209 protein-coding genes, 1 tRNA gene, 3 pseudogenes and 1 riboswitch (1 of these 214 only partly in view) are annotated in these 223,149 nt (G+C 71.9%); of the genes and pseudogenes, 111 read left to right on the plus strand and 102 right to left on the minus strand.

Features of this window, described 5'->3' with window-relative positions; genetic code table 11:
- Positions 1–252: 252 nt before the first annotated feature.
- Genes AB0N90_RS09360 through AB0N90_RS09375 form a run of 4 tightly spaced genes read right to left on the minus strand, consistent with a single transcriptional unit; the run spans position 253 to position 3,670 of the window.
- On the minus strand, positions 253–1,317 hold the full coding sequence (locus tag AB0N90_RS09360) for a nitronate monooxygenase (protein ID WP_365194349.1): 1,065 nt from the start codon (positions 1,315–1,317) through the stop codon (positions 253–255).
- Positions 1,317–2,057: a CoA-transferase gene (locus tag AB0N90_RS09365; protein WP_365194352.1), complete on the minus strand. Its 741-nt coding sequence runs from the start codon at positions 2,055–2,057 to the stop codon at positions 1,317–1,319. Before AB0N90_RS09365 ends, AB0N90_RS09360 begins: the two co-directional genes overlap by 1 nt.
- Positions 2,054–2,905, minus strand: a complete 852-nt coding sequence (locus AB0N90_RS09370; RefSeq protein ID WP_365194353.1) for a CoA-transferase — start codon at positions 2,903–2,905, stop codon at positions 2,054–2,056. Before AB0N90_RS09370 ends, AB0N90_RS09365 begins: the two co-directional genes overlap by 4 nt.
- Positions 2,906–3,670, minus strand: a complete 765-nt coding sequence (locus tag AB0N90_RS09375) for an enoyl-CoA hydratase family protein (protein WP_365194355.1) — start codon at positions 3,668–3,670, stop codon at positions 2,906–2,908.
- 143 nt (positions 3,671–3,813) lie between these two features.
- Between AB0N90_RS09375 and AB0N90_RS09380 the strand changes: the two genes are divergently transcribed.
- Both AB0N90_RS09380 and AB0N90_RS09385 read left to right on the plus strand, forming a co-directional pair.
- Positions 3,814–4,761 carry an SDR family oxidoreductase gene (locus AB0N90_RS09380; protein WP_365194753.1) on the plus strand — a complete coding sequence of 316 codons (948 nt, stop codon included), beginning with the start codon at positions 3,814–3,816 and terminating at the stop codon, positions 4,759–4,761.
- Positions 4,758–5,672 carry an SDR family oxidoreductase gene (locus AB0N90_RS09385; protein WP_365194358.1) on the plus strand — a complete coding sequence of 305 codons (915 nt, stop codon included), beginning with the start codon at positions 4,758–4,760 and terminating at the stop codon, positions 5,670–5,672. Before AB0N90_RS09380 ends, AB0N90_RS09385 begins: the two co-directional genes overlap by 4 nt.
- A 269-nt stretch (positions 5,673–5,941) precedes the next feature.
- Here AB0N90_RS09385 and AB0N90_RS09390 read toward each other — a convergent pair whose 3' ends face one another.
- Together AB0N90_RS09390 and AB0N90_RS09395 are read right to left on the minus strand one after the other, a co-directional pair.
- Positions 5,942–6,823: a hypothetical protein gene (locus tag AB0N90_RS09390; RefSeq protein WP_365194360.1), complete on the minus strand. Its 882-nt coding sequence runs from the start codon at positions 6,821–6,823 to the stop codon at positions 5,942–5,944.
- Positions 6,824–6,911: 88 nt separating this feature from the next.
- Entirely contained in the window at positions 6,912–8,681 is a 1,770-nt protein-coding gene (locus AB0N90_RS09395) for a beta-galactosidase family protein (RefSeq protein WP_365194362.1), read from the minus strand.
- A 98-nt stretch (positions 8,682–8,779) separates the two neighbouring features.
- Between AB0N90_RS09395 and AB0N90_RS09400 the strand changes: the two genes are divergently transcribed.
- From AB0N90_RS09400 to AB0N90_RS09415, 4 genes are all read left to right on the plus strand, one after another.
- Positions 8,780–9,682, plus strand: coding sequence for an AraC family transcriptional regulator (locus AB0N90_RS09400; RefSeq protein ID WP_365194363.1), 903 nt, complete (start codon positions 8,780–8,782; stop codon positions 9,680–9,682).
- Positions 9,683–9,716: 34 nt separating this feature from the next.
- A complete protein-coding gene (locus AB0N90_RS09405; RefSeq protein ID WP_365194366.1) occupies positions 9,717–10,049 on the plus strand; it encodes a chorismate mutase in 333 nt (110 codons plus the stop codon).
- Between the two features lie 123 nt (positions 10,050–10,172).
- Complete coding sequence (pepN, locus tag AB0N90_RS09410) at positions 10,173–12,665, plus strand: aminopeptidase N (RefSeq protein WP_365194368.1); 2,493 nt, start codon at positions 10,173–10,175, stop codon at positions 12,663–12,665.
- A gap of 105 nt (positions 12,666–12,770) precedes the next feature.
- A complete protein-coding gene (locus AB0N90_RS09415) occupies positions 12,771–13,607 on the plus strand; it encodes an NAD(P)H-binding protein (RefSeq protein WP_365194370.1) in 837 nt (278 codons plus the stop codon).
- A 214-nt stretch (positions 13,608–13,821) separates the two neighbouring features.
- Here the strand turns inward: AB0N90_RS09415 and AB0N90_RS09420 are convergent, their stop codons facing one another.
- A complete protein-coding gene (locus AB0N90_RS09420) occupies positions 13,822–14,367 on the minus strand; it encodes a GNAT family N-acetyltransferase (protein WP_365194372.1) in 546 nt (181 codons plus the stop codon).
- 183 nt (positions 14,368–14,550) lie between these two features.
- Between AB0N90_RS09420 and AB0N90_RS09425 the strand changes: the two genes are divergently transcribed.
- The 3 genes from AB0N90_RS09425 to pyk all read left to right on the plus strand — a co-directional run bounded on the left by AB0N90_RS09425 (position 14,551) and on the right by pyk (position 18,912).
- Positions 14,551–15,909, plus strand: a complete 1,359-nt coding sequence (locus AB0N90_RS09425; RefSeq protein ID WP_365194374.1) for an aminotransferase class V-fold PLP-dependent enzyme — start codon at positions 14,551–14,553, stop codon at positions 15,907–15,909.
- Positions 15,906–17,345: a SidA/IucD/PvdA family monooxygenase gene (locus AB0N90_RS09430; RefSeq protein ID WP_365194376.1), complete on the plus strand. Its 1,440-nt coding sequence runs from the start codon at positions 15,906–15,908 to the stop codon at positions 17,343–17,345. Before AB0N90_RS09425 ends, AB0N90_RS09430 begins: the two co-directional genes overlap by 4 nt.
- Before the next feature lie 127 nt (positions 17,346–17,472).
- Complete coding sequence (pyk, locus tag AB0N90_RS09435) at positions 17,473–18,912, plus strand: pyruvate kinase (protein ID WP_365194378.1); 1,440 nt, start codon at positions 17,473–17,475, stop codon at positions 18,910–18,912.
- Positions 18,913–19,008: 96 nt separating this feature from the next.
- Here pyk and AB0N90_RS09440 read toward each other — a convergent pair.
- Positions 19,009–19,083, minus strand: a tRNA-Leu gene (locus AB0N90_RS09440).
- 100 nt (positions 19,084–19,183) lie between these two features.
- Here AB0N90_RS09440 and AB0N90_RS09445 point away from each other — a divergent pair.
- Entirely contained in the window at positions 19,184–19,840 is a 657-nt protein-coding gene (locus AB0N90_RS09445; RefSeq protein WP_037653222.1) for a response regulator, read from the plus strand.
- 74 nt (positions 19,841–19,914) lie between these two features.
- Here AB0N90_RS09445 and AB0N90_RS09450 read toward each other — a convergent pair whose 3' ends face one another.
- From AB0N90_RS09450 to AB0N90_RS09480, 7 genes are all read right to left on the minus strand, one after another.
- Complete coding sequence (locus AB0N90_RS09450; RefSeq protein ID WP_085564227.1) at positions 19,915–20,631, minus strand: ABC transporter ATP-binding protein; 717 nt, start codon at positions 20,629–20,631, stop codon at positions 19,915–19,917.
- On the minus strand, positions 20,628–21,617 hold the full coding sequence (locus tag AB0N90_RS09455) for an ABC transporter ATP-binding protein (protein ID WP_365194381.1): 990 nt from the start codon (positions 21,615–21,617) through the stop codon (positions 20,628–20,630). Before AB0N90_RS09455 ends, AB0N90_RS09450 begins: the two co-directional genes overlap by 4 nt.
- A gap of 6 nt (positions 21,618–21,623) precedes the next feature.
- Positions 21,624–23,396, minus strand: coding sequence for a branched-chain amino acid ABC transporter permease (locus AB0N90_RS09460; RefSeq protein WP_365194755.1), 1,773 nt, complete (start codon positions 23,394–23,396; stop codon positions 21,624–21,626).
- 5 nt (positions 23,397–23,401) lie between these two features.
- A complete protein-coding gene (locus AB0N90_RS09465; RefSeq protein ID WP_361670804.1) occupies positions 23,402–24,331 on the minus strand; it encodes a branched-chain amino acid ABC transporter permease in 930 nt (309 codons plus the stop codon).
- Between the two features lie 108 nt (positions 24,332–24,439).
- Positions 24,440–25,648: a branched-chain amino acid ABC transporter substrate-binding protein gene (locus tag AB0N90_RS09470; protein WP_086809864.1), complete on the minus strand. Its 1,209-nt coding sequence runs from the start codon at positions 25,646–25,648 to the stop codon at positions 24,440–24,442.
- A gap of 600 nt (positions 25,649–26,248) precedes the next feature.
- Positions 26,249–26,737 carry a hotdog fold thioesterase gene (locus AB0N90_RS09475; RefSeq protein ID WP_037653226.1) on the minus strand — a complete coding sequence of 163 codons (489 nt, stop codon included), beginning with the start codon at positions 26,735–26,737 and terminating at the stop codon, positions 26,249–26,251.
- A 46-nt stretch (positions 26,738–26,783) separates the two neighbouring features.
- Positions 26,784–29,087 (minus strand): FdhF/YdeP family oxidoreductase, encoded by a 2,304-nt coding sequence (locus tag AB0N90_RS09480; protein WP_365194385.1) that lies wholly within the window; start codon positions 29,085–29,087, stop codon positions 26,784–26,786.
- Between the two features lie 458 nt (positions 29,088–29,545).
- Between AB0N90_RS09480 and polA the strand changes: the two genes are divergently transcribed.
- The 5 genes from polA to AB0N90_RS09505 all read left to right on the plus strand — a co-directional run bounded on the left by polA (position 29,546) and on the right by AB0N90_RS09505 (position 36,299).
- Entirely contained in the window at positions 29,546–32,272 is a 2,727-nt protein-coding gene (polA, locus tag AB0N90_RS09485; RefSeq protein WP_365194387.1) for a DNA polymerase I, read from the plus strand.
- Between the two features lie 225 nt (positions 32,273–32,497).
- Positions 32,498–32,902, plus strand: a complete 405-nt coding sequence (locus AB0N90_RS09490) for a hypothetical protein (RefSeq protein ID WP_365194390.1) — start codon at positions 32,498–32,500, stop codon at positions 32,900–32,902.
- A gap of 305 nt (positions 32,903–33,207) precedes the next feature.
- The gene (locus tag AB0N90_RS09495) at positions 33,208–34,986 is read left to right on the plus strand and encodes a lytic transglycosylase domain-containing protein (RefSeq protein WP_365194392.1); all 1,779 of its coding nucleotides are present in this window, start codon (positions 33,208–33,210) and stop codon (positions 34,984–34,986) included.
- A 163-nt stretch (positions 34,987–35,149) separates the two neighbouring features.
- Positions 35,150–35,284, plus strand: a complete 135-nt coding sequence (locus AB0N90_RS09500; RefSeq protein ID WP_106979860.1) for an SPW_0924 family protein — start codon at positions 35,150–35,152, stop codon at positions 35,282–35,284.
- A 22-nt stretch (positions 35,285–35,306) separates the two neighbouring features.
- Entirely contained in the window at positions 35,307–36,299 is a 993-nt protein-coding gene (locus tag AB0N90_RS09505) for a DUF3068 domain-containing protein (protein WP_365194395.1), read from the plus strand.
- On the opposite strand, the gene hrpB is transcribed toward AB0N90_RS09505, so the two are convergent.
- On the minus strand, positions 36,289–38,850 hold the full coding sequence (gene hrpB, locus AB0N90_RS09510; RefSeq protein ID WP_365194397.1) for an ATP-dependent helicase HrpB: 2,562 nt from the start codon (positions 38,848–38,850) through the stop codon (positions 36,289–36,291). The genes AB0N90_RS09505 and hrpB overlap by 11 nt on opposite strands.
- Before the next feature lie 56 nt (positions 38,851–38,906).
- Positions 38,907–39,878: a class I SAM-dependent methyltransferase gene (locus tag AB0N90_RS09515; RefSeq protein ID WP_365194399.1), complete on the minus strand. Its 972-nt coding sequence runs from the start codon at positions 39,876–39,878 to the stop codon at positions 38,907–38,909.
- A 238-nt stretch (positions 39,879–40,116) separates the two neighbouring features.
- Between AB0N90_RS09515 and rpsA the strand changes: the two genes are divergently transcribed.
- Positions 40,117–41,610, plus strand: coding sequence for a 30S ribosomal protein S1 (gene rpsA / locus AB0N90_RS09520; protein WP_085564219.1), 1,494 nt, complete (start codon positions 40,117–40,119; stop codon positions 41,608–41,610).
- A 143-nt stretch (positions 41,611–41,753) separates the two neighbouring features.
- Here the strand turns inward: rpsA and AB0N90_RS09525 are convergent, their stop codons facing one another.
- A complete protein-coding gene (locus AB0N90_RS09525; RefSeq protein ID WP_365194401.1) occupies positions 41,754–42,716 on the minus strand; it encodes a right-handed parallel beta-helix repeat-containing protein in 963 nt (320 codons plus the stop codon).
- Between the two features lie 219 nt (positions 42,717–42,935).
- Here AB0N90_RS09525 and AB0N90_RS09530 point away from each other — a divergent pair, with 219 nt between their 5' ends.
- From AB0N90_RS09530 to AB0N90_RS09540, 3 genes are all read left to right on the plus strand, one after another.
- Positions 42,936–43,874, plus strand: a complete 939-nt coding sequence (locus tag AB0N90_RS09530) for a PAC2 family protein (RefSeq protein WP_037653234.1) — start codon at positions 42,936–42,938, stop codon at positions 43,872–43,874.
- Positions 43,875–43,955: 81 nt separating this feature from the next.
- Positions 43,956–44,582 carry a dephospho-CoA kinase gene (gene coaE / locus AB0N90_RS09535; RefSeq protein ID WP_365194403.1) on the plus strand — a complete coding sequence of 209 codons (627 nt, stop codon included), beginning with the start codon at positions 43,956–43,958 and terminating at the stop codon, positions 44,580–44,582.
- A gap of 49 nt (positions 44,583–44,631) precedes the next feature.
- The gene (locus tag AB0N90_RS09540; RefSeq protein ID WP_365194404.1) at positions 44,632–45,012 is read left to right on the plus strand and encodes a tetratricopeptide repeat protein; all 381 of its coding nucleotides are present in this window, start codon (positions 44,632–44,634) and stop codon (positions 45,010–45,012) included.
- A gap of 27 nt (positions 45,013–45,039) precedes the next feature.
- On the opposite strand, the gene AB0N90_RS09545 is transcribed toward AB0N90_RS09540, so the two are convergent.
- Entirely contained in the window at positions 45,040–45,369 is a 330-nt protein-coding gene (locus AB0N90_RS09545; protein ID WP_361670780.1) for a DUF6343 family protein, read from the minus strand.
- A 311-nt stretch (positions 45,370–45,680) separates the two neighbouring features.
- Here AB0N90_RS09545 and AB0N90_RS09550 point away from each other — a divergent pair, with 311 nt between their 5' ends.
- Positions 45,681–46,379 (plus strand): class I SAM-dependent methyltransferase, encoded by a 699-nt coding sequence (locus tag AB0N90_RS09550; protein ID WP_365194406.1) that lies wholly within the window; start codon positions 45,681–45,683, stop codon positions 46,377–46,379.
- A 161-nt stretch (positions 46,380–46,540) separates the two neighbouring features.
- On the opposite strand, the gene AB0N90_RS09555 is transcribed toward AB0N90_RS09550, so the two are convergent.
- On the minus strand, positions 46,541–47,161 hold the full coding sequence (locus tag AB0N90_RS09555; protein ID WP_365194408.1) for an RNA-binding S4 domain-containing protein: 621 nt from the start codon (positions 47,159–47,161) through the stop codon (positions 46,541–46,543).
- Between the two features lie 333 nt (positions 47,162–47,494).
- Here AB0N90_RS09555 and AB0N90_RS09560 point away from each other — a divergent pair, with 333 nt between their 5' ends.
- A complete protein-coding gene (locus AB0N90_RS09560; protein ID WP_365194411.1) occupies positions 47,495–48,196 on the plus strand; it encodes a uracil-DNA glycosylase in 702 nt (233 codons plus the stop codon).
- A gap of 63 nt (positions 48,197–48,259) precedes the next feature.
- Here AB0N90_RS09560 and AB0N90_RS09565 read toward each other — a convergent pair whose 3' ends face one another.
- Both AB0N90_RS09565 and AB0N90_RS09570 read right to left on the minus strand, forming a co-directional pair.
- Positions 48,260–48,712 (minus strand): GNAT family N-acetyltransferase, encoded by a 453-nt coding sequence (locus AB0N90_RS09565; RefSeq protein ID WP_361670770.1) that lies wholly within the window; start codon positions 48,710–48,712, stop codon positions 48,260–48,262.
- Positions 48,709–49,158 carry a RidA family protein gene (locus tag AB0N90_RS09570; protein ID WP_365194414.1) on the minus strand — a complete coding sequence of 150 codons (450 nt, stop codon included), beginning with the start codon at positions 49,156–49,158 and terminating at the stop codon, positions 48,709–48,711. Before AB0N90_RS09570 ends, AB0N90_RS09565 begins: the two co-directional genes overlap by 4 nt.
- A gap of 199 nt (positions 49,159–49,357) precedes the next feature.
- Here AB0N90_RS09570 and AB0N90_RS09575 point away from each other — a divergent pair, with 199 nt between their 5' ends.
- The 3 genes and pseudogenes from AB0N90_RS09575 to AB0N90_RS09585 all read left to right on the plus strand — a co-directional run bounded on the left by AB0N90_RS09575 (position 49,358) and on the right by AB0N90_RS09585 (position 51,121).
- Complete coding sequence (locus AB0N90_RS09575) at positions 49,358–50,164, plus strand: nucleotidyltransferase domain-containing protein (protein ID WP_365194415.1); 807 nt, start codon at positions 49,358–49,360, stop codon at positions 50,162–50,164.
- Between the two features lie 103 nt (positions 50,165–50,267).
- Positions 50,268–50,785 (plus strand): annotated as a pseudogene (locus tag AB0N90_RS09580) (DUF899 family protein); the annotation flags it as partial.
- Positions 50,786–50,944: 159 nt separating this feature from the next.
- Positions 50,945–51,121, plus strand: coding sequence for a hypothetical protein (locus tag AB0N90_RS09585; protein WP_356116239.1), 177 nt, complete (start codon positions 50,945–50,947; stop codon positions 51,119–51,121).
- Between the two features lie 54 nt (positions 51,122–51,175).
- On the opposite strand, the gene AB0N90_RS09590 is transcribed toward AB0N90_RS09585, so the two are convergent.
- Together AB0N90_RS09590 and AB0N90_RS09595 are read right to left on the minus strand one after the other, a co-directional pair.
- A complete protein-coding gene (locus tag AB0N90_RS09590) occupies positions 51,176–51,574 on the minus strand; it encodes a hypothetical protein (protein WP_128793602.1) in 399 nt (132 codons plus the stop codon).
- 473 nt (positions 51,575–52,047) lie between these two features.
- Positions 52,048–52,602 (minus strand): annotated as a pseudogene (locus AB0N90_RS09595) (ATP-binding protein); the annotation flags it as partial.
- Between the two features lie 217 nt (positions 52,603–52,819).
- Here AB0N90_RS09595 and AB0N90_RS09600 point away from each other — a divergent pair.
- The 3 genes from AB0N90_RS09600 to AB0N90_RS09610 all read left to right on the plus strand — a co-directional run bounded on the left by AB0N90_RS09600 (position 52,820) and on the right by AB0N90_RS09610 (position 54,834).
- On the plus strand, positions 52,820–53,680 hold the full coding sequence (locus tag AB0N90_RS09600) for a helix-turn-helix transcriptional regulator (RefSeq protein ID WP_365194418.1): 861 nt from the start codon (positions 52,820–52,822) through the stop codon (positions 53,678–53,680).
- On the plus strand, positions 53,681–53,935 hold the full coding sequence (locus AB0N90_RS09605; protein WP_037653243.1) for a DUF397 domain-containing protein: 255 nt from the start codon (positions 53,681–53,683) through the stop codon (positions 53,933–53,935).
- 89 nt (positions 53,936–54,024) lie between these two features.
- Positions 54,025–54,834 carry an SAM-dependent methyltransferase gene (locus AB0N90_RS09610; protein ID WP_365194421.1) on the plus strand — a complete coding sequence of 270 codons (810 nt, stop codon included), beginning with the start codon at positions 54,025–54,027 and terminating at the stop codon, positions 54,832–54,834.
- Positions 54,835–54,956: 122 nt separating this feature from the next.
- Here AB0N90_RS09610 and AB0N90_RS09615 read toward each other — a convergent pair whose 3' ends face one another.
- Together AB0N90_RS09615 and AB0N90_RS09620 are read right to left on the minus strand one after the other, a co-directional pair.
- Positions 54,957–56,444 carry a glutamate synthase subunit beta gene (locus tag AB0N90_RS09615; RefSeq protein WP_365194424.1) on the minus strand — a complete coding sequence of 496 codons (1,488 nt, stop codon included), beginning with the start codon at positions 56,442–56,444 and terminating at the stop codon, positions 54,957–54,959.
- A 242-nt stretch (positions 56,445–56,686) separates the two neighbouring features.
- The gene (locus AB0N90_RS09620; protein ID WP_365194425.1) at positions 56,687–57,385 is read right to left on the minus strand and encodes a DUF2293 domain-containing protein; all 699 of its coding nucleotides are present in this window, start codon (positions 57,383–57,385) and stop codon (positions 56,687–56,689) included.
- Between the two features lie 244 nt (positions 57,386–57,629).
- Here AB0N90_RS09620 and AB0N90_RS09625 point away from each other — a divergent pair, with 244 nt between their 5' ends.
- Positions 57,630–58,262, plus strand: coding sequence for a uridine kinase (locus tag AB0N90_RS09625; protein ID WP_365194427.1), 633 nt, complete (start codon positions 57,630–57,632; stop codon positions 58,260–58,262).
- A 139-nt stretch (positions 58,263–58,401) separates the two neighbouring features.
- Here AB0N90_RS09625 and corA read toward each other — a convergent pair whose 3' ends face one another.
- Positions 58,402–59,529, minus strand: a complete 1,128-nt coding sequence (gene corA, locus AB0N90_RS09630; protein WP_085564206.1) for a magnesium/cobalt transporter CorA — start codon at positions 59,527–59,529, stop codon at positions 58,402–58,404.
- A 238-nt stretch (positions 59,530–59,767) separates the two neighbouring features.
- Here corA and AB0N90_RS09635 point away from each other — a divergent pair, with 238 nt between their 5' ends.
- Positions 59,768–60,562, plus strand: a complete 795-nt coding sequence (locus tag AB0N90_RS09635) for a methyltransferase domain-containing protein (protein ID WP_365194431.1) — start codon at positions 59,768–59,770, stop codon at positions 60,560–60,562.
- A gap of 179 nt (positions 60,563–60,741) precedes the next feature.
- Here the strand turns inward: AB0N90_RS09635 and AB0N90_RS09640 are convergent, their stop codons facing one another.
- The 4 genes from AB0N90_RS09640 to AB0N90_RS09655 form a co-directional block, all read right to left on the minus strand.
- Positions 60,742–61,701 carry a PfkB family carbohydrate kinase gene (locus tag AB0N90_RS09640; RefSeq protein ID WP_365194432.1) on the minus strand — a complete coding sequence of 320 codons (960 nt, stop codon included), beginning with the start codon at positions 61,699–61,701 and terminating at the stop codon, positions 60,742–60,744.
- Complete coding sequence (locus AB0N90_RS09645; RefSeq protein ID WP_365194434.1) at positions 61,686–62,594, minus strand: pseudouridine-5'-phosphate glycosidase; 909 nt, start codon at positions 62,592–62,594, stop codon at positions 61,686–61,688. Before AB0N90_RS09645 ends, AB0N90_RS09640 begins: the two co-directional genes overlap by 16 nt.
- A gap of 192 nt (positions 62,595–62,786) precedes the next feature.
- Positions 62,787–63,341, minus strand: coding sequence for a methylated-DNA--[protein]-cysteine S-methyltransferase (locus AB0N90_RS09650; protein WP_365194436.1), 555 nt, complete (start codon positions 63,339–63,341; stop codon positions 62,787–62,789).
- 93 nt (positions 63,342–63,434) lie between these two features.
- Positions 63,435–64,310 carry a glycerophosphodiester phosphodiesterase family protein gene (locus tag AB0N90_RS09655; RefSeq protein ID WP_365194437.1) on the minus strand — a complete coding sequence of 292 codons (876 nt, stop codon included), beginning with the start codon at positions 64,308–64,310 and terminating at the stop codon, positions 63,435–63,437.
- Positions 64,311–64,606: 296 nt separating this feature from the next.
- Here AB0N90_RS09655 and AB0N90_RS09660 point away from each other — a divergent pair, with 296 nt between their 5' ends.
- From AB0N90_RS09660 to AB0N90_RS09685, 6 genes are all read left to right on the plus strand, one after another.
- The gene (locus tag AB0N90_RS09660) at positions 64,607–65,485 is read left to right on the plus strand and encodes an MHYT domain-containing protein (RefSeq protein ID WP_365194440.1); all 879 of its coding nucleotides are present in this window, start codon (positions 64,607–64,609) and stop codon (positions 65,483–65,485) included.
- A 40-nt stretch (positions 65,486–65,525) separates the two neighbouring features.
- On the plus strand, positions 65,526–67,673 hold the full coding sequence (gene uvrB / locus AB0N90_RS09665; RefSeq protein WP_365194443.1) for an excinuclease ABC subunit UvrB: 2,148 nt from the start codon (positions 65,526–65,528) through the stop codon (positions 67,671–67,673).
- 156 nt (positions 67,674–67,829) lie between these two features.
- The gene (locus AB0N90_RS09670; protein WP_361670731.1) at positions 67,830–68,408 is read left to right on the plus strand and encodes a TerD family protein; all 579 of its coding nucleotides are present in this window, start codon (positions 67,830–67,832) and stop codon (positions 68,406–68,408) included.
- Positions 68,409–68,461: 53 nt separating this feature from the next.
- Positions 68,462–70,345, plus strand: a complete 1,884-nt coding sequence (locus AB0N90_RS09675; protein WP_365194446.1) for a TerD family protein — start codon at positions 68,462–68,464, stop codon at positions 70,343–70,345.
- Positions 70,346–70,570: 225 nt separating this feature from the next.
- Complete coding sequence (locus AB0N90_RS09680) at positions 70,571–71,575, plus strand: TerC/Alx family metal homeostasis membrane protein (protein WP_365194448.1); 1,005 nt, start codon at positions 70,571–70,573, stop codon at positions 71,573–71,575.
- Between the two features lie 192 nt (positions 71,576–71,767).
- Complete coding sequence (locus AB0N90_RS09685; protein WP_365194449.1) at positions 71,768–72,868, plus strand: ionic transporter y4hA; 1,101 nt, start codon at positions 71,768–71,770, stop codon at positions 72,866–72,868.
- Here AB0N90_RS09685 and AB0N90_RS09690 read toward each other — a convergent pair.
- Positions 72,858–74,174 carry an MFS transporter gene (locus AB0N90_RS09690; protein ID WP_361670721.1) on the minus strand — a complete coding sequence of 439 codons (1,317 nt, stop codon included), beginning with the start codon at positions 74,172–74,174 and terminating at the stop codon, positions 72,858–72,860. The genes AB0N90_RS09685 and AB0N90_RS09690 overlap by 11 nt on opposite strands.
- A gap of 175 nt (positions 74,175–74,349) precedes the next feature.
- Here AB0N90_RS09690 and aroQ point away from each other — a divergent pair, with 175 nt between their 5' ends.
- Complete coding sequence (gene aroQ, locus AB0N90_RS09695; RefSeq protein WP_361670719.1) at positions 74,350–74,823, plus strand: type II 3-dehydroquinate dehydratase; 474 nt, start codon at positions 74,350–74,352, stop codon at positions 74,821–74,823.
- A 29-nt stretch (positions 74,824–74,852) separates the two neighbouring features.
- Here the strand turns inward: aroQ and AB0N90_RS09700 are convergent, their stop codons facing one another.
- The 6 genes from AB0N90_RS09700 to AB0N90_RS09725 form a co-directional block, all read right to left on the minus strand.
- On the minus strand, positions 74,853–75,605 hold the full coding sequence (locus AB0N90_RS09700; protein WP_365194453.1) for an amino acid ABC transporter ATP-binding protein: 753 nt from the start codon (positions 75,603–75,605) through the stop codon (positions 74,853–74,855).
- On the minus strand, positions 75,602–76,513 hold the full coding sequence (locus AB0N90_RS09705; RefSeq protein WP_365194456.1) for an amino acid ABC transporter permease: 912 nt from the start codon (positions 76,511–76,513) through the stop codon (positions 75,602–75,604). Before AB0N90_RS09705 ends, AB0N90_RS09700 begins: the two co-directional genes overlap by 4 nt.
- The gene (locus AB0N90_RS09710; protein ID WP_361670710.1) at positions 76,510–77,394 is read right to left on the minus strand and encodes an ABC transporter substrate-binding protein; all 885 of its coding nucleotides are present in this window, start codon (positions 77,392–77,394) and stop codon (positions 76,510–76,512) included. The genes AB0N90_RS09705 and AB0N90_RS09710 overlap by 4 nt, the downstream gene beginning before the upstream one ends.
- A gap of 343 nt (positions 77,395–77,737) precedes the next feature.
- Positions 77,738–78,394, minus strand: a complete 657-nt coding sequence (locus AB0N90_RS09715; RefSeq protein ID WP_361670707.1) for an MBL fold metallo-hydrolase — start codon at positions 78,392–78,394, stop codon at positions 77,738–77,740.
- Between the two features lie 72 nt (positions 78,395–78,466).
- Positions 78,467–78,616: a hypothetical protein gene (locus tag AB0N90_RS09720; protein WP_365194460.1), complete on the minus strand. Its 150-nt coding sequence runs from the start codon at positions 78,614–78,616 to the stop codon at positions 78,467–78,469.
- 197 nt (positions 78,617–78,813) lie between these two features.
- On the minus strand, positions 78,814–79,500 hold the full coding sequence (locus AB0N90_RS09725; RefSeq protein ID WP_365194463.1) for a maleylpyruvate isomerase family mycothiol-dependent enzyme: 687 nt from the start codon (positions 79,498–79,500) through the stop codon (positions 78,814–78,816).
- 224 nt (positions 79,501–79,724) lie between these two features.
- Between AB0N90_RS09725 and uvrA the strand changes: the two genes are divergently transcribed.
- Complete coding sequence (gene uvrA, locus AB0N90_RS09730; protein WP_365194466.1) at positions 79,725–82,775, plus strand: excinuclease ABC subunit UvrA; 3,051 nt, start codon at positions 79,725–79,727, stop codon at positions 82,773–82,775.
- Between the two features lie 117 nt (positions 82,776–82,892).
- Here the strand turns inward: uvrA and AB0N90_RS09735 are convergent, their stop codons facing one another.
- Together AB0N90_RS09735 and AB0N90_RS09740 are read right to left on the minus strand one after the other, a co-directional pair.
- Positions 82,893–83,804 carry a carbohydrate kinase gene (locus AB0N90_RS09735; RefSeq protein WP_365194469.1) on the minus strand — a complete coding sequence of 304 codons (912 nt, stop codon included), beginning with the start codon at positions 83,802–83,804 and terminating at the stop codon, positions 82,893–82,895.
- Entirely contained in the window at positions 83,801–84,940 is a 1,140-nt protein-coding gene (locus tag AB0N90_RS09740; protein WP_365194471.1) for a LacI family DNA-binding transcriptional regulator, read from the minus strand. The genes AB0N90_RS09735 and AB0N90_RS09740 overlap by 4 nt, the downstream gene beginning before the upstream one ends.
- A 231-nt stretch (positions 84,941–85,171) precedes the next feature.
- Here AB0N90_RS09740 and AB0N90_RS09745 point away from each other — a divergent pair, with 231 nt between their 5' ends.
- Complete coding sequence (locus tag AB0N90_RS09745) at positions 85,172–85,597, plus strand: Rieske (2Fe-2S) protein (protein WP_365194473.1); 426 nt, start codon at positions 85,172–85,174, stop codon at positions 85,595–85,597.
- A 96-nt stretch (positions 85,598–85,693) separates the two neighbouring features.
- Here the strand turns inward: AB0N90_RS09745 and AB0N90_RS09750 are convergent, their stop codons facing one another.
- Positions 85,694–86,644 (minus strand): hypothetical protein, encoded by a 951-nt coding sequence (locus AB0N90_RS09750; protein ID WP_365194476.1) that lies wholly within the window; start codon positions 86,642–86,644, stop codon positions 85,694–85,696.
- A 345-nt stretch (positions 86,645–86,989) separates the two neighbouring features.
- Between AB0N90_RS09750 and uvrC the strand changes: the two genes are divergently transcribed.
- The 12 genes from uvrC (at position 86,990) to AB0N90_RS09810 (ending at position 100,955) form a co-directional block, all read left to right on the plus strand.
- Positions 86,990–89,443: an excinuclease ABC subunit UvrC gene (gene uvrC / locus AB0N90_RS09755; RefSeq protein ID WP_365194479.1), complete on the plus strand. Its 2,454-nt coding sequence runs from the start codon at positions 86,990–86,992 to the stop codon at positions 89,441–89,443.
- Positions 89,440–90,468 (plus strand): RNase adapter RapZ, encoded by a 1,029-nt coding sequence (rapZ, locus tag AB0N90_RS09760; protein ID WP_358666206.1) that lies wholly within the window; start codon positions 89,440–89,442, stop codon positions 90,466–90,468. Before uvrC ends, rapZ begins: the two co-directional genes overlap by 4 nt.
- A complete protein-coding gene (yvcK, locus tag AB0N90_RS09765; RefSeq protein ID WP_361670686.1) occupies positions 90,465–91,556 on the plus strand; it encodes a uridine diphosphate-N-acetylglucosamine-binding protein YvcK in 1,092 nt (363 codons plus the stop codon). Before rapZ ends, yvcK begins: the two co-directional genes overlap by 4 nt.
- Complete coding sequence (whiA, locus tag AB0N90_RS09770; RefSeq protein WP_361670683.1) at positions 91,547–92,536, plus strand: DNA-binding protein WhiA; 990 nt, start codon at positions 91,547–91,549, stop codon at positions 92,534–92,536. The genes yvcK and whiA overlap by 10 nt, the downstream gene beginning before the upstream one ends.
- Before the next feature lie 400 nt (positions 92,537–92,936).
- Positions 92,937–93,944 (plus strand): type I glyceraldehyde-3-phosphate dehydrogenase, encoded by a 1,008-nt coding sequence (gap, locus tag AB0N90_RS09775; protein WP_037662715.1) that lies wholly within the window; start codon positions 92,937–92,939, stop codon positions 93,942–93,944.
- 145 nt (positions 93,945–94,089) lie between these two features.
- Positions 94,090–95,301, plus strand: coding sequence for a phosphoglycerate kinase (locus AB0N90_RS09780; RefSeq protein ID WP_361670680.1), 1,212 nt, complete (start codon positions 94,090–94,092; stop codon positions 95,299–95,301).
- Positions 95,302–95,307: 6 nt separating this feature from the next.
- Complete coding sequence (tpiA, locus tag AB0N90_RS09785; RefSeq protein WP_037662718.1) at positions 95,308–96,084, plus strand: triose-phosphate isomerase; 777 nt, start codon at positions 95,308–95,310, stop codon at positions 96,082–96,084.
- A gap of 119 nt (positions 96,085–96,203) precedes the next feature.
- The gene (gene secG, locus AB0N90_RS09790; RefSeq protein ID WP_078967713.1) at positions 96,204–96,440 is read left to right on the plus strand and encodes a preprotein translocase subunit SecG; all 237 of its coding nucleotides are present in this window, start codon (positions 96,204–96,206) and stop codon (positions 96,438–96,440) included.
- Between the two features lie 210 nt (positions 96,441–96,650).
- Positions 96,651–96,986, plus strand: a complete 336-nt coding sequence (locus tag AB0N90_RS09795; protein WP_003957010.1) for an RNA polymerase-binding protein RbpA — start codon at positions 96,651–96,653, stop codon at positions 96,984–96,986.
- A 145-nt stretch (positions 96,987–97,131) separates the two neighbouring features.
- A complete protein-coding gene (locus AB0N90_RS09800; protein ID WP_365194485.1) occupies positions 97,132–98,376 on the plus strand; it encodes an MFS transporter in 1,245 nt (414 codons plus the stop codon).
- Positions 98,377–98,428: 52 nt separating this feature from the next.
- Complete coding sequence (gene pgi, locus AB0N90_RS09805; protein WP_365194487.1) at positions 98,429–100,081, plus strand: glucose-6-phosphate isomerase; 1,653 nt, start codon at positions 98,429–98,431, stop codon at positions 100,079–100,081.
- A gap of 94 nt (positions 100,082–100,175) precedes the next feature.
- Positions 100,176–100,955, plus strand: coding sequence for a hypothetical protein (locus AB0N90_RS09810; RefSeq protein WP_365194490.1), 780 nt, complete (start codon positions 100,176–100,178; stop codon positions 100,953–100,955).
- A 68-nt stretch (positions 100,956–101,023) separates the two neighbouring features.
- Here AB0N90_RS09810 and pgl read toward each other — a convergent pair whose 3' ends face one another.
- The 5 genes from pgl to tkt are packed head-to-tail and all read right to left on the minus strand — an operon-like array spanning position 101,024 to position 107,703.
- Complete coding sequence (pgl, locus tag AB0N90_RS09815) at positions 101,024–101,806, minus strand: 6-phosphogluconolactonase (protein WP_365194493.1); 783 nt, start codon at positions 101,804–101,806, stop codon at positions 101,024–101,026.
- Positions 101,803–102,912 carry a glucose-6-phosphate dehydrogenase assembly protein OpcA gene (opcA, locus tag AB0N90_RS09820; protein ID WP_365194496.1) on the minus strand — a complete coding sequence of 370 codons (1,110 nt, stop codon included), beginning with the start codon at positions 102,910–102,912 and terminating at the stop codon, positions 101,803–101,805. Before opcA ends, pgl begins: the two co-directional genes overlap by 4 nt.
- A complete protein-coding gene (gene zwf / locus AB0N90_RS09825) occupies positions 102,909–104,447 on the minus strand; it encodes a glucose-6-phosphate dehydrogenase (protein WP_085564178.1) in 1,539 nt (512 codons plus the stop codon). The genes opcA and zwf overlap by 4 nt, the downstream gene beginning before the upstream one ends.
- A 1-nt stretch (position 104,448) precedes the next feature.
- On the minus strand, positions 104,449–105,567 hold the full coding sequence (gene tal, locus AB0N90_RS09830; protein ID WP_365194499.1) for a transaldolase: 1,119 nt from the start codon (positions 105,565–105,567) through the stop codon (positions 104,449–104,451).
- 33 nt (positions 105,568–105,600) lie between these two features.
- Entirely contained in the window at positions 105,601–107,703 is a 2,103-nt protein-coding gene (tkt, locus tag AB0N90_RS09835) for a transketolase (RefSeq protein WP_365194501.1), read from the minus strand.
- Positions 107,704–108,140: 437 nt separating this feature from the next.
- On the opposite strand from tkt, the gene AB0N90_RS09840 reads away from it, so the two are divergent.
- The 3 genes from AB0N90_RS09840 to AB0N90_RS09850 all read left to right on the plus strand — a co-directional run bounded on the left by AB0N90_RS09840 (position 108,141) and on the right by AB0N90_RS09850 (position 110,373).
- Complete coding sequence (locus tag AB0N90_RS09840; RefSeq protein ID WP_365194760.1) at positions 108,141–109,097, plus strand: heme o synthase; 957 nt, start codon at positions 108,141–108,143, stop codon at positions 109,095–109,097.
- A 99-nt stretch (positions 109,098–109,196) separates the two neighbouring features.
- Positions 109,197–109,517 (plus strand): hypothetical protein, encoded by a 321-nt coding sequence (locus AB0N90_RS09845; protein ID WP_361670658.1) that lies wholly within the window; start codon positions 109,197–109,199, stop codon positions 109,515–109,517.
- A gap of 109 nt (positions 109,518–109,626) precedes the next feature.
- On the plus strand, positions 109,627–110,373 hold the full coding sequence (locus tag AB0N90_RS09850) for a nucleotidyltransferase (RefSeq protein WP_365194504.1): 747 nt from the start codon (positions 109,627–109,629) through the stop codon (positions 110,371–110,373).
- A 22-nt stretch (positions 110,374–110,395) separates the two neighbouring features.
- On the opposite strand, the gene AB0N90_RS09855 is transcribed toward AB0N90_RS09850, so the two are convergent.
- The 4 genes from AB0N90_RS09855 to AB0N90_RS09870 form a co-directional block, all read right to left on the minus strand.
- The gene (locus AB0N90_RS09855; RefSeq protein WP_365194506.1) at positions 110,396–111,406 is read right to left on the minus strand and encodes a COX15/CtaA family protein; all 1,011 of its coding nucleotides are present in this window, start codon (positions 111,404–111,406) and stop codon (positions 110,396–110,398) included.
- Between the two features lie 91 nt (positions 111,407–111,497).
- The gene (locus AB0N90_RS09860; RefSeq protein ID WP_365194508.1) at positions 111,498–112,271 is read right to left on the minus strand and encodes an ABC transporter permease; all 774 of its coding nucleotides are present in this window, start codon (positions 112,269–112,271) and stop codon (positions 111,498–111,500) included.
- The gene (locus AB0N90_RS09865; protein ID WP_365194510.1) at positions 112,268–113,191 is read right to left on the minus strand and encodes an ABC transporter ATP-binding protein; all 924 of its coding nucleotides are present in this window, start codon (positions 113,189–113,191) and stop codon (positions 112,268–112,270) included. The genes AB0N90_RS09860 and AB0N90_RS09865 overlap by 4 nt, the downstream gene beginning before the upstream one ends.
- Before the next feature lie 31 nt (positions 113,192–113,222).
- The gene (locus AB0N90_RS09870; RefSeq protein WP_365194512.1) at positions 113,223–114,038 is read right to left on the minus strand and encodes an AAC(3) family N-acetyltransferase; all 816 of its coding nucleotides are present in this window, start codon (positions 114,036–114,038) and stop codon (positions 113,223–113,225) included.
- Positions 114,039–114,220: 182 nt separating this feature from the next.
- Between AB0N90_RS09870 and AB0N90_RS09875 the strand changes: the two genes are divergently transcribed.
- From AB0N90_RS09875 to dapD, 11 genes are all read left to right on the plus strand, one after another.
- Positions 114,221–114,955: a metalloregulator ArsR/SmtB family transcription factor gene (locus tag AB0N90_RS09875; RefSeq protein ID WP_365194513.1), complete on the plus strand. Its 735-nt coding sequence runs from the start codon at positions 114,221–114,223 to the stop codon at positions 114,953–114,955.
- On the plus strand, positions 114,952–116,373 hold the full coding sequence (gene sufB, locus AB0N90_RS09880; protein ID WP_037656716.1) for a Fe-S cluster assembly protein SufB: 1,422 nt from the start codon (positions 114,952–114,954) through the stop codon (positions 116,371–116,373). The genes AB0N90_RS09875 and sufB overlap by 4 nt, the downstream gene beginning before the upstream one ends.
- Before the next feature lie 57 nt (positions 116,374–116,430).
- Complete coding sequence (gene sufD / locus AB0N90_RS09885; RefSeq protein WP_365194514.1) at positions 116,431–117,615, plus strand: Fe-S cluster assembly protein SufD; 1,185 nt, start codon at positions 116,431–116,433, stop codon at positions 117,613–117,615.
- Positions 117,612–117,929, plus strand: coding sequence for a non-heme iron oxygenase ferredoxin subunit (locus tag AB0N90_RS09890; RefSeq protein ID WP_037656714.1), 318 nt, complete (start codon positions 117,612–117,614; stop codon positions 117,927–117,929). The genes sufD and AB0N90_RS09890 overlap by 4 nt, the downstream gene beginning before the upstream one ends.
- Before the next feature lie 7 nt (positions 117,930–117,936).
- Positions 117,937–118,701, plus strand: a complete 765-nt coding sequence (sufC, locus tag AB0N90_RS09895) for a Fe-S cluster assembly ATPase SufC (protein ID WP_365194516.1) — start codon at positions 117,937–117,939, stop codon at positions 118,699–118,701.
- Complete coding sequence (locus AB0N90_RS09900) at positions 118,698–119,954, plus strand: cysteine desulfurase (RefSeq protein WP_361670641.1); 1,257 nt, start codon at positions 118,698–118,700, stop codon at positions 119,952–119,954. Before sufC ends, AB0N90_RS09900 begins: the two co-directional genes overlap by 4 nt.
- 17 nt (positions 119,955–119,971) lie before the next feature.
- Positions 119,972–120,439, plus strand: coding sequence for a Fe-S cluster assembly sulfur transfer protein SufU (gene sufU / locus AB0N90_RS09905; protein ID WP_037656711.1), 468 nt, complete (start codon positions 119,972–119,974; stop codon positions 120,437–120,439).
- On the plus strand, positions 120,436–120,768 hold the full coding sequence (locus AB0N90_RS09910; RefSeq protein ID WP_086807134.1) for a metal-sulfur cluster assembly factor: 333 nt from the start codon (positions 120,436–120,438) through the stop codon (positions 120,766–120,768). The genes sufU and AB0N90_RS09910 overlap by 4 nt, the downstream gene beginning before the upstream one ends.
- A 197-nt stretch (positions 120,769–120,965) precedes the next feature.
- A complete protein-coding gene (locus AB0N90_RS09915; protein ID WP_037656709.1) occupies positions 120,966–121,289 on the plus strand; it encodes a multidrug efflux SMR transporter in 324 nt (107 codons plus the stop codon).
- Positions 121,289–121,819, plus strand: a complete 531-nt coding sequence (locus tag AB0N90_RS09920) for a TetR family transcriptional regulator (protein WP_361670637.1) — start codon at positions 121,289–121,291, stop codon at positions 121,817–121,819. Before AB0N90_RS09915 ends, AB0N90_RS09920 begins: the two co-directional genes overlap by 1 nt.
- A gap of 165 nt (positions 121,820–121,984) precedes the next feature.
- The gene (gene dapD / locus AB0N90_RS09925) at positions 121,985–122,971 is read left to right on the plus strand and encodes a 2,3,4,5-tetrahydropyridine-2,6-dicarboxylate N-succinyltransferase (protein WP_037656706.1); all 987 of its coding nucleotides are present in this window, start codon (positions 121,985–121,987) and stop codon (positions 122,969–122,971) included.
- Between the two features lie 52 nt (positions 122,972–123,023).
- Here the strand turns inward: dapD and AB0N90_RS09930 are convergent, their stop codons facing one another.
- Positions 123,024–123,530 carry a hypothetical protein gene (locus AB0N90_RS09930; protein WP_365194519.1) on the minus strand — a complete coding sequence of 169 codons (507 nt, stop codon included), beginning with the start codon at positions 123,528–123,530 and terminating at the stop codon, positions 123,024–123,026.
- 34 nt (positions 123,531–123,564) lie between these two features.
- On the minus strand, positions 123,565–124,464 hold the full coding sequence (gene dapA / locus AB0N90_RS09935) for a 4-hydroxy-tetrahydrodipicolinate synthase (protein ID WP_365194521.1): 900 nt from the start codon (positions 124,462–124,464) through the stop codon (positions 123,565–123,567).
- A 180-nt stretch (positions 124,465–124,644) separates the two neighbouring features.
- Between dapA and AB0N90_RS09940 the strand changes: the two genes are divergently transcribed.
- From AB0N90_RS09940 to AB0N90_RS09965, 6 genes are all read left to right on the plus strand, one after another.
- Complete coding sequence (locus AB0N90_RS09940; protein ID WP_167408664.1) at positions 124,645–124,791, plus strand: hypothetical protein; 147 nt, start codon at positions 124,645–124,647, stop codon at positions 124,789–124,791.
- Positions 124,788–125,483, plus strand: a complete 696-nt coding sequence (locus AB0N90_RS09945) for a hypothetical protein (protein ID WP_365194523.1) — start codon at positions 124,788–124,790, stop codon at positions 125,481–125,483. Before AB0N90_RS09940 ends, AB0N90_RS09945 begins: the two co-directional genes overlap by 4 nt.
- A gap of 60 nt (positions 125,484–125,543) precedes the next feature.
- Entirely contained in the window at positions 125,544–125,969 is a 426-nt protein-coding gene (locus AB0N90_RS09950) for a phage holin family protein (RefSeq protein WP_037656754.1), read from the plus strand.
- Complete coding sequence (locus AB0N90_RS09955; RefSeq protein ID WP_365194526.1) at positions 125,966–126,610, plus strand: DUF3618 domain-containing protein; 645 nt, start codon at positions 125,966–125,968, stop codon at positions 126,608–126,610. Before AB0N90_RS09950 ends, AB0N90_RS09955 begins: the two co-directional genes overlap by 4 nt.
- A 118-nt stretch (positions 126,611–126,728) precedes the next feature.
- The gene (locus tag AB0N90_RS09960) at positions 126,729–127,349 is read left to right on the plus strand and encodes a helix-turn-helix domain-containing protein (RefSeq protein WP_365194529.1); all 621 of its coding nucleotides are present in this window, start codon (positions 126,729–126,731) and stop codon (positions 127,347–127,349) included.
- Between the two features lie 10 nt (positions 127,350–127,359).
- Complete coding sequence (locus AB0N90_RS09965) at positions 127,360–128,097, plus strand: SRPBCC domain-containing protein (protein WP_365194532.1); 738 nt, start codon at positions 127,360–127,362, stop codon at positions 128,095–128,097.
- A 12-nt stretch (positions 128,098–128,109) separates the two neighbouring features.
- On the opposite strand, the gene AB0N90_RS09970 is transcribed toward AB0N90_RS09965, so the two are convergent.
- Positions 128,110–129,933 carry an endonuclease/exonuclease/phosphatase family protein gene (locus AB0N90_RS09970; protein WP_365194535.1) on the minus strand — a complete coding sequence of 608 codons (1,824 nt, stop codon included), beginning with the start codon at positions 129,931–129,933 and terminating at the stop codon, positions 128,110–128,112.
- A 264-nt stretch (positions 129,934–130,197) separates the two neighbouring features.
- Here AB0N90_RS09970 and AB0N90_RS09975 point away from each other — a divergent pair, with 264 nt between their 5' ends.
- Together AB0N90_RS09975 and AB0N90_RS09980 are read left to right on the plus strand one after the other, a co-directional pair.
- Entirely contained in the window at positions 130,198–131,622 is a 1,425-nt protein-coding gene (locus AB0N90_RS09975; protein WP_365194537.1) for a hypothetical protein, read from the plus strand.
- Between the two features lie 199 nt (positions 131,623–131,821).
- Positions 131,822–133,306: an alkaline phosphatase PhoX gene (locus AB0N90_RS09980; RefSeq protein WP_365194539.1), complete on the plus strand. Its 1,485-nt coding sequence runs from the start codon at positions 131,822–131,824 to the stop codon at positions 133,304–133,306.
- Positions 133,307–133,347: 41 nt separating this feature from the next.
- Here AB0N90_RS09980 and AB0N90_RS09985 read toward each other — a convergent pair whose 3' ends face one another.
- The 6 genes from AB0N90_RS09985 to AB0N90_RS10010 all read right to left on the minus strand — a co-directional run bounded on the left by AB0N90_RS09985 (position 133,348) and on the right by AB0N90_RS10010 (position 139,577).
- On the minus strand, positions 133,348–134,535 hold the full coding sequence (locus tag AB0N90_RS09985; protein WP_365194541.1) for a TerD family protein: 1,188 nt from the start codon (positions 134,533–134,535) through the stop codon (positions 133,348–133,350).
- An 82-nt stretch (positions 134,536–134,617) separates the two neighbouring features.
- Entirely contained in the window at positions 134,618–135,607 is a 990-nt protein-coding gene (locus tag AB0N90_RS09990) for a zinc-dependent alcohol dehydrogenase family protein (protein ID WP_365194544.1), read from the minus strand.
- On the minus strand, positions 135,604–136,428 hold the full coding sequence (locus AB0N90_RS09995) for a carbohydrate ABC transporter permease (protein WP_037656693.1): 825 nt from the start codon (positions 136,426–136,428) through the stop codon (positions 135,604–135,606). Before AB0N90_RS09995 ends, AB0N90_RS09990 begins: the two co-directional genes overlap by 4 nt.
- Positions 136,425–137,363, minus strand: a complete 939-nt coding sequence (locus AB0N90_RS10000; RefSeq protein ID WP_365194546.1) for a sugar ABC transporter permease — start codon at positions 137,361–137,363, stop codon at positions 136,425–136,427. The genes AB0N90_RS09995 and AB0N90_RS10000 overlap by 4 nt, the downstream gene beginning before the upstream one ends.
- On the minus strand, positions 137,360–138,730 hold the full coding sequence (locus tag AB0N90_RS10005) for a sugar ABC transporter substrate-binding protein (RefSeq protein WP_361670602.1): 1,371 nt from the start codon (positions 138,728–138,730) through the stop codon (positions 137,360–137,362). The genes AB0N90_RS10000 and AB0N90_RS10005 overlap by 4 nt, the downstream gene beginning before the upstream one ends.
- A gap of 79 nt (positions 138,731–138,809) precedes the next feature.
- Positions 138,810–139,577 carry a DeoR/GlpR family DNA-binding transcription regulator gene (locus AB0N90_RS10010; protein WP_365194549.1) on the minus strand — a complete coding sequence of 256 codons (768 nt, stop codon included), beginning with the start codon at positions 139,575–139,577 and terminating at the stop codon, positions 138,810–138,812.
- Positions 139,578–139,971: 394 nt separating this feature from the next.
- Here AB0N90_RS10010 and AB0N90_RS10015 point away from each other — a divergent pair, with 394 nt between their 5' ends.
- The gene (locus AB0N90_RS10015) at positions 139,972–141,135 is read left to right on the plus strand and encodes a hypothetical protein (protein ID WP_365194552.1); all 1,164 of its coding nucleotides are present in this window, start codon (positions 139,972–139,974) and stop codon (positions 141,133–141,135) included.
- Here the strand turns inward: AB0N90_RS10015 and AB0N90_RS10020 are convergent.
- Entirely contained in the window at positions 141,072–142,307 is a 1,236-nt protein-coding gene (locus AB0N90_RS10020) for an MFS transporter (RefSeq protein WP_365194555.1), read from the minus strand. The genes AB0N90_RS10015 and AB0N90_RS10020 overlap by 64 nt on opposite strands.
- A 59-nt stretch (positions 142,308–142,366) precedes the next feature.
- Here AB0N90_RS10020 and AB0N90_RS10025 point away from each other — a divergent pair.
- Positions 142,367–142,468 (plus strand): annotated as a pseudogene (locus AB0N90_RS10025) (TIGR03086 family protein); the annotation flags it as partial.
- Between the two features lie 225 nt (positions 142,469–142,693).
- Entirely contained in the window at positions 142,694–143,491 is a 798-nt protein-coding gene (locus AB0N90_RS10030; RefSeq protein WP_365194558.1) for an HAD family acid phosphatase, read from the plus strand.
- 129 nt (positions 143,492–143,620) lie between these two features.
- Here the strand turns inward: AB0N90_RS10030 and AB0N90_RS10035 are convergent, their stop codons facing one another.
- The 3 genes from AB0N90_RS10035 to AB0N90_RS10045 all read right to left on the minus strand — a co-directional run bounded on the left by AB0N90_RS10035 (position 143,621) and on the right by AB0N90_RS10045 (position 146,479).
- On the minus strand, positions 143,621–145,078 hold the full coding sequence (locus AB0N90_RS10035; protein ID WP_365194561.1) for a penicillin-binding transpeptidase domain-containing protein: 1,458 nt from the start codon (positions 145,076–145,078) through the stop codon (positions 143,621–143,623).
- A gap of 115 nt (positions 145,079–145,193) precedes the next feature.
- The gene (locus AB0N90_RS10040) at positions 145,194–145,664 is read right to left on the minus strand and encodes a GNAT family N-acetyltransferase (RefSeq protein ID WP_365194563.1); all 471 of its coding nucleotides are present in this window, start codon (positions 145,662–145,664) and stop codon (positions 145,194–145,196) included.
- Positions 145,665–145,708: 44 nt separating this feature from the next.
- A complete protein-coding gene (locus AB0N90_RS10045; protein WP_365194566.1) occupies positions 145,709–146,479 on the minus strand; it encodes an IclR family transcriptional regulator in 771 nt (256 codons plus the stop codon).
- A gap of 82 nt (positions 146,480–146,561) precedes the next feature.
- On the opposite strand from AB0N90_RS10045, the gene AB0N90_RS10050 reads away from it, so the two are divergent.
- From AB0N90_RS10050 to AB0N90_RS10060, 3 genes are all read left to right on the plus strand, one after another.
- Positions 146,562–147,083, plus strand: a complete 522-nt coding sequence (locus tag AB0N90_RS10050) for a GNAT family N-acetyltransferase (RefSeq protein ID WP_365194569.1) — start codon at positions 146,562–146,564, stop codon at positions 147,081–147,083.
- A 75-nt stretch (positions 147,084–147,158) separates the two neighbouring features.
- Positions 147,159–147,878, plus strand: a complete 720-nt coding sequence (locus AB0N90_RS10055; RefSeq protein ID WP_365194571.1) for a DsbA family oxidoreductase — start codon at positions 147,159–147,161, stop codon at positions 147,876–147,878.
- Positions 147,879–147,988: 110 nt separating this feature from the next.
- Positions 147,989–149,041 (plus strand): aminotransferase class V-fold PLP-dependent enzyme, encoded by a 1,053-nt coding sequence (locus tag AB0N90_RS10060; protein WP_365194573.1) that lies wholly within the window; start codon positions 147,989–147,991, stop codon positions 149,039–149,041.
- 74 nt (positions 149,042–149,115) lie between these two features.
- On the opposite strand, the gene thpD is transcribed toward AB0N90_RS10060, so the two are convergent.
- The 6 genes from thpD to AB0N90_RS10090 form a co-directional block, all read right to left on the minus strand.
- Positions 149,116–150,009: an ectoine hydroxylase gene (gene thpD, locus AB0N90_RS10065; protein ID WP_365194576.1), complete on the minus strand. Its 894-nt coding sequence runs from the start codon at positions 150,007–150,009 to the stop codon at positions 149,116–149,118.
- Between the two features lie 6 nt (positions 150,010–150,015).
- Positions 150,016–150,420 carry an ectoine synthase gene (locus AB0N90_RS10070; RefSeq protein WP_070025367.1) on the minus strand — a complete coding sequence of 135 codons (405 nt, stop codon included), beginning with the start codon at positions 150,418–150,420 and terminating at the stop codon, positions 150,016–150,018.
- A gap of 68 nt (positions 150,421–150,488) precedes the next feature.
- Positions 150,489–151,760 carry a diaminobutyrate--2-oxoglutarate transaminase gene (ectB, locus tag AB0N90_RS10075; protein WP_361670567.1) on the minus strand — a complete coding sequence of 424 codons (1,272 nt, stop codon included), beginning with the start codon at positions 151,758–151,760 and terminating at the stop codon, positions 150,489–150,491.
- A gap of 13 nt (positions 151,761–151,773) precedes the next feature.
- Positions 151,774–152,289: a diaminobutyrate acetyltransferase gene (gene ectA / locus AB0N90_RS10080; RefSeq protein ID WP_365194579.1), complete on the minus strand. Its 516-nt coding sequence runs from the start codon at positions 152,287–152,289 to the stop codon at positions 151,774–151,776.
- 255 nt (positions 152,290–152,544) lie between these two features.
- Complete coding sequence (locus tag AB0N90_RS10085) at positions 152,545–153,099, minus strand: DinB family protein (RefSeq protein WP_365194581.1); 555 nt, start codon at positions 153,097–153,099, stop codon at positions 152,545–152,547.
- Between the two features lie 81 nt (positions 153,100–153,180).
- A complete protein-coding gene (locus AB0N90_RS10090; protein ID WP_365194584.1) occupies positions 153,181–154,281 on the minus strand; it encodes an aminotransferase class V-fold PLP-dependent enzyme in 1,101 nt (366 codons plus the stop codon).
- Between the two features lie 159 nt (positions 154,282–154,440).
- Here AB0N90_RS10090 and AB0N90_RS10095 point away from each other — a divergent pair, with 159 nt between their 5' ends.
- The 5 genes from AB0N90_RS10095 (at position 154,441) to AB0N90_RS10115 (ending at position 159,143) form a co-directional block, all read left to right on the plus strand.
- Entirely contained in the window at positions 154,441–155,283 is an 843-nt protein-coding gene (locus AB0N90_RS10095; protein WP_361670556.1) for a basic amino acid ABC transporter substrate-binding protein, read from the plus strand.
- Positions 155,284–155,287: 4 nt separating this feature from the next.
- A complete protein-coding gene (locus AB0N90_RS10100) occupies positions 155,288–156,121 on the plus strand; it encodes an amino acid ABC transporter permease (RefSeq protein ID WP_365194586.1) in 834 nt (277 codons plus the stop codon).
- A complete protein-coding gene (locus AB0N90_RS10105) occupies positions 156,118–156,912 on the plus strand; it encodes an amino acid ABC transporter ATP-binding protein (RefSeq protein WP_365194588.1) in 795 nt (264 codons plus the stop codon). The genes AB0N90_RS10100 and AB0N90_RS10105 overlap by 4 nt, the downstream gene beginning before the upstream one ends.
- A 17-nt stretch (positions 156,913–156,929) precedes the next feature.
- Positions 156,930–158,021: an amidohydrolase family protein gene (locus tag AB0N90_RS10110; protein ID WP_365194590.1), complete on the plus strand. Its 1,092-nt coding sequence runs from the start codon at positions 156,930–156,932 to the stop codon at positions 158,019–158,021.
- A gap of 159 nt (positions 158,022–158,180) precedes the next feature.
- Positions 158,181–159,143: an SCO1860 family LAETG-anchored protein gene (locus AB0N90_RS10115; RefSeq protein WP_365194593.1), complete on the plus strand. Its 963-nt coding sequence runs from the start codon at positions 158,181–158,183 to the stop codon at positions 159,141–159,143.
- A gap of 152 nt (positions 159,144–159,295) precedes the next feature.
- Here the strand turns inward: AB0N90_RS10115 and cobC are convergent, their stop codons facing one another.
- The 6 genes from cobC to cobM are packed head-to-tail and all read right to left on the minus strand — an operon-like array spanning position 159,296 to position 165,667.
- Positions 159,296–160,354 (minus strand): Rv2231c family pyridoxal phosphate-dependent protein CobC, encoded by a 1,059-nt coding sequence (cobC, locus tag AB0N90_RS10120; protein WP_365194594.1) that lies wholly within the window; start codon positions 160,352–160,354, stop codon positions 159,296–159,298.
- A complete protein-coding gene (locus AB0N90_RS10125; RefSeq protein ID WP_365194597.1) occupies positions 160,344–161,261 on the minus strand; it encodes a sirohydrochlorin chelatase in 918 nt (305 codons plus the stop codon). The genes cobC and AB0N90_RS10125 overlap by 11 nt, the downstream gene beginning before the upstream one ends.
- Complete coding sequence (locus AB0N90_RS10130) at positions 161,258–161,845, minus strand: precorrin-8X methylmutase (protein WP_365194599.1); 588 nt, start codon at positions 161,843–161,845, stop codon at positions 161,258–161,260. Before AB0N90_RS10130 ends, AB0N90_RS10125 begins: the two co-directional genes overlap by 4 nt.
- Positions 161,842–163,545 carry a precorrin-3B C(17)-methyltransferase gene (gene cobJ, locus AB0N90_RS10135; protein WP_365194602.1) on the minus strand — a complete coding sequence of 568 codons (1,704 nt, stop codon included), beginning with the start codon at positions 163,543–163,545 and terminating at the stop codon, positions 161,842–161,844. Before cobJ ends, AB0N90_RS10130 begins: the two co-directional genes overlap by 4 nt.
- The gene (gene cbiE / locus AB0N90_RS10140; RefSeq protein WP_365194603.1) at positions 163,542–164,780 is read right to left on the minus strand and encodes a precorrin-6y C5,15-methyltransferase (decarboxylating) subunit CbiE; all 1,239 of its coding nucleotides are present in this window, start codon (positions 164,778–164,780) and stop codon (positions 163,542–163,544) included. The genes cobJ and cbiE overlap by 4 nt, the downstream gene beginning before the upstream one ends.
- Entirely contained in the window at positions 164,777–165,667 is an 891-nt protein-coding gene (gene cobM, locus AB0N90_RS10145; RefSeq protein WP_365194605.1) for a precorrin-4 C(11)-methyltransferase, read from the minus strand. Before cobM ends, cbiE begins: the two co-directional genes overlap by 4 nt.
- Positions 165,668–165,786: 119 nt before the next feature.
- Here cobM and AB0N90_RS10150 point away from each other — a divergent pair, with 119 nt between their 5' ends.
- Positions 165,787–166,518 carry a ZIP family metal transporter gene (locus AB0N90_RS10150; RefSeq protein WP_361670529.1) on the plus strand — a complete coding sequence of 244 codons (732 nt, stop codon included), beginning with the start codon at positions 165,787–165,789 and terminating at the stop codon, positions 166,516–166,518.
- Positions 166,519–166,541: 23 nt separating this feature from the next.
- Here AB0N90_RS10150 and cobI read toward each other — a convergent pair whose 3' ends face one another.
- The 10 genes from cobI to AB0N90_RS10200 all read right to left on the minus strand — a co-directional run bounded on the left by cobI (position 166,542) and on the right by AB0N90_RS10200 (position 180,189).
- A complete protein-coding gene (gene cobI, locus AB0N90_RS10155; protein WP_365194608.1) occupies positions 166,542–167,273 on the minus strand; it encodes a precorrin-2 C(20)-methyltransferase in 732 nt (243 codons plus the stop codon).
- Positions 167,270–168,652 (minus strand): cobyrinate a,c-diamide synthase, encoded by a 1,383-nt coding sequence (locus AB0N90_RS10160; RefSeq protein WP_365194610.1) that lies wholly within the window; start codon positions 168,650–168,652, stop codon positions 167,270–167,272. The genes cobI and AB0N90_RS10160 overlap by 4 nt, the downstream gene beginning before the upstream one ends.
- Positions 168,649–169,248, minus strand: coding sequence for a cob(I)yrinic acid a,c-diamide adenosyltransferase (gene cobO / locus AB0N90_RS10165; RefSeq protein ID WP_232987774.1), 600 nt, complete (start codon positions 169,246–169,248; stop codon positions 168,649–168,651). Before cobO ends, AB0N90_RS10160 begins: the two co-directional genes overlap by 4 nt.
- A complete protein-coding gene (locus AB0N90_RS10170; protein WP_365194612.1) occupies positions 169,248–171,248 on the minus strand; it encodes a putative cobaltochelatase in 2,001 nt (666 codons plus the stop codon). The genes cobO and AB0N90_RS10170 overlap by 1 nt, the downstream gene beginning before the upstream one ends.
- Positions 171,245–174,901 carry a cobaltochelatase subunit CobN gene (gene cobN, locus AB0N90_RS10175; protein WP_365194613.1) on the minus strand — a complete coding sequence of 1,219 codons (3,657 nt, stop codon included), beginning with the start codon at positions 174,899–174,901 and terminating at the stop codon, positions 171,245–171,247. The genes AB0N90_RS10170 and cobN overlap by 4 nt, the downstream gene beginning before the upstream one ends.
- A complete protein-coding gene (locus AB0N90_RS10180; protein ID WP_365194616.1) occupies positions 174,898–176,406 on the minus strand; it encodes a cobyric acid synthase in 1,509 nt (502 codons plus the stop codon). The genes cobN and AB0N90_RS10180 overlap by 4 nt, the downstream gene beginning before the upstream one ends.
- Positions 176,403–177,356 carry a cobalamin biosynthesis protein gene (locus AB0N90_RS10185; protein ID WP_365194619.1) on the minus strand — a complete coding sequence of 318 codons (954 nt, stop codon included), beginning with the start codon at positions 177,354–177,356 and terminating at the stop codon, positions 176,403–176,405. Before AB0N90_RS10185 ends, AB0N90_RS10180 begins: the two co-directional genes overlap by 4 nt.
- Before the next feature lie 98 nt (positions 177,357–177,454).
- Positions 177,455–177,598: riboswitch (cobalamin riboswitch) on the minus strand.
- A 153-nt stretch (positions 177,599–177,751) separates the two neighbouring features.
- Positions 177,752–177,979: a hypothetical protein gene (locus AB0N90_RS10190; protein ID WP_128789479.1), complete on the minus strand. Its 228-nt coding sequence runs from the start codon at positions 177,977–177,979 to the stop codon at positions 177,752–177,754.
- 31 nt (positions 177,980–178,010) lie between these two features.
- The gene (locus AB0N90_RS10195) at positions 178,011–179,279 is read right to left on the minus strand and encodes an inorganic phosphate transporter (protein ID WP_365194622.1); all 1,269 of its coding nucleotides are present in this window, start codon (positions 179,277–179,279) and stop codon (positions 178,011–178,013) included.
- 154 nt (positions 179,280–179,433) lie between these two features.
- Entirely contained in the window at positions 179,434–180,189 is a 756-nt protein-coding gene (locus AB0N90_RS10200) for a lysozyme (RefSeq protein WP_365194625.1), read from the minus strand.
- A 196-nt stretch (positions 180,190–180,385) separates the two neighbouring features.
- Here AB0N90_RS10200 and AB0N90_RS10205 point away from each other — a divergent pair, with 196 nt between their 5' ends.
- The 3 genes from AB0N90_RS10205 (at position 180,386) to AB0N90_RS10215 (ending at position 183,961) form a co-directional block, all read left to right on the plus strand.
- A complete protein-coding gene (locus AB0N90_RS10205) occupies positions 180,386–181,066 on the plus strand; it encodes a class II aldolase/adducin family protein (RefSeq protein WP_365194626.1) in 681 nt (226 codons plus the stop codon).
- Between the two features lie 165 nt (positions 181,067–181,231).
- The gene (locus AB0N90_RS10210) at positions 181,232–182,359 is read left to right on the plus strand and encodes an alpha/beta fold hydrolase (protein ID WP_365194629.1); all 1,128 of its coding nucleotides are present in this window, start codon (positions 181,232–181,234) and stop codon (positions 182,357–182,359) included.
- A gap of 180 nt (positions 182,360–182,539) precedes the next feature.
- Entirely contained in the window at positions 182,540–183,961 is a 1,422-nt protein-coding gene (locus AB0N90_RS10215; RefSeq protein ID WP_361670497.1) for a hypothetical protein, read from the plus strand.
- 47 nt (positions 183,962–184,008) lie between these two features.
- Here AB0N90_RS10215 and AB0N90_RS10220 read toward each other — a convergent pair whose 3' ends face one another.
- A complete protein-coding gene (locus AB0N90_RS10220; protein ID WP_361670495.1) occupies positions 184,009–184,422 on the minus strand; it encodes a VOC family protein in 414 nt (137 codons plus the stop codon).
- A 199-nt stretch (positions 184,423–184,621) separates the two neighbouring features.
- Between AB0N90_RS10220 and AB0N90_RS10225 the strand changes: the two genes are divergently transcribed.
- From AB0N90_RS10225 to AB0N90_RS10235, 3 genes are all read left to right on the plus strand, one after another.
- On the plus strand, positions 184,622–186,220 hold the full coding sequence (locus AB0N90_RS10225) for an ABC-F family ATP-binding cassette domain-containing protein (RefSeq protein WP_365194632.1): 1,599 nt from the start codon (positions 184,622–184,624) through the stop codon (positions 186,218–186,220).
- A gap of 335 nt (positions 186,221–186,555) precedes the next feature.
- Positions 186,556–186,777, plus strand: coding sequence for a helix-turn-helix domain-containing protein (locus AB0N90_RS10230; RefSeq protein ID WP_004002281.1), 222 nt, complete (start codon positions 186,556–186,558; stop codon positions 186,775–186,777).
- Between the two features lie 117 nt (positions 186,778–186,894).
- On the plus strand, positions 186,895–187,698 hold the full coding sequence (locus tag AB0N90_RS10235; protein WP_136101762.1) for an enoyl-CoA hydratase/isomerase family protein: 804 nt from the start codon (positions 186,895–186,897) through the stop codon (positions 187,696–187,698).
- A 3-nt stretch (positions 187,699–187,701) separates the two neighbouring features.
- Here AB0N90_RS10235 and AB0N90_RS10240 read toward each other — a convergent pair whose 3' ends face one another.
- Positions 187,702–188,412, minus strand: coding sequence for a nucleopolyhedrovirus P10 family protein (locus AB0N90_RS10240; RefSeq protein WP_365194635.1), 711 nt, complete (start codon positions 188,410–188,412; stop codon positions 187,702–187,704).
- Between the two features lie 87 nt (positions 188,413–188,499).
- On the opposite strand from AB0N90_RS10240, the gene AB0N90_RS10245 reads away from it, so the two are divergent.
- The 5 genes from AB0N90_RS10245 to amaP are packed head-to-tail and all read left to right on the plus strand — an operon-like array spanning position 188,500 to position 190,746.
- A complete protein-coding gene (locus AB0N90_RS10245; RefSeq protein WP_037656645.1) occupies positions 188,500–188,970 on the plus strand; it encodes an Asp23/Gls24 family envelope stress response protein in 471 nt (156 codons plus the stop codon).
- 48 nt (positions 188,971–189,018) lie between these two features.
- Positions 189,019–189,201, plus strand: a complete 183-nt coding sequence (locus tag AB0N90_RS10250) for a hypothetical protein (protein ID WP_037656643.1) — start codon at positions 189,019–189,021, stop codon at positions 189,199–189,201.
- On the plus strand, positions 189,198–189,572 hold the full coding sequence (locus AB0N90_RS10255) for an Asp23/Gls24 family envelope stress response protein (protein WP_085564109.1): 375 nt from the start codon (positions 189,198–189,200) through the stop codon (positions 189,570–189,572). The genes AB0N90_RS10250 and AB0N90_RS10255 overlap by 4 nt, the downstream gene beginning before the upstream one ends.
- A complete protein-coding gene (locus AB0N90_RS10260; protein ID WP_365194638.1) occupies positions 189,569–190,162 on the plus strand; it encodes a DUF6286 domain-containing protein in 594 nt (197 codons plus the stop codon). The genes AB0N90_RS10255 and AB0N90_RS10260 overlap by 4 nt, the downstream gene beginning before the upstream one ends.
- A 5-nt stretch (positions 190,163–190,167) precedes the next feature.
- Positions 190,168–190,746, plus strand: coding sequence for an alkaline shock response membrane anchor protein AmaP (amaP, locus tag AB0N90_RS10265; protein WP_365194641.1), 579 nt, complete (start codon positions 190,168–190,170; stop codon positions 190,744–190,746).
- Between the two features lie 30 nt (positions 190,747–190,776).
- On the opposite strand, the gene AB0N90_RS10270 is transcribed toward amaP, so the two are convergent.
- The 5 genes from AB0N90_RS10270 to AB0N90_RS10290 all read right to left on the minus strand — a co-directional run bounded on the left by AB0N90_RS10270 (position 190,777) and on the right by AB0N90_RS10290 (position 195,672).
- Complete coding sequence (locus AB0N90_RS10270; protein WP_365194644.1) at positions 190,777–191,532, minus strand: SDR family oxidoreductase; 756 nt, start codon at positions 191,530–191,532, stop codon at positions 190,777–190,779.
- 5 nt (positions 191,533–191,537) lie between these two features.
- Entirely contained in the window at positions 191,538–193,358 is a 1,821-nt protein-coding gene (locus AB0N90_RS10275; protein ID WP_365194646.1) for a glycoside hydrolase family 15 protein, read from the minus strand.
- Between the two features lie 75 nt (positions 193,359–193,433).
- The gene (locus AB0N90_RS10280; protein ID WP_361670474.1) at positions 193,434–194,264 is read right to left on the minus strand and encodes an SURF1 family protein; all 831 of its coding nucleotides are present in this window, start codon (positions 194,262–194,264) and stop codon (positions 193,434–193,436) included.
- A 44-nt stretch (positions 194,265–194,308) separates the two neighbouring features.
- The gene (locus AB0N90_RS10285; RefSeq protein WP_078967409.1) at positions 194,309–194,542 is read right to left on the minus strand and encodes a hypothetical protein; all 234 of its coding nucleotides are present in this window, start codon (positions 194,540–194,542) and stop codon (positions 194,309–194,311) included.
- A 146-nt stretch (positions 194,543–194,688) separates the two neighbouring features.
- Positions 194,689–195,672, minus strand: coding sequence for a DEDDh family exonuclease (locus AB0N90_RS10290; RefSeq protein ID WP_365194649.1), 984 nt, complete (start codon positions 195,670–195,672; stop codon positions 194,689–194,691).
- A 178-nt stretch (positions 195,673–195,850) separates the two neighbouring features.
- Between AB0N90_RS10290 and AB0N90_RS10295 the strand changes: the two genes are divergently transcribed.
- A complete protein-coding gene (locus AB0N90_RS10295; protein ID WP_365194652.1) occupies positions 195,851–196,561 on the plus strand; it encodes a VIT family protein in 711 nt (236 codons plus the stop codon).
- Between the two features lie 31 nt (positions 196,562–196,592).
- On the opposite strand, the gene AB0N90_RS10300 is transcribed toward AB0N90_RS10295, so the two are convergent.
- Both AB0N90_RS10300 and AB0N90_RS10305 read right to left on the minus strand, forming a co-directional pair.
- Positions 196,593–198,014, minus strand: coding sequence for a CoA transferase (locus AB0N90_RS10300; RefSeq protein ID WP_365194655.1), 1,422 nt, complete (start codon positions 198,012–198,014; stop codon positions 196,593–196,595).
- Positions 198,015–198,133: 119 nt separating this feature from the next.
- Positions 198,134–199,687, minus strand: coding sequence for a S8 family serine peptidase (locus AB0N90_RS10305; RefSeq protein ID WP_365194656.1), 1,554 nt, complete (start codon positions 199,685–199,687; stop codon positions 198,134–198,136).
- Between the two features lie 262 nt (positions 199,688–199,949).
- On the opposite strand from AB0N90_RS10305, the gene AB0N90_RS10310 reads away from it, so the two are divergent.
- From AB0N90_RS10310 to moaA, 3 genes are all read left to right on the plus strand, one after another.
- Entirely contained in the window at positions 199,950–200,306 is a 357-nt protein-coding gene (locus AB0N90_RS10310; RefSeq protein ID WP_361670462.1) for a DUF485 domain-containing protein, read from the plus strand.
- On the plus strand, positions 200,303–201,931 hold the full coding sequence (locus AB0N90_RS10315; RefSeq protein WP_365194659.1) for a cation acetate symporter: 1,629 nt from the start codon (positions 200,303–200,305) through the stop codon (positions 201,929–201,931). Before AB0N90_RS10310 ends, AB0N90_RS10315 begins: the two co-directional genes overlap by 4 nt.
- Positions 201,932–202,113: 182 nt before the next feature.
- Complete coding sequence (gene moaA / locus AB0N90_RS10320; RefSeq protein WP_365194662.1) at positions 202,114–203,103, plus strand: GTP 3',8-cyclase MoaA; 990 nt, start codon at positions 202,114–202,116, stop codon at positions 203,101–203,103.
- A gap of 9 nt (positions 203,104–203,112) precedes the next feature.
- On the opposite strand, the gene AB0N90_RS10325 is transcribed toward moaA, so the two are convergent.
- Complete coding sequence (locus AB0N90_RS10325) at positions 203,113–203,328, minus strand: hypothetical protein (RefSeq protein ID WP_361670455.1); 216 nt, start codon at positions 203,326–203,328, stop codon at positions 203,113–203,115.
- Between the two features lie 208 nt (positions 203,329–203,536).
- On the minus strand, positions 203,537–203,887 hold the full coding sequence (locus AB0N90_RS10330; protein ID WP_365194665.1) for a DUF3099 domain-containing protein: 351 nt from the start codon (positions 203,885–203,887) through the stop codon (positions 203,537–203,539).
- Positions 203,888–204,046: 159 nt separating this feature from the next.
- Here AB0N90_RS10330 and AB0N90_RS10335 point away from each other — a divergent pair, with 159 nt between their 5' ends.
- The gene (locus AB0N90_RS10335) at positions 204,047–204,331 is read left to right on the plus strand and encodes a GlsB/YeaQ/YmgE family stress response membrane protein (RefSeq protein ID WP_037656627.1); all 285 of its coding nucleotides are present in this window, start codon (positions 204,047–204,049) and stop codon (positions 204,329–204,331) included.
- Between the two features lie 42 nt (positions 204,332–204,373).
- On the opposite strand, the gene tyrS is transcribed toward AB0N90_RS10335, so the two are convergent.
- Complete coding sequence (tyrS, locus tag AB0N90_RS10340; protein ID WP_365194670.1) at positions 204,374–205,642, minus strand: tyrosine--tRNA ligase; 1,269 nt, start codon at positions 205,640–205,642, stop codon at positions 204,374–204,376.
- Positions 205,643–205,697: 55 nt separating this feature from the next.
- Positions 205,698–207,089 (minus strand): metallopeptidase TldD-related protein, encoded by a 1,392-nt coding sequence (locus AB0N90_RS10345; protein ID WP_365194673.1) that lies wholly within the window; start codon positions 207,087–207,089, stop codon positions 205,698–205,700.
- 239 nt (positions 207,090–207,328) lie between these two features.
- Between AB0N90_RS10345 and AB0N90_RS10350 the strand changes: the two genes are divergently transcribed.
- The 3 genes from AB0N90_RS10350 (at position 207,329) to AB0N90_RS10360 (ending at position 210,812) form a co-directional block, all read left to right on the plus strand.
- On the plus strand, positions 207,329–208,771 hold the full coding sequence (locus AB0N90_RS10350) for an amidase (protein ID WP_365194674.1): 1,443 nt from the start codon (positions 207,329–207,331) through the stop codon (positions 208,769–208,771).
- The gene (locus AB0N90_RS10355) at positions 208,768–209,994 is read left to right on the plus strand and encodes an MFS transporter (RefSeq protein WP_365194677.1); all 1,227 of its coding nucleotides are present in this window, start codon (positions 208,768–208,770) and stop codon (positions 209,992–209,994) included. The genes AB0N90_RS10350 and AB0N90_RS10355 overlap by 4 nt, the downstream gene beginning before the upstream one ends.
- Before the next feature lie 116 nt (positions 209,995–210,110).
- Positions 210,111–210,812, plus strand: coding sequence for an FCD domain-containing protein (locus AB0N90_RS10360; protein ID WP_361670439.1), 702 nt, complete (start codon positions 210,111–210,113; stop codon positions 210,810–210,812).
- Between the two features lie 72 nt (positions 210,813–210,884).
- Here AB0N90_RS10360 and AB0N90_RS10365 read toward each other — a convergent pair whose 3' ends face one another.
- Positions 210,885–212,411 (minus strand): TldD/PmbA family protein, encoded by a 1,527-nt coding sequence (locus AB0N90_RS10365; protein WP_365194679.1) that lies wholly within the window; start codon positions 212,409–212,411, stop codon positions 210,885–210,887.
- A gap of 251 nt (positions 212,412–212,662) precedes the next feature.
- Between AB0N90_RS10365 and fabG the strand changes: the two genes are divergently transcribed.
- The 3 genes from fabG (at position 212,663) to AB0N90_RS10380 (ending at position 214,785) form a co-directional block, all read left to right on the plus strand.
- Positions 212,663–213,367, plus strand: a complete 705-nt coding sequence (gene fabG, locus AB0N90_RS10370; RefSeq protein WP_037656620.1) for a 3-oxoacyl-[acyl-carrier-protein] reductase — start codon at positions 212,663–212,665, stop codon at positions 213,365–213,367.
- Between the two features lie 5 nt (positions 213,368–213,372).
- A complete protein-coding gene (gene fabI, locus AB0N90_RS10375) occupies positions 213,373–214,140 on the plus strand; it encodes an enoyl-ACP reductase FabI (RefSeq protein ID WP_037656619.1) in 768 nt (255 codons plus the stop codon).
- Positions 214,141–214,437: 297 nt separating this feature from the next.
- Positions 214,438–214,785 carry a hypothetical protein gene (locus AB0N90_RS10380; RefSeq protein WP_365194682.1) on the plus strand — a complete coding sequence of 116 codons (348 nt, stop codon included), beginning with the start codon at positions 214,438–214,440 and terminating at the stop codon, positions 214,783–214,785.
- A gap of 9 nt (positions 214,786–214,794) precedes the next feature.
- On the opposite strand, the gene AB0N90_RS10385 is transcribed toward AB0N90_RS10380, so the two are convergent.
- The gene (locus AB0N90_RS10385) at positions 214,795–215,484 is read right to left on the minus strand and encodes a FadR/GntR family transcriptional regulator (protein ID WP_365194685.1); all 690 of its coding nucleotides are present in this window, start codon (positions 215,482–215,484) and stop codon (positions 214,795–214,797) included.
- A gap of 91 nt (positions 215,485–215,575) precedes the next feature.
- On the opposite strand from AB0N90_RS10385, the gene AB0N90_RS10390 reads away from it, so the two are divergent.
- The 4 genes from AB0N90_RS10390 to AB0N90_RS10405 all read left to right on the plus strand — a co-directional run bounded on the left by AB0N90_RS10390 (position 215,576) and on the right by AB0N90_RS10405 (position 218,090).
- Positions 215,576–216,907, plus strand: coding sequence for a CynX/NimT family MFS transporter (locus tag AB0N90_RS10390; protein WP_365194687.1), 1,332 nt, complete (start codon positions 215,576–215,578; stop codon positions 216,905–216,907).
- A 44-nt stretch (positions 216,908–216,951) separates the two neighbouring features.
- Positions 216,952–217,071 carry an SGM_5486 family transporter-associated protein gene (locus tag AB0N90_RS10395; protein ID WP_086806966.1) on the plus strand — a complete coding sequence of 40 codons (120 nt, stop codon included), beginning with the start codon at positions 216,952–216,954 and terminating at the stop codon, positions 217,069–217,071.
- Between the two features lie 216 nt (positions 217,072–217,287).
- Positions 217,288–217,494: a hypothetical protein gene (locus tag AB0N90_RS10400; protein ID WP_365194688.1), complete on the plus strand. Its 207-nt coding sequence runs from the start codon at positions 217,288–217,290 to the stop codon at positions 217,492–217,494.
- 77 nt (positions 217,495–217,571) lie between these two features.
- A complete protein-coding gene (locus tag AB0N90_RS10405; RefSeq protein WP_361670424.1) occupies positions 217,572–218,090 on the plus strand; it encodes a histidine phosphatase family protein in 519 nt (172 codons plus the stop codon).
- Positions 218,091–218,283: 193 nt separating this feature from the next.
- Here AB0N90_RS10405 and serB read toward each other — a convergent pair whose 3' ends face one another.
- Positions 218,284–219,492 (minus strand): phosphoserine phosphatase SerB, encoded by a 1,209-nt coding sequence (serB, locus tag AB0N90_RS10410; protein WP_182775335.1) that lies wholly within the window; start codon positions 219,490–219,492, stop codon positions 218,284–218,286.
- Positions 219,493–220,238: 746 nt separating this feature from the next.
- Between serB and AB0N90_RS10415 the strand changes: the two genes are divergently transcribed.
- Positions 220,239–222,806: an FHA domain-containing protein gene (locus tag AB0N90_RS10415; RefSeq protein ID WP_365194764.1), complete on the plus strand. Its 2,568-nt coding sequence runs from the start codon at positions 220,239–220,241 to the stop codon at positions 222,804–222,806.
- A gap of 93 nt (positions 222,807–222,899) precedes the next feature.
- Here AB0N90_RS10415 and AB0N90_RS10420 read toward each other — a convergent pair whose 3' ends face one another.
- A protein-coding gene (locus AB0N90_RS10420; RefSeq protein WP_365194691.1) for a transglycosylase SLT domain-containing protein crosses the window boundary here: on the minus strand, positions 222,900–223,149 show its final stretch. Its footprint extends 500 nt past the window's final position; only the last 250 of its 750 coding nucleotides appear in the window; its start codon lies off the right edge, out of view — the gene reads right to left on this strand; the stop codon is at positions 222,900–222,902.

Here is a 223,149-nt window from a genome sequence, read left to right on the forward strand (position 1 = left end):
GGTCCGTCCGGTGTCCGGGTCCGGCGCCCAGGTCCGCTGGCCGTCTGGGGCTGCCGTCCGAGCCGGTCCGTCGGTCCGGTCCGCCGCCCAAGTCCGTCAGCCGTCCGGGGCTGCTGTACGGGTCTGTCCGGCGTCCAGGTCCGCCGTCCGAGTTCGCCCGCCGTCCGGAGCTCCGTCCGAGTCCGCCCCCTGTCCCGGTCCGCCAGCCTTCGGCCCCCGGGGGGCGTGGGTTCGGTGGTCTCCGAAGGACTGTCAGTCCCATGTGCCTTCCGGCAGTGTGGCCAGCCCCTGCATCACCTCCTCCGCCTCCTTCATGATCCGTTCCACCAGTTCCGCGCACGAGGGCAGGTCCTCGATCACCCCGGCGACCTGCCCGGCCGCCATCACCCCCAGGTCCGTACGGCCTTCCACCATCGCCGACTTGAGCAGCATCGGCGTGTTCGCCGCGAGCAGGAGCCGGCTCCAGGACAGCTCCTTTCCGTGCCGCAGGGCGAGGCCGTCGCGGACCAGCTGCCGCCAGGTCAGTCCCGACAGCCGCCGGAAGCCGGCCGCCCGCCGCAGCGCGTGCCCGAGGGTCCGTATGCGGCCCGCACGCTCCAGCGCCGTCACCATGTCCGTGCGCAGCATGCGGTGCGGCAGGCCGTCCACCGCGCGGGTCACGGTGACATCCCGGACCGTGGCCGCCAGATATCTGGCCTTCACCGGCTCCGGCACCGTGGAGTCCGAGGTGAGCAGGAAGCGGGTGCCCATCGCCACCCCCGCCGCCCCGTACGCCAGCGCCGCCACCAGGCCCCGCCCGTCGAAGAACCCGCCCGCCGCCACCACCGGTATCCGCACCGCGTCCACCACCTGCGGCAACAGCACGCTCGTGGCCACCTCACCGGTGTGCCCGCCGCCCTCGCCGCCCTGCACGATCACCGCGTCCGCACCCCACGCCGCCACCTTCTCCGCGTGCCGCCGCGCCCCGACGGACGGGACGACCACCACCCCCGCCTCCTTGAGCCGGATGATCAGCTCGGGGGAGGGTGCCAGCGCGAAGGAGGCCACCCGGACACCCTCCGCCAGCAGGATCTCCACCCGCTCGGCCGCGTCCTGGGCGTCCGCGCGCAGATTCACCCCGAACGGCGCCCCCGTACGCGCCCGCACCTCCCTTATCGCCGCGCGCAGTTGAGCGGGCGTCATCGTGGCCGAGCCCAGGATGCCCAGTGCGCCCGCGTTCGCCGCCGCCGACACCAGCCGGGGTCCGGCCACCCAGCCCATCCCGGTCTGCACCACCGGATGACGGACGCCGGTCAGCCGGGTGAGCGCGGTCTCCATCAGCCCCGCACCCCCTCGGGCACCGCACGCTCACGGGCCCCGTCCGGGTCCAGCACCTCGCGGATCAGCCGCAGTTCCCCGGGCTCGGGCTCCCGGGTGCCCGGCACCCCGTCCGGCACCACGAGGTCAAAGCCCGTGGCCTCCCGCACCTCGGCCACGCTCACCCCGGGGTGCAGCGAGGCCAGCCGCATCGAGTGGTCCGGCGTCTGGAAGTCGAGGACCCCGAGATCGGAGACGACCCGCCCGAGGCGATGGAAGCGGGCCGTCCGGCCGAGCGCGGCCGCCCGGTCGTACCCCACCCCGCACACCATGTCCACCCGCTCCACGAACGCCCGCCGGGAGTGCCGGGGGATCCAGTAACTCGTCGGATTGTTCAGCGTGTTGAGCGAGGCCCCGCGCACCCCGAGCAGCTGGCGGCGGGGGCGGGCCCAGTCGCCGACGCAGGAGATGTTCTGGTTGCCGTACCGGTCGATCTGGCTCGCGCCCATCATCACGTGCCGGCGGCCGCCCGCCACCAGCGTCAGATGCTCCCGGAAGGTCAGCCGGCCCTCCGGGGTGCCGTCCGGGCGGACCAGCAGGGCTTCCCCGTCGGTCAGCAGCAGATCCGGCGCGAAGGTGAGCCGGGCCAGCCGGGCACCCAGCGAGGGGATCAGGCCCATCGGGCTCGCCAGTATCTCCCCGGCGTCGCGCCATGCCTCGGCGCAGGCGATCACGCAGTACTCGGCCAGGGTCGCCCTCATCGCCCCTCCTCCTTGCGCCACTCGGCCACCGCCGCCCGGTACCCGTCCTCGTCGGCGCCGAGGAACCGCCCGGTGAACTCCGGCCACGGCGTCTTCGCGTACAACCGCTGGAACTCCTCGTCCCGTTCGTAGTCCGGAGCGCAGGACGTGAAGTGCGCGCCGCTCGGCGCCTCCACCACGCCCGTCACCGTGAGCCGCCGCAGCAGCAGCGACTCCGGCGGTGCCTCCTCGGTCAGCTCGGCCGTGTCCACGATCCGCTCGCAGGAGACGTAGGCCGCGTCCGCCGCCGCGCAGAACAGATCGTCGAAATACGGGTCCGGGCCCAGGCACTGGCCGGTGCCCAGCCGGTCGGCACGGTGCACATGCACCAGGGCCGCGTCCAGCCGTAGCGCGGGCATCGCCACCAGCGTCTCCCCGTCCTCGTACGGCGAAGTGACCGTCCGCAGGCCGGGGTTGACCCGCATGACGTCCGAGCCGACGCCCGCCCGCACCGGCAGGAAGGGCAGCCGGTGCGCCGCCGCCTCCAGACCGCGCAGCAGCATCCCCTCGTCCACCTCCGTCAGTTCGAGCCCGCCGCGCTCGCGGACCGCCCGGTAGTGCGGTTCGAGCGGGATCGAGTCGAGGGTGACGAAGGCCGTGACCAGTCTCCGCACCCGCCCGGCCGCGGCCAGCATCCCGACGTCCGGGCCGCCGCAGGAGACGACCGTGAGATCGCGTAACCCGGACCGCAGCAGCGCCCGCACCAGGGCCATCGGCTTGCGGCGCGCCCCCCAGCCGCCGATGCCCAGGGTCATCCCGCTCTCCAGCCGCCCGACGACATCCTCGGCGGTCATCGTCTTGTCGCCCATCTACACCCCCTCCTCCCTTTCCTTGCCCCTGTCCTTGCCGAATGTGTCGCGCACCCGGTCGGCCAGGCCGCTGAGGCCCGCCTCGAAGGTGAAGCCCTGCTCGAATCGGTAGCTGCGGCGCACATCGACCGGATCGATGCCGTTGATCGCGGCCTTGGCCAGGCGCAGCAGCCGGCCGTCCTTGGCGGCGATCTCCCGGGCCAGCTCCAGCGCCGCCGCCCGCAACTCCGCGCCCGGCACCACGCGCCACACCGAGCCGTGCCGGTGCAGCTCCGCCGCGCTCGCCGTCCGCCCCGTGTAGTACAGGGCGCGCATCAGATGCTGTGGGACCAGCCGGGCCAGATGGGTCGCGGCGCCCAGCGCGCCCCGGTCCAGCTCGGGCAGCCCGAAGACGGCGTCCTCGCTCGCCACGATCGCGTCCGCATTGCCCACCAGGCCTATCCCGCCGCCCAGACAGAACCCCTGTACCGCCGCGACCACGGGTGTCTCGCACTCGTACACCGCGGCGAAGGCGTCGGCGCAGCCCTGGTTCGCGCCGATCAGCGCCCGCTGTCCGTGTGCCTGTATCTCCTTGATGTCCACGCCCGCGTTGAACCCCCGGCCCTCGGCGGCCAGCACCACACAGCGGACCTCGGGGTCGCGGCCCGCCGCGCGCACGGTCTCGGCCAGCGCGGACCAGCCGGTCACCGGGAGCGCGTTGACCGGCGGGAAGTCGACGGTGACGACGGAAATCCCTTTTTCCGGAGACGAACGGGAGACACCCATGGGCGCATCAGCTACCTTTCCACCAAACATTTGTTAGGTGCGATGGCTTCGAAATTAGCAGCCGCCACGGACCAGCGGGAGGCCCTGTGGAAAACTCGACCGCGCGCCCTGTGGACAACTCCTGGCACGACCCGGCCGGCTCCCTGCGCGGCCGCACCGTCCTCGTCACCGGCGGCACCCGCGGGGTCGGCGCCGGCATCGCGCGCGCCTTCGCGGACGCGGGCGCCCACGTCCTGACCTGCGCCCGCAGACCCCCCGAACAGCAATTGGACGGCGTCGAGTTCACCCCGCTCGACCTGCGGGACCCGCCCGCCGTCCGAGCCTTCTTCGGCGCGCTGCCCCGGCTCGACGTACTCGTCAACAACGCGGGCGGGACGCCGTACCGGCGACTGCTCGACGCGGACGCCGAACGGCACGCCAAGGTCCTGGAGCTGAACCTGACCGCCCCGCTGACCGCGTCCCTCGCCGCGTACGAGCAGCTGCGGCGCAGCCGGGGTTCCGTCGTGATGATCGGCAGCGTCAGCGGGAGCCGTCCTTCGCCCGGCTCCGCCGCATACGGCGCGGCCAAGGCGGGGCTCGCCCATCTCGCCGCGTCCATGGCGATCGAGTGGGCGCCGCATGTGCGGGTCAACACGCTGGTGGTGGGCATGGTGCGCACCGAACAGTCCGCCGCGCACTACGGCGGCCCCGACGGCATCGCCGCCGTCGCCCGCACCGTCCCGCTCGGCCGCCTGGCCGCTCCCGCGGACGTCGGCGCCGCCGCCGTCTTCCTCGCCTCCGACGCAGCGGCGTACATCAGCGGGGCGAGCCTCCAGGTGCATGGAGGCGGGGAGTGGCCGGCGTTCCTGGGGGCGGTGGGGCGAGGGCCGACCGGGGACCCGGCCTCTTCCGAGAGGCCGGCCGACGGCCCGGCGTCTTCCGGGAAGGGGTCCGGCGGTCCGGCGTCTTGCGGGGAGAGGTGGGGGCCGTCCGGAGGTCCGGCAGCTGCCGGGGCGGGTTCCGGCGGTACGGCGGCTTGTGGGGAGAGGCGGCCCGGTGGCCCGGGTTCTTCCCGGGAGATCCGAGGAGAGCGGAGAGGGGAGCGGGGATGAGCGGTATCTGTTCGGGCCGGGTGGTCGTCGTCACCGGTGCGGGGCGGGGGCTGGGACGGGCGCACGCCCTCGCCTTCGCGGCCGAGGGGGCGCGGGTCGTCGTCAATGATCTCGGGGTACGACTGGACGGCGAGCCCGGCGGTGAGAACCCCGCGGAGGCCGTCGCCGCGGAGATCCGCGCGGCGGGCGGCGAGGCGGTGGCGCACGGTGGGGACATCGCGACGAGCGAGGGCGCGGCATCGCTGGTGCGGGCCGCGGTGGAGGCGTACGGGCGGCTCGACACGCTCGTCAACAACGCGGGGTTCCTGCGCGACCGGATGCTCGTCAATCTCGACGAGGACGACTGGGACGCCGTGCTCCGGGTCCATCTCAAGGGGCACTTCCTGCCGCTGAAGCACGCCGCCGCGTACTGGAGGGCCGAGGCGAAGGGCGGGCGGGGGCCGGTCGGGCGGGTCGTCAGCACCAGCAGCGGGGCCGGTCTGCTGGGCTCGCTCGGGCAGGGGAACTACAGCGCGGCCAAGGCCGGGATCGTGGCGCTCACCCTGGTCGCGGCGGCCGAACTCGGCCGGTACGGCGTCCAGGTCAACGCCATCGCCCCCGCGGCCCGCACCCGGATGACCGAGCGCACCTTCGCCGAGACGATGTCCGCCCCGGCGACCGGCTTCGACGCCATGGCGCCGGAAAACGTCTCGCCGCTGGTGGTGTGGCTGGGCTCGGCCGCGAGCGCGGGCGTGAGCGGACGGGTGTTCGAGATCGAGGGCGGTCGGCTCAGCGTGATGGAGGGCTGGCACCGCGGCCCCACGGCGGACAAGGGGGCCCGGTGGGGGGTGGAGGAGGTGGGCAAGGAAGCGCTACGACTGCTGGGGGAGGCGGAGCGGCCGGGCGCGGTGTACGGGACGGGGACCGGCTGACCGCGCCGCAGCCGCCAGCCGCCAGCCGCCAGCCGCCAGCCGCCAGCCGCCAGCCGCCAGGCCCCGGCTCCCAGGCCCAGGCCCCGGATCCCAGGCCCCAGATCCCAGGCCCAGGCCCCAGATCCCACGCCCCAGACCCCAGCCTCCAGGCACCAGCCCCCAGACCTCAGCCCCCAGACCTCAGCCCCCAGACCTCAGGCTCCAGGTCAGGCCACGGAACAACCCCGCAGGCCCCTGCCGACCTGCCCCCGTCGGCCGAGGCCCCCCGCTCACGTGTCGCACTCCAACACCACCCCACACAACCCGCACCGCGCCCGCACTCGTCCCCGCACCGGAACCCTGATCCGTTGATGGCAGGTCGGGCACGGGAAGGTGACGTGGAGGCCGCCGGAGGGATCGGAGCCGAAGGAGTAGGGGGCGCCCGGGGGAGCCGGCGCCGCGTGGCGGCGGTCGTGGGCGTAGCGGCGGCGGCCCGTCCAGCCGGCGCCGGTCAGCGGGGGCTGCCGGCTGTCGTGGCGGGCGCGCGCCAGCCCCTTGGTGTACGCGGTGTACGCCTGCGGGCTGGTGAACCGGATCGAGGGGTCCTCGTCGAAGAGCAGGGCCCGCTTGGCCAGCACGTACCCGAACTCCTCCGGGGTGAGATAGCCCAGCTTCTGCGAGGAGAGCGAGTCCTCCCGGTAGGCGTCCAGCAGCAGCCAGCCCGCGCCCAGGTACGTCGTCACCGTGTCCGTGAGGATCTCGTTCTCCGCCGTCGTGGGGAAGGCGAGGTCAAGGCGGTGCAGATAGACGTGCGCCACCTCGTGCGCGAGCGCCGCGCCGATGTCCTCGCGGTGGGTGCGGAAGCGGTCGTTCAGCTCCACGAAGTACTCGGGTCCCGCCGTCAGTTCGACGTTCGCGGCATGGGTCATCTCCCGGAAGCCGACGATCAGCCGCGCGTCCGGCAACCGGAAGTGCCGCACCATCTCCCGGGCCACCCGCTGCGCCCCCAGATGCAGGTCGTCGGTGTCGCAGAACGCCACGTCCGCGGGGGCCACGCTGGTCGCGAAGGTCCGCACGGTCGTCGGCGACAGCCGCCGGTACAGCGCGGTGATCGCCGCCCGTACCGTCTCCAGATGCGGGAACCCGTGCTCCACCGGTCCGCCGTTCGCCATGTCGGCACCCCCAAACCCCGGACAGCCCGCACCGGTCCCCGACGAGCCTCGACAACCGCCCCTCCAGGGTAGGCGCCGCACCGCCCCCTCACACGGGCAGCAACCGCGGCACCGGCGCCGGCACCGCCCCATCACCCTCCGCGCCCTCCAGCTCCAGCACCCACACCTCGTTCTCCCCCTCCCGCAGCACCGGCCCGGGGACGTACAGCGACCGCTGGGGTCCCACCGACCAGTAGCGGCCGAGGCAGAAGCCGTTGACCCACACGAATCCGCGCGTCAGGCCGGGCAGTTCAAGGCGCGCGTCCCCGGCCGCCCCGAGGACGGTGGCCGTGCCCCGGTACAGCCCAGGTCCCCCCGCCGGGGGCGGCGCGGTGAACGGCACCGCCGACACGCCGTCCTCGAACGCGTCCAGATCCAGTCCCCGGGCCCGCACCCCGTGCAGGTACTGCCGCTCGTGCAGCACACCCCCGGTGATCCCCTTCGCCTCGCCCAGGCGCGGACCGTAGTTCACCCGGCCGAGGGACTCCACCCACAGCTCCACCCGCGCCGGACCCGCGACGGGCTCCTTGAGCCGCGGTTCCGCCTCGGTGAGCACCCCGGCCCGCACCCCGTCGACGTACACCACGGCCAGATCCCGCAGCCCCCGCACGGACAGCGGATACGGCTCGCGCGGTCCTGGCACGTCCACCTCGTAGCGCACCAGGCCCCGTGTGACGCCCAGTTCCTCGAACGTGGGCGCCTGGGGGCGTGTCGTCTCCTCGCCGCCCAGGACGGTCAGCACGGCGTCCATAGGTGCCCATTCGGCGAGCGAAACCTCGATGGGGGAGGACAATCGCGCGGGTTCCGGGGGGAGCTCCGGCAACGGGCCCTCCTGGTAGCGCGCCAGTACCTCCCGGAAGCGCCGGAACTTCTCCGTGGGGCGGCCGTATTCGTCCACCGGGGCGTCGTAGTCGTACGACGTGACATCCGGCTGGAGCTCACCCTCGTGCAGCTCGCCGCCCCGGTTCGCGCCCGCCCAGCCGCCGAAGCTCGTGCCGCCGTGCGCCATGTAGAGGTTCACCGAGGCACCGCACTCCAGGATCTCCCGCAGCGCCTCGGCGGCCTCCCCGGGATCGCGTACGGCGGGCGTGCCGGACCAGTGGTCGAACCAGCCGCACCAGAACTCCATGCACATCAGCGGGCCCTCGGGGCGATGGCGGCGCAGCGCGGCGAAGGACTCGCGCGCGCGGGAGCCGAAGTTCGCCGCGGCGAGCACCCCGGGCACCGATCCGCCGGTCAGCATGTGGTCCTCGGGGCCGTCGGAGGTGAACAGCGGCACGGTGACACCCTCGGCGCGCAACAGGGCGGCCAGTTCGGCGAGATAGCCCGCGTCGGAGCCGTAGCTGCCGTACTCGTTCTCCACCTGGACCAGGACCACCGGGCCGCCGCGGTCGGCCTGCCGGGACACGATCTCGGGCAGCAGCCGGCCGAACCAGTCGCGGACATGGCACAGATACCGCTCGTCCCGGGTGCGCGGGCGCCCGCCCGGTTCGCCCGTCAGCCAGGCCGGCAGACCGCCGTTCTCCCACTCGGCGCAGATGTAGGGGCCGGGCCGCACGATCGCCCACAGACCCGCCGCGCGCGCCGCGTCCAGGAACCGGCCGACCGCCGCCACGTCCCGGTGGCGCCCCGGAGCGGGCTGGTGCAGATTCCACGGCACGTACGTCTCCACGCAGTTGAGGCCCATCGCCCGCAGCATCGCGAGCCGGTGCCCCCACTGCTCCTCGTGCACCCGGAAGTAGTGCAGCGCGCCGGACAGCAGCCGCACCGGCCGCCCGTCCAGCAGGAAGTCCGACTCGCCCACGGTGAACTCGCTCATACCGCCAAGGCTCACCCCTTCCGGTGCCCGGCGCCATGGACGAAGATCGGCATCACTTGGACAAAAATCGGCCGCCGCCGACGCCGGGAGGAGCAGCGATGTACCAGACCTGGATGCGGTTCTTCAGCCCCGGCCCCGCCCATCACCGCCTCGGCCTGGTCTGCCTCGGGGTCGGACTCCAGCACGGTGCGCTGCCCACGGTCGGCCCGCGCACCCTGGACCACCATGTGGCCGTCGTGATCAGCTCCGGCGGCGGCTGGTACGCCGGGGCGGACGGCCGCCGTACGGCCGTCACCGCGCCCGCGCTGCTCTGGCTCACCCCCGGCGTGCCCCACCACTACGCCCCCGATCCGGAAACCGGCTGGGACGAGGGCTTCGTGGACTTCTCCGGGCCCGCCGCGGCCACCTACACGGAACTGGGCTACATCGAGCCCGAACGGCCCGTGGTGGCCCTCTCCGACGCCGCGGGACCGCGCGCGGTCGTCGCCCGCATCGCCCGCGCCGCCCGCCGCGGCAACCCCCTCCTGGAAGTGGAGACCGGCGCCGCCGTGCACGAACTCCTCGTCGCCCTGCGCCGCGCCCGCGCCGACCTCGCCCCCGACGGTGACCAGGTGCTCGAAGCCCTCGCCCGGGACGCCTGCGCCCCGCTCAGCGTCGCCGACCACGCCGCCCGGCACGGCATGACCACCGCCGAACTGCGCGGCGCGGTCCGCCGGGCGGCGGGCTGCACCCCCAAGGACTATCTGCTCGGCATCCGGCTCGGCCGCGCCAAGGAGCTCCTCGCCGCCACCGAACTGCCCGTCGCCGCCGTCGCCCGCCGTGTCGGCTACGACGATCCCGCCTACTTCTCCCGCCTGTTCACCCGGCGCGTCGGCCTCGCCCCGGCCCGTTTCCGCGCCCAGCAGGGCCGCAGCGTCCCGGGCGGCTGGAGCGACCGGGTCCCGGACCCGGACGATCCCCCACTGATCCGTCCGGCGATCCATCCACCGGACACCATATGAATCCCACCCCGCCGACCACATAGGGTTGGCGTCCATGACCACCAGCAACACGGGTACGGGTGACGTGGACCCCGCGGTCCGCCAGGAACTGGAGCGGCTGCGCGACAGCATCGACAACATCGACGCGGCCGTCGTCCATATGCTCGCGGAACGCTTCAAGGCCACCCAGCAGGTCGGCCGGCTCAAGGCCGTGCACCAGCTGCCGCCCGCCGACCCGGCCCGTGAGGCCCGCCAGATCGACCGGCTGCGCCGGCTCGCCGAGAACGCCAAGCTCGATCCCGCGTTCGCCGAGAAGTTCCTGAACTTCATCATCGCCGAGGTGATCAGGCACCACGAACGCATCGCCGAGGACACCAACGGGGGCTGAATCCGGAACCCGGATTCCCGGCACCGATTTCCGAACAAGGTGAAGGAAAGGGGCAGGTCGGATAATAACCGTGTAACGCTCCTCCTCTGTGCGCTGTCAGTCCCATCAGGCAGCATGGCGTGTATGTCCGTACTCACGCGCGATGAAGCGCAGCTCCGAGCTCAGCTCCTCGACGTCCACCGCTACACGGTCGAACTGGACCTCACCACCGGGGACGAGACCTTCGACTCCCGTACCGTGATCCGGTTCACCGCGCGGTCCGACGGGGACACGTTCCTCGAGGTGAAGCCCGCCGAGCTGCGCTCCGTCACCCTCGACGGACAGCCCCTGGACCCGGATTCGCTGTATGAGGACCGGCTGCCGCTGAAGAACCTCACCGCGGGCGAGCACGAGCTGCGCGCCGAGGCGGCCATGCGCTACTCGCGCACCGGCGAGGGCATGCACCGCTTCACCGACCCGGTCGACGGCGAGACCTACCTGTACACGCAGCTGGCCATGGACGACGTGCAGCGCGTCTTCCCCGCCTTCGACCAGCCCGACCTGAAGGCCGTCTTCGAGGTTTCGGTCAAGGCGCCCGGCGAATGGACCGTGCTCGCCAACGGCGTCACCGAGCGCGGCGCCGACGGCATCTGGCGGGCCGCGCCCACCCCGCCGATCTCCACCTACCTGGTCGCCGTCGCCGCCGGTCCCTGGCACTCGGTGCGCACCGAGCACCGCGGGCTGCCCTTCGGCATCCACTGCCGCCGCTCGCTCGCGCCCTACCTCGACGTCGACACCGAGGAGATCTTCGAGATCACGCGCGCGTGCTACGACCGCTACCACGAGAAGTTCGAGGAGCCGTACCCCTTCGACTCCTACGACCAGGCGTTCGTGCCCGAGTTCAACGCGGGCGCCATGGAGAACCCGGGCCTGGTCACCTTCCGCGACGAGTTCGTCTACCGCTCCGCCGTCACCGACACCGAGCGCCAGCTGCGCGCCATGGTCATCTCGCACGAGATGGCCCACATGTGGTTCGGCGACCTGGTCACCCTCAAGTGGTGGGACGACATCTGGCTGAACGAGTCCTTCGCCGAGTACATGGGCTACCAGACCACCGCCGAGGCCACCCGCTTCAGCGACCCCTGGACCGAGTTCGGCGTCACCCGCAAGGCGTGGGGCTACGAGGCGGACCAGCGCCCCACCACCCACCCGGTCGCCCCCGAGGGCGTGGACGACGCCGCCACCGCCCTGCTCAACTTCGACGGCATCTCGTACGCCAAGGGCGCCTCCGCGCTGCGCCAACTCGCCGCCTGGCTGGGCGAGAAGGACTTCCTGGCGGGCATCAACACCCACTTCGCCCGGCACAAGTTCGGCAACGCGACCCTCGCCGACTTCCTCGACTCCCTCGCCTCGGTCACCGAACGCGATGTGCGCGCCTGGGCCGACAGCTGGCTGCGCACCACCGGTGTCGACACCCTCACGCCCGTGATCGAGACCGCCGACGGCGCCTGCACCCTGGCCGTCGACCACCAGGGCAACCGCCCGCACCGCATCGTCGCCGGTCTCTACGACCACGACGTCGCCGACGAGGGCCGGCTGATCCTGCGCGAGCGCCTCGAACTCGACGTCCCGCAGGACGCCCCGCGCCCCATCGGCAAGCGCCCCGCGCTGCTCCTGCTGAACGACGGCGACCTCACCTACGCCAAGGTCCGCTTCGACGCCGAGTCCTTCGCATCGGTCCGCAGCAGCCTGTCCGGGCTGCCCGACCCGCTCACCCGCGCGATCGTCTGGAACTCCCTGCGGGACGCGGTGCGCGACGGCGAACTCGCGCCCGCCGCCTACCTGGAGATCGCCCGCGCCCATCTGCCGCGCGAGACCGACCTCGCCATCGTGCAGGGCGTGCTCGTCTTCGCGAGCGGCCAGATCGCCGACCAGTACCTGCCGGCCGCGGAGCGCCCGGCCGCGCTCGCCACCCTCACCGCCCTCTGCCGCGACCTGCTGCGCCGCACCGAGGACGGCGACCACCCCGGCCTGCGGCTGATCGCCGTCCGCCACCTGATCAACGTGTCCGCGCACCCGGACGCCATCGCCGCCTGGCTCGCCGACGGCACCGTGCCCGGCGGCCCCGAGCTCGACCCCGACCTGCGCTGGCGCATCCTCGCCCGGCTCGCCGCGCTCGGCGCCACCGACGAGGCCGCCATCGCCGCCGAACTGGCCCGCGACCCGAGCGCCACCGGCCAGGAGGGCGCGGCCCGCTGCCGCGCCGCCCTGCCCGACCCGGAGGCCAAGCGTGCGGCCTGGGCCGCGATGTTCGAGGGCGACGACCTGTCCAACTACCTGTTCACGGCCACCGCCCACGGCTTCTGGCAGCCCGAACAGGCCGAGCTGGTACGGGAGTACGTGCCGCGCTTCTACGAGGAGTCGGTGCCCCTCGCCGCCCGCCGCGGCCCCGCCATCGCCGCCTCCGTCGGCCGCTGGTGCTTCCCGGCCCACGCCGTCGACGCCGAGCACGTGGGCCTGGGCGAGGCATGCCTGGACCGCGACGACCTCACCCCGTCCCTGCGCCGCGCTCTGGCCGACCGCCTGGACGACCTGGGCCGCGCCCTGCGGGCCCGCGAGGGGGAGGCACGGCAGTAGGACCGATGGCCTAGGCGCCGCTGGTCCTTAATGACGATGCGGCGCCCGGACCGCCCTCCTAGGCTCGGTGGACCGACAAGATCGACCGAGCCGGGAGGCAACATCGTGATCGCAGTGATCGGCGCGACCGGAAACGTGGGCCGCGCCCTGGTGGACCGACTCCTCGCCGCGGGCCGGCCGGTACGCGCGCTGACCCGCGACCCGGAGCGGGCCGCGCTGCCCGAGCGGGCCGAGGTGGTGCGGTTCCGGCCCGAGGAGCCCACCGCCCTGTTCGACGGGGTGACCGGAGTCTTCCTCTACGCGCAGGCCGTCACCGAGCCCCTGCTGGCGGCGGCCCGCGCGGCCGGGGTCCGCCACGCCGTCCTGCTCTCCAGCGGCATCGTCCAGGAGGGCGCCGACGAGACCCACCCCATCCATGTCCTGCACGCCACCGCCGAGCGGCTGATCCGCGACAGCGGCCTGGAGTGGACGTTCCTGCGGCCCAACGGGTTCGCCACCAACGCCCTCCAGTGGGCGTCCCAGATCCGCGCCGGGAACACCGTCCGGGGCGTCTACGCGGACGCGGTCGCCGCGCCGATCCACGAGGACGACATCGCCGCCGTCGCCGAGCGCGTGTTCCTGGACGACGGCCACGAAGGCGCCGTGCACCGCCTGACCGGACCGGCGGCGGCCACCAACGCCGAGCAGGTCGCGGCGATCGGCGCGGCCGTCGGCAGGGAACTGACCTTCGTCGAGATCGACCCCGCCGCGGCCGGACCCGAACTGTTCCCCTACCTGGACGCGCACATGCTCGACCGCCTCCTGAAGACCTTCGAGGCCACCATCGGCGTACCCCCGGAGATCACCGACACGGTCGAGCGGATCACGGGCACCCCGGCCCGCACCTTCGCCCGGTGGGCGCGGGACCACGCGGCGGACTTCGGCGCCGATTCCGCCGCCTAGAAGGCGCATCGCGGCGCCTGGCGCTGAGCGGCACCCGAGACCGCTGGGCGGCGGCACCCGAGACCGCTGGGCGGCGGCGCCGGAGACCGCTGGGCGGCGGCGCCGGAGACCGCTGGGCGGCGGCGCCGGAGAGCGCCGGGCAGGGGTGCCGGAGACCGCCGCTCAGCGGCGCCCGAGATCGCCGATCGCCGGGCAGCCTTACCGGCACCGCGGCTCACAAACCCCCGCCCCGCCGCAGCACCGCCCGCCGCACCGCCCCCTCCCGCGGCCCCGACCCGCGGTCGGCGCCGCTCGGTCCGGACTCCGGGTCCAGGCCGAAGCCGAGCCGCTCCAGAAAGCGTTCCCCGGGGCGCCAGCCGGCCGGGACCGTCGCCGTCACCAGGGGCGGATCCCCGGCCCGCTCCAGCAGGGAGCGGGCCAGGCGGTGGCCGAGGCCGCGGCCCCGGCACCAGGGGGCCAGCAGGAACAGGCCGACGGCCACCGCGCCCGGCTCGGGGTGGTCGCGCACCGCGTCCACGACGCCCGCGACCACCCCGTCCCGCTCCAGCACCAGCAGCACCTTGTCAGCGGGGTGCGCGCCCGCGGGCAGGCCGTAATAGAGGCTCTGCACATCGCCCGGCGCCGACGGCAGCCCGGTGGCCGCCAGGAACCAGTCCTCGCACTCCTCGAACAGCCGGAGCAGCGGTGCCTCGTCCGCCGGGGCGAGTTCCCGCACCAGCACCCGTTCGCCGGGCACCTCAAGCATCCATGTCTCCACCATCCGGCCGACGGTAGTGGCAGATCCCCGCGCTCCGGTCCCCGTGCTCCGACAAATTTTCCCCGTACGGCAGTACCCATGTGCGGGTTCGGCTCGTTGGACATACGGGACACCCGCCCCTCTTCCCGTACCACCCGGAGCCCACGCGGCGCGCCCCCGAGCAGCCCCGAGAGCGGAGGCCAGCCCATGCCCACCCAGCCCCTCGCCTCGGGCCCGCACGGTCCCGACGCCCTCCGCCCGCTCCTGGACACGGTGCTGGACGCGCTGGCGGAAGGCCGGAAGGCGCGCGGCGGCCCCCTCCCCGCGGGCGGACCCGAGGCCACCGCCCGGCGGGTCGCCGACGCGCTCGGGGACGTACTGCCGGACGAGGGCGACCCGGACGGCCTGCGCGCTCTCGTACGGCTCCTCGCCGAGGGCGCCGCCGACCCCGCCGACCCGCTGTGCGCCGGCCATCTGCACTGCCCGCCCCTCGCCGTGGCCACCGCCGCCGACCTCGCGGTCAGCGCCCTCAACCCCTCCCTCGACTCCTGGGACCAGGCCCCCGGCGCCAGCGCCCTGGAAGCCGTCGTCGCCCAGGCCCTCGCGCGAGCGGCCGGACTGGCCGACGCCCTGGTCACCACCGGCGGCACCGAGTCCAACCAACTCGCCCTGCTGCTCGCCCGCGAGGCCGGCCACGGCAGCGTCCAGCTCGTCTGCGGCGCCGCCGCCCACCACTCGCTGGCCCGCGCCGCCTGGCTGCTCGGACTGCCCGATCCGGTGCTCGTCCCGGCCCCCGGCGGCACCCTCGACCCGGCCGCCCTGGACGCCGCCCTCACCGCGCTCCCCGGCCCCCTGCTGGTCGCCGCCACCGCCGGCACCACCGACGCCGGCCTCATCGACCCGCTGCCCGAGATCGCCGCCCTGTGCGCGGCCCACGGCGCCCGGCTGCACATCGACGCCGCCTACGGGGGCGGACTGCTCTTCAGCGACCGGCACCGCGCCAGACTCGCCGGACTCGACGCCGCCCACACCGTGACCCTCGACCTGCACAAACTCGGCTGGCAACCGGTCGCCGCCGGCCTGCTCGCCGTCGCCGACCCGGCCGAACTCGCCGTACTCCACCACCGGGCCGACTATCTGAACGCGGACGACGACACCGAGGCCGGCCACCCCGACCTGCTCGGCCGCTCCCTGCGCACCACCCGCCGCCCCGACATCCTCAAGGCCGCGGTCGCCCTGCGAACCCTCGGCCGTCGCGGACTCGGCGCCCTGGTCGACCAAGTCTGCGACCTGGCAGGCGAGTTCGCCGCGCTCATCGAGGCACACCCCGGCTTCGAGCTGTACGACACGCCCGTCATCAGCACGGTCCTGTTCCGCCCCGCCGAGGCAACCGACGCCGCCGTGGCCGACGCCCGCCGCGAACTGCTGCACGAGGGCCGGGCCGTCCTCGGCCGCGCCCGGCTCGACGGCCGGCTCTGGCTCAAGGCCACCCTCCTCAACCCCCGCACCCGGCCGGACGACCTGGCCCACCTGTTGAAACTCGTCGAAGGAAGCACCCCCAGATGACCCCCCACCCGGCTCCCCGGACCACCCTGCTGCCGCGCCGCGACCCCGACGCCCCCCACGACCTGGTCGGCATCGGCATCGGCCCCTGCAACCTCTCCCTCGCCGCCCTCGCCCAGCCGCTGCCCGAGATCGACGCCGTCTTCTACGAACAGCGGCCCGGCTTCAGCTGGCATCCCGGCCTGCTCATCGAGGGCTCCACCATCCAGGTACCCTTCCTCGCCGACCTGGTGAGCCTCGCCGACCCCACCAGCCCCTGGAGCTTCCTCAACTACCTCAGAACCCGCGAACGACTCTTCCCCTTCTACTTCGCCGAGCGCTTCCACATCGAACGCGCCGAGTACGACGCCTACTGCCGCTGGGCCGCCCGGAACCTGCCGGGACTGCGCTTCGGTCACCAGGTCGACGCCGTCCGCTGGAACCCCGAACGGTCCCTGTTCGAGGTCGACTTCACCCAGCTCGACGCCGACGGCGAGGCCGACGCCCTCGGCCGCGCCTACACCCGCAACCTGGTCCTCGGCGTCGGTACCGTCCCCCATGTGCCGGCCCCGCTCAAGCCCATGGTCGACGCCGAGGGCCTGCCCGTCGTGCACGCCGCCGACTACCTCGACCACCGCGAGGAACTGCTGGCCGCCGGACACATCACCGTGGTGGGCTCCGGGCAGTCCGGCGCCGAGATCTTCCTCGACCTGCTGCGCCGCCGCCCCGCCGGCGAGGAGCGGCTGCACTGGATCGGCCGCAGCCCCGCGTTCTCCCCGATGGAGTACTCCAAGCTCGGCCTGGAGCACTTCACCCCCGACTACACGCGCTACTTCCACGCCCTCGCCGAACCCGTCCGCGACCGGCTGGTCGGCGCCCAGTGGCAGCTGCACAAGGCCGTCGACGCCGGCACCCTCGCCGCCATCCACGACGAGCTGTACCGGCGCACCCTGAACGGCGGCTGGCCCGACGCCGTCCTCACCCCGGGCGTGCGGGTACGCACCGCGGGCCGGATCGCCAGCAACAAGATCGAGCTGCATCTGGAGCATCTGGACGAGAGCAGCCGCTCCCGGCTCGCCACCGACGCCGTCGTCCTCGCCACCGGCTACCAGCAGCGGCCCCTCGACCGCCTGCTCGCCGGGCTCGACCCCTATATGCGCCGGGACGCCGGCGAACGGCCATGCATCGACGCGGACTTCCGCCTGGTCCTCGACCCCTCGGTCAAGGGCTCCGTCTACGTCCAGAACGCCGAACTGCACACCCATGGCGTCGGCGCCCCCGACCTGGGCCTCGCCGCCTGGCGCGGCGCCACCATCCTCAACTCGCTCACCGGAAAGGACCCGTACCCCCTTCCGGCCCGTACGGCCTTCACCACCTTCGGACTGCGCGAGCCGCATTCCGCCGTCCCCCAGGCCCGGCACTCCACCCAGCGACTCACCCCGCTCGTCGAAGAGAAGTGAGCGGAATTCGCTCATAGGAGCGGCCGTCCGCACAATTCAACACTTGTCAATAAGGCTTCATGTAAAGGTTGTTGAGTGGTCATGCGGCCCGGAATCTCTACCGACGGGTAAGCCCTAGGCTCGAACCATGCGCCGAGCAAAGATCGTTTGTACATTGGGGCCCGCCACCGACTCGTACGACCAGATCAAGGCACTGGTCCAGGCCGGAATGGACGTCGCCCGCTTCAACCTCAGCCACGGCACCCGCGCCGAACACGAGGAGCGTTACCAGCGCGTGCGCAAGGCTGCCGACGAAACCGGCCGCAGTGTCGGAATCCTCGCCGACCTTCAAGGTCCGAAGATCCGCCTCGGCCGTTTCGCCGAAGGTCCGGTACTCCTTGAACGCGGCGACGAGTTCACCATCACCGTCGAGGACGGCGTGGAGGGCGACCGCCACCGCTGCGGCACCACCTACGCGGGGCTCGCCGGGGACGTCGCCCCCGGCGAACGCGTCCTGGTGGACGACGGCCGGGTCTGCCTGGAGGTCACCGCCGTCGACGGCCCCCGGGTGCGCACCCGGGTGGTCGAGGGCGGCATGGTCTCCGACCACAAGGGCCTCAATCTGCCCGGTGTCGCCGTCTCCGTGCCCGCCCTGTCCGAGAAGGACGAGGAGGACCTGCGCTGGGCGCTGCACATCGGGGTCGACATCATCGCCCTCTCCTTCGTGCGCAGCGGCGACGACGCCCGGGTGGTGCACCGCATCATGGCCGAGGAGGGCCGTCGCCTCCCGGTGATCGCCAAGGTCGAGAAGCCGCAGGCGGTGGCCAACCTGGACGACATCGTGGCCGCCTTCGACGGGTTGATGGTCGCGCGCGGCGACCTCGGGGTGGAGATGCCCCTGGAGCAGGTGCCGATCGTCCAGAAGCGCGCCATCAAGCTCGCCCGGCGCAACGCCAAGCCGGTCATCGTCGCCACCCAGATGCTCGACTCCATGATCGACAACGCCCGGCCCACCCGCGCCGAGGCCTCCGACGTGGCCAACGCGGTCCTCGACGGCACGGACGCGGTGATGCTCTCCGGGGAGACCAGCGTCGGCAAGTACCCGGTCGAGACCGTGCGCACCATGGCGAAGATCGTCATGGCGGCCGAGGAGGACATGCTGGCCAAGGGGCTGCCGCCGCTGACCGAGCGGAACAAGCCGCGCACCCAGGGCGGCGCGGTCGCCCGCGCGGCCGCCGAGATGGGCGACTTCCTCGGCGCCAAGTTCCTGGTGGCCTTCACCCAGTCCGGGGACACCGCCCGCCGGCTCTCCCGCTACCGCCCGCCGATCCCGCTGCTCGCCTTCACCCCCGAACCGGCCACCCGCTCCCAGCTCAGCCTCACCTGGGGCGCCGAGACCTTCCTCGGCCCGCACGTCGACTCCACCGACGCCATGGTCGACCAGGTGGACGAACTGCTGCTGCGGTACGGCCGCTGCGAGAAGGGCGACGTCGTGGTGATCACGGCCGGCTCCCCGCCCGGGGTCTCCGGCTCCACCAACATGGTCCGCGTCCACCACATCGGCGAGGACGACGGACCGGAGGCGTAGGCGGCGGTCGGATACGAAAAAGGGCCCCTTTGCCGAAGGGGCCCGCACAAACCTGCGATTCAAGAAATCCGGTGACCTTGGAAAACAAGGAAAAAGTGCCCCGGGTCGGACTCGAACCGACACTGTACGGGTTTTGAATCCGTTGCCTGCTGCCAATTGGGCTACCGGGGCTCGCAGAATCAAAGGTTTCCCCCGACCCTCCGCGCGTCCACCATACCGTAGCTAGGTAGGCTCTTGTCAGCAGTACCCCTGCACCGAACGAGGAGCCCCCGTGACCGCCGAGTCGCCCCAGCCCGTAGACGCGCCCGACGACGACAAGTCGCACGTGCCTCCGCTGACGACCCGTGTCGTCATCGCCGAGGACGAGGCACTGATCCGCCTCGACCTCAAGGAGATGCTGGAGGAGGAGGGGTACACCGTCGTCGGTGAGGCCGGCGACGGCGAGCAGGCGATCGAGCTGGCCCGCGAGCACCGGCCGGACCTGGTCATCCTGGACGTGAAGATGCCCAAGCTGGACGGCATCTCCGCGGCCGAGAAGATCGCCGAGGAGTCCATCGCCCCGGTCCTGATGCTCACCGCCTTCTCCCAGCGCGACCTGGTCGAGCGCGCCCGGGACGCCGGCGCGATGGCGTACCTGGTCAAGCCGTTCAGCAAGAGCGACGTGGTGCCGGCGATCGAGATGGCCGTCTCCCGCTTCACCGAGCTGAAGCAGCTGGAGCAGGAGGTCGCCGACCTCACCCTGCGCCTGGAGACCCGCAAGCTGGTCGACCGCGCCAAGTCCATCCTCCAGACCGAGTACGGCCTGACCGAGCCGGCCGCCTTCCGCTGGATCCAGAAGACCTCCATGGACCGCCGCATGTCGATGCAGCAGGTCGCCGAGGCCGTGATCACGGACAACGAGGAGAAGAAGGCCGCCAAGAACGGCTGAGCCCGCTCCCGCGTACGACGATGCCCGCGCCCCCTTTCCGCAGGGGGTGCGGGCATCGTCGTACCGAAGAGGCGTCAGTCCTCGCCCAGATACGCCTTGCGGACCGACTCGTCGTGCAGCAGATCCTGTCCGCTGCCGGAGAGCACGATCGAGCCGACCTCCATCACATGGCCCTGGTCGGCGAGCGAGAGCGCCGCCTGGGCGTTCTGCTCGACCAGCAGGATGGTGGTGCCCTGGGACTTCAGCTCCGCGATGGTCGCCAGGATCTTCTGCATCATGATCGGCGACAGACCCATGGACGGCTCGTCCAGCATCAGCAGCTTGGGCCGGGACATCAGCGCCCTGCCCATGGCCAGCATCTGCTGCTCGCCGCCCGAGAGGGTGCCCGCGGCCTGCTTGCGCCGCTCGCCCAGGATCGGGAAGAGGTCGTAGGCACGCTGGATGTCCTGCTCGATGCCGTCCTTGTCCTTGCGCAGGAAGGCGCCGAGCTGGAGGTTCTCCGCGATGCTCAGCCGCGGGAAGATGTGCCGGCCCTCGGGGGAGTGGGCCAGGCCCAGGGCGACGATCTTGTGCGCCGGGACGCCGGTGAGCGGCTTGCCGTCGAACAGGATCTTGCCACCGACCGGCTTGAGCAGCCCGGACAGGGTGCGCAGGGTGGTCGTCTTGCCGGCGCCGTTGGTGCCGATGAGGGTCACGACCTGGCCGGCCTCGACGCTGAACGAGATGCCCTTGACGGCCTCGATCTTGCCGTAGGCGACCCTGAGGTCCTCGACCTCCAGCAGTGCGGTCACTGGGTCTCTCCCTCTGTGCTGTCGGCGGAACCAGCCGCCTCGACCTCGGCCGCCCCGGCCTCCGTCGCCTCGCCCTCGGCATCCCGCGCGGTGTCGGCCTCGGCCGTACCGGCCGCGGTCGCCGCGGCCTTCGCCGTGTCCACCGCCTCGGCCGTGTCCGCCGCGGCCGCTCCGGCCTCCGCCGCCTCGACCTCCGCGGCCTCCGCGGCGCCCGGCTCGCCCTCGAAGGGCTCGCCCAGGTAGGCGGCGATGACCCGCTCGTCGGCCTGGACGACCTCGGAGGTGCCCTCGATCAGCTTCTCGCCCTGCACGAGCACGGCGACGCGGTCGCACAGATTGAAGATGAACCGCATGTCGTGCTCGATGACGAGGACGGCGATGCCCATGTCCCGGATGGCGAAGACCAGTTCCTCGGTGGTCCGGGTCTCCTGCGGGTTCATGCCCGCCGTCGGCTCGTCCAGGAGCAGCAGGCCGGGCTCGCTGGCCAGCGCCCGCGCGATCTCCAGCTTGCGCTGCTCGCCGTAGGGCAGATTGCGCGCCAGGTGCTCGCGCTTGCCGGCGAGGCCGACGAACTCCAGGAGTTCCAGGGCCCGCGCCTCGGACTCGCGCTCGGCCTTGCGGAAGCCGGGGCCGCGCAGCAGCGCCGACCACAGGCCCTCCTTGGTCCGCGTGTGGCGGCCCACCAGCACGTTCTCCAGAACGGTCATGTTGGCGAAGAGCCGGATGTTCTGGAAGGTACGGGCGATACCCGCCTGCGTCACCAGGTGCGGCTTGGGCGGCAGCACCTTGCCCTGGTAGGCGACGGTGCCCTCGGTGGGGACGTACAGGCCGGTGAGGCAGTTGAAGAAGGTGGTCTTGCCGGCGCCGTTCGGCCCGATCAGGCCGACGATCTCGCCGCTGTTCACCGTGAAGTCCACGGACCGTACGGCGGTCAGACCGCCGAACCGCATGGTGACGTCACGGGCTTTGAGTACAGGTGTCGTCATGGTTCCTTACGCCCCTGCCTTGGTGACGGCCGTGTCCTCGGACAGCGTCGTCTGTGCCGGTACGTCGAGCTGGCCGGTCTCGTGGAACTCCAGCTTGCGGCGGCGGTTGGCGATGATGCCCTCCGGCCGGAACCGCATGAGCAGGATCAGCGCCACACCGAAGGCGAGCAGCTCGTAGTTCTGCATGAACTGGAGCTTCTCCGGGATGAGGTAGAGCAGGCTGGCGCCGAGCAGCGGGCCGCTGACGGTGCCCATGCCGCCGAGGACGACGGCGGCCAGCAGGAAGGCCGAGTTGGGCGGGGCGGCGCCGGCGAACTGGTACGGCTGCGGGTTGACGCTGTAGTTCACATGCGCCATCACGGTGCCGGCCAGGCCGGCCAGGGAGGCGCCGAGCGCGAACGCGATCAGCTTGACCCTGAAGCCGTTGATGCCCATGGCGGTCGCGGCGGTCTCGTCCTCGCGGATGGCGATCCAGGAGCGGCCGATACGGGAGTCGGCGGCGCGGGTGAAGACGAGCACCACGATGGCCGTGATGATCAGCATCAGGAACAGGTAGTTGGCGAACCGGCCGAGGGTGAACGAGCCGAGGGTGTGGGCGTCGCCCAGGTTGAACCCGAAGAGCTGGATGTCGGGGATCTGGGTGATGCCGTTGGGCCCGCGGGTGATGTTCGGACCGGAGTCGCCGTCCAGGTTGTTGACGGTGATGCGGAAGATCTCTCCGAAGCCGAGCGTCACGATGGCCAGGTAGTCACCGCGCAGCCGCAGCGTCGGACCGCCGATCAGGACGCCGAAGACCAGCGAGGCGGCCATGCCGGTGAGCGCGGCGGCCCAGAAGGGGAAGTGGACCTGGAAGGGCGAGTACTCGGAGCCGGAGACCAGGGCGGCCGCGTAGGCGCCGACGCCGAGGAAGGCGACGTAGCCGAGGTCGAGCAGACCGGTGAGGCCGACGACGATGTTCAGGCCGAGCGCGACGGTGGCGAAGATGAGGATGTTCACGCCGATGTTGGCGTTGTGGTCGTTGCTCTGCGTGAACGGGAAGATCACGGCGGCCACGAACGCCAGGCAGGCCGCGAAGCCCTTGTGGCGGGTGGACATGGTCGTGTACCGGTCGAGGAGCCCGGCGTGCACCAGGCCCCAGGCGGCGAAGACGCAGATCAGCAGGAAGCCGATGAAGGTCTCGCTGTCGTCGTCGTCGATACCGATGCCGTAGGTGAAGACCACCAGGCCGAGGGCGGTGCCGACGGTGACGACGGCGCGTTCCACGAGCGGCGACAGGGTGCCGGGGCGGGGCTGGTCGGGCTTGGTGAGATAGCCCTTGAGACCGGTGCCCGGGGCCGGGTGCGGCAGGGCGAGGGCGCCGAGCACCGGAAGCAGGGAGGCCACCATCGCGACGTACGCGCCCGGGTCGAGGTTGACCAGTCCGCCGAGGTCGACGGCGATGGCGATACCGGTGAACCAGCAGACGGCGAACGCCGACAGGGCGGTCAGGAACACCGGGCTGGTGGCGCCCGCCGGGTTCAGCCAGCCGAGGCCCTTCACCCGCCACAGGGCGAGCGCGTACAGCAGGGTGAGCGCGCCGGCGACCAGGGCCAGGATCTGGAGTCCGGCCGGGTAGCCGTAGATGGTCAGATTGCCGGGGAAGTCGGGCGTCCAGGTCCAGCTCATGAAGGCGCTGGCGATGGTGCCGACCGCGCCGACGGCGATGAGCGGCCGGGCCACGGCGGCCGGGAGCGGCAGGGGGCCGCGCTCCGCCGGGGTCTGGAGGGTGGTGTCGGTCATGGTGCTCACGCCCTGTCCGCGACGCGTTCGCCGAGCAGACCTTGTGGTCTGAAGAGGAGTACGAGGATGAGGAGGACGAAGGCCCAGACCGGCGCCCAGCCCTGGCCGCCGAGCTGGTGCATGCCGGGGATGTCCGCGATGTAGGCGGTGGCCATGGCCTCGGCGATGCCGAGGACGAGTCCGCCGAGCATGGCGCCGTAGATGTTGCCGATGCCGCCGAGGACGGCCGCGGTGAAGGCCTTGAGGCCGGCGAGGAAGCCCATGTCGTAGGAGACCGAGCCGTACTTGAGGCCGTACGCGGTGCCCGCGACCGCCGCGAACAGGCCGCCGATGGCGAACGCGACCACGATGATGCGGTTGGTGTCGATGCCCATCAGCTGGGCGGTGTCCGGGTCCTGCGCGGTGGCCTGCATGGCGCGGCCGGTGCGCGAGAGCCGTACGAAGAAGGCGAGGATCGCCATGCACACCGGGGCGGCGATGATCAGGAAGAGGTCGCCGCTCTGCACGGTGACCGAGCCCAGGTGGTAGGGCCCGAAGGGCAGCTGCGGGAAGACCCGGGCGGCCTTGGCGTTCGGGTACAGGTTGAAGACGAGCTGCTGGAGCGCGAGCGAGAGACCGATGGCCGTGATGAGCGGCGCCAGGCGTGGCGCGCCGCGTAGCGGCCGGTAGGCGAAGCGTTCGGCGCCGACGGCGATGAGTACGGCGACCAGGGCGCCGCCGACGAGCATCGCCGGCAGGGCTATCCACATGGATATGCCGTCCGGCAGGACGAGATACACCGTGAGGGCGCCGAAGCCTCCCGTCATGAAGATCTCGCCGTGAGCGAAGTTGATGAGCTGGACGATGCCGTACACCATCGTGTATCCGATGGCGATCAGACCGTACATCGAGCCGAGGAACAGCCCGTTGGCCAGCTGCTGCGGCAGGGTGTTCACCGCATGGCCTCCATGTGGTGGGGAGAGTCAAGGGGGCGGTAGAGGGCGGGCCGCGCGGTGACGGTGGTCGGTGCCGCGCGGCCCTGGAGTCGCGATGGGTGCCGCGGGCTACTTGGGGTTGGCGACGCCGCTCTTGACGGACTTCCACGCACCGTTGACGACCTGGTAGACGGTCAGCTGCTTGTTCGTGGTGTCACCGAACTCGTCGAACGAGATCTTGCCGGAGATGCCGTCGAAGGAGTTGTGCTGCACGGCGTCGACGACCTGGGCGCGGGCGTCGTCGGGGAGCTTGCCGTCCTTGATGACCTGGCCGACGGCCTTGATGATCGCGGTGGTGGCGTCGTAGGAGTACGAGCCGTAGGTGCCGTAGTCACCGGGGTACTTCTTGGCCTTGTAGGTGGCCACGAAGTCCTTGGCGGCGGGCAGGGTGTCGACCGGGACGCCGATGGAGGTCGCGAGGTCGCCCTCGGCGGCCTTGCCGGCGGTCTTGATGTAGGTCGGGGTGAACATGCCGTCGCCGCCGAACAGCGGGATGTTGGCGCCGGCGTCCTTGAGCTGCTTGGTCAGCACCTGGGACTCGTCGTACTGGCCGCCGTAGTACAGGATGTCGGCGCCCGAGTTCTTGATCTTGGTGACGAGGGTGGAGAAGTCGCGGTCGCCCACGCTGACGTGGTCGGTGCCGATGACCTTGCCGCCCTGCTTGGCGAACTGCTCCTTGAAGATCTTGGAGAGGCCGGCGCCGTAGGTCTGCTTGTCGTCGACGACGAACGCCTTCTTCTTGTGCAGACCGTTGTAGGCGTAGTCCGCCGCGAAGGCGCCCTGGAGGGCGTCCGTGGTCGCGGTGCGGAAGTAGTTCTTGAACGGGCGGACCTTCTTGGTCTGCCAGTCCTTGCCCTGGGTCAGCTCCGGGGCGGTGTTCGACGGGGAGATCTCCACCAGGTTGGCGGTGTTCAGGACCTGCTGCATCTGGGTAGCCACGCCCGAGTTGAGCGGGCCGACCACACCGAGGACGTCCTTCTCGGCGACCAGCTGGGTGGCGTTCTGCTGGCCGGTGGCCGGGATCGCCTTGTCGTCCAGCGCCTTGACCTTGAAGGTCACGCCCGGGACCGTCTTGTTCTTGTTCGCGTCGTCGACCGCTATCTGCGCGCCGTACTGGATGCCGAGGCCGGTCGCGGAGTTCTGGCCGGTCAGCGGCGCGTCCACGCCGATGGTGACCGTCACGTTGCCGCTGTCGCCGCCCTTGCTGTCATTGTTGCGGGAGCCGCAGGCGGTGAGAGTCAGAGCTCCGGTCGTCAGAACGGAGGTAAGAATCACCAGAGAACGCTGTCGCACAATCGATCCTTTCCGCAGGCATGAGCGGTCCCTGGAACGGGACGGCGTAGAGCCGCGTTGGTACCGAACTCCCGTTGGAGCGGTGACTGGCCGTGACTCTAAGCCCGCTATGGAGACCTGGGCAGCGCCGTAGGCGTCCTTGTGACTTTCTTGTTATGACGGCGTGGACGGGAAAGTTCCGCCAGGGATACTCTCGGCCGATTTGGCGGAATTTCCTCACGGTCCACATTTTGAGAATGCGCACTTCCGGTTGGCCCTCGGGCCGAGGTCGCGGGCCGGTGCGCCTGGTGCCCCCGGGGCGCCCGGGGAAGATCACCCAGGGGCGCGCCCCCGCGGGGGAGCCAAGGGGTGCTTATTGCGCGCACGTTACGCAGCGTTACGCCGAAAAAGAAAGGTGCGGTATGCAGCAATTTCGGGCGGCCGGATGCCGATATCCGCACCCCGGCCCCGGTGGGCGTCAAGGGGTCGTTCCGGCCGGACGAGGGAATTCCACTTCGCCATATGCGGGATGACGCCGCATCGGTGACAAAAAGGCCCGGTCGCACCCCTTTTGGGGAGTGGACCGGGCCTTTTGGTGAGGGAACGTCAGACGGCTGCGGGCGCCTGCTCGCCGTTCCGTGCGCCGAGGTCACGGAGCATGCAGGTCAGCCGCGCGCTGCACACCCGGCGGCCCTGCTCGTCGCTGATGACGACCTCGTACGTCGCCGTCGAACGGCCCCGGTGCACGGGCGTGGCCACACCGGTCACCAGACCCGAGCGGATCCCGCGGTGATGCGTGCAGTTGAGGTCCACGCCGACCGCGACCTTGGTGCTGCCGCCGTGCAGCATCGCGCCGATCGAGCCCAGCGTCTCCGCGAGCACCGCCGAGGCGCCGCCGTGCAGCAGTCCGTACGGCTGGGTGTTGCCCTCCACCGGCATCGTGCCGACGACCTTCTCGGCGGACGCCTCCAGGATCTGCACGCCCATCCGCATGCCGAGGTCACCGGCCGAGAAGAGTGCGGGCAGGTCCACGCCGAGCGCCGCGTACTCCTCGATGACCTCCTGCGGGAACTGCACCTGCTGCTGCTCGCCCATGAGCCGGCTCCGTTCGTCGTACACCTGTCTTAACCTGAGCGAACGCTCAGTCGGTCGCCGATTGTTCCAGACGGCCTTCCACGTGCGCCTCCAGGCGTACGACCACCGACTTGCTGGCCGGGGTGTTGCTGGTGTCGGCGGTCGCGTCCAGCGGCACCAGCACATTGGTCTCCGGGTAGTACGCCGCCGCGCAGCCCCGGGCCGTCGGGTAGAGCACCACCCGGAAGCCGGGCGCCCGCCGCTCCACGCCGTCCCGCCACTCGCTCACCAGATCCACGTACGTCCCCTCGGCGAACCCGAGCGAACGCGCGTCCTCGGCGTTCACCAGCACCACCCGGCGGCCGCCCGTGATGCCCCGGTAGCGGTCGTCCAGGCCGTAGATCGTGGTGTTGTACTGGTCGTGAGAGCGCAGCGTCTGCAACAGCAGCCGGCCCTCGGGCAGTTCGGGGTACTCCACCGGTGCCGCGGTGAAGTTCGCCTTGCCGGTGGCGGTCGGGAAGCGGCGCTCGTCGCGCGGCGCGTGCGGCAGCGCGAAACCGCCGGGCCGGGAGACCCGCGCGTTGAAGTCCTCGAACCCCGGGACCACCCGCGCGATCCGGTCGCGCACGGCCGCGTAGTCCTTCTCGAATTCCTCCCACGGCACCACGCTGCGCTCCCCGAGCACGGCGCGCGCCATCCGGCACACGATCGCAGGCTCGGACAGCAGCCGCGCGCTCGCGGGCGCCAGCCGGCCGCGCGAGGCGTGCACCATGCCCATGGAGTCCTCGACGGTCACGAACTGCTCGCCGCTCGCCTGCTCGTCGCGCTCGGTACGGCCCAGGGTGGGCAGGATCAGCGCCCGCGCGCCGGTGACCGTGTGCGAGCGGTTCAGTTTGGTCGACACATGCACCGTCAGCCGCGCCCGCCGCATCGCCGCCTCGGTCACCTCGGTGTCCGGGGACGCGGAGACGAAGTTGCCGCCCATGGCGAAGAACACCTTCGCCTCGCCGTCGCGCAGCGCGCGGATCGCCCGTACGACGTCGAAGCCGTGCTCCCGGGGCGGCGCGAACCCGAACTCCCGCTCCAGGGCGTCCAGGAAGGCGGGCGCGGGCCGCTCGAAGATGCCCATCGTGCGGTCGCCCTGCACGTTCGAATGACCGCGCACCGGGCACACGCCCGCACCCGGCCGGCCGATGTTGCCGCGTAGCAGCAGGAAGTTGACGACCTCGCGGATCGTCGGCACGGAGTGCTTGTGCTGGGTCAGACCCATCGCCCAGCACACGATGGTCCGCTCGGAGGCGAGCACCAGTTCCAGCGCCTGCTCGATCTCCGCGCGGCTCAGACCGGTCGCGGCCAGCGTCTCGTCCCAGTCGGCGGACTCCGCCGCCTTGGCGAACTCCTCGAATCCATGCGTGTGTTCGCGCACGAACTCCTCGTCGACCGCGCCGTCCGCCTTCAGGATCAGCTTGTTGAGGAGCCGGAAGAGCGCCTGGTCGCCGCCGATGCGGATCTGGAGGAACAGATCGGTGAGCGCGGCGCCCTTGAGCATGCCCTGCGGGGTCTGCGGGTTCTTGAACCGCTCCAGGCCCGCCTCGGGCAGCGGGTTGACGCTGATCACCTTCGCGCCGTTCGCCTTGGCCTTCTCCAGCGCGGACAGCATCCGGGGGTGGTTGGTGCCCGGGTTCTGGCCCGCCACGATGATCAGATCGGCCTGGTACAGGTCCTCCAGGAGAACGCTGCCCTTGCCGATGCCGATGGTCTCCGTGAGCGCCGAGCCCGACGACTCGTGGCACATGTTCGAGCAGTCTGGCAGGTTGTTCGTGCCCAGCTCGCGCGCGAAGAGCTGGTACAGGAACGCCGCCTCGTTGCTGGTGCGGCCCGAGGTGTAGAAGACGGCCTCGTCCGGGGAGGCGAGGGCGGCGATCTCCTCGGCGATGATGCCGAAGGCGCGCTCCCAGGTGACCGGCTCGTAGTGCGCCGCCCCTTCGGGGAGGTACATGGGGTGGGTGAGCCGCCCCTGCTGGCCCAGCCAGTACCCGCTCCTGGTCGCCAGGTCGGCGACGGGGTGCGCGGCGAAGAACTCCGGAGTGACCCGGCGCAGGGTGGCCTCCTCGGCCACCGCCTTCGCGCCGTTCTCGCAGAACTCCGCGGTGTGCCGGTGCTCCGGCTCCGGCCAGGCGCAGCCCGGGCAGTCGAAGCCGTCCTTCTGGTTCACCCGCAGCAGCGTCAGCGCGGTGCGCCTGACCCCCATCTGCTGCTGGGCGATCCGCAAGGTGTGCCCGATGGCCGGCAGCCCCGCCGCCGCGTGCTTCGGCTCCGCGACCTGCGGCGCGTCCTGCACCGGATCACCCTTGGGCGGCTTCGTCGCCATCGCACGCTCCTCTTCGACTGCGTGTACCACGTACGGGGCCGATCCTCCCATGGGGCACTGACAGGGGGAATGGGCGGCTCCAGGGGGCGAGGAAGGGGCGAGGCGGGGGCGACAGGGCGCGACGAGGGGGCGACGAGAGGGCTGGGGCGCGTCTGCGAGGCCGGGCGTGTCCCCGAGCGCCGGCGCCGCTTACCGCCCCCTCCCGTTACCGCCCTCCCGGCGATACGGGACCGCCCCGAGGCGCCCGGTTCGGTCGCCGGGCGGCCGCCGTCGTCGTACGCGATCGCCTCGCGGTGCCGCCCCGTGAGCCGCCCCGGGGTCCGTGGCGGCTCGCCCCGCCGCAGGCCCCCTCGGGCCTGGCCCGGTGGCGCCGAACCGGGTCCGCCCTGCGCCGTCCGCCCGGCCGCCGGAGGCACACGCGGTCCGGAGTGTCAGTGGGGCGTGGCAGGATCGGTGGCGTGGCAGAGACAGCATCGAAGAAGACCGACAAGACCCCCGGCGGCTCCCGTCCCCGGCTGATGCTCATGGACGGGCACTCGCTGGCCTACCGCGCGTTCTTCGCGCTGCCCGCGGAGAACTTCACCACCGCGACGGGCCAGCCGACGAACGCGATCTACGGTTTCGCGTCGATGCTGGCCAACACCCTGCGTGACGAGGCGCCCACCCACTTCGCCGTGGCCTTCGACGTCTCCCGCAAGACCTGGCGCTCCGAGCGCTTCACCGAGTACAAGGCGAACCGCTCCAAGAGCCCCGACGAGTTCAAGGGCCAGGTCGAGCTGATCGGCGAGCTCCTGGACGCGATGCACGCGCCGCGCTTCGCCGTCGACGGCTTCGAGGCCGACGACATCATCGCCACCCTCGCCACCCAGGCCGAGGCCGAGGGTTTCGACGTACTGATCGTCACCGGCGACCGCGACTCCTTCCAGCTGGTCAGCGAGCACACCACCGTGCTCTACCCGACCAAGGGCGTCTCCGAGCTGACCCGGTTCACCCCGGAGAAGGTTCTGGAGAAGTACGGCTTGACGCCCGCCCAGTACCCGGACTTCGCCGCCCTGCGCGGCGACCCGTCCGACAACCTCCCCGGCATCCCCGGCGTCGGCGAGAAGACCGCCGCGAAGTGGATCAACCAGTTCGGCTCCTTCGCCGAGCTGGTCGAGCGCGTCGAGGAGGTCAAGGGCAAGGCGGGCCAGAACCTCCGCGACCACCTGGAGTCGGTCAAGCTCAACCGCGTCCTCACCGAGCTGGAGCGCCAGGTCGAGCTGCCGAAGGCGGTCACCGACCTGGAGCGCGCGCCGTACGACCGCAAGGGCGTCGCGCTGGTCCTGGACACCCTGGAGATCCGCAACCCGTCCCTGCGCGAGCGCCTTTTCGCCGTCGACCCCGGATCCGAGGAGGCCGACACCACCCCGGTCGCCACCGAGGGCGTCGAGGTCGACGGCACCGTCCTGCGCACCGGCGAGCTGACCCCCTGGCTCGCCGAGCACGGCACCCAGCCCCTGGGCGTCGCCACCGTCGACACCTGGGCGCTGGGCGCCGGCTCGGTCGCCGAGGTCGCGCTGGCGGCGGCCGGGGGAGCGGCCGCCTGGTTCGACCCCGCGGAGCTGGACGAGGCCGACGAGAACGCGTTCGCGGCCTGGCTGGCGGACGCCGAGCGCCCCAAGGTGTTCCACAACGCCAAGGGCGCCATGCGCGTCTTCGCCGAGCACGGCTGGAGCATCGAGGGCGTGCGCATGGACACCGCGCTCGCCGCCTACCTGGTCAAGCCCGGCCGGCGCTCCTTCGACCTGGACGCGCTGTCCCTGGAGTACCTGCACCGCGAGCTGGCCCCCGCCGCCGCGGCCGACGGCCAGCTGGCCTTCGGCACGGACGAGGCCGCCGAGGCCGAGGCCCTGATGGTCCAGGCCCGTGCCGTCCTGGACCTCGGCGAGGCGTTCGAGGGCCGCCTGGAGGAGGTCGGCGCCGCCGATCTGCTGCGCGACATGGAGCTGCCCACCTCCGCCCTGCTCGCCCGCATGGAGCGGCACGGCATCGCCGCGGACCGCGCGCACCTCGACGCGATGGAGCAGATGTTCGCGGGCGCCGTGCAGCAGGCCGTGAAGGAGGCGCACGCGGCCGCGGGCCACGAGTTCAACCTGGGCTCGCCCAAGCAGCTCCAGGAGGTCCTCTTCAACGAGCTGGCCCTGCCCAGGACCAAGAAGACCAAGACCGGCTACACCACGGACGCCGACGCCCTGGCCTGGCTCGCCACCCAGACGGACAACGAGCTGCCGGTGATCATGCTCCGCCACCGCGAGCAGGCCAAGCTCCGGGTCACCGTCGAGGGCCTGATCAAGACCATCGCGGGCGACGGCCGTATCCACACCACCTTCAACCAGACGGTGGCCGCGACCGGCCGGCTGTCCTCCACGGACCCGAACCTCCAGAACATCCCGGTCCGCACCGACGAGGGCCGGGCGATCCGCCGCGGCTTCGTCGTCGGCGAGGGCTTCGAGTCCCTGATGACCGCCGACTACAGCCAGATCGAGCTGCGCGTGATGGCCCACCTCTCCGAGGACGAGGGCCTGATCAGGGCGTTCACCTCCGGCGAGGACCTGCACACCACGGCCGCCTCCCAGGTCTTCGGCGTCGAGCCGGCCGCGGTGGACGCGGAGATGCGCCGCAAGATCAAGGCGATGTCGTACGGCCTGGCGTACGGCCTGTCCGCGTTCGGCCTCTCCCAGCAGCTGAACATCGAGGCGGGGGAGTCCCGTGCCCTGATGGACGCGTACTTCGAGCGCTTCGGCGGAGTCCGCGACTACCTGCGCCGCGCCGTGGACGAGGCCCGGGCCACGGGCTACACGGCGACCGTCTTCGGGCGCCGCCGCTATCTGCCCGACCTCAACAGCGACAACCGCCAGCGCCGCGAGGCCGCCGAGCGGATGGCCCTGAACGCGCCGATCCAGGGCACGGCGGCGGACATCGTCAAGATCGCCATGCTCAAGGTGGACACCGCCCTGCGGGGCGCGGACCTGAAGTCCCGGATGCTGCTCCAGGTCCACGACGAAATCGTCCTGGAGATCGCCCCCGGCGAACGCGCCCGCGTCGAGGAGCTCGTCCGCCAGGAGATGTCCGGCGCCGTGACCCTCCGGGCTCCCCTGGACGTCTCGGTCGGCGTCGGTCCGGACTGGGAGTCGGCCGCGCACTAGCCCGCGCCGCAGCGCCGTGGGAGCCGCCGCATCCGGGCGGCACCCGGGCCGTACCGGTGAGGGGGTGCCGTATTCCGTCGGAGTACGGCACCCCGCGGCCCGCGCAAGCCGGAATCCCCCATTCCGATCGGGTACCACAAAGACGGCTCAACCCCCGGCGGGACCGTCACTCACGTGGCCCCCGTCAAAACGCCCCGCACCCTCCGCAGCCGCAACACTGCGGGCATGGGTATACGCATGCTTCACCGCCGGACGCCCGAGGCAGTGACCCGGGTCTGGGCGGACACCGCCTCGGCGCAGGCACTGCCCGCCTCGCCGGTCCCGGCCCTCGCGGCCGACGCAAGCACCGCCCGCATCCCCGCCGACCCGGCCACGACCGTCCGCAGGGCCGCCAGGAACGTCCGGCGCAGCCTCAAGGACCGCACCGCCCGGACCGGGGCCGCCGCCCGCGCGGGCCGTGCCCCCGACTGGCGCCAGTGGGCCGATCTGGCCCGCGGCTATCTCGCGCTCACGCTCACCCTGATCCCGAGATCCCGCCCCCGCCCCACCCTCACGGTCTTCGTCGCCCCCCTCGCCGAACGCCCGGCCCGCCACGATCCCCGCGACCCCGGACCGCGCACCGCCTTCTAGGGCCGGGCCTCCCCCCTCCCTCCAACTCAAGAGCGGGCCATTGTCACCGCCCTGGCGGACCGTCGGGCGCGCCCACCTCAACGACAGGTGGCCAACCGGTGAAAATCGGGCATGAACGGGTGCCCCGGCAAAGCAAGTTGTCGTAGGGTCGCCTGCGGCGCCGTGCCGGGCGCACGGGCCGGACGACGTCACACAGGTGAAAGGGCGGCACAGGGGCAACCGGAACGCCGGGTCGTACGTCAGACCAGGGCGGGACACACATACGTGGATACGGACGCACGACGTCCTTGGGAGGGGTTCACTCTATGGCGGCGCATTTCGGCAGGCGGCTGCGCAAGGGGGCGGCGACCACCGCCGTGGCCGCGGCAGCGGTCGCGGCTCTCTCCGCGTCCCAGGCTCCGGGAGCGACCGGCGACGACCACGGCAGACAGGCGACCGCCGGTGCGTCCGCTCCCGTACCGGACCCCACCGGCGACGACGCCACGGGCAACTCGCCGTACTACACGGACCTGCCGCCCCTGAACAGTCCCAACCCGAGCCCCTCGCCGAGCGCCGGCACCCCCGTCGCCCAGGGCGCCGCCGAGGCCGGCATACCGGCCACGGTCCTCGACGCCTACAAGAAGGCCGAGGCGGAGCTGCGCACCTCCAAGCCCGGCTGCAACCTGCCCTGGCAACTCCTCGCCGCCATCGGCAAGGTGGAGTCCGGCCAGGCCCGCGGCGGCGAGGTCGACGCCTCCGGCACCACCCTGCGGCCGATCCTCGGCCCGGTCCTCGACGGCAACGGCTTCGCGCTCATCAAGGACACCGACCACGGCGCGTACGACGGCAACGCCCAGTACGACCAGGCCGTCGGGCCCATGCAGTTCATCCCGTCCACCTGGGCCTGGGCCGGCCGCGACGGCAACGGCGACGGCAAGAAGGACCCCAACAACATCTACGACGCCGCCCTCGCCGCCGGCCACTACCTGTGCCGCGGCGACCGGGACCTGTCCCAGGCGGCCGACCTGCACGGCGCGATCCTCGGCTACAACAACTCGCAGGACTACCTGAACACCGTCCTGTCCTGGATGGAGTACTACAGCAAGGGCACCTACTCCGTGCCCGACGGCACCGGCGCGGCGCCCGGCCACCGCAGCGACGACGGCACCCCGCGCACGACGCCGTCCACCCCCGCCGAGCCCGCGAACCCGCACCAGGGCAAGCCGGGTTCGAAGGACCAGGGCGGCGACCCGAGCCCCTCGCCGACGCCGTCGAAGCCCGGCGGCGGCCAGGACGGCGGCGACCCGGCCCCGCGGCCGCCCGGAACGCCCGACCCGACCACGCCCACCCCCACCGACACGGTGGACCACCTGGAGAACGCGGGCACCGCCACCGCCGAGCTCACCGCGACCGCCGGGGACGCCTTCACCGGGACGATCAGCACCCGCGCCGAGACCAAGGCGGGCGCAGCCGTGGCCAAGGTCAGGATCCGGTTCACCATCTCCGGGGACACCGACGCCACCTTCACCGGCGGCGAGGACGTGGCCACGGTCGCCACCGACAGCAAGGGCGTCGCGAAGGCCCCCGCGCTCCAGGCGGGCGAGAAGACCGGCGACTTCAAGGTCACCGCCACCGTCGTGGGCCGCTCGCTCAAGGGCGTCGACTACCAGGCGACCGTCACCGAACGCCCCGCCGACACCCTGACCGCCACCACCGACGGCGACACCCCGCTGACCTGCACCCCCGGCGGCGCGTTCGCCGACCAGGTCCAGCTGAAGGCGACGTACAAGGGCGCCGTCGCGGACAAGGTCGCGGCCACCGCCACCCTGATCAAGTCCGCCACCGACGCCACCGAGAACGACAAGGGCCCCTACTTCAAGGACGCCACCACCGGCAAGGCCGTACGCACCCTCACCGGTCTGAAGACGGACGCCAAGGGCCTGTTGACGCTGCCGAAGCTGTACGCGGACGACACCACCGGCACGTTCCTGCTGCGCGTCACCACCCCCGGCGGCGGCACCCTCACCGTCCAGCTGACGGTGGCCGCCGACGGCACCGCCACGGCGAGCCCGTCCCCGTCCCCGAGCGCGTCGGCGACCTCCTGAGCCGACCGGACCGCCACGGCGCCCTCCCCGCTTCCGGCCGGGAGGGCGCCGCCGTTCGTGGGCGCACCGCTGTTCTCATCTCGCCCGCCCGTTGCTACGGTGCCCGGACCTGACGACGCATCAGGAACCGCCAGGACACCGACCGGCCACCGGGAGGCCCCGCATGCGCGCCCTGATCGCCGCCGCGACCGGCCTCGCCCTCGCCTTCGCCCTGGTCCTCACGATCGCCGCCCTCGGCGCGCCGTCCGGCCGCACCTCACCGAAACCGCTGCTGACCACGGTCCCCGCACATCCGTAACCCGCCCGGGAGGGAGGCCGCGATGCGCCGCAAGGCAAGCCTGATCCTGCTCGCCTGTGCCGTCTTCTGCGCGGCACTGTCGCCACTGACACGCTGGTATGCCTTTCCGCGCCTCGCCCGGATCCCCGCGAACCAGTACCAGGACGTCGTCCTGGAGGCCAAGAACGCCACCCTCCTCGACTACGGCACCATGCGCGCGAAAAAGGTCCCCCAGGTCACCATCGTGCAGACCCTCAAGGGCGATGTGACGGCCGCCGAGAAGATCGAGAAGAGCGCACACCGGCCGGTCGTCGTCTGGAACGCCCTGTCCTACGTCCAGGGCCCCGACGGCAAGATGGTCTCCGAGGTCCCCGAGCGCTACATCTTCGACGCCCACAGCCAGGCCCCCGTCCACGCCACCGGCGAGATGGTCGACGGCGACCCGGTCCAGCGGACCGGCATCGAGTTCAAGTGGCCCTTCCTGACCCAGAAACGCGACTACGAGTACTTCGACGCGCAGACCCGCACCACCAGCCCCATCCACTACAAGGGCACCCGCGAGTTCCACGGCCTGAAGGTCTACTACTTCGAACAGACCGTCCCCTGGACCAAGGTCCCCCTGCCGAAGTCCATGCCGGTCAAGGGCATCACCCCGCAGACCGTCGCCAAGACCGGCACCACCCGCTGGTACACCACCGTGCGCCGCTTCTGGGTCGAACCGGTCACCGGCGCACCGGTTTACGGCGAGGAGATCCACCAAGAGGAACTGCGCGGCGGCACCCTGCTCGGCGGACGCGCCAAGGTCACCGCGTTCGCCGGGGACGTGAAGATGCGCGAGGACTACGTCGAGCACACGGTCGCCCTCGTCAAGCACAACCGCACCCTCGTCCTCGCACTCACCTCCTACGTCCCCTGGGGCTCCCTGGCCCTCGGCCTGCTCCTGCTCGCCCTCTCCCTCGTCCTGGAGGCCCGCGCCCGCCGCCCCGGGGACCCAACGCCCGCCCGGGCGGCGGAACCGCGGCCGGTCAGCGCCTGAGCCGTGCGTTGGTGTGCCGGGTGGGCTCGGCCGCCGCCGGGTCCTCCGGCCACGGGTGCTTCGGATAACGGCCGCGCAGCTCGGCCCGCACGGCCCGGTAGCCGTCCCGCCAGAACGACGCCAGATCGGCCGTCACCGCGGCGGGCCGCCCGGCGGGGGAAAGCAGATGCACGAGCAGCGGCACACCCGCCACCGACGGCGTCTCGCGCAGCCCGAACATCTCCTGGAGCTTCACCGCGAGCACCGGCCGCTCCGGATCCCGGTAGTCGATCCGGATCCTGGACCCGCTCGGCACGGTCATCCGCTCGGGCGCCAGCTCGTCCAGGCGCACGGCCTCCCCGCTCGCCCAGGGCAACAGCCGCGCCAGCGCCTGCCCGGCGTCGATCCGGGCGAGATCCGCCCGCCGCCGGGCCCGGCCCAGCTCCGGCTCCAGCCACCGCTCCGCACCCGCGTGCAGCGCCTCGTCCGACACATCCGGCCACGGCTCCCCGAGCCGGGCACGCAGAAACGCCAGCCGCAGCCGCAGCACCTGAGCGTCCGGCGTCCATCGCAGCAGCGCGGGCCCCTCCTGCCGCAACCCTTCGAGCAGCGCCGCGCGCACCAGCTCAGGCGCGGCGTCCTTCAAGGGCCGCACCGCCAGCTCGACGGCCCCGAGCCGCTCGATGTGCCGGGCCACGACATCGCCGTCCGCCCAGCGCACCTCGTCCCGCTCGTCCAGCGCCGCGCCCGCCGCCGCCCGCGCCACCTCCTCCGACACCGCGGCCCCGAGCCGCACCCGGGCATGCCCCTTCCCGCCCGGCCGGTCGGCCACGGCCACGACGACCCACGGCGCCCCCCGCAACGCCGACCCCTCCACCACCTCGGCCCGCGTCCCGGACACCATGAGGTACGACCCGCCGTCCGACTTCCCGACCCGCTCGGGGAAAGCGAGCGCGGCGACCAGCCCGACGAGGCCGTCCGCACCGGCACCGGCCGGCGGGATCGGCTGCGCGGGGCCCCGGATCCCGGTGCCCGGCCCAGGGCTCACCCGGGGCCCGCTCTCCCGGCCGGGCGGACCGGAGAACTCCGCCGCGACGGACCGCAGCCGCCGTACCTCCGCCGCCCACCGCCCCGCGTAGCCGTCACCCCCGCGCCGGGCGGAGCGCAAAGCGCCGGCGAGATCGTCGCCGTACTCCCACGGCACCTCCTCCGAGAGCAGCGCGACCACCTCCGCCCCCGCCCCGGACGTGTCCAGCAGGGCCCGCCCCAGCCGCGGGTGCAGCCCGAGCCGGGAGAGCCGTACGCCGCGTTCCGTCGCCCGCCCCGCGGAGTCCACCGCGCCCACCGCCACCAGCGCGGCACGCGCCGCCGCCATCGCACCGCCCGGCGGCGGATCCAGCAGCGCAAGACCCGAGGCGTCCGGATCGCCCCAGCAGGCCGTCTGGAGCGCGAACGACGTCAGGTCGGCCACCTTGATCTCCGGCGCCGGGAACGCCGGCAGACGGCCGTCCTCGGCCTCCGCCCAGCACCGGTACACCGCACCAGGCGCCTCCCGCCCGGCCCGCCCCGCCCGCTGCCGCCCCGCCGCCCGCGACGCCCGTACAGTCGTCAGCCCGCTGAGCCCCCGCGCATGATCCACCCGGGGCTCCCGGGCCAGCCCCGAGTCCACCACCACCCGCACCCCGGGCACCGTCAGCGAGGACTCCGCGACCGATGTCGTCAGCACCACCCGCCGCCGCTCCCCGACAGACAGCACCGCCTCCTGCACGGCCGCGGGCGCCCGCCCGTGCACCTGGAGCACCTCGATTCCGGCCGGCGCATCCAACTGCGCGGCCACCCGCGCGATCTCGCCGACCCCGGGCAGAAAACACAGCACGTCACCGTCCCGCTCGGCCAGCGCCCGCCGCACCACCGACGCCACATGCGCCAGCAGTACGGGGTCCACCCGCATCCCGTGCGGCGGCCGCACCGGACGCGCCGGAGGCGCCCACACCACCTCCACGGGATGCGCGGTCCCCGCCGCCTCGACCACCGGCGCCCCGCCCAGCAGCCGCGCCCACCCCTGCGCGTCCGTGGTCGCCGACGCGGCCACCAGCCGCAGCTCCGGCCGCAGCGCCTGCCGCACGTCCCACAGGAAGGCCGCCACCGTGTCGGCGTCCAGATGCCGCTCGTGGCACTCGTCGAGCACCACGACGTCCACTCCGGCCAGCTCCTGATCGCGCTGGAGCCGCTGGAGCAGCACACCCGTGGTCACGACCTCCACCCGCGTACGCCGCCCCACGGCCCGCTCGCCGCGCACCGTGAAGCCCACGCTCTCGCCGGGCCGCTCGCCCAGCAGCCACGCCATCCGGCGCGCCGCCGCACGCGCCGCGATCCGCCGCGGCTCGGCCACCACGACCCGCCGCGCGGGCCCGTCCCCGACCAGCCCCGCCAGCACCAGCGGCACCAGGGTCGTCTTGCCGGTACCGGGCGGCGCCACCAGGACGGCGGCGCCGTCGGCCGCGAGCGCGTCGGTCAGGGCGGGCAGGGCGGCGCGCACGGGCAGCGCGTCCAGGGCGTCGTAACGGATCACGTCTCAAGTGTCGTACGACGGCCGAACCCGCCCCCGCGTCCCCGATCGGGGAGGTTTCAGTCCCGCTCGCACACGAAGACGGCGGTACCCGGGATCAGACCGCCCCGCAGCGGGGACCAGCCGCCCCACTCCGAGCTGTTCCAGACCGGCCACTCCGGCTCCACCAGGTCCACCAGGCGGAACCCGGTGGCCACGATGTCGCGGACCCGGTCGCCCAGCGTCCTGTGGTGCTCCACGTAGACCGCCCCGCCCCGCTCGTCCTGCTCCACATAGGGCGTGCGGTCGAAGTACGAGGCGGACACCGACAGGCCCTCGGGACCCGGCTCGTCCGGGAACGCCCAGCGGATCGGATGGGTCACCGAGAAGACGAACCGGCCGCCGGGCCGCAGCACCCGCCGCACCTCGCTCAGCACCAGGCGCGGATCCGCGACGAACGGCAGCGCGCCGTACGCCGAGCAGGCCAGGTCGAAGGAGCCGTCCGCGAAGGGCAGCGCGCCCGCGTCCGCGCACACCAGCGGAAACGATCCGCCGATGCGCAGCGCGTGCTGGAGCTGGCGGTGCGAGAGATCCAGGGCCACCGGACGGGCGCCCTGGGCGGCCAGCCAGCGCGCGCACTGCGCCGCGCCCGCGCCGATCTCCAGGACCTCCTTGCCCTTCAGCTCCTCCGGCGGGCCGAGCAGCTCGGCCTCCACCTCGTCCAGACCCTCCGGGCCCCACACGAAGCGGTCGTCGCCGAGGAACGTGCCGTGCTCGACCTGGTACTCGTCCGCGTTGCGGTCCCACCAGCCCCGGTTGGCCCGGCTGCTCTCCGTGACATCGGCGGCACGGCGGGTGGCTTCGGGCTCGAACCCCTCGGGCTCGGGCCGTTCGGACTCTTGGATGATCGGCTCCCTCGTCGTAATCTTCCGTCCCGACCCACCGGACGGCGGTACGCCGTGGACGGGGTCGCACGGCCCTGCCGCGCGGTCTTGTGGGACATTTTGTGCCGGGTATACGGCGATCCGCCCCGGGTGTGCGCCTTCGCGCATTGACCCTTTCCGGCTGCCCCCGTATGCTACAAGTTGCGCTGCGGGCCTGCGCGCCTCAGACGTAGCAGGCTGCGCTCGCATCTGTATGTATGTCCCCTCGGTTTTCGAGGCGCCACCGGGCACCCGGTGTCCTGAAAAGGTGGCGCTTCCTTGGCTGTCCGGCTTCTGCAGAGCGAAACAGGCTCCCGGCGTAAGCAGTACCTACGACTTCAATGTCCGTACCGGAGCCCTTTCCCACATGACGAGCAGCACCGAGACCACCGCCACCACCCCGCAGGTAGCGGTCAACGACATCGGTAACGAGGAAGCCTTCCTCGCCGCGATCGACGAGACGATCAAGTACTTCAACGACGGCGACATCGTCGACGGCGTCATCGTGAAGGTCGACCGGGACGAGGTCCTGCTCGACATCGGTTACAAGACCGAAGGTGTCATCCCGAGCCGCGAGCTCTCGATCAAGCACGACGTCGACCCGAACGAGGTCGTGGCCGTCGGCGACGAGATCGAGGCCCTTGTCCTCCAGAAGGAGGACAAGGAAGGCCGCCTGATCCTCTCGAAGAAGCGCGCCCAGTACGAGCGTGCCTGGGGCACCATCGAGAAGATCAAGGAAGAGGACGGCATCGTCACCGGTACCGTCATCGAGGTCGTCAAGGGTGGTCTCATCCTCGACATCGGCCTCCGTGGCTTCCTGCCGGCCTCCCTGGTCGAGATGCGCCGTGTCCGCGACCTCCAGCCGTACGTCGGCAAGGAGCTCGAGGCCAAGATCATCGAGCTGGACAAGAACCGCAACAACGTGGTCCTGTCCCGCCGTGCCTGGCTGGAGCAGACCCAGTCCGAGGTCCGCCAGACGTTCCTCACGACCCTCCAGAAGGGTCAGGTCCGCTCCGGCGTGGTCTCCTCGATCGTCAACTTCGGTGCCTTCGTGGACCTGGGTGGCGTCGACGGTCTGGTCCACGTCTCCGAGCTGTCCTGGAAGCACATCGACCACCCCTCCGAGGTTGTCGAGGTCGGCCAGGAAGTCACCGTCGAGGTCCTCGACGTGGACATGGACCGCGAGCGCGTCTCCCTGTCGCTGAAGGCGACCCAGGAAGACCCGTGGCAGCAGTTCGCCCGCACCCACCAGATCGGCCAGGTCGTGCCCGGCAAGGTCACGAAGCTGGTTCCGTTCGGTGCGTTCGTCCGCGTGGACGAGGGCATCGAGGGTCTGGTCCACATCTCCGAGCTGGCCGAGCGCCACGTGGAGATCCCGGAGCAGGTCGTCCAGGTCAACGACGAGATCTTCGTCAAGGTCATCGACATCGACCTTGAGCGTCGTCGCATCAGCCTCTCGCTGAAGCAGGCCAACGAGTCCTTCGGCGCCGACCCGTCGGCCGTCGAGTTCGACCCGACCCTGTACGGCATGGCCGCGTCCTACGACGACCAGGGCAACTACATCTACCCCGAGGGCTTCGACCCCGAGACCAACGACTGGCTCGAGGGCTACGAGAAGCAGCGCGAGGAGTGGGAGCGCCAGTACGCCGAGGCGCAGTCCCGCTTCGAGCAGCACCAGCAGCAGGTCATCAAGTCCCGCGAGGCCGACGCCGCTGCCGCGGCCGAGGGCGGCGAGGCTGCGGCTCCGGCCGCGACCGGCGGTGGCTCGTACTCCTCCGAGGGTGCGGACACCTCTGGCGCCCTGGCGTCGGACGAGGCCCTGGCTGCGCTGCGCGAGAAGCTGGCCGGCGGCCAGAGCTGATCGCAGGCCGCTGAGGCTTGGCAGGTAGCTGCTGAGGGGCTCCACCTTTCGGGGTGGGGCCCCTCAGGGTTTTTCGGGCGTTCTTGCGGTCGTATCTCGGGTGCGGGTCCGTCGTGGCTGGTCGCGCAGTTCCCCGCGCCCCTTCAGCCGGCCACCTGGATGTTGGTGAGGCCCTTGCCGCCCGTCACCGTGTTCGAGGTGTAGACCGTCGTCTTGCAGTCAGCGCTGTAGTTGGTGACGTTGATGGCCAGCTGGGTGGGGCCCGTGGCGCCGGTCAGGGTCGAGTGGTTGTCCTTGAAGACCGTGCCGCAGCCCCAGCCGGGTTGCTGGCTGTGGGTCTGGTAGCCGTCGTTGCTGGTGCGGGTGCCGGTGTTGTTCTGGACCAGGACGTCATCGCCCTTCACATCGACCCAGGAGTCGTCGTAGTTCGCGCCGGTCAGGCCGCTGCCGTCGAAGGTGTTGCCGATGATCCGGGTGCCGGTCGTGCCCTCCTTGACGTCGACGTTCTCGCCGCCCACGTCAGGGCCGATGGTGTTGTCGAGGATCTGGACGCGGTCGCTGTTGTCGGACAGCGTGTTGGCCGTGCCGACGTAGACGCCCTCGCCCATGCCGCCGCCGTCGTTCCCGGTGTCGTAGATCCTCGAGTTCCTGATCACGCCGTCCGTGCTGGAGTCGCGGAAGTGCACGCCCTCCATGGCCAGGCCGTGCACCGTGACGCCGTCCACGATCACGCCCTGGGACGCGTCGATCATGATGCCCTTCTGGCCCCCGGTCACGGTCAGCCCGCTGACCGTCCAGTAGGAGGCGCCGTTCAGATGGAGCCCGTAGCCGCCGCTCGTGGTGAGGACGGCCCCGGCGGAGCCGGTGAGGGTGATCCGGGCGGACGCCATGGCCGGCGCGGTCGCGTTGAAGTTGCCCTTGTAGGTGCCGTCCGCCAGATGGATCGTGGCGCCGGGCCGGGCGTTCGCGAGCGCGGTCTTCAGCTGGGCCGCGGTCGTCACCTCGACCGTCGAGGCGGCCATGGCCGGAGCCGGGCCGGTGAGCAGCAGACCACCGGTGACGGCGGCCGCGGCGAGCAGGGAGGTGAGCGGCATGGATATGCGCATGGGGGTGCCTTCCTGTCCCAGGGGCGAGCTCTTACGTGAAACCGGGCGATCTCATACGTGAATCGCGGCCGTCATGGTGAACAGTGCACCGTGAAGGTACGGACCAGGTGACGGAGCGTCAAGACGGCCTGCGAGAGATCGCTGATCAGCGGCGTGTCGCGGGAATGCCCCCGTTCCAGGGCGCGTTGTAGCGGAGGAACAGGAGGAGGAGCGGTCACAGTGCTTGATCCGCAGGGTTTGTACGCATGGGAGCCGAAGGGCCTCGCCGTGGTCGACATGGCGCTCGCCCAGGAATCGGCCGGCCTTGTCATGCTCTACCACTTCGACGGATACATCGACGCGGGCGAGACCGGTGACCTCATCGTCGACCGGATGCTCGACTCGCTGCCCCACCAGGTCGTCGCCCGGTTCGACCACGACCGGCTCGTGGACTACCGGGCCCGCCGGCCTCTGCTCACCTTCAAGCGCGACCGCTGGACCGACTACGAGACCCCGGCCATCGAGGTCCACCTCGTCCAGGACACCACCGGCGCCCCCTTCCTGCTGCTGTCCGGGCCCGAGCCGGACGTGGAGTGGGAGCGCTTCTCGACGGCGGTACGACAGATCGCCGACCGGCTCGGCGTCCGCCTGGCCGTGAACTTCAGCGGCCTGCCCATGGGCGTCCCGCACACCCGCCCCGTGGGCCTCACCCCGCACGGCAACCGCACCGACCTGGTCCCCGGCCACACCAGCCCCTTCGAGGAGGCCCAGGTGCCCGGCAGCGTGGAGCAGCTGGTGGAGTACCGGCTGATGCAGGCCGGTCACGACGTCCTGGGCGTCGCCGCGCATGTCCCGCACTACGTCGCCCGCTCCCCGTACCCGGACGCCGCGCTGACCGTCCTGGAGGCCATCACCGCCGCCACCGGCCTGGTCCTGCCCGGCATCGCGCACTCCCTGCGCACGGACGCGCGGCGCACCCAGACCGAGATCGACCGGCAGATCCAGGAGGGCGACGAGGAGCTGACCGCCCTCGTCCAGGGTCTTGAGCACCAGTACGACGCGGCGGCCGGCGCCGAGACCCGGGGCAACATGCTCGCCGAACCGGTGGAGATCCCGTCCGCCGACGAGATCGGGCGCGAGTTCGAGAGATTCCTCGCGGAACGCGAGGGAGAGGCCTGAGCGCCCGAGCCCGCCTGGGCTTCCGCCGCTGTCCGGCCTCCGGTCCTGCCACTGTCGGTGGCAGGGCCTAAGCTTCCGCTCATGCTGAAAGTTGGCCTGACCGGCGGGATCGGCGCCGGCAAGAGCGAGGTGTCCCGGCTGCTCGTGGAGCATGGAGCCGTGCTGATCGATGCGGACCGCATCGCACGGGAGGTGGTGGCCCCCGGCACGCCCGGCCTCGCCGCCGTGGTCGAGGCGTTCGGCCCGGACGTCCTCACCGAGGACGGCAGCCTGGACCGGCCCCGCCTCGGCTCGATCGTCTTCGCAGACCAGGACAGACTCGCGGTCCTCAACTCGATCGTGCATCCCCTGGTCGGCGCCCGCTCCCGTGAGCTGGAGGAGGCCGCGGCCCCCGACGCCGTGGTGATCCACGACGTACCCCTGCTCACCGAGAACGCCCTGGCGCCGTTCTACGACCTCGTGATCGTCGTGGACGCGAGCCCCGAGACCCAGCTCGACCGGTTGATACGGCTGCGCGGAATGACCGAGGAGGACGCCCGCGCCCGCATGGCCGCCCAGGCCACCCGCGAGCAGCGGCACGCGATCGCGGACATCGTGATCGACAACGACGTGCCCCTGGACGCGCTGCGCAAGCGGGTCGACGCGGTCTGGGACGACCTGGTGCACCGGGCCCACGCACGCTCCACCGGGGACCGGCCCGCGGAATAGCGGACCGGGCAGGGGCGTTGAACCTCGGGAACAAGGGAAGGACTCTGCCGTGCCCGAGACCAGCGGTTCCCCCGGACCCACTCCGGAGACGCATGTCATCGATTTCCGTGCCGCCGAGCAGCTGCTCCGCGCGCGGGATCCGCGGGGCGCGGTGAAGCTGCTCGACGGAGTCATCGCCGCGCATCCCGAGAACACCGCGGCCCGGCTGCTGCGCGCGCGTGCCTTCTTCGCCGCCGCGCAACTGCGGCCCGCCGAGCTGGAGTTCACCATCGTCCTGGAGCGTGAGCCGGACAACGCGTTCGCGCACTTCGCGCTGGCCCGCACCTATGAGCGCCAGGGCCGCGCCGACCAGGCCAAGCGCCACTTCCGGCTGGCCGCGGCGCTGGACCCGAACCCGGAGTACCTGAAGGCGGCCCGTTTCGACGGCTGATGCCGTGCTGGTGACGGCGGACGTCCGTCAGGGGTGCCGGTGGCGCGGCGGCCTGGGGTAGGAGGGGCCGCGCTGCGGCATCCGCGGGTAGCGGGGCCCATCGTCGTCCGGCGGCCGGTACGGCGGCACATCCCGGCCCGGCTGGTAGTGCGGACCCTGCCGGAGATGCCGGACGATCACGGCGAGGTCGACGGTGACGATCAGCAGCAGCACCCCGCAGGCGGCCGCCCAGCCGGGGCGTCCGACGAGCGCGAACACCGCCGTGCCGAAGACCGCCCAGACCAGCCCCCACACGCTCAGCCACAACCGCGCCCGCAGAGCACTGCGCGCGGTCGCCGGTTCACTGCCCGTACGCATCGGATCACCACTCCTTCTTGCAACGTACTCTCCGGGGCGGTGGGGTGCACCCAGCGGTGAGCGGGCGGCGGCCGGAGGCGGCGGGGAGGGCGCGCCTCGGCGCCTCGGCCGGGTTTCCGCGCCGCCGGGTCTCGCGCCGCTGGTTCTCGCGCTGCCGGTTCCCGCGCCGCCCGGGTCTCGCTCGGTCGGCTTCCTTTCCGCCATTCCGCTCGTTCCCGGTTCCGCGAGTTCCCGTTCCGCGGCGAATCGCTCGAACGGATGAACCGTGGTCGAACGGGAACGGGAGGGCGGCGACGGGCCGTTCTTCGGGCATGACGGTCGAGATGCGTGAGGGATACGAGGGCACAGGCACGGGTGCGATCACCCCGGACGGCTGCGCGGTGGAGGTCTACACGCGGCTGCCGATCGGACCGGAGCCGGACATCATCGCCGCGGCGGTACCGGCCGGGACGCACATCCTGGAACTGGGCAGCGGAGTGGGCCGGATGACCCACCCGCTGCTGGAACGCGGCTTCGCGGTCACCGCGGTGGACGAGTCCGCGGACATGCTCGCCCGGATCCACGGGGCACGCACCATATGCGCCCCGATCGAGGAACTGGACCTGGACGGCGAGAAGTTCGACGTGGTGCTGCTCGCCTCGTTCCTGGTCCACGCCGGTGACGAGGAGGTGCGCCGGGGCCTGCTGCACACCTGCGCCCGCCATGTGGCCGACGGCGGCTGCGTGCTCATCCAGCGAGAGGGCGCGGGCTACCACACCGATGTACCGAGAGAACGGATCGACCCGGCCGGCTTCACGGTCCGCGTCGCCTCGGTGACCCCTGTCGGCGACGGAGTGGACTCCGTCCATGTCGAGTACGACTTTCCGGACGGCACCTGGACCCAGACCTTCGTCTCCAGGCCCCTGACGAAGGAACAGTTCGAATCGGCACTGGCGGAGGCGGGACTGGAGGTGGACAAGTACCTGACGACGGACGGGATGTGGGTACGGGCCGTGCGGCTTGCGCGGTAGGTGCCGAGCGGGCGCGGTGGGCGCCCAAGGGGGGCACGACGGGCGTCAGGGAGACGCGGTGGGTGTGACGTGGACGCTGTGGCCGGATGCGATGCGGCGGACGCTGTGGACCGGTGCGGTGCGGACGCCCTAGGCGGGTGCGGTGCGCCCGGCGTTGCCCGTCACCGTCCCCTGGGCCGGCCCTCCGGACCGCTCATGCCGCCGCTGAATCCCGGCGGTGTGAGGCCACGCAGGCGTTCCATGTCCCGGCGGTCGCGCTTGGTGGGGCGGCCGGTGCCCCGGTCACGGATCCCGGCGGGGGCGACGGTCTCGCGGGGCGGCGGGGGAGGGGAGTTGTCGATGTAGCACTGCACGGCCACGGGCGCACCGACCCGCTTGCGGATGAGGCGCTTGACGATCACGATCCGCTCCCGGCCCTCGTTCCGCAGGCGGACCTCGTCGCCGACCCGTAGCGAGTAGGCCGGCTTCACCCGCTCACCGTTCACATGCACATGCCCGCCACGGCAGGCGGTGGCGCCCTGGGAACGTGTCTTGATCAGCCGTACGGCCCAGATCCAGCTGTCGATCCGGACCGTCTCACCATTGCCGGGCCCCGCTGCCCGGGCGGCGGCGACCGCGGCGGCGACCTCGGGGTCCACCGCCGGGTTCACCGTGGGTTCCGCCTCGGGGTCCACCGGGCCGTCGGCCGAGGCACCGGCGCTCTCGGCACCCTGGGCGGGCCCCGTCCCGGCCGGCCCTTCGGTGCCCCGGTTCACGTTCTCGTCCGCATCCTCGGAAGCCATGTCCCGACCCTAACGCCAGGGGCCGGATGACCTGGACAGGTTTTCCGGAGACGGGCCGAAGGCCGCAGGAGGAGGGGGTGCCGGTCCGGAGGGAGGGCGCGGTGGGGCTGACTCGCGGAGGGCCGGTGTGCGGAGGGATCGGTGTGGGGAGGGCCGGTGTGCGGAGGGATCGGTGTGGGGACGGTCGGTGTCGGAGGGATCGGTGTGGGGACGGTCGGTGTCGGAGGGATCGGTGTGGGGACGGTCGGTGTCGGAGGGATCGGTGTGGGAGGCCGGTGCGGGGAGGCCAGGTTGTGGACATGGGGGGCGGCGACCTGGGCATACGGTGACACCATGGACGACAGCAGCTCCCTTGCCCGGTTGGACCGGCGGGTCACGGGCTGCCGGGCCTGCCCCCGGCTGGTGGAGTGGCGCGAGGAGGTGGCGCGGACCAAGCGCGCCGCCTTCGCGGACTGGACGTACTGGGGCCGCCCGGTACCCGGCTTCGGTCCCGCCGACGCCCGGCTGCTGATCATCGGCCTGGCCCCGGCCGCGCACGGCGGCAACCGCACCGGACGCATGTTCACCGGCGACCGCTCCGGCGATGTGCTGTACCAGACGCTGTACGACCTCGGGCTCGCCAACCGGCCCACCTCGGTCCACATCGACGACGGCCTGGAACTGTACGGGGTCCGGGTCACCTCCCCGGTGCACTGCGCGCCGCCCGCCAACAAGCCGACCCCCGGTGAGCGCGACACCTGCCGTCCCTGGCTGGTCCAGGAGCTGGGGCTGCTGCGCCCGACACTGCGGGCCGCCGTGGTCCTCGGTGCCTTCGGCTGGCAGGCCGCACTGCCCGCGTTCACCGAGGCGGGCTGGACGGTGCCCCGCCCCCGTCCGGCCTTCGGCCACGGCACCCGCGTCACCCTCGACGGCCTGGACCTCTTCGGCTGCTTCCATGTCAGCCAGCGCAACACCTTCACCGGCAAGCTCACGCCGGAGATGCTGCGCGAGGTACTGGGCACGGCGGCGCGAACGGCCGGGCTGCCGGTGTCCTGAACCGCCCCGGCACCGGGCGCCGCGGTGCGCCGTGACCCGTCGGTACCCGTCGGTGCCCGGCGTTCAGGGCCGCCAGACGTACCGCACATCCGGCTCCCGCTCCTCGTTGCCGCCGCCGTCGGTGGACTCGGCGACGAGGAAGCCGTGGCGTTCGTAGAAGCGGTGCGCGGGCCTGTTGACCTGGAAGGTCCACAGGGTCAGCCCGTCGGGGCTGCGTTCCTTGGCCAACGCGACGAACCGGTCCCCGAGGCCCTGCCCCCGCCGGTCCGGTTCCAGGTAGAGCTGGGACAGCAGTTCGCCGTCGAGCACCATCACCCCGATGATCCGCCCGCCGTCCTCCTCCGCCACCCAGGTCTCCCGCAACGGCACGACGACGTCCCGGAAGTAGTCGCGGACGTCGTCGTCGGTGCGCGGCCGGACGACCGTGGGCAGGGCGGCGGCGAAGGAACGCAGCCAGACATCGGCGGCGGCCCGCGCGTCGGCGGCCCGCGCCCGCCGGAGGAGGACGCCGGTCATCGTCGTACCCCCGCGTCCTTCCGGTCCTCGCCCGCGGCCGTCCCGGCGTCCGGTACCTCCGCCGTCGCCGTGATCTCCACCAGCTGACCGGTGTATCCGAGGCAGGCGACCCCGAGCAGGGTGGAGGAATGCGGGCCCTTGCTCAGCCCCGAGTCCTCCACGACCTCCCAGACCGCGGACAGCGTCGCGGGTTCGGCGCTCACGACGTACACCTCCGTGCTGAGCACATGCGCCAGGTCGCTGCCCACGGCGCGCAGTTGCTCCCGCAGGTTGGCGATCACCTGCCGGGCCTGACGGACCGGATCGCCCGGTCCGACGATCTCACCGCGCTCATCGAGGGGCACCGATCCGGCGAGGAACGCCAGCTTCGTGCCCGCCTCCACGACGGAGGCATGGGAGTAGGTGGGCGGCGGGAAAAGAGTCGGAACGGTGACACGCTGGATCATGGAGCTGCTCCTACGACGGTCAGCGGACAATCTCCCGATCATCGGCCCCCGCCGGACGCGCGCGCACCCCAATTTCCGGGCGCGGCAAGGGACACGGACAAGGGACACGCGGACAAGGGGTACGGACAGGGGGTACGGACAAGGGGCGCGGAGGAAAACCCGCGAGCGAACCCGGCGGACCATGACGCAGGCTGGCCCCATGCCTCATCCCGACCCGGACGCCCGCCCCGGCCCCGACCGCCTCCCCGACGCCGACTTCCTCTCCGCCACCGCCGACCGGCTGGCCGCGCTTCCCGCCGTCCACGCGGTGGCCCTCGGCGGCTCCCGCGCCCAGGGCACCCACCGCCCGGACAGCGACTGGGACCTGGCGGTCTACTACCGCGGCCCCTTCGACCCCGCCGACCTGCGTGCCCTCGGCTGGCCCGGCGAGGTGAGCGAGGTCGGCGGCTGGGGCGGCGGCGTCTTCAACGGCGGCGCCTGGCTGACCGTCGACGGGCGCCGCGTCGATGTGCACTACCGCGATCTGGACGTCGTGGAACACGAGTTGACCGAGGCGGAGCAGGGGCGGTTCCGGGTGGAGCCGCTGCTGTTCCATCTCGCCGGCATCCCCACCTATCTGATCGTCGCCGAGCTCGCCCTCAACCAGGTGCTCCGCGGCGAACTGCCCCGCCCGGCCGGCTATCCGGAGCCGCTGCGCCGTACCGCCGCCGAGCACTGGGGCGGCACCGCCCGCGCCACCCTCGGCTACGCCAAGGCCAACCACGCCAGCAAGGGCCGCCTCACCGAGACCGCCGGTGCCCTCGCCACCGCCGCGGCCCAGGCGGCCCACGCGGTCCTCGCGGCTCGCGGCGAGTGGGTCACCAATGAGAAGCGGCTGCTGGAGCGGGCCGGACTGCGGGAGTTCGACGAGGTGACGGGCCGACTGCGGGCCACCCCCGACGCCCTGGTCGAGGCCGTCACCAGGGCCGAGGAGATCATCGACGGGGCCCTGCCGCCGACTTGGTGAACGGCGCCGTCGTAAACCCACCGGAGAAATTCCGCGCCTGGGCGATGAATTCCGTGTCCGCCGCCGGTCACCACCCCGAACCGACCGTCGCACAGGAGGACCCATGTCGCTACCGGAGATCGTCTCGCGCGAGCAATGGCGCGCCGCGCGCGAGGAGTTGCGCCGCCGGGAGGAGTCGGTCAGGCGGGAGCGCGAGGCACTGGGCGCCGAGCGGCGGCGGCTGCCCATGGTCGAGGTCGACCCCGGATACCTCTTCGAGGGCGGCGACGGCAAGGCCACCCTGCTCGACCTCTTCGAGGGGCGTTCCCAACTCGTCGTCCACCACTTCATGTTCGCCCCCGAACGGGTGAGCGGCTGCCCGTGCTGCGCCGCTTTCCTGGACCAGGTCGGCCACCTCGCCCATCTGCGCGCCCGGGACACCTCGTTCGCCGCGGTCTCCCGGGCGCCGTTCACCCGCATCCTGCCGTTCAAGGCGCGGATGGGCTGGACGGTGCCCTGGTACTCCTCGGCGCCGGGCGACTTCAAGACGAACTGGGAGCCACCGCCGCCCTCCTCGACCTGACCGCCCTCGGCCGCCGCCCCGCCGGCAGCGAGGCGCTCCGCCTGCACGACGAGTACGACTTCTGGCCCATACGGCACATTTCGCGCCGATCGATGACCGAATCATCACGATCTGTGCCGGAATCGTGTCAGGTATGTCTCAGTCGGGTCACCGGGCGAGGCGTTCGACCCCTCCAGCGCGTTAACTCCAGGCAGGACGACGCTTTGTGGAGGTGCGCGATGGTGAACGGGCGAACGGTGCTCGAACGCTTTCCCGCCGGTGGCCCGCGCGGATCGTGGCCCGCGGAGGAGTTCGCGCACGCGCGACGTCTGGAGGGCCTGCCCGCGGAGGTCGTCATGGACCTCGCGACGGACACGTTCCTGGTGATCGTGCGGGGGCGCGAGACGATCGAATGAGGCCCGCGCGGCGCGACGACGGGCCTTACCGGGTCTTGCCCGAGGGCAGGGGCCCTACGCGGTGATGGTGCGCGACCAGTCCGGAGTTGTGCCGGTCGCCCGGCACAGCGCCAGGTAGAGGGGGATCGGCGGGGTGTACGGCGCCGTGCCCCCGGGCCGGTGGATCAGCCGCGCGGTACCCCTGACCAGGGCGCCCGGAGCGTACTGGGCGGGCGCCGGCCACGGCAGGGCGTAGTCGGAGTCCGACGGGACGATCCACCACCAGTAGGCGTCGTCGGCGTACACACAACCCAGTCGCGGCAGCCGCGACACGACGAGCGGCCCGAGCCGGTCGGGTACGCCCACGGCGTCACAGCCCAGCGGCACCGTCATGCCCTCCGGCACCTGGAGCCGGTGCAGCGGCTGCGCGGCCGGGCGGCGGCGCTGGAGCCGTACCAGCGTGTCCATCCCCATCCCCATCGCCCGCTCGGACCCGGCGGCCTCGGAACGGACGTCGAGACGCCTGCCGGAACCCCGGGCGTCGTGCCGCCCCCGGCCCGTCGCGCCGGTCACGGCCGCTCCCAGAGCCGCGGCTCCGGCGCTCTGTGCGAACGGCGGTCCGGTGCGCCGTACCGCTCCTGCGCCCCGTGCCACCGGTGCTCCGGGGCCCGCAGCGGGGGCCGGCCGGACGCCTCGTGCGGAGGATGCTGCGCCGGCACCCGGTGCACGGGCTGTTCGAGAGTGCCCCAGAGTCGGTCGGTACCCATGTCACCGTCCATACCGTGGTCCGGGCCGTGGCCCTTGTCGTGATCCGAACCGAGACCTGAACCGAGCCCCGGACCGAGACCTGAACCGAGACCCAGGCCGAGGCCCGGACCACGGCCCGAGCCGTGTCCCATGCTGGGACCCTCGGCCGGTTCGTCGCCGTCGGAGCCGTCCGGCCGGTCCGGCTTGGGACGGGCGGCACCCCAGCCCAGATCGTCGCGCGGCTCGGCACATCCCGGAGGCACCTCGCCCCGGCGAGCCAGCTCCGCCCAGACCAGCAGCCCGGAACCGTGCTCCTGCGCGCCCCAGGACCGGCACAGCGCCTCGACGAGGAGCAACCCCCTCCCGTGCTCCTCGTCGGGGCGCTGTGGGGACGGGTGGGGCTCGCCGGGGGCGCAGCCCTCGTCACGCACGGCGATGCGCACCAGGTCGTCGCGGTCGTGCAGCTCGCACACGACCCGTGTGCTCGCGGTGTGCACGATCGCGTTGGTGACCAGCTCCGATATCACCAGAGCCGCGCTGTCACAGGTGTCCGCGCACACCGACCAGCCGGTCAGCCGGGCATGCGCCAGGCGCCGCGCCCGGGCCACGGAACCCGGATGCGCGGCCAGCTCGAAGCGGAACCGGCGCTCGACGGCGGCGACACCCCGAAGGGCCGTCGCCGCTGTGGCGCCGCGACCGGCACGGTCTGCGGCGGCGTCTGTTCCTAAAGGCGCGGACGGAATCACGCCTGCCACTATCGCCCCGCCGCGGACACTTGGCAAGAGTCACTCTGAAAATTGCAGAGTGCAGTGTGACTCGGTCAGGCGCCGTGGCACACTGCTCGCAACAGCACGTCGAGCGGCGCCAATTGGGTCCATCGGAGGTCCGCCCCGATCTCCGAGTGAGTCTTCGAACGGCGCCGCACGGCTGTCAGGGTTCCTTTGGGAGAAGGCTTTCGGTGGAGGTGGGAGCGTGAGCGAACCGCGGTCCGCGCCGACGGTGGGTCAGGTGGTCCTCGGACGGCGCCTGCTGGACCTGCGGGAACGCGTCGGACTGAAGCGCGAGGACGCCGCCCGGGTACTGCGCGTCGCCCCCGCGACCGTCCGCCGCATGGAGATGGCCGAGGTCGCCCTCAAGATTCCGTACCTCCAGCTGCTGCTGAAGGCGTACGGCGTCCCCGACGAGGAGGCCGAAGCCTTCGTCCAGCTGGCCGAGGAGGCCAACCGCCCCGGATGGTGGCAGCGTTTCCACGACATCCTGCCGGGCTGGTTCTCCATGTACGTCAGCCTGGAGGGCGCCGCGAGCCTCATCCGCTCCTACGAGCCGCACTTCGTCCCCGGCCTCCTCCAGACCGAGGACTACGCGCGCGGAGTGCTCAGGTCCGGGGCGATCGGCGAGACCAGCCCGGACGACATCGAGCGCCATGTCGCGCTGCGCATGCGGCGCCAGGAACTCCTCCACCGCCCCGACGCACCCCGGTTCTGGGCCGTGATGGACGAGACCGCCCTGCGCCGCCCCGTCGGCGGCCCCGAGGTGATGCACGCCCAGCTCGAACGGCTCATCGAGGCCGCGAGCCTGCCGAACGTGACGCTCCAGGTCGCCCCGTTCGAGAACGGCCCGCACCCGGGGACGTACGGGCCCTTCGTGCTGTTCCGATTCGCCATGTCAGAACTGCCGGACATGGTCTACAGCGAGTACCTGACCGGCGCCGTCTATCTCGACGCGCGCTCAGAGGTGGCGACCCACCTCGAGGTCATGGACCGCATGGCGGCGCAGGCCGCCACGGCACAACGCACGAAAGAGATCCTCCGGGATCTCTGCAAGGAGCTGTGAATGAAACACATCAAGCCGCGCGCCCGCGTCTACAACGGCATGCCCGCACGGGAACTGGGCAGCGAGGGCTGGCACAAGCCCTGGAGCGGCGGCAACGGCGGCAACTGCCTGGAAGCGATGAAACTGGCCGACGGCCGAATCGCCGTACGCCAGTCCACCGACCCCGACGGACCGGCCCTGATCTACACCACGGACGAGATGACCGCCTTCATAGAAGGAGCCAAAGCGGGGGAGGCCGACTTCCTGCTCTCCTGACACGTGTCGCTTGTGTTGCTACTTGCTCGACTTCTCTTATTGACAACAGACTTGACTACCCATCACCACAGACGTTTACGGAGTGCCGCATGAGCGGGCAGGACCCGACGGCCGTAGAGATCGACACCAGCAAACCGCATCCCGCACGGATGTACGACTGGTACCTCGGCGGCAAGGACAACTACCCCGTCGACGAGGAAATGGGCCGCCAGATGCTGGCGCTCGAACCCCGCGTCCCGGTCATGGCCCGGGTCAACCGCGCCTTCATGCACCGCGCCACGAGGTGGCTGGCCCAGCAGGGCGTACGGCAGTTCCTGGACATCGGGACCGGCATACCGACCGAACCGAACCTCCACCAGGTCGCCCAGGAGGTCGCGCCCGACGCCCGGGTCGTCTACTGCGACAACGACCCGATCGTCCTCGCCCACGCGGCCGCCCTGCTGCGCAGCACGCCCCAGGGAGCCACCGAGTACCTCCAGGCCGATGTGCGCGACCCGGACGCGATCATCGCCGGCGCCCGCGAGGTCCTCGCCCTGAAGCAGCCGGTCGCCCTCTCCATGATCGCCCTGCTGCACTTCATCACGGACGCGGACGGCGCCCATGAGCTCGTCGGCCGACTGCTGTCCGAACTGCCCTCCGGCAGCTATCTGGTGATGACCCACGCCACCTCGGACTTCACCCCCGAGGACTCCGTCACCGCCACCGACAAGCTCAAGGGCGCCGGCATCACCATCGCCCTGCGCTCCCGCGAGGAGTTCACCCACTTCTTCGACGGCCTCGAACTCGTCGACCCCGGCGTCGAGATCGTCCACAAGTGGCACCCGGAACTCGGCGAACCGGTGCCGGGCCAGGACGACGGGGTGATCCCCGGGTACGGCGCGGTGGCCCGCAAGCGGTAGGCGGTAAGGGGTAAGAGGTAGGCGGCAGGTCATGAGCACGTAGGCCGCAACGGCGGTGGGGGTGGCGTACGTCCACGGGCGCGACGCCACCCCCGCTCACCTCCGCGTCGGCCCACTCACACTCACACCCGCATCGGCTTGTCCCCGGGCGAGATCGGCGCGGGCAGCTGCGAACTGCCCGTCAGATACCGGTCGACGGCCGCCGCCACCGCCCGCCCCTCCGCGATCGCCCAGACGATCAACGACTGCCCGCGCGCCGCGTCCCCAGCCGCGAACACCCCCGGAACATTGGTCGCGAAACCGACGTCCCGGGCGATCGTGCCCCGCGCGTCAAGCGTCAGCCCCAACTGCTCGACCAGCCCGTCCTCCCGGTCCGGCCCCGAGAACCCCAGCGCGAGCAGCACCATGTCGGCCGGGATCGTCTGCTCGGTCCCCCGCATCGGCTGCCGCCGCTCGTCCACCGCCACCAGTTCGAGCGCCCGCACATGGCCGCCCTCGTCACCGGAGAAACGCAGCGTCGACGCCGCGAACACCCGCGCGTCCGCGTGCGCCGCCGGCGCCGTCCGCAGCTCACCCGCCTCCTCGTGCGCGGGCGACAACCGGTAGATCTTCGGATACGTCGGCCACGGCTCCGCGTACTCGTCGCGCACCGCCTCCGGCTGCGCGTAGATGTCCAGCTGGGTCACCGACGCGGCGCCCTCCCGCACCGCCGTCCCCAGACAGTCCGCCCCCGTGTCCCCGCCACCGACGATCACCACATGCCGGCCCGCCGCCGACAACGGCGACACCGCCAGATCCCCCTCGCCCACCCGGTTGGAGAGCGGCAGATACCGCATCGCCTGATGTATCCCCTCCAACTCCCGGCCCGGCACCGGAAGTTCCCGCCACGCCGTGGCACCCGTGGCGAGCACCACCGCGTCGAACCGCGTCCGCAACTCCGCCGCGTCGACATCCCGGCCCACCGACGTCGAGGTACGAAACCTCGTCCCCTCGGCCCGCATCTGCCCCAGCCGCCGCTCCAGATGCCGCCTCTCCATCTTGAACGAGGGGATCCCGTACCGCATCAACCCGCCGATCCGGTCGTCCTTCTCGTACACCGCGACCGTGTGCCCGGCCCGCGTCAACTGCTGCGCGGCCGCGAGACCCGTCGGACCCGAGCCGATCACCGCGACCGTCCTCCCCGACAACCGCTCCGGCGGCCGCGCCGGCACGAACCCCTCCTCCCAGGCCCGGTCGGCGATCGCACACTCGACGTTCTTGATGGTGACGGCCGGCTGATTGATCGCCAGCACACACCCCGCCTCACAGGGCGCAGGACACAACCGGCCGGTGAACTCCGGGAAGTTGTTCGTCGCGTGCAACCGGTCGCTGGCCGCCCGCCAGTCCTCCCGGGCCACCAGGTCGTTCCACTCCGGAATGAGATTGCCCAGCGGACAGGCCTCATGGCAGAACGGGACCCCGCAGTCCATGCACCGGTCCGCCTGCTTGCTGATGATCGGCAGCAGCGCCCCCGGCACATACACCTCGTCCCAGTCCCGCACCCGCTCCTCGACGGGCCGCCGCGCCCACTCCTGACGCGGAGTGGTCATGAACCCCTTGGGATCGGCCATGATCATCTTCCTCGCCTACGGGCACCCGGCACCGGCCACCCGACCGGCCATACGCCACCGGACGGCACGTATCGGCATCCTTCCGGCCACGATACGTCCGCACGGGGGGTGGCGCAGGGCGGGCGAGGGGGGTGGGGGAGCAGGGGGCGAGGAGGGGAGGAGGGGGAGGTAGGGAAGGCGGGGGATCACGGTCTGTAGTCGAGGGCGCCGGCCCTCCGCCCGTGTCCCCGGTCCGCTGGTCCTCAGCCCGTTTCCTCTTCCCCGGCCCCCTGCCACGCCCACAGCACACCCTCCACGGCAGGGGCGATCCGGCGCCGGGCCTCGTACCGTGACACCCCGCTCATCAGTAGCGGGTCGTACGGCGTGTCCGTATGCCGTACGCCCGCTACGACAGCCGAGATCACCGCACCCTCGGACAATGCCCGCCCCGCCGCACTGCGGCCCACCCGCCCGCTGCCCCGCACGGAGGCATGCGCCGCGATCGCCCGCGCCCGCTCCGCCGGGCACCCCGGGAACAACCTGAGGATCTCCGCCGCGAACGCCGCCGCGAACCGCTCGTCCTCCACCCCCCTGCGCCGCGCGTCCCGCGACCGTCGCCGACGCCGAGCCTCCGCATCCGCCAGACACCGCCCCTCGGCACGGACCAGCGCCGCCTCCTCCACGAGCACACCCTGCCGCTCGTACCGGCCCTTACGCCGGTTGAACCGCACCACCACCGCCGACAACACGCTCTCCTCCCGCGACCTGCGGGTCAGCGCCGTGTCCCCGCGCGGCAGGAGGACCAGGTGACCGAGATCCGCGCAGTCCAGGCAGCGAGGGGCGCCGTTCTCCATGACCAGGAGTGACAGCGGCCCGCGACGGCAGGCGGCGCAGCGCTGGTGCTTCAGGGGCTGGATGACGACAAGGCCGTGGGTGGGATGGGGAGTTGAGGGAATTCCCATGGTTCCTTTCTTCCCCGCCGGTGGCGCAGGCTCCCGTTTGGGAGGGTCGTAATCGCCTTCCGGGTCCATCGGCACCGACTCGCCCAACTGATGTCCGGCATCTCGGAGATCGGTCACCCTGTCGCGGTGCCCGGTTCGCCGACTCGCGGCACCCCGGTTCTCCTTGGTCTAAGGCATGGGGCCCTCCCCCCTCCTCCCCCTCCCTCCTCCCCCCTCCCCCGAACCCACCCGGCATCATGGCTCTGTGCGACTCGAAGCGATCACCTGGGACCGGCTCGCCGAACTGCTCGCCGACCGGCTGGCCGGGCTGGAACCGGCCGACGATGGCGCGTGGCTGCGCGTCGCCTTCGACGGAGCCCCGGCCGCCCGTCCCGGTGACCTGGCCGAACGGGTCGGTGAGGCGCTCCGGGTGCGCGGCCGGCCCTCGCTGGCCGTCGGGGCGGAAGGTTTTCTCCGCCCCGCCTCACTGCGCCTGGAGCGCGGGCGACGCGACGCGGAGTCGTACTACGGCGGCTGGCTCGACACCGGCGCCCTGTGGCGGGAGGTGTTCGGCCCGCTCGACCCCGGCGGCAGCGGGCGCGTCCTGCCCGACCTGTGGGACCCGGCCACCGACCGCGCCACCCGCAGCCCCTATGTCCAACTCCCGCCCGGCGGCGTTCTGTTGCTCCATGGCCCCCTTCTGCTGCGCCACTGGTTCCCGTTCGATCTGACCGTCCACGTCCTCCTGTCCCCGGCCGCCCTGCGCCGCCGTACTCCCGAAACCGACCACTGGACGCTCCCCGCCTTCGAGCGCTACGAGTCGGAGACCGACCCAGCGGCCACGGCGGACGTCCTCGTCCGCGCCGATGATCCACGCCATCCCGCCTGGCGCGGCTGACCCTCGACGGGTGTCGCACGGACCTCCTCCGCCGCCCGTGCCGCTCGCCCCGCCCGCGCCGGACCACCGGCACCCGCCCGTAGCCCGGCACCCGCTCTTCGCCCTGCATGCCCGCCGGTTCGGGGCCGGCCGTCGCGGCTCAGAGCCAGCCGTTGCGGCGGAAGCCCCGGTACAGCGCCAGGCAGGCCGCCGCCATCACGGCCATGGCCAGCGGATAGCCGAACCGCCAGTGCAGCTCGGGCATGTGGTCGAAGTTCATGCCGTACACCCCGCACACCATGGTCGGTACGGCGATCACGGCCGCCCATGCCGTGATCTTCCGCATGTCCTCGTTCTGCGCGACCGTCACCTGTGCGAGGTGCGCCTGGAGGATGGAGTTGAGCAGTTCGTCGAAGGCGGCTATCTGCTCCTTGGCCCGGGTCAGATGGTCGAGGACATCCCGGAAGTACGCCTGTATGTCGGGGGCGACGACCCGCAGGGGCCGGGTGGCCAAGTCCTCCACGGGGCGGGCCAGCGGCATCACCGCCCGCTTCAGCTCCAGCAGTTCACGCTTCATCTGGTAGATCCGCCCCGGGTCGAGCCGCGCACCCCCTTCCGAGAACACCTCCGTCTCCACCTGGTCGATATCGGCCTGCACCGCGTCCGTCACGCTGAGATAGCCGTCGACCACATGGTCCGCGAGTGCGTGCAGCACCGCGGCCGGGCCCTTGGAAAGCTGGTGCGGGTGTGCTTCCAACTCCTCGCGCAGCGGCCCGAGCGAGCCGTGCCGGCCGTGTCGCACCGTGATGACGAAGTCCTCGCCGACGAAGGCCATGATCTCGCCGGTGTTCACCACCTCGCTGGTCGCCGTCAGCCGTTCGTGCTCGACGTAGCAGACGGTCTTGAACACCGCGAACAGGGTGTTGCCGTAGTGCTCCAGCTTCGGCCGCTGATGGGCCTCGACCGCGTCCTCCACCGCGAGCGGATGCAGGTCGAACAACTCGGCGACGCCCGCGAACTCGCGGTCCGTCGGCTCGTGCAGCCCCAGCCAGACGAAGCCCTCACCGGTCTTGCGGACCATCCGCACCGATTCCAGCAGATCGGTGCACTGCGGTACCCGTATGCCGTCCTGGTACGTCACGCAGTTGACCACGGAGGAGCCCAGGGGCGAGCGGGCGGGATGGCTCAGATCCACGCGCGGCCGCCGCCGGGCCAGCTGTGCGACCTTGCGCAGGCCGCCGGCCGTGCCCAGCTTCGTGACCTTCCGCAGATTCCCTGCCATGGACATCCGGATCTCCTCGCGTGGATCCTCCCCGTGCGACGCTTTCGCGCCCTGGCCCGAAAGTGTGCCAGTCCTGAGCAAAGAGCGGGCAAGCCTGTGGGAACACGGAGTTCCGCTTTGTTCCCGCCTGTGGAAAACCTCCGCCCGCACGCGAGGAATCGGTCGGCCGCCCCTGCCGAACCGATCACCCGCGCCCGCGGAGCCGACCACCCGTACCCGCCCGCCACCTGGGATGATGCGCGGCATGACAGCATCCGACGGGTATCTCCTGGACAACCGGCAGCGCGAGGCGGGGGAGCGCTTCGACGCATTCGCCACCCTGTTCGATCCCACGACGTTCCGGCACATCGAGGCCCTCGGTATCGAGCCGGGCTGGCGCTGCTGGGAGGTCGGGGCGGGCGGCACCTCCGTGGTGTCCTGGCTCGCGCGGAAGGTGGGGCCGGACGGCACGGTCGTCGCCACCGACATCGACACCTCGCGGCTGGCCCCCATGGACCACCCACCGGTGGAGATCCGCACCCACGACGTGGGCGCCGAGGAACCCCCGGGGGAGGGCTTCGACCTGGTCCACGCCCGGCTCGTCCTCGTCCATGTCCCGGACCGCGCCCGCGCGTTGAGGTCCATGGTCAAGGCGCTGAAGCCCGGCGGCCGACTGCTGATCGAGGACGCCGACCCCGCCCTCCAGCCGCTGACCTGCCCCGATGAGCACGGCCCCGAACAGCGCCTCGCCAACCGGCTCCGCCAGGGCTTCCGCAGCCTGCTCGCCGAACGGGGCGCCGACCTCTCCTACGGCCGCCGACTGCCGCGCCTGCTCCGCGAGGCGGGACTGCACGAGGTCGAGGCCGACGGCTTCTTCCCCATGACCTCGCCCGCCTGCACCGCCCTGGAAGCCGCGACGGTCCGCCAGATCCGCGGCCGGCTCCTCGACGCGGGCCTGGCCACCGACGAGGAGATCGACCAGCACCTCGCCAACGTCGAGACCGGCGACATGGACCTGACCACGGCACCGATGATCTCGGCGTGGGGGCGCAAGGCGTAACCCGGGCCACCGGGCGCGAGTCGGGCCGCAAGCCGAATCCCCCGGTCCCGAGCCGCAGCACCTCCGGCGCGGCGACCGGCCCGACCTCTGACACGGCGGCCCTGCCCGCGCCCCGCCCCGACCGACGCCGGCTCAACCCCTCTGCTCGACGGCTCTCCCGGTCGTCCCGTCCGACTCCCTCAGCCGTCCCCCGCGCCACTCTCCTCGGTCACGCGGCCCCGGTGCGGTGGTCTGCCGCCGACCCGGCTCACCGCCCGCGCGCCCGCCCGGCACCCCCGTGCCGCCGCCTCCCGCGGGTCCGCGCCCGCGAGGAGGGCGGCGAGGAAAGCTCCGGTGAAGGCGTCACCGGCGCCCGTGGTGTCCCGCGCGCTCGCCGGTACGGCCGGAACCCGCGCCGGCGTACCTCCGGCAAGGGACACCAGCGCCCCGTCCGCCCCCGCCTTGACCACCACCAGCGGGACGAGGCGACTCAACTCGGCCGCCGCGTCGGCCGGTTCCGGCAGCCCCGTCAGCAGACATGCCTCGTCACGGCTGGGCAGCAGCGCGTCCAGCCCCTTGGCGAAGGCGAGGAACCGGTCGACCCCCAGCTCCGCCAGAAAGCCGGCCGACGCCGGATCCATACTGACCGGCACGCCCCGCGCCCGGGCGGCATCGAGCGCGGTACCCGCGAGCGCACGGCTCGACTCCGTGAAGAGCAGATAACCCGACAGATGCAGCCAAGCGATCCCGTCGAGCAAGGCGTCCGACCAGTCCGCGGGCTCCAGCCGTAGCGACGCCCCGCTGTCCGTGAGGAACGTGCGTTCAGCCGCCGCGCCCGCGTCGACCAGGCACACCACCGTCCCGGTCGCCGACTGCGGATCGGTCACCAGGAGCGGCCGTACCCCGGACGCGACCAGCTCCCGCTCGTGCCACGCCGCCGCGTCCGCGCCGACCCGGCCGAGCAGCCGTACGTCCGCACAGCCCGAATGGGCCGCCCAGCAGGCCACGTTGGCGCCGGCGCCGCCCGGCAGCGTCCGGATCACCGCGGCCGTGTCCGTGCCGGTCGCGAGCGGCCCCCGATGCCGGGCGACCACATCGGTGACGACGTCGCCCACGACCAGCAGCGCACCCGTGCGGCTCCCGGTCACCTCCGTGCCCACGCCGCGGCGATCCGCGCCCCCAGCCGCACATTGCCGCGCACCGCGGCCAGGTTGGCGCGCAGCGACGCGCCGTCCGTGTGCCGCACCAGGTAGTCGAGGAGGAACGGGGTCACCGCCTGACCGGTGATGCCCCGCTCCGCACAGGCGGCGAGCGCCTCGTCGAGTACACGCGCGTGCAGTTCGGGGTCGAGCTGTTCCGCCTCCGGCACCGGATTGGCGATGATCAGCGCCGACTCCGCCACGCCCAGCGCGTCCTGGGCACGCATCACCTCCGCGACCTCCTCGGGGGCGTTCAGCGTCCAGTCGACCGGATGTCCCGAGTCGGAGAGATAGAAGCCGGGAAACCGGTCCGTGCCGTACCCGGCGACGGCCACGCCCAGCGTCTCCAGCCGTTGCAGGGTCGCGGGCACGTCCAGGATCGACTTCACGCCCGCGCACACCACCGTGATCCCGGTCCGTGCCAGCAGCCCCAGGTCGGCCGACTCGTCCTGGGTCACCGTCCACTCCCGGTGCACCCCGCCCAGTCCGCCGGTGGCGAAGACCCGGATGCCCGCCAGCGCGGCCAGCCGCGCGGTAGCCGACACCGTGGTCGCCCCGTTCGCCCGCGCCGCCACGGCGAACGGCAGATCGCGATGGCCCAGCTTGCGGATGCCGTCGTCATGGGCGACCCGCTCCAGCTGGGCCTTGTCCAGGCCGATCAGTGGCCGACCGTCGAGCACGGCGACGGTCGCCGGTACCGCGCCCTCGCCGCGTACCGCGTCCTCCAGCTCCAGGGCCACCCGCAGATTGCGCGGGCGGGGCAGACCATGGGCGATGATCGTGGACTCCAGGGCCACCACCGGCCGCCGCGCCTCGATCGCCTCCCGGACCTCTTCCGACACCACCAGCACCATGTGCCCGCCTCCTGTCCGCCGGTCCCTGCCGGTATCTCTGGCGGGCACCGGCCACGGCTAAACGCCCGGGGCCGGCGCCGCGCGCGAAGCGGCCGTACCTGGCCGAACGGCGACCGGCCCTGGCCGGATACGGCGGGGCCGTGCAGAGCCGGATACGGCGGGGCCGTGCAGAGCCGGATAGGGCGGGGCCGCTCAGAACAGCGGCTCGGGAAGCACCCCCTCCAGGGCGAGCAACTGCCGCTTGGTCTCCAGACCGCCCCCGAAACCCCCGATGCCGCCGTCACGCTCGACCACCCGGTGGCACGGCACGACCACCGGCAGCGGATTGGCGCCCATCGCCACGCCGACCGCCTGTGCCCCGCCGGGCTGCCCGACCCGGCCGGCGAGGTCGCCGTACCCCACCACACTGCCGTACGGCACCCCGGACGCCAGCTCCCGCAGTACCTGCCGGTTGAACCCGGAGATCAGCGACCAGTCCAGCGGCAGCTCGAAGTCCTGCCGCGCACCGGCGAAGTAAGCCCGCAACTGCTGTATCGCCTGGACCAGCACCGGTGCCCGCGGATCCGCCACGGGCGTGCTGCCGAACCGGGTCGCCAGTCGCTCCAGCGCCCGCTCGCGCACCGCGTCGGTGGCGTGGAAGACCACGTTGACCAGTCCGTTCCTGGTCGCCGCCAGCATCAGCGGGCCGATGTCGGTCTCGACGACGGCCCACACCACCCGCTGCTCGTCCTGCCCATGGCTGTCCATGCGCCCACAGTACGACCCACCACTGACAACGCCCGCCGGTCCGCTGCCGCCCGCCCTCGGCACGCCCGCCCACTCGCCCGGTCGGGGCCGGGGTCACTTCGTGTCCAGCGCCGCCCGCACCACGTCCGCCTTGCTGCTGATGATCCCGTCGACGCCGTACCCGGCGACCTTGCGGGCGGTGGCCTTGTCGTCCACCGTCCAGGCGTACACCCCGAGCGGACGGCCGTGCGGCCCGCGGACACCGTGCACCGCCGACACATACGACTTGCTGAGCGATCCGTACGACGGGTTGACCAGGTCGACGAAACGCGCGTACCGCTTCAGCTGGGAGACCGGGGGCGCCCCGAGACAGGCCGTGGTCAGCGCGGGCTTCAGCTCATGGACGGTCCGCACGCTGTCCGCGCTGAAACTCTGCACGACCAGCCGCTTCAGATGACCGCGGTCCAGCCAGCCCTCGTTGCCGAGGACCTTCAGGATCTGCTGTTCGATGCCCGGATACAGCTCCGGGTTCTTGACCTCCAGGAGCAGGCTCTCGTGGTTGTGCTCGACCCGGCGCATGTACTGCTCCAGGGTCGGCACGCGCGTGCCCGCGAAGGCGGGGGAGAACCAGCTGCCCGCGTCCAGCCGGGCGATCTCGGCGGCGGTGAAGTCCTTCACCTTCCACGGCGCCCGGCCGGGGAAGACCTTCTCGGCGTTCGTGGTGCGCTTCAGGGTGTCGTCGTGGATGACCACCAGTTCGCCGTCCTTGGTGCGCTGGACGTCGTTCTCGACCCAGGTGGAGCCCAGTCGCGCCGCCTCGTCGATCGAGGGCAGCGTGTTCTCGGGAGCGTGGGCGGGGGCACCCCGGTGGGCGATCACCAGGGGCGGCCGGACGCCCGCCTTGGCGTCGGAGGTGAGACTCACCAGGGCCACCGCGGACAACACGGCCAGGACCACGGCGGCCAGAACGGCGACCAGGCGCGCGCGCATGCATACTCCTCGCGTCGAACGGATACCCACGCCGGACCGGCGACCGACAGCACCAGAGTGACAGCAGAGAGCCAACGTTACGCGACCGCACGAAGGGCACATATCGCGGTAAGACGCCTCCAGGTGCTCACCGGTGCCCCACAACTGGGGCAAGGCCGTGTTTCTTTGTCGGAAAGTCGTTCGACCATTCCGGTGGCAGTCATACTCTCTGCGACACCCCCGGCCGCCCGCGCGGTCCTGGTACGGCGCGGATTTTCAGGGTTTCCGGGACATACGAGGGCGAAGGGCAGCCGCGGATGCAGGGCACGGTCGACGGTTTCGGCTACGGGGCCGTCACCCCGTTGGTGGCCTATCTGATGGCGTGCCTCGGTGGCGCCCTGGGGCTGCGCTGCATCACCCGGTCCCTGCTGGTCACACACGCGCGGCGGCCGGCCTGGCTGGCCCTCGGTGCCGCCGCGCTCGGCTGCGGCACCTGGACCATGCACTTCGTCGCCATGATGGGCTTCAGCATCGAGCAGGTACCGGTCCACTACGACGAGCCGGTCACCTACGCGAGCCTCGGACTCGCCGTCCTCATGGTCGGTGTAGGAGTCTTCATCGTCGGCTACCGGGGCGCCACCGGCGCACCGCTCTTCACCGGCGGCACCGTCACCGGACTGGGCGTCGCCTCGATGCACTACCTCGGCATGGCCGGGATGCGCTTCCACGGAAGCTTCGCCTACAGCACGCCCAAAGTCGTCGCCTCCGTCGCCATAGCGGTCGCCGCCGCCACCGCCGCCCTGTGGGCCGCCGGACGCGCCCGCGGCCTGCTGCCGACCGTGGCGGCGAGCCTCGTGATGGGCCTCGCCGTCAGCGGCATGCACTACATGGCCATGGCCGCCCTCAGCGTCCGCCTCGACGGCACCGCCGAGACCACCGCCGACACGCCGGACGCGTCCGCGCTCGTACCCATGCTGCTCGGCCCCCTCGTCCTCCTGGTCCTCGCCGGGGTCGTCGTGATCCTCGACCCGATGCTGGTCCTGCGCCACCCCGACCGGGCGCCCGCCCTGCCCGCCCCGGGCGTCCCGGCCGCCGCCCTCGCCCCCCGCACCGGCCCCCGACCCGCCCCCCACCAGCACCGACACCCCGACCGCAGGCCCGTACGGCAGCGCGCCCGCACCCCGCAGAACCGCTGACCGGGACCCGTTGTCAGTGGGGGGTCGTACGGTTGATGGCATGCGGCCCGTTTCCCACATCGAACGCACGGTGGCGCCCATCGAGGTCGTCAGTCCCTACCAGCCCAGCGGTGACCAGCCGACGGCCATCGCCGACCTGGCCAAGCGCATCAAGGCCGGCGAGAAGGACGTCGTCCTGCTGGGCGCGACCGGCACCGGCAAGTCCGCCACCACCGCGTGGATGATCGAGAAGCTCCAGCGCCCCACCCTGGTGATGGCGCCGAACAAGACGCTGGCCGCCCAGCTGGCCAACGAGTTCCGCGAGCTCCTCCCGAACAACGCGGTCGAGTACTTCGTCTCGTACTACGACTACTACCAGCCCGAGGCGTACGTCCCGCAGTCGGACACCTACATCGAGAAGGACTCCTCGATCAACGAGGAGGTCGAGCGGCTGCGCCACTCGGCGACCAACTCGCTGCTCACCCGCCGTGACGTCGTCGTGGTCGCCTCGGTGTCCTGCATCTACGGCCTGGGCACCCCGCAGGAGTACGTGGACCGCATGGTCCCCCTCCGCGTCGGCGACGAGATCGACCGGGACGAGCTGCTGCGCCGCTTCGTCGACATCCAGTACACGCGCAACGACCTGGCCTTCACCCGCGGCACCTTCCGCGTCCGCGGCGACACCATCGAGATCTTCCCGGTCTACGAGGAGCTCGCCGTCCGCATCGAGATGTTCGGCGACGAGATCGAGGCGCTGTCCACGCTCCACCCGCTCACCGGCGAGATCATCAGCGACGACCAGCAGCTGTACGTCTTCCCCGCCTCCCACTACATCGCCGGGCCCGAGCGCATGGAGCGGGCCGTCAACGACATCGAGAAGGAGCTGGCCGAGCGCCTGGCCGAGATGGAGAAGCAGGGCAAGCTCCTGGAGGCCCAGCGGCTGCGGATGCGCACCACGTACGACATCGAGATGCTCCGCCAGATCGGCACCTGCTCCGGCGTGGAGAACTACTCGATGCACTTCGACGGCCGCCTGCCCGGCTCCCCGCCCAACACCCTGCTCGACTACTTCCCGGACGACTTCCTGCTCGTCATCGACGAGTCGCATGTCACCGTCCCGCAGATCGGCGCGATGTACGAGGGCGACGCCTCCCGTAAGCGCACCCTCGTGGAGCACGGCTTCCGCCTGCCCTCCGCCCTGGACAACCGGCCCCTGAAGTGGGAGGAGTTCCAGAAGCGCGTCGGGCAGACCGTCTATCTGTCGGCCACCCCGGGAAACTACGAACTGTCGCGCTCCGACGGCGTCGTCGAGCAGATCATCCGTCCGACCGGCCTGGTCGACCCCGAGGTCGTGGTCAAGCCCACCGAGGGCCAGATCGACGACCTGGTGCACGAGATCCGCAAGCGCACCGACAAGGACGAGCGCGTCCTGGTCACCACGCTCACCAAGAAGATGGCCGAGGACCTCACCGACTACTTCCTGGAACTGGGCATCCAGGTGCGCTATCTGCACAGCGACGTCGACACCCTGCGCCGTGTGGAACTGCTGCGCGAACTGCGCGCCGGTGAGTACGACGTCCTGGTCGGCATCAACCTGCTGCGTGAGGGCCTCGACCTGCCCGAGGTCTCCCTGGTGGCGATCCTCGACGCCGACAAGGAGGGCTTCCTGCGCTCCGGTACGTCGCTGATCCAGACCATCGGCCGCGCGGCGCGCAACGTCTCCGGTCAGGTCCATATGTACGCCGACAAGATCACCCCGGCGATGGACCGCGCCATCGACGAGACCAACCGCCGCCGCGAGAAGCAGATCGCCTACAACAAGGCCAACGGCATCGACCCGCAGCCGCTGCGCAAGAAGATCAATGACATCGTCGCGCAGATCGCCCGCGAGGAGGTCGACACCGAGCAGCTTCTCGGCAGCGGCTACCGCAAGTCGAAGGACGGCAAGAGCGCCAAGGCTCCCGTGCCCGCGCTGAGCGACAAGGCGGTCAACGGCGGCAAGGCGGCCAAGGGCGCGAAGGGCAAGGCCGCGGCCACGGTTCCGACGGACCGTCCGGCGGCCGAACTCGCCGAACAGATCGAGGAGATGACCGAGCGCATGCGGGCCGCCGCCGCGGAGCTCCAGTTCGAGATCGCGGCCCGGCTGCGCGACGAGGTCTCGGAGATGAAGAAGGAGCTGCGCCAGATGCGGGAAGCCGGCATCGCCTGATCCACGAGACGCCGCCGGACCTCGGCATACGCGCCGAGTGTTGCAACACCGACACAAAGCGCGGACCGGGGTGCGGCGGTGTCGGTGCCCCTGCGTAGGGTTCTGATCAGCCGCGCTGTCTGCGGCAACAGGGGACCTTCGAGAGGGGATTCAGCCGTGTCCGTCAACTTGAGCAAGGGTCAGGCCATCAGCCTGGAGAAGAACGACGGGGGCACCCTCACCGCGGTCCGTATGGGGCTGGGCTGGCAGGCGGCCAAGCGCCGCGGTTTGTTCGGCTCGCGCACCAAGGAGATCGACCTGGACGCCTCCGCGGTGCTCTTCGCCGAGAAGCAGCCGGTCGACGTCGTCTTCTTCCGGCACCTGGTGAGCGACGACGGATCGGTGCGCCACACCGGCGACAACCTTGTGGGCGGCGTCGGCCAGGGCGGCGACGACGAGGCGATCCTCGTGGACCTCCAGCGCGTCCCGGTCCACATCGACCAGATCGTCTTCACCGTGAACTCCTTCACCGGCCAGACCTTCCAAGAGGTGGAGAACGCGTTCTGCCGTCTGGTGGACGAGTCCAACGGCCAGGAACTCGCCCGCTACACGCTGGCCGGCGGCGGCGAGTACACCGCCCAGATCATGGCCAAGGTGCACCGTGCGGGTGCGGGCTGGACGATGACCGCCCTCGGCACCGCCGCCAACGGGCGCACCTTCCAGGACCTGATGCCGGCGATCCTGCCGCACCTGTAGCCGCGGATCCGGCGGGCGGGGCTTCACCACAACACGACACGGGGGCGACGGGGATGACGGTCGAGCTGGTGCGGGGACAGAATCATCCGTTGCCCCAGGTCCGGCTGGAGATCCGGATCTCGGCCGGGGTCCCGGTCCTGGCCGGGGCCACGCTCGGCGACGAGAACGGCACGCTGCACGGCCCTCAGCGGGTCGCCCACGCCGGCGCCCCCATGCTCCCCGGGGTCGAGGTCCCCCGGCAGGCAGCCGCCGAACACCGCCTGGCCGTGGACCTGTCGGCCGTGCCCGAGGCCGTCCACCGGGTCGGTGTCTTCCTCGCCCTGCCCACTGGGACCACGGGCCCGCTCCGGTTCGGCGCCGTCCCCGCCCCGCACCTCACGGTGCACGGCCCCGACGGCACCGAGATCGCCCGCTACACCGTCGGCGGCCTGGACACCGAGGCGGCCCTGATCGCCCTGGAGCTGTACCGCAGACAGGGCGCCTGGAAGATCCGCGCGATGGGCCAGGGCTACGCCGACGGCCTCCCCGCCCTCCTCGCCGACCAGGGTCTGCCCGAGGCCGACACGCTCGCCGCCGCCGTACAAGCGACCACGAACCCTGGCCCCACGGCCGCGTACGACCACGACACGCATCGCGCGAACGACGTGAACCGCGCGGACGACGGGGGCCGCAACCCGTACGACACCCCGGCCCCAGCGGAGGGGCCCACCCTCGGCGGGCCGATCGACTACTCCCATCCCCGCCGACCGCGGCACAACGCGCCGCCGCCCACGCCCGCGGTTTCCCCGGCCTCTGAAGGACAACCTGCCCCGCCGGTCGCGGGCGACGCCGTGGGCTGGTCGATGGAGGAGCGGCTGTACAACCAGGTCTGGGGCATGTTCGAGGACCTGACGCGCACCACGGCCGCATACCGCAGCGCCCTCGACTTCGCTGACTCCCGCATGGAGAAGGAGATCGACCAGGCCCTCGCCGACCCGCGCGCCCGCCTCGGCGACGGGAACGCGGCGGAGCGCGAGGCGGCCCGGACCCGCCGTGACCAGCTGGCCGGTCAGGCGCGCGCCGTCCTCGACCGCGACCTCGCCCAGCTCATCGCGGAGTCCGAGGTGGTCGAACCGGCGCTCCCGCCCGCCTGTGCCCGCTGGGACAGCCCCGTCTGGCACGGCTACCGCGTGCCCACCGAGCCGCCGATGGCGCTTAGGCTCGGCGATCTGCATCTGCCCGAGAGTCTGCCGTTGCGCATCCCGCTGCTGGTCAGGCTGCCGCTGGAGCAGGGTCTGTGGATCGACAGCGGCGCCACGGCCATGCCCGAGGGATTCTTCGCGGACGTGGCCGCGCTGCGGCAGGCGGCCCTGGAGACGGCGGTGGCACTCGCGGCCCGGCTGCTCGCTGTGCATCCGGCGGGGGAGCTGGCCGTGCGGATCATCGACCCGGCCGGTGCGGGGACCCGCGCGCTGTGGCCGCTGACCGGCGCCGGAGTCCTCGCGGCACCGCCCGCGACCGGGGCGGCGGGCGTCACGGAGGCGCTGGAACGGCTCACCCGGCGGGTCGACCTGGTGCAGATGGCGGTGCGGGGCGGCGCGGCCGGGTCACTTCCGGACGATGTGGACACCGCGCGGCAGCTGCTGATCGTCAACGACTTCCCGCACGGCTTCGACGACCGGGCCATCACACGGCTGCGCTACCTCGCGGACGAGGGCCCGGCGGTCGGTGTGCACCTGGTGCTGGTGGCGGACCGTGCGGACGCCGCCGCCTACGGCCCCCTGCTGGACCCGCTGTGGCGCTCGCTGATGCGCCTCACCCCGGTCCCCGACGAGCACCTCGCCGACCCCTGGGTGGGTCATGCCTGGACCTACGAGCCCGCGCTCGTGCCGGTCGGCAGCCGGATCGTGGAACAGGTGCTGGGCGAGGTCGCCGCCGCCTTGATCAAGAACAAGTAAAGCCACCTTGACCTGGGGCTTTGAACTTTTCTTTGCTTTTTACTTTACCAATGCTTGGTGATTGGGGTACTGTCTTCCAAGCGGAGGGGAGTACTCCCTGACTGCGGCGCACCCGTCAATACGGACCGGTTCCGGTCCCGGGGCGTCGGCCCCCGTGCGGGTGGAAGAGACCTCCGGCAGTGACAACGCATATGTGCTTGCCATCTCGAAATGCCGGAGGTTGCCGTGGAAGTTTCCATGACCCTGTGGGTCCTGACCATCGTGGGCCTGGCCGCCCTGATCGGAATCGATTTCCTCATAGGGCGCAAGCCCCATGAGGTGTCGATCAAAGAAGCCGGCATCTGGACGGTCGTCTGGATCGTCCTGGCCGGCCTCTTCGGCCTCGGACTGTTCCTCTTCGGTGGCGGACAGCCGGCCGGCGAGTTCTTCGCGGGCTTCATCACCGAGAAGTCGCTGAGCGTCGACAACCTCTTCATCTTCGTCCTGATCATGACGAAGTTCGCGGTCCCCGCGCTCTACCAACGGCGCGTCCTGCTCATCGGCGTTCTCATAGCCCTGGTGCTGCGAGCGGTGTTCATCGCCGCCGGAGCCGCGATCGTCACCAGTTTCTCCTGGGTGTTCTACCTCTTCGGCGCCTTCCTGATATGGACCGCCTGGAAGCTCGTCCAGGAGGCCCGCGCCGACGACGAGGGCGAGGAGGAGTTCGAGGAGAACCGGCTGCTGAAGGCCGCGGAACGCAGGTTCGGCGTGGCCGACCGGTACCACGGCACCAAGCTGTGGATCCGGCAGAACGGCAAGCGGATCATGACCCCGATGCTGGTCGTGATGCTCGCCATCGGCACGACCGACATCCTGTTCGCCCTGGACTCGATCCCCGCGATCTTCGGCCTGACCCAGGACCCGTACATCGTCTTCACCGCCAACGCCTTCGCCCTGATGGGCCTGCGTCAGCTGTACTTCCTCCTCGGCGGCCTGCTGAAGAAGCTGGTCCACCTCTCGTACGGCCTGTCGGTCATCCTCGGCTTCATCGGCGTGAAGCTGGTGCTGCACGCCCTGCACGAGTCGGGCGTCCCGGTGCCCGAGATCAGCATCCCGGTCTCGCTCGGCGTGATCTGCACCGTCCTGGTCGTCACCACGGTCACCAGCCTCATGGCCTCCAGGAAGCAGGCGGCCGTCGCGGCGGGCGCCGACTCCGAAGACACCGAGAAAAAGGCGTCCGTGGACGTCTGACCCCACGGCTCGCACGGCGGCGCGTAAGGGCCGCCGCCCACGGAGGGTCCGCCGCTTGCGGAGGACCCTCCTTCGGACACGATCGGACGCGCGGAGCCCGGCCCGAACCGGCCCGGGGCGCCGCAGGGAAGGGACGGAAGCATCCGGAACGAACAGAATGCGAACCATGTGGCACTCTGCGACGATCGCGGCATGATCACTTGGCTGCGATCGCTCGCCCGGCGATGGACGATCCCCGTGCCGGTGCTCGCGGTCGTCCTGCTGATCCTCACCTGGCACCGTGCCATGCCGGGCCCGGTCATCGCCCTGGTGACGGTGGTGCTCGCCGGGGCCGTCCTCGCGGCGGTGCACCATGCCGAGGTGATCGCCCACCGCATCGGCGAACCCCTCGGCTCCCTGGTGCTGGCCGTCGCCGTCACGGTCATCGAGGTCGCGCTGATCGTCACACTGATGGCCGACGGCGGTGACAAGAGCTCCACCCTGGCCAGGGACACCGTCTTCGCCGCCGTGATGATCACCTGCAACGGCATCGTCGGCATCTGTCTGCTGGTCGCCTCGCTGCGGCACGGCACCGCCGTCTTCAACCCCGAGGGCTCCGGCGCCGCGCTCGCGACGGTCGCGACCCTCGCCACGCTGAGCCTGGTGCTGCCGACCTTCACCACCAGCAAGCCGGGACCGGAGTTCTCCACGCTCCAGTTGACCTTCGCCGCACTGTCGTCACTGATCCTCTACGGCCTGTTCGTGACCACGCAGACGGTGCGGCACCGGGACTACTTCCTGCCCATCACCCGGCAGGGCGAGGTCATCAACAGCGAGGACCACGCCAGCCCCCCGTCCAAGCACACGGCCCTGATCAGCCTGGGTCTGCTCGCTCTGGCGCTGGTCGGCGTGGTCGGCCTGGCCAAGGGCGTGTCACCCGCCATCGAGGCGGGCGTGGCGGCGGCCGGTCTGCGCCAGGCCGTCGTCGGTGTGATCATCGCCCTGCTCGTGCTGCTCCCGGAGACCATCGCCGCGCTGCGGGCCGCGCGCCGGGACCGTGTGCAGACCAGCCTCAACCTCGCGCTCGGCTCGGCGATGGCCAGTATCGGACTGACCATCCCGGCCGTGGCACTGGCCTCCCTCTGGCTGCCGGGACCGCTCGTCCTCGGCCTCGATCCCGTCCATATGCTGATGCTCGCCCTGACGGTGGTGGTCGCCTCCCTGACCGTGGTGCCGGGCCGGGCGACCCCCTTGCAGGGCGGTGTCCATCTGGTGCTGTTCGCCGCCTACCTGGAGCTGGCGATCAACCCCTGACCGAGCCGGCCACCGTCTCCACCGCCGGTACCGGCGCCGGGTGCGTCTCTGGCAGCAGCGCGAAGCATCCCAGGCTGAGCAGCGCCATGCCGGTCAGATAGCCGCCCACGCCCCAGGGGACGCGCCCGCCGCCCTGTGCGAGCGCCGTGGCCACGATCGGGGTGAGCGCGCCGCCGAGCACTCCGCCGAGGTTGTAGCCCACCGCGGCGCCCGTGCAGCGCACCCGGGCGTCGAACAGCTCCGGCAGATAGGCGGAGACCACCGAGAACACGGTGACGAAGGCGAGCAGCGCGCCCAGCATCCCGAGGAACATCAGCAGCGGTTCGCCGGTCGCCAGCAGCGAGACCATGGGCAGCATCCACAGCGCGCAGGCCGCGCAGCCGGTCACGCACAGCGGCCGGCGCCCGTAGCGGTCGCCGAGCAGCGCCGCGGCGGGAATGAGCGGGGCCTGCACGAGCACCGCTGCCATGACGCAGGTCAGCATGACGCTCCGGCTCACATCGAGCCGTTCCGTGGCGTACGACAGCGACCAGGTCGTCACCGCGTAGAACACCGCGTACCCGGCGGACAGTGCCCCCGCGGCCAGCAGCACCAGCCGTCTGTGGTGCCGTACGACCTCCATGAAGGGCACGCGCGCGTGGTCGTCGATCTCCAGGAACCGGGGGCTCTCGGCGAGCGACGAACGCAGCCACAGACCCGCCAGCGCGGGCACCGCGGCCGCCCAGAACGGCACCCGCCAGCCCCACTGCGCGAACTGCGCGTCGGAGAGCCCGGTGGACAGCGCCAGCATCACCCCGTTGGCGAGTACGAAACCGATCGCGGGCCCCAGCTGCGGAATGCTCGACCACAGGGCGCGCCGTCCGGCCGGCGCGTGCTCGACGGTGAGCAGTACGGCACCGCCCCACTCGCCGCCGAGGCCGAGCCCTTGCAGAAACCGCAGCAGCAGGAGCAGCACGGGCGCGGCCACGCCGATCGAGGCGTACGAGGGCACACAGCCCACCGCGATCGTCGAGGCGCTGGTGAGCAGCAGCGAGGCGATGAGCACCGGCCGCCGTCCGCGCCGGTCCCCGAGGTGCCCGAACAGCACCGAGCCCATCGGCCTGGCCACGAAACCCACGCCGAACGTCGCGAACGCGGCCAGCGTCCCGGTGGCCGGTGAGAAGGAAGGGAAGAACAGCGGCCCGAGGACCAGCGCGGCCGCGGTCCCGTAGGCGTAGAAGTCGTAGAACTCGACCGCGGTACCGGCGAGGGATGCGGCGGCCAGGCGCGGCAGAGAGGCTGTGGTGACAGCGCGTACGTCGTGCATGGTGCGTCAACTACCCACCGTGATCACGAGTTACGGGGGCGTACAGGGGTGACCGAGGGGCCGAAGCGCGCGCCCGGGGCGAGTGGGGCACGGGGCCGGAGCGCACGCCGGAGCCGTGATAGACCGGGGTCGAGCGGCGGTCGCGGACGCACCGCCCTGAACGACCGGAGGAACCGTGCCCCGCACCCTGGCCAACGCCCCGATCATGATCCTCAACGGGCCCAACCTGAACCTGCTGGGCCAGCGCCAGCCGGAGATCTACGGCAGGGAGACCCTGGCCGACGTCGAGGCGCTGTGCGCCGAGGCGGCGGCCGCGCACGGTGGCACGATCGACTTCCGGCAGTCCAACCACGAGGGCGAACTGGTCGACTGGATCCACGAGGCGCGCCTGGGCCACTGCGGCATCGTCATCAACCCCGGCGCCTACTCGCACACTTCGGTGGCGATCCTGGACGCGCTCAACGCCTGCGACGGCATGCCCGTCCTCGAGGTGCACATCTCCAACATCCACCGGCGCGAGACGTTCCGGCACCACTCGTACGTCTCCCTGCGTGCCGACGGCGTGATCGCGGGCTGCGGCGTGCAGGGCTACGCGTTCGGCGTCGAGCGTGTCGTGGCACTCCTGGGTGCGGCGCGGGCCGACGCGTAGCCCCGCGCCGCGCGGGGCCCGCGGCGGTTCTACAGGCGGCCCGCCTCGACGATCCGCCGCAGGAAACGCCGGGTGCGTTCCTGCTGCGGATCCCCGAACACCTGCTCGGCGGTGCCACGTTCGAGGACGACCCCGCCGTCCAGGAAGCACACCTGGTCGGCGACGTCCCGCGCGAAGCCCATCTCATGGGTGGCCAGCACCATGGTCATGCCCTCGTCCTTCAGCCCCCGGACCACCTCCAGCACCTCGCCCACCAGTTCGGGGTCGAGCGCGGCCGTGATCTCGTCCAGCAGCAACAGCCGGGGCCGCACGGCGAGGGCCCGTACGATCGCCACCCGCTGCTGCTGGCCGCCGCTGAGCCGGTCCGGGTAGGCGTCCGCCTTGCCGGCCAGCCCGAGGCGCTCCAGCAGCCCTCTGGCCCGCTCCTCGGCCTCGGCGCGGGAGACGCCGTGCACTCGGCGCGGAGCGAGCGTGATGTTGTCCAGCACGGTCATGTGCGGAAAGAGGTTGTACGCCTGGAAGACCACGCCGATCCGGCGCCGCACCGCGTCCTGGTCGGCCCGGGGATCGGTGATCTCCTCGCCGTCCAGCCAGATCGCGCCGTCGTCGATCTCCTCCAGGAGGTTGGCGCACCGCAGCAGCGTCGACTTCCCGGACCCGGAGGCGCCGATCAGCGCGGTCACCGTGTGCGGGGCGACCTCCAGGTCCACGTCCCGCAGGACCACCGACTCGCCGAAGGTCTTGCGGACCGACTCCATGCGCAGCACAGGCGCGTCGCTCATAGGGATCCCCCCTGCTCCCGCCGCCGGTCAAGGCGGGCCGTCACCCAGTCCGTGAAGCGGGTCATCGGAATGGTCAGCGCCACGAACACGAGGCCCGCCACGATGTACGGCGTGTAGTTCAGGCTGCGGCCCACGATGATGTCGGCCGCCCGTACGGCGTCCACCGCGCCGCCGATCGACACCAGGCCGGTGTCCTTCTGGAGCGACACCAGGTCGTTGAGCAGCGGCGGCACCTGCCGGCGCACCGCCTGGGGCAGCACCACGTAGCGCAGGGCCTGGCGGTTGGTCAGACCCAGCGAGCGGGCCGCCGCGCGCTGGGAGGGATGGATCGACTCGATGCCGGCCCGGAACACCTCGGCGACGTACGCCGAGTACGTCAGCGTCAGCGCCGTACCGCCGAGCAGTACCGGATCGACCGTCACGCCCTGGAGCCGCAGCGCCGGCACGCCCAGCACCACGATCATCAGATTGATGATCAGCGGCAGTCCGCGGAAGAAGTCGGTGTACGCCGCCGCCAGCACCCGCAGCGGGAAGAACACCGGGCCGCGCAGGGTGCGCGCGATCGCGATCAGCATGCCGAGGACCAGGACGGCGATACCGCAGATCAGCAGCAGGCGGACGTTCAGCCACAGCCCTTCGAGGACCTTGGGGAGCGCCTCGCGCGCGTACTGGGCGCTGAAGAACGTCTCCTTGGTGCGCGGCCAGCCGGGCGCGTCGACCACGACCAGGTAGAGCACGGCGGCGGTGACCAGGGTGGACAGCGCCGCGACGGCCGTCGCGCGGCGGGCCCGTGCCCGCTTGTGGCGCTCGCGCTCCAGCCGCCGCGCGGAGGGGACGTAGTCGTCGCCGGGCATGTCGTCCTCGTCGTCGGCCCCCTCCCGCGCCGACTCGCCCTTGGTGAAGGTCACTTGAGCACCGGGGCGCCGACTGCGTCGGACAGCCACTGCTGGTCGAGCCGCGCCAGCGTGCCGTCCTTGCGCAGGGCGTCGACGGCGCCGCTCACGCACGGGGTCAGCGCGCTGCCCTTGTCGAGCACCAGGCCGAACTGCTCGGGCGTGCCGCCCTGGTTCTCGAACTGGCCGACGATCCTGGCGTTCGTCACCTCGGCCGAGGTGATGTAGAACGCGGTCGGCAGGTCGGTGACGACGGCGTCGACCTGACCGTTCTTCAGGGCGGACTTGGCCTGGTCGTTCTTGGCGTAGACGGCGGGACCCTGCTTCGGCTTCACCACGTCGGTGATGTAGTCGAGGCTGGTCGTGCCCACCTGGGCGCCCAGTTTGAGACCGCGCAGGTCCGCGATGCTCTTCGCCTTCGCGGCCTTGCCGCCCTTGAGCGCGATGACGGCCTGGCGCACGTCGTAGTAGCCGGAGGAGAAGTCGACGGCCTTTTTGCGTTCGGCGCTGATCGAAACCTGGTTGATGTCGAAGTCGAAGGTCTTCACGCCGGGCGCGAACGCCTTGTTGAAGGGCACGCTCTGCCAGACCACCTTGTCCTTGCCGTACCCGAGCTGCTTGGCCACGGCGTAGGCGACCGCGGATTCGAAGCCCTTGCCGTTGGCGGGCTTGTCGTCCTTGAACCACGGCTCGTAGGCGGGTTCGTCCGTCGCGATGGTCAGTTTCCCGGATGTCTTGGTGGCCTGCTTGCCCTTGGCGCAGCTCGCGGCGGCCGAACCGGGCGCGGTGGCCGACGACTTCGCCTCGGGCTGCGGGGCGCAGCCTACGGCGGTGGCGAGCAGGGCGAGGGTGGCGGCCGCTACCGCGCGGCGCACTGTGCGAGGGGCGAGGTGCATGGCGGGAGAGTGGCAGTGAACTCGGCGTTTGTCGAGGTCACGACCATTTTTGTCCGCATAGTGGGAGCGGGTGTTGCGGCTGTGTGAACGCGGGCCGGGGCGGCGGTACATGGGCTCCGGCCCGGGCCGCCGGCCCAGGGCAGGGTGGGCGGACCGGCGGCCCTGCCGCTCGGGAGCCGTCATCCCGGGCGGGGCCGCGACCAGTTGACCGCATGCCACCGGTTCGGGGGAGTGTGCGCGTGCACCGGGCGCGTGCGAAGCGTTCACACGGGGCGCGCGGAACGGCATTCGCGCCGGGCGCACGTGCGGGTCGTACGGCATGCCCCTTACAGGCGGCCGGGGTTCACCACCCGCGCGCGTGCCACTCCGGCAGATGCGGGCGCTCGGCACCGAGCGTGGTGTCGTCGCCGTGCCCCGGGTAGACCCAGGTCTCGTCCGGCAGCGCGTCGAAGATCTTCGTCTCCACGTCGTGGATCAGACTGGCGAACGCCTTCGGGTCCTTGCGCGTGTTGCCGACGCCGCCCGGGAAAAGGCAGTCGCCGGTGAAGACGTGCGGATGGCCGTGCGGGTCGTCGTAGACCAGCGCGATGGAGCCCGGCGTGTGCCCGACGAGGTGGCGCGCGGTGAGCTGCACCTGGCCCACCCGGATGACGTCGCCGTCGTCCACGAGTACGTCGGTGGCCACCGGGATGCCGGGCGCGTCCTCGCGGCCGGCGTGCGTGCGCGCGCCCGTCGCGGCCACGACCTCGGCGAGCGCCTGCCAGTGGTCGCCGTGCTGGTGGGTGGTGACGACGGACGCGATGCCGTCGTCACCGATCATCCCCAGGAGCGTCCGCGGCTCGTTCGCGGCGTCGATCAGGAGCTGCTCGTCGGTGGCCCGGCAGCGCAGCAGATAGGCGTTGTTGTCCATCGGCCCGACCGCGATCTTCGTGATCATCAGGTCCTTGAGCTCATGCACATCCGCCGGCCCGCCGACCCTGACCTCGCCCGTGTACGTCATGGTGATCAGCCTATGCCGTTCGCGACGGCGGCGACGCCTCACTGACACAAGCGGCCCGAAACGCGAACGTCCTCACCGGATGACGCGGATTTCCGGCAGCACGGAGGCGTCGACACCCTCCCGCGCGAGCACCCGCCGGGCCAGCTCCCGCGCCCGGCCCCACCCGGCGTCCTCGAACTGGGCCGCCGTGGACCACCGGCCCGGGGAGGGGCCGCGGGTCATCTCGCCGGAGACGCGGGCGCGGCGGCGACGGCGGGCGCCTCTGTCAGGAGGCGGCGGCGAAACGCGGCATCGGCAGTCCTCACGCCTTGATCGTCACACGCCTCCGAACCGGAGCGCCCACCTTCTCGCCCGGCATCTTTCGTACGGCGCCTTCGTCCGGCGCCGGTATCCGCTCTGCCGTGCCGCGGGTTCAAAACCTAGAGCGGCGGGAGCTTCGGCAGGGCCTCGCTGTCCGTCGTCAGGGCGGAGCCGTCGCGGCGGCCGGCGAGCCAGCCCAACAGGTCGGCCGGGGTGCCCGTGACGGTGACCTCGGGCTTGTCCGCGGACCTTCCCGTGGTCCACTCGTGCGTGCCGTCCGTCACACGGGTCGCGGGGACGTCGGGGTTGCCGGAGAAGCGACGGGTCAGGAAGTCGGTCTCGCGCTCCAGGAACTCGGCCGGGAGGTCCTCCAGGTCGTACCCGATCCCGAGGTCCACATGGTGCAGCTCCACCTCGCCCCACCGGCGGAACGGCACCCGGGCCGCGTCGTCGGTGACCCCGTTGCGCAGCTCCACCGTGCGCGTCCAGTCCGCGGGCGCGTCCCCCGCCGCCCGGAACCGCTCGGCGGTCTCGCGCAGGTCGGCGAGCTGGGTCTCCAGGGGGCGCGCGGCGCCGTTGTCGATGTCGGCGTCCCGCGCCTCGGCGCTCGCGTACATGGGACGGCCCTCGAGAACGTTCACGAGCGCGTCCGCGTTGCGGGCGAGGTGGGCGAGGACATGGCCGCGGCTCCAGCCGGGAAGCCGTGACGACTCGGCGAGTGAGGCGTTGTCCAGTTGTGCGACCGCGTTGAGCAGCCGCTCGGTCGCGTCACGTACACATGCCAGGTCATGAGCGTGATCAATCATGGGCTCGACCCTAGCCCCGCCACACGTTCGGGTGAAGCTGGTGAAGCTCGTCCGTAATTCGAATGCGCGTGCTATATGGTCGAAGACGGCGTCGGGCATGCTGGAAGGCCGGGGGTTGTTATGCAACCGAGCAATCCGACCGGCGTTGTCAGTGGCTCCCCCTAGTGTGAAGAGGCACGGGGGCTTCGCCCCTGTCACTTCTCCCAAGAAAGGTGCGGACCGGCGTGGCCGACCGTCTCATCGTCCGTGGCGCGCGCGAGCACAACCTGAAGAATGTCTCGCTCGACCTGCCTCGCGACTCGCTCATCGTCTTCACGGGCCTGTCCGGGTCGGGCAAGTCCTCCCTGGCCTTCGACACGATCTTCGCCGAGGGCCAGCGGCGCTACGTGGAGTCGCTTTCCTCGTACGCACGGCAGTTCCTCGGACAGATGGACAAGCCGGACGTCGACTTCATCGAGGGCCTGTCCCCGGCCGTCTCCATCGACCAGAAGTCGACCTCGCGCAACCCCCGATCGACCGTCGGCACCATCACCGAGGTCTACGACTACCTCCGGCTGCTCTTCGCGCGCATCGGCAAGCCGCACTGCCCCGAGTGCGGCCGCCCGATCTCGCGCCAGTCGCCGCAGGCCATCGTGGACAAGGTCCTGGAGCTGCCGGAGGGGAGCCGCTTCCAGGTGCTCTCGCCGCTGGTGCGCGAGCGCAAGGGCGAGTTCGTCGATCTCTTCTCCGACCTCCAGACCAAGGGCTACTCCCGCGCGCGTGTGGACGGCCAGACCGTCCAGCTGTCCGAACCGCCGACCCTGAAGAAGCAGGAGAAGCACACCATCGAGGTGGTCGTGGACCGCCTCACGGTGAAGGACTCCGCCAAGCGCCGCCTCACCGACTCCGTGGAGACCGCCCTCGGTCTGTCCGGCGGCATGGTCGTGCTCGACTTCGTGGACCTCCCCGAGGACGACCCCGAGCGCGAGCGCATGTACTCGGAGCACCTTTACTGCCCGTACGACGACCTGTCCTTCGAGGAGCTGGAGCCGCGCTCCTTCTCCTTCAACTCGCCCTTCGGCGCGTGCCCCGAGTGCACCGGCATCGGCACCCGCATGGAGGTCGACGCCGAACTGATCGTCCCGGACCCCGACAAGTCCCTGGACGAAGGCGCCATCCACCCCTGGTCGCACGGACACACCAAGGACTACTTCGGCCGCCTGATCGGCGCCCTCGCGGACGCGCTCGGCTTCCGTACGGACATCCCGTTCGCGGGCCTGCCGCAGCGCGCCAAGAAGGCCCTGCTGTACGGGCACAAGACCCAGATCGAGGTGCGCTACCGCAACCGGTACGGCCGCGAGCGGGTCTACACCACGCCCTTCGAGGGCGCGGTGCCCTTCGTCAAGCGCCGGCACAGCGAGGCCGAGAGCGACGCCAGCCGCGAGCGCTTCGAGGGCTATATGCGCGAGGTGCCCTGCCCCTCCTGCGAGGGCACCCGCCTGAAGCCGATCGTCCTCGCCGTCAGCGTCATGGGGAAGTCGATCGCCGAGGTCTCGGCGATGTCCATCAGTGACTGCGCGGAGTTCCTGGGCGAGCTGAAGCTCAGTGCCCGCGACAAGAAGATCGCCGAACGCGTGCTGAAGGAGGTCAATGAGCGACTGCGCTTCCTGGTCGACGTCGGCCTGGACTACCTCTCGCTCAACCGCGCGGCCGGCACCCTCTCCGGTGGCGAGGCCCAGCGCATCCGCCTGGCCACCCAGATCGGTTCCGGCCTGGTCGGCGTGCTGTACGTGCTGGACGAACCCTCCATCGGTCTGCACCAGCGCGACAACCACCGGCTGATCGAGACCCTGGTCCGGCTGCGCGACATGGGCAACACGCTCATCGTCGTGGAGCACGACGAGGACACCATCAAGGTCGCCGACTGGGTGGTGGACATCGGTCCCGGCGCCGGTGAGCACGGCGGCAAGGTGGTGCACAGCGGCTCCCTGAAGGAGTTGCTCGCCAACACCGAGTCGCAGACCGGCGCCTACCTCGCCGGTCGCAAGGCCATCCCGCTCCCGGACGTCCGGCGCCCCCGCGACCCCTCGCGCCGGCTCACCGTGCACGGCGCCCGTGAGAACAACCTCCAGGACATCGACGTGTCCTTCCCGCTGGGTGTGTTCACGGCCGTCACGGGCGTCTCGGGATCCGGCAAGTCCACCCTGGTCAACGACATCCTGTACACCCACCTGGCGCGCGAGCTGAACGGCGCGCGCACCGTCCCCGGCCGCCACACGCGCGTGGCGGGCGACGACCTGGTGGACAAGGTCGTCCATGTCGACCAGTCGCCGATCGGCCGCACCCCGCGGTCCAACCCGGCGACCTACACCGGCGTCTTCGACCACGTCCGCCGCCTGTTCGCCGAGACCACCGAGGCCAAGGTCCGCGGCTACCAGCCCGGGCGCTTCTCCTTCAACGTCAAGGGCGGCCGCTGCGAGAACTGCGCGGGCGACGGCACCATCAAGATCGAGATGAACTTCCTCCCGGACGTCTACGTCCCGTGCGAGGTCTGCCACGGCGCCCGGTACAACCGGGAGACCCTGGAGGTCCACTACAAGGGCAAGTCCATCGCCGAGGTGCTGAACATGCCGATCGAGGAGGCCATGCACTTCTTCGAGGCGGTCCCGGCGATCTCCCGCCACCTGAAGACGCTGCACGACGTCGGCCTCGGCTACGTCCGCCTCGGCCAGTCCGCCACCACGCTCTCCGGCGGCGAGGCCCAGCGCGTCAAGCTCGCCAGCGAACTCCAGAAGCGCTCCACCGGGCGCACGGTCTATGTGCTGGACGAGCCGACCACCGGTCTGCACTTCGAGGACATCAGCAAGCTGCTGAAGGTGCTCGGCGGCCTGGTCGACAAGGGCAACACGGTCATCGTCATCGAGCACAACCTGGACGTGATCAAGACCGCCGACTGGCTCGTGGACATGGGCCCGGAGGGCGGCGCCGGCGGTGGCCTGGTGGTCGCCGAGGGCACGCCCGAGGAGGTCGCCGGGGTCCCGGCCAGCCACACCGGCAAGTTCCTGCGCGAGGTCCTCGGCGCCGACCGGGTCAGCGACGCGGAGCCCGTGAAGGCGCCGCGCGCCACCAGGAAGACGGCCGCGGCCAGGACACCGGCCAAGAAGACGGTGACGGCCAAGGCCAACAACACGGCGACCAAGAAGGCCGCAGCGGCCACGAAGAAGACGGCTGCGAAGAAGACGGCCACGAAGAAGGCGACGCCCGCGAAGAAGACGACGCGGGCGAGCAAAGCCTGACATCGGGTCAGAAAACCGGCGCCCCGCGGGAACTCCCTGCGGGGCGCCGTTCGTTCCACCATCAGCCGCACGAACCGGCGGCCGCTCCTTGACAAGAGCAGACAGAGAGCGGACGGCTCACACGTCACCCAGCTCGTCCGCGTAGGGCGGCTCCGCCCCCGCCCGGGAACAGGTGATCGCCGCCGCCCGCGCCGCGAAGCGCAGCAGCCGCGTCCAGCCCTCCGTCCCGAGGGCGGCCAGTGCCTCCCGTGACAGCGCGTCCAGGGCGGACAGACCGTGCAGCAGCGCCGCGTTCACCGTGTCACCGGCACCGATGGTGTCCACGACGTCGACCTTCTCACCGGGCACGGAGCACTCCCCGCCGTCCCGGGTGTACACGGTCAGACCCTCGCCGCCCCGGGTCACCACCACGGCCGACGGTCCCTCGGCCAGCCACTCGCGCGGCGTCCCACCCAGCCATGCCGCGTCCTCCGCGGACACCTTCAGGAGCGTCACCGAGGGCAGCCAGCCCGCGAAACGCGCCCGGTAGGCGTCCGCGTCCGGGATCAGTCCCGCCCGGATGTTCGGATCGAGCGCGGTGAACAGCCCCTGCCCGGCCGCCCGGCGCATCAGCTCCTCATAGGCGCTCGCCCCCGGTTCCAGGACGAGCGACAGGGTGCCGAAGGACACCGCGCGGGTCTCCGCGGGGAGCGAGAGGGGCGCGGTGAAGAGACGGTCGGCGGTGCCGTCGACATGGAAGGAGTACGAGGCCGAGCCACCGCCGTCGATCGTGGCCACCGCGAGAGTCGTCGGCTCCGGCCCGCGTTGGACGCCCGCCACCTCGACCCCGGCCCGCCGCAGCCCGTCGAGCAGGGCCTCGCCGAAGGCGTCGTACGACGTCCGGGAACAGAAGGCGGTGGGGGAGCCGAGCCGGCCGAGAGCCAGGGCGGTGTTGTACGGGCCGCCGCCGGGCACCGGTCTCAGGGCCGCGAGGGCGCCGGGGCCCTGCGGTACCAGGTCGATCAGTGCCTCACCGGCGACGACGATCACGAGGTGGTTCCCTTCTCGGACGGGGGCTCGGGCGGGATCTCGGACAGGGCAGCCGACGCGGGGTGCGCGGCTGCCTCGGGCGGCCCGGGTTCCTCCGGGCAGCCGCAGGACGTGCGGTGGACGAACGCGCAGGGCAGCCGCACGGTCCGGGACGGCCGGTCCGGCTCGGCCAGGCGATCCAGCAGCAGTCGTACGGCCCGGGCGCCCAGCTCCCTGCTGGGCTGGGCGATGGCGGTGAGCCGGGGCGAGAAGAGGTCGGCCCAGGGGAAGTCGTCGAAACAGCACAGGGCGATGCCGCCGGGCACGGACCGGCCGTGTCGGCGCAGGGCGCGCAGGGCGCCGAGGGTCATCGCGTTGTTGGCGGTGACCAGCGCGGTGGGCGGATCGGGGAGGGCGAGCAGGGCGGTGGTGGCGTGCTCGGCACCGGCGGACTCGGAGTTGCCGGACACCAGGAGACGGTCGTCGCCCGCGAGGCCCGCGGCGGCCAGGCCGTCCAGATAGCCCGTGACGCGCTCACGGGTCGTGCTGAGTCCCGGCAGCCCGGCGATCAGGCCGACCCTGCGGTGCCCCAGCCCGGCGAGATGGGCGACGAGGCGGGCCGTCGGCTCGGCACCTTCCGCACAGATCTGATCGAAGAACGGGGCGCCCGTGGCCGCGGCGGTGGCCGTCCCGTCGCCGGATCCGGGTGGGTCGATCAGCCGGTCCAGGAACACGGTCGGTACGGCATGACGGCCGAGGTAGTCGACCAGCTCGCCCGGCTGCGCGGACGCGGCGACGATCATGCCGTCAACCCGGCGCTCATGGAGGAGTTGCGCGACCTTGCGCTCCTGCACGGGGTCGTCGTGCGGATCGGCCAGGAGCAGCCCGTAACCGGCCTCCAGGGCCGCGGCCTCGACGCCCTGGAGGATCTCGGTGAAGTATGGATTGCTGATCGCCGACACCGCGAGCCCGATGGAGCGGGTGCGGGCCGTGACCAAGGAGCGGGCCAGGGTGTTGGGGGTGTAGCCGAGGACGTCCACGGCGTTCAGGACCGCCCGGCGGGTGCCGGGGGAGACCGGGCGGGTGCCGTTGAGGACATGGGAGACGGTCGCCACGGAGACTCCGGCGCTCCGCGCGACGTCCGCCATGGTGGCCATCGTGCTCCCCTCCCCGCGGCCCGCCGTACGGGCGCTCGGCCGGGAACGTACCCCATTGACCGATCCCGCGTAAACGCTTGCGCAAGCGTTTACGTGCTCGATCCCGCCGTACGGGACACGCCTTTCCGCACGCTGTCGGCCCTCTCCCGTCGCGCACCGCACCCCGCCCCAGGGCCGGATTCCCGCCCCGGTATCGTCGCCGTGTACACCCCTTGACCAGTGGAGTTCGAGATGCCTACGCGTCCTTCCGCGAGCCGTCGTACCGTCCTTCGAGGGGCCGCCGTGGTCCCGGTCGCCGGGCTCGGCCTGGCCGCGTGCTCCGGGCCGGGGGGCAGCGGATCGGCCGCCACCCCGACCGCGCCGGTGGACCTCGGCGCCGAGAGCGACGTCGCCAAGGGCGGCGCCAAGCTCTACAAGGACCACAATGTGGTGGTCAGCCGGGACAAGAGCGGCACGCTGAAGGCGTACAGCACGGTCTGCACGCACGCCGGCTGTCCGATCAACAGGCTTCAGGGCACGACTCTGATCTGCCCCTGCCACGGCAGCGAGTTCGACGCCGTGACCGGCAAGGTGGTCCAGTCCCCGGCCACCGAGCCCCTGACGGAGCTGTCGGTGAAGACGCAGAACGGCAGGATCGTCGCCGGTCCGGCCGCCTGATTCCCCCCTGCGCCGCCCGGCCTCAGGGTCGGATCGGCCGATGGGCGGCGCGGCCCTGTGCCACCGGGGCCGGTCCCAGGTTCAGCGGTCCCAGGTTCAGCGGGGCCAGTCCCAGGCGATGCCCACGATGCCCGGCCGGATGCGCGGCTCGACCACATGAGCACAGTGGTGCGGCCCGGTGACGGGGAGTTCCTGCCGGGCGCTGCGCGGGGCCTCCGGAGAGTGCTGGGTGAAGCGCCGGCAGCGCGCGGGCAGCGCGGCCGCGTCGAAGCGCACCTGGAGCGCGTACTGACCGCCGGGCGCGTCGAAATGGTGCAGATACTCGTGGGCTGCCTGGGCCGTGCCGTCCTCGACGGCGTACCGGAAGAGGAAGGTGTCGCCGGCCCGTAGCCGGGTGTCGAAGAGCAGCTCGGCCACCAGTACCCCGGCGTCCTGGTCCCGGCGGACACGGCCCGTGCGGCAGTTCTCCAGGGCCCGCACCCCCGTCTCGTGCGGGGCGCAGCCGGGATCGCCCCGGTGGACGACCAGGAAGCGGTCGACGCCGTCGCGGTGGGCGCGCACGATGTGATGGGCCTCGCGGGCCACCAGCTCCCGCCCGGCGCCGATCCGGACGCATTCGTGGTGGCCCAGGGTGTGCAGCCCGCTGTCGGCCGGCCGGTCCAGCTCGGCCCGGAGCCGGTCCAGCACCCCCGCGGCCTCGACCAGCGAACGGTACGAGCGGCCCGCCGGGGTGTCGGCCTCCCCGCTCCGGTCGGACTCGGCGAGCAGCCGGATCAGGGACTCGTCCGGCAGCTGGAGGATCTCCTCCAGGGCGCGGACGGCGCGCAGCGACTCCGGGCGCTGGGGGCGGCGGGCGCCCTGCTGCCAGTAACTCAGGCTGGTCACACCCACTTTGACGCCATGGCGGGAGAGATGGTGCTGGACGCGCTGGAGCGGCAGCCCGCGCGCGGCGATCGCGGCGCGCAGCGCCACGTGGAAAGGGCCGCCCCGCAGGGCCGTGTCCAGTTCCCCGGTGGGGAGGTCCGCGTGCTCTAGGGCATGCCGCATGCCGTGGGGCCTTTCTGTCGGTATCACTACGGCTGGTCAGACCGTCTGCGCGGGTGTGCGGGGCCACCCCCGTGGCGTCGTGGACGCCTGTGGCTGCGCGCGCCGCGCCCCTTCCTGCGCGTGCCGGCCCCGAGTTCCCCCGCATTGAAGCGTGTTGACCAGAACCCGACAACACCTTGGAGTCGTACGCCCCGTACTACTGGCCGGACCGTGTCCCTCGGCGGCCCGTCGGCACCGGCGGGCGGGATCTCCGGCGGTCCGCGCGGAGGCCTCCGGACGGGCCGCGCGGCCGGGGTTATCCACAGGCCCGACGCGGTGTCGGCGCTCGCCAGTAGGGTGTGAGACATGGCCGATCCCTCCAGCTACCGCCCCAGGCCGGGTGAGATCCCGGACACCCCCGGGGTGTACAGGTTCCGTGACGAGCACCGCCGGGTGATCTACGTCGGAAAGGCGAAAAGCCTGCGCCAACGCCTGGCGAACTACTTCCAGGACCTGGCGAACCTGCACCCGCGCACCCGGACGATGGTGACCACCGCCGCGTCCGTGGAATGGACCGTGGTCTCCACCGAGGTCGAGGCGCTGCAGCTGGAGTACTCCTGGATCAAGGAGTACGACCCCCGGTTCAACGTCAAGTACCGCGACGACAAGAGCTACCCGTACCTCGCGGTGACGATGAACGAGGAGTTCCCGCGCGTCCAGGTGATGCGCGGTCACAAGAAGAAGGGCGTGCGGTACTTCGGGCCGTACGGACACGCGTGGGCCATCCGGGACACCGTCGACCTGCTGCTGCGGGTCTTCCCGGTGCGCACCTGCTCGGCGGGCGTGTTCAAGAACGCCGCCCGCACCGGCCGCCCCTGTCTGCTCGGCTACATCGGCAAGTGCTCCGCCCCCTGCGTCGGCCGGATCAGCCCCGAGGACCACCGGGACCTGGCCGACGAGTTCTGCGACTTCATGGCCGGCCGCACCGGTACCTACCTCCGCCGCCTGGAGAAGCAGATGATGGAGGCGGCCGAGGACATGGAGTACGAGCGGGCCGCCCGGCTGCGCGACGACATCGGGGCCCTGAAGAAGGCCATGGAGAAGAGCGCGGTCGTGCTCGCCGACGCGACCGACGCCGACCTCATCGCGGTCGCCGAGGACGAACTGGAGGCGGCCGTGCAGATCTTCCATGTGCGCGGCGGCCGGGTGCGCGGTCAGCGCGGCTGGGTGACCGACAAGGTAGAGGAGATCACCACCAGCGCCCTGGTCGAGCACGCCCTCCAGCAGCTGTACGGCGAGGAGACCGGGGACGCCGTGCCCAAGGAGGTGCTGGTCCCGGCGCTGCCCGAGCCGGTCGAGCCGGTCCAGGAATGGCTGACCGGCCGCCGCGGGTCGAACGTGTCGTTGCGCATCCCGCAGCGCGGCGACAAGAAGGCGCTCATGGAGACCGTGCAGCGCAACGCCCAGCAGGCGCTCGCCCTGCACAAGACCAAGCGCGCCTCCGACCTCACGACCCGTTCGCGCGCCCTGGAGGAGATCGCCGACGCCCTCGACCTGGACAGTGCCCCGCTGCGCATCGAGTGCTACGACATCTCGCACCTCCAGGGGGACGACGTGGTCGCCTCCATGGTCGTCTTCGAGGACGGCCTTCAGCGCAAGGGCGAGTACCGCCGCTTCCAGATCAAGGGATTCGCCGGCCAGGACGACGTCCGCTCCATGCACGAGGTGATCACCCGCCGCTTCAAGCGCTACCTCGCGGAGAAGGAGCGGACGGGGGAGTGGGCCGACGGCGAGGCCGTCCGCATGGATGACGGGACCGCGCCCGCCGAGACCGGCGTCACCCTGACGGACGAGGGAGCCGCCCCCGCGAACGCCGGGACCCCGCTCACGGACGAGGGGACCACTCCGATCGGCGTCGGGGCCACGCCCGCCGACGCCGGTACCGCGCCGGAAGACGCCCCGACCAAGCCCACCGGCATCGCACCCCCGCTGACCCCCGTCGGCAGGGACACGGAGGCCCCCGCCGACACGGTGCCCGGCGCCCCCGCGGTGCCGGGCGTCCCCGCCGACGCGGGATCCGGCGTCCCCGCCGACACGGCGCCCCGCGCCCCCGCCACCCCGGAAGCCGCCCCGCAGTCCACCCCCCTCACTACCCCCCTCACCACCGCCACGCCCGACCCTCTCGACGACCCCCTCGCCACTCCCCTCAACGGCTCTCTCAAGGACGACGACGGTCGGCCCCGGAAGTTCGCCTATCCGCCCCAGCTGGTCGTGGTCGACGGCGGTCAGCCGCAGGTCGCGGCGGCCCGGCGGGCGCTGGACGAACTGGGGATCGACGACATCGCGGTGTGCGGCCTGGCCAAGCGGCTGGAGGAGGTCTGGCTGCCCGGCGAGGACGATCCCGTGGTGCTGCCCCGCACCAGCGAGGGCCTGTATCTGCTCCAGCGCGTCCGGGACGAGGCGCACCGGTTCGCGATCACCTACCAGCGCACCAAGCGCGCCAAGCGTTTCCGTGCCGGCCCCCTGGACGACGTCCCCGGCCTCGGCGAGACGAGGAAACAGGCGCTCATCAAGCATTTCGGCTCGGTGAAGCGGCTGCGGTCCGCCACAATCGAACAGATCCAGGAAGTGCCCGGGATAGGCCGCAAGACGGCCGAGACCATCGCCGCGGCCCTCGCCCAGGCGGCCCCGGCCGCACCCGCCGTGAACACGGCGACCGGAGAGATCATGGAAGACGAGGAACCCGGGACGACGGCGGGTTCCTCGGGGGAGCCCGTGACCGCGGGCCCCCCGGACGAACGACGGGGGCAGGAGACATGAGCGAGAACGACGCACAGCCCACACAGCGCCGAGATCAGGCGCACGCGGACCCGGGCGGGGAGACCGCCCCACCGCCCACCGGCCAGGAGAGCGGCCAGGACACGGGCGACGACAACGGAGCACAGATGAGTACGGGCGGCGAGGCACCCGGGGTCCCCGAAGCGGCGATCCCCGAGCTGGTGATCATCTCCGGCATGTCCGGAGCGGGCCGCTCGACGGCCGCCAAGTGCCTGGAGGACCTCGGCTGGTTCGTCGTGGACAACCTGCCGCCCGCCCTCATCCCCACCATGGTCGAACTGGGCGCCCGCTCCCAGGGGAACGTGGCGCGGATCGCGGTCGTGGTGGACGTCCGCGGCCGGCGCTTCTTCGACAATCTGCGCGAGTCCCTGGCGGACCTGGAGGCCAAGCACGTCACCCGGCGGATCGTCTTCCTGGAGTCCTCCGACGACGCCCTGGTGCGCCGCTTCGAGTCGGTGCGCCGCCCGCACCCCCTCCAGGGTGACGGCCGCATCGTGGACGGCATCGCCGCCGAGCGGGAGCTGCTGCGCGAACTGCGCGGCGACGCCGACCTGGTGATCGACACCTCCAGCCTCAACGTGCACGAGCTGCGGGCCAAGATGGACGCCCAGTTCGCGGGCGAGGAGGAGCCCGAACTGCGGGCCACCGTGATGTCCTTCGGGTTCAAGTACGGCCTCCCGGTCGACGCCGACCTCGTCGCGGACATGCGGTTCCTGCCCAACCCGCACTGGGTCCCGGAACTGCGCCCCTTCACGGGCCTCAACGAGGAGGTCGCCGCCTATGTCTTCAACCAGCCCGGCGCCAAGGAGTTCCTGGACCGCTACGCCGAGCTGTTGCGGCTGATCGCGGCCGGCTACCGACGCGAGGGCAAGCGCTATGTGACCATCGCGATCGGCTGTACCGGGGGCAAGCACCGCTCGGTCGCGATGTCGGAGAAACTCGCCGCGCGCCTCGCGGCCGAGGGTGTGGAAACGGTGGTCGTACACCGGGACATGGGACGGGAATGACGGAACGTACACCGCGGCTGGGCCGGCTGCGCCGGATGGTGCCCGAGGCGCGCTCCGGCCGCGCGGGCGAGACCCGCGCCGGCCGCCCGGTCGAGGCCCGCGGGGGCCGGCCCCGCCGCCGGGGCGCACAGCCCAAGGTCGTCGCGCTCGGCGGCGGCATGGGCCTGTCGGCCTCGCTGGCCGCGCTGCGCCGGATCACCGGCGATCTCACCGCCGTCGTCACCGTGGCCGACGACGGCGGCTCCAGCGGACGGCTGCGCGACGAGCTGGGCGTGCTGCCGCCCGGCGATCTGCGCAAGGCGCTGGCCGCGCTGTGCGGGGACGACGACTGGGGCCAGACCTGGTCCCGCGTCATCCAGCACCGCTTCCAGTCCCAGGGCGATCTGCACGACCACGCGGTGGGCAATCTGCTGATCGTCGCCCTGTGGGAGCAGCTCGGCGACCACGTCCAGGCGCTGGACCTGGTCGGCAAGCTGCTCGGCGCGCACGGGCGGGTGCTGCCCATGTCCGCCGTGCCGCTGGAACTCCAGGCCCTGGTCAAGGGGCACGATCCGGAGCACCCGGAGGCCGTGGACACCGTGCGCGGGCAGGCCACCGTGGCACTGACGCCCGGCGAGGTGCAGTCCGTGCACCTGGTGCCGAACGACCCGCCGGCCGTACCGGAGGCCCTCGCGGCGGTCCTGGACGCGGACTGGGTGGTGCTCGGCCCCGGGTCCTGGTTCTCCTCGGTGATCCCGCATCTGCTGGTGCCCGAACTGCTGGACGCCCTGACCGAGACCAAGGCCCGCAAGGTCCTGTCCCTGAACCTCGTTCCGCAGCCGGGGGAAACCGAGGGCTTCTCCCCGCAGCGTCATTTGGAGGTTTTGGGGCGACACGCCCCTAAACTCGCCCTGGACGTGGTGCTGGCCGACGAGGCCGCCGTGCCCGACCGCGACTCGCTCACCGAAGCCGCCAAGCGGCTGGGAGCCGCGGTCGAGCTGGCCCCGGTGGCCCGGACCGACGGAACACCCCGGCATGACCCGGAGCTGTTGGCCGCCGCGTACGACCGTATTTTTCGGATGCATGGAAGGATCGGCCCATGGCGATGACGGCAGCGGTGAAGGACGAGATCTCCCGGCTCCCCGTCACCCGGACCTGCTGCAGGAAGGCGGAGGTCTCCGCCATTCTGCGGTTCGCCGGCGGCCTGCACCTGGTGAGCGGGCGCATCGTGATCGAGGCGGAGCTGGACACGGCGATGGCGGCCCGCCGCCTCAAGCGGGACATCCTGGAGATCTTCGGCCACAGCTCGGAACTGATCGTGATGGCGCCCGGCGGACTGCGCCGGGGCTCGCGCTATGTCGTCCGGGTCGTCGCCGGCGGGGACCAGCTCGCCCGGCAGACCGGCCTGGTCGACGGCCGCGGCCGGCCGATCCGCGGGCTGCCCCCGCAGGTGGTCTCGGGGGCCACCTGTGACGCGGAGGCGGCCTGGCGCGGGGCGTTCCTCGCACATGGCTCGCTGACCGAGCCCGGCCGCTCCTCCTCCCTGGAGGTGACCTGCCCGGGTCCGGAGGCCGCGCTGGCGCTGGTCGGCGCCGCCCGCAGGCTGTCGATCGCCGCCAAGGCCCGGGAGGTGCGCGGGGTGGACCGCGTGGTCGTCCGGGACGGTGATGCGATCGGCGCGCTGTTGACGCGGCTCGGTGCGCACGAGTCGGTGCTGGCCTGGGAGGAGCGCCGGATGCGCCGCGAGGTGCGGGCCACGGCCAACCGGCTCGCCAACTTCGACGACGCGAACCTGCGGCGTTCGGCGCGTGCGGCGGTGGCCGCGGGGGCGCGGGTGCAGCGCGCGCTGGAGATCCTCGGCGAGGAGGTGCCCGAGCACCTCGCGGCGGCGGGGCGGCTACGCATGGAGCACAAGCAGGCCTCGCTGGAGGAACTGGGCGCCCTCGCCGACCCGCCGCTGACGAAGGACGCGGTCGCGGGCCGGATCCGGCGACTGCTGGCCATGGCCGACAAGCGCGCCTCGGATCTGGGCGTCCCGGGCACGGAGGCCAATCTGGCGGACGAGCTGGCGGACAACCTGGTCGGCTGACCCGACCCACGCCGACACGCCGGTGCCGGCCCCCGTCCGAGGGGGGGCCGGCACCGGCGTTCGTATGTCCGCGTCCGGTGAACCGAAGTGCTCATACCACAGGTGAGCGGAGCCCCCATCAACGGTGCGGAATCGGGGTAGTCAACAGGTGAGCCGACCCGCTCACGAACGAGTGACATCGACGTCAACAAGGGGCGACATTCGATAGCAAAAACGGGTGAATCCGCTGCCGATCCGAGAGGGTCCGTACCTCTACTGCCAGGTACGGAAGGCCTGCCCATGTATGCGTCATCTCGATGTCACCGAGGGGGTCGCGGAGAGGTAGGGTCGGTGGTGGTCGGGGACATCCCAAACAGAGCTCGCCGGCTCGCATGCCGGCGTACCACGAGGAGATCGGTTCGTGACGATCCGCGTAGGCATCAACGGCTTCGGCCGCATCGGTCGTAACTACTTCCGCGCACTGCTGGAGCAGGGTGCGGACATCGAGGTTGTGGCTGTCAACGACCTGGGTGACACGGCCACCACGGCCCACCTGCTCAAGTACGACACGATCCTGGGCCGCCTCAAGCAGGAGGTCTCCCACACCGCCGACACGATCACCGTCGACGGCCACACCATCAAGGTGCTGTCCGAGCGCAACCCGGCCGACATCCCCTGGGGCGAGCTGGGCGTCGACATCGTCATCGAGTCGACCGGCATCTTCACCAAGCGCGAGGACGCCGCCAAGCACCTGGCCGGCGGCGCCAAGAAGGTCCTCATCTCGGCTCCGGCCAAGGACGAGGACATCACCATCGTGATGGGTGTCAACCAGGACAAGTACGACGCGGCCAACCACCACGTCATCTCGAACGCGTCCTGCACCACCAACTGTGTGGCCCCGATGGCGAAGGTCCTGGACGAGAACTTCGGCATCGTCAAGGGTCTGATGACCACGGTGCACGCGTACACCAACGACCAGCGCATCCTGGACTTCCCGCACAAGGACCTGCGCCGCGCCCGCGCCGCCGCCGAGAACATCATCCCGACCACCACCGGTGCCGCCAAGGCCACCGCCCTGGTCCTGCCGCAGCTCAAGGGCAAGCTGGACGGCCTGGCCATGCGCGTCCCGGTCCCGACCGGCTCGGTCACCGACCTCGTGGTCGAACTCAGCCGCGAGGTCACCAAGGAAGAGGTCAACGCCGCCTTCCAGAAGGCCGCCGAGGGCGAGCTGAAGGGCCTCCTCGACTACACCGAGGACCCGATCGTCTCCTCGGACATCGTCAACGCCCCGGCGTCCTGCACCTTCGACTCCTCCCTGACCATGGTCCAGGAGGGCAAGAACGTGAAGGTCATCGGCTGGTACGACAACGAGTGGGGCTACTCCAACCGTCTCGTGGACCTCACGGCCTTCGTCGGCAACCAGCTCTGATCGCCGAAGACCGCAGCAGTACGACCGTGACATGAGAGCAGGGCTCGGCCAGCGCACCGTCGCGCTGACCGGGCCCTGTCTCGCGCACGGATCACGTCCTCATACGATCAAGGTGCACCACGAGCCCTCCTCAGGAGTCCACTCAATGAAGACGATCGACGAACTTCTCGCCGACGGCGTAAGCGGCAAGCGGGTCTTCGTCCGCGCCGACCTCAATGTGCCGCTGGCCGACGGGACGATCACCGACGACGGCCGCATCCGCGCCGTGCTGCCCACCGTCAAGGCGCTCGCCGGCGCGGGCGCCAAGGTGATCGTCGCCTCGCACCTGGGCCGCCCCAAGGGCGCCCCGGACCCCGCCTTCTCGCTGCTGCCCGCCGCCGAGCGCCTCGGTGAACTGCTCGGCGCACCGGTCGCCTTCGCCGAGGACACGGTCGGCCCCGCCGCCCACGACGCCGTCGACGGCCTTCAGCCCGGCCAGGTCGCCGTCATCGAGAACCTGCGTTTCAACCCCGGCGAGACCGCCAAGGACGACGCCGAGCGCGGCGAGTTCGCGGACCGGCTGGCCGCCCTCGCCGATGTGTACGTAGGCGACGGCTTCGGCGCCGTGCACCGCAAGCACGCCTCCGTCTACGACCTCCCGGCCCGGCTGCCGCACTACGCCGGCTACCTCATCGCCACCGAGGTCGGCGTCCTGAAGAAGCTCACCGAGGACGTCAAGCGCCCCTACGTCGTCGCGCTCGGCGGTGCCAAGGTCTCCGACAAGCTCGCCGTCATCGACCAGCTGCTCGGCAAGGCCGACCGGCTGCTCATCGGCGGCGGCATGGCCTACACCTTCCTCAAGGCCAAGGGCTACGAGGTCGGCATCTCCCTCCTCCAGGAGGACCAGATCCCGGCCGTCACCGAGTACATGGAGCGTGCCGAGAAGCTCGGCGTGGAACTGCTGCTCCCCGTCGACGTCCTGGTCTCCCGGGAGTTCCCGGATCTGAAGACCAAGGCGCCGAGCCAGTACAACACCGTCGACGCGGACAAGATCCCCGCCGACCAGGAGGGCCTGGACATCGGCCCGAGGACCCGGGAGCTGTACGCCTCGAAGCTCGCCGACGCCCAGACCGTGTTCTGGAACGGGCCCATGGGCGTCTTCGAGCACCCGGACTACGCCGAGGGCACCAAGGCGGTCGCCCAGGCGCTCGTAGACTCGAACGGTTTCACCGTCGTCGGCGGCGGTGACTCCGCCGCGGCCGTGCGCACGCTCGGCTTCGACGAGAACGCATTCGGCCACATCTCGACCGGTGGCGGCGCCTCCCTCGAATACCTCGAGGGCAAGACGCTTCCCGGTCTCGCCGCACTGGAGGACTGACCCCGTATGACCACCCGCACGCCGCTGATGGCGGGCAACTGGAAGATGAACCTCAACCACCTCGAGGCCATCGCCCACGTCCAGAAGCTCGCCTTCGCCCTGGCCGACAAGGACTACGAGGCCGTCGAGGTCGCCGTCCTGCCGCCCTTCACCGACCTGCGCTCCGTACAGACCCTGGTCGACGGCGACAAGCTCAAGATCAAGTACGGCGCCCAGGACATCTCGCAGCACGACTCCGGTGCCTACACCGGCGAGATCTCCGGCCCGATGCTGTCCAAGCTGAAGTGCGCCTATGTGGTCATCGGCCACTCCGAGCGCCGCCAGTACCACGCCGAGACCGACGAGATCGTCAACGCCAAGGTCAAGGCCGCCTACAAGCACGGCCTGACCCCGATCCTGTGCGTCGGCGAGGAACTGGACGTCCGCGAGGCGGGCAACCACGTCGCCCACACCCTCGCCCAGGTCGAGGGCGGGCTCAAGGACCTCCCGGCCGAGCAGGCCGAGACGATCGTGATCGCCTACGAGCCCGTGTGGGCCATCGGTACCGGCAAGGTCTGCGGCGCCGACGACGCCCAGGAGGTCTGCGCCGCCATCCGCGCCAAGCTCGCCGAGCTGTACTCCCAGGATGTGGCCGACCAGGTCCGCATCCAGTACGGCGGCTCCGTGAAGTCGGGCAATGTCGCCGAGATCATGGCCAAGGCCGACATCGACGGCGCCTTGGTCGGCGGCGCCTCGCTGGACACCGACGAGTTCGTCAAGATCGTGCGCTTTCGCGATCAGTGACGGGTCGGCTACGCCATCCATGAGTAGGCGGTAGCCGCGATACGTCGTACTCTTGCGGGGGCACGGCCCAGGTGCTGTGCCCCCGTCGTCCATCCGAATCCGAGGAAGTTGGTCCAGCCGTGGTTTTGGGGTTCTCGATCGCCCTGATCGTCTTCAGCCTGCTGCTGATGCTGCTGGTGCTGATGCACAAGGGAAAGGGCGGCGGCCTCTCCGACATGTTCGGTGGCGGCATGCAGTCCTCCGTCGGCGGCTCCTCGGTCGCCGAGCGCAACCTCGACCGGATCACCGTCGTGATCGGCGTGCTGTGGATCGCGTGCATCGTGGTCCTCGGCATCCTGATGAAGACGAACAGCTGATCCCGGCCTTCCAGGCACACTCATTCCGTACGTTGAGCCCCATGTTCGGTACGCGCTCCCGAGCGCGGCCTATCATGGGGCTTGCGTCTGGGTGCGGGGGCGGTAACTCCCATCACTGGACGCGCGTTGGGCCTTACGTAGACTGAGGCGCTCGCAGCGAAGCGGTACGCCGACTCGCTTCGCGGCACCATCACGCAGGGAGTTACGACCGTGGCAAGTGGCAACGCGATCCGAGGAAGCCGGGTCGGGGCGGGGCCGATGGGCGAGGCCGAGCGCGGCGAGTCCGCACCGCGGCTGCGCATCTCCTTCTGGTGCTCCAACGGGCACGAGACCCAGCCGAGCTTCGCCAGCGACGCACAGGTCCCCGACACCTGGGACTGCCCGCGCTGTGGCTTTCCGGCCGGCCAGGACCGGGACAACCCGCCGGACCCGCCGCGCACCGAGCCGTACAAGACGCACCTCGCGTATGTACGGGAGCGGCGCAGCGACGCGGACGGCGAGGCGATCCTCGCCGAGGCACTCGCCAAACTGCGCGGCGAAATCTAGACGTTGAGGCCCGGCCAGGCACCCGAGGGTGCCTGGCCGGAGCCGTATCCGCCGCTCGCTCCCGATCGATTGTCAGTGGCACCCTCTACGGTTCTCGTGAAGGCGACGACCGCGAGGGGGAGTTGTGACGACGGTGGCGGGGGAAATGCGGGCGCCCGCGTGGCGCGGGGGCTTCGGGCGGCTGTGGAGTGCCGCCGTGCTGTCCCGCTTCGGAGACGCGCTGCGCACCGCCGCCCTGCCGCTGCTCGCCGCCTCGCTGACCGACCGGCCCCTGCTCATCGCCGCCGTGACCGCCTGCGGCTATCTGCCCTGGATCCTCTTCGGGTTGTGCGGCGGGGCGATCGCCGACCGGGTCGACCAGCGGCGCGCCATGTGGACCGTGGACACGGTACGAGGAGTGCTGGTCGCCGCCTTCGCGGTGGCCATCGCCCTCGGACACGCCTCGATCGCGCTGCTCGTCGTGCTGGCCTTCACCCTGACCACGTTCCAGACCCTCTTCGATAACGCCTCCACCGCCCTGCTGCCCGCTCTGGTCGGTCCCGAGGCCCTGGGCAGCGCCAACGCCCGGCTGATGACCGGGCAGAAGATCGCGGGCGGGCTGTTCGGGGCGCCCGTCGTGCCGGTGCTGCTCGCCGCGGGGGCCGCCGCGCCCTTCCTGGCCGACGCGGGCACCTTCCTGCTGGCCGCCGCGCTGGTCGCCTCCCTGCGCACCGGCGCGCCCGAGCGGGCCCCGAGACCGGCGGGCAGCACCCTGCGCCGGGAGATCGCCGCCGGAGTACGCACCCTGTGGCAGGACCGGCCGCTGCGCGGACTGTGCGCCGCCACGGCGCTGTGCAACATCGGCATGGGCGCCCTGATCGCCACCCTGGTCGTGCTCGTGACCGGCTGGCTGCACGCGGGCACCGCCGGCTATGCGGCGGTCACCACCGCGTACACCGTCGGCGGCCTGGCCGGGGGCGCGGTGAACCGGCGGCTTGCGACCGCGCTCGGACCGGTGCGCACCGTCCTGCTCGCCGGTACGGCACAGACCGCGGCGCTCGTCGTCATGGGCTCCGTGCCCAGCCTGACCGCCCTGATGGGGGCCATGGCGGTCTTCGGGTTCATGGGGATGCTGTGGAACGTCAACAGCACCACCCTGATGCAGCAGCGCGCTCCCGCCGGCGCCCTCGGCCGGATCAGCTCCGCCTTCCGCACCCTGGGCGTCGCCGGGGCCCCGCTGGGTGCCCTGCTCGGCGGCGCCGCGGCCACTGCCTGGGGCCGGGGCACACCGGCCCTGCTCGCGGCCGCCTTCTTCGTCCTCGCCGTCCTCGCGCTCATACCGGTCGCCCGGCCGGACGCACCCGTCGCCGCATCGGGGGACGGCGCCACGACGGCTCGCGTCCCCGGGTGATCAATTAGGTTGGAACCTCTGGGACAGGCACGAAAGAAGGCGGAAGTCGGAAATGAACGCAGACGGCCGTACCAGGCTCAACCAGACGCCCGAGTGGACCGCTCTCGCGGGGCACCGGGAGGAGCTGGCCGACACCCATCTGAGGGAGCTGTTCGCCGCCGACCCCGAGCGCGGCACCGGGTACACGCTGCGGGTCGGTGATCTCTACATCGACTACAGCAAGCACCTGGTCACCGGCGAGACGCTGCGGCTGCTGCGCGAGCTGGCCGCGGCGACGGACGTGTTCGGGCTGCGGGACGCCATGTTCCGCGGCGAGAAGATCAACGTCACCGAGGACCGCGCGGTGCTGCACACGGCGCTGCGCGCGCCCCGGGACGCGGTGATCGAGGTCGACGGCGAGAACGTGGTGCCCCAGGTGCACGCCGTCCTCGACAAGATGAGCGACTTCGCGGAGCGGGTGCGCTCCGGCGCCTGGACCGGGCACACCGGCAAGCGGATCCGCAATGTCGTCAACATCGGCATCGGCGGCTCCGACCTCGGTCCCGCGATGGCGTACGAGGTGCTCCGCAGCTTCGCCGACCGCGACCTGACGGTCCGTTTCGTGTCGAACGTGGACGGCGCGGATCTGCATGAGGCCACCCGCGATCTGGACCCGGCCGAGACGCTGTTCATCATCGCCTCCAAGACCTTCACCACCATCGAGACGATCACCAACGCCACCTCCGCGCGCACCTGGCTGCTGCACGCGCTCGGTGACGACGCCGCGGTGGCCAGGCACTTCGTGGCGCTGTCCACCAACGCGGAGAAGGTGACCGAGTTCGGTATCGACCCGGACAACATGTTCGAGTTCTGGGACTGGGTCGGCGGCCGCTACTCGTACGACTCCGCGATCGGCCTCTCCCTGATGATCGCCATCGGCCCGGACCGGTTCCGGGAGATGCTGGACGGCTTCCGGCTGATGGACGAGCACTTCCGCACCGCGCCCGCCGAGGCCAACGCCCCGCTGCTGCTGGGCCTGCTGGGCATCTGGTACGGCAACTTCCACGACGCCCAGTCGCACGCCGTACTGCCGTACAGCCACTACCTGTCCAAGTTCACCGCCTACCTCCAGCAGCTGGACATGGAGTCCAACGGCAAGTACGTGGCGCGGGACGGCAAGCCGGTCGACTGGGGGACCGGGCCGGTCGTCTGGGGCACGCCGGGCACCAACGGGCAGCACGCGTACTACCAGTTGATCCACCAGGGCACCAAGCTGATCCCGGCCGACTTCATCGGCTTCGCCGAGCCGGTGGCCGAGCTGAGCGGCGAACTGAAGGCGCAGCACGATCTGTTGATGGCCAACTTCTTCGCCCAGACCCAGGCGCTGGCCTTCGGCAAGAGCGCCGAGGAGGTCCGCGCGGAGGGCGTGCCCGAGGAACTGGTGCCGCACAAGACCTTCCAGGGCAACCGGCCCACGACCACCGTCCTGGCGAGGGAGCTGACCCCGTCCGTGCTGGGCCAGCTGATCGCCTTGTACGAGCACAAGGTGTTCGTCCAGGGCGCCGTGTGGGACATCGACTCCTTCGACCAGTGGGGCGTGGAGCTCGGCAAGGTCCTCGCCAAGCGCGTCGAACCCGCCCTCACGAAGGGCGCGGACGTCCCTGGCCTCGACGCCTCGACCAAGGCGCTGGTCACCACGTACCGGGAGCTGCGCGGCCGCGGCTGACAAGCGCGGGGAGCGCGGGACATCGGGCGGTCCGCCGACCGGTGTCCCGTAAACTCCTGATGATCATTAAAGACGCTACTCGGGGGAGTGTGCAGTGGCACGGGGGAACCGGGCGCCGGGCGCCCAGGGCGACCGCAACTATCTGAAGGCCCATCACGCGGCCCGGGCGGTGTTCCATCCCGCCTGGATACCGGAACCGCTCGATCCGGGCGTCGAACAGCTCAAGCGGATCCGGGTGGCCGCGGGCACGGTCGCCGCCGTCGGCGTCTACACCTTCGTGGAGGGCGGCTTCGCCGTCACGGAGATGCTGGAGAACCTGCTGGTCGCCTGCGGGGTCCTGCTGGTGATCGCCCCGCTGACGGTCGGGGTGATGCTGTGGATCTGGCGGCGCGGCGGCAGTCTGCGCTCCCTGCGGCCGCCGCTGCTGCGGGCCCTGGGGCTGCTGCTCACCTTCGTGGCCGCGGCCGCCCTGACCCTCTTCCTGCTCCAGAACAGCAGCCGGACGGACATGGGACTGCTGATCCTCCCGGCGGGCCTGCTGACGCTGTGGCTGATCTGGTTCGTCGGCGCCGGGGCCCTGCGGGTCACCGGGAACTTCTTCGGCACGGCCGCCGTGCACCGCGGTCTGCCGCCGCTGCTCGCCATCGTCACCACCTGGCTGATGGCCCTGCCCGACCTGTTCACCGGCGATCTGCACGGCCTCGGGCTCACCCTCGGCATCGTCTTCATCCTCGGCGCCCCGCTGACGGTCACCGGTATCGCGCTGTACGAACTGGCCGTCCTGAAGCGGCGGTTCGGCATACGACTGGCGGACCATCCGTCGCCGCAGCTCGGCCGGACACCGTACGACCCCCGGTACTCGTACGGCCGCTGAGCCCCGAAACGGGAGACGGCGGGGAACATCGGCCCCCGCCGTCTCCTCCGCCTACCCGTCGACCGACGTCAGGGGGACGCCGGCGGATACAGCGAGCGCGGCAGCTGGGAGGCCGCCGCCGAGTCCAGCAGCCACAGGGTGCGACTCCGGCCGCGGGCGCCCGCCGCCGGAGCCTGGATCTCACCCGCGCCGGACAGGGCGATGGCCGCCGCCTCCGCCTTGTCCTCGCCCGCCGCGAGCAGCCAGACCTCACGGGCCGAGCGGATCGCGGGCAGGGTGAGCGAGATCCGGGTCGGCGGCGGCTTGGGCGCGCCGTGCACGCCCACCACCGTGCGCTCGGTCTCCCGTACGGCCGGCAGCTCCGGGAAGAGCGAGGCCACATGGGTGTCCGGACCGACGCCCAGCATCAGCACGTCGAAGGTGGGGACCGGGCCATGGTTCTCCGGCCCGGCCGCCTTCGCCAGCTCCGCCGCGTACGCCTCGGCCGCCGCCTCGACGTCCGTGCCGTACGGCCCGTCGGAGGCGGGCATGGCGTGCACACGCGCCGGGTCCAGCGGGACGGAGTCCAGCAGGGCCGCGCGTGCCTGGGTGATGTTGCGCTCCGGGTCGCCCTCGGGCAGATAGCGCTCGTCGCCCCACCACAGGTCGAGACGGGTCCAGTCCACGGCGTCCCGGGCCGGCGCCTGGGCCAGCGCGGCCAGCAGACCGTTGCCGTTGCGGCCGCCGGTGAGGACCACGGACGCGGTGCCCCGGGAGGCCTGCGCGTCCACGATCTTCGTGATCAGGCGGGCCGCGGCGGCCTGGGCCATCAGTTCCTTGTCGCGGTGGACGACCAGTTGAGGGGTGCTCACTTCGCCGTCGCCTTCCTGGAGGGTGCCTTCTTCGCGGCCCGGGACGACGTCGCCTTCTTCGCGGGCGCCTTGGCCGCCTCGGCGGAGGCCGACTGCGCCCCGTCCGGGGAAGCCGAAGCCGACTCCGGAGCCGAACCCGAACCCGAAGCCGGGGTCGACGCCGAAGCCTCCTGCTCCGGAACCGCGTTCAACCGGTCCACCCCGTACCGCAGCGCCGACGCGTAGGTGTCGTCCGGGTCCAGCCGGCGCAGCTCCTCCGCGATCAGCTCGGCGGTGTCGCGCCGCTTGAGCGCCACCGCACGGGCCGGCTGCCCCTTGATGGACAGCGTGGCCAGCGAGCCGTCCGCGCGGTCCAGGGTGATCGGGCCGCACGTGGTGTCCATGCGGACGCCGGTCAGACCGGGCCCCGCGGACGGAGAGCGCCGTACCGGCACGTCCAGCCGGTCCGCGAGCCACATCGCCAGCAGCTCGCAGCTCGGGTTGAACGCCTCGCCCTCCACCTCGACCGCCTGCACCCGGCAGTCGACCTGGTCCAGGGCGGCCGCCAGCATCGAACGCCAGGGCGTGATCCGGGTCCAGGACAGATCGGTGTCGCCGGGGGTGTAGGCATCGGCGCGGGCCGTGAGTTCCCGCACCGGCTCCTCGGCGGTGTAGGTGTCGGTGACCCGGCGCTGGGCCAGCGCGCCCAGCGGGTCCTTCGCCGGGTCCAGCGGGGCGTTCACCGGCCACCACACGACGACCGGGGCGTCCGGCAGCAGCAGCGGCAGTACGACCGAGTCGGCGTGCTGGGACACCTCGCCGTACAGCCGCAGTATGACCGTCTCGCCGGTGCCCGCTTCCGCGCCCACCCGTACCTCGGCGTCGAGGCGCGAGGTGGTGCGGTCGCGCGGGGTGCGGGAGATCCGCTTGATGACCACCAGCGTGCGCGAGGGGTGCTCGCGCGAGGCGTCGTTGGCGGCCTTCAGGGCGTCGTACGCGTTCTCCTCGTCGGTCACGATGACGAGGGTGAGGACCATGCCGACGGCGGGGGTGCCGATGGCCCGACGTCCCTGCACGAGCGCCTTGTTGATCTCGCCGGCGGTGGTGTCGGTCAGGTCTATCTTCATGGCCTGCGCCAGCTCCGTCCGTCTCGTGCGAGCATCTCGTCCGCCTCGGCGGGGCCCCAGGTGCCCGAGGGGTACTGCGCGGGCCTGCCGTGCTTGTCCCAGTACTGCTCGATCGGGTCGAGGATCTTCCAGGACAGCTCGACCTCCTCCGTGCGCGGGAAGAGGTTGGCGTCGCCGAGCAGCACGTCCAGGATGAGCCGCTCGTACGCCTCCGGGCTGGACTCCGTGAAGGACTCGCCGTAGGCGAAGTCCATGGACACGTCCCGGATCTCCATCGAGGTGCCCGGCACCTTGGAGCCGAAACGGACCGTGATGCCCTCGTCCGGCTGGACGCGGATCACGATCGCGTTCTGGCCCAGCTCCTCCGTCGCCGTGTGGTCGAAGGGGGAGTGCGGGGCCCGCTGGAAGACGACGGCGATCTCCGTCACCCGGCGGCCGAGCCGCTTGCCGGTGCGCAGATAGAAGGGGACGCCCGCCCAGCGGCGGTTGTCGATGCCCACCTTGATCGCCGCGTAGGTGTCGGTCTTCGACTTCGGGTCGATGCCGTCCTCTTCGAGGTAGCCGATGACCTTCTCGCCGCCCTGCCAGCCCGCCGCGTACTGTCCGCGCACGGTGCCCTTGCCCAGGTCCTTCGGCAGCCGTACAGCGCCGAGCACCTTGGTCTTCTCCGCGGCCAGCGCCTGCGCGTCGAAAGAGGCGGGCTCCTCCATCGCGGTCAGCGCGAGCAGCTGGAGCAGATGGTTCTGGATGACGTCACGGGCCGCGCCGATGCCGTCGTAGTAGCCGGCGCGGCCGCCGATGCCGATGTCCTCGGCCATGGTGATCTGGACATGGTCCACGAAGGACCGGTTCCAGATCGGCTCGAACATCGTGTTGGCGAAGCGCAGCGCCAGGATGTTCTGGACGGTCTCCTTGCCGAGGTAGTGGTCGATCCGGAAGACCTGGTCCGGGGCGAACACCTCGTGCACGATGGCGTTCAGTTCCTCGGCCGACTTCAGATCGTGTCCGAACGGCTTCTCGATGACCGCGCGCCGCCAGGAACCGCCGGACTGGTCGGCGAGTCCGTGCTTCTTCAGCTGCTGGATGACCACCGGGAAGGAGCGCGGCGGCACCGACAGGTAGAAGGCGAAGTTGCCGCCCGTGCCCTGTGCCTTGTCCAGCTCCTCGATGGTGGAGCGCAGCCGTTCGAACGCCTCGTCGTCGTCGAAGGTGCCCTGCACGAAGCGCATCCCCTGGATGAGCTGCTGCCAGACCTCCTCGCGGAACGGCGTACGGGCGTGCGCCTTGACGGCGTCGTGGACCTCCTGCGCGAAGTCCTCGTTGGCCCACTCGCGGCGGGCGAAGCCCACCAGCGAGAAGCCCGGCGGCAGCAGACCCCGGTTGGCGAGGTCGTACACCGCGGGCATCAGCTTCTTGCGCGACAGGTCGCCCGTGACCCCGAAGATGACCAGACCCGACGGCCCCGCGATACGCGGGAGCCGTCGGTCGGCCGGGTCACGGAGCGGATTCGCTCCGGATCCCGAAACGGGTGACAAGTCAGCCCTCCGAAGGGGCGAGGCGCTCAAGCTCCGCCTGGGTGGACTTCAGCAGGTCGTTCCAGGACGTCTCGAACTTCTCGACGCCCTCGTCCTCCAGCACCTGGACGACCTCGTCGTACGAGATGCCGATCTTCTCCAGCGCGTCCAGGTCGGCGCGGGCCTCGGCGTAGGTGCCGGTGACCGCGTCGCCGCGGATCTCGCCGTGGTCGTCGGTGGCCTCCAGGGTGGCCTCCGGCATGGTGTTGACCGTGTTCGGCGCGACCAGTTCCTCGACGTACATGGTGTCCTTGTACGCCGGGTCCTTCACACCGGTGGAGGCCCACAGCGGACGCTGCTTGTTGGCGCCCGCGTTCTCCAGCACGTTCCAGCGGTCGGAGGAGAAGACCTCCTCGTACGCCTCGTAGGCGAGGCGCGCGTTGGCCACGCCCGCCTTGCCACGCAGCGCCTTGGCCTCGTCGGTGCCCATCTCGTCGATACGGCGGTCGATCTCGGTGTCCACCCGGGACACGAAGAAGGACGCCACCGAGTGGATCTTCGACAGGTCCAGGCCGCGCTCCTTGGCCTTCTCCAGACCGGAGAGGTAGGCGTCCATGACCGCGCGGTAGCGCTCCAGCGAGAAGATCAGCGTGACGTTGACGCTGATGCCCAGGCCGATGACCTCGGTGATCGCCGGCAGACCGCCCTGGGTGGCCGGGATCTTGATCAGGGTGTTGGGGCGGTCCACCAGCCAGGCCAGCTGCTTGGCCTCGGCGACGGTCGCCCTGGTGTTGTGCGCGAGGCGGGGGTCCACCTCGATGGAGACCCGGCCGTCCTGGCCGTCCGTGGCGTCGAAGACCGGGCGCAGGATGTCGGCGGCGTCGCGGACGTCCGCCGTGGTGATCATGCGGATGGCCTCTTCGACGGTGACCTTGCGGGCGGCGAGGTCCGAGACCTGGAGGTCGTAACCGTCGCCCCCCGAGATCGCCTTCTGGAAGATCGTCGGGTTCGTGGTGACGCCCACGACGTGCTGCTGGTCGATCAGCTCGGCGAGGTTGCCGGACGTGATCCGCTTGCGCGACAGGTCGTCCAGCCAGATCGCGACGCCTTCGTCGGAGAGGCGCTTGAGTGCGTCTGTCATGGAATTACATCTCCTACGTGTCGTATATGAGCGTCAGCGCTGGGCGGCGGCGATGGATTCCCGGGCCTTCGCGGCCACGTTCTCCGCGGTGAAGCCGAACTCCTGGAAGAGCACCTTGCCGTCGGCGGACGCACCGAAGTGCTCCAGGGAGACGATGCGGCCGGCGTCCCCGACGTACTTGTGCCACGTCAGTCCGATGCCCGCCTCCACGGAGACACGGGCCTTCACGGACGGCGGCAGCACGGAGTCCCGGTACCCCTGGTCCTGCTGCTCGAACCACTCGACCGAGAGCATGGAGACGACCCGCGTCGGGACGCCGTCGGCCTGGAGCCGCTCACGCGCCTCGACGGCCACGTGCACCTCGGAACCGGTGGCGATCAGGATGACCTCCGGCGTCGCGTTCTGCCCTTCCGGCCCCTCGGCCTCGAACAGGACGTAACCGCCCTTCGCGGCGTCCTCGTCGGGCTCGTACGTCGGCACGCCCTGACGGGTCAGCGCGAAGCCGTGCGGCTGGCCCTTGCCGAACTCCTTGGTGTAGCGCTTGAGGACCTCGCGCCAGGCGATCGCGGTCTCGTTGGCGTCGGCCGGGCGGACGATGTTCAGGCCCGGGATGGCGCGCAGCGAGGCCAGGTGCTCGACCGGCTGGTGGGTGGGGCCGTCCTCGCCCAGGCCGATGGAGTCGTGCGTCCACACGAACGTCACCGGCAGGTGCATCAGGGCCGACAGGCGCACGGCGTTGCGCATGTAGTCGGAGAAGACGAGGAAGGTGCCGCCGTAGACACGGGTGTTGCCGTGCAGCGTGATGCCGTTCAGCTCGGCGCCCATGGAGTGCTCGCGGATGCCGAAGTGGATCGTACGGCCGTACGGGTCGGCCTCCGGCAGCGGATTGCCCTCGGGCAGGAAGGAGCTGGACTTGTCGATCGTGGTGTTGTTCGAGCCGGCGAGGTCGGCGGAGCCGCCCCACAGCTCGGGGATCACCGGGCCGAGCGCCTGGAGCACCTTGCCGGAGGCGGCACGGGTGGCGACCGACTTGCCGGGCTCGAAGACCGGGATCTTCTCCTCCCAGCCGGTGGGCAGCTCGCCCGCCGCGATGCGGTCGAACTCGGCGGCGCGCTCGGGGTTGTCGTCCCGCCACACCTGAAGGGTCTTCTCCCACTCGGCCTTCGCGCGGGCACCGCGCTCCAGGGCCTTGCGGGTGTGCGTGATCACGTCGTCCTCGACGGCGAAGGACTGCTCCGGGTCGAAGCCGAGGACCCGCTTGGTGGCCGCGACCTCGTCCGCGCCGAGCGCCGAGCCGTGCGCGGCCTCGGTGTTCTGCGCGTTCGGAGCCGGCCAGGCGATGATCGAGCGCATCGCGATGAAGGAGGGCCGGTCGGTGACCTGCTTGGCCGCCTGGATCGCGGCGAAGATCGCCGCCGGGTCCAGGTCGCCGTCCGCCTTCGGCTCCACGCGCTGAACATGCCAGCCGTAGGCCTCGTAGCGCTCGGCGGTGTTCTCGGAGACGGCCGTCTCGGTGTCGCCCTCGATCGAGATGTGGTTGTCGTCCCACAGCAGGATCAGATTGCCGAGCTTCTGGTGGCCGGCCAGCGAGGACGCCTCGGCGGAGATGCCCTCCTGGAGGCAGCCGTCACCGGCGATGCAGTAGATGAAGTGGTCGAACGGCGACTCGCCCTGGGCGGCCTCCGGGTCGAACAGACCGCGCTCGTAGCGGGCGGCCATCGCCATGCCCACCGCGTTGGCCACACCCTGGCCCAGCGGGCCCGTGGTGGTCTCGACGCCCTTGGTGTGTCCGTACTCCGGGTGGCCCGGGGTCTTGGAGCCCCAGGTGCGGAAGGACTCCAGATCCGCCAGCTCCAGGCCGAAGCCGGCCAGGTAGAGCTGGGTGTAGAGGGTCAGGGAGGAGTGGCCGGCGGACAGCACGAAGCGGTCGCGCCCCACCCACTCCGGGTCGGCCGGGTCGTGCCGCATCACCTTCTGGAAGAGGGTGTAGGCGGCGGGGGCCAGGCTCATCGCCGTACCGGGATGGCCGTTGCCGACCTTCTGTACGGCGTCGGCGGCCAGGACTCGGGCGGTGTCCACGGCCCGCTGGTCCAGGTCGGTCCACTCAAGGTCTGTGGTGGTCGGCTTGGTGCTCACCCTGGGTCAGGGCTCCTCTCCACATGTCGGTCGCCGGTCTTCGGGGCACATGCCCACCCGGCCGCCGGCGTGCTTCTGCCCGCCGGACGTTGTCGAGCCTACCCTCGTAAGGACGTGCGTTTTCGCGGGTGTTTCCAGACTGCCGGGCATCGACGGGATCCGCCTCCCGACTGGGCGAGACGGCATTTGGCACATGAATAAAGAGGCGCTCATCTGACCGCTCAAAAGAGTGGTGGGGGCCCTCTTCTGCGATCTCCGATCGGCGGTGTTCCGAGAGGTCCTGGGAGCGCCCCGCGGGGGTCCGTCCGCGTGACCGCCAACACGACCCCACCCCCGCGAAGGCCGGGGTATGGGCAACGTCTAAAGTGGCGTGGTACGCGCGAGCCCTTCATGAAGACCTCATCCGGGGGAGGCTCGCTGGGATGTCTCTGTCAGGGGTGTGCGTGACGGCCGTCGAATCCCGTCCAGCTGCCGTGCTCGGTGGTACGAACCCGAGCCCGGCCCACCGGCCGTTCGGGGCCCGTGCCAAGGCATTCGTGGCGCTGACCAAGCCGCGGATCATCGAGCTGCTGCTCATCACCACCGTGCCGGTGATGTTCTTGGCGCAGCAGGGTGTGCCCGACCTGAGGCTGGTGCTGCTGACCTGCCTCGGCGGCTATCTCTCCGCGGGCGGCGCCAACGCGCTGAACATGTACATCGACCGTGACATCGACGCCGTCATGGACCGCACCGCGCAGCGGCCGCTGGTGACCGGCATGGTCAGCCCGCGCGAGTGCCTGGCCTTCGGCATCGGTCTCGGGGTCGTCTCCACGCTGCTGTTCGGACTGACCGTCAACTGGCTCAGTGCCTGGCTGTCGCTCGGCGCGCTGCTCTTCTATGTCGTCGTCTACACGATGATCCTCAAGCGCCGCACCGCGCAGAACATCGTGTGGGGTGGCATCGCGGGCTGTCTGCCGGTGCTGATCGGCTGGTCCGCGGTCACGGACTCGATGTCCTGGGCGCCGATCATCCTCTTCCTGGTGATGTTCTTCTGGACGCCGCCGCACTACTGGCCGCTGTCCATGAAGGTCAAGGACGACTACGCGCGCGCCGGTGTGCCGATGCTCCCGGTGATCGCCTCCAACAAGGTCGTGGCCCGGCAGATCGTCATCTACAGCTGGGTGATGGTCGTCGTCTCGCTGCTGCTCACCCCGCTGGGGTACACGGGCTGGTTCTACACGGTGGTGGCCCTCGCGTCCGGCGGCTTCTGGCTGTGGGAGGCGCACGGGCTGCAGAACCGGGCGAAGGCCGAGGTCACCGGGGTGAAGCTCAAGGAGATGCGGCTGTTCCACTGGTCGATCACCTATGTGTCGATCCTCTTCGTCGCCGTCGCGGTGGACCCGTTCCTGCGCTGACGCACCTTCTTCCGCAGGCGTTCCGACGGGAGGGGCGCGTGGTCAAGGCCACGCACCCCTCCCGTCGCCGTTCGATCTACTCGTCGGTAGCATCCAGGCATGGCAGACACGCAGCAGGTTGACGCGAAGGCCGAGCGCACGGTGGCCCGGCTCGCCCAGAGGATCAGCGCCTTCTCCAAGGCCCACGGCGGTGCGGAGGGGCAGGTGGCGTACATCGGGGAGCGCGGGGCGCGGATCGTGCTCGTCGGCGAGGACGGCGGCTGGGGCGATGTGGTGGCCCCCTCCTACGCGATCGCCGAGCAGGCGGTGGCGAAGGCCGGGATCACCCGGCACGAGACGTTTGACGGCGAGTTCGCGGCGAAGGTGACGACCGGGCCGTACGAGTGGAAGCGGATGGCGGGGATCCAGCTCGGGGGCTGATCCCCGGGCCGACCACGGGAGCGCCGCGGTGTGCGCCCGCGCGGCGGAGCCGTATGCCTGATACCGAATACCGCCCCGCGCGCCCCGGGGGAGCGCCACACTGGGCGGCATGCGGACGCGGACGGAAGCCCTGCTCGGATGTTTTCTCGACGCCCTCGCGCCGTTGCGCCCCCGTGCCGTCTGGGCGCACGGCTCGCTCGCCGGCGGTGACTACCAGGAGGGCCGCAGCGATCTCGATCTGATCGCGGTGCTTCCGGCACCGCCGGGTCTGAAGACCGTACGAGAGGTCGTGGCCCTGCACCGGCGGCTGCGCCGGGAGCCGCTCGCCACGCAGCTGCACTGCAGCTATCTCGCCCCGGCCCATCTCGACGATCCCGGCCGGGCCCATCTCACCTGGGCGCACGACCATGTGCTGCGCCGCCCGGTCACCCCCGTCACCCGGCGCGAGCTGCACGCCTTCGGCCGGGTGCTGCACGGGGAGGCACCGGCGGGCCTCTTACCGCCCGTTCCGGATCAAAACCTGCGCGCGTTCGTCGTGGCGGACCAGCGGGACTTCTGGCGGCCCGCCGTGGACAAGGCCCGGCTGTGGCGCCAGGACGTTTGGGTCGACCTCGGGCTGCTGACCTTCGCACGGGCGACCGTGACCCTGCGCGAGGGACGGCTGATCTCCAAGCGGGAGGCTCTCGCGGGGCTGCCGGACCTCGGCGCGCCCGCCGAGGTCGTCGAGGACATCACCCGCAGGCGGTACGGGGAACCGGCCCCCGCGGGTGACGACGCCTGGCTCACCCGGCGCGCCGCGCTGACCCGGGCCTACCTGGGCCCGGCGATCGACGCGCTGGTCGCCGGGTACGGGTGAGCGAGGCGCTCGTAGAGCTGCGTCAGGCGTTCGTGGGGACGGTGACCCCGGCCGCGGGCTCGGGCACCCCGAGTTCCGCCTCCGGGCGTTCGCGCAGCGCCAGCAGGACCCGCAGGACGCCGATCCACACCAGGCAGGAGCCGAGCATGTGGAGGCCGACCAGCAGCTCGGGCAGGTGCGTGAAGTACTGCACGTAGCCGATGACGCCCTGGCTCAGCAGGATCAGGAAAAGCTCCCGGGTGCGGGCCAGCGGGCCGTGCGGGGCGTCGACCGCCTTGAGGATGAACCACAGGGCGAACGTCAGCGTCACCACGATCCACGCGAGCACCGCGTGCAGCTTGGCCACGGTCTCCCAGTCGATCGGGATCCGCTGCACATCGCTGGAGTCGCCCGCGTGCGGGCCCGCGCCGGTGACCACGGTGCCGACCGCGATCAGCAGCACGGCCGCGACCACCAGGAACCACACCAGCTGCACCACGGCCTTGCCGACCAGCGGCCGGGGCGCGGCGTCACCCTCGCGGGTGCGCTGCCACATCACCGCGGCGACCGCGATCAGCGCGGACGCCAGCAGGAAGTGCGCGGCGACGGTGTACGGGTTGAGGCCGACCAGCACCACGATGCCGCCGAGCACCGCGTTGCCCATCACCAGCCAGAACTGCGCCCAGCCGAGCCGGGTCAGACTGCGCCGGTACGGCTTCTGGGAGCGGGCGGCGATGATCGCCCAGCCGACCGCCGCGCACAGCACGTAGGTCAGCATGCGATTGCCGAACTCGATGGCGCTGTGATAGCTCAGCGCCTGCGTCGGCGTCAGGGACCCGTCGGTGCACTCGGGCCAGGTCGGGCAGCCGAGGCCCGAGCTGGTCAGTCGTACGGCACCGCCGGTGACGACGATCACCACCGACATCACGAGCGCGATGAGGGCCGCCCGCTGCACGGTCCCCGGCTTCGGGGTCCAGCGGTCGGCGATGAAGGCGAGCGGATTACGCAGGGCCGCTACGGCGTCGGCGCGGTTCAGCTTTGGCACGCCCACCATCGTAGGCCGCCGCTTGTGCACGCTTTCACGAGGGTCCCGTACCGGCGCCGTGTCACCGCTCACCTCCCGGTCGCCCCCGGGGGCGGCGCGCTCACTCCCAGCGGAAGAACTTCCCCGCCGCCGCGAGCCCCACGACCGCCCACACCGCGAGGATCCCCAGATCGCCCCAGGGCATCCCGGCGCCGTGCTGGAGCACGTCCCGCAGGCCGTCGGACAGGGCGGAGATGGGCAGCAGACCGAGGATGTGCTGCCCGGCCGGGCCGAACTTGTCCAGCGGCACGATGACCCCGCCGCCGACCAGCAGCAGCAGGAACACCAGGTTGGCCGCGGCCAGCGTCGCCTCCGCCTTCAGGGTGCCGGCCATCAGCAGGCCGAGCCCGGAGAAGGCGGCGGTGCCGAGGACCAGGAGGAGAAGTACGGCGGCCGGGTTGCCCTGCGGGGACCAGCCGAGCGCGAGGGCGATCACCGCCAGCAGGATCACCTGGAGCACCTCGGTGACCAGCACGGACGCCGTCTTCGCGGTCATCAGGCCCCAGCGCGGCAGCGGCGAGGCGGCGAGCCGCTTGAGCACGCCGTAGCGGCGCTCGAAGCCGGTGGCGATGGCCTGCCCGGTGAACGCGGTCGACATCACGGCGAGGGCGAGGATGCCCGGCGCGAGGAAGTCGACGGCCTTGCCCTTGCCGGTGTCCACGATGTCCACGGAGCTGAACAGCACCAGCAGCAGGGTCGGGATGACGACCGTCAGCAGCAGCTGCTCGCCGTTGCGCAGCAGCATCCTGGCCTCCAGGGCCGCCTGCGCCGCGATCATGCGGGGCAGGGGCGCGGCCCCCGGCCTGGGCGCGTACGTACCCGACGCGGTGGTCATGAGCGCAGCTCCTTGCCGGTCAGCTCCAAAAAGACGTCTTCCAGGGTGTGCCGTTCGACCGAGATGCGGTCCGGCATCACCCCGTGCTGGGCGCACCAGGAGGTCACGGTGGCCAGCAGCTGCGGGTCGACCTGGCCGACGACGCGGTAGGCGCCCGGGGTCAGCTCGGCGGCCGTGCAGCCGTCCGGGAGCGCCTTGAGCAGCGAGCCGACGTCGAGTCCGGGACGGCCGGAGAAGCGCAGGGTGTTCTCGGCGCCGCCCTTGCACAGCTCCTCGGGGGAGCCCTGGGCGATGACCTTGCCGCCGTCGATGATCGCGACGTCGTCGGCGAGTTCCTCGGCCTCGTCCATGTGGTGCGTGGTGAGGATCACCGAGACGCCGTCGGCGCGCAGGTCCCGCACCAGGTCCCAGGTGGCCCGGCGGGCCTGCGGGTCGAGGCCGGCGGTCGGCTCGTCCAGGAAGACCAGCTCCGGGCGGCCGACGACGGCCATGGCGAGCGCGAGGCGCTGCTGCTGGCCGCCGGAGAGCCGGCGGTAGGAGGTACGGCCGCAGCCGCCGAGGCCGAGCCGTTCGATCAGGGCGTCCACGTCCAGCGGGTGGGCGTGCAGCTTGGCGACATGGCGCAGCATCTCGTCCGCGCGGGCGCCGGAGTACACGCCGCCGGACTGGAGCATCACGCCGATCCGGGGCCGCAGCTCGGCCGACTGCCGCACGGGGTCGAGGCCCAGGACGCGCACCGTGCCGGAATCCGGCTTCCGGTACCCCTCGCAGGTCTCGACCGTCGTCGTCTTGCCGGCGCCGTTGGGTCCGAGAACGGCGGTCACACCCGCCCCGGCCTCCAGGTCGAGGCCGTTGACCGCGGTCTTCGTGCCGTACCGCTTCACCAGGGCCTGGACCTGGACGACAGGGTCACTTCGCATGGGACCTGAGTCTAGGGAGAGCGCTCGCCGATCAGTCGCGGGGGTGCGGGAATCCGTCCGTGACGGCCCGGCGCGCCCCGAGCCACTTCTCGGCGTGGGCCACGGCGTCCGCCACCGGGAACAGCCGGGCGTCGGCCGCGCCCACCTTGCCCCGCAGGACGGGGCGCTCCCGCTCGAAGTCGCGGCCCAGCTCCGCGAAGGGCTCGGAGCTGATCGACACCTCGGTCACCGTCTCCCAGCCGCCGCCGGGCGCGGGCCGGCCGACCCGGACGAGCGGGCCGGGCACGCGGTACTCGGCCAGGTGGAAGGCGGTGCAGGCGCCGTAGCCCGCGCCGAGTAGCAGGACCCGGGCGCCCAGTTCCTCCAGGCGGGCCAGGGGGCTTCGCTCGCCGAGCCGGCAGTCGGGGGCGTGGCCACCGGTGATCTCCCGCGCGCGGGGGCCGACGGCCGCGAAGGAGGTCTGGGGATGCGCGCTGCGCAGGGCGCCCGGCCAGGTGCGCACCGTCTCCGGGATCACCCCGACACCGCGGGTGGGGGTGATCAGAGGGTCGTACGGCGGCATGGTGGCCCGGATCCGGTCCCACCACTCCTCGGGCACCGGCGGGTTTCCCCACTCGGCCGGGTCGGAGAGGTCGGAGGACTGAGCCGGGACGACCAGGGTGCCGTGCGGACCGAGGGCGTCGAGGAGTGCCCGGACGACCGCCACGGCCCCACCGTTCACCCACCCGAGGGAACTTAGGGACGAATGTACGAGGAGTGTCTCGCCGCTTTCGACGCCGAGCCGCCGCAGCCCGGCGGCGATGTCGTCCTGAGTGACAAGAGGCCCGGTCGGAGGGGGTGTGGACATGGCCGGGGAGTCTTCAGGAAGGGCGGGTGGGGCGCCACCGGTTTCCCCGCCGACCGGGCTGCGGATGATCGATCAGAGATCATTTCCGCAGGTCAGATTAGGTATACCTAAGTGACGCAGGGCACCGTCGATGATCCCGACGGCGCTTGTCAGGCCCGGATGAATTACGCAACAATGGCGTTGTGAAAAACGTCGACGAGGCTCGGGAGTCCCTCACGAGGGCCCCGCAGGAGGAGCTCGCGACCGGTGAGCGCTCCACGCGCAACCGCGTCGTGCGATCCATCCTGGACCACGGGCCCTCGACCGTCGCCGAACTCGCGGGCCGGCTGGGACTGACCCAGGCGGCCGTCCGGCGCCATCTGGACGCGCTGGCCGCGGACGACGTCGTGGAGGCCCGCGAACAGCGGGTGTACGGCACGCGCACGCGCGGCCGCCCCGCCAAGGTTTTCGCGCTCACCGACTGCGGCCGCGACGCCTTCGACCAGTCGTACGACAAGCTGGCCGCGGACGCGCTGCGCTGGATCGCCGAGCACGAGGGCGGGCCCGGCGCGGTCTCCGCCTTCGCCCGCGCCCGGATCGCCTCCCAGGCGAGGGCGTACCGCCGGGCGATCGAGAGCGTGAGCCCCGACAAGCGCACGGAAGCGCTGGCCAAGGCCTTGAGCGCGGACGGGTACGCTGCTACGGCGCGCAGCGCACCGGTCGGCGAGCAGCTCTGCCAGCACCACTGCCCGGTCGCCCATGTCGCGGAGCAGTACCCGCAGCTGTGCGAGGCGGAGACGGAGATCTTCGCCGAGCTGCTGGGTACCCACGTCCAGCGACTGGCGACCATCGCGCACGGCGACGGCGTCTGCACGACGTTCATTCCCAAGATTTCCACTGACGCACCTGCAAGCACGGCCGGGAGGAACCCCGCATGACTCTCCCCACGGAGACTGCCCACCCTGAGCTCGAGGGCCTGGGCAAGTACGAATACGGCTGGGCCGACTCCGACGTGGCCGGTGCCTCCGCCCGGCGCGGTCTGAACGACGACGTCGTCCGCGACATCTCCGGCAAGAAGTCGGAGCCGGAGTGGATGACCAAGCTGCGCCTCAAGGGCCTGCGGCTCTTCGAGAAGAAGCCCATGCCGAACTGGGGCTCCGACCTCTCGGGCATCGACTTCGACAACATCAAGTACTTCGTGCGGTCCACGGAGAAGCAGGCGGAGTCCTGGGAGGACCTGCCCGAGGACATCAAGAACACCTACGACAAGCTGGGCATCCCCGAGGCCGAGAAGCAGCGCCTGGTCGCCGGCGTGGCCGCCCAGTACGAGTCGGAGGTCGTCTACCACCAGATCCGCGAGGACCTGGAGGAGCAGGGTGTCATCTTCCTGGACACCGACACCGCCCTCAAGGAGCACCCGGAGCTCTTCAAGGAGTACTTCGGCACCGTCATCCCGGCCGGCGACAACAAGTTCGCCGCGCTGAACACGGCCGTGTGGTCCGGCGGCTCCTTCATCTACGTGCCGAAGGGCGTGCACGTGGAGATCCCGCTCCAGGCCTACTTCCGTATCAACACGGAGAACATGGGCCAGTTCGAGCGGACCCTGATCATCGTCGACGAGGGTGCCTATGTGCACTACGTCGAGGGCTGCACCGCGCCGATCTACAAGTCGGACTCGCTGCACAGCGCCGTGGTCGAGATCATCGTCAAGAAGAACGCCCGCTGCCGCTACACGACCATCCAGAACTGGTCGAACAACGTCTACAACCTGGTCACCAAGCGCGCCGTGGCGTACGAGGGCGCGACCATGGAGTGGATCGACGGCAACATCGGCTCCAAGGTGACGATGAAGTACCCGGCCGTCTACCTGATGGGCGAGCACGCCAAGGGCGAGACCCTGTCCATCGCCTTCGCGGGTGAGGGCCAGCACCAGGACGCCGGCTCCAAGATGGTCCACATGGCGCCGAACACGTCGTCCAACATCGTGTCGAAGTCCGTGGCGCGCGGCGGCGGCCGCACCTCGTACCGCGGTCTGGTCGAGATCGGTGAGGGCGCCCACGGCTCCAAGTCGAACGTGCTGTGCGACGCGCTGCTCGTCGACACCATCTCCCGCTCCGACACGTACCCGTACGTCGACGTCCGCGAGGACGATGTGTCCATGGGCCACGAGGCGACCGTCTCCAAGGTCTCCGAGGACCAGCTCTTCTACCTGATGAGCCGCGGTCTGACCGAGTTCGAGGCGATGGCGATGATCGTGCGCGGCTTCGTCGAGCCGATCGCCAAGGAGCTGCCCATGGAGTACGCGCTCGAACTCAACCGGCTGATCGAGCTGCAGATGGAAGGCGCGGTCGGCTGACCGCCCACCGCCCCACCATCACGCCACTGACCTGAGAAAGCGAGCAATACGACAGCCATGGCTGAGGCCCAGAACATCCCGGTGGGCTCCACCACCGCCGGCCAGATCGCGGTGGCCGCGGAGTCGACCGTCGCCACGCGCATGAGCGTGCCCCCGTCCTTCGACGTCGCGGACTTCCCCGTCCCGCACGGCCGCGAGGAGGAGTGGCGGTTCACCCCGCTGGAGCGCCTGCGCGGGCTGCACGACGGCACCGCCGTCGCCACCGGCGACGGAGTGAAGGTCGACGTGCAGGCCCCCGAGGGCGTCGTCGTCGAGACCGTGGGCCGCGAGGACGCGCGCCTCGGCCGGGCCGGCATCCCCGTGGACCGGATCGCCGCCCAGGCGTACTCCGCCTTCGAGCAGGCCTCGGTCGTGACCGTCCCCAAGGAGACCGTGCTCACCGAGCCGGTCCGCATCGCCGTGCACGGCCAGGGCGGCACCGCCTTCGCCCACCAGGTGATCGAGCTGGGCGCCTTCGCCGAGGCCGTCGTCGTCATCGACCACACCGGCGACGCGGTGCTCGCGGCCAACGTCGAGTACGTGCTGGGCGACGGCGCCAAGCTGACCGTCGTCTCCGTCCAGGACTGGGACGACAAGGCCGTCCACACCGCCCAGCACAACGCGCTGATCGGCCGGGACGCGTCCTTCAAGTCGGTCGTCGTCACCTTCGGCGGCGACGTCGTACGGCTGCACCCGCGAGTCGCCTACGCGGGCACCGGCGGCGAGGCCGAGCTGTACGGCCTGTACTTCACCGACGCGGGCCAGCACCAGGAGCACCGTCTCCTGGTCACCCACAACACCCCGCACTGCAAGTCGAACGTCGTCTACAAGGGCGCGCTCCAGGGCGACGACGCGCACGCGGTCTGGATCGGTGACGTGCTCATCGAGGCCAAGGCCGAGGGCACCGACACCTATGAGATGAACCGCAACCTGGTGCTCACCGACGGCGCCCGCGTCGACTCGGTGCCGAACCTGGAGATCGAGACCGGCGAGATCGTGGGCGCCGGCCACGCCTCCGCCACCGGCCGTTTCGACGACGAGCAGCTGTTCTACCTGATGGCCCGCGGCATCCCCGAGCAGGACGCCCGCCGCCTGGTGGTCCGCGGCTTCTTCGCCGAACTCGTCCAGCAGATCGGCGTCGCCGACATCGAGGAGCGCCTGCTCGCCAGGATCGAGCAGGAGCTGGAGGCCTCGGTCGCATGAGTTTCGTACGCGCCTGTGGGCTGAGCGAGCTGGCGGAGGACACCCCCAAGCGGGTGGAACTCGACGGCACGCCGGTCTCGGTCGTCCGTACCGAGGGGGAGGTGTTCGCGATCTACGACATCTGCTCCCACGCGAACGTCTCGCTCTCCGAGGGCGAGGTGGAGGACTGCCAGATCGAGTGCTGGCTGCACGGCTCCGCGTTCGACCTGCGCACCGGCAAGCCGTCCGGCCTCCCCGCGACGCGCCCCGTACCCGTATACCCCGTAAAGATCGAAGGGGACGACGTGCTCGTCTCCCTCACCCAGGAGTCCTGAGGCATCCATGGCAACGCTTGAAATCCGAGACCTGCACGTCACCGTCGAGGCCGACAACGCCACGAAGGAGATCCTCAAGGGCGTCGACCTGACCGTGAAGCAGGGCGAGACGCACGCCATCATGGGCCCCAACGGCTCCGGCAAGTCGACCCTCGCCTACTCGCTCGCGGGTCACCCGAAGTACACGATCACCGAGGGCACCGTGCTGCTCGACGGCGAGGACGTCCTGGAGATGTCCGTCGACGAGCGCGCCCGCGCCGGCCTGTTCCTGGCCATGCAGTACCCGGTCGAGGTCCCCGGCGTCTCGGTCTCCAATTTCCTGCGCACCTCCGCCACCGCCGTGCGCGGCGAGGCCCCGAAGCTGCGCACCTGGGTGAAGGAGGTCAAGGAGGCCATGGAGCGTCTCCACATGGACCCCGCCTTCGCCGAGCGCAATGTCAACGAGGGCTTCTCCGGCGGCGAGAAGAAGCGCCACGAGATCCTCCAGCTCGAACTGCTCAAGCCGAAGATGGCGATCCTGGACGAGACCGACTCGGGCCTGGACGTCGACGCGCTGCGCATCGTCTCCGAGGGCGTCAACCGCGTCCGCGAGACGGGCGAGGTCGGCACCCTGCTGATCACGCACTACACGCGCATCCTGCGCTACATCAAGCCCGACCACGTCCACGTCTTCGCGGCCGGCCGCATCGTCGAGTCCGGCGGCGCGGAGCTCGCGGACAAGCTGGAGAACGAGGGCTACGAGGCATATGTGAAGGGTGGCGCATCCGCGTGACACAGCTGTCGGGCCTCCTCGACACCGAGGCGATCCGCAAGGACTTCCCCGTCCTGGACCGTGTCGTCCATGACGGCAAGAAGCTCGTGTACCTGGACAACGCGGCGACCAGCCAGAAGCCGCGCCAGGTACTGGACGCCCTCAACGAGTACTACGAGCGTTACAACGCCAACGTCCACCGCGGCGTGCACGTCCTCGCGGAGGAGGCCACGGCACTCTACGAGGGCGCTCGCGACAAGGTGGCGGAGTTCGTCAACGCGCCGAGCCGCGACGAGGTGATCTTCACCAAGAACGCCTCCGAATCCCTCAACCTCGTGGCCAACATGCTCGGTTGGGCCGATGAGCCCTACCGGGTCGACCATGAGACCGAGATCGTCATCACGGAGATGGAGCACCACTCCAACATCGTGCCGTGGCAGCTGCTGGCGCAGCGCACCGGCGCGAAGCTGAAGTGGTTCGGCCTGACCGACGACGGCCGTCTGGACCTGTCGAACATCGACGAGATCATCACCGAGAAGACGAAGATCGTCTCCTTCGTGCTGGTCTCCAACATCCTCGGCACCGTCAACCCGGTCGAGGCGATAGTGCGCCGCGCCCAGGAGGTCGGCGCGCTGGTGTGCATCGACGCCTCCCAGGCCGCGCCGCACATGCCGCTGGACGTGCAGGCCCTGGGGGCCGACTTCGTGGCCTTCACCGGCCACAAGATGTGCGCTCCGACCGGCATCGGCGTGCTGTGGGGCCGCCAGGAGCTGCTGGAGGACCTGCCGCCGTTCCTGGGCGGCGGCGAGATGATCGAGACCGTCTCGATGCACTCCTCGACGTACGCCCCGGCGCCGCACAAGTTCGAGGCGGGCACGCCCCCGATCGCGCAGGCGGTCGGCCTGGGCGCGGCGATCGACTACCTCCAGGCGATCGGCATGGAGAAGATCCTCGCGCACGAGCACGCGCTCACGCAGTACGCGGTGGAGCGCCTGGCCCAGGTCCCCGACCTGCGGATCATCGGCCCGACCACGGCCGAGGACCGGGGCGCCGCGATCTCCTTCACCCTGGGCGACATCCACCCGCACGACGTGGGCCAGGTCCTGGACGAACAGGGCATCGCGGTCCGCGTCGGCCACCACTGTGCCCGTCCGGTCTGCCTGCGCTACGGAATTCCCGCGACCACGCGAGCGTCGTTCTATCTGTACTCCACGCCGGCCGAGATCGACGCTCTGGTCGACGGCCTGGAGCACGTACGGAACTTCTTCGGCTGAGAGGCGTGTCGAAAACCGTGAAGCTGGACTCCATGTACCAGGAAGTCATCCTGGACCACTACAAGAACCCGCACGGGCGTGGTCTTCGGGATGGCGACGCCGAGGTGCACCATGTGAACCCGACGTGCGGCGACGAGATCACCCTCCGTGTGAAGTACGACGGCACGAAGATCGCGGACGTCTCGTACGAGGGCCAGGGCTGCTCCATCAGCCAGGCCTCGGCCTCCGTGCTGAACGAACTCCTCGTCGGCAAGGACCTGCCGGACGCGCAGAAGATCCAGGAGACCTTCCTGGAGCTGATGCAGTCCAAGGGCAAGATCGAGCCGGACGACGCGATGGAGGAGGTGCTGGAGGACGCGGTCGCGTTCGCCGGTGTCTCCAAGTACCCCGCGCGGGTCAAGTGCGCCCTCCTGAGCTGGATGGCGTGGAAGGACGCGACGGCCCAGGCGCTGGGTGGCGCCGAAGCCGAAAGGAAGACCGCATGAGCGACACCGTCGAGATGAAGCCGGCCTCGGAGGAAGAACTCCGTGAGGCCCTGATGGACGTGGTCGACCCCGAGCTGGGCATCGACGTCGTCAACCTCGGCCTGATCTACGGCATCCACGTGGACGATTCCAATGTGGCCACCATCGACATGACGCTGACCTCCGCGGCCTGCCCGCTGACGGACGTCATCGAGGACCAGGCCAAGTCCGCCACGGACGGCATCGTCAACGAGCTCCGGATCAACTGGGTCTGGATGCCGCCGTGGGGCCCGGACAAGATCACGGACGAGGGCCGCGAGCAGCTGCGCGCGCTGGGCTTCAACGTCTGAGGACAGTCTGAGGACGGCCTGAGGGCGTCCGACACAGGGCTGATGCGAGGGGCCACGGCAGGAATGCCGTGGCCCCTTTCGTATGCCCGTATGCCCGTATGCCCGCGTGCCCGTCGCTCGCCCCGGCGCCCACTGTTCGCCGACCCGTCGCACAGTCGTTATGTACGGCCGTACGCATCATATGTACGCTCGTACACATGGGATATCTGACGCTCGCCGGTGCCATAGCCGCCGAGGTGACCGCCACGACGGCGATGAAGTACAGCCATGGGTTCAGCAGGCTCGGGCCCTCGCTGGTGACGGCGCTGGGGTATCTGGTGTCCTTCCTGCTGCTGGCGCAGACGCTGAAGACGGTGCAGATCGGTACGGCGTACGCGATCTGGTCCGGGGTGGGGACCGCGGCCATCGCCGTGCTCGGGCTGCTGCTGTTCGGGGAGGGGCTCGATACGGTCAAGGTCGCGGGGATCCTGCTGATCATCGGGGGAGTGGTGGTGCTGAACCTCGGCGGGACGAGTCACTGATGGCCCGGCGCTACGACCCCGACCGGCGCCGGCGGATCATCGACGCGGCGATCCGGGTGGCCGGGCGGGACGGGCTCGCCGGGCTGAGCCATCGCACGGTCGCGGCCGAGGCGGACGTACCGCTCGGCTCCACCACGTATCACTTCGCCACCCTGGACGATCTGCTGGTGGCCGCCCTGTGCCAGTCGAACGAGGGATTCGCCGCGGTCCTCGACGCCAGTGGGGCACTGGCCGACGACGATCTCGCGGCCGGGCTCGCCCGGGTCCTCGGCGACTGGCTGAACGGCGACCGCCCGGGCGCGGAGCTGGAGTACGAGCTGTATCTCGCCGCGCTGCGCCGTCCGGCCCTGCGGCCGGTCGCGGCCCGGTGGACCGAGGAGACGACCGCGCGCCTGTCCGCCCGGGTCGACGCGGTGACGGCGCGGGCGCTGCTCGCGCTGATGGACGGGATCTGCCTCCAGGTGCTGCTGACGGGCGGGTCGTACGACGAGGAGTACGCGCGGGAGGCGTTCGGGCGGGTGATCGGCTGAACGGGAGGCGGCCGGCCGGGGGCGGGCGGACGGGGCCGGGCGAACAGGGCTGAGCGGACGGGGTCGGGCGGATGAGGCCGGGCGGATGGGGTGAAGGTGGATCCCGCGCCCGGCACATGAGACACGGTTCGCCCCCGCACCCCGCGCCACGTTAGGTTTTGTCCCATGACCGACACTGCTTCCCGTACCACCGGCGCCGTCGCCGCCGGCCTCGCCACGATCGCCTCCGACGGCACCGTTCTCGACACCTGGTTCCCCGCGCCCGAGCTGGTCGCCGAGCCGGGCCCGGCCGGCACCGAGCGGCTGACCGCCGAGCGCGCTGCGGAGCTGCTGGGCGGCGGCGCGACCGCGGCGATCGGCCCGGACGCCCGCAGGGGCGTCGAGGTGGTCGCGGTCCGTACGGTCATCGCCTCGCTGGACGAGAAGCCGCTGGACGCGCACGACACCTACCTGCGGCTGCACCTGCTCTCGCACCGCCTGGTCAAGCCGCACGGCCAGAACCTGGACGGCATCTTCGGCCACCTCGCCAACGTCGCCTGGACCTCGCTCGGCCCGGTCGCCGTGGACGACATCGAGAAGGTGCGGCTGAACGCCCGCGCCGAGGGCCTGCACCTCCAGGTCACCTCGATCGACAAGTTCCCCCGCATGACGGACTACGTGGCCCCCAAGGGCGTCCGCATCGCCGACGCCGACCGGGTACGCCTCGGCGCGCACCTGGCCGAGGGCACCACCGTGATGCACGAGGGCTTCGTCAACTTCAACGCCGGCACGCTCGGCACCTCGATGGTCGAGGGCCGGATCTCCGCCGGTGTCGTCATCGGCGACGGCTCGGACATCGGCGGCGGCGCCTCCACCATGGGCACCCTCTCCGGCGGCGGCAATGTGATCATCTCCGTCGGCGAGCGCTGCCTGGTCGGCGCCGAGGCGGGCGTCGGCATCGCCCTCGGCGACGAGTGCGTGGTCGAGGCGGGTCTCTACGTCACCGCCGGTACCCGCGTCACCATGCCCGACGGCCAGATCGTCAAGGCCCGCGACCTGAGCGGCGCCTCCCACATCCTCTTCCGCCGCAACTCGGTCACCGGCACGGTCGAGGCCCGCCCGAACAACGCGGTCTGGGGCGGCCTGAACGACATCCTGCACAGCCACAACTGACCTGTCAGGAAAGCCCGGAGCGCCCCTCGCCCGTCTGGTGAGGGGCGCTCGGTCATGCCGGGGAGAGACCGGCGGCGAACTCCGCCAGGGTGGTGAAGTCGCCCGCGCGCAGGCCGATGCGGGGGTTCACATGGTGCAGGAGGGCCGGGCCGGGGTGGTGGTCGGCCACGAACACCGCGTCCTCGGTGCTCTGTTCGTCATCGACCCAGGCGAACGGGCGGCCCCCGGCGTACGCCACGATCGGCTCCGTCTTCCAGTGCACCCCGTCGGGCCGGTGCGCGAAAAGGCCCGCGCCGAAGTCGACGTAGGGCAGTTCGGGCAGCCCGAGGACGGGGGCGATCCAGTGGTTGGCCTCGGCCATCCAGGTCGTCGCCCAGCACAGCTCGTAGCCGAGGGCCAGCAGCGCGGGGCCATGGGCCGGGTTCAGCCACACCCGCAGGGGGCGGCGCGAGGCCAGCGGCACCCGGATCGTCGTATACCCCTCGGGCCGGCGCTCCCGTTGGGCCGCGTACGGGTTCAGCGGACCGTCGACATCCAGGAAGAGCAGGGGGCGGCTCACGGGGACACCGTACGGCAGGCCGGGGGAGCGCGGATCAGGATTCGGTCAGTTCTTCGAAGCACGCGTGCAGTTCGGCCGTCGCCTGCGGGGAGGCGGGCAGCAGTGGGGCGCGGACCGGGCCCGCGGGCAGGCCGAGCCGGGACAGGAGGGCCTTGGCGGTGACCGTCCCGGGCAGGCCCGCGGCCATCATCGACTCGATCAACGGCATCGCCCGCAGCTGGAGTTGCCGTGCCCGCCCGGTGTCGGCCGCGTCGAAGGCGTCGAGGACGGCGCGGATGTGGCGCGGGGCGGCGTTGGCGACGGTGCTGATACAGCCGGCCGCGCCGACGGCGTAGAGAGCGAGGTTGTGTTCGTCGCAGCCCGCGTAATAGGCCAACTCCGTTCGGGACAGCACCTTCTGGGTGCCAAGGAGGTCGTAGGAGCAGTCCTTGACGCCGACGATCCTGGGGTAACCGGCGAGGCGCAGGATCGTCTCGGGGTCGATACGGGTGCCGGTGCGGCCCGGGATGTCGTAGAGCAGGACCGGCAGTCCGCTCGCGTCGGCGACGGTGCGGAAGTGCGCGGCGACGGCCTCCTGCGGCGGCCTGCTGTAGTAGGGCGCCACGACCAGCACGGCGTCGGCGCCGGCCTTCTCGGCGGCGAGTGCCAGTTCGGTGGTGTGCCGGGTGTCGGCGGTGCCGATGCCCGCGATCAGCGGGATCCGCGCGCCGACCGCCTCCCGTACGGCCGTGATCAGCTCCGCCTTCTCGCCGTCGGTGGTGGTCGGCGACTCGCCCGTGGTGCCGTTGAGGACCAGCCCGTCGCAGCCCTCCGCCACCAGATGGGCGGCCAGTTCCTGGGCGCCGGCCCGGTCCAGCGTCCCCTCCGCGGTGAACGGGGTGATCATCGCGCAGAGGACGCGGCCGAAGGGGGAGGGGCTGTGTGTGATCGTCATACCCGTTAGTGTCGGCAAGTCTTCGATGTAGCTCTACTTAATTCTTCTTCAGAGTATCGGTAAGTTTGCTTACCTGTTCACTTGCCTGTCCAGGTGTGGCGCAAGGTCGTGTGTCCAACTCGGCCGTTCATGGGTCACTATGGGCGAAGGGTCATCACCGACGTCAGCCATGGAGGCACCATGAAGCTCGGCAAGGCACTGGCCACCGGGGTCGCCGAGGAGCGGCCGGACATCCGCGACGAGGAAGAGACGGTCCGGCAGCCCGCCGAGGCCGCCCGCACCGCACCGGCCGAGCCGGCCCGCGAAGAGGTCCCGGCCGGCCGATGAGGCCCCGGCTCCCGGCGGAACGCCCCACGGAGCCGCCGACCGGCTACAAGATCGCCCACCCGGTGCTGTCCCAGGACGGCACCCGGGCGGGGTTCACCGGAGTGTCGCTCGGCGGTGCGCTTCCGTACGGCGTGCTCGACCAGGCGTCCTGCGTCTACGGCCGCAGGCACCGCCCTCCCGCGCGCCTGTGCGACTGCGGTTTCCACTGCGTCCATGAGCGCACCGCCGCCGACGCCCTGCGCTGCACCGCCGAGCACCGCACCGCGCTGCTCCTGGAAGTCTCCGTGCTCGGCGCCTACATCCGCTTCGAACGCGGATTCCGCTACGCCCGCCAGCGGGTGCGCACCGCCATCGCGGGCCCCTGTGCCTGCGGCGCCACCGCGACCCTGCTGGCCGACGCCGGCTGGGGCCGCCCCGGCTGGCGCGCCCTGGCCCCCGGCTGCGCGGGCTGTGCGCGCGGCCGTACGTCCGTCACCCTCGCGGAGTTCGCCCGGCTCGCCGGGGAGGGCCTGCGGGTACGGGCGGACGGCGGCGTCCCGGCCGAGACCGTCACCGAGCTTGTGACGGGCACCGAGATGGGGGTGCCCGAACTGGTCGCCGAGGCAGCCCTGTTGCAGGCGCGGCTCGACTGGTTCCAGTCCCAGCTCGCGCGGCTCGGCGACCGCGGGACCGGGGGAGCGGACAAGGGCTGACGCTCCCCGGCCCGGGTACCCGGATGTTCCCGTACAGAAAGGAGGCGGGACACCGTGACCATGACCTCGCACACGCGACCGCACACGCGCCCCGCACTCGACGGCCACCCCTCCACGGGGGAACTCGTCAATCGCGCCACCGAACAGCTCTCCCTGCTGCTGCGGCAGGAGGTCGCCCTCGCCAAGGCGGAGCTGACCCAGAAGGGCAAGCGCGCCGGAACCGGCGGCGGGCTGCTGGGTGCCGCGGGCGCCCTCGGCTACGTCGGGCTGATCGTGCTGGCCGGCGCGGCCACCGCCGCCCTCGACCTGGTACTGCCCCTGTGGGCGGCGGCGCTGACCGTCGCGGTCGCGCTGTTCCTGGTGGCCGCCGTGCTGGCCGCCACCGGACGCGCCCAGCTGCGCCGCGCCGGATCGCCCATGCCCGAGGAGACCCTCGGCAGTGTCCGGGCCGATGTCGACGTGATCAAGGAAAGGGCACATCGATGACCCACAGGACCCCGCACGGCTCGGGCGCCAAGGGCCCCGACGAGCTGCGCGCGCAGATCGAGCAGACCAGGAACCAACTCGGCGACACCGTGGCCCAGTTGGTGGACCGTGTCGATGTGAAGGGGCGCGCGCGGGCACGGGCCGCCGATCTGAAGGACAAGGCCGGTGCCATGAAGGTGCAGCTGCGCTCCAGCGCCGCCCAGGCCGGGCACGGCGCCCAGGGCCGGGCCACGCACGCGGCGCACGCGATGAAGGGCCGGGCCGCGCGGGCGGGCCACGCGGTGCAGGGGACGGCCGCGCGCACCGGGCACACGCTCCAGAGCCGGGTCGCCCAGCACGGCGGCTCCCAGGACGGGCAACCGCTGCGCGATCGCGCACTGGAGGCCGGGCGCCAGGCGCAGAGCAGGGCGATGGACGCCGGGCACCGCGTGCAGGACCGGGCCGCCATGGCCCAGCGGCAGCTCGCGCCGCCCGCCCGCAAGGCCGCCGAGGGTCTGCGCGGGGTGCCGCGTCCGGTGCTGATGGCGGGCGCGGCCGGGGCGATCGCCCTGATCGCGGCCGGGGTGCTGCGCGGCGGCCGGAGCCGTGGCATGGCCCGCGGCGCATCCCGCGGCATGCGCCGCCGCCCCTGCTCCTGCTGAGCGTCTGAGGGGCTCCCCGGCCCCCGCCCTCATCCCTTTCCAGCCATGGCGTTCCCGCTCTCCCGCCGAAAACTAAGCCCGTCTGGACAAAAAAAGTTTTCGGTGGGAGGGTGAACGCATGCTGGATGTGACCGTCATCGAGGACCCCGAGGCCGCGGCCGTGTCGCTGGACCCCGTCCGGGCCCGGCTGCTCGCCGAGCTGGCCGCCGGACCCGCGTCGGCCGCGATGCTGGCCGGCAAGGTCGGACTGCCCCGCCAGAAGGTGAACTACCACCTCAAGACGCTGGAGCGGCACGGCCTGGTCGAGCTGGCCGGGGAGCGCCGCAAGGGCAATGTCACCGAGCGGCTGATGCGCGCGAGCGCCGCGTCGTACGTCATCTCGCCCGCCGCCCTGCCCGCCGTGCAGCCCGACCCGGACCGCTTCCGGGACCAGCTGTCCGCGCGCTGGCTGCTGGCGCTCGGCGCCCGCCTGGTGCGCGACGTCGGGGCGCTGATCGGCGGCGCGGCCAGGGCCCGCAAGCCGCTCGCGACGTACGCCCTGGACGGCGAGGTGCGGTTCGCCTCCGCCGCCGACCGCGCGGCCTTCGTGCAGGAGCTGACGGCGGGGGTCGGCGCCCTGATCCGCAAGTACGACGCCCCGGACGCCGAGGGCGGCCGGGACCACCGGGTCGTCGTCGCCCTGCATCCCACGGTCAAGGACCGGCCCGCAGCCCTGGAACCCGCACCGGAAGCCGAATAGGAGCCCCGCCATGAGCAAGGAATTCGAGATCGCCCGCGAGTTCGAGGTCGATGTACCGCCGGAGCGGGTGTGGGCGGCGATCACCACCGGGACCGGGGGCTATCTGTGGCCGATGGAGCCGCCCGAGCCGCGGGAGGGCGGGCGGGGACCGTTCGGCTCGACCGTCGTCGTCTGGGAGCCGCCCCACCGCTACGTCAACCGCAGCGAGGACGTGGGCATGCCCACGCAGTCGCTCAACCAGCTCGACCACACCATCGAGCCCCGCGACGAGGGCCGCCACGCCTTCGTGCGCTACGTCCACAGCGGGATCTTCACCGACGACTGGGACACCCAGTACGACGGCGCGAACAAGCACACCGACTTCTATCTGCACACCCTGCGCGAGTATCTGACGCACTTCGCACCGGCCCCGGTCGCCTTCGCGCAGGCGACCGGGCCCGCCTCCTCGGCCGTGCCGGAGGCGCTCGCCGCCGCGGCCCGCGCGCTCGGACTGCCGGACGACGCGGCCGCGGGGACGAAGGTGAGCGTCCGCGGACCCGGCGGGCGGGCCCTGGACGCCGTACTCGACTACCGCGTACCGGAGTTCATCGGACTGCGCACCGAGAGCGCCCTCGTCCGCTTCTTCGGCCGGGGCCGCTGGGGCGCGCCGCTCGGCATCAGCGTGCACGACTTCGCGCCGGGCGCCGCTGCCGAGACGGACGCGGCCGCCTGGCAGGACTGGCTGAACGGGGTGTTCAGCCAGTCCTGAACCCCTGGTGGATCAGGGGCGGAAGCGCAGCACCTGCGGGTCGTGGTCGCTGATCTGGTCGTTGAACTCCGAGTTGATGTGCACGCTGTCGTACTGGAACGAGTCGCGGCGCACCGCCGGGCTGATCAGGATCTGGTCCAGGACCTGCGAGTTGCCCTCGTAGTCGTAGGTGTAACGCTCGCTCCTGGGCAGCGACTTGATCGCCGACCACAGCTCGCCGTGGCCTTCGAGGATCTTCGCGGTGCCGGAGAACTCGAAGTCGTTCATGTCGCCGAGGGCGAGCACGTTCGCGTTCTTCTGCGCCTTCAGGATGTCCTTGACGAACGCGTTGACCTCCTGCGCCTGGGCGTGGCGCTGGGTCTCCGAGCTGCGCGTGACCGGCTGGTACTGCGCGGTCAGGCTCTGGTCGCCGCCCTTGGAGATCAGGTGGTTGGCGATCACGAAGACGGTCTTGCCCTGGAAGACGAACTGGCCGACGAGCGGCTTGCGGCTGTCCTCCCAGGCGGCGCTGGCCGGGTCGATCCGGCCCGGGGACGCGGTCAGCTGGGCCTTGCCGTGCTCCTTGACGACACCCACCGCGGTGGTGGAGTCGCCGCCCGCGCGGTCCACGAAGGACACCCGCTCGGGGTTGAACAGGAACACCTGGCGGATGTTGCCGCCCGGCTCGCCGCCGTCCTTGTCGTTGACCGGGTCGATGGAACGCCAGTCGTACTTCGGGCCGCCCGCCGCGACGATCGCGTCGATCAGCTTGTTCACCGTGACGCTCGCGTCGACCGTGCCGTCGTCCGTGGCACCGTTGTTGTCCTGGATCTCCTCCAGGGACACGATGTCGGGGGACTGGAGGTTGTTCACGATCGCGGCGGCGTGCTGGTCGAACGTCTTGTCCGACGGGTCGAGGTTCTCGACGTTGTACGTCGCGACCGCGAGCTGCTTGCCGGTCTGCTTCTTCGTGGTCTCGCGCTGGAGGCCACCGCTCTTGAGCGTCCCGAGCTGGCCGGCGACCAGGGTGTAGCCGCCGTACTGGTTGAAGTCCATCGGGCCGGTGGTGGTGCCGGTCAGCGTGTCGCCGACGTTCGCCTTCGGGAAGTCGGCGGTGGCGCCCAGCGACTGGATCTGGAGGCGGCCGGTGTTCTGCGAGTCGTAGGACCCGTAGACCGTGCCGCCGCGGCTGTCGCGGTGCTCGTGCGGCTTCACCGTGACCCACAGCTCGGCGTACGGGTCGGTGGCGGTGACCACGTGGGCGTTCTTGACCTGGACGTTCATGCCCTCAAGGGACTCGTAGTAGTCCAGGGCGTACTTCTTGGGCTGGAGCGGCAGGTTGTTGATCGAACCGCCGTTCGCGGTGTCGCCCTGCGGCGTGTACCGGCTCGGCACCGACTTCGCGTCGATGACGACCGGCGCCGGGACGGCGTTGCCGGTGGAGACGGTGGTGATCGTGGGCTTGGTGATCTCCGTGACGGACTGCTCACCGGAGGCGACGCCGCCCGGGACGTACTCGGAGACCGTGCCGGTCACCGTCACCGAGTCGCCGACCGCGACCTTCGGCGTGGAGCTGGTGTAGACGAATATGCCCTCGCTGGTGGCGGGGTTGTCGTCGGGCGTCGTGTCCTGGAGCCAGAAGCCCTTGGACGAGCCGTAGGTGCGCGTGGCGGTGACGATGCCCGGCACGTCCGTCACCTTCTGCCCGGCGTACGGCGACAGGCGGGTGGTGCCCTGGATGTCGTGGATGCGCACCGCGTCGGCGTGCGCGGGGGAGGTGAGGACGACGGCCGACGCGGCGGAGCAAACAGCGGCGACGGTGAGCGCGGCGAGACGCGCGGTGGACCTGCTCGGCAAGGGATCCCTCCGGGGATGTTACGGGGCGCCGGGACGAGGTGGATCGGGAGCGTGTGGGGGCCGTTGCCCTCCGTGACACGCATAGAGCCGAGTGAACGGTCGTTCCCCGACTTCTACGCGCGTCAATCTCCAGCCTGCGCCCGGGACTTGTCAAGGTTTCGGCCATGTACTGGGGTTGACGAGGAGATGAACCGGGCGGCATGGGCCCAAATCCGTCTAGGCTGAGGGGCTGAGCACGTTTCACGGTCCGAGGAGATCCAGCCGATGTCAGACAGCTCCCCCCTGCCGCCCGTACGGCTGCACTCCGAAGCGGAGCTGGCGCGCGCCGCACTGTCCACGCCCCTGCTCGCGCGAGCGGCCCGGCTCGCCCGCTGGGCCGGCCCCGACACCCGGGTGGACGCGGGCGGGAGCCTGGTCGAGGAGCAGCTGCCCGGCGCCGCCGACCAGCTCGGACTGACCGGCGACGACGCGGCCGCCTACGCCGCCGAGGCCTGGCGGGTCGCGCTGGACTCCGGACTGGTCGAGATCGCCGACGAGGACCGCGGGACGGTCCGCACCGGCGAGGCGCTGGCCCTGCTCACCGGTTCCCCGCAGGAGGTGCTCACGGTGTGGCTCGCCGCGCTGGAGACCGTGCTGGCGGACGCGAGCGTGCCCGATCTGGACGATCTGGTGGACGCGCTGGACGAGGGCGGGGAGATCGATTTCGCGTCACTCGACTGGGACCCCGAGGCCGAGGCCGATTTCCTCGACGGTGTGCTCGGCAACCTGTACCTCCTGACGGTGAGTGAGGACGGCGCCGGGGACGGGCCGGTCCCGCTGCCGGCCCTCGCCGCGTCGATGATCGTGCCGGACGACATGGGCGAGCCCACCGACGACGTCCTGGAGCAGGTGTCCGACGCGATGATGCGCCTGGACGACCAGTTCCGGACGCTGGAGCCGGTCGGCCTGGTCGAGTACCGGCCGGTGGACGAGGCGTTGATGGCCGACGCCGACGAGGAACTCGCCGCGCCGGTGGACGAGGCCGATGTCTCCCGCTACGGCATGGTGCGGTTGACCCCGCTCGGCGCGTACGGGCTGCGGGCGCGGCTGGTGGAGGCCGGTTTCGAGGCGCCGGTGGTCGGCGAACTCGCCGACAAGGGGGCGGACGTACTGCTCGACGGCACCGCCGCGTTCGGCCCCTCGGCCGCTCTCGCGGAGACCGAGCTGTGGCTGAACCGGCACGAACCGCTCTCCGGCGCACGGGAGTTGCTGGCCGCGGCCCGGGGCGCCGACGCCGGGGGGCCGCTGCGCCGGCTGCGCTGCCAGCAGGCGCTGTCCCTGGTCGGCGGGGAGGCCGAGCCCGCGCTGCGGGAGGTCCTGGACGACCCCGAACTCGGCGGTCTCGCCCGGGTGTGGCTCAGTGAGCATGGCGCCGCCGAGGTGCCCGCGCCCTCCCAGGACCTGGTGTTCTGGCTGACCATCGACACCGTCGCCGCCCAACTGGCCGCCGAGGGCAACAGCGAGGAGCTCCAGGCCCTGGTGGAGGGGCTCGCGGAGCAGCACAGCGGGTTCTTCGCGGCCGCGTGGCGGGTGGAGCACCCGGCGACGGCCGATGTGCTGGAGGCGATGGGCCGGCTGCACCCGGACAAGAAGGTGGCCAAGGAGGCCCGCAAGGCCGCGTTCAAGGCGCGGTCGCAGCAAGGGGGTTGAGCGGTCCGGCGGGGGGTGTCGGAGTGGCACCGGCCCGCCGTGACGCTTGGTCCGCTCTTGGGGTGGCGCATACGGTTTCTTGAACAAGGGTGTCCCTGGTGGCCCCTTGTTCAACTCCCGTTCAGGCGCCGCCGGGAGCGTGTGCGCCGAACGAGGACCGCCGCCCTCCACGGCACACCCATCCGTCACAGGAGACACCATGTCGCTCACTCGCAGGGACTTCGCCAGAACCTCCGCGATCACCGGTGCCGGGATCGCCCTGGCGGGCAGCGCCGGCGTGCTCGCCACCGCGCCGAACGCCCTCGCGTCCACGGAGACCGACACCGCGCACGGGGACGCCGCGGCGGCCCACGGTCAGGGGCACGGCCAGGGGCACGGTCACGGCCACGGCCTGCCCGGCGTCGGCTACGGCCCCCTGAAGTCCGACCCCAAGGGCATCCTCGCCCTGCCCGCGGGCTTCAGCTACCAGATCATCACCTACAGCGGCAGGACCCGCCTGGAGTCGGGCGAGTTCACGCCGTCCAACCACGACGGGACCTCCACCTTCGAGGGCCCCCGGGGCACCACCCTGCTCGTCAACAACCACGAGCTGGCGGGCCCGCGCGCCAACTGGACGTATCCGGTGCCGCTCACCGAGGGACTGGTGTACGACCCCGCCGCGGCCGGTGGCTGCACCGTGGTCGAGGTGCGCCGCGACAAGGTCGCCGAGTGGGTCGGCATCGCCGGCACCGCCACCAACTGCGCGGGCGGCAGCACCCCGTGGGGCACCTGGCTGACCTGCGAGGAGACCGAGGACAAGGCCGGTCAGAACGGCATGACCAAGGACCACGGCTACGTCTTCGAGGTGGACCCGGTCGACCACCGGGCCAACCGCGCCCCCAAGCCGATCAAGGCGCTGGGCCGGTACGCCCACGAGGCCGTCGTGGTCGACCCCAAGCGCGGTCACCTCTTCCTCACCGAGGACGCCGCGGGCCCCAACGGCCTGCTCTACCGCTGGACCCCGCCGGCCGGTTTCCGCCACGGCCGCGGCAGGCTGCGCACCCTCGCCGCCGACGCGGGCGTCCTCCAGGCCTTCAAGTGCTTCGACTCCGGCGGCCGGTTCGTGGACGACCTCTCCCGCGCCACCGGGACCGGCACGGTCTACGGCGTCGACTGGGTGGACGTGCCCGACCGCGACGCCCGGCAGGTCTCCACGCGCAAGCAGTTCGGCGAGGGCCAGGTCACCCGCGCCCGCAAGCTGGAGGGCATGTGGTGGGGTGACGGCGGCGTCTACATCGTCTCCTCCTTCGCCCGCGCGGAGAGCCCGGTCCAGCACGACGGCCAGGTCTGGTTCTACGACCCCCGGCGCCGGACCCTCACCCTCAAGGTGCTGCTCGGCGTGAACCCGGACCCGGGCAAGGACGGCGCGTTCGACGGCCCGGACAACATCACCGTCTCGCCGTACGGCGGTCTGGTCATCGCCGAGGACGGCGAGGGCGTCCAGCATCTGTTCGGGGCCACCGACAGCGGCCGCACCTACCCGATCGCGCGCAACGAACTGAACATCGGCACCGCGGCGAAGCCGGAGTACAGCGAGTTCACCGGCGTCACCTTCTCGCCCGACGGGCGGACCCTGTACGCCAACATCCAGACCCCGGGCATCATGGTCGCCATCACCGGACCCTGGAAGCGGCAGAAGAAGTAACGGCCACCGAAGGGGGGCGCGGTCCCCGCGCCCCCCTTCGCTCAGAGAGCCTTCGCCGCCGGATCCACCATGTTGCGGACCGTCCGCGCCTTCACGAAGTCGCCGATCGCGGTCATCTCCCACTCGCCGGAGAACTGGCGGATCAGCTTGGCCATCAGCACACCGGTCTGGGGTTCGGCCTGGGTGAGGTCGAAGCGGACCAGTTCCTCGTCCGTCGCGGCGTCCACGAGGCGGCAGTACGCCTTGGCGACATCCGTGAACTTCTGGCCGGAGAAGGAGTTGACGGTGAAGACGAGACCGGTGACCTCCTGGGGGATGCGGCCGAGGTCGACCACGATCACCTCGTCGTCGCCCGCGCCCTCGCCCGTGAGGTTGTCGCCGGAGTGCTTGACCGCGCCCTTGAGGATCGTGAGCTTGCCGAAGTAGCAGCTGTCGACGTGGTTGCGCTGCGGGCCGTAGGCGATGACGGAGGCGTCGAGGTCGATGTCGGCGCCCCGGAACGCCGGTTCCCAGCCGAGGCCCATCCGCACCTGGGAGAGCAGCGGCCGGCCGCCCTTGACCAGCGACACCGTCTGGTTCTTCTGGAGGCTGACCCGGCCCTTGTCCAGGTTGATCTTCCCCGCGCCCGGGGCCGGGGCCGGGGGAGCGGCCGGCGGGGCGGCGGGCATCGGCGGCGCCACCGAGGGCGCCGCCGGGGGTGCCGTCGGCTGAGGGGGAGCCGCCGGAGCCGCCGCCGGTTCCTCCACCGTCACACCGAAGTCCGTCGCGATGCCCGCGAGTCCGTTCGCATACCCCTGGCCGACCGCGCGGACCTTCCACTGACCGCCGCGGCGGTAGATCTCCACCACCACGAGCGCGGTCTCGGTGCCCAGCTGCGGCGGTGTGAACGTGGCCAGCACCGCACCGCCGTCCGCGTCCCGGACGGTGGCGGTCGGCTCGATGCCCTGGAAGGTCTGCCCGGCCGCGTCCGGGCTGGCCGTGACCACGATCTTCTCGATGTCCGGCGGCACCGCCGCGGTGTCGACCGTGATCGCGTCGGGCGCGGCACCGCCGCCGGACCGGTAGGCCACCCCCGGTCCGGACGGCTGGTTGTAGAAGATGAAGTCGTCGTCCGAGCGCACCTTGCCGTCGCCCGTGAGCAGCAGGCCCGAGACGTCCAGCCGCACGGGAGCGGCCACGTCCACCGTGATGCGCGCGGCGGAGAGCGGAACGTTCGAGCCAGGGGTCATAGCTGTCATGTGGGGGGTAACGAACGAAACCGCTTTACCGTTCCCTTACCACCGGCATCACCCGTCACCCCCGCCCCAGCCCTTACGGCACGACGACGATCTTCCGTCCCACCCCCGCCGCGAACTGCTCCAGCGCCTGCGGATACCGCTCCAGCGGGAGCCGGTCGCTGATGAAGACCCCCGGGTCCAGGACGCCGTTCGCGAAGAGTTCCGCCGCCCGCTCATAGCTGTGCAGCACCGCCATCGAACCGGTGATGGTGATCTCCTGGTTGTAGATGCGGTACGGGTCGATCTGCACCCGGGTGGCGTAGTCGGCGACGCCGAACTGGAGGAAGGTGCCCGCCTTCGCCACCCGTCCCAGACCGTCCTGGATGGCCGCCGCGTTGCCCGTCGCGTCCACCACCACGTCCCAGCCGCCCGGCCGGTCGAGCTCGTCCGCGCCGGCCGCCGCGCCCGAGACGCCGAGCAGCCGGGCCGTCTCCAGGCGGGCCGGGTTCAGGTCCACCACGTCCACGCTCGCCGCGCCGGTGCGCTTGGCCAGCTCCAGCATCATCAGGCCCATGGTCCCGGAGCCGTAGATCAGCACATGGGAGCCGAGCCGGGAGCGCAGCACGTCATAGCCGCGCACCGCGCAGGACAGCGGTTCGATCAGGGCCGCGTCCTCGGTGCGCACATGCTCGGGCAGCTTGACGCAGTTGGCGACGGGGGCGACGGCGTACTGTGCCGCCCCGCCCGCTGTAGTCACGCCGATCGCGGCCCAGCGTTCGCACAGGTTGTTGTGGCCGCTGCGGCAGTAGCGGCACTCATAGCAGTACAGGGACGGGTCCACGGCCACCCGGTCGCCGGTCGTGACCTCGGTGACCTGGGCGCCGGTGGCGACCACCGTGCCCGCGAACTCATGGCCCGGCACGATCGGCAGCTTGGGCGCGAACTCGCCCTGGAGGATGTGCAGATCGGTGCCGCACAGCCCGCACGCGGCGACCTCGACGACGACCTCGCGGGGGCCCGGCGCCGGGTCGGGGACCTCGGTGACGACGGCACGGCCCAGTGACTCGATGACGGCGGCCTTCATTTCACGGCTCCCAACGACAGGCCCTGGACCAGCTTGTCCTGGGCGGCGAACCCCGCGGCGAGCACCGGCAGGGAGATGACGAGCGAGGCGGCGCACACCTTGGCCAGGAACAGGCCCTGGCTGGTGATGAAGCCGGTCAGGAAGACGGGCGCGGTCTCGGCGACGACACCGGTGAGCACCCGGGCGAACAGCAGCTCGTTCCAGCTGAAGATGAAGCAGATCAGCGCTGTCGCCGCGATGCCGGGCAGCGCGATGGGGGCGACGACCCGGGCGAGGATCGTCGGCAGCCGGGCCCCGTCCACCCGGGCCGCCTCGATGACCGCGACCGGCACCTCGGCGAGGAAGGACTGCATCATCCACACCGCGATCGGCAGGTTCATCGCGGTGTAGAGGACGACCAGCAGCCAGATGTCGTCGAGGGTCCCGGTGTGCTTGGCGAACAGATAGATCGGCAGCAGTCCCGCGACGGCCGGGAGCATCTTCGTGGACAGGAAGAAGAACAGCACGTCCGTCCATTTGCGCACCGGCCGGATCGACAGCGCGTAGGCGGCGGGGAGGGCGAGCAGCAGGACGAAGAGCGTGGAGACCACCGATGCCACCGCCGAGTTGATCAGCGCGGGCCAGGGGCTCGCCCCGCCGCCGACGCCGAAGAACTCGCGGTAGCCGTCCAGGGTGAGGGCGGCGCCGAAGGACGGCGGGTTGGTCGCCGCGTCCTGCTCGGAGTGGAAGGAGGTCAGCGCCATCCAGGCGATGGGCAGGAAGAAGACGATGCCGGCCAGCCAGGCCACGAGGCCCAGGCCGTGACGTCGCAGTGCGGTCATGAGCGGGCCGCCTCCTCACGGAACAGGGACGAGACCACGCGCAGGGCGAAGGTCGCGATGACGAGGGAGCCGATGACGACCAGGACGCCGGCGGCCGAGGCGAGGCCGTTCTCATGGGCCTGGTAGAAGCTCTGGTAGACGGTGTACGGCAGGTTCGCCGTGCCGAGGCCGCCGGAGGTGATGGTGAACACCGCGTCGAAGTTCTGCACGATGTAGATCGAGCCGAGCAGGGCGCCCAGTTCGAGGTAGCGGCGCAGATGGGGCAGGGTGAGATGGCGGAAGATCTGCCAGTCGCCCGCGCCGTCGACCCGGGCCGCCTCGATCTGCTCCCGGTCACGGCTCTGCAGCCCGGCCAGCAGGATCAGCATCATGAACGGCGTCCACTGCCACACCAGGGACGCCTCCACCGCGAGCAGCGGGGTGTTCGAGATCCAGTCCGGCTGCGGGCCGCCGACGTAGTGCAACAGCCCGTTGAGCAGGCCGTACTCGGGGTTGTAGAGCACATGCTTCCAGAGCAGCGCGGCGGCCACCGGCACCACCAGGAAGGGGGCGATCAGCAGGGTGCGGACGACGCCCCGGCCGCGGAAGCGGCGGTCCAGGAGCAGGGCGAGGAGCAGCCCGAGCACCAGGCTGGCCAGCACCACCGCCACGGTGAGCAGGATCGTCGTCCATACCGAGTGGCGCAGGTCCGTATCGGTGAGCACCTGGCGGTAGTTGGCGAGGCCGGTGAAGCGGCGGGCCTTGGGGTAGAGGGCGTTCCAGTCGAAGAACGAGATCACCAGCGTGGCCACGAAGGGCAGTTGGGTGACCGCGATCATGAAGACGAGGGCGGGCAGCAGTGGGGCCCGGGTGGCCCAGGCGCGCAGCCGGGCCGGGGGCCGTTTCAGTGGCCGGGCGGAGGCGGCCGGGTACGGGGCCGTGGTGGTGGCGGTCATCGTCCCTCGTACTCCTTGGAGATCTTCTCGGCGAGCTGCTGGGACTTCTTCAGGGCCGCGTCGACGGACTGGCGTCCGGCGATGGCCGCGCTGATCTCCTGGGAGACCCTGGTACCGAGATCGGTGAACTCGGGGATGTCGACGAACTGGATGCCGGGCGCGGGACGGGGCTGCACGCCGGGGTCGCCGGGGCGGCTGCTCTCGATGGCCTGCCGGGTCATCTCCTGGAAGGCGGCGGCGGATCGCCGGTAGTCGGCGTTGTCGTACGTCGAAGCCCGCTTGCCCGCCGGGACGTTCGGCCAGCCGCTGGTCTTTCCGACCAGCTGTTCGTACTCCTTGCTCGACGCCCAGGAGACGAACTTCCAGGCCTTGTCCGGGTTGTGGGAGGCGTGCTGGATGCCCCAGGCCCAGGTGTAGAGCCAGCCGGAGGAGGCGGTCCGCTCGACGGGGGCGGGAGCGTAGCCGAGCTTGCCCTTGACCGGGGAGCCCTTCGCCTCCAGGGAGCCGGCCGCGGAGGTGGCGTCGTACCACATGGCGACCTTGCCCTGCGTCATGTCGTTCAGGCACTCGGCGAACCCGGACTGCGCGGCGCCGGACTCGCCGTGCGCGCGGACCAGGTCGACATAGAACTTCGTCGCCTTCTCGAAAGCGGGCGAGTCCAGCCGCGCCTTCCAGTCCTTGTCGAACCAGGTGCCGCCGAAGGTGTTCACGACCGTGGTCAGCGGCGCCGCCATCTCGCCCCAGCCGGGCAGCCCGCGCAGGCAGATGCCCCGCATGCCGGGCCGCGCGCCGTCCACCTTCGCGGCGAGGTCGGCCACCTGCTGCCAGGTGGGGTGGGCGGGCATGGTCAGGCCCTTCGCCGCGAACACGTCCTTGCGGTACATCAGGAAGGACGACTCGCCGTAGAAGGGCTGCCCGTAGAGCTTGCCGTCGTCGCCGGTGAGGGACGCGCGCATCGGAGCCAGTACGTCCTTCTCGTCGTACGACGGGTCCTTCGCGACGTAGCCGTCCATCGGGCGCAGCCAGCCGTTGCGGGCGTAGATCGGGATCTCGTAGTTGGAGAGGGTGGCGACGTCGTACTGGCCCGCCTGGTTGGCGAAGTCCTGGCTGATCTTGTCGCGGACGTCGTTCTCCGGCAGCACGGTGAAGTTCACCTTGATGCCGGTCTCCTTGGTGAAATGCGTGGCGGTGAGCTTCTGGAGCTCCACCATCTGGGGGTTGTTGACCATCAGTACGTTGATCGAGTCGCCGCCGGATCCGGCTCCGCCCGCCCCGACCCAGCAGCCGGACAGCAGGGGGGTGAGCAGCGTCCCTGCGGCGGCCAGGACGAGCAGGGCTCGTGGCCTCCGTCGGCTCGGGGTGCGCATGGATCACTCCTGGATGTATGGGGATATAAGGGGTGTTCAGTGGGTGGGGAGCGCCCACGGGGGACGGGAAACGGGCATCTCAGACCCGGATGACCTGCGGGCCCAGCAGGGCGTAGCGATGGGCCTCGGCCGCCGGGAGCAGGGTGCTGGTCACGATCGCCTCCAGTGCGCCGACGTCCGCGAACCGGCAGAAGCTCGCCGCGCCGAACTTGGTGTGCACGCCCGCGAACACGGTGCGCCGTGCCGCCCGCATCGCCTGCGCCTTGACCTCGCCGACCGCCGGATCGGGCGTGGTCAGGCCGTGTTCGCGGGAGATGCCGTTGGCGCCGACATAGGCGAGGTCGAGGACGAAGCCGGACAGCATCGTGGTCGTCCAGTGGTCGACGGTGGCCAGCGTGCCGGCCCGTACCCGGCCGCCGAGGAGCAGCACCTGGACGTGGTCCGCCCCGGCGAGGGCGCCCGCGACCGGCAGGGACGCGGTGACCACGGTCAGCGGCCGGTCCCTCGGCAGGGCCTCGGCGATGAGCTGCGGGGTGAAGCCCTCGTCGACGAAGACGGTCTCGGCGTCGCCCAGCAATTCGGCCGCTGCGGCGGCGATCCGGCGCTTCTCGGGCACCTGGCTGGTGGCCCGGAAGGCCAGCGTGGTCTCGAACCCGGCGCTCTCCACCGGGTAGGCCCCGCCATGGGTGCGGCGGATCAGCCCGTGGTCCTCCAGAGCGCGCAGATCACGCCGGACGGTCTCCTTGGCCACGCCCAGTGAGGCGGCGAGCGCGGTGACATCGACCGCGCCGGTGGCGCGCGCGGCCCGCACGATCTCGCGCCGGCGTTCCTCCGCCGTTCCGGTCATCTCCTCACCCTCCTCCCGCGGAACTGCCCGTTCGGGCCCATGGGGGAAGTTGTACCGCCGGTCCGCCGCCCTGACCAGGCTTGTTGCCCGCCCGATGCTGCCCGCTTGAGCCCGTTTGCCGGGCGCGCTGCCCGCAGCGGACCTGCGTGGCGGCGCGGGCCGGTGGGGAAACGGGCGGCCCGCATGCCCGGATGCGGGGCCGGAGAGGCCCGTTCGGCGCCCGTCCGCCCGTTTCCGGGCGGCGCGGTGGGGTCCGGTGTGGCGCAAAGCGGCGTGGTGTGGCCCGGCACGGCTCGCGAGGCGTCCGATGTTGACCGCCTCGCACGGCCCCCTTAGCGTGAGCCCGTTCATGAATATGGACGATGGTCAGAGGAATGTACGTCGAGGAGTCCGCGTGAAGGCCGCCGCGTTCGTCTACCCCTGGGACGTCAACGGGGACCCCGACGCCCCCGCCCGCATCGCCGGGCTCGGCGTCGAGCAGGTGACCCTCGCCGCCGCCTACCACTCCACCCGCGCCCTGACCCCGCGCCATCCCCGCCACCGCATCGTCACCGCCGAACACGCGGCCGTCCTCTATCCGCCGGGCGAGCACTGGAGGGGCCGCACCCCGCGCCCGTACCCCGCGGGACGCTGGGCCCCCGGCGACGCCCACGGCGAGGCGGCCCGGGCGCTCGCCGGCGCCGGTCTCGCGGTGCACACCTGGGTGGTCCTCGCGCACAACTCCCGCCTGGGCGCGGAACATCCGGACACCTCCGTCGTCAACGCCTACGGCGACCGCTACCCCTGGGCGCCCTGCATCGCCCAGGAGGCCACCCGCGCCTACCTCGTCGACCTCGCCGCCGAGGCCGCCGTACGCCCCGGCGCCCAGGGCACCGAGCTGGAGTCCCTCGGCTGGTACGGACTGCCGCATCTGCACGCCCACGACAAGATCTCCGGTGTGCCCCTGGGCGAGGCCGGGGAGTACCTGATGTCCCTGTGCTTCTGTCCCTCCTGTCGTGCGGGCTACGGCGAACAGGGCGTGGCGGCCGGGGAGTTGGCCGCCGCCGTGCGGGCCGCCCTGGAGCCGCTGTGGCGAGGTGCGGCGGTCGACGGCGGCCTGCCGACGGTGCCGGAACTGCTCGGCGAGCACCGGGCCGCCGCCGTCCGGGCCTGGCGGGACAGGACCGCCCGGAGCCTCCAGGAGGAGGCGGTGGCCGCCGTACGCGCCGCCGCGCCCGCCGGGTTCCAGATCCTGCTGCACGCCGACCCCGTCCCCGAGCACTGCGGCGCGAACGCGGGCGTCGACCCGGCCCACATCCTCTCCGTGGCCGACGGCGTCGTGGTCCCCTGCACCGCGGGCACGGCCCTGCTGGCACCCTTCGCCGCGCACGCGGATGAACGGACCGTGCTGGCCGCCAACTTCACCGTCGTCTCCGGGATGGGCGGCAGCCCCGGCACCCTCGCGGCGGACGCGGCCCGCGCCCGGGCGGCCGGCGCGACCGAACTGCGGCTGTATCACGCCGGGTTGGCATCGGACGGCGATCTCGCGGCGGTGCGCGAGGCGCTGGCGGCGCGCTGAACCAGCGGGACCGCGGTCACCACCATCGCGAGGCCGTAGCAGGGCAGCAGCAGCCCGGGACCCGCCAGTTGGACCAGAGCGGCGCCCGCCGCGAGCCCGATGACGTTCGGCGTGAACATCAGCGTGCTCGCGGTGGCCGAGACCCGGCCGAGCAGCGCGTCCGGGGTCTCCCGCTGCACGGCGGTGAGCGCGGCCGTCAGCACACAGGGCAGACCGAGACCGGACGCCAGCGAGGACGCGAGCGCCACCGGGTCGGACGGGACGGCCCGCGCCATCACCGCGAGTCCGGTCAGGGCTGTGCCCGCCGCCGCGAACCGCCGGGCGCCCAGCCGGCGCAGCGCGGGGCCGGTGAGCAGCCCGACCGTCACCGAGCCCGCGCCCTGGACGGCGTACAGCACGCCCGCGTAGGAGGGGGAGTGGCCGAGGCGGTCGATCACGGCGTACAGCGCGGCACTGGCGAGGGAGGTGAGCAGCAGCGTCGTACCGCCCGCCCGGACCAGCGGGCGCAGGCCGTCATGGCGCCACAGGTACCGGACGCCCTCGGCGGTACGGCGGCGCCAGTCACCGCCGTCCTGGGGCGCCGGACGCTCCTCGCGCACGCGCAGCAGGGCGCACAGTCCGGCCGTGGCGGCGAAACTGGCCGCGTCCAGAGCGGCGACGGCCGGGCCGCCGAAGGCCGCGTACAGCCCGGCGCCGGTGAGCGGCGCGACGAGCTTCATGCCCTCGGTGATCGTCATCCGCAGCCCGTTGAAGTCACCGCGGAGGTCGGCCGGGACGACCGCGGCGACCAGTGCCGACTCCGCCGCGCCGGTGACCGCGTCGGCGGTGCCGTACAGGAACAGGACGGCGAACAGCAGCCACAGCCGGGCCGGGGAGTCGACGGTGAAGAGAGTGAGGAGCAGCGCGGCCAGGGCCAGGTTCACGGTGATGATCAGGGGTTTGCGGCGGACCCGGTCGGCGAGGGTGCCGAGGGCCGGGCCCGCCAGGGTGGGCGCCCACAGGGCGAGCAGGCACAGACCGGCCAGGCTGTCGGACCCGGTGAGGTCCTTCACCCAGATGCCGGACGCCAGCCACAGCGCGGAACTGCCGAAGGCGTTCACCACGAGGCCGGTCAGATACCGGCGCGCATCGCGGTCGCGCAGCACCCGGAGCACGGTCGAAGAGGTCGTCATGCCGAACCATGGTGGCTCTGAGGAGGGCCCGTGCGGATCGGTCGGATTCCCTGTTCGGCGGCGTCTTCGGCCCACTCGTACCGACCCCCGAGGGCGCGTCCCCGCTGGACCGCGCGCTCGGCCTGAGCGGCCGTGACCCGGGGTGGCGGCCGGCCGGGTGAGAGGCCGGGACCGGGTGTCCCACCCCCCCCTGGCGGCGCCCTGAGGGAACCTCCCTTGATGCCCGAATTCCCGCACCGGAACACAGAGTTCCGGTGCGTCGCTCGGACATGGCCGGAAAAAGACGTCCGTATCGATCGGGTAACAGCCCTCGCGGTACCGCTTGTTATGCGCGTAGACAATCCGTGACCTGGTCACTCACTCTAGCCACCAGATCCGGAGAATCCATGCGGAAGTCCCTCAGAGCGGCCGCCGCCGGCGCCGCCTGCGTCGTCGCCGGTGCCGCCCTGTACGGCGCGGGCGCGGCCACCGCCGGTCAGTCGACGGCCAACTCCACCCACGAGCCCTACAACATCGGGCTCCTGACGAAGGACATCGACACCTACTACGGCACCACCGCCGACAGCAACGGCGTCTACCAGGCGTCGCCGACCAGCCCGTACGCCAAGGACCTGGCGCGGATCGACGCGGACGCCAAGAAGTACATCGACCGGGCCGCCCGTACCTCGCGCGCGCACCACCAGAAGCCCGCCGTCATGTTCGACATCGACGACACGGTGCTGCTGAGCCTCGACTACGAGAAGCGCAACAACTACGGCTACAGCTCGGCCACCTGGAACGACTACGTCAACCAGGCCAACCGTCCCGCCGTCTTCGGCAGCCCCGAGCTGATCCGCTACGCCCAGTCCAAGGGCGTCGCGGTCTTCTACAACTCGGGTCTCACCGAGGCGCAGCGCGGTGCCGCGGTCACCAACCTGAAGAGGGTCGGTGCCGACGTCAACCTGGACGCCGCCCACATGTTCCTCAAGGACTCGGCCAACCCGCCGGCCTACCTGAAGGACTGCGCCACCCCGGGCACCTGGACCTGCACGACCGTCCAGTACAAGGCCGGTACCCGCAAGCACATCGAGAAGGACCTCGGCTACAAGATCGTCGCCGACTTCGGCGACCAGTACTCGGACCTGGACGGCGGCTACTCCGGCCGTACGTACAAGCTGCCGAACCCGACGTACTTCGTCGGCTGAGGCCTCCCAAACCTCTGTCCGAGGCCCGGTGGGGCCCTCTGACGCCCGCGCCCCCGCCACCGGCCGCCGCATGGACGGCGCCGTGGCGGGGGCGCGGTGGTCTCGCCGCCTGCTGCCGGTGCGCCTATGTCACTTCTTCAGCGCCGCCGCCATCATGGCCCGCGCCACCGGCGCCGCCAGCCCGTTGCCGCTGACCTCCGAGCGCGCCGCGTCCGACTGCTCGACCATCACCGCGACGGCCACCTCCTTGCCGTTGCTGTCGGACTTGCCGAACGAGGTGAACCAGGCGTACGGCGTCTTGCTGTTGTTCTCGCCGTGCTGCGCGGTACCGGTCTTGCCGCCGACGGTCGCGCCGTCGATCAGCGCGTTGGTGCCGGTGCCGTCCTTGACCACGGTCTCCATGGCGGACTGGAGCTGGGCCGCGGTCCGGGCGCTGATGATCCGCTTGGAGCCGGTGTCGGCGTCGTAGTCGTGCACCACGTCACCGCCGCTGTCCACGGTCCGGGAGACCATGTGCGGCGAGGGCAGCTCACCGCCGTTGGCGATCGCCGCGGACACCATCGCCATCTGGAGCGGGGTCGCGGTGACGTCGTACTGGCCGATGCCGGTCAGCGCGGTCGAGGACTTGTCCATGTCCTTCGGGTAGACGCTGGGGTAGGCGCGCACCGGCACGTCCTGGCGGTCGTCGTTGAAGCCGTACTTCTCCGCCATGGCCCGCACCTTGTCCTGGCCGAGGTCGACGGCCATCTTGGCGAAGACGTTGTTGCAGGAGTACTGGAGTGCCACCCGGATCGGGGCGTTGCGGCACGGCGCCGAGGGGTTCTCGTTGGCCAGGTCCCGCACCGTGCCCGGCAGCCGGTACGGATCGGGGCTGTCGGTGTGCTGGTCGACGTTCTCGTACAGCCCGCTCTCCAGCGCGGCCGAGGCCACGACCAGCTTGAACGTGGAGCCGGGCGGCAGCGGCTGGCGCAGCGCCCGGTTGTTCAGCGGCTTGTCCGGGTCCGCGTTGAGCCGCTTCCAGGCGCCGCCCGCCGTGTTGGCGTCGGTGAGCTGCGAGGGGTCGTACGACGGGGTCGACACCGCGGCCAGGATGCGGCCGGTCTTCGGGTCGATGGCGACGGCCCCGCCCTTCTTGTCGCCGAGCGCGTCATAGGCGGCCTTCTGCACCGCCGGGTCGATGGTGGTGACGACGTCGCCGGGGTCGGCCCGCTCACCGGTGAGGGTGTCCATGATCGTGTTCAGGCCCGGGTCCGTGCCGTTGAGCAGATCCGTGTAGATGCCCTCCAGCTGGGTGGGCGCGTACGCCTGCGAGGCGTAGCCGGTCACCGCCGCGTACAGCTTGCCGTCCTTGTAGGTGCGCTTGTAGGCGAGATCGCCTCCCTTGGTCCGGGCCGAGCCGGTGATGGCGTTTCCGGCCACGATGATGTTCCCGAGCGGCCGCGAGTAGGTCGCGATCGCGTTCCGCCGGTTGTTCGTGTCGTCCGCGAGGGCCTGTCCGTCGTAGAACTGCACCCAGGTCGCCCTCACCAGCAGGGCGATCACGAGCAGCAGTGAGAAGACGGACGCTCGCCTGATCGTCTTGTTCATCCCGTTCATCCCGCACGGAAGACGTTCGGGAAGGGCACGAACGTTCCCGCGCGCCGGGATTTCTCATGTCCTGTTCATCCCGAGCGCCCCCGTTCATCCCCTGCTCATGCGTCGCTCAGGCGTCCAGGACGAGCACGACCTCCTCGATCTCCTCGCCCCGGCCGTTGGCGAAGTCCCGGGCCCGGACGGACTCGCGGAAGCCGCACTTGGCCAGGACCCGCAGCGAGGCGGCGTTGTCGGCCGCCGCCCGCGCATAGAGCGGCCGCTCGGGGACCTCGGCGAGCAGGGCGCGCAGCGCGGCCGTCGCCACGCCCCGGCCCCAGTGGGCGCGGTCGATCCAGTACGTCACCTCGCGCTCGCCGGGCGCCCCGTAGACCGCCGCGCTGCCGGCCACCCGCCCGTCGGCCAGCACCGTGCGCAGCACGTCACCAGAGCCGCGGATCCGTTTGAGACGGGCCTCGAACGCGTCCCGGTCGGTCGGGTCCTGGGGGCCGAACGCGGCCATCCGCAGGGCCACCGGGTCGGTCATCTGCCGGAAGAACAACGGCAGATCCTCGTCGCGGACGGTCCGCAGCGTGATCTCCATGGGGCCCGAGACTACGGCGATACGACCGCCACGACGAGCCGCGCTCAGAGCCTGCGTGTCGCCAGGGTCAGCCGGTCGCGGGCCTCGAACAGCGCGTCCTTGATCGTCTGTTCATGGGCGGGGGTCAGCCGGGCCACCGGCACCGAGCAGCTGACCGCGTCGCGGGCCGGGGTGCGGTACGGCAGTGCCACGCCGAAGCAGCGCAGCCCCACCGTGTTCTCCTCGCCATCGACCGCGAAGCCCCGCTCCCGCACCCGGCGCAGCTCCTCGATCAGCCGCTCCCGGTCGGTGAGGGTGTGCTCGGTGAGCGCGGGCAGCTCCGGCGGCAGCAGCGCCCGTACCTCGTCGTCGGTGTACGTGGCGAGGATCGCCTTGCCGAGGGAGGTGGAGTGGGCCGGCAGGCGGCGCCCGACCCGGGTGAAGGGGCGCAGATAGTGCTGGGACTGGCGGGTGGCGAGGTAGATCACGCTGGTGCCGTCGAGCCGGGCCAGATGGATGGTCTCGGTGGTGTCGTCGGCGAGCCGGTCCAGCGCCGGACGGGCGGCGGCCACCACCTCGTCGCCGTCGATGTACGACGTGCCCACCAGCAGCGCCCGCACCCCGATGCCGTACCGGGTGCCCGTCGCGTCCGTCTCCACCCAGCCCAGCTCCACGAGGGTGCGCAGCAACATGTACAGACTGGACTTGGGGTAGCCGACGGCCTCCTGCACGGCCGCGAGGGAGTGCATGCCGGGACGGCCGGCGAAGCACTCCAGCAGTTCGACCGTCCGTACCGCGGACTTGACCTGCGCCCCGCCCGCGTCGCCTGCCGTCATCGCCCTCGATCCCTTCGTTTCGACGGCGTTCAGTCTAAGGAACGCCGGGAACCGGCGGCACGGGCACGACGTCCTCCGACCCATGATCAGTGAACCCGGAAGCACCCTGGAGATCCGCGCCGCGCTGCCCGCCGAGGCCGAGACCATCGCCGCACTGCATCTGCGCGCGCGCTCGACGTACTACCCGGACGGTGTCCCGCAGCAGGAGTTCGACTGGACCGAGGCGTGGCGGGGCTCCATCGAGCGGTCCGACGGGCGGGTGCTGTGCGCCGTCCGGGCGGGCCGGCTGGTCGGGATCGCCTCCTTCCGGCCCCCGGAGGGAGCCGGCGCGGACACCGTCAAGCTGTTCCAGTTCCATGTCGACCCGGACCGCTGGCGGGGCGGTATCGGTACGGCCCTGCACGCGGCCTGCGTGGGGGAGTGGCGGGCGGCCGGGCGGCGCACGGCCGTGCTCGACGTGCATGTGGACAACGTGCGCGCCCAGGGCTTCTACGCCCGGCAGGGCTGGGTGCCGGACCCGGAGAACCCGCCCGCGGCGGGGGACCACCATCTGTACCTGCGGTACGCCGTACCGCCGGAGGAGCCGGAGGAGCCGGGGGAATGATCCGGGGCATTTGAACGTTCACGTACTCGGCGGAGATCGTCTCCGCACCCGTACGACCTGGAAAGAGCCGAAGACATGCGCGTCGAGATCTGGAGCGACATCGCCTGCCCCTGGTGCTATGTGGGCAAGGCCCGCTTCGAGAAGGCGCTCGCCGCCTTCCCGCACCGCGAGGACGTGGAGGTGGTGCACCGCTCCTTCGAGCTGGACCCCGGCCGCGCCAAGGGCGATGTCGAGTCCGTGCTCACCATGCTGACCAGGAAGTACGGCATGAGCGAGGCGCAGGCCGAGGCCGGGGAGGACAACCTGGGCGCCCAGGCCGCCGCCGAGGGCCTGGACTACCGCACCCGGGGCCGCGACCACGGCAACACCTTCGACCTGCACCGCCTGCTGCACCTGGCCAAGGAGCGCGGCCGGCAGGACGAGCTGATCCAGGCCCTGTACCGGGCCAACTTCGCCGAGGAGCGGTCCGTCTTCGCCGAGGGCGACGAGCGGCTGGTCGAGCTGGCCACCGGCGCCGGACTCGACGCGGCCGAGGTGCGCGCGGTGCTCGCCGACCCGGAGGCGTACGCCGACGCGGTGCGCGAGGACGAGCGCGAGGCCGCCGAGCTCGGCGCGAACGGCGTCCCCTTCTTCGTGCTCGACCGCAAGTACGGCGTCTCCGGCGCCCAGCCCGCCGAGGTCTTCAGCCAGGCGCTCGGCCAGGCATGGGGCGAGCGCGCCCCGCTGAAGCTGGTCGACCGGGGCGACGCCGAGGCCTGCGGCCCGGACGGCTGCGCGGTGCCGCCGAGGGGCTGACCGCGCGGGGCGGAAACCCCCGGCCCGGCGCGGTCGTATAAGAAACCCTTGGCGCGTCCCCATGGAAACGCGCAATGGACGGGGGCCTCGCCGACCCGCACAGTGGGCTCATGGAGACCTTCGAGAGCCTCGTCCGCGCCGAGTTCCGCCCGAAGAACACCTATCTGAACACCGCGAGCAGCGGCCTGCTCCCGGCCCGCACCCTCACCGCGCTCCAGGAGGCGATGGCGATCCGGGCCGAGGGCCGGCCGCTCGACCCGCTGTTCGAGGACGTCGAGCGGGCCCGCGCCGCCTTCGCCCGGCTCGCCGGGGTCCCGGCGAGCCGGGTGGCGGCCGGTCCCTCGGTCGCCGCGCAGACCGGTCTGATCGCGGCCGCCCTGCCCCCGGGCGCCGAAGTCCTCACCGCCGAGGACGACTTCACCTCCGTGGTGAACCCCTTCCATGTGCGCGGCGACCTCAAGGTGCGCGCCGTACCGCTGGAGCGGCTCGCCGAGTCGGTGCGCCCCGGCACCGCGCTGGTCGCGGTCAGCGCCGCGCAGTCCGCCGACGGCCGGGTCGCCGATCTGCCCGCCCTGCGCGCGGCGGCCCGCACCCATGGCGCGCGCACCTACGTCGACTTCTCCCAGGCCGCCGGCTGGCTGCCGATCGACGCGGACGGCTACGACTACACCGTCGCCACCACCTTCAAGTGGCTGCTCGGCCCGCACGGCGCCGCCTTCCTCGTCGTCCCCGAGGACATGGGCGGGCTGACCCCGCTGCTCGCGGGCTGGGTCGCGGCCGAGAACCCGTGGGACAGCTGCTACGGCCCGGTCGCCGAACTCGCCCGCTCCGCCCGCCGGTTCGACGTCAGCCCCGGCCTGTTCACCTACAGCGGGGTCCACTCCTCGCTCACCCTGATCGAGGAGCTGGGCGTGGCCGCCGTGCACGCGCACGACCTGGCGCTCGCCGACCGCTTCACACAGGGGCTCGCCCGGCTGGGGCACGAGCCGCTGCCCGCGCCCGGTTCGGCGATCGTCTCCGTGCCCGGACTCGGCGCCAAGCAGGCCGAGTTGGGCCGCGCCGGCATCCAGGTGTCCGACCGGGCGGGCAGTCTGCGCGCATCCTTCCACCTCTACAACACGGCGGCGGACGTGGACCGGCTGCTCGACGCGCTGGCCGGTTAGCCCCCGTCGGGACATGACCGGGCCGGGGCCTCCCGTCCCACACGTGGAGGCCCCGGCCCGGTGCTCGAAGGCGCCTACCTCACCGGGGTGAAGTCGCGCGCGCCGATGAACTCCGGTCGGCGCACCGGCGCGGCGAACGGCTCCACCGCCGTGTTCTCCACGCTGTTGAACACGATGAAGACGTTGCTGCGCGGGAACGGGGTGATGTTGTCCCCGGAGCCGTGCATGCAGTTGCAGTCGAACCAGGTGGCCGAGCCCGGCCTGCCGGTGAACAGCTTGATGCCGTGCTCGCCCGCCAGCTCGGTCAGCGCCGCGTTTGAGGGGGTGCCCGCGTCCTGCATCTGGAGCGACTTCTTGTAGTTGTCCTTGGGCGTCTCGCCCGCGCAGCCCAGGAACGTCCGGTGCGAGCCCGGCATGATCATCAGGCCGCCGTTGGTGTCGTGGTTCTCGGTCAGCGCGATCGAGACGGACACCGTGCGCATGTTCGGCAGCCCGTCCTCGGCGTGCCAGGTCTCGAAGTCCGAGTGCCAGTAGAAGCCGCTCGCGCCGAAGCCCGGCTTGACGTTGATCCGCGACTGGTGGACGTACACGTCCGAGCCGAGGATCTGGCGGGCCCGGCCGACCACGCGCTCGTCGCGCACCAGCGCCGCGAACACCTCGCTGATCCGGTGCACCTCGAAGACCGAGCGGATCTCCTGCGACTTCGGCTCCACGATGGAGCGCTCGTCGAAGCGGATCGCCGGGTCGGTGACCAGCCGGTCCAGCTCCTGCCGGTAGATCTCGACCTCGTCGGAGCCGATCAGCTGGTCGACGGGGAGGAAGCCGTCACGCTCGAACGCCTGGAGGTCGCCCGCCGCGATCGGCCCCGGCGTGCCGGGCGAACCCCAGACGACCGGATCCTGGCGGGGGACGGTCACCTCGGTGGCACCACGGGTCGGGTAGAGGTCCTGCACGGTGGCGGTGGTCATGATTCCTCACACCTCCTCGGGCTCGGTGAGCAGCGGGTAGACGCCGTTCTCGTCGTGGTCCTCCCGTCCGGTGACGGGCGGGTTGAACACGCAGATGCAGTGGAAGTCCTCCTTGACCCGCAGCGTGTGCCGCTCGTGCCCGTCCAGGAGGTACATGGTGCCGGGCGTGATGGTGTACGTCTTCCCGGTCTCACGGTCGGTCAGTTCGGCCTCGCCCTTGGTGCAGACGACGGCCTCGATGTGGTTGGCGTACCACATCTGCGTCTCGGTCCCCGCGTACAGGATGGTCTCGTGCACGGAGAAGCCGACCCGCTCCTTGGCCAGGACGATGCGCTTGCTCTCCCAGGTGCCCGACTTCGACTTGATGTGCCGGTCGGTGCCTTCGATGTCCTTGAACGATCGGACGATCACGGTGGTGCTTCCTCCTGGTCGGACGTTGCGGTCAGACGGTGTGCTTCAGACGGTGTGCTTCAGATGGTTCAGACGGTTTCCCGGACGGCGCGGGCGAGGACGCTCAGACCCTCGTCCAGCTCGTCGGGGGTGATGGTCAGGGCCGGCAGCAGCTTGACGACCTCGCTCTGCGGCCCCGAGGTCTCGATGAGCAGGCCCAGTTCGAAGGCCCGCCGCGCGATGCGCCCGGCGCGGTCCTTGTCGTGGAACTCCATGCCCCACACCAGCCCGCGCCCGCGGTACTCCTTGACGTCGGCGAGGTTCTCCTCGGTGATGGAGATCAGCGCCTGCTCGATCTGCTCGCCGCGGGCCCGGGTCTGCTTCTCCATGGCCGAGCCGTCGGTCCAGTACGCCTCCAGGGCCGCGGCGGCGGTGACGAACGCGGGGTTGTTGCCGCGGAAGGTGCCGTTGTGCTCGCCCGGCTCCCAGACGTCCAGCTCGGGCCGGAACAGGCACAGCGACATCGGCAGGCCGTAGCCGCTGATGGACTTCGACACCGTGACGATGTCGGGGGTGATCCCGGACTCCTCGAAGGAGAAGAAGGCGCCGGTACGGCCGCAGCCCATCTGGATGTCGTCGACGATCAGCAGCATGTCCTGCCGCTCGCACAGCTCCTTGAGCGCGCGCAGCCACTCGGGCCGGGCCACATTGATGCCGCCCTCGCCCTGCACGGTCTCCACGATCACCGCGGCGGGCTTGTTCAGACCGGAGCCCTGGTCCTCAAGGAGCCGCTCGAACCACAGGAAGTCCGGGACGGTGCCGTCGAAGTAGTTGTCGAACGGCATCGGGGTGCCGTGCACCAGCGGGATGCCGGCGCCGGCCCGCTTGAAGGCGTTGCCGGTCACCGCGAGCGAGCCCAGGGACATGCCGTGGAAGGCGTTGGTGAAGGACACGATGGCCTCGCGGCCCTTCACCTTCCGGGCCAGCTTCAGCGCCGACTCCACGGCGTTGGTGCCGGTCGGGCCCGGGAACATGACCTTGTACGGCAGGTCGCGCGGGCGCAGCACCAGGTTCTGGAACGTCTCCAGGAAGCGGCGCTTGGCCGTGGTCGACATGTCCAGGCCGTGGGTGACCCCGTCCCGGGACAGATAGTCGATCAGCGCCCGTTTGAGCACCGGGTTGTTGTGGCCGTAGTTGAGTGATCCGGCCCCGGCGAAGAAATCGAGGTACGCATGGCCGTCCTCGTCGTACATCCGGCTGCCCTGCGCGCGGTCGAACACGGTGGGCCAGCCGCGGCAGTAGCTGCGCACCTCGGACTCCAGGGTCTCGAAGACGCTGAGGTCGGGCTGGGTGATGGTCACGGTGATTCGCTCCTCAGTGGGCGTGGGAATCGGCCGGCGGGCCGATGCGGTAGAGGACTTCGGAGTCGTGCGGGCCGTCCGGGAACAGCTCGGCGGGGAACAGCACCTCGCGGGAGAGGCGCGCGCCGTGCCGCTCGGCGTACGAGGTGAACAGCCGCTCGGAGGCGGTGTTGCCGGGCGTGATGGTGGTCTCGATCCGGGTGACGCCGGACTCGGCGAGCCGCCCGGTCAATCCGTCCAGCAGGGCGGCGGCGATGCCGTGGCCCCGGTGGGCGGAGTCCACGGCGACCTGCCAGACGAGCAGGGTGTCCGGGCGGTCGGGCCGTACGTACCCGGTGATGAATCCGACGGGTGTGCCGTCCGCACCGCGCGCCACCGCCGAGGTGCCGGCGAAGTCCCGGCACCACAGCAGATAGCTGTAGGACGAGTTGAGATCGAGCGTTTTTGAGTCCTTGGCGAGGCGCCAGAGCGCGGCGCCGTCGGCCGTTGCCGGTCGGTCTATGAGCAGGTCTGCGGGTGCGGCAGTCATGCGGCACGAATTTAGCGAGGCAAATTAAAAAATGCACGACCGCGGTCGCGGCGCGACTCGAAACAGTGTGTGGAATGTCGGAGTTGCCCCACGGCAAAGTGGGGCAAAATCCCCTCATTGTGGGGTGTGTCACACCTCTGAAACCGTCAGAAATCTCCTGGAAAACTGGCCCGTTTAGCCGCGCAAAAAGCGGGCAGAAGACTATGGGAAGCTACCGTCCGGGAAATTGGTGGGAATTGTGAAAGTGAATTGAATTCAAAATCCGGTGGTGCCGTCTATTCGTTCGCGGAGAATGTCCGCGTGTCCGTTGTGGCGGGCGTACTCCTCGATGAGATGGATCAGCACCCAGCGCACACTGACCTCCGCCCCGGCCAACGGCCCGTCCGCGATCCGGCCGGTGGCCTCCAGCGGCCGCCCGGCACACAGCTCGCGGCCACGCGCGACCTCCCGCTGCCAGACGGTCAGCGCCTCGTCCAGCCCGCGCGCCGGATCCAGGGCGTACCCGGACTCCTCCTCGAACAGCGGCGGCAGATCGAGGCCGCCCAGCACCCGCTGGAACCAGGTCCGCTCGACCTCCGCGAGATGCTGCACCAGACCCAGCAGGGTCAGCTCCGACGGCTCGGCCGAGGCGGCCCGCGCCTGCCCGTCGGACAGGCCCCGGCACTTCAGCTCCAGCGTGGCCCGGTGGAAGTCCAGCCAGCTCTCCAGCATGGGGCGCTCGGGGCCGCTCGGCAGGGGGATCGGGCGGCCGTCCGGAAGGGTCGGACGCGCGGATGTGTGTTCCGGCCGCGGGGTGTGATCGCTCGTCATGGGCGCAGCATGGCAGCCGGGTATGACAACGGCCCGCGCCTCGGGGCGCGGGCCGTCATGGTGCTCACCGGTGCCTGGCGGTCACCGCCAGGCCTGCTCCACGGCCTGCCGGGCGGCCGCCGGGTCCACCGTCGCGCCCTGTGCGGCGAGGGCGGTGCCCAGGGCGGCCAGCGAGGCCTGGACGGCGGACTCGGTGGCGTTGGGGCCGTAGTGGTTGACCCGGATCATCTCCTTGGCCAGGGCGCCGCCGCCCGCGGCCAGCGGGAGGGCGGGGTCGGCGGCCAGCGCGGCGGCGACCAGGCCGGAGGCCGCGAACGACGAGGGGACGCGCAGGGTCGTGGCGACCGGGGCGGCGTCCGCGGCGTCGTGGACGTAGGGCTCCAGGCCGCCGCCGAGGGCCGACGCGCCCGCCCGGGTGGCCTCGGCCGCGCGGCGGTGGCGGGCCATCACCGTGTCCAGGCCGTCCGCCTCGATCCGCTCCAGGCAGGCGTCCAGCGCCAGCATCTCCAGCTGCGCCGGGGCGTGCGGCAGGGCCCTCCGGCCGGCGTCCAGCCAGCGCTCCTTCCAGTCCAGCAGGGAGAGGTAGGAGCGGCGCGGCGCGTTCGGGTTCGCCGCCATCCGGGCCCAGGCGCGCTCGCTCACCGAGATCGCCGAGACCCCCGCCGGGCCGCCCATCGCCTTCTGCGCGCCGATCACGCACAGGTCCACGCCCCATGCGTCCGGCAGCACCGGCTCGGCGCCCACCGAGGCGACCGCGTCCAGATAGAACAGCGCGCCCTGCTCCCGCACCGCCTCGCCGATCTCCGCGACCGGGTTGGTGTTGCCGGTCGCCGCCTCCGCGTGCACCAGCGAGACGAAGTCGATCTCCGGGTGCTCGGCGAACGCGGCACGGATCTGCTCGGCCCGTACCGCCGTGTGGAAGGGGACCGAGATGTCGTACACGGTCGCGCCGGCGTCCCGCAGCCAGTCGCCGAAGGTCTGCCCGTAGGGGCCGGTGATCACGTTCAGGGCCACCGTGCCCGGACCGGCGGCGGCGCGGATCGCGCCCTCCAGCGGCAGCAGTGCCTCGCCCTGGGTGATCAGTACGTCCTGCCGGGTCTCCAGCAGCCGGGCCACCCGGTCCTCGATCGCGGCGAAGCGCCGCGCGGTCAGCGGGGGCAGGTCGAGGAGGGGGTGCGTCACGGCGGTGCTCTCTCTTCGTCGGGAGGTTCGCAGGGGTCACAGCGGCCTGCTCCCCCCGATCTTAGGTCCAGGCCCCCCAAGGCCATGGGTTTGGTTTGAGATACCCAAACATTTCCTTATAATCGGAACCTATCGTTCCCCCCTCAGGAGACTCCCCCCATGAAAACGCTCCTCGGACGCCGGACCCGTCTGCTGGCCGCCACCACCGCGACCGCGGGCCTCGTGCTCGTCGTGGCGGGCTGCTCCTCCGGTGGCTCGGGGAGCGGCCAGACCGTGGCCGGCGGTGTCCACCTCGCCAAGGCCGGACAGCTCACCACCTGCACCCATCTGCCCTACCCGCCGTTCCAGTCGGTGGTCGACGGCAAGGTGCAGGGCTTCGACGTCTCCCTGATCGACCTGGTCGCCAAGGACCTCGGCGTCAAGCAGCAGATCGTGGACACGCCGTTCGAGAACTTCAAGACCGGCGCCTTCCTGAACTCCGGCCAGTGCGACCTGGCCGCCGCCGGTATGACGATCACCCCCGAGCGTGCGAAGAACGTCGACTTCTCCGACCCGTACTTCGAGGCCACCCAGGCCGTGCTGGTCGCCAAGAACAGCGGGATCACCTCGCTCGACGGCGCCAAGGGCAAGAAGCTCGGCGCCCAGGCGCAGACCACCGGTGAGGACTTCGCCAAGAAGAAGGGCCTCGACCCGGTCTCCTTCGCCTCCTCCGACGCCGTCCTCAACGGCCTGCGCACCGGCCAGGTCCAGGCCGTCATCATCGACTACCCGGTGGTCCAGGGCTGGCTGAAGGACAAGGCCACCGCGGACAAGTTCAAGGTGGTCGGCAACCTGAAGACCGGCGAGCAGTACGGCTTCACGGTCAAGAAGGGCAACAAGCCCCTGCTGAAGGCCGTCAACAAGGCCCTCAAGGACGCCAAGGCCGACGGCACGTACAAGAAGATCTACGAGAAGTGGATCGGCCCGTACGACTCCTCCGTCGCCTCCCCGGCCGGTTCCTGACCCCATGGCCGACACGGACACCGGCATCCAGCCGAAGCGCACGGGGCTGACGCGCACGCAGAAGCGCAAGCTCTCGCGCGGCGCCCAGTACGCCGTCCTCGCCGCCGCGGTGATCGCCTTCGCGCTCACCGCGGACTGGGGGCGGCTCCAGAACCAGTTCGCGCAGCCCGGCATCGCCAAGCAGCTGTTCCCCGACCTCATCACGGTCGCTCTGAAGAACACCGTGCTGTACACGCTGTCCGGGTTCGTCGTCGGCCTGGCCCTCGGCATGGTCATCGCCCTGATGCGGCTGTCCTCCGTGGGCCCCTACCGCTGGCTCGCCGGCATCTACATCGAGATCTTCCGCGGCCTGCCCGCGCTGCTGATCTTCATCTTCGTCGGCGTCGGGGTGCCGCTGGCCTTCCCGACCGTCCAGTACCCCGGCGGCACCTACGGCAAGGTCGCCGTCGCGCTCGGCCTGGTCTCCGCCGCCTATATGGCCGAGACCATCCGCGCCGGCATCCAGGCGGTGCCCAAGGGGCAGCTGGAGGCGGCCCGTTCGCTCGGGTTCTCGCCCGCGCGGGCCATGGTCTCGATCATCCTGCCGCAGGCCTTCCGCATCATCCTGCCGCCGCTGACCAATGAACTCGTCCTGCTCTTCAAGGACTCCTCGCTGGTGCTGTTCCTCGGGGTCACCCTGGAACAGCGCGAACTGTCCAAGTTCGGCAACGACCTGGCCAGCCAGACCGCCAACTCCACGCCGATCCTGGTCGCGGGCCTGTGCTATCTGCTGATCACCATTCCGCTCAGCCTCGTCGTACGCCGTATGGAAACCAAGGCCCTCAGGGAGATCAGGTGACCACCCCCGAGATCCGCGTCCAGGGTCTGCACAAGTCCTTCGGCGACAACCAGGTGCTGCGCGGCATCGACCTGGAGATCGCCCAGGGCGAGGTCGTCTGCGTCATCGGCCCGTCCGGCTCCGGCAAGTCCACGCTGCTGCGCTGTGTGAACCTGCTGGAGGAGCCCACCGAGGGGCGGGTCTTCGTCGGCGGCACCGAGGTCACCGACCCGGATGTCGACATCGACGCCGTCCGCCGCCGGATCGGCATGGTCTTCCAGCAGTTCAACCTCTTCCCGCACCTCAGCGTCACCGAGAACCTCACGCTGCCGCAGCGCCGGGTGCTACGGCGGGACAAGGCGGCGGCCGAGCGCGTCGCCGCCGAGAACCTGGCCCGGGTGGGCCTCGCGGAGAAGGCCGGCGCCTACCCCTCCGCCCTCTCCGGCGGCCAGCAGCAGCGGGTGGCCATCGCCCGCGCGCTCGCCATGGGCCCCGAGGTGATGCTCTTCGACGAGCCGACCTCGGCGCTCGACCCCGAGCTGGTCGGCGACGTCCTCGCGGTGATGCGGTCGCTCGCGCGCGAGGGCATGACGATGATGGTCGTCACCCACGAGATGAGCTTCGCGCGCGAGGTCGCCGACCGGGTCGTCTTCATGGACGGCGGGGTGATCGTGGAGCAGGGCCGCCCCGAGCAGGTCATCGGCGCCCCCCGCCACGAGCGCACCCGCCACTTCCTCTCCCGCCTCCTCGACCCGGCGATGGCCGAGGTGGAAGAGGGCCTTCCGGAGGCCGGGGGAACCGAGCGGGCCTAGCCCTCTAAGGTGCCGGTATGAGCGATCAGCCGGTGCTGCATGTCAAGGGCAGGGTCCTCGTCGGACCGCAGGACGTACGCGACGAACTGTGGGTGGTCGGCGGCCGGGTGTCGTACGACCGCCCCACCGGGGCCCGGGACGTCCGGACCGTGCGGGGGTGGGCGCTTCCGGGGCTCGTCGACGCCCACTGCCATGTGGGCCTCGACGCGCACGGCCCGGTCGACGCGGAGACCGCCGAGAAGCAGGCGCTGACCGACCGGGAGGCGGGCACCCTGCTGATGCGGGACGCGGGCTCGCCCTCCGACACCCGCTGGATCGACGACCGGGCCGATCTGCCGAAGATCATCCGGGCCGGGCGGCACATCGCGCGCACCCGCCGCTACATCCGCAACTACGCCTGGGAGATCGAGCCGGACGACCTCGTCGCCTACGTCGCCCAGGAGGCCCGGCGCGGCGACGGCTGGGTCAAGCTGGTCGGCGACTGGATCGACCGCGAGGTCGGCGACCTCTCCCCCTGCTGGCCCCGGGAGGCGGTCGAGGCCGCGATCGCCGAGGCGCACCGGCTGGGCGCCCGGGTCACCGCGCACTGCTTCGCCGAGAACTCCCTGCGCGATCTGGTCGAGTCGGGCATCGACTGCATCGAGCACGCCACCGGCCTCACCGAGGACCTGATCCCGCTGTTCGCGGAGCGGGGCGTCGCCATCGTCCCCACCCTCGTCAACATCGCCACCTTCCCGCAGCTCGCGGCCGGCGGCGAGAGCAAGTTCCCCAACTGGTCGGCCCATATGCGGCGGCTGCACGAGCGCCGCTACGACACGGTGCGCTCCGCGTACGACGCCGGGATCCCGGTGTTCGTCGGCACCGACGCGGGCGGCTCGCTGCCGCACGGACTGGTCGCGGCGGAGGTCGCCGAGCTGGTCACCGCGGGCATCCCGCCGATCGAGGCGCTCGCGGCGACCAGCTGGTCCGCGCGCGCGTGGCTGGGCCGGCCGGGCCTGGAGGAGGGCGCTTCGGCGGACCTCGTGGTGTACGACGAGGACCCCCGGGCCGAGGTGGGCGTACTGGCCGCACCGCGCCGGGTGGTGCTGAACGGGGCGGTGGTGGAGTAGCGCCGATGGACGCGTGAGGGAACGCGTGTGCACGGTGATTCGAAGAGGCGTGCGGAATTTCCACGTTTGAGTGAAGTGACCCAGGTTTGCTGACCGTTCACCCACACTGACGACAAGGTTGACGGGTCCCAAGCATTTCAAGTGGGGGGTCCCACCGCCTTGAACAGCACCAACTTCCGTATGCCCGTGCGCCGTCTGGCCGCCGCGGCGACCGTCACCGCACTGGCCACCGCGCCCACCGTCCTGGGCGTGAGCGCGGCGCACGCGTCCGAGAATCCCGGCCGCGCCACCGCCTCCGTCCTGCACACCGGGCTCGACGTCTCTCTGCTCGACAAGTCCGTCGACGTTCCGCTCGCCGTCTCCCTCAACGAGGTGAAGGCACCGCAGAGCGCCGACCGAACCGCCCTGTCCGCCCGCCTCGACGGGGTGTCCGGCGGCAACCCGTTCACCGTCCTCAGCGCGGATGTGGCCCAGTCCCGGGCCACCGTCACCGACCGGAGCGCCGAGGGCTCCGTCCGCCTGGTGCACGCCAAGCTGCACGTCCCCGGGCTGCCCCTGCTGTCCCTGATCGAGGTGGACACCGTCACCGCGCAGGCCACCTGTGAGGCGGGCAAAGCCCCGGCCGCCGACGCGAAGATCGTCGGCACCGTCACCGTCCTCGGCCGCAAGGTCTCGGTCACCGCCGGGGGGCCGGTCGAGGTCAAGGTGCCCGGCGTCGGCGAGGTCCGCCTCGACCTCGCGCAGCACAGCACCACCTCGCGTACGGCGGCCGCGACCGCGCTCCAGCTCAAGGTGTCCGTCAACCCGTTGAAGCTGAACGTGGCGGACGTCGAGGGCACGGTCACGCTGGCCAGGGCGACCTGCGAGTCCCCGATGGCGCCGCCCTCGAAGCCCCCGACGCAGAGCCACGACCCGGGCTCCGGCACCAAGCCCGGCTCGGGCTCCGGCACCACGTCCGACGCCGCCCCGGTCTCCGACGTGAAGCCGCAGGGCGGCGCCTCGGACACCAACCTCGCGGAGACGGGAGGCAACCCGGCGACGCCGTACATCGCGGGCGGCGCGGTGGCGCTGCTGGCGGCGGGCGGCGGCGCGGTACTGATGGCCCGCCGCCGCAGGAGCTGACGGCAGGGGGAGGAACGGGGGCGGGACCGGAGGGGCCAGGGGAGCCTCGCCGGTCCCGCCGCGTGCCGGGGCCGGTGCGGAACGGGGGAGGGCTCCGTGCGCTCGGGCCGGTGCGGAACGGGGGGGCGGTTTCCGTCGGTCCAGGGCGTCCGTCAGCCGAGGGCGGTGGCCAGCGCGGCCAGGAAGGCGTTGGTCGTGGGCCGGTCGCGGACGGCGAGGCGTATCCAGTCGGCGCCGAGCCCGGGGAACGTGTCCCCGCGGCGCACGGCGTAGCCGAGGGCGCGCAGCCGCTGTCGTACACCGGCCGCTCCCGGCACACCCACCAGCACGAAGGAGCCCTCGGCCGGTCCCGCGACCCGTACCCCGCGGGCGGCGAGCGCGGCGAGGCCCGCGATCAGGTGCGCCCGGTCGCCGGCGATGCGATGCGCCGCGTGGCCCGCCTCCGCCAGGGCGCGGGGCGACATGCACGCCTCGGCGGCGGCCAGCGCCGGGGTGGACACCGGCCACAGCGGCTGGGCCCGCTCCAGTTCGGCGACGATCTCGGGCTCGGCCAGCGCATAGCCGATGCGCAGACCCGCGAGGCCCCAGGTCTTGGTGAGGCTGCGCAGCACCACGAGACCGGGGACGTCGGTCCGCCCGGCCAGCGCCTCCCGCTCGCCCGGCACCGCGTCCATGAACGCCTCGTCGACCACCAGCACCCGGCCGGGCCGGGCGAGCGAGGCGAGCACCGAGGCCGGGTGCAGGACGGACGTCGGGTTCGTCGGATTGCCGATCACCACCAGATCGGCCCGCTCCGGCACCAGCGCCGCATCCAGCCGGAAGCCGTCCTCGGGCCGCAGCAGCACCCGCTCCACCGTGTGCCCGGCGTCCCGCAGCGCCGCCTCCGGCTCCGTGAACTGCGGGTGCACGACGACCGGTTGGCGGACCTTGAGGGCGCGGGCGAGCAGCACGAACGCCTCCGCCGCGCCCGCCGTCAGCAGCACCCGCTCCATCGGCAGCCCGTGCCGCGCCGCCACCGCCGCCCGCGCGGCCCGCCCGTCCGGGTAGGCCGCGAGGGAGGTCAGGGAGGCGGCGATCCGCTCGCGCAGCCAGGGCGGGGGCGTGTCCGACCGTACGTTGACGGCGAGATCGACCAGCGCCGCGCCGTCGTCCCGTACCTCGGCGTCCCCGTGATGGCGCAGATCGGGACCGGGGGAGTCCTCAGTGGGCATGGCTGTGCGTGTGCCCGCCGTGGTGGTGGTGTCCGTGCCCGTGGTCGTGGCCGTCGTCGTCCGGGTGGAAGTGCGGCTGCTGCGGCAGGCCCACCTTGTCCTCGAAGCCGGGCAGCGCGATCCGGTACACGCAGGAGTCGCAGTTCATGCGCAGATCGCCCTGGACGGCCTCCTCGTACCGTTCGAGCACCAGGTCGAGCAACTCCGGCTCGGGACCGATGACATCGGCCGAGGCCACGGGCGTCTCCGGGTGCGCGGCCGCCCATTCCTCGGTCTGCCGCCGCACCCGGTCCGGGAGGATCCCGGTGAACAGGAAGTAGGGGAGCACGACGATCTTCCGCGCCCCCAGCGCCACACAGCGGTCCAGGCCGCTCGGCACGTCCGGCGCCGCGAGGGACACGAACGCCGTCTCCACACCGGCGTACCCCCGGCCCTCCCAGAGCAGCCGGGCCGCCTTGAACACCTCCGCGTTGGCGTCCGGGTCGGTGGAGCCGCGGCCGACCAGCAGCACGGTCACCTCCGCGCGGTCCTGGTCGCCGATCGCGTCGTCCAGGCGCCGCTCCAGCACGTTCAGCAGCGCCGGGTGCGGACCCAGCGGGCGCCCGTAGGTGTACGAGATGCCCGGGTGCCGCTCCTTCTCACGGGCCAGCGCGGCCGGGATGTCGCCCTTGGCGTGCCCGGCGGACACCAGCATCAGCGGCACGGCCGCGAACCGGCGCACGCCCCGTTCCACCAGCTCGGCCACCGCGTCGCCGAGCGGCGGCGGGGACAGCTCGATGAAGCCGCCCGCGACGGGCAGGTCGGGACGGCGGCGCCCCAGCTCCCGCACGAAGGCACGGAACGCCTCGGCTCCGGCGTCGTCACGGGTGCCATGGCCGGCGATCAGCAGGGCGGGCGGGGTGCTCACAGGGTCTCCTCGGGGGAAATCGGTTGGTACAGCAGGGCGTTGAGGGCGGCGGCCGCGACCGCCGAGCCGCCCTTCTCGGACACGTTGCTCACGGCGGGCAGCCCGCTCTCGCGCAGCGCGGCCTTGGACTCGGCCGCGCCGACGAAGCCGACGGGCAGGCCGATGACGAGCGCCGGGTCGGCGTCCAGGGTCAGCAGCTCCTCCAGGGCGGTCGGCGCACAGCCGATCACCCACAGGGCGCCGGGCCCGACCTCCTCGTGGGCGAGCCGGATCGCATGCGCCGAACGGGTCAGCCCGGGGCCGGACCTGGCGTCCTTGAGGCGGCACACGCTCTCACGCCGGGTGATCCCGGCCGCGACCATCTCCACGTCCACGACGACCGGCGCCCCGGCGTGCAGCGCGGCATGCGCCTTTGCCAGCTCCGCCTCCGCCAGGACGAGGTCGCTCGCGTACTCCAGGTCGGCGGCGGAGTGGACGACCCGCTCCACCACCGCCCGGGTCAGCGGCGGGAGGTGCGAGGTGTCCAGGCGGGCGCGCAGCCGCCGGAAGGACTCCTGCTCGATGGGGTGCACGATCCGGTTCACCGGGTCTCCTGCGGCTGCTCGCTCCGGCCGTTCTGCCAGCGGTAGCCGCGCGGGGTCACCATGCGCCCGGCGACGGTACGGGTCGCGGTGTTGCCCACGGTGACGACCGTCATCATGTCGACGCTCGCCGGATCGAGCCCGGCCAGCGTGGTGACCCGGCTCGTTCCGTCCGGCCGCGAGGCGTTGCGTACGACCCCCACGGGCGTCGTCGGCGCGCGGTGCTCGGCGAGGATGCCGAGCGCCTTGGGCAGCTGCCAGTCGCGGCCCCGGGAACGGGGGTTGTAGAAGGTGACCACGAGGTCCGCCTCGGCCGCCGCCCGCACCCGCCGCTCGATGACCTCCCACGGCGTGTGCAGATCGGAGAGGCTGATGGAGACATGGTCATGGCCCAGCGGCGCGCCGAGGATCGCGGCGGCGGCCAGCGCGGCCGTCACCCCGGGCACCCCGATCACCTCGATGTCGTCGGACGCCTCGGCGAGCGCGGGCGAGGCCATGGCGTACACGCCCGCGTCCCCGCTGCCGATCAGCGCCACCGCGTGCCCGCGCCGGGCCTCCTCGACCGCGGTGCGGGCCCGCTCCTCCTCGGCGCCGAGCCCGGACTCCAGCACCCGGGTGCCGGGCCGCAGCAGATCGCGGATCTGGTCCACGTACTGGTCGAGCCCGACCAGCACCGAGGCCCGGCGCAGCTCGGCCGTCGCACGCGGGGTGAGCAGATCCCGGGCGCCGGGTCCGAGCCCGACCACCGCGAGCCGCCCGCGTCCTGGCCTGCGCACCACGGCGCAGGTCGCCATCGCCGGGGAGGCGTCCGACTTCCGCTTGGGGACGAGGAGTTCACCGCCGCCGAGCAGCGCGGCCGCCTCGGCGACCGAGGGGGTGCCGACGGCCGCGAGCGGCGCGGCGGAGGGGTTGGGCACCTCGACCGCGGCCAGCTCCTCGGCGGAGTACGTCACCACGGGCACGCCCAGCCGCCCGGCGGCGCCCAGGATGCCCGGCTCCTCCGACTTGGCGTCCACGGTGGCGAGTTCGGCGACGGACCGCGGGGACAGCCCCGCCCCCCGCAGCGTCTCCTCGATCAGCCCGAGCACCTCGTCCACCGGGGCGCCCTTGGAGGCGCCGACCCCGACGGCGAGGGACGGCGGCCGCAACAGCACTTCCCGCGGGCCGGGTTCGACGTCCCGGTCGGTGAGCCGGATCGTGTACGACCCCTGCGGCGAGACCGGCAGCGGCGGCAGCGGCCACGTCAACTCGGCGGCGAACGCGACCGGTTCGCCGTCCAGCAGGGCCCGGGACACGGCGGCGACCGCGCCTTCGCAGGGCAAGCCGAGCGTGTCCAGACCGGTCAGCCCGACGGCGTCCGTGGCGGTGGTCACCACCGGCTCCGCGCCGAGCAACTCACCCACCTCCCGGGCGAGTTCATTGGCCCCGCCGCCGTGCCCGCCGATCAGCGACACCGCGAACCGGCCGCCCTCGTCCACACAGACCACACCGGGGTCGGCCGCCTTATCGGCGAGCAGCGGCGCGAGCAGTCGTACCGTCGCGCCCGTCGCCAGGAAGCACACCAGCTGCTCGCACTCGGCGAACGCGGACCGTACCGCCTCCCCGACCGGACCCTCGTACACCCGGGTGCGGTCCGGCCAGGCCGCGGCCAGCCGGTCCCGTGCCGCCGCCCCCGCCGCGGTGGCGGAAATCAGGCCGATCACTGGTCAACTCCTTCGATGGGAACGGGGGTTCTGACGCCCCAGAGCAGAAACACCGGGTTGGTGGCCGCGAGCCGGGTCACGTCACCCGGCAGCGGGGCGAGCCGTGAGGACTGCAGCAGCACGCCCTCGCAGCCGAACCCGGCGCCGGTCAGCGCCGCGCGGGCCGCGGGCACCCGGTCCAGGGCGGCCATGGCCACCACCACGGACCGGCGCGCACGCAGCGCGCACGCCCGGATCACGGCGGGCAGCTCGCGCCCGCCGCCCCCGATGAACACGGCGTCCGGATCGTCGGCCAGCGCGGCCAGCGCGTCGGGCGCGGTGCCGTGCAGGACCTCCACCTCGACGCCATGGGCGCGGGCGTTCTCCCGGATCCGGTCCACCCCGTCCGCGGCCTTCTCGACCGCGACGACGGCCGCGCCGAGCCGCGCGCACTCCACCGCGACCGACCCGGACCCGGCGCCGACGTCCCACACCAGATCCCCGAGCCGCGGCCCGAGCCGGGCCAGCGCGAGCGCGCGCACCTCGAACTTGGTGATCATCGAGTCGCGGTGGGTGAACTCGGCTTCCGCCAGGGCCCAGTGGGCGGGACCTGCCGGAACCCCCGCGACGGTGCGCGGGGGGCCCGGTGCCGAGGGCTCGGCCAGGCACAGCACCACACTGACCGCCGTACCCCAGTCCCGTGCCGCCGCCCGCGCGGGCGTCACCCGCTCCACCCGCTCCCGCTCCGGGTCGCCCAGCGCGGTGGCCACCACGAGGGTCCGGTCGCGGCCGGCGAGCGCGGCGCCCAGTTCGGCGGGGCCCGCGCCCGGTCCGGTGAGGACGGCGACCTTCGGGTGCGCGCGGCAGACGTTCACGGCGGTGCGCAGGTCCCTGCCGTGCGCGCTGACCACGAGCGCGTCGTCCCAGGGCAGCCCGAGCCGGGCGAACGCGGTGGCCACCGAGGAGACCCCGGGCCGTACCGCGAGCCGCTCGGGCCCGAAGCGCTCGGCGAGCGCCCGGACGATCCCGAAGAAGCCGGGGTCCCCGGAGGCCAGCACAAGGACCGGCAGCTCCTCGGCAACATATCCGGCGATGGCGTCAAGGGCGGGCGCCAGCGGGCCGAGCACGATCCGCTCGGCCCCGGCGGGCAGCCGTACCGCGTCCAGGTGCCGCCGCCCGCCGACGACGAGCGCGGCGCCCGCCGCGACGTCCTCGGGAAGCGATGCCCCCGTCCCGGTACCGACGACCGTGATCAACTGCCCGCCCCCCGCTCGCGCAGCGCCCGCCGGGCACCCGGGTCGGCCTTGCGGAAGCCGTGGAAGTGCCCGGGATGGTAGAGGTGCGAGCGGGTGCCGCGCGCCTCCAGCGCGGGGCCGACCAGGAACAGCGTGTGCTTCCACAGCTTGTGCTCCTTGACCGTCTCCTCCAGGGTGCCGATCGTGCACCGCACGATCAGCTCCTCCGGCCAGGTCGCCTGATAGGCGACGATCACCGGCGTGGACGTCGGGTAGCCGCCCTCCAGCAGCTCCCGCACCAGCTGACCGCTGCGCGCCGCCGACAGGAAGAGCGCCATCGTGGTGCCGTGCCGGGCGAACTCGCGCACCTCCTCGCCGGGCGGCATCGGCGTCTTGCCGCCGCCGAGCCGGGTGAGGACGACGGACTGCGCGACCTCGGGGATCGTCAGCTCGCGCCGGGCGAGGGCGGCCACCGCGGAGAACGACGACACCCCGGGCACCACCTCGGTGTCGATGCCCAGCTCCGCGCACCGGTCCAGCTGCTCCTGGGTGCCGCCCCACAGCGCAGGATCGCCGGAGTGGATCCGCGCCACCTTCAGACCCTCGGCGCGCGCCCGCGCATAGACCGCGACGACCTGCTCCAGGGACATGGCCGCCGAGTCCAGCACCTCCGCGTCCGCGCGCGCGTGCTCCAGCACCTCGGCCTGCACCAGGCTCGCCGCCCAGATCACCACGTCCGCCTCGGCGATCGCCCGCGCGGCCCGGAAGGTCAGCAGATCGGCGGCGCCGGGGCCCGCTCCGACGAAGGTCACTTTTCCGCCACCGTCACCCAGGGGGGTGGCGGCGACGGCCTCGGCGGCGGTTTCGGCGGTGGCGCCGGCAGCGGCGTCCGGGACGGCGTCGGCCATCGGAAAAGTCCTCTCGTACGGAAAGCACACGGCAGTAGCGGGGTGAAATGTCAGGATGCGCGGCGATATGTGAGGCGCCCGATGTGCGCGAAGGCGCCTTCATCGGATAGCAAGTGCCTATGGCGGTCTTCGTCGCGCTCGGCGCGTTCCTGATGACGCTGGCCGGCGGCTGGACGGCTCAGCGAGTGACCGACCGTCGGCATCTCGTCCTGGGACTCGCCGGCGGTCTGATGTTGGGCGTGGTCGGCCTCGACCTGCTGCCGGAGGCGCTGCACGCCGCCGACCGCGAGATCTTCGGCGTCCCCGCGGCCCTGCTGCTGTTCGTGGCCGGATTTCTGCTGGCCCATCTCGTGGAACGCACCCTCGCCGCGCGCCAGGCCGCCCACGGCGGGGACGAGCACGACCACCACCGGGCGCCCGAGGTGGGCCTCACCGCGGCCGGTGCCATGGTGGGCCACAGCGCCATGGACGGCGTCGCCATCGGCGCCGCCTTCCAGGTCGGCAGCGGCATGGGCACGGCCGTCGCGCTCGCCGTGATCGCCCATGACTTCGCCGACGGCTTCAACACCTTCACCATCACCAGCCTGTACGGCAACGCCCGCCGCCGCGCCATCGGGATGCTGGTCGCGGACGCCTGCGCACCCCTGGTGGGCGCGCTGTCGACCGTCTTCTTCCATATCCCCGAACCGGTGCTCGGCGGCTATCTCGGCCTCTTCGGCGGTGTCCTGCTCTACCTCGCCGCCGCCGAGATCCTGCCCGAGGCCCACCATGAGCACCCCGCCCGCTCCACCCTGCTGTGCACGGTGGCCGGGGCCGCGTTCATCTGGCTGGTGGTCGGCCTCTCCGGCTGACCGCGTCGGCCGGAGCAGACCCTTCACAGCTTCCCGCCCCGCCCGCCGTCCCGCCGCGGCGGCGCGATCAGCGTCGACAGATACGGCAGCGGGGAGCCGTCCAGCTCCGCCGCGGGCCGCACCGACTCCTCCGGCAGCCCCAGCGCCGAACCCCACACCGCGTCGCCCAGCCGCCCGGCCCGCGCCAGCGCCCCGGCGACCTCGGCGGCCTGCCGCCCGAACTTGTACGCCACGACCGTCCCCGGACCGGCCAGCGCCTCCTCCAGCACCGCCGCGCCCGCCGTCACCGGCACCAGCGTCAGCGGCTCGGTGCCCTCGGTCAGCACGGCACCGGAGCGCGCCGCGAGATCCTGCATCGCGGTGATCCCCGGCACGGTCTCCACGACCACCCCGGGCACCAGCTCGGCGATGGTCTGCGCGAGATACGTGAACGTCGAGTACACGTTCGGGTCGCCGATGGTGGCGAACGCGACCGAGCCGTGCCGCCCCAGCAGCTCCGCGACCCGCGCGCCCGCCGCGTCCCAGGCGGCCTCCCGGCGCGCCCGGTCGGACCGCTCGTTCAGCGCGAACACCACGCGGACGATCTTCTCCGCGGACACATAGTGCGCCACGGTCGCCTCGGCCCGCCCGCGCTCACCGCTGTCCATCACGGGTACGACGACCACGTCGGCCGCCCGCAGCGCGTTGACCCCCTTCACGGTCACCAGCTCCGGGTCCCCGGGGCCGACCCCGACACCGATCAGCCTGCTGCTCATGACGTCCGGCACCTCTCCACGAACCGACGGGCGACACCGGGCTCGGACGCCCAGTGCGTGTGCAGATAGCTCGCGTGCACGCCCCGCTGTACAAAACCCTCGACCCGCCGCTCCCGGCCCCGGATGCCCCAGGCGGGCGCGGCACCGGCCCCCGGCTCGACCACGGTGCGATGGAACTCGTGCCCCCGCAGCCGCGTCCCGGCGGCGGCCAGCACACTGTCCCCGACGGCCACGGCGTCCCGGTACCCGAGCGTGAGCCGCTGCGCCATCCGCGCGGTGGCGTCCAGCACGCCGCACATCGGACTGCCGTCCAACTCGCGGCACAGGTACAGCAGTCCGGCGCACTCCGCGGCCACCGGCGCCCCGGACCGGGCCAGTTCGGCCACGGCCTTGCGCAGCGGCTCGTTCGCGGACAGCTCGGCCGCGTACACCTCGGGGAAACCGCCACCGATGACCAACCCGGCGGTGTCCTCGGGCAGTTCCTCGTCATGGAGCGGATCGAAGGTGACGACCTCGGCTCCGGCGGCGGTGAGGAGTTCGGTGTGCTCGGCGTAGGAGAAGGTGAAGGCGGGGCCACCGGCGACGGCGACACGGGGCTTCGGTCCTTCGGCGGACGGCGACGGATCGTCGCGGGCGGGTGAGAAGTCGGGGGTCCAGGGGGCGGTGCCCCCTGGGACGGTGCCCGCGGAACGCGCCAGCCGCTCCAGCGCGGGCAGGTCACACCCACCGGCCACCAACGCCGCCATCTCCGAAACCGCGGACACCGCGAGCGCCCGCCGCTCGGCGACCGGCACCAGCCCCAGATGCCGGGACGGCGTCTCCACCGGCCGCGCCCGCCGCAGCGCGCCCAGCACCGGCACCCCGACGGAGTCCAGTGCCTCCCGCAACAAAGCCTCGTGCCGCGCGGACCCCACCTTGTTCAGGATCACGCCCCCGATCCGCACCTGCGGATCCCACGACACGAACCCGTGCACCAGCGCCGCCACCGACCGCGACTGCGCGGACGCGTCCACCACCAGCACCACCGGCGCCCCCAGCAGCTTCGCCACCTGCGCGGTGGACGCCAGCTCACCCTCCCCGGCCGCCCCGTCGTACAGCCCCATCACACCCTCGACCACGGCGATGTCACACCCCCGCGCCCCGTGCAGGAACAGCGGAGCGACCAGCTCCGGCCCGCACAGATAGGCGTCCAGGTTCCGCCCCGTCCGCCCGGTCGCGAGCGCGTGGTACCCGGGGTCGATGTAGTCGGGCCCGACCTTGTGCGGGGACACGGCGAGCCCCCGCGCGGCGAACGCGGCCATCAGCCCCGTGGCCACGGTGGTCTTGCCGCTGCCCGAGGAGGGCGCGGCCACGACCAGCCGTGGCGTCGACGGTGTCACCACTCGATGCCCTTCTGGCCCTTCTGTCCCACGTCCATGGGGTGCTTGACCTTGGACATGTCGGTGACGAGATCCGCGAAGTCCACCAGCGCGGCCGGTGCGTTCCGCCCGGTGATCACCACATGCTGGGTACCGGGACGGCCCCGCAGTACCTCCACCACCTCCTCGGTGTCCACCCACCCCCAGTGCATCGGGTACGCGAACTCGTCGAGGACGTAGAACCGGTACGTCTCGGCCGCCAGGTCCCGCTTGACCTGCTCCCAGCCCTCCCGCGCCTTCTCCTCGTTGTCCATCTGCGCGTCCCGCTGCACCCAGGACCAGCCCTCGCCCATCTTGTGCCAGTCCACGCGCCCGCCCTCGCCGGAGGCACCGAGCACGCGCAGCGCGTTCTCCTCGCCGACCTTCCACTTCGCGGACTTGACGAACTGGAACACCCCGATGGGCCACCCCTGGTTCCAGGCCCGCAGCGCCAGCCCGAACGCGGCGGTCGACTTCCCCTTGCCGACGCCCGTGTGCACCATGACCAGCGGCCGGTTGCGCCGCTGACGGGTCGTCAGGCCGTCGTCCGGTACGACACTCGGCTGTCCCTGCGGCATTACGCGGCCCTCCTCGACGTCCCCTGCACATCCCGCACCAGCCCGGCGATGGAGTCCGCCCGCAGCTCGTCCAACGTGACGGCCGTACCCGCGAGTTCACCCGCGAGCTGCCCGGCGAGCCCGAGCCGCACCGGCCCCGACTCGCAGTCCACGACCACCGAGGCGACCTGCTCGGCCGCGAACAGCCGCGCCGCCCGCCCGGCGAGCGCCACCGGCTCCGGGCCGCCCGTCGCCCGGCCGTCGGTCACGACGACCAGCAGCGCCCGCCGCGCCGGATCCCGCAGCCGCTCCACCCGCAGCACCTCGTGTGCCTTGAGCAGCCCGGCCGCGAGCGGGGTACGGCCGCCCGTCGGCAGCGACTCCAGCCGTACGGCCGCCGCGTCCACCGAGGACGTCGGCGGCAGCGCCACGTCCGCGTCCGAGCCCCGGAAGGTCACCAGACCCACCTTGTCCCGCCGCTGATAGGCGTCGAGCAGCAGCGACAGCACCGCGCCCTTCACCGCGCCCATCCGCTGCCGGGCCGCCATCGACCCCGAGGCGTCCACCACGAACAGCACGAGATTGCCCTCGCGGCCCTCCCGGCTCGCCTGCCGCAGATCGTCCCGGCGGATCACCAGACCGGGCCCGGACCGGCCGCGCGCCCGCTGATGCGGCGCCGCCGCCTGCACGGTCGCCGCCAGATGCAGCTTGGTCAGGGCGCCCTGCGGCCGTCGCGCCCCCGTGGTCCGGCCGTGCTCGGTGCGCGCCCGCGAACGCCGCCCGGCGGCGCCCTCCCCGATCCCGGGCACGCTGAGCACCTTCGTCCGGAACGGCTCGGCCGCCCGCGCCGGGGCCTGCTCACCCGCACCGGCACCGGCGGGCCCCGGCTCCCCGCCCTCACCGGCCTCGGGCCGCGCGGCGCTGTCCCCGCCGCCCTCGGGGCCGGACTCGGGCGCCGGCCCGCCACCGCCACCGGGACCGTCGGGATCGTCGTCGCCGTCCCCGTCCCGGCCGGCGGACTGCTCCAGCGTCTCGTCCAGCTTGTCCTCGTCCAGGCCCGGCGCGTCGAAGGGGTTGCGGCGCCTGCGGTGCGGCAGCGCGAGCAGCGCCGCCTGCCGTACGTCCTCGGCGAGCACGTCCGTCCGCCCGGCCCACGCCGCCAGCGCGGTCGCCGTGCGCGCCATCACGATGTCGGCGCGCATGCCGTCCACCTCGAAGGCCGCGCAGGTCGCCGCGATCTGCCGCAGCGCCGCGTCACCCAGGCGCACCTGAGGCAGCAACTCCCGTGCCACGACGATGCGTTGCCGCACCGCGGCCTCCTCGCCGGCCCAGCGCGCGGCGAAGGCGGCGGGGTCGTCGTCGTACGCGAGGCGCCGTCGTACGACCTCCACCCGCTGGTCCGGCTCCCGCGAGGCGGCGACCTCCACGGTCAGCCCGAACCGGTCGAGCAGCTGCGGCCGCAGCTCGCCCTCCTCAGGGTTCATGGTCCCGACGAGCAGGAACTTCGAGGCGTGCCGCACGGAGACGCCCTCGCGCTCCACGTACGAGGCGCCCATCGCCGCCGCGTCCAGCAGCAGGTCGACCAGATGGTCGTGGAGCAGGTTGACCTCGTCCACGTACAGGATGCCGCGGTGCGCGTCGGCCAGCAGGCCCGGCTCGAACGCCTTCACGCCCTCCGCGAGCGCCCGCTCGATGTCCAGCGCGCCGACCAGCCGGTCCTCCGAGGCGCCGACGGGCAACTCGACCATCCGCGCGGCCCGTTCACCGCCCGGACCCGCCTCGTGCGGCCCGTCCGGGCACCCCGGGTCCGGCGCCCCCGGATCACAGGAGAACCGGCACCCGGGCACCACGGCCACCGCGGGCAGCAGCGCCGACAGGGCCCGCACGGCGGTGCTCTTCGCGGTGCCCTTCTCGCCGCGCACCAGCACACCGCCGACGGCCGGGGACACGGCGTTCAGCAGCAGCGCGAGCCGCAGATCGTCCTGGCCGACAACGGCCGTGAAAGGAAAGGGGGTGGTCACTGGTCGTCGCCCTCCAAGTCGCCTTCAAGCTCCAGATAGGTGGCGCGCAGCCGCTCCAGCGTCTCCGCGTCCGGCTCCGCCCACAGGCCCCGGTCCGCCGCCTCAAGGAGCCGCTCCGTGACGCCGCGCAGCGCCCACGGGTTGGACTTCTTCATGAAGTCCCTGTTCTCCGGGTCGAAGACGTACTCGGCCGACAGCTTCTCGTACATCCAGTCGTCGACCACGCCCGCCGTGGCGTCGTACCCGAACAGGTAGTCCACGGTCGCCGCCATCTCGAAGGCGCCCTTGTAGCCGTGCCTGCGCATCGCCGCCATCCAGCGCGGGTTGACCACCCGCGCCCGGAACACCCGGTGCGTCTCCTCGCCCAGCGTGCGCGTCCGCACCTGGTCCGGCACGGCCGAATCGCCCACGTACGCCTCGGGGTTGGCCCCCGTCAGGTGCCGCACCATGGCGACCATGCCGCCGTGGTACTGGAAGTAGTCGTCGGCGTCGACCAGGTCGTGCTCGCGGGTGTCGACGTTCTTCGCCGCCACCGCGATCCGCTTGAACGCCGTCTCCATGTCCCCGCGCGCCGCCCGCCCGTCCAGGCCCCTGCCGTACGCGTAACCGCCCCACACCGCGTACACCTCGGCGAGGTCCGCGTCGGAGCGCCAGTTGCGCGCGTCGATCAGCGGCAGCAGCCCCGCGCCGTACGCGCCCGGCTTGGAGCCGAAGATACGGGCCGTGGCGCGGCGCCGGTCGCCGTGCTCGGCGGTGTCCTCCTCCACGTGCGCCCGCACATAGTTGGACTCGGCCGGCTCCGCCAGCGCCGCCACCGCGCGCACCGCGTCGTCGATCAGCCCGACCACATGCGGGAACGCGTCCCGGAAGAAGCCGGAGATGCGGACCGTGACATCGATGCGCGGGCGCCCCAGCTCGGCCAGGGGGATCACCTCGAAGCCGGTCACCCGGCGCGAGGCGTCGTCCCAGACCGGGCGGCAGCCCAGCAGCGCCAGGATCTCGGCGATGTCATCGCCCTGGGTGCGCATCGCGGACGTGCCCCAGACCGTCAGGCCGACGGACTTCGGGTACTCCCCTGTGTCGGCCAGATACCGCTGCACCAGGGAGTCCGCGAGCGACTGCCCGACCTCCCAACTCAGCCGGGACGGGATGGCCTTGGGGTCGACGGAGTAGAAGTTGCGGCCGGTCGGCAGGACGTTCACCAGGCCGCGGGTCGGCGAGCCCGAGGGCCCCGCCGGGACGTAACCGCCCTCCAGCGCCCGCAGGATGTGCCCGATCTCGTCCGTGGTGCGCGCGAGCCGCGGTACGACCTCGTCGCACGCGAACTCCGACACGGCGACCGCGTCCGGGAGTTCGACGCCCCCGAGCGCCTCCCGCACGACCTCCCGTACGGCCTCGCGCGCCCAGTTACGGGCCTCCATGCCCTCCGCGATCCGCCGGCACAGCTGCTCCAGCAGGTCGATCGTGTCGGCGGCCGTCCGCGCCGGTCCCGCCACCAGGTCCGTCAGCTCCACGGGCACCTTCACCGGCGCGCCCGGCTCGGCCAGCAACTCCTTCTCCACCAGCCCGAAATGCTCGGCGAGGGCGGCCCGCAGACCCGGCAGCGCGTTCGCCTGCCCGCCCCACACCTGGGAGGCGCGCAGCACGGCGAGCACGAGGTTGACGCGGGGCTCGCCGACCGGGCCGCCGCCCAGGATGTGCAGGCCGTCGCGGATCTGCACGTCCTTGATCTCGCACAGATAGCCGTCGATGTGCATCACGAACTCGTCGAACGCCGCGTCGTCGGGCTGCTCGTCCACATGCAGGTCGTGGTGCAGCTCGGCGGCCTTGACCAGGGTCCAGATCTGGGCGCGGACGGCCGGTGCCTTCGTCGGGTCGAGGTCGGAGACGAGCGCGTACTCGTCCAGCAGCTGTTCCAGCTTGGCGAGGTCGCCATAGGTGTCGGCGCGGGCCATCGGCGGCACCAGGTGGTCCACGACGGTGGCGTGCCCGCGCCGCTTGGCCTGGGTGCCCTCGCCGGGGTCGTTGACGATGAACGGGTAGATCAGCGGGAGTTCGCCGAGCACCGCGTCCGGCGCGCAGCCGCGGGAGAGGCCGAGGCCCTTGCCCGGCAGCCACTCCATGGTGCCGTGCTTGCCCATGTGCACGACGGCGTCCGCGCCGAAGCTGTGGTCCAGCCAGCGGTAGGCCGCCAGGTAGTGGTGGGAGGGCGGCATGTCGGGGTCGTGGTAGATCGCGATCGGGTTCTCGCCGAAGCCGCGCGGCGGCTGGATCATCACCACCACGTTGCCGAACTGGAGGGAGGCGAGCACGATGTCGTCGCCGTCCACGTAGAGGTTGCCCGGCGGCTCGCCCCACGCCTCGGTCATCGCCTCGCGCAGCGCGGGGTCCAGCTTCTCGAACCACGCCCGGTAGTCGGCCAGCGGCACCCGCGCGGGCGCGGCGGCCAGCTGTTCCTCGGTCAGCCACTCCACGTCGTGGCCGCCGGCCTCGATCAGCCGGTGGATCAACTCGTCGCCCTCGGAAGGGTATTCGCTGAGGGAGTACCCCGCGTCCCGCAGCGCGTCCAGCACCCGGACCGCGGAGGCGGGCGTGTCCAGGCCGACCGCGTTGCCGACCCGGGAGTGCTTGGTCGGGTAGGCGGTGAAGACCAGCGCGACACGCTTCTCGGCGTTCGGCTTGTATCCGAGCCGGGCGTGCCGCACCGCGATCCCGGCCACCCGGGCGGCCCGCTCGGGGTCGGCGACGTACACCGGGACCTCGTCGGGGCCCTGCTCCTTGAAGGAGAACGGCACGGTGATCAGCCGGCCGTCGAACTCCGGGATGGCGACCTGCATCGCCGCGTCCATGGGGGAGAGCGCGGCGTCCGACTCGTCCCAGGCGGTGTGCGAGGAGGTGAGGCAGAGCCCTTGCAGCACCGGGATGTTGAGGTCGGCCAGCGCGCCGATGTCCCAGGCCTCCTCGTCGCCGCCCGCCGACGCCTCCGAGGCATGGGTGCCGCCGGCCGCGAGCACGGTCGCCACCAGCGCGTCGGCCCGGCCCAGCAGCTCGTACAGCCCGGCGTCCGCGCCGCGCAGCGAACCGCAGTACACCGGAAGGGCGTTGGCGCCCTGTGCCTCGATCGCCGTGCACAGGGTGTCCACGAAGGCGGTGTTGCCGCTGAGTTCATGGGCCCGGTAGAAGAGCACGCCGACGGTCGGGCGGCCGTCCTGTACCTCGTACCCGCCGTGCACCCCGAACTCCGGCATCCGGCGCGGCTCCTCGAAGCCCTCGCCGGTCAGCAGCACGGTGTCGGACAGGAACCGGGACAGCTCGCGCAGATTGTCCGGGCCGCCCTCGACCAGATAGCGCAGCGCCTCGGCCACCACTCCGGCGGGCACGGTCGAGTCGGCCATCAGCTCCGCGTCCGGCACCGCCTCGCCGCCCAGCAGCACCGCGGGCACCCCGGACGCCTTCAGCGCGGCCAGCCCGTCCTCCCAGGCGCGCTTGCCGCCGAGCAGCCGTACGACCGCGAGGTCCGCGCCCGCCAGCAGCCGCGGCAGTTCCTCGGCGACATCGACCCGGGTGGGGTTGCCGATCAGATAACCGGCGCCACAGGCCCGTGCCGCCAGCAGATCGGTGTCGGCGGTGGACAACAACAACACTGTGCTCATGCGGGCGCTCCCGGTGGGATGAAGGGCAGTCCTTGCGGCGCGCCGGACTCGATGAGCCGCCACAGCGCGTCCGTGTCCGCGTGCTGTTCGATCAGATCGCCGAGCCGGTCGAGCTGCTCCTCGCGCAGCGCGGCGAAGGAGGTGTCCGGCGCGGGCACGAAGCGGCGGCCCGCGGCGGCGGCCACCTCGCGCAGAAAGGCCCGCCGGAAGCCGTCCGACTCCAGTGAGCCGTGCCAGTGGGTGCCCCAGGTCTGGCCGACCCGGCAGCCGTCCAGGAAGGCTTCGCCGCCGGTGACTTCGGCGACGCCGTGGTGGATCTCGTACCCCTCGACCGGCTCGCCGAGGGCTTGGCCGGTGGGGCGGGTGAGGGTCTTCTCGCGGGCGAACCGCACCCGCACCGGCAGCAGTCCGAGGCCGGGGACGGCGCCGGCCCGCGACTCCACCTCGTCCTCGATGTGCTCGCCGAGGATCTGGAAACCGCCGCAGATGCCGAGCACCGGCCGGTGTTCGGCGGCCCTGCGGGCGAGCGCGTCGGCGAGGCCGCGCTCGCGCAGCCAGCGGAGCGCCCGGACGGTGCCCCGGGTGCCGGGGACGACGACCAGGTCGGCGTCGGCCAGCTCCTCCGGGCGGTCCACGAACCGCACCACGACGCCGGGTTCGGCGGCCAGCGCGTCCACATCGGTGAAGTTGGACATCAGCGGGATCGCGCACACGGCGACGCGCAGCACGTCCGCGCCGAGCGGGGGAGCGACGGCCGACTCCCGCACCGCGCCCCGCAGGGAGACGCGCAGGCCGTCCTCCTCGTCGATCCCGAGCCCGTGCCGGAACGGCAGCACGCCGTACGCCGGCCGCCCGGTGAGGCCCTTGAGCATGTCCAACCCCGGTTCCAGCAGCGAGACATCGCCGCGGAACTTGTTCACCAGGAACCCGGCGACCAGCTCCTGGTCCGCGGGCGAGAGCAGGGCGAGGGTGCCGAAGAAGGAGGCGAAGACGCCACCGCGGTCGATGTCGCCGACGACGAGCACGGGCAGCCGGGCGCCGCGCGCGATCCCCATGTTGACGATGTCGGTGCGGCGCAGATTGATCTCGGCCGGGCTGCCCGCGCCCTCGCAGATCACCGCGTCGTACTGCCCGCGCAGCTCGGCCAGGCAGTCCAGGACCGTGCCGAGCAGCCGCTGCCGGCGCCCGCCGTGGTAGCCGCGCGCGCTCATCTCGCCCACCGGCTTGCCCAGCAGCACCACCTGGCTGCTCTGCTCGCCGCCGGGCTTGAGCAGCACGGGGTTCATCAGCGCGGTCGGCTCGATCCGGCACGCCTGGGCCTGCATGGCCTGGGCCCGCCCGATCTCGGCGCCCTCCCGGGTGACGAAGGAGTTGAGGGACATGTTCTGCGCCTTGAACGGCGCGACCTTCACACCCTGGCGCACCAGCCACCGGCAGATCCCGGCCGTCACGACGCTCTTTCCGGCGTCGGAGGTGGTGCCGGCGACGAGGAGACCACCGTTCATTTCCCGCGTCCCTTCAGTCCGTTGACGAGGAGGCGCGCGGCGACCGTGGTGCCGAGCGCGAGCAGGCCGACGCGCCGGGAGAGCCGTACGGCCCGTCCGATGTCGGGGACCTGTACGGCCCGTCCGGTGGCGCCGCCCAGTACGGGACGGTGCTCGACGCGACCGCCGTAGGAGAGGGTGCCGCCCAGGCGCACGCCGAGGGCGCCCGCGAAGGAGGCCTCCACGGGACCGGCGTTGGGGCTCGGATGGCGGCGGGCGTCGGCGCGCCACGCCCGTACGGCGCCGCGCGGATCGGGTCCGGCCGCGGCGGCGAGGACGGCGGTCAGCCGCGCCCCCGGCCAGCCGGCCACGTCGTCCAGGCGCGCGGACGCCCAGCCGAAGCGGCGGTGCCTGAGGGACTTGTGACCCACCATGGCGTCCAGGGTGTTGACGGCCCGGAAGCCCAGCAGTCCCGGCACCCCGGCGACCGCGCCCCACACCAGGGCGCCCACGACCGCGTCGGAGGTGTTCTCGGCGACCGACTCGACCACGGCCCGCGCGATCCCGTCGGCGTCCAGCGCCTGCGGGTCCCGGCCGCACAGATGCGGCAGCCGGGCGCGGGCCGCCTCGATGTCCCCGGCCGTCAGGGCGGCCCCGATGGCCTGCGCCTCGCGGGCGAGTGAGGTGCCGCCGACGACGGCCCAGGTGGCCGCGGCGGTCAGGGCGACGGACGCGGCGGGGCAGGGGCGTACGGCACGGGCGGCCAGCGCGCCGAGCGCGACGGCGCCACCGGCGCACACGGTGGTGTGCAGAGCGCCCCAGCCGCGGTGGTCGTGCCACAACGCGCCTTCGACAGCGGCGGCCGCGCGCCCGAACGCGGCGACCGGATGCCCGCGGCGGGGATCGCCGAGGAGGAGGTCGCCGAGAAGTCCGGCGGCGGCGCCGTACGCGTAACTGCGATCGGCGGCCATCGGCTCAGTCGGCCGTGGTCACCGCGACAGTGGTCCTGGTACTGGTCCTTCGGCAGCCGAGCATGGCGATGTGTCCTCACTCAGGGTGTCCGCGCCCTGGTTCGACGTGATCCGGCGGCGAGAGTTCCTGGCTACCCGGGGGTTCTTCCCCGGTGACAGTGGCGGGACCGCGCCGGATTCGCACCGGCTTCCTCTTCTGCTGCCGTAGATGGCGTGGGAAGTCCACCACGCCCTCGGAACGGCCGTCAACTTGCCGTTGACCTGCGGGAGTGTGCAGATTCCCACACCACGAGGGGTGTTCCCGCACCAGGGGGGGGTCCGGGCACGCGAGAGGCTCCCCTGCCGCGGGCGGCGCAGGGGAGCCTTCGGGAACTGCCGGGGCCTGGGCCCCGGGCTCAGGACTTGGAGACGATCAGGAGGATGCCGTACGCCACCGCCGCCGCGCAGGCCGCGAAGCAGACGTAGGCGCCGGTGACGGCGAGCGTGGCGGTGCCGCCCTCGGCCGCGGCCTTCTCGCGCCGGGCGAGGCCGTTGACGCCGAGGGTGAACAGGACCACCAGGCCCACGGTGAACGCGAGGCTGACGCCGAAGACGGAGCCGATGGACGCCCAGTCGATCTTCATGGGAATGCTTCCTTGGTGAACGGGCTCGGGGTCAGACGGTGGCGGCCGGCGGGGCCGAGGCGGCGGGGGCCGACGTCTCGGCGGCCGGAGCCTGCGCGGGGGCCGGGATGGTGGCCGTCAGGTCCTCGGTGATCGCGCCCGTGGGCGGGGGGCTCACCGCGGCGATGGCGGTGGTCACCACGCCGGAGGGCTCCGCGGCCGGGTCGGCGACCACATTGGTGTGGTCGATGACCTCGCGCCGGGACAGCTTGTAGATCCAGGCGCTCGCGGCGATCAGGAAGACGGCGACGGCGGCGGTGCCCCCGTCACCGAGTTCGGTGACGGCCTCGGCGCCCGCGCCGACCAGCGCGGCGGCCGGCAGGGTGAGCACCCAGGCGACGGTCATCCGGGTCGCGGTGGACCAGCGGACCACACCGCCCTTGCGGCCGAGGCCCGAACCCATCACCGCGCCGGAGACGACATGCGTGGTGGAGAGGGAGAAGCCGAGGTGGGAGGAGGCCAGGATGGCGGTCGCGGCACTGGTCTGCGCGGCGAAGCCCTGACGGGGCTCCAGATCGGTCAGGCCCGTGCCCATGGTGCGGATGATGCGCCAGCCGCCGATGTAGGTGCCGAGCGCGATGGCCAGGCCCGCGGAGAGGATCACCCAGGTGGGAGGGTTGGAGCCGGGGGCGATGGCGCCGCCCGCGATCAGCGCGAGGGTGATGATGCCCATCGTCTTCTGCGCGTCGTTGGTGCCGTGCGCGAGGGAGACCAGCGCGGCGGAGGCGACCTGGCCGACGCGGAAGCCCTTGCGGGTGGCCTCGCCCTCGGCCTTGGTGCCGGCCTTGTAGGAGAGCCGGGTGGCCACCAGGGCGGCGACACCCGCCACGACCGGCGCGGCGACCGCGGGCAGCAGCACCTTGGTGACCAGGACGCCGCCGTGCACGGCGCCGAATCCGGCGGAGGCGACGGCGGCGCCGATCAGACCGCCCATCAGGGCGTGCGAGGAACTGGAGGGCAGGCCCACCAGCCAGGTCAGCAGGTTCCAGAGGATCGCGCCGACCAGGGCGGCGAAGATGACCTCGGGGCGGATGCCGCTCTCGTCGACGAGTCCCTTGGAGATCGTGTTGGCGACCTCCACGGAGAGGAAGGCGCCCACCAGGTTGAGGGTGGCGGACATGGCTACCGCGAGCTTCGGCTTCATCGCGCCGGTGGAGATGGTGGTGGCCATCGCGTTCGCGGTGTCGTGGAAACCGTTCGTGAAATCAAACGCGAGTGCGGTAACCACCACAATCGCGAGGATCAGCGAGAAGCTTTCCATTTACCCAGACAATCATTCGAGGTCGTTGTCCGGATGAACGTAGGCAACCTGGGTGAACGGAAGATGAACTGGGGCGGGCACAGGGGTGTCCGCATCGGGGGAGTGAGCCTCCGCTTCCGCTTCCCGAACCGGACGTGCCCATACGCCCCTTGGGTCACCAGCCCGCCGCGAAGGTCCGCAGCCTGCTGGAGGTGCCGTTGAAGAGATTCTGGTCACCCGGCAGCCGGCCCGCGGTGGCGTACTGCCAGAAGGTCCAGTACTGCCAGCCGCCGGGCAGCCTGCCCGGTTCCGAGGTGCCGTGGCGGGCGACCCACAGGGGGTGGCGGGAGGCGAAGGCGTGGCTGTCGCCGGTGCACTGCTTCCACCACTGGGCCGTGGTGTAGATCACGGGACGGCGGCCAATCTCGCGGGCCATCTCGTCGCTGAACGACCAGATCCACGACTTCATGCGCTTCCAGCCCAGCCGGTAGCAGGGGTGCTTCGCGCTGTACGGGTTGTACTCGATGTCCAGCGCGGGCGGCAGCGTCCAGCCGTCGGCCCGCCAGCCCCCGCCGTGCGCCACGAAGTAGCGGGCCTGCGCGGCGCCGGAGGACTCGTCCGGCAGCGCGAAGTGGTAGGCGCCGCGGATCAGTCCCGCGTCGCGGGCGCCGTCGTACTGCTGACGGAAATAGGGGTTGTGGTAGCTCGTGGACTCGGTCGCCTTGACGTAGGTGAAGTGCGCCCCGCGGGCCTGTGCGGCCGGCCAGTCCACCTTCTTCTGGTGGGACGACACGTCGTGCCCCTTGGGCCGGCTCGCGATCCGGTCCGGGGGGCCGGCCGCGGCGGTGGCGGCGCAGGTGAGGGCGAGGGCCGCGGTGGTCGCCGCGAGGGCACCGGCGCGGCGGCGGAGGTGGGTGCGGTCACGGGCCATGGGCCGGCTCCCCGGGGGTGACGGACGACCAGGTCGCCCGGAGGGCAAGGAGGGCTCATTCAAGGGCCGGTGATCATCGAATCAGTGGAGATTTTTAGCGTTTGGCCGGATATACACCCTTTTGGTGGTGCGGAAGTTCGGACGGAAGTGCGGCGACCGGCCACCTGGTGTACAAGCGGCTGGCAGGATCGCGGGCATGACCTCCAAGCTGCGGGAGACGGGCGGAGAAGTGCGCGAGGAAGCGGCTCGGTCCTGGGCGGCGGTGGTGGCGACGGCACGGCGGAGCGTCGCCGACGGGCTGGTCGTCGGCACCTCCGGCAATGTCTCCGCGCGCGTCGGGGACGTGGTGCTGGTCACCCCGTCGGGTGTGCCCTACGACCGGCTCACCCCGGACGACATCACCGCAGTGGACCTCACCGGCCGTCAGGTGCTCGGGACGCTGGTGCCGACCAGCGAGCTGCCCATGCATCTCGCCGTCTACCGCACCACCGACGCCCGCGCGATCGTCCACACCCACGCCGTGCACGCCACCGCGGTCTCCACGCTGGTGCCCGAGCTGCCGCTGGTCCACTACATGGCCGCCGCCCTCGGCGGACCGGTGCGGGTCGCGCCGTACGCCGCCTACGGCACCGACGAACTGGCCGAGCACATGCTCCGGGCCCTCGCCGACCGCTCCGGGTGCCTGCTGCAGAACCACGGCACCCTCACGTACGGCGCCACCCTCGACCAGGCGTACGACCGCACCGCCCAGCTGGAGTGGATGTGCCGGCTCTGGCTGACCGCCTCCTCGGTCCCGGGTCTGACCCCGTCTCTGCTGACGGAGGCACAACTCGCCGAAGTCGGGGAACGCCTGAAGGGATACGGCCAACGGAGGTGACCCGTGTCCCGCAGCTTCCCGATCGACTCCTCGACAAGCTCCCCGACCAGCTCCTCTATCCATGACCTGACGTCGACTCTGCGCCTTTCGTCCCGATATCTTCCTCCTTCACTCCATCCCGCCTCTCCACTGGCCGGGCACCGCACCCCCCGTGACACTGGTGCCGTGCACCCCCTCAAAGCGACCGCCGCCGCGGTCACCGCCGTCGTGGCCGCCGGTCTGGCATCCGTGGCCGCCGGGCGGCTCGCCAGTGATGTCGCGCTGAAGGCGACCGGCGGCCGGCCGCTGCCCACCGAGCCCCGGCTCACCGTGCACGGCACCGCGGCCGGCCAGATCACGCTCACCCGGGACCTGGCCTCGCTGCGCCCCGGTACCTACGGCCTCGCGGGCGACGGCTCGCACGCGGTCGTGGGGCCCGTCCTGGAGACCGCGCCGCACACCGCCGACACTGTCGTACGCCGCCTGGACGGCGTGACGCACGGCACCCTCGCGCCCGGCGACTCCGTCTGGCTCACCCCCAATGTGCACGTCGGCAACCCGCGCACCGCGCTCGGCCTCGACCACGCCGACGTGGACGTGCCCGGCGAACTCGGCGCGCTGCCCGCCTGGTTCCTGCCCGGCGACCGGGACACCTGGGTGATCGCCGTGCACGGCCTGGGCGCCACCCGCGAGCACGCCATGAACGTGATGGGTTTCCTGCGCGCCCGCAGGCTTCCGGTTCTGGCCCTCGCCTACCGCGGCGACCTCGGCGCACCCCGCCCCGCGGACGGCCTGAACCACCTCGGCGAGACCGAGTGGCGCGACGTGGACGCGGCGATCCGCTACGCCGTGCGCTACGGCGCCCGCCGCGTCGTCCTGCTCGGCTGGTCCACCGGCGCCACCATGGCGCTGCGCGCCGCCGAGCACTCCGCCGTGCGCGAGCACATCGCCGGGCTGATCCTCGACTCGCCGGTGCTCAGCTGGGAGGCCACGCTGCGCGCCCTCGCCCGTGCCCGGCACACCCCCGCCCCGCTGCTGCCGCTCGCGGTCCGCGCCGCCCAGGGCCGCGCCGGGCTGCACGCCGACCGGGTCGCCGAGATCACCGACCCCGAGCGGCTCGCCGTTCCCACCCTGATCATCCACGGCCCCGGCGACCGGGTCGCCCCCTGGGAGTTCTCCCGGCTGCTCGCCGCCCGCCGCCCCGACCGCGTCGCCCTGCACACCGTGCCGAACGCCCCGCACGCGGCGATGTGGAACCCGGACCCACCGGCGTACGAGGAGCGGTTGCGGCGCTTCCTGACCCCGCTGATGTGACGGCGTACGCCGGGGCGCACCGGGCGCGCCGGGACCGGCCGGGCCCGTTCCGGTTGTGACCGTGCGGTTGGCCGAAACATGCCTGCCGACCCCGTGCGGAACCCGGTGCGTTGGCCAGCCCTGTCGCCCGCCGTGACATTCCGTTTGGGTTTTCGGACCGTCAACCGGAAGACTGCCCCTGTGACGTCCCGTATCCCGCGCGACTCCAGGCTCCGACTCGTCCGACCTCGACCCCTGGCCGCCGCCCCCGCAGCTGTGAACCAGCGGCGCCCGCGCCGCCCCGCACCCCGGCCGCCGGAGGGCACCCCCGCGCCCGCCGAGCTGGCCAAAATGGCCCGCACCGGGCTGGCCGGCGCGGTCCGCGTCGCCCGCTGGGCGGACAACGCCCTGGGCCCCGGCCGTGACGCCGCCACCGCCGACGGCAAGGCCACCCTCTCCGCCGCCACCGCCGACCGCGCGGCCGCCGACCTCGGGCTCACCACCGAACAGATCCGCGCCGACTGGGACACCGCACGCCTGGCCGGACTGGTCGAGGTGCACGGCGACAGCGCGCGCCCCGGCTGGCGGCTGCGCGCCTGGGACCGGGACGACAGCGCCGTGCTGCGCGGCTGGGTCGCCCTCTTCGACGCCTGGTCGCTCGCCCTGCCCGAACCCGAGGCACATGAGCCGGCCGCCGTCGCGGAGGCCGTCTCCGCCATGCCGCAGGTGCTCTCCTTCCTCCAGCTGTCCGCCGGACCCGTCCCGGTCGAACAACTGCTCGACCTGCTGCAGCAGCGGGTCACCGAGCTGCGCACCGAACGCTGCGAGGTCTCCTACGAGCCCGGCAGCCGGCCCCCCGTCGAGGCCGCCGCCGAGCCCGCCGGGACCCCGGACGCCCCGCCCGCCTCCCTCGCACCGCTCCTGGACTGGGCGCTGGCGGCCCTCGCCTCCGTCGGTGCCCTCACCTGCGGCGCCGGCCAGGCCACCCTCACCCCGCTGGGCAGCTGGGCGGTGTGGGTCAAGCTGGAGCAGATCTGCGTGGCCGCGCAGAGCCCCGCGGGCAACATCGAGCAGTCCGCCGAGGACATGCTGCGCGGCTGCGCCCAGCTGCGCCCCAACGCGGCCCGCGCCGAGTACCGCGCCTGGCTCGCCGCCCGCACCGTCGGGGGCGCCGTCAGCGAGCTGCTCGACGCGGCCCGCGGCGAGGACGCCCTGCTGCGCGGGCTGGCCTTCGAGGCGCTGCGCGTGGTCGGCGCCCCGGCCGAGCCCGACGTACGGGCGGTGGTGGACGAGCCGACGCTGCGGCCGTACGCCCTGCTGTGGCTGGCCGAGCACGACGGTCTCGACCCGGAGGACGCCCACGAGGTGCTCACCCGCGAGGAGGCCACCTGGCTCTGGGTGGACACCGCCGCGGCCGTCGCCGACCACGGCGAGGCGCCGATGCTGGTACGGCACCTGGAGTCCGCGGTGCAGCCCACCGTGCCCCGGCTGCTCGACGAGGTCCGCGCCGTCGGCCACCCGCGCACCGTGCAGGTCCTGGTCGCCCTCGCCGCCGCCCACCCCGACCCGGCCCTCGCCAAGGCCGTGCGCCGGGCCGCGTTCCAGGTGCACACCGGCGGCTGAGGCCGTACACCGGCGGGTGGCACGGTGCCGCACCCGCCGGGGACGGCTCAGACGCCGATCTCCGGCGCGTACGTCCCGAAGCTCCAGACGTTGCCCTCGACGTCCCGGGCCAGATAGTCCCGCGAGCCGTAGTCCTGGTCCGTCGGGGGCATGAGGATCTCCACGCCGTACGCCGCGGCCCGCCGGTGGTGGACGTCCACGTCGTCCACCACGACGTAGATCCCGGCGGGCCCCGCGTGCCCCATCGCCGTCTCGAAGGGCCCGCCGCGGCCCTTGGACGCGATCATCACCGCGCCGTTGCCCTGCACCAGCTCGGCGTGCAGCACCTTGCCGTCGGCCGCCTCGTACACGGTCAGCTCGGTGAAGCCGAGGCCCTGTGTGAGCTGCCGGATCGCCGCCTTCGCGTCCGTGTACAGCAGCGTCGGACAGATGCCCGGCCGCCCTCCACCCATCGATGCCATGCGGATCACTCCTCCCGGGGCTCCCGGGAAGTTCTCCCCGGTCCGCCGCCCGGGGATGCGGCCCGGGGGCGCGGACGCGGGAAAACGGCTTGCACGGCCCCGTTAGACTTGTTCCCATGGCCATTCTCCTCGCGCATTAGACGGCGGGAACGTCCTCAGCCGCCCACCCGCCAACCTCTGTACGCCCAGGAGTCTGTCCGTGATCTCCGCCACCGGAATCGAGCTGCGCGCCGGCGCCCGCATCCTCATCGAGAACGCCACCTTCCGGGTGGCCAAGGGTGACCGCATCGGCCTCGTCGGCCGCAATGGCGCAGGCAAGACCACCCTCACCAAGTGCCTGGCCGGCGAGGGCATCCCCGCGGCCGGCACCATCACCCGCTCCGGCGAGGTCGGCTACCTCCCCCAGGACCCCCGCACCGGCGACCTGGACGTCCTCGCTCGCGACCGCGTCCTGTCCGCGCGCGGCCTGGACGTGCTGCTGCGCAAGATGCGCGAGAACGAGGAGCGGATCGCCAACGGCAAGGGCTCCACCCGCGACAAGGCGATGAAGCAGTACGAGCGCCAGGAGACCGAGTTCCTCACCAAGGGCGGGTACGCCGCCGAGGCCGAGGCCGCCACCATCGCCGCCGCGCTGAACCTGCCCGACCGGGTGCTCGGCCAGCCGCTGCACACCCTCTCCGGTGGTCAGCGCCGCCGTATCGAGCTGGCCCGGATCCTGTTCTCGGACGCGGACACCCTGCTCCTGGACGAGCCGACCAACCACCTCGACGCCGACTCGATCATCTGGCTGCGGGACTACCTGAAGACCTACCGCGGCGGCTTCATCGTGATCTCCCACGACGTCGACCTGGTCGAGACGGTCGTCAACAAGGTGTTCTACCTGGACGCCAACCGCTCGAACATCGACGTCTACAACATGGGCTGGAAGCTCTACCAGCAGCAGCGCGAGGCCGACGAGAAGCGCCGCAAGCGCGAGCGGGCCAACGCCGAGAAGAAGGCCGCCGCCCTGAACGCGCAGGCCGACAAGATGCGCGCCAAGGCCACCAAGACGGTCGCCGCGCAGAACATGGCCCGCCGCGCCGACAAGCTGCTCTCCGGTCTGGACGCGGTCCGCCAGTCCGACAAGGTCGCCAAGCTCCGCTTCCCCGAGCCCGCCCCCTGCGGCAAGACCCCGCTGATGGCCGAGGGCCTGTCGAAGTCGTACGGCTCGCTGGAGATCTTCACCGACGTCGACCTCGCGATCGACAAGGGCTCCCGGGTCGTCATCCTCGGCCTGAACGGCGCGGGCAAGACGACCCTGCTGCGGCTGCTCGGCGGCGTCGAGAAGCCCGACACCGGCGGAGTCGTCCCCGGTCACGGCCTTAAGCTCGGCTACTACGCGCAGGAGCACGAGACCCTCGACCCCACGCGCACCGTCCTGGAGAACATGCGCTCGGCCGCCCCGGACATGGACCTGGTCGAGGTCCGCAAGGTGCTCGGCTCGTTCCTGTTCTCCGGCGACGACGTGGACAAGCCCGCGGGCGTCCTGTCCGGCGGCGAGAAGACCCGGCTGGCGCTCGCGACCCTGGTGGTCTCCTCCGCCAATGTGCTGCTGCTGGACGAGCCGACCAACAACCTCGACCCGGCCAGCCGCGAGGAGATCCTCGGCGCGCTGCGCACCTACAAGGGCGCCGTCGTCCTCGTCACCCACGACGAGGGTGCCGTGGAGGCGCTCCAGCCCGAGCGGATCATCCTGCTGCCCGACGGCGTCGAGGACCTGTGGGGCTCCGACTACGCGGACCTCGTCGCCCTGGCGTGATCGAAAGTCCGATCCGCTGAGTATGGATCATTCGGCCGAGCCGTGATCCACCATCTGTGTGAGATCTCCTCATACCAGGGTGTGTCGTACACCGATTTCCCGGCCGATCCCTTGTCCAGCAAGGGGTCGGCCGTGGCGCGTCTCTGACCTGGTACTTCGTGGACCCACCCGTTCGGCCCTGTCGACGGCGACGGCTGGAATTGGGCATTCCGCTTGTGGGGATCCGCTCCTGTCGTCACAACGATGTCTCACCGACCTTGCCGAATGGGTGGCCATCACGCCCCGGAGGGGTGATCATGAGGAGACCAGAGCGCACTTCCCATGAGGAGGCACGGGTGGCCGAGACTCTGAAGAAGGGCAGCCGGGTGACCGGCGCCGCGCGCGACAAGCTCGCGGCAGACCTGAAGAAGAAGTACGACTCCGGTGCGAGCATCCGGGCACTGGCCGAAGAGACCGGCCGCTCGTATGGCTTCGTACACCGGATGCTCAGCGAGTCGGGCGTCACGCTGCGAGGGCGTGGCGGAGCGACCCGGGGCAAGAAGGCCGCATCGTCCTGACTCCGGGCGGCCCATCGGCTTCGATGGTGGCCACCCGGTCGGCGATCCGACCGGCCGGGTGGTTACTGTGCAGTCACTTAGCTCTGCTTCGCTGACCGCACCCATCGGAGGCGCCCCATGGCCACGCCCGACCAGGACCTCGCTCCTGTACTCGACAAGGACGGCGTACGGCTCACCGTCGACGACGCGATCGCCACGGTGACGCTGACGAATCCGGCCAAGCGCAACGCACAGAGCCCCGCCCTGTGGCGGGCGCTCGCCGAGGCCGGCCGGCTGCTGCCGGGCTCCGTCCGAGTCGTGGTGCTGCGTGGCGAGGGCAAGTCCTTCTCCGCCGGACTGGACCGCCAGATGTTCACTCCGGAGGGGATTCCGGGCGAGCCGACCTTCACCGATATCGCGCGTCGTGACGACGCCGGGCTCGACGCGACCATCGCCGAATTCCAGGAGGCGTTCACCTGGTGGCGACGCAATGACATCGTGTCCGTCGCCGCCGTACAAGGACATGCCATCGGTGCCGGATTCCAGCTGGCGCTCGCCTGCGACCTGCGGATCGTCGCCGACGATGTGCAGTTCGCCATGCGCGAGACCAGCCTCGGCATCGTTCCCGACCTGGCCGGCACGCATCCGCTGGTCGGCCTGGTCGGGTATGCCCGCGCGCTGGAGATCTGCGTGACCGGCCGGTTCGTCGGCGCGCAGGAGTCGGTGGCCTCGGGCCTGGCCAACCTGGCCGTCGCCGGGGACGAACTCGATGGCGCCGTACGCGATCTGACCGCCGCGCTGGTGGCCGCCCCGCGGGACGCCGTGGTCGAGACCAAGGCCCTGCTCAGCGGTGCGGCCGGCCGTTCGTACGACGAACAGCGCTCCGCCGAGCGCGGGGCTCAGGCACGCCGGCTGCGCGATCTGGCCGGCATCGGCGAATAGGGCTCAGCCCACCGAAGTGACCAGGACGGCCACCGTCGGCCGGTCCTCCAGCGCGTCCCGTACGGCCGCGCGCACCCGCCGGGCCACCTCCACGGTCCGGTGGGTCGCGTCGGTCGCCAGGTCCACCCGCACATGACGGTGCACCAGGGCGGCCGTGCCGTCCGTCCGCTCCTCGACGCGGACCGCCCGCCCCGGCCCGGTCAGCCGGGCGACCCCCGGCACCGCGAGCGCCGCCTCGGCCGCGCGCAGCTCGGACAGTTCCGTCGCCTCACGGGCCTCCGGTGGCCGCGGCGGCCGTACCTCCACGAGCCGCCCGTCCGGCTCCAGCAGCTCCGTGATCCGCAGGTCCACCTCCGCCACCACCAGGCCGAGGCGCTCGGCCGCCGCCGTCGCGAGCAGCTCCCGCAGCCGCGCCGCGGTGCCCGGCAGCGGCTCCACGGAGGTCGCCGCGAAGTCCGCCGTCACCCGCAGGGCACCCGGCGGCAGCGCGCTCGGCGGGGCCGGTACGACGGGCTCGGCCACCCGCAGCGGGTCGGCGAGCCCGATCCGCAGCGCGCCAAGGCGCACCCCGGGCAGGCCGTCCGCCGCCGCGCCGCGCAGGACCGCGCCCGCCGCGTCCTCCGCGATCCACGCGCCGTCCCCGGGCCCACCCAACGGCAGCATCCTGCCGAGCCCGACGTGATGTCTTACGACCTGGCTCCACGCGTCCGTCATTCCTCCAGCCTGCCGCATCCCCGGCGCGCGGTCGCGCAACCTTGCTTACGGTGGTCCAAGGACGACGACCGAAAGGGACGTACGGCGATGACCGACATGACGACGACCCCCGAAGGCGGCGGCGAGCCGCACACGTCGACCCGGAAGGCCGTCCGGCGCGGCGGCGGCGATCCGTCGACCCGGGGACGGACCACCATCGCCGACGGCGTGGTGGAGAAGATCGCCGGGCTGGCCGCCCGGGACGTGATCGGTGTGCACGCGATGGGCGGCGGCTTCGCCCGCACCCTCGGCGCCGTGCGCGACCGGGTGCCCGGCGGCTCCAAGTCGGTGACCCGCGGGGTGAAGGCCGAGGTCGGGGAGGTGCAGACCGCCCTCGACCTGGAGATCGTGGTGGACTACGGAGTCTCCATCGGCGATGTCGCCGGCGCCGTGCGCGAGAACGTGGTCGCCGCGGTGGAGCGGATGACCGGCCTGGAGGTCGTCGAGGTCAACATCGCGGTCAGCGACGTCAAGCTGCCCGACGAGGAGGAGGACGAGCCGGAGCCCCGGATCCAGTGACCGGGCCCGTGCCGGACCCCGTACACCCGACGAGCTGAGGAGCGCTGCATGAGCACGGCCATGATCGGCATGATCGCCGGAATGGCGCTGGGGTTCGCCGGGTACTTCGGCGGGTTCGGCGCGTTTTTGCTGGTGGCGGCGCTGGGCGCCGTCGGGTTCGTGGTCGGCCGGTTCGCGGAGGGCGATCTGGACCTCGGTGACTTCTTCCGCAGCCGCGACCGGCGGCGGTGACCGCCGTGACCACCGGGACGGGGGCGGTACGACACCCACCGGCCCGGGTGCCGCCCGGGGAACGGGGCGCCACCCGGATCGCCGACCGCGTCGTGGCGAAGGTCGCCGCGCAGGCCGCCCGGGAGGCCCTGGGCCCGCCGCCCGCCGACGCCGGGGCGCCGCACGCCACGGTGGCCGTCCACCACGACACCGCCCGGATCCGCGTCGATCTCGAACTCGGCTACCCCTGCGACATCGGCGCCCGCTGCGCCGCCGTGCGCCGCCATGTCACCGAGCGGGTGGGCGAGCTGGTGAACCTGACGGTCTCCGAGGTCGCCGTCCACATCGAGCGGCTGCACCCGCCGACGGCCGCGGGCGGGAGGACCCGATGAGCCAGGTCACCCTCGACAAGAACACCGACGCCCCCGCGGACGCGGGCGGCAGCGGCCGCTTCTGGGCGCCCCGCCGCGTCCCCGCGGGCATCGTCGCCGTGCTGGTGCTGGCCGGCGCGGGCCTGCTGCTCTACGACATCGTCGCGGTCCGCGCCCACCGGCCCGCGATGCGCTGGCGCCGGGCACTGGCCCGCCAGCTGGCCGAACGGCCCCTGGACGACACCTGGGTACTGGCCGGCGCGGCCCTCGCGGTGGCCCTCGGCCTGTGGCTGCTCGCCCTCGCGCTCACCCCGGGACACCGCTCCCTGCTGCCGATGCGCCGCCCGCACCCGGACGTCCGCGCGGGGCTCAAGCGGGACGCGGCGGCCCAGGTGCTGCGCGACCGCGCCATGGAAGTGTCCGGCGTACGGTCCGTACGGGTACGGATGCGCCGCCGCAAGGCCGCCGTCCGCGCCAGCTCGCACTTCCGCGAACTGGACGACGTCCGCGCCGACCTGGACACCACCCTCACCGAGGCGGTGCACGGCCTCGGCCTGACCCATACGCCCCGGCTCGCCCTGCGGGTGACCCGGGCCGCGCGAAAGGGGTGAAGGCGATGCGCTCCGGGCGGCTCAACCGCGTCCTGCTCGCCCTGGCCGGACTGATCCTGCTGGCCCTCGGCGGCTCGGTGCTCGCCGTCGGCCTCGGCGTCCGGCCGCCCTCCTGGTGGATCCACGGCGGCCCGCACGATGTCCTGCTCAGCCACGCCGAGCGCACCCACTACCGGGCCGCCGACTGGTGGTGGCCCGCGCTCATCGCCGCCCTGGCCCTCCTCGTGCTGGGGGCCCTGTGGTGGCTGACCGCGCTCCTGCGCCGGCACCGCCTCGCCGAGATCCGGGTGGACACCGGCGACGGCGCCGCCGTGCTGCGGGCCAGGGCACTGGAGAGCGCCCTGGCCGAGGAGGCCGCCATGGGATCCGGAGTGGCCCATGCCCAGGTGCGGTTGCGGGGCCGGCGCAAGAAGCCCAGGGCGCGGGCCCTGCTGCGGCTGGCCCCCGAGGTGGACCCGTCGACCGCGCTGGCCGAATTCACCACCGGGCCCCTGGCCCACGCCCGCGAGTCGGCGGGCCTGCCCTCCCTCCCGGCGGAGGTCCGCCTCGGCGCGGTCAAGCACCGGCCGGAACGGGTCACTTGAGCGGTTGCCGGACGGGAGGGGCCTTCGGGATCAGAATCCGCGCCGCATCCCGCCGTCCACCGGCACCATGATCCCCGTCAGATAGGACGCCGCCGGGGACAGCAGGAAGGCCGCGACCCTGCCGAACTCCTCCGGGGCGCCGTAGCGGCGCAGCGGGATGCGGGACTCGTTGGCGGCGCGGGTGGCCTCGGGGTCGGCGGACAGGGAGTCCAGCTCGCGCACCCGGTCCGTGTCGATACGGGCCGGGAGCAGGCCCAGCACCCGGATGCCGCGCGGACCCAGCTCGTCCGCGAGGGACTTGGCGAAACCGGCGAGCCCGGGGCGCAGGCCGTTGGAGATCGTCAGCGCCGGGATCGGCTCGTGCACCGAACCGGACAGCACGAAGCCGATGACACCGCCCTCCTCCAGCTCGGCCGCCGCCGCGCGGGCGAGCCGCACCGCGCCGAGGAAGACGGACTCGAACGCCCCGCGCCACTGCTCGTCGGTGTTGTCGGCGACGAAGCCGGGCGGCGGGCCGCCCACGCTCACCAGCATTCCGTGGAAGCCGCCGAAGCGCTCACGGGCGGTCTCGATCAGCCGCTCGGGCGCCTGCTCGTCGGCGTTGTCCATGGCCACGCCCACCGCGTTCGGGCCCAGTTCGGCGGCGGCCGCCGCGGCCCGCTGCTCGTCCCGGCCGGTGATCACCACCTTCGCGCCGTCCGCGACGAGCTGCCGCGCGGCCGCGTTGCCCAGGCCGCGGGTGGCCCCGGTGACGATGTACACCCGGTCCTTCAGTCCAAGATCCATGGCCCCTATCCTGCCTCCTCGGTACCGAACAGCGTGAGGGCGGAGTTCACCAGGCCGAGATGGCTGAACGCCTGCGGGAAGTTGCCCAGCTGGCGGTCCGCGCCGGGGTCGTACTCCTCGGCCAGCAGCCCCACGTCGTTGGCCACCCGCACCAGCCGTTCGAACAGCTCCCGGGCCTCCTTCCGGCGGCCGGTCAGCCGCAGCGCGTCCACCAGCCAGAACGAGCAGGCGAGGAACGCGCCCTCGCCGCCCGGCAGCCCGTCGACCACCGAGTCGTCGTCCTCCGCGGAGTCGTAGCGGCGCAGAAAGCCGTCGTGGCCGAGGCCGGCGCGGATGGCGTCGACGGTGCCGATCACCCGGGGATCGTCCGGCGGCAGGAAGCCGACGCGCGGGATGAGCAGCAGGGCGGCGTCCAGTTCGCGGGAGCCGTAGGACCGGGTGAAGGTGTTGCGCCCCGGGTCGTAGCCCTTCTCGCAGACCTCCCGGTGCACCTCCTCCCGCAGCCGCCGCCAGCCCGCCAGGTCGCCGCTGGTCTCCTGGTGCTGTTCGAGGGTGCGCACCGCCCGGTCGGCGGCCACCCACACCATCACCTTGGAGTGCACGAAGTGGCGGCGCCCGCCGCGCACCTCCCACAGGCCCTGGTCCGGCTGCCGCCACGCCGACGCCAGGAAGTCCATCAGCGCCCGCTGGATGGCCCACATGTGCGGCCGGGTGGGCAGGCCCGCGCTCCGGGCCAGCGACAGCGAGTCCATCACCTCGCCGTACACATCGAGCTGGAGCTGCTCCACGGCGCCGTTGCCGATGCGCACCGGTGCGGAGCCGGCGAAGCCGGGCAGCCAGGGCAACTCGCTCTCCGGGAGGCGCCGTTCGCCCGCGACGCCGTACATGATCTGGAGGGCGGCGGGGTCGCCGGCGACCGCGCGCAGCAGCCAGTTGCGCCAGGCCTCGGCCTCCTCCTGGTAGCCCGCGGTGAGCAGCGCGCCGAGGGCGAGGGTGGAGTCGCGCAGCCAGCAGTACCGGTAGTCCCAGTTGCGCACCCCGCCCAGCCGCTCGGGCAGCGAGGTGGTGGCCGCGGCGACGATCCCGCCGGTCGGGGCGTAGGTGAGCGCCTTGAGGGTGATCAGGGAGCGGACGACGGCGTCCCGGTGCGGTCCGTCGTAGCGGCAGTGCCGGGCCCAGCGCCGCCAGTCGGTGACGCTGCTCTCCAGGGCCTCGCAGGGGTCGATGAGCCGGGGGCGCCGCTCATGGGAGGGATGCCAGGTGAGCACGAACGCGACCCGTTCGCCCTCGCCGACGGTGAACTCGGAGTGGGTGCCGTAGTCCTCGCCCCAGGTGCGCACCGGCGGCTCCGAGCGCAGCCACACCGAGTCGGGGCCCGCGACCGCCACCCGATGGCCGTCCGAGCGGCGCATCCACGGCATGATCGAGCCGTAGTCGAAGCGCAGCCGCAGGGTGCTGCGGACGGTGACCCGGCCGCTGACGCCCTCCACGATGCGGACGACATCGGGGGCGCGCTCGCGCTGCGGCATCAGATCGGTGACGCGGACCGTGCCGTCGGGGGTGTCCCACTCGGTGTCCAGGACGAGGGTGTCGGGGCGGTAGGCCCGGCGGGTGCAGGTGGCTTCGTCGGCCGCGGTCCCGGGCGCGATCCGCCAGTGACCGTGGTCCGGCCCGCCGAGCAGCCGGGCGAAGCAGGCGCCGGAGTCGAAGCGGGGCAGGCACAGCCAGTCGATCGAGCCGTCCCTGCCGACCAGCGCCGCGGTCTGCTCGTCGCCGATGAGGGCGTAGTCCTCGATCCGGGCACGGTCCCTGCTACGGGCGTTCACGGGATGCGGTTTCCCGGTGGGACGAGGGGCCAATCAGGTGGTGCGCCGGGGGAGTGACACGACGCCCCCGCGCGTTCAGACCGCGGCCGGTTCGTTCTCCTTGGGCTCCGGCGCCGCCGCGGCCTCCTCCTGGTCCCGGATCTCGCGGCGGAGCAGGAACCACCAGCCGACCGGGACGGCCGCCGCGAACAGCCACCACTGGATCATGTAGGCGTAGTTCAGCGGGGCGTCCTCGGTGCCGGGGTCGGAGATCTGCTCCGGGGTGCCGCCCTTGGGCGTCGGCGCCGTCTGCTCCATGTAGCCGCCGAGCACCGGCGCGCCGAGCCGGTGCGCCTCCTCGGTGCTGTTGATCAGCATGATCTGCCGGTCGGGCAGGCCCTTGAGGTTCTTGATGCCGCTGGCCGCGGTGGTCTCGTCGGCCATCAGGCGTCCGCTGATGGTGGTCCGTCCGGCGGGCGGCGCGGGGATCTTCGGGAAGGCGGTCTGGGACGCGTCCGCGGCGACCCAGCCGCGGTTGACCATCAGCACCTTGCCGTCGGCGAGGACGAACGGGGTCAGGACGTGGTAGCCGACATCGCCGTTGTCGTTGGTCCGGCGCCGGACCACTTCCGTCTTCGCGGTGTCGAAGGTGCCGGTCGCGGTGACGGTGCGGTACCTCTCGGTCCGGGTCACGGCGTGTCCGGGGGAGGACAGCCGCTCCACGGGGACCGGCTCGGCGTGCAGCGCGGAGGAGACGAGGTCATTGCGCGCGGTGCGCTCCTCGTAGCGATGCTTCTGCCAGAAACCCAGCTTGATCATCGTCGGGATCAACGCGATCGCGACGATGGTGAGGATGACCCACTGGAGGGACAACAGGAAGCGGTAGCGATGCACCCCACGACGGTACATCCGGGCCGCGGGGTGCATTCAGGCGGGTACCGGGTCACTCCCGGTGGCGCCGGACCGGCCGGTCACACCCGGTCGACGACCCCCGTACGGCCCTCCGCGCGGGCGCAGTGCGCGCCGCAGTACCAGTGGCCGTCCACCTCCACGCCCTGCCCGATGACCTGCACCCGGCAGTGCTCGCAGATCGGGGCCATGCGATGGATCGCACAGGAGAAGCAGTCGAAGACATGGACCGCGCCCTGGGCGTGGACCTCGAAGGTCATTCCGTAGTCATTGCCGCACACTTCGCATCTCGCCATGTGCCACAGGGTGATCCGTCGCACGGGTCCGGGCGAGTGGACGCCGGGTGAGTCGTGCGTCAATCACTCTTTCGTACGACCACTCGTCCGTGAGGTCCGCATCCACCGGTCCGTGCGGTCCGCGTCCCGCCTCGGGGGCGCCGGACTCACCCGTCCGCGGGCTCGACGTCCCGCAGCAGCTGTCCGAACGCGGCCTCGTCCACGACCGGTGTGCCGAACTGCCGGGCCTTGACCACCTTGGAGGTGCCCGAGTCCGGGTCGTTGGTCACCAGCAGGCTGGTCAGCCGGGAGATGCTGGACGCCACATGCAGCCCGCACTCGGTCGCCCGGTCCTCCAGCAGCTCCCGCTCGGTGGAGGTGTCACCGGAGAACGCCACCCGCATGCCCTGTTTGAGAGGTTTGCCGTCTTCGTAGCGGCCCGGGTTGGGATAGGGGCATACAGGCCTTTTGCGCGAGGGGCGCCAACTGCTCTGGCGGTAGCCGCCGTAGCCGGGGGAGGACTGCCGGGGCACCGGCGCGTCCGACCACTCCGTCAGCGAGCGGCACTCCAGCAGCGGCAGCCGTACGCCGCCCGCCGCCGCGGCCCGCAGGCTCGGCCGGAACGCCTCCGCGAGCACCCGCGCGTCGTCCAGCGCGTGGTGCGCCCGCTGCTGCACCACACCGAAGTGCGCGGCGAGCGACTCCAGCTTGTGGTTGGGCAGCGGCAGCCCCAGCTCCTTCGACAGCGCGATGGTGCACAGCCGCTGGCGCACCGGCGCCCGGCGCTCGGCGCGCGCGTACTCCCGCGCGATCATCTGCCAGTCGAAGACCGCGTTGTGCGCGACCAGCACCCGGCCGTCCAGGCGGGCCGCGAACTCCTCGGCGATGTCCGCGAACAGCGGCGCGCCCTGAAGCACCTCGCTCGTCAGACCGTGTATCCACACGGGTCCCGGATCGCGCTCCGGGTTGACGAGGGTGTACCAGTGGTCCTCGACCTCGCCGCGCGCGTCCAGCCGGTAGACGGCGGCGGAGATGATCCGGTCGTGCCGGGCCAGGCCGGTGGTCTCCACGTCAACGACCGCGTATCCCTGGGGATACGCGGTCGGCCACTGGGTGGCGGAGGACACTGCGGTCGCACGGTCTTCGAGCATGGTCATTGAGGATACGGGCCGCGACCGACATCTTGGCCCCACAGGTCCCCCCGGCACGTACCGCCCGGGTACCGGCGCGGCACCCGTCCGTGCCGAACGGCCCTTTCCCTGGGGCCTGTTGTCGCTGCGTGGAGCGTCGCAGCGGCGCGGGCCGCCCGGGAGTGCGATCCTCGCTGCTGTGACGGAACCCAAGCACGAGGAGAACCACGGCGGCGCGCTCGGCTCACGGCTGAACTGGCTGCGCGCCGCCGTGCTGGGCGCGAACGACGGCATCGTCTCCACCGCGGGCCTCGTCGTCGGTGTGGCCGGGGCGACCGGGAGCCGCGCCGCGCTGCTCACCGCGGGCCTCGCCGGGCTGCTCGCCGGATCGATGTCCATGGCGGCGGGCGAGTACGTCTCCGTCTCCACCCAGCGCGACTCCGAGCTGGCCGCGCTGGCCGTGGAGAAGCGGGAACTGCGCGAGCAGCCCGCGGCCGAACTGCGTGAGCTGACCCAGATGCTCCGGGCGCGCGGGCTGTCCGAGGAGGTGGCCCGGGAGGCCGCCGAGCAGCTCACCGAGCGGGACGCGCTGCGCGCCCACGCCAGTGTGGAGCTGGGCATCAACCCCGACCAGCTGACCGATCCGTGGCACGCGGCCTGGGCGAGTTTCCTGGCCTTCACCGTGGGCGCGCTGCTGCCGCTGCTGGCCATCGTGCTGCCCCCGGCCGGCTGGCGGCTGCCGGTCACCGTGCTCTCCGTGCTCGCCGCGCTCGTCCTCACCGGCTGGGCCGGTGCCCGCCTCGGCGCCGCCGCCCCCCGGCGGGCGGTGCTGCGCAATGTGGGCGGCGGGGCGCTGGCGATGGCGGTCACCTACGCGGCGGGCAGCCTGCTGGGGGCGGTCGGCGTGTGATCCGGGGGTGCTCATTCCAACGTGACCGGGCTCATGCCCAGGCGGCCCGGTCCGAGCCCCATGGCGTCGGCGGCCGGGCCCAATCCATGGGCCCGCCCGCGAAGTTCACCGGGGACCTGGCGTGCCGCAGCCGGCCGAGGGGGCCGTCGGCCTCGGCGAGCCAGGCGTCCGCGGGGACATGAGCGGCGTCGTCCGCCGCCTGCGTCCCGTCCGCCGCCGGTGTCCCGTCCGTCTCCGGGCGGGCGTCGTACGGCATCCCGTCCGTCAGCCAGTACGCCGTGCGGGCCAGTGCCAGCCGGACCGATCGGCCCGCGCCGTCCTGCGACCGCTCGGTCAGCGCCCGCAGGACGGCCGCCGCCAGCAGATAGCCGGTGCCGTGATCCAGGGCCTGCGCGGGCAGCGCGCCGGGTTCCCGCGCCGAGCCCTCGGTCACCGCGATACCGGTGGCGACCTGCACCAGGCTGTCGAAGCCGCGCCGCCCGCCCCAGGGCCCGTCCGCGCCCCACGCCGACACCTGCGCCACCACCAGCGCGGGGTGCCGCTCCGCGAGCGCCTCGGGGGAGAGGCCGAAGCGGTCCAGCGCGCCGGGGCGGTAGCCGGTGACCACGACGTCCGCCCCGGCGAGCAGCTCCTCGAAGGCGTCCCGGCGCGCGGCCAGGTCCAGGGTCGCGGAGCGCTTGCCGAAGCCCGTGTCGGCGTGCTGGTCGGGGAGTTCGGGCGACCAGGGCGCGTCCAGGCGCAGCACGTCCGCGCCCAGCAGGGCGAGGGTGCGGGTGGCCACCGGGCCCGCCAGGACCCGGGTCAGGTCCAGGACGCGCACCCCGGCGGCGGGCAGCAGCGGGGCGGCGGCCGCGTCGAGCGGCGGCAGCGCGCGCACGGGGGCCGCGCCGAGCGTCGCACGCTCCACCAGGGGGCGGGCGGCCACCAGGGCGGCCTGTTCGGTCGCCCGCCACGCGCGCGGGGTGCGCAGGGCCACCGCGAGGCCGCCGGCGGCGTGGACCGTCTCCTCGGTCTCAAGGGCGGTGCGTCCGGCGAGCAGGGCGGCCACGGTCTCGGGCGTGGCGGCCGCGGGCAGGCCCAGCGCGTCGAGCAACCGGGCCCGGTGGTGCGGGTAGTTGGCGTGTGTGCGCACCCAGCCGTCGGCCGTGCGCCAGAACCGCGACAGCGGCGCGAAGGAGACCGGCGCCCGTCCGTCCACCCGCAGCAGCCGCTCGCTGTGGAACGCCGCCGCCACGGCACCGTCGTCGACCCGGACCCCGGGCACCTCGGCGCGCCCGGCCCGGCGGGCCCCCAGTTCGGCGGCGGCCAGGGCGCACGCGCCGACGCAGGCGCGCGCGAGCCGTCGTACGGGAAGGCGGGCCGCGAGGGTGCCGGGCCGCTCGGCCGTCGTCACCCGGGAGAGCAGCGCGGGGTCGCCGCCCAGCGCAGTCCATGCGAACGCGATATCCGTCATGACTGCACTATGCACTATTGATTCAATCAATCTATGTAGGGACTCGGCGTCAACCGGTAAACGCCGTCCGTACGGGCGGGTGGCCGGATTCCGACGCATCACCCGCCCGTACGGGGGCGCTAATAAGTCACTGCGGCGAGGGCGTCCGCCATGCCCCGGCCGTAGAAACCGTTGCGGTTCGCCGGGCCCTGGCACACCGCGTCGACCTTGCCGTCGCCATTGATGTCGTACGGGTCCGTGCACGGCGTGGCGTCGGCCTCCGCGTACAGGAGTGCCTTGACCAGCGCGGCGGACGCATGCGGATGGGTTGACTTGATCAATGCGGCAACCCCGGCCACATGCGGGGTCGCCATGGACGTCCCCGCCATGTAGCCCCACTTGCCGCCCGGCAGTGTGCCCAGGATGAGGCCGCTGGTCGCCGGGGGCGCCGGCGTCTGGTAGACCGTCGAGTCACCGCCGGGCGCCGCGATGTCGATGACGCCCCGGCCGTAGTTGGAGTACGACGACTTGAGCCCCTTGGCGCCGGTCGCGGAGACCGTGACGACGCCGGGCAGCTGGGTCGGGATGTCGAAGCACCGGCGCGGATCGATCACCCGGTCCGACGCGGTGCCGTCGTTCGGCGACTGCGGGTCGGTGATCGAGTCGGCGGCCAGGTCGTAGCTCTCGTTGCCCGCCGCCGCGATGTTGACCGTGCCCCGCCTCTCCGCGTACCGCGAGGCCCGGTCGACGGCGTCCACCAGCGCCTTCTGGTCCGGGTCGGTGGTGCAGTTGAAGTACCAGGGGTCGTTGAAATAGCTGTTGTTGGTCACGTCCACGTGGTGCTCGGCCGCCCAGACGAAGCCGCAGACCACGGACTCGGCGTAGAAGTACCCGTCCGGGTTCGCCACCTTGATGCCGGCCACCTTCACGCCCGGCGCCACCCCCGTCATGCCGACGCCGTTCTTCGCGGCCGCGATCTCGCCCGCCACATGGGTGCCGTGCGGGCTCTCCGCGGCGCTGGGCCGCCAGGCCCCGTCGGTCGTGTCCGGCTTGCCCGACACGCAGTTGACGGAGGCGGCACGGTCGAAGTTGGGCGCGATGTCCGGGTGGGTGTCGTCCACACCGGTGTCGATGACCCCGACCGTGACGTCCGGGCTGCCCAGCGTCTTCTGGTGCGCCTTGTCCGCCTTGATGGCGGGCAGGTCCCACTGCAACGGCTCCAGCGGGTCCTGGTCCCCGGTCGCCTGCGCACCGGCCGCGGCCGCCTGCGCGCCGCCCAGCACCTGCGGCGTGCCCATGTCCGCGGTGGACGCGGCGGCCAGCGGGGTGTGCCGGGTGACACCGGCCGAGGCCACCCCCGGCACCGCGCGCATCAGCCGGGCGAAGTCCGGGTTCGCGGAGTGCGCGACGAGAACGCCGATCCGGTCATAACCCGCCACCAGGGTGCCGCCGTTGCGCCCGATCTCCCGGCGCACCGAGGCGAGCGTCCGGTGGTCCGTGCGGGTGTTGACCAGGTACGACAGCTCGGCGTCCGCCCCCGCTCCGGCCGGGGCTCCCGCCGAGGTCGTCGTCGCCGTGGTGGCCGGGGCGGGCGCGGCGGAGGCCGCCGCGGGCAGGAAGCCGAGCGAGGCGGTCAGCGAGAGCACGGCCGGCACGGCGAGCGACGTCCGGCGTCCGGTGCGCAGATGAGCCATGGGTTCTCCACTTCATCCCGATACGAAGCCTGCCCGAGACACGGATCGGTGCTCGGGCAGGTGCATGGCGAGTGGTGCAGGCGGAACGTATCCCGTCGTCTCAGTGACCGGCAATGACTTGGCAATGACTCAATCAGATCGCTTGCGAAAGAACTCATAGCACTTGAATCGGTCTTCGCGTGGCGCCGTGGACCTGGGCGGGGAGCGCTAGCACCATCGAGCCCCCGGCAGCCCTGCCCGACCGCACCCGCGAGGAGAACCCGTGGCCACCGAGACACCGCCCCCCGCCGCACCGGGGACCCCCCTTCCCACCGCCGAGGAGTTCACGGAGGTGCAGCGGAGCGCGGACTTCGCCGAACTGCGCCGCGCACACCGTTCGTTCGCCTTCCCGCTGACCCTCGCCTTCATCGCCTGGTACCTGCTGTACGTGCTGCTCTCCAGCTACGCCGACGGGTTCATGGGCACCGAGGTCGTGGGCAACCTCAATGTCGCCCTGGTCCTCGGACTCGCCCAGTTCCTCACCACCTTCCTGATCGCCTGGTGGTACGCCCGGCACGCCGCGACCGAGCTCGACCCGAAGGCAGCGGCCATCAAGTCCCGTATGGAGGGCGCCGAATGAGCCCCGCGACCCATCGCACCCTGTTGGCCGCCGGTGAGGCGAGCGAGCACCGGACGCTGATCGTCACCCTGTTCGCCGTCTTCGTCGCCGCCACTCTCGTCATCACCGTATGGGCCGGCCGGCAGACCAAGGACGCCGCCGACTTCTACGCGGGCGGGCGCCAGTTCACCGGCTTCCAGAACGGCCTCGCCGTCTCCGGCGACTACATGTCCGCCGCGTCCTTCCTCGGCATCGCCGGTGCCATCGCCCTCTTCGGCTACGACGGCTTCCTCTACTCCGTCGGCTTCCTGGTCGCCTGGCTCGTCGCGCTGCTCCTGGTCGCCGAGCCGCTGCGCAACTCCGGCCGCTACACGATGGGCGACGTGCTCGCCTACCGGATGCGCCGGCGCCCCGTGCGCACGGCCGCCGGGGTCTCCACCATCGTGGTGTCGATCTTCTATCTGCTCGCCCAGATGGCCGGCGCGGGCGTCCTGGTCTCCCTGCTGCTCGGCATCACCAGCGACCTGGGCAAGATCGGCATCGTCGCCCTGGTCGGCGTCCTGATGATCGTCTACGTGACCATCGGCGGCATGAAGGGCACCACCTGGGTCCAGATGGTCAAGGCGGTGCTGCTGATGGCCGGTGCCGTCCTGCTGACCTTCCTGGTCCTCATGAAGTTCCACTTCGACGTCTCGGACCTGCTGGGCCGGGCCGCCGACAACAGCGGCAAGGGCGCGTCGTTCCTCCAGCCCGGCCTGAAGTACGGCGCCACCGGCACCACCAAGCTGGACTTCCTCTCCCTCGGCCTCGCCCTGGTCCTCGGCACCGCGGGCCTGCCGCACATCCTGATCCGCTTCTACACGGTGCCCACCGCGAAGGCCGCCCGTAAGTCGGTGATCTGGGCCATCGGCCTGATCGGCGTCTTCTACCTGATGACCCTCGCCCTCGGCTTCGGCGCCGCGGCGCTGATCAAACCGGCCGAGATCATCGCCTCCAACAAGGCGGGCAACACCGCGGCCCCGCTCCTCGCCCTGCACCTCGGCGGCACCGACTCCACCTGGGGCGCCGTCCTGCTCGCGACCATCTCCGCCGTCGCCTTCGCCACCATCCTCGCCGTCGTCGCCGGCCTCACCCTCGCCTCGTCCTCCTCCTTCGCGCACGACATCTACGCGAACGTCATCAAGAGGGGGCGGGCCACCGAGAAGCAGGAACTGGGCGCGGCCCGCTGGGCGACCGTCGGCATCGGCGCGGTCTCCATCGTCCTCGGCGCCCTGGCCCGCGACCTCAATGTGGCGGGCCTGGTGGCGCTCGCCTTCGCCGTCGCCGCCTCCGCGAACCTGCCGACGATCCTCTACAGCCTCTTCTGGAAGCGCTTCACCACCGCCGGAGCCCTGTGGTCGATCTACGGCGGCCTGGTCACCGCGGTGGGCCTCGTGCTGTTCTCCCCGGTGGTCTCCGGGAGCCCCGCCTCGATGTTCCCCGGCGCCGACTTCCACTGGTTCCCGCTGGAGAATCCCGGGATCATCTCCATCCCCGTCGGATTCCTGCTCGGCGCCGTGGGCACTCTGCTGTCGAAGGAGGCGCCGGACGCCGGCAAGTACGCGGAACTGGAGGTGCGCTCCCTGACCGGGACGGGCGCGCACTGACGCTCGTACGACCGTCGTATCGCGGACCGCGTCGTCGGGGCCGGGCGCCTCTCAGAGCTGTACGGTCCTACGACGCGGCCGCCGGACACCTCGTTCGATCGGGCCGGTGCCCCTGTCAGTGGTGTCACGTAGGCTCGCAGATGACACGGAAAAAACACCGATGATCGAGGGAGGGGGCCCACGTGCTCATCGACACGTACGGCCGCGTGGCCACCGACCTGAGGGTCTCGCTGACCGACCGGTGCAATCTGCGCTGTACGTACTGCATGCCCGAGGAGGGCCTGCAGTGGCTGGCGAAGCCCGAACTGCTCACGGACGACGAGATCGTCCGCCTCGTCGACATCGCGGTGCGCCTGCTCGGCGTCGAGGAGGTCCGCTTCACGGGCGGCGAACCCCTGCTGCGCCCCGGCCTGGTCGGCATCGTCGAGCGCGTCGCGGCCCTCGGCCCGCGCCCGCGGATGTCCCTCACCACCAACGGCATCGGCCTCGGCCGCACCGCCGCCGCCCTGAAGGCGGCGGGCCTGGACCGGGTCAATGTCTCCCTGGACACCCTGCGCCCCGATGTCTTCAAGACCCTCACCCGCCGCGACCGCCACAAGGACGTCCTCGAAGGACTCCGCGCCGCCCGCGCGGCCGGCCTCACCCCCGTCAAGGTCAACACCGTGCTGATGCCGGGGCTCAATGGGGACGAGGCCCCCGACCTGCTGGCCTGGGCCATCGAACACGACTATGAGCTGCGGTTCATCGAGCAGATGCCGCTGGACCCCCAGCACGGCTGGAAGCGCGAGGGCATGGTCACCGCCGGTGACATCCTCGCCTCCCTGCGCACCCGCTTCGACCTCACCCCCGAGGACGCGGGCGAGCGCGGCTCGGCACCGGCGGAGCGCTGGCTGGTGGACGGCGGCCCGTACCGGGTCGGGGTGATCGCCTCGGTCACCCGACCGTTCTGCGCGGCCTGCGACCGCACCCGGCTGACCGCCGACGGCCAGATACGCACCTGTCTGTTCGCCACCGAGGAGACCGACCTGCGCGGCGCCCTGCGCTCGGGCGCGCCCGACGAGGAGATCGCCCGGCTGTGGCGGGTGGCGATGTGGGGCAAGAAGGCGGGCGCGGGCCTGGACGACCCGTCCTTCATCCAGCCGGACCGCCCGATGTCGGCGATCGGCGGCTGAGCGGGGGCGTCAACTCCCGCTCTGCTCCCACTCGTCGAACCGGACGACGTCCTTCAGGAACCCCCGCGCGCCCAGGAACTTCGACAGATGCTCGCGGTGCTCCTCGCAGGCGAGCCAGGTCTTGCGCCGCTCCGGCGTGTGGATCTTCGGATTGTTCCAGGCCAGCACCCATACGGCGGTGGTGCGGCAGCCCTTGGCGGAGCAGATGGGGGTCTCGTCACTCACAGATTCGTCTCACCAGATCGGGTGCAGAACGAGGCGACGCCGAGCAGCCACGGGGGGAGCTGCCCGGCGTCGGTCCGTCGCTCCGACGGGGGATGCGGAGCGCTTATGCAGTATGTCACGGCCGACCCGTCGCCCGGCACCGGAACTGCGTGATTGATTCTGAGCTTTTCTTGAGCATGAAATGCGTCCGGCGTCCGCTTTCTTCGCGTCAGCCTTGATCACGCGGGGGCTGTTCGTCCTCGCCGCGCGGCGCCCCGATCACCGGGCGTGCCGGCGCGGTGACGAACGTCGAGGGCAGGGAGGGCGGCCGCTCACGGCCCGCGTTCGCGACCACCACAGCGATATAGGGGAGGATCGCGCCGGCCACCAACGCCACGACGGCGAAGGGCCGTTCGACGTTCCACAGCGTGGCCGCGAGGATCACCGCCACCGTGCGGATCGCCATCGAGATGACGTACCGCCGCTGCCGTCCGCGCACGTCCTCGGCGAGACCGGTCCGGGCGCCGGTGATCCGGAACACCTGGCCGCCGTCGCCGTGCTGTTTCCGTGTCGCCTTCACGCGTCTTACGGTACGCCGCGCCCGCGCGGCCGACGAGACCGGGTCGCCCGCTGCCTGCGGCAACGCCCTCGACCGTACGGCCGAACCCGACATGCGCCCCAGGGTGTCCCGGCCGACACTGGCCGTAAAGCTCACGTCGATCCGGACGAGGAGGCAGCCATGGGCTGGTTGTGGGCGATCATCGTGGGGTTCGTACTGGGTGTGATCGCCAAGGCGGTCATCCCGGGCAAGCAGCACAGCCCCCTCTGGCTGACCACCCTCTGCGGCATCCTGGGCGCCATCGCGGGCAACGCGATCGCCGCCGCGCTGAACGTCCGCGAGACCCGGGGCATCGACTGGAGCCGCCATATCTTCCAGCTGGTGGCCGCGATCATCATCGTCGCCGTGGTCGACTCGCTCTACATGGCGACGCTGGGCAAGAGGAAGCAGCGCCAGCGGATCTGAGTACTTCTGTGCGGGGCGCCCCGGTGGGCGCCCCGCACAGCGCTATCCGGCGACGACCTCCACCGCCGCCAGATTCCGCTTTCCGCGCCGCAGCACCAGCCACCGCCCGTCCAGCAGGTCCTCCGGCGAGGCCACCGCGTCCTCGGCGGTCACCTTGACGTTGTTCACGTAGGCGCCGCCCTCCTTCACGGTCCTGCGCGCCGCGGACTTGCTCGCGACCAGGCCCACCTCGGCGAACAGATCCACCACGGACCCCAGCTCGGCGACCTGGATGTGCGGCACCTCGGACAGCGCGGACGCCAGCGTCCTGCCGTCCAGCTCCGCCAGCTCGCCCTGCCCGAACAGCGCCTTCGACGCGGCGATCACCGCGGCCGTCTGCCCGGCTCCGTGCACCAGCGTGGTCAGCTCCTCGGCCAGCGCCCGCTGGGCCGCCCGCGCCTGCGGCCGCTCCTCGGTCAGCCGCTCCAGCTCCTCGATCTCCGCATGGGACCTGAAGCTGAAGATGCGCAGGAACTTGGCGACATCACGGTCGTCCGCGTTGATCCAGAACTGGTAGAACGCGTACGGCGTGGTCATCTCGGGGTCGAGCCAGACCGTGCCGGACTCGGTCTTGCCGAACTTCGTGCCGTCCGCCTTGGTGATCAGCGGCGTGCCCAGCGCGTGCACCACGGCGTCCGGCTCGACCCGGTGGATCAGGTCGGTGCCGGAGGTGAGGTTGCCCCACTGGTCGCTGCCGCCGGTCTGGAGCGTGCAGCCATACCGCCGGTACAGCTCCAGGAAGTCCATGCCCTGGAGGATCTGGTAGCTGAACTCGGTGTAGCTGATGCCCGCGTCGGAGTTCAGCCGCCGGGAGACGGCCTCCTTGGCGATCATCTTGTTGACCCGGAAGTGCTTGCCGATGTCGCGCAGGAACTCGATGGCCGACAGGCCCTGGGTCCAGTCCAGGTTGTTGACCATCACCGCGGCGTTCGGACCGTCGAAGTCCAGCAGCGGCGCGATCTGGCCGCGCAGCCGCTCGACCCACTCGGCGACGGTCTCCGGCGCGTTCAGCGTGCGCTCGGCGGTCGGCTTCGGGTCGCCGATCAGACCGGTCGCGCCCCCGACCAGGCCCAGCGGGCGGTGCCCGGCCTGCTGGATGCGGCGCATCGTCAGGATCTGCACGAGATTGCCGAGGTGCAGACTGGGCGCGGTCGGGTCGAAGCCGCAATAGAACGTGACGGGACCGTCCGCGAACGCCTTGCGCAATGCGTCCTCGTCCGTGGAGAGGGCGATGAGCCCGCGCCACTTCAGTTCGTCGACGATGTCCGTCACGGTTCTCGTGTCTCCTCGATGATCCTCGGCGGTCGGGTGACAGCCGACTACGAGGTTATACGCCCTGGCTGACAGAACTCATGTTGAAATCGGGGACCCGCAGCGGCGGCATCGCGGCCCTGGTGAACCAGTCGCCCCATTCGCGCGGCAGCGTCTGCTCCGTGCGGCCCGCCTCGATCGTGCGCCGCAGCAGGTCCACCGGCGACTCGTTGAACCGGAAGTTGTTCACCTGCCCGGTCACCTCGCCGCCCTCCACCAGATAGACGCCGTCCCGGGTCAGGCCGGTGAGCAGCAGCGTCGCCGGGTCGACCTCGCGGATGTACCACAGGCAGGTCAGCAGCAGCCCGTGCTCGGTGTCCGCGACCATCTCGTCCAGGGAGCGGTTGCCGCCGTCCAGGATCAGATTGTCCGCGGCCGGGGTGACCGGCAGCCCGGTCAGGGCGGCGCTGTGCCGGGTCGTCGTCAGGTTCCGCAGGGTGCCCCGCTCGATCCAGTCGGTGGCCGGCGCCGCGAGACCGTTGTCGAACACCGACCGGTCGCCGTTCGAGGAGTGCGCGATCACGAAGGGCGCGCACTCCAGGCCGGGCTCGTCCGGGTCGCTGCGCAGGGTCAGCGGCAGCTCGGAGAGCCGCTCGCCGATCCGGGTGCCGCCGCCCGGCCGGGAGAAGACCGTACGGCCCTCCGCCGCGTCCCGGCCCGAGGCCGACCACAGCTGGTAGATGAGCAGGTCCGCCACCGCGGTCGGCGGCAGCAGCGTCTCGTAGCGGCCCGCGGGCAGCTCCACGCGCCGCTTCGCCCAGCCCAGGCGCACGGCCAGCTCGGCGTCCAGGGCGGCCGGGTCGACGTCCTTGAAATCCCGGGTGGAGCGCCCGGCCCACGCGGAGCGGGTGCGGTCCGGCGACTTGGCGTTCAGCTCCAGGGTGCCGGTCGGCTGGTCGTGCCGCAGCCGCAGCCCGGTGGAGGTGCCCAGGTAGGTCGAGACCATCTCGTGGCTGGCGAAGCCGTACAGCTCCCGGCCGCCGGCCCGGGCGCGGGCGAAGGCGTCGCCGAGCGCCGGGGCGAAGTCGGCGAACACCGCGGAGGAGGTCTCGGCGGGCGCGTCCGTGAAGTCGGGGGCCGCGGCCACGTCCGTGACCAGCGGCCGCGCGTCCTCGGCGGGGCCCGCCCCGCGCGCGGCGGTCTCGGCGGCCCGCACCAGCGGCTCCAGCTCGTCGGCCGTCACCGCCGACCGGGAGACGACACCGGAGGCCGTGCCCCGCTGCCCGTCCACGGTCGCGATCACCGTGAGACTCCGGCCCCGGGTCACCCCGTTCGTGGTGAGCGCGTTGCCCGCCCAGCGCAGATTGGCGGTGGACGTCTCGTCGGCGATGACGAGGCATCCGTCCGCCCGGGACAGCGCGAGGGCCTGTTCGACGATCTCGTGCGGCTTGTTGCTACGGGCGCTCATCGACCGGCCTCCTGCGTGGTGTTCAAGACGGGGCGCCCCGGCACAGGGCGAAGGGGCAACCGTGGGGCGGTGGATCCGTGCAGAGAGTATCCATCGACCGCGGCGGCGAGGGCCGTTATGCGTGCCGAGCCCGGTGCTCCGGCCATCGGCGGGGCCCGGTAAGGCTTGCCTTGCTTTCTGATCAGGTGGGCCCTTACAGTCAAAGTCCTCAGAGGACCTGAGAACCTGAGGACTTAAGGATGACCATGACAGACCTCCATGACCTGACGCTCACCGAACAGGCCGCGGCGATCCGCGGCCGTACCGTGTCGCCGACCGAGCTGGTCGACCACCACCTGCGCCGCATCGAGGAGTCGAACGGCGCGCTGGGCGCCTATCGCACCGTCGACCCGCCCGGCGCCCGGCGGGCCGCCGCCGCCGTCGAGGCCCGGCTGGCCGCCGCCCGCGACGACGGCGAGGGACTGCCGCCGCTGCTCGGGGTGCCGCTGTCGGTGAAGGACACCTGGCCGGTCGCCGGACTGCCGTTCACGGCGGGCTCGGCGGCCTTCGACGACCGGACGGCCCCGGCGGACGCGGCCGTCGTGGGCGCCCTGCGGGAGGCCGGCGCCGTGCTGCTGGGGACCACCACCGCAGCCGAGTTCGGCTGCTCCTCCTACACCGAGACGGTGTTCGCCACCGCCCGCAGCCCGTACGACCTCACCCGCGGCGCCGGTGGCTCCAGCGGCGGAGCGGCCGCCTCGGTGGCCGCGGGACTGGCCGCCGGCGCCCTGGGCAGCGACGGCGGCGGCTCGGTCCGGATCCCGGCCGCGGCCTGCGGGGTGGTCGGTCTCAAGCCGAGCCGGGGACGGGTCTCGCCCGCCCCCGCGACGGACGCGCTGGGGCTCGCCACCGCCGGACCACTGGCCAGAACGGTGGCGGACACCGCCCTGCTGCTGGACGTGATGGCATTCAGCACCCCGGGCGACGCCGCCACGCTGCCGGCCCCGCCCGCCGGGTACTTCCGGGCCTGCGCCGGGCGGGCGCCCGGACCCCTGCGGATCGGGGTGCTGCCCCGGACCGAGGGCCAGCACCCCGAGGCGGCACTGGCCTGCCGCCGTACCGCCGAGCTGCTCGCCGGACTCGGCCACCACGTCACGGACGCCCCGCCGTACGACCCCGCCGAGTACCAGCCGGACTTCTCCGTGCTGTGGAGCGTGCTGGCGGCCGCGGTGCCGGTGCCCCCCGCGCGGGAGGACCTGCTGCTGCCCCTCACCCGCTGGCTGCGCGACCGGGGCCGCGCGCACGACGCGGTACGGCTGTACACGGCGATGGCCTCGCTGTCGGCCACCGCCCGCGCCCTCTGCCACCGCTACGCGGACTTCGACGCCGTACTGAGCCCCACCACGGACCAACCGCCGCTGCCGGTGGGCTGCTTGACCGACCCCGACGACCCGGAGCGCACCTTCCTGCGGATGCTCGCCCACACCCCGCGCACACCCCTGGCGAACCTCACCGGACAGCCGTCGATCAGCCTGCCGCTGCACCGGACGCCGGACGGACTGCCGATCGGCGTGATGCTGACCGGCCGGCTCCACGAGGAGGGCGTCCTGCTCTCCCTCGCCGCCCAGCTGGAACAGGCCGACCCCTGGCCCCGGCACGCCGTCCGGCCGGTGGCGGCGCGGCCCGAGCGGACGGCGCGATGAAGCGCGGCCAGCTGGTCTTCCTGACCGGCACCCATGTCGTCAACGACCTGTACCAGGGCGCGGTCCCGGCGCTGCTGCCCTTCCTGACCGCCGAACGGCACTACAGCTACACCGCCGTCTCGGGCATCGCGCTCGCGGCCGGCGGCCTGTCCAGCCTCGCCCAGCCGCTCTTCGGCCTGCTGGTGGACCGCCGCCACCGCGGCTGGCTCATCCCGGGCGGCTTCGTCACCGCCGCGGCCGGGCTCGCCTGCGCGGGGCTGGCCGGCAGTTACGCGGTCACCTGGCTCTGCGTCGCCCTGGCCGGGATCGGCATCGCCGCCTACCACCCGCCCGCCACCAACCAGGCCCGGGCCGCGGGCGGCCAGTCCCAGCGCGCGATGAGCCTGTTCTCGGTCGGCGGCACGCTGGGCGCCTCACTGGCACCGGCGCTGGTCACCCTCGTGGTCGGCTCGTTCGGCCTGGCGGGCAGCTGGCTGCTGGCCGTACCCGCCCTGGTGGCCGCCGCGCTCTGGGCCGTGCAAGGACCCTGGCTGCGGCGCCGGGGGCACACCCTGGCGGTCCCGTCGGCCGGGCGGGGCGCGGTGGCGAGCGGGCACCGGGACGACTGGCGGGCGTTCCGGCGCCTGGCCGCGGCCACCGTCGCCTGGTCGGTGCCGTACGTGACGGTCACCTCCATGCTCGCCCTGCACCTCCACCGCGATCTGAACGCCTCGACGGCCGTCGGTGCCACGGCGCTCACCCTGCTCACCCTGGCCGGGGCGGCGGGCACCCTGCTCGGCGGCTGGCTGGGCGACCGGTACGGACGGACGACGCCGATCCGCGCCGGCTATCTGCTGGCCGTCCCCGCCCTGGCCGCGCTGGCGTTCGCCCCGTCCGCGGCCGTGGCCGTCGTCGCCGCGGCGCTGTTCGGGCTGACCATGTTCCTGCCGTTCGCCTCCCAGGTGACGCTGGCCCAGGACTATCTGCCCACCCGCCCCGGCACCGCAGGCGGGCTGACCCTCGGGCTCGCCATGTCCGTGGGTGCCCTGGCCGCACCGGCGCTCGGCCGGCTGGCCGACGCCCACGGGCTGCGTGCCGTGCTCGCGCTGGTGCTCGGCGTACTGCTGGTCGCGCTCGGCTGCGCACTCCGCCTGCGCGACCGCGTTCTGCCGACGCTGACCCCGGTGGCGGCGGCGACGGCGGCCGAGCCGGTGTCCGAGTCGGCCGGCGACCCGGTGGGTTGAGTGGCTCGGCCCCCGGCCGCACACGGTGCCGGTGGCCGCACGGCCCCGGGCCCCGCCCGCCGTTCCCGGCCGGGCGGGGCTCCGGGACACGGTCCCGTGAACGGTAGGGTCGTCCCATGACTGTCCGACCGGTACGCCGCAGCTCGTTGGTCGAGGAGGCCGTCGCCGAGCTCCGCCGACTGATCGGTACGGGCGAGTGGCCGGTCGGGGCCAAGCTCCCGGGCGAGGTGGAGCTGAGCCGGCTGCTCGGCGTCGGCCGGACCACCTCGCGCGAGGCGGTCCGGGCGCTGATCGCCGACGGCCAGCTGGCCGCCCGGCACGGCTCGGGCACCTACGTCGTCGCCGCCACCCCCGTCTCGCAGTTCGACCGCGAACTGCGCCGCGCGGAGGTCTTCGACGTGTACGAGGTCCGCGCCGCACTGGAGGTGGAGGCGGGCCGACTCGCCGCACGGCGGCGCACCCCGGAGGACGTGACCGCGTTGCGGGCCGCCCTGGCCGCCCGCGACGCGGCGGCCGACCCGGCCGCGCTCATCGAGGCGGACCTGGACCTGCACCGCCGGGTGGTGCTGGCCGCGCGCAATCCGGTGCTCGTCCGGCTGTTCGACTCCTTCGTCGACGCCCTGCGCGAGGCGGCCGGGCAACTGCTGGCCGACACCGACCTGCACGGCGCGGAGGAACGGCACGCGATCGGCCGCGCCCACCACGCGCTGGTCGAGGCGATCGCCGCCGGGGACCCGGACGCCGCCGTCGAGGCGACCCGCGGCAATCTCGACCGCACCCTGGACGAGCTGCGCGCCGAGGGCGTCGGACCGCGCTGAGCACGGCCCGCCGGGGACCGGACCCCGGCCGGAGGGCCGTCCCTCACGGGCCGGGAGACGGAGCCGCCCCTCTCAGTCGCGGCCGGACTCGCTCGCCGTGTTCAGGATGTTCACCCCGCGGAACAGCGCGGAGGGGCACCCGTGGGACACCGCGGCCACCTGCCCCGGCTGGGCCTTGCCGCAGTTGAAGGCGCCGCCCAGGACGTACGTCCCCGGGCCGCCGACCGCCGCCATCGAACCCCAGAAGTCGGTCGTGGTGGCCTGGTAGGCGACGTCCTTGAGCTGCCCGGCGAGCCGCCCGTTCTCGATCCGGAAGAAGCGCTGCCCGGTGAACTGGAAGTTGTAGCGCTGCATGTCGATCGACCAGGAGCGGTCCCCGACCACGTAGATGCCCCGTTCCACGCCCCCGATCAGATCCTCGGTGGACAGCCCCGCGGGGTCCGGGCGCAGCGACACATTGGCCATGCGCTGCACCGGCACATGCGCGGGGGAGTCGGCGTACGCGCACCCGTTGGACCGCTCGAAGCCAGTCAGCCGGGCGATCCTGCGGTCCAGCTGGTAGCCGACCAGCGTGCCGTCCTTCACCAGGTCCCAGGACTGCGCCTCGACACCCTCGTCGTCGTACCCGATGGTGGCCAGGCCGTGCTCGGCGGTGCGGTCGCCGGTGACGTTCATCAGCTCGGAGCCATACCTGAGCTTGCCCAGCTGGTCGAAGGTGGCGAAGGAGGTACCGGCGTACGCGGCCTCGTAGCCGAGCGCGCGGTCCAGCTCGGTGGCGTGCCCGATGGACTCGTGGATCGTCAGCCACAGGTTGGAGGGGTCGACCACCAGGTCGTACAGGCCCGGCTCCACGCTCGGCGCCCGCATCTTCTCGGCCAGCAGCTCGGGGATCCGCGCCAGTTCGCCGTCCCAGTCCCAGCCGGTCCCGGTCAGGTACTCCCAGCCGCGCCCGGCCGGCGGCGCCAGCGTCCGCATGGAGTCGAACTCCCCGCTGGACTCGTCCACCGACACCGCCGTCAGCTCCGGATGCAGCCGCACCCGCTGCTGGGTCGTGACGGTCCCGGCCGTATCGGCGTAGAACTTGTTCTCGTGCACGGTGAGCAGCGAGGCGTCCACATGGCTCACCCCGTCCGCCGCCAGCAGCCGCGCGCTCCGGTCCGCGAGCAGCGCCGCCTTCTCCTCGCCCGGCACGCTGAACGGATCGATGTCGTACGACGAGACCCACGTCCGGTCGGCATGCACCGGCTCGTCCGCCAGCTCCACCCGCTCATCGGAACCGGCCGCCTTGATCACCTGCGCGGACAGCTTGGCCATGGCGACCGCCTGCGAGGCGACCCGGGCCGCCGCGTCCAGGGTCAGATCGACCCCGGAGGCGAAGCCCCACGTACCGCCGTGCACGACCCGGACCGCGTACCCGAGGTCGGTGGTGTCCGAGGACCCCGAGGGCCGGGCGTCGCGCAGCCGCAGGGCCGCGCTGCGCACCCGCTCGAAGCGGAAGTCCGCGTGCTCGGCCCCGAGCGAGCGCGCGCGGGCGAGCGCGGCGTCGGCGAGGGACCTGAGCGGAAGCGCGGTGAAGGCTTCGTCGATGGAATGGGGCACGGAGGTCTCCCTGCTGTCGTGGCCTGTGGGCTCCGATCATGGCGCGCGAGCGGCCCCACGGACCACACCCCTTTCGGACCCCGACCCCGCGATTATGTAGGGACCCGACAGTGACGGTCCCGCGCCACTGTCGGTGCCCGAATGCCCACGGACGCGGCCGTACCGATAGGTTTTCGATGAAGCCGCCTGTCATCCAGGTGTTCGGGCGGGTTGTCGGACCTCTAGCAGACCGCTATCGAAAGGGTGATCCGTTGAGCCGCTCGGTTCTCGTCACCGGAGGAAACCGGGGCATCGGCCTCGCCATCGCCCGCGTTTTCGCCGACGCCGGCGACAAGGTCGCGATCACGTACCGCTCGGGTGAGCCGCCGGCGGGCTTCCTGGCCGTCAAGTGCGACATCACCGACCCCGAGCAGGTGGAGCAGGCCTACAAGGAGATCGAGGACCAGCACGGTCCCGTCGAGGTGCTGGTGGCCAACGCCGGCATCACCAAGGACCAGCTCCTGATGCGCATGTCCGAGGAGGACTTCACCTCGGTCATCGACACCAACCTCACCGGTACCTTCCGCGTCGTCAAGCGTGCCAACCGCGGCATGCTGCGCGCCAAGAAGGGCCGCGTCGTCCTGATCTCCTCCGTGGTCGGCCTGCTCGGCTCGGCGGGGCAGGCGAACTACGCCGCCTCCAAGGCCGCCCTGGTGGGCTTCGCGCGCTCGCTCGCCCGTGAGCTGGGCTCGCGCAACATCACCTTCAACGTCGTCGCGCCCGGTTTCGTCGACACCGACATGACCAAGGTGCTCAGCGACGAGCAGCGCCAGGGCATCGTGTCGCAGGTGCCGCTCGGCCGTTACGCGCGGCCGGAGGAGATCGCCGCGGCGGTCCGGTTCCTCGCGTCGGACGACGCCTCGTACATCACTGGAGCCGTCATCCCCGTTGACGGCGGACTGGGAATGGGTCACTGATCACCATGAGTGGAATTCTCGAGGGCAAGCGCATCCTGATCACCGGTGTGCTGATGGAGTCCTCCATCGCCTTCCACGCCGCGAAGCAGGCCCAGGAGCAGGGCGCCGAGATCATCCTGACCGCCTTCCCGCGGCCCACGCTGACCGAGCGCATCGCCAAGAAGCTGCCGAAGCCGACCAAGGTCATCGAGCTGGACGTGACCAACGAGGAGCACCTCGCGCGCCTGGCCGACCTCGTCGGCGAGGAGCTGGGCGGCCTGGACGGCGTCGTGCACTCCATCGGTTTCGCGCCGCAGGACGCGCTCGGCGGCAACTTCCTGAACACGCCGTTCGAGTCCGTGGCCACCGCCATGCACGTCTCGGCGTTCTCCCTGAAGTCGCTCACCATGGCCTGCCTGCCGCTGATGCAGAACGGCGGCTCGGTCGTCGGCCTCACCTTCGACGCCCAGTACGCCTGGCCGCAGTACGACTGGATGGGCCCGGCCAAGGCCGCCCTGGAGGCCACCAACCGCTACATGGCGCGCGACCTGGGCAAGCAGAACATCCGCTGCAACCTCATCTCCGCGGGCCCGATCGGCTCCATGGCCGCCAAGTCCATCCCGGGCTTCGGCGACCTGGCCGCCGTGTGGGACAGCCGCTCCCCGCTGGAGTGGGACCTGAAGGACCCGGAGCCGGCCGGCAAGGGCATCGTCGCCCTGCTCAGCGACTGGTTCCCGAAGACCACCGGCGAGATCATCCACGTGGACGGCGGTCTGCACGCCATCGGCGCCTGAGCGCTCACGCCCGGCGTAAACCCGCAGTACGGCAGTACGGCAGTACGGCAGTACGGCAGTACGGCAGTACGGCAGTACGGCGAAGGCCCGCACCCCGCACAGGGGGCGGGCCTTCGCCGTACCGGAGCCGTCCCGTGGCGCCCGGCGTCCTCGGGTGTCCACCGGTGCAGCCCGGCGTCGGCGTTCTCACCCGTTCGGCTCACCGGTCGGGCGGCCCACCCCGCGCGCGGCGCACCCTGAAGACGCGCGCGTTCATCCGGCGCATCCCTCCGCAGCCCGGCCGAGGAGGTCCCCCTTGTGCGCCTGTCCCGCTGCCTGGCCCCGCTGACCCTGGCCGCCGCCCTCGCGCTCGCCCTGCCGTACGACGCGACGCCCCACGCGCACGCGAGCGCGGGTCCGCCCGCACCGAGCCTGTTCGGGGCCGCCTGCCGGACCGCGGTGAACGGCTCCCATGTGGTCGCCTACTGCCACAACCCCTATGTCGACACCGACCGGGTACGCCTGCACATCGAATGCGCCCGCTGGTGGGACATCGACACCGACAGCGCGCCGGTGGACGCCGGGCCCGCCCTGACGGTACGGCTCACCGGGCGCTGCTGGAAGGAGGTCGGCTCGGCGTGGATCAGCCACCAGAAGGTGCGCTGAACCGGGCCGTCAGCCGATGCCGGTGCCGGGCCGCCCCGGGCGGCACTGGAAGGGGTAGCTCGCCGCCTCCCTGGCCGCCGCCTCGGTGTCGCCCGTGCGGATCGCGTCCACCAGACGGGTGTGGTCCATGTGCGCCCCCGGCGTCAGCTCGGCGCCGACGTCCGCGCGCAGCGCGTCCCGCAGCAGCTCGCCCAGGTCGGCGTACATCGCCGCCATGACCTCGTTGTGGGAGGCGCCCACCACGGCCAGATGGAAGGTGGCGTCCGCGGTCACGAAGGACTCCGCCTCGCCGCTCTCCCAGGCCTCCTCGCGGCGCAGCAGCAGCGCGTCCAGCTGCTTGAGGTCCTTCTCGGTGCGCCGCTCGGCGGCGAGCTTGGCCGCGGCCGACTCCAGGGTGGCGCGCACCTCGGCGATGTGCCGGGGGTCCGCGTCGGCGAACCGGCGGTGCATCACACCGGCCAGCTCGCTGGTCGCCACCACATAGGTGCCCGAGCCCTGCCGGATGTCCAGCAGTCCGTTGTGGGCGAGCGCGCGCACGGCCTCGCGGATCGTGTTGCGGGCGACTCCCAGCTGCTCGACCAGCTCGGGCTCGGTCGGGATACGGGAGCCGACCGGCCACTCACCGGTGGCGATCTGGTTGCGCAGTTCGGCGATCACCTGCTCGGAGAGGGCCGAACGGCGCGGGTGGCTCAGAGGCATGGCACACCTTCGCACGAGGGACCGGAGCACGCACACTCCGGTGGTTCCTGGAATGGACAACCAATCATCCTATGATTCTATGATGGGTCTCATGGCTAGTGAGGAAACCCGGGCAGTGGACACTCGTACGGCGATGTCACCGACCGAACGCGACATGTCCGCCCCGATGGGCGCATCCGAGACGACCCTGGAGAAGGGCCCCGCGCACACGTGGGCGACCCGTCTGGTGGTCGCCGGCATCGTGCTGTCCGCCGTCAATCTCCGCCCGGCCATCACCAGCCTCGGCGCCCTCCTGGAGGAGGTCCGCGACGGGCTCGGCATGAGCGGCAGCGTCGCCGGACTGCTCACCTCCGTGCCCCCGCTGTGCTTCGCCGTCTTCGGCGTGATGGCGCCCCGCCTGGCCCGCCGCTTCGGACCGGCCGCCGTGGTGTGCGCCGGCATGGCCGCGATCTTCGCGGGCCTGCTGATACGGCCGTACGCCGGCGGCACCGCCGGATTCCTGGCCGCCAGCGCGCTCGCCCTGATGGGCATCGCCGTCAGCAACGTGCTGATGCCGGTCATCGTCAAGCGCTGGTTCCCCGACCGGGTCGGCTCCATGACCGGCCTGTACTCGATGGTCCTCGCGCTCGGCACCTCCCTGCCGGCCGCGGTGACGGTCCCGCTGACCCACGCCATGGGCGGGAACTGGAAGCCGGGGCTCGCGGTGTGGGCGGTGCTCGCGGCGGCGGCGGTGCTGCCGTGGATACCGCTGGTGCGGCAGGGCCGGAAGGAGTCGGCGGCCGCCGCGCGGTCGGCGTCGGCACCTGCTTCGGCGGCCGCCGGGGAGCAGCCGCCGCTGCGGATCACCCGCAGCCGCACCGCCTGGGCGCTCGCCGTCTTCTTCGGCCTCCAGGCCACCGCCGCCTACATCACCATGGGCTGGATGCCGCAGATCTTCCGGGACGCGGGCGTCTCCGCCGGCACCGCGGGGCTGCTGCTCGCCGTCACGATGGTGATGGGCGTGCCGCTGGCCTTCGTCATCCCGCGGATCGCCACCCGGCTGCCCCACCAGGGCCCGATCGTGCTGGTCCTGGGCGTGTGCGGGCTCGCCGGATACGCCGGTCTGTACCTCGCCCCGGCCGCCGGCGCCTGGGCCTGGGCGCTGCTGCTCGGCATCGCCAACTGCGCCTTCCCGCTCGCGCTGACCATGGTCGGCATGCGCGCCCGCAGCGGTCCCGGCGTGGCCCAGCTGTCCGCGTTCGCGCAGAGCACCGGCTATCTGATCTCCATCCCCGGCCCGCTGCTGGTCGGCGTGCTCTACCAGCACAGCGGCGGCTGGGGGCTGCCGATCGCCCTGATGGCGGGCCTCATGGTGCCCCAGATGGTGGTGGGCGTCCTCGCGGGCCGCGACCGCACGGTGGAGGAAGAGGCCGCGGCGCGCTGACCCCCCGCGCACAACCGCCGGGGGAGGGGTGCGAGACTGGGCGCATGCAGCCTGTGCTCGACCCGAATCCGCGAAACGGTCAGAAGAAGATGCTGCTCGTCTTCGGCTCCTTCTTCGCGATCTTCGTCATCATCGCCATCGTCGCGACCATCGCGTCCCCCTGACACCTCCCGTGGCGCGCCCCTGACGCCGCCCGGCCAGACCCCGCCCACCAGGTGTTTCCGGTGGATGGTGGTGCTGGCCCCCCTATCCCCTAGGGGGTAAGGCTCAGGGGTAACTGGGTGGAAAACCTGATGGGTTGGCGGCCCGGGATTCCGTACCTTCGAGTGGTGACCGCAGGGGGCGGTCGCACGAACCGCTCAAGGACCACGGAGGCGACCATGCCCGCCCGCACCCATTTCCGGACCCACCCGGCGACCACGGGCGGCGTCGACATGCGGCTGCCCTGGTGGGCCCTCGCCCTGCCCGTGCTCGCCTTCGCCGTCCTGTTCCTGCTGATACTGAACCCCTCGGACGCACACGCGGCGAACGCGGACCCGGCGATAGCCCACCTCGTCGAGCGCGCGCAGCTGCTGCTCACGCGCTGACCGGGTGCCGCCCGCATGGTGAATCCGCATGTCAACTCCCTGCGCCCCATGGCCTGTTTCATGCGAAGCTGGGACGCATGAGCGTCGCAGAACCCCGCAGGATCGCCCTTTTCCGGCATGCGAAAGCCGACTGGCCCGAGGTGTCCGACCATGAGCGCCCGCTCGCCGAGCGGGGCCGGATGGACGCGGCCGTCGCCGGGCGCAGGCTGACCGACTCCGGCCTCGGCTTCGACCTGGCCCTGTGTTCCACCGCGACCCGGACCCGCGAGACCTGGAAGCTCGCCGTGCACGAACTGGACCACCGGCCGAAGACCGTCTACGAGGAGCGGGTCTACGAGGCCTCCCCGGGCCAGCTGATCGCGCTGCTGAACGAGGTCCCGGACGACGTGGGCACCCTGATCCTGATCGGCCACAATCCGGGGGTCCACGGCCTCGCCGAGATCCTCGCCGGCTCGGCCGACGAGGAGGCCCGCGACCGGATGAACCGCCGCGGCTTCCCGGCCGCCGCCTTCGCCGTGCTCTCCTTCGAGGGCTCCTGGAAGGGCCTGGAGCCGGGCGTGGCCACATTGACGGACTACTGGGCGCCGTCGGAGTGAGGTGCCCCGGGCCGGCCCCGGACCCGGGCACGGATGTCGGCACGCCCACTGGCGCTCCGGCGCTCCGGCGCAGGCCCGGACGACCTGACGAGGGCCCGGCACCGCGCGCCGAGCCGCCGGGCCTGCCCATCACCGGGCAGCGGGCGCTCGTGACCCCCTGCCCGGTGACCCCGGTGGCCCCCGCCGGGGCGTCTCAGCTCTCGTCGTGGGTGTCGGCCGCCTCGACCTCTTCGCGGGTGATGCCGAGGAGGTAGAGCACCGTGTCGAGGAAGGGGAAGTTCACGGCCGTGTGCGCGGCCTCGCGCACCACGGGCTTGGCGTTGAAGGCGACGCCGAGACCGGCCGCGTTCAGCATGTCGAGGTCGTTGGCGCCGTCGCCGATCGCCACCGTCTGCACCAGCGGCACACCGGCCTCCGCCGCGAACCGGCGCAGCAGCCGCGCCTTGCCCGCGCGGTCCACGATCTCGCCGGTGACCCGGCCGGTCAGCTTGCCGTCGATGATCTCCAGCGTGTTGGCCTGCGCGAAGTCGAGGCCGAGGCGTTCCTTGAGGTCGTCGGTGACCTGGGTGAAGCCGCCGGAGACCACGCCGACCTGGTAGCCGAGCCGCTTCAGGGTGCGGATCAGGGTGCGGGCGCCGGGGGTCAGCCGGATCTCGTTGCGCACCTTCTCGACCACGGAGGCGTCGAGGCCAGCCAGCAGGGCGACGCGGGCGTGCAGCGACTGCTCGAAGTCCAGCTCGCCGCGCATCGCCGCGGCCGTCACCTCGGCGACCTTGTCCTCGCAGCCGGCGTGGGCGGCGAAGAGCTCGATCACCTCGTCCTGGATGAGGGTGGAGTCCACGTCCATGACCACGAGACGCTGTGCGCGCCGGTGCAGGCCCGCGGAGACGACCGCGATGTCGACGCCGAGCGCCCCGGCGTCCGAGGCGAGCGCGGTGCGCAGGGGCTCGGTCTCCACGCCGGAGACCGCGAACTCCACCGCCGTGACGGGGTACTTGGCGAGCCGGAAGATACGGTCGATGTTGCCGCCGGCCTTCGCGATCCGGGCGGCGATGGCGGCCGTCGACTCGGCGGTGAGCGGATGGCCGAGGACGGTCACCAAAGAGCGTCCCAGGCCGCGCGGACGGTTGTCGCCGTGGCCAGAGATGATCTCCGCCTGCATCTTCATCGACTCGGCCCAGCTGTGCACGGTGGCCCGCAGATCACCCTCGATGCCGGCCGGCGGCTGGCTCACCAGCGCGCACAGGACCAGGCGTCCCCGGGTGACGACCTGCTCGATGTCGACCACGTCGACGGAGTACGCGGCGAGGGTGTCGAAGAGTCCGGCCGTGATGCCGGGCCGGTCCTTGCCGAAGATCTTGACGAGGAGAGTGGGGACCTCGGGGGTCTGCGCAGCAGTCATGGTCTCACCACCGTATCCGGCACCCGGTGCCGCTCGCCGCCGAGGTCCGCCTGACGGACACGGAACAATGGATGGCGTCCCGGCATCAAGGATCTTGCCGACAGCTTCCCACCGGGGTCGTCCCGACCGGGACCGAAGGAGCCAGAGGTGGCCTGATCCACCCGGTACCGGGCGCGCGCCCGGTACCCCGGCGGCGGGGTCGGCCGCGCCGGAATCCACCCCGCGCCCGGAAGCCGTCCCCGGCTCGGGGACCTTCCCTCGGCCCAGAGGCTGCCCCCGCTCCCGATTCGCCACCCCCCCGACCCGAAAGCCGCTCCCCCCGCCCCGCAGCCCGGAAGCCCCGCAGCCCGGAAGCCCCGCGGCCCGGGAGCCGTGCCCCGGCTCGGGAGTCGCCCCCCGGCTCGGGGCCCCGGCCCAGAAGCCATGCTCCGCGCTCACCGCTCTCCCGTGCACGGATCGCCGTACCCCACTGCCTCCGCCCAGGGCACCTGCGCCGCCTCCACCGCCCCGCACCCCCCCCAACTTCCTCCCCTCCCACCGCCGTACCCTCCCCGAGTCGCGCTCGCCGCCCCCACTCGTCCCCCTCGCCCCAATTGCCGTCCTCCCGCTGGAGCGCCGTACGGCGATTCGCGCAAGGCCCGGGTTTTGGTCAGGGGGGCGGGCCTGAAATAGTTCCCCACGATGTTCGACATCCCTAGACTCCCTGCGATGGGGGTAATTCGGGGGACAACTCAGTGGGGCATGGAGTGCCGGAACTCGTACTGGAAACAAACGGACGTACCTGGACGCTCGACCCGTCCAGGCCTTACACCCTCGGCAGAGATCCGCAGGGTGACATCGTGTTCGACGACGCCAGGGTCTCCTGGCGACACGCCACGGTCAGCTTCGACGGCCGCAGTTGGGTCATCGAGGACCACGGCAGCACCAACGGCACCTATCTCCAGGGTCAGCGCGTCCAGCGCACGGAGATAGGCCCGGGGACGGCGCTGCGCCTCGGCAACGCGACGGACGGACCGCGGCTGGATCTCGCCGGTGCCGCCGTCGGCCAGGCGCAGCAGGCGCCGTACGCCGCGGCCCCCGCGGGGTGGGCCCAGCAGGCGGCCCCTCAGCAGGCACCCGCCCAGCAACCCGGCTGGCAGCAGCCGCCGCAGGCACAGCAAGCGCCGCAGCCGCAGCCGCAGTCGGCCCAGCACGCCCCGCAGCAGGCCGGCTTCCCGCAGCAGAAGGACGCGGGACCCGCCGCCTTCCCGCAGCAGACCGGGCCGGGGGCGCCCGCGCACGGGGACCGCAGCCCGACCACGTTCCACCAGTTCTCCCTCGGCCGCGTCATGCGCATCGGCCGTGCCCTGGAGAACGAGCTGGTCGTCTCCGACCTCCAGGTCTCCCGTCACCACGCCGAGTTCCACTCGACGCCCGACGGCCGCTTCGAGATCCGCGACCTCGGCTCGCACAACGGCACGTACGTCAACGGCCACCCGGTGCCCAAGGGCGGCTCGGTGCAGCTCGGCCCGGCCGACATCGTCGGCGTCGGCCACTCCACCTTCCGTATCGTCGGCGACCGGCTTGAAGAGTTCGTCGACACCGGTGAGGTCTCCTTCTCCGCGCGCCATCTGACCGTCACGGTCGACGGCGGCAAGCAGATCCTCAAGGACGTCTCCTTCGGCGTCCCGGAGAAGTCACTGATCGCGGTCATCGGCCCGTCCGGCTCCGGCAAGTCCACGCTGCTGAAGGCGCTGACCGGCTACCGGCCCGCCAACCAGGGCGAGGTGCTGTACGACAACCGCAACCTGTACAAGCAGTTCGCGGAGCTGCGCCAGCGCATCGGTCTGGTCCCGCAGGACGACATCCTGCACAAGGAACTCACCGTCAAGAAGGCCCTGAAGTACGCGGCCAAGCTGCGCTTCCCCGCGGACACCACCGCCCAGGAGCGCGACGCCCGCATCGAGGAGGTGCTGCGCGAGCTGAAGCTGGACATCCACAAGGACAAGAAGGTCACGTCCCTGTCCGGCGGTCAGCGCAAGCGCGTCTCGGTGGCCCTGGAGCTGCTGACCAAGCCGTCGTTGATCTTCCTGGACGAGCCGACCTCCGGCCTCGACCCGGGCATGGACCGCGATGTCATGCAGCTGCTGCGCGGCCTCGCCGACGACGGCCGTACCGTGCTCGTCGTCACCCACTCGGTGGCCGAGCTGGCCCTGTGCGACAAGCTGCTGGTGATGGCGCCGGGCGGCGCGGTGGCCTACTTCGGCCCGCCGGAGGAGGCGCTGAACTTCTTCGGCTACGACAGCTGGGCCGATGTCTTCTCCGCCTTCGAGAACTACCGCGACTACGACTGGGCGGGCCGCTGGAAGGGCTCGCAGCACTACCAGATGTACGCCGCGGACTTCGACGCCGTCGCCCCGCAGCAGGCGGCGTACATGCCGCCCCCGGCGGCGATCAAGCCGCCCAAGCCACAGGCGTGGGGCTCCCAGCTGCTGACCCTGATCCGGCGCTATGTGTCGGTCATCGTCTCCGACAAGGGCTTCCTCGCGCTGACGGTGATCCTGCCCGCGGTCCTCGGCTCGGTCAGCCTGCTGATGAACCACGACCGGGGCCTGCTGGTGAACCCGGCGGTCGATCCGCGCACCGGTCTGCACGTGCCCAACGGCACCGCCACCACCGTGCTGCTGATCCTCTCGGTGGGCGCGTGTTTCGCGGGCGCCGCGAACTCCGTGCGTGAGCTGATCAAGGAACGGGTGATCTACGAGCGGGAGCGGGCGACCGGTCTGTCCCGGTCGGCCTACCTGATGTCCAAGGTGGTCGTGCTCGGCGCCGTCACCGTGCTCCAGGGTCTGATGGTCGGCCTGATCGGCTTCTCGCCCCGCACGATCCCGGACCAGGGCGTCATCCTCGGCAGCTCGACTCTGTTGGAGCTGTGCCTGCCGATCATGGCGCTGGGCTTCACCTCGATGATGGTCGGCCTGGTGATCTCCTCGCTGGTGAAGACCGCCGAGAAGACCATGCCGCTGCTGGTGATGTTCGCGATCATCCAGGTCGTCTTCACCGGCTGCCTGTTCACCCTGCACGGCACGCTCGGCGTCAACGAGTTCTCGTACCTGATGCCCTCGCGCTGGGCGGTGGCCGCGGCCGGCACCACGCTGGACCTGAACAACATCGCCCCCAACGGCGACGACCCGGGCAGCACCGACCCGCTGTGGAACCACACGGCCGGGGCCTGGGGCCTGGACATGATCGCGCTGCTCGCGCTCGGCGCGATCTGCGGCTTCTTCGTGGCCCGCTTCCTGCGCCGCCACGAGCCGGAGGTCATGCGCAAGTAGCGTCCCGCTGCATCACGTCCCGGTACGTCACAAAGGGCGGCACCCCGTCATGGGGTGCCGCCCTTCGGCGTTCGTCAGAGGTCCGCGCCGACCTCAGTACGCGCTGTTGACGTTGTCCATCGAGCCGTAGCGGTGGGCAGCGTAGTTGCAGGCGGCGGTGATGTTGGCGACCGGGTCGTAGATGTTCCACGAGGTACCGGGCACGTGGTACGTGTTGAAGGTGGGCTGGATCACCTGGAGCAGGCCCTTGGACGGGATGCCGTTGATCGCGTTGATGTCCCAGTTGTTGATGGCCATCGGGTTGCCCGAGGACTCCCGCATGATGTTGCGGTACAGACCGTTG

This window comes from Streptomyces sp. NPDC093018, from assembly GCF_040684035.1.
In the GTDB taxonomy this organism is placed as follows: domain Bacteria; phylum Actinomycetota; class Actinomycetes; order Streptomycetales; family Streptomycetaceae; genus Streptomyces; species Streptomyces murinus.

Excerpts from the sequence above, each read along its gene's own strand:
- AB0N90_RS09915 (WP_037656709.1), top strand. The coding sequence starts at position 120,966 with ATGGGATATCTGACGCTCGCCGGTGCCATAGCCGCCGAGGTGACCGCC.
- AB0N90_RS09400 (WP_365194363.1), top strand. The coding sequence starts at position 8,780 with ATGTACCAGACCTGGATGCGGTTCTTCAGCCCCGGCCCCGCCCATCAC.
- dapD (WP_037656706.1), top strand. The coding sequence starts at position 121,985 with ATGACCGACACTGCTTCCCGTACCACCGGCGCCGTCGCCGCCGGCCTC.
- AB0N90_RS09620 (WP_365194425.1), bottom strand. The coding sequence starts at position 57,385 with ATGGGAATTCCCTCAACTCCCCATCCCACCCACGGCCTTGTCGTCATC.
- AB0N90_RS09515 (WP_365194399.1), bottom strand. The coding sequence starts at position 39,878 with ATGCGCGAAGGCGCACACCCGGGGCGGATCGCCGTATACCCGGCACAA.
- AB0N90_RS10235 (WP_136101762.1), top strand. The coding sequence starts at position 186,895 with ATGGCCACGCCCGACCAGGACCTCGCTCCTGTACTCGACAAGGACGGC.
- AB0N90_RS10290 (WP_365194649.1), bottom strand. The coding sequence starts at position 195,672 with ATGCTCGAAGACCGTGCGACCGCAGTGTCCTCCGCCACCCAGTGGCCG.
- AB0N90_RS10400 (WP_365194688.1), top strand. The coding sequence starts at position 217,288 with ATGCCCGCCCGCACCCATTTCCGGACCCACCCGGCGACCACGGGCGGC.
- AB0N90_RS09855 (WP_365194506.1), bottom strand. The coding sequence starts at position 111,406 with ATGGTGGGCGTGCCAAAGCTGAACCGCGCCGACGCCGTAGCGGCCCTG.
- AB0N90_RS09590 (WP_128793602.1), bottom strand. The coding sequence starts at position 51,574 with ATGGGGATGGACACGCTGGTACGGCTCCAGCGCCGCCGCCCGGCCGCG.
- AB0N90_RS09610 (WP_365194421.1), top strand. The coding sequence starts at position 54,025 with ATGAGCGGGCAGGACCCGACGGCCGTAGAGATCGACACCAGCAAACCG.
- AB0N90_RS09635 (WP_365194431.1), top strand. The coding sequence starts at position 59,768 with ATGACAGCATCCGACGGGTATCTCCTGGACAACCGGCAGCGCGAGGCG.
- AB0N90_RS09550 (WP_365194406.1), top strand. The coding sequence starts at position 45,681 with ATGACGGTCGAGATGCGTGAGGGATACGAGGGCACAGGCACGGGTGCG.
- fabI (WP_037656619.1), top strand. The coding sequence starts at position 213,373 with ATGAGTGGAATTCTCGAGGGCAAGCGCATCCTGATCACCGGTGTGCTG.
- AB0N90_RS09475 (WP_037653226.1), bottom strand. The coding sequence starts at position 26,737 with ATGGGCGAGCAGCAGCAGGTGCAGTTCCCGCAGGAGGTCATCGAGGAG.
- AB0N90_RS09575 (WP_365194415.1), top strand. The coding sequence starts at position 49,358 with ATGCCTCATCCCGACCCGGACGCCCGCCCCGGCCCCGACCGCCTCCCC.
- uvrC (WP_365194479.1), top strand. The coding sequence starts at position 86,990 with ATGGCCGATCCCTCCAGCTACCGCCCCAGGCCGGGTGAGATCCCGGAC.
- AB0N90_RS09955 (WP_365194526.1), top strand. The coding sequence starts at position 125,966 with ATGACCCACAGGACCCCGCACGGCTCGGGCGCCAAGGGCCCCGACGAG.
- corA (WP_085564206.1), bottom strand. The coding sequence starts at position 59,529 with ATGTCCATGGCAGGGAATCTGCGGAAGGTCACGAAGCTGGGCACGGCC.
- AB0N90_RS09490 (WP_365194390.1), top strand. The coding sequence starts at position 32,498 with ATGGGTATACGCATGCTTCACCGCCGGACGCCCGAGGCAGTGACCCGG.
- AB0N90_RS10250 (WP_037656643.1), top strand. The coding sequence starts at position 189,019 with ATGAGCACGGCCATGATCGGCATGATCGCCGGAATGGCGCTGGGGTTC.
- thpD (WP_365194576.1), bottom strand. The coding sequence starts at position 150,009 with ATGACCACCGCCACCGTGCAGGACCTCTACCCGACCCGTGGTGCCACC.
- pgi (WP_365194487.1), top strand. The coding sequence starts at position 98,429 with ATGAACGCAGACGGCCGTACCAGGCTCAACCAGACGCCCGAGTGGACC.
- AB0N90_RS09860 (WP_365194508.1), bottom strand. The coding sequence starts at position 112,271 with ATGACCACCGCGTCGGGTACGTACGCGCCCAGGCCGGGGGCCGCGCCC.
- AB0N90_RS10315 (WP_365194659.1), top strand. The coding sequence starts at position 200,303 with ATGAGCCCCGCGACCCATCGCACCCTGTTGGCCGCCGGTGAGGCGAGC.
- AB0N90_RS09715 (WP_361670707.1), bottom strand. The coding sequence starts at position 78,394 with ATGACGTACACGGGCGAGGTCAGGGTCGGCGGGCCGGCGGATGTGCAT.
- AB0N90_RS09865 (WP_365194510.1), bottom strand. The coding sequence starts at position 113,191 with ATGCGAAGTGACCCTGTCGTCCAGGTCCAGGCCCTGGTGAAGCGGTAC.
- AB0N90_RS10385 (WP_365194685.1), bottom strand. The coding sequence starts at position 215,484 with ATGCCTCTGAGCCACCCGCGCCGTTCGGCCCTCTCCGAGCAGGTGATC.
- AB0N90_RS10240 (WP_365194635.1), bottom strand. The coding sequence starts at position 188,412 with ATGACGGACGCGTGGAGCCAGGTCGTAAGACATCACGTCGGGCTCGGC.
- AB0N90_RS09710 (WP_361670710.1), bottom strand. The coding sequence starts at position 77,394 with ATGCACCTCGCCCCTCGCACAGTGCGCCGCGCGGTAGCGGCCGCCACC.
- AB0N90_RS09405 (WP_365194366.1), top strand. The coding sequence starts at position 9,717 with ATGACCACCAGCAACACGGGTACGGGTGACGTGGACCCCGCGGTCCGC.
- AB0N90_RS10050 (WP_365194569.1), top strand. The coding sequence starts at position 146,562 with ATGATCAGTGAACCCGGAAGCACCCTGGAGATCCGCGCCGCGCTGCCC.
- AB0N90_RS09985 (WP_365194541.1), bottom strand. The coding sequence starts at position 134,535 with ATGACCCCTGGCTCGAACGTTCCGCTCTCCGCCGCGCGCATCACGGTG.
- AB0N90_RS10360 (WP_361670439.1), top strand. The coding sequence starts at position 210,111 with ATGACTGTCCGACCGGTACGCCGCAGCTCGTTGGTCGAGGAGGCCGTC.
- serB (WP_182775335.1), bottom strand. The coding sequence starts at position 219,492 with ATGACTGCTGCGCAGACCCCCGAGGTCCCCACTCTCCTCGTCAAGATC.
- tpiA (WP_037662718.1), top strand. The coding sequence starts at position 95,308 with ATGACCACCCGCACGCCGCTGATGGCGGGCAACTGGAAGATGAACCTC.
- AB0N90_RS09525 (WP_365194401.1), bottom strand. The coding sequence starts at position 42,716 with ATGCGCATATCCATGCCGCTCACCTCCCTGCTCGCCGCGGCCGCCGTC.
- AB0N90_RS09645 (WP_365194434.1), bottom strand. The coding sequence starts at position 62,594 with ATGGTGCTGGTGGTGTCGGAAGAGGTCCGGGAGGCGATCGAGGCGCGG.
- amaP (WP_365194641.1), top strand. The coding sequence starts at position 190,168 with ATGCGCTCCGGGCGGCTCAACCGCGTCCTGCTCGCCCTGGCCGGACTG.
- AB0N90_RS09995 (WP_037656693.1), bottom strand. The coding sequence starts at position 136,428 with ATGACCGCACTGCGACGTCACGGCCTGGGCCTCGTGGCCTGGCTGGCC.
- AB0N90_RS09425 (WP_365194374.1), top strand. The coding sequence starts at position 14,551 with ATGCCCACCCAGCCCCTCGCCTCGGGCCCGCACGGTCCCGACGCCCTC.
- AB0N90_RS09495 (WP_365194392.1), top strand. The coding sequence starts at position 33,208 with ATGGCGGCGCATTTCGGCAGGCGGCTGCGCAAGGGGGCGGCGACCACC.
- AB0N90_RS10195 (WP_365194622.1), bottom strand. The coding sequence starts at position 179,279 with ATGGAAAGCTTCTCGCTGATCCTCGCGATTGTGGTGGTTACCGCACTC.
- AB0N90_RS09500 (WP_106979860.1), top strand. The coding sequence starts at position 35,150 with ATGCGCGCCCTGATCGCCGCCGCGACCGGCCTCGCCCTCGCCTTCGCC.
- AB0N90_RS09360 (WP_365194349.1), bottom strand. The coding sequence starts at position 1,317 with ATGGAGACCGCGCTCACCCGGCTGACCGGCGTCCGTCATCCGGTGGTG.
- sufC (WP_365194516.1), top strand. The coding sequence starts at position 117,937 with ATGGCAACGCTTGAAATCCGAGACCTGCACGTCACCGTCGAGGCCGAC.
- AB0N90_RS10190 (WP_128789479.1), bottom strand. The coding sequence starts at position 177,979 with ATGAAGATCGACTGGGCGTCCATCGGCTCCGTCTTCGGCGTCAGCCTC.
- AB0N90_RS09545 (WP_361670780.1), bottom strand. The coding sequence starts at position 45,369 with ATGCGTACGGGCAGTGAACCGGCGACCGCGCGCAGTGCTCTGCGGGCG.
- AB0N90_RS09455 (WP_365194381.1), bottom strand. The coding sequence starts at position 21,617 with ATGACGACACCTGTACTCAAAGCCCGTGACGTCACCATGCGGTTCGGC.
- AB0N90_RS09965 (WP_365194532.1), top strand. The coding sequence starts at position 127,360 with ATGAGCAAGGAATTCGAGATCGCCCGCGAGTTCGAGGTCGATGTACCG.
- AB0N90_RS09890 (WP_037656714.1), top strand. The coding sequence starts at position 117,612 with ATGAGTTTCGTACGCGCCTGTGGGCTGAGCGAGCTGGCGGAGGACACC.
- AB0N90_RS09725 (WP_365194463.1), bottom strand. The coding sequence starts at position 79,500 with ATGATTGATCACGCTCATGACCTGGCATGTGTACGTGACGCGACCGAG.
- AB0N90_RS10345 (WP_365194673.1), bottom strand. The coding sequence starts at position 207,089 with ATGAGCGCCCGTAGCAACAAGCCGCACGAGATCGTCGAACAGGCCCTC.
- AB0N90_RS09370 (WP_365194353.1), bottom strand. The coding sequence starts at position 2,905 with ATGGGCGACAAGACGATGACCGCCGAGGATGTCGTCGGGCGGCTGGAG.
- AB0N90_RS09615 (WP_365194424.1), bottom strand. The coding sequence starts at position 56,444 with ATGGCCGATCCCAAGGGGTTCATGACCACTCCGCGTCAGGAGTGGGCG.
- AB0N90_RS10395 (WP_086806966.1), top strand. The coding sequence starts at position 216,952 with ATGCAGCCTGTGCTCGACCCGAATCCGCGAAACGGTCAGAAGAAGATG.
- cobN (WP_365194613.1), bottom strand. The coding sequence starts at position 174,901 with ATGAGCACAGTGTTGTTGTTGTCCACCGCCGACACCGATCTGCTGGCG.
- AB0N90_RS10035 (WP_365194561.1), bottom strand. The coding sequence starts at position 145,078 with ATGAACAAGACGATCAGGCGAGCGTCCGTCTTCTCACTGCTGCTCGTG.
- cobO (WP_232987774.1), bottom strand. The coding sequence starts at position 169,248 with ATGCCGCAGGGACAGCCGAGTGTCGTACCGGACGACGGCCTGACGACC.
- AB0N90_RS09650 (WP_365194436.1), bottom strand. The coding sequence starts at position 63,341 with ATGGACAGCCATGGGCAGGACGAGCAGCGGGTGGTGTGGGCCGTCGTC.
- AB0N90_RS10100 (WP_365194586.1), top strand. The coding sequence starts at position 155,288 with ATGGCCGACACGGACACCGGCATCCAGCCGAAGCGCACGGGGCTGACG.
- AB0N90_RS09555 (WP_365194408.1), bottom strand. The coding sequence starts at position 47,161 with ATGGCTTCCGAGGATGCGGACGAGAACGTGAACCGGGGCACCGAAGGG.
- dapA (WP_365194521.1), bottom strand. The coding sequence starts at position 124,464 with ATGACGATCACACACAGCCCCTCCCCCTTCGGCCGCGTCCTCTGCGCG.
- AB0N90_RS09420 (WP_365194372.1), bottom strand. The coding sequence starts at position 14,367 with ATGGTGGAGACATGGATGCTTGAGGTGCCCGGCGAACGGGTGCTGGTG.
- AB0N90_RS10150 (WP_361670529.1), top strand. The coding sequence starts at position 165,787 with ATGGCGGTCTTCGTCGCGCTCGGCGCGTTCCTGATGACGCTGGCCGGC.
- AB0N90_RS10285 (WP_078967409.1), bottom strand. The coding sequence starts at position 194,542 with ATGGCGAGATGCGAAGTGTGCGGCAATGACTACGGAATGACCTTCGAG.
- whiA (WP_361670683.1), top strand. The coding sequence starts at position 91,547 with ATGGCGATGACGGCAGCGGTGAAGGACGAGATCTCCCGGCTCCCCGTC.
- yvcK (WP_361670686.1), top strand. The coding sequence starts at position 90,465 with ATGACGGAACGTACACCGCGGCTGGGCCGGCTGCGCCGGATGGTGCCC.
- AB0N90_RS09675 (WP_365194446.1), top strand. The coding sequence starts at position 68,462 with ATGACGGTCGAGCTGGTGCGGGGACAGAATCATCCGTTGCCCCAGGTC.
- pepN (WP_365194368.1), top strand. The coding sequence starts at position 10,173 with ATGTCCGTACTCACGCGCGATGAAGCGCAGCTCCGAGCTCAGCTCCTC.
- AB0N90_RS10020 (WP_365194555.1), bottom strand. The coding sequence starts at position 142,307 with ATGACGACCTCTTCGACCGTGCTCCGGGTGCTGCGCGACCGCGATGCG.
- AB0N90_RS10270 (WP_365194644.1), bottom strand. The coding sequence starts at position 191,532 with ATGGATCTTGGACTGAAGGACCGGGTGTACATCGTCACCGGGGCCACC.
- AB0N90_RS09505 (WP_365194395.1), top strand. The coding sequence starts at position 35,307 with ATGCGCCGCAAGGCAAGCCTGATCCTGCTCGCCTGTGCCGTCTTCTGC.
- AB0N90_RS10305 (WP_365194656.1), bottom strand. The coding sequence starts at position 199,687 with ATGGCTCATCTGCGCACCGGACGCCGGACGTCGCTCGCCGTGCCGGCC.
- AB0N90_RS10180 (WP_365194616.1), bottom strand. The coding sequence starts at position 176,406 with ATGAACGGTGGTCTCCTCGTCGCCGGCACCACCTCCGACGCCGGAAAG.
- AB0N90_RS09365 (WP_365194352.1), bottom strand. The coding sequence starts at position 2,057 with ATGAGGGCGACCCTGGCCGAGTACTGCGTGATCGCCTGCGCCGAGGCA.
- AB0N90_RS10260 (WP_365194638.1), top strand. The coding sequence starts at position 189,569 with ATGAGCCAGGTCACCCTCGACAAGAACACCGACGCCCCCGCGGACGCG.
- uvrB (WP_365194443.1), top strand. The coding sequence starts at position 65,526 with ATGCGGCCCGTTTCCCACATCGAACGCACGGTGGCGCCCATCGAGGTC.
- AB0N90_RS09460 (WP_365194755.1), bottom strand. The coding sequence starts at position 23,396 with ATGACCGACACCACCCTCCAGACCCCGGCGGAGCGCGGCCCCCTGCCG.
- ectA (WP_365194579.1), bottom strand. The coding sequence starts at position 152,289 with ATGACTGCCGCACCCGCAGACCTGCTCATAGACCGACCGGCAACGGCC.
- opcA (WP_365194496.1), bottom strand. The coding sequence starts at position 102,912 with ATGAAGATAGACCTGACCGACACCACCGCCGGCGAGATCAACAAGGCG.
- AB0N90_RS09560 (WP_365194411.1), top strand. The coding sequence starts at position 47,495 with ATGGACGACAGCAGCTCCCTTGCCCGGTTGGACCGGCGGGTCACGGGC.
- AB0N90_RS09740 (WP_365194471.1), bottom strand. The coding sequence starts at position 84,940 with ATGGCCACCATGGCGGACGTCGCGCGGAGCGCCGGAGTCTCCGTGGCG.
- AB0N90_RS09375 (WP_365194355.1), bottom strand. The coding sequence starts at position 3,670 with ATGGGTGTCTCCCGTTCGTCTCCGGAAAAAGGGATTTCCGTCGTCACC.
- AB0N90_RS10245 (WP_037656645.1), top strand. The coding sequence starts at position 188,500 with ATGACCGACATGACGACGACCCCCGAAGGCGGCGGCGAGCCGCACACG.
- AB0N90_RS10060 (WP_365194573.1), top strand. The coding sequence starts at position 147,989 with ATGGAGACCTTCGAGAGCCTCGTCCGCGCCGAGTTCCGCCCGAAGAAC.
- AB0N90_RS09605 (WP_037653243.1), top strand. The coding sequence starts at position 53,681 with ATGAAACACATCAAGCCGCGCGCCCGCGTCTACAACGGCATGCCCGCA.
- AB0N90_RS10095 (WP_361670556.1), top strand. The coding sequence starts at position 154,441 with ATGAAAACGCTCCTCGGACGCCGGACCCGTCTGCTGGCCGCCACCACC.
- AB0N90_RS10010 (WP_365194549.1), bottom strand. The coding sequence starts at position 139,577 with ATGACCGGAACGGCGGAGGAACGCCGGCGCGAGATCGTGCGGGCCGCG.
- AB0N90_RS10200 (WP_365194625.1), bottom strand. The coding sequence starts at position 180,189 with ATGGCCCGTGACCGCACCCACCTCCGCCGCCGCGCCGGTGCCCTCGCG.
- AB0N90_RS09685 (WP_365194449.1), top strand. The coding sequence starts at position 71,768 with ATGATCACTTGGCTGCGATCGCTCGCCCGGCGATGGACGATCCCCGTG.
- AB0N90_RS09720 (WP_365194460.1), bottom strand. The coding sequence starts at position 78,616 with ATGACCCGCGGCCCCTCCCCGGGCCGGTGGTCCACGGCGGCCCAGTTC.
- AB0N90_RS10040 (WP_365194563.1), bottom strand. The coding sequence starts at position 145,664 with ATGGAGATCACGCTGCGGACCGTCCGCGACGAGGATCTGCCGTTGTTC.
- AB0N90_RS10220 (WP_361670495.1), bottom strand. The coding sequence starts at position 184,422 with ATGGCATCGATGGGTGGAGGGCGGCCGGGCATCTGTCCGACGCTGCTG.
- AB0N90_RS09690 (WP_361670721.1), bottom strand. The coding sequence starts at position 74,174 with ATGCACGACGTACGCGCTGTCACCACAGCCTCTCTGCCGCGCCTGGCC.
- AB0N90_RS10000 (WP_365194546.1), bottom strand. The coding sequence starts at position 137,363 with ATGACCGCCACCACCACGGCCCCGTACCCGGCCGCCTCCGCCCGGCCA.
- AB0N90_RS10005 (WP_361670602.1), bottom strand. The coding sequence starts at position 138,730 with ATGCGCACCCCGAGCCGACGGAGGCCACGAGCCCTGCTCGTCCTGGCC.
- AB0N90_RS10280 (WP_361670474.1), bottom strand. The coding sequence starts at position 194,264 with ATGCACCCCGCGGCCCGGATGTACCGTCGTGGGGTGCATCGCTACCGC.
- cobI (WP_365194608.1), bottom strand. The coding sequence starts at position 167,273 with ATGAGCAGCAGGCTGATCGGTGTCGGGGTCGGCCCCGGGGACCCGGAG.
- AB0N90_RS09390 (WP_365194360.1), bottom strand. The coding sequence starts at position 6,823 with ATGGCGAACGGCGGACCGGTGGAGCACGGGTTCCCGCATCTGGAGACG.
- AB0N90_RS10030 (WP_365194558.1), top strand. The coding sequence starts at position 142,694 with ATGCGGAAGTCCCTCAGAGCGGCCGCCGCCGGCGCCGCCTGCGTCGTC.
- cobM (WP_365194605.1), bottom strand. The coding sequence starts at position 165,667 with ATGGCCGACGCCGTCCCGGACGCCGCTGCCGGCGCCACCGCCGAAACC.
- AB0N90_RS09910 (WP_086807134.1), top strand. The coding sequence starts at position 120,436 with ATGAGCGACACCGTCGAGATGAAGCCGGCCTCGGAGGAAGAACTCCGT.
- AB0N90_RS09750 (WP_365194476.1), bottom strand. The coding sequence starts at position 86,644 with ATGCGGCATGCCCTAGAGCACGCGGACCTCCCCACCGGGGAACTGGAC.
- AB0N90_RS10300 (WP_365194655.1), bottom strand. The coding sequence starts at position 198,014 with ATGACGGATATCGCGTTCGCATGGACTGCGCTGGGCGGCGACCCCGCG.
- AB0N90_RS09700 (WP_365194453.1), bottom strand. The coding sequence starts at position 75,605 with ATGAGCGACGCGCCTGTGCTGCGCATGGAGTCGGTCCGCAAGACCTTC.
- AB0N90_RS09980 (WP_365194539.1), top strand. The coding sequence starts at position 131,822 with ATGTCGCTCACTCGCAGGGACTTCGCCAGAACCTCCGCGATCACCGGT.
- AB0N90_RS10085 (WP_365194581.1), bottom strand. The coding sequence starts at position 153,099 with ATGACGAGCGATCACACCCCGCGGCCGGAACACACATCCGCGCGTCCG.
- AB0N90_RS09920 (WP_361670637.1), top strand. The coding sequence starts at position 121,289 with ATGGCCCGGCGCTACGACCCCGACCGGCGCCGGCGGATCATCGACGCG.
- AB0N90_RS09585 (WP_356116239.1), top strand. The coding sequence starts at position 50,945 with ATGGTGAACGGGCGAACGGTGCTCGAACGCTTTCCCGCCGGTGGCCCG.
- AB0N90_RS10390 (WP_365194687.1), top strand. The coding sequence starts at position 215,576 with ATGGCTAGTGAGGAAACCCGGGCAGTGGACACTCGTACGGCGATGTCA.
- sufB (WP_037656716.1), top strand. The coding sequence starts at position 114,952 with ATGACTCTCCCCACGGAGACTGCCCACCCTGAGCTCGAGGGCCTGGGC.
- AB0N90_RS10110 (WP_365194590.1), top strand. The coding sequence starts at position 156,930 with ATGAGCGATCAGCCGGTGCTGCATGTCAAGGGCAGGGTCCTCGTCGGA.
- AB0N90_RS10335 (WP_037656627.1), top strand. The coding sequence starts at position 204,047 with ATGGGCTGGTTGTGGGCGATCATCGTGGGGTTCGTACTGGGTGTGATC.
- rpsA (WP_085564219.1), top strand. The coding sequence starts at position 40,117 with ATGACGAGCAGCACCGAGACCACCGCCACCACCCCGCAGGTAGCGGTC.
- pyk (WP_365194378.1), top strand. The coding sequence starts at position 17,473 with ATGCGCCGAGCAAAGATCGTTTGTACATTGGGGCCCGCCACCGACTCG.
- AB0N90_RS10350 (WP_365194674.1), top strand. The coding sequence starts at position 207,329 with ATGACCATGACAGACCTCCATGACCTGACGCTCACCGAACAGGCCGCG.
- AB0N90_RS10055 (WP_365194571.1), top strand. The coding sequence starts at position 147,159 with ATGCGCGTCGAGATCTGGAGCGACATCGCCTGCCCCTGGTGCTATGTG.
- AB0N90_RS09780 (WP_361670680.1), top strand. The coding sequence starts at position 94,090 with ATGAAGACGATCGACGAACTTCTCGCCGACGGCGTAAGCGGCAAGCGG.
- rapZ (WP_358666206.1), top strand. The coding sequence starts at position 89,440 with ATGAGCGAGAACGACGCACAGCCCACACAGCGCCGAGATCAGGCGCAC.
- AB0N90_RS09870 (WP_365194512.1), bottom strand. The coding sequence starts at position 114,038 with ATGTCCACACCCCCTCCGACCGGGCCTCTTGTCACTCAGGACGACATC.
- cobC (WP_365194594.1), bottom strand. The coding sequence starts at position 160,354 with ATGCCCACTGAGGACTCCCCCGGTCCCGATCTGCGCCATCACGGGGAC.
- AB0N90_RS09430 (WP_365194376.1), top strand. The coding sequence starts at position 15,906 with ATGACCCCCCACCCGGCTCCCCGGACCACCCTGCTGCCGCGCCGCGAC.
- tal (WP_365194499.1), bottom strand. The coding sequence starts at position 105,567 with ATGACAGACGCACTCAAGCGCCTCTCCGACGAAGGCGTCGCGATCTGG.
- AB0N90_RS09745 (WP_365194473.1), top strand. The coding sequence starts at position 85,172 with ATGCCTACGCGTCCTTCCGCGAGCCGTCGTACCGTCCTTCGAGGGGCC.
- AB0N90_RS09660 (WP_365194440.1), top strand. The coding sequence starts at position 64,607 with ATGCAGGGCACGGTCGACGGTTTCGGCTACGGGGCCGTCACCCCGTTG.
- sufD (WP_365194514.1), top strand. The coding sequence starts at position 116,431 with ATGGCTGAGGCCCAGAACATCCCGGTGGGCTCCACCACCGCCGGCCAG.
- AB0N90_RS09570 (WP_365194414.1), bottom strand. The coding sequence starts at position 49,158 with ATGATCCAGCGTGTCACCGTTCCGACTCTTTTCCCGCCGCCCACCTAC.
- AB0N90_RS09800 (WP_365194485.1), top strand. The coding sequence starts at position 97,132 with ATGCGGGCGCCCGCGTGGCGCGGGGGCTTCGGGCGGCTGTGGAGTGCC.
- AB0N90_RS09655 (WP_365194437.1), bottom strand. The coding sequence starts at position 64,310 with ATGCGCGCGCGCCTGGTCGCCGTTCTGGCCGCCGTGGTCCTGGCCGTG.
- AB0N90_RS09395 (WP_365194362.1), bottom strand. The coding sequence starts at position 8,681 with ATGAGCGAGTTCACCGTGGGCGAGTCGGACTTCCTGCTGGACGGGCGG.
- AB0N90_RS09845 (WP_361670658.1), top strand. The coding sequence starts at position 109,197 with ATGGCAGACACGCAGCAGGTTGACGCGAAGGCCGAGCGCACGGTGGCC.
- AB0N90_RS09950 (WP_037656754.1), top strand. The coding sequence starts at position 125,544 with ATGACCTCGCACACGCGACCGCACACGCGCCCCGCACTCGACGGCCAC.
- AB0N90_RS09990 (WP_365194544.1), bottom strand. The coding sequence starts at position 135,607 with ATGAAGGCCGCCGTCATCGAGTCACTGGGCCGTGCCGTCGTCACCGAG.
- AB0N90_RS09940 (WP_167408664.1), top strand. The coding sequence starts at position 124,645 with ATGAAGCTCGGCAAGGCACTGGCCACCGGGGTCGCCGAGGAGCGGCCG.
- AB0N90_RS10355 (WP_365194677.1), top strand. The coding sequence starts at position 208,768 with ATGAAGCGCGGCCAGCTGGTCTTCCTGACCGGCACCCATGTCGTCAAC.
- AB0N90_RS09850 (WP_365194504.1), top strand. The coding sequence starts at position 109,627 with ATGCGGACGCGGACGGAAGCCCTGCTCGGATGTTTTCTCGACGCCCTC.
- AB0N90_RS10405 (WP_361670424.1), top strand. The coding sequence starts at position 217,572 with ATGAGCGTCGCAGAACCCCGCAGGATCGCCCTTTTCCGGCATGCGAAA.
- coaE (WP_365194403.1), top strand. The coding sequence starts at position 43,956 with ATGCTGAAAGTTGGCCTGACCGGCGGGATCGGCGCCGGCAAGAGCGAG.
- AB0N90_RS10045 (WP_365194566.1), bottom strand. The coding sequence starts at position 146,479 with ATGACGGCAGGCGACGCGGGCGGGGCGCAGGTCAAGTCCGCGGTACGG.
- AB0N90_RS09975 (WP_365194537.1), top strand. The coding sequence starts at position 130,198 with ATGTCAGACAGCTCCCCCCTGCCGCCCGTACGGCTGCACTCCGAAGCG.
- AB0N90_RS10205 (WP_365194626.1), top strand. The coding sequence starts at position 180,386 with ATGACCTCCAAGCTGCGGGAGACGGGCGGAGAAGTGCGCGAGGAAGCG.
- AB0N90_RS09565 (WP_361670770.1), bottom strand. The coding sequence starts at position 48,712 with ATGACCGGCGTCCTCCTCCGGCGGGCGCGGGCCGCCGACGCGCGGGCC.
- AB0N90_RS09480 (WP_365194385.1), bottom strand. The coding sequence starts at position 29,087 with ATGGCGACGAAGCCGCCCAAGGGTGATCCGGTGCAGGACGCGCCGCAG.
- AB0N90_RS09960 (WP_365194529.1), top strand. The coding sequence starts at position 126,729 with ATGCTGGATGTGACCGTCATCGAGGACCCCGAGGCCGCGGCCGTGTCG.
- AB0N90_RS09385 (WP_365194358.1), top strand. The coding sequence starts at position 4,758 with ATGAGCGGTATCTGTTCGGGCCGGGTGGTCGTCGTCACCGGTGCGGGG.
- AB0N90_RS09945 (WP_365194523.1), top strand. The coding sequence starts at position 124,788 with ATGAGGCCCCGGCTCCCGGCGGAACGCCCCACGGAGCCGCCGACCGGC.
- AB0N90_RS10185 (WP_365194619.1), bottom strand. The coding sequence starts at position 177,356 with ATGGCCGCCGATCGCAGTTACGCGTACGGCGCCGCCGCCGGACTTCTC.